This is a genomic window from Nocardioides humi, assembly GCF_006494775.1.
In the GTDB taxonomy this organism is placed as follows: Bacteria; Actinomycetota; Actinomycetes; order Propionibacteriales; family Nocardioidaceae; genus Nocardioides; species Nocardioides humi.
In genome coordinates this window covers 4729432-4957332 of the sequence record NZ_CP041146.1, presented here as the reverse complement: position 1 = coordinate 4957332, position 227901 = coordinate 4729432, and the positions used below count along the sequence as shown (strand labels likewise).

The window sequence follows — 227901 nt, the reverse complement described above, 5'->3', positions numbered from 1 at the left end:
GTGCGCGTGATCGTGGCGGAGCCGACGACCCGGCTGCCGTCGTACACGACGACGGCCTGGCCGGGCGCGATGCCGTGGGCGTGCTCGAGCAGGTCGGCGCGCAGGCCGTCGGGATCGACGCGTACGACGGCGCGGTGCTCGGCGCCGTGCGCCCGCAGCTGCACCGTCACGCCCTCGCCGTCGAGGACCGAGCCGGGCGCGAGGGGACGGCCGCACCAGCGCACCCGGTCGCCCTCGACCCGGTCGACGGCGAGCCGCTCGCGGGGCCCGACGGTGACGGTGCCCGCGACCGGCTCGATGTCGAGGACGTAGCGGGGACGGCCGTCGGGGGCGGGGTGGCCGAGTCGCAGGCCCCGCCGCTGGCCGATGGTGAACGCGTAGGTGCCGTCGTGCCGCCCGAGGACCGCACCGGTCGCCTCGTCCACGATCTCGCCGCCCTGGTTGGGGGCGCGGTCGCCGAGCTTCTCGCGCAGCCAGCCGGCGTTGTCGCCGTCGGCGACGAAGCAGATGTCGTGGCTGTCCGGCTTGTCGGCGACCAGCAGGCCGCGGCGCGCGGCCTCGGCCCGCACGTGGTCCTTGGTCGTGTCGCCGAGGGGGAACAGCGAGTGGCGCAGCTGCTGCTCGTCGAGCACCCCCAGGACGTACGACTGGTCCTTGGCCGCGTCGACGGCCCGGTGCAGCTCGATGTCGCCGTCGGGGGTCGCCCGTACGTCGGCGTAGTGCCCCGTCGCGACCGCGTCGAAGCCGAGCGCCAAGGCCCGGTCGAGCACCGCGGCGAACTTGATCTTCTCGTTGCAGCGCAGGCAGGGGTTGGGGGTCTGGCCGGCGGCGTAGGTGTCCATGAAGTCCTCGACCACGTCGGTGTGGAAGCGGTCGGAGAGGTCCCAGACGTAGAACGGGATGCCGATCACGTCGGCGGCGCGGCGGGCGTCGTTGGCGTCCTCGATGGTGCAGCAGCCGCGGGCTCCGGTGCGGTACGACTTCGGGTTGCGCGAGAGCGCGAGATGGATGCCGGTGACCTCGTGCCCGGCCTCGGCGACGCGGGCGGCGGCGACGGCGGAGTCCACTCCCCCGGACATGGCGGCGACGACCTTCATCCGGACACCTCGGGGTCAGGCGTGAGCCGCACGGGCGCGCTCCACGCAGGCCGCGATCGCCTCGCCGACCGCCTCGACGTCGGCGGCGGTGCTGGTGTGGCCGAGGCTGAACCGCAGCGAGCTGCGCGCCTCGTCGCTGGTGCGGCCCATCGCGAGCAGCACGTGCGAGGGCTGGGGCACGCCCGCCGAGCAGGCCGAGCCGGTCGAGCACTCGATGCCGCGGGCGTCGAGCAGCATGAGCAGCGAGTCGCCCTCGCAGCCGGGGAAGCTCAGGTGGGCGTTGCCGGGGAGCCGGCCCCCCGGGTCGCCGTTGAGGACGGCGTCCGGAACCGCCCGGCGTACGACGGTCACGAGGTCGTCGCGCAGGGCCGCGAGCCGGGCGGCGTGCTCGGTCTGCTGCTTGACCGCGAGCTCGACGGCGGCGGCGAACCCGGCGATGGCGGGCACGTCGAGCGTCCCGCTGCGCACGTCGCGCTCCTGGCCGCCGCCGTGCACGAGCGCGGTCAGGTCGACCTCGCGCCGGACGAGGAGGGCGCCGACGCCGACCGGGCCGCCGACCTTGTGGCCGGTGACCGAGAGGGCGTCGAGCCCGGAGGCGGCGAAGTCGACCGGCACCGCGCCGAGCGCCTGCACGGCGTCGGAGTGGACGGGGATGCCGTGCGGTCGCGCGAGCGCGACGACGTCGTCGACGGGCTGGAGCGTCCCGACCTCGTTGTTGGCCCACATCACGGTGACCAGCGCGACCGAGGCGGGGTCGCGCTCCACCGCCGCCCGCAGCGCGTCGAGGTCCAGCCGGCCGGCGTCGTCGACCGGCAGCAGCTCGACCTCGGCGCCCTCGTGCTCCTCGAGCCAGGCCAGCGCGTCGAGCACCGCGTGGTGCTCCACCGCGGTGGCCAGGATCCGGGTCCGGCGCGGGTCGGCGTCGCGGCGCGACCAGTACAGGCCCTTGACCGCGAGATTGTCGGCCTCGGTGCCGCCGGAGGTGAACACGACCTCGCCCGGACGGCAGCCCAGCGCCTGCGCCACGGTCTCGCGCGACTCCTCCACCACCCGCCGGGCGCGGCGTCCCGAGGCGTGCAGCGAGCTGGCGTTGCCGACCTCGCGGAGGTGGGCGGTCATCGCCTCGACGGCGACGTCGGTCATCGGCGTCGTCGCGGCGTGGTCGAGGTAGACCGTCCGGGAGTCGTTCATGGCGTCTCCAAGGTTACGGCGCCCCCCGCGAGACCGGGCAACCCGGCAGGGCACCTCGCGGTCACCTGCCGTTCACGGGCGCCCCCTAGCGTGCGGCCGTGCTCGAGGACGTACGCGCTTACATCGACCGGTTGGGGATCGACGGCCACCGCATCGGCGAGGACCACGACGACGACCCGGTCCTCATCGACCCGGTCGGCCGGGCCGTCGACACCTGGCGGGAGAACTACCCCTACGACGAGCGGCTCTCCCGCGAGGAGTACGACGAGCAGAAGTACCTCCTCCAGGTCGAGCTGCTGAAGTTCCAGGCGTGGGCGAAGGCCAACGGCTCCCAGCACGTCCTCGTCTTCGAGGGCCGCGACGCCGCCGGCAAGGGCGGCACGATCAAGCGGTTCATGGAGCACCTCAACCCCCGCTACGCCCGCGTGGTCGCGCTCACGAAGCCGAACGACCGCGAGGAGGGCCAGTGGTACTTCCAGCGCTACGTGCAGCACCTCCCGACCGCCGGCGAGATGGCCCTGTTCGACCGCAGCTGGTACAACCGCGCCGTCGTCGAGCGGGTGATGAGCTTCTGCAGCACCCACGAGTACGAGACCTTCATGCGGCACGTTCCGTACTTCGAGGAGATGCTCGTCGAGTCGGGCATCACGCTGACGAAGTTCTGGTTCTCGGTCACGCGGTCCGAGCAGCGCACCCGGTTCATCATCCGCCAGGTCGACCCGGTCCGGCAGTGGAAGCTCTCCCCCATGGACCTGGAGTCCCTCGACAAGTGGGACGCCTACACCGAGGCCAAGGAGGCGATGATCCGCCGCACCGACACCGACGTCGTGCCGTGGACGACGGTGAAGTCCAACGACAAGAAGCGGGCCCGGATCAACGCGATGCGACACTTCCTCGCCCGGTTCGAGTACGACGGCAAGGACCACGAGATCGTCGGGCAGCCCGATCCGCTGATCGTGCAGCGCGGGATCGACGCGGTCGGCGACTGAGGGTCGCCTGTCGCTACGGTGGCGCCGTGGCGGACGAGCAGCTGGTGATCGCGGGCGCCGGCATCGCGGGCCTCGCGCTCGCGGCGGGGCTGGCGCACACCGGCTCCTCGTGGCGCTGCCGGCTGCTCGACGAGCGGCCGGCGCTGGGCAGCACCGGCGGCGCGATCACGCTCTGGCCGGCCGCGCTGGCAGCGCTCGACCGGCTCGGCGCGGGCGACGCCGTGCGGGCGGCGGCTCACCCGGTCGGTCCCGGGGCGATCCGGACCCGCGGCGGCCGGACCCTGCGCACCCTCGACCTCCCGCTCCTCGCCGTACGGCGGGGCGAGCTGGTGGAGATCCTGCACGCGCCCCTCGGGCCGGGCGACGTGGCGTTCGGGTGCGCGGTCACGGGCTACCGGCGGACCGCCGAGGGCGTGCGCGTGCTGACCGCGGCCGGCCCGCTCGACGCGACGGCGCTCGTGGGCGCCGACGGCTACCGGTCACAGGTCGCCCGGACGCTGCAGCCCGGGCTCGGCGAGCGGTACGCCGGCTACCCGGCCTGGCGCGGACTGACCCGGGCCGCGGGACTCCAGCCGGTGCAGCTGTGGGGCGAGCGGCGCGAGTTCGGCGTGGTGCCGCTCGACCGCGGCGAGAGCTACTGGTTCGCGACCCTGCCCGAGCCCGCCGGCGGCTCCGTCGAGGACGAGCTGGCCCACCTGCGCGCGGCCTTCGCGGACTGGCCCGACCCGGTCGGCCGGGTCCTCGACGCCGCCGAGCCCGGGATGGTCGGCCGCAACGACGTGATGGACCGCGACCGGCTGCGCCGCTGGAGCGACGGGCCGGTGGTCGTGCTCGGCGACGCCGCGCACCCGATGCGGCCGAATCTCGGGCAGGGCGGGGGCCAGGCGCTGGTCGACGCGGCGCTGCTCGCCGCGCTGCTGGCTCCGGTCCCGGCCGGGGACGGGGCCGGTGCCGCCGCGGCGTTCGCGGCGTTCGAGGGCCGCCGCCGTCGTACCGTCGGGCGGGTGGTGTGGGCCTCCCGCGCCGCCGGCCGGGCGGTCGAGGCGCCGGCCGCGCTGCACCGCCTCTCGGCGCTGGTGCCCGACCGGCTGTTCCTGCGCGGGCTCGCCGCCGTGGGGGTCGCCGTCAGAGGATGACGAGGTCGTCGCGGTGGATGACCTCGCGCTCGTAGCCCGCGCCCAGCTCGCGCTTGAGCTCCTTGGAGGAGCGGCCCTGCAGGCTCGGGATCTCGGCCGCGTCGAAGTTGACCAGTCCGCGGCCGACGACGACGCCGTCGGGGTCCTGGAGGTCGACGGGGTCGCCGGCCGTGAAGTCGCCGCGTACGCCGGTGATGCCGGCCGCGAGCAGGGACGCCCGCCGCTCCACGACCGCGCGCACGGCGCCGTGGTCGAGCACCAGCGCGCCCTTGCCGTCGGTGGCGTGGCGCAGCCAGAGCAGGCGGGTGGGGCGGCGCTTGCCGGTGGCGTGGAAGAGCGTGCCGACCTGCTCGCCGGCGATCGCCGCGGCCGCGCGGTCGGCGGAGGTGAGCACGACCGGGATGCCGGATCCGGTGGCGATCGAGGCGGCCTCGACCTTGGTGGCCATACCGCCCGTGCCGACCCCGGCAGCCCCCACGGAGCCGAGGGTGACGCCCGTCAGGTCCGCCTCGCCGCGGACGTCGGGGACGAGCTGCGTGCCGGGACGGGACGGCGGGCCGTCGTACAGGCCGTCGACATCGGAGAGGAGCACCAGCAGGTCGGCGTGGACCAGGTGCGCGACGAGCGCGGCGAGGCGGTCGTTGTCGCCGAACCGGATCTCAGTGGTCGCGACCGTGTCGTTCTCGTTGACGATCGGGATCACGCCGAGCTCGAGCAGCTTGGTGAAGGTCTGGTGGGCGTTGCGGTAGTGCGAGCGCCGGGTCACGTCGTCGAGGGTCAGCAGCACCTGGCCGGCGGTGAGGCCGTGCCGGGCCAGCTCCTCGGTGTAGCGGTGCACGAGCAGACCCTGGCCCACGCTCGCGGCGGCCTGCTGCGCGGCGAGGCCGCGCGGACGCTTCCTGAGCCGGAGCGGCGCCAGGCCGGCCGCGATCGCGCCGGAGGAGACCAGCACGACCTCCGCGCCCCGTCCCCGCACGGCGGCCAGCACGTCGACCAGGTCGCTCACCCGCGCCGGGTCGATCCCGCCGGAGGCGGTGGTCAGCGAGGACGAGCCGACCTTGACCACGATCCGGCGGGCCGTGGTGACCAGGGCCCGCTCACTCACCGGGGTCGTCCTGGTCCCACGCGTCCTGGTCGGTGGCCGCCGGCCGCGCGTCCGGGTCCTCCTCGGAACCGATCTCGTACGACGTGGGGCCGGTCGCGCCGTACACGTCGGGCCGGTCGATCCGCCGCGCCACGTCGGCGCGGGTCTCGCCCTCGGCCCGCTCCCCCATGTGCTCCTGGATCTCGCGGCGGCGCGCGGCGGCGGGCCGGTCCTCCTGGAACCGGGCGTCCTCGCCGCGGCGCGAGAGGTTCTCCGCGCCGGCGTCGATGCCGGGACGGAAGTCGAAGACCACCGAGTTGTCGGTCGGGCCGATGAGGACGGCGTCGCCCTCCTCCGCGCCGAGCTCGAGCAGCCGGGCCTCCACGCCGAGCCGGTTGAGCCGGTCGGCGAGATAGCCGACCGCCTCGTCGTTGCTGAAGTCGGTCTGCCGGACCCAGCGCTCGGGCTTCACCCCGCGCACCCGCCAGCCGGCGCCGGTGCGCTTGACGGTGAAGCCGTCGTCGTCGACGGCCTTGGGGCGTACGACGATCCGCGCGGGGATCTCCGCGGCCTTGACCCGGCGCGCCTCCGCGACGATCTCGGCCATCGCGTAGATCAGCTCGCGGGTGCCCTCCCCGGACACCGCGGAGATCTCGAAGACCCGCAGGCCGCGCTCGCGCAGCTCCTCGACGACCAGCTCGGCGATGCCGCGGCCGTCGGGCACGTCGACCTTGTTGAGGGCGACCAGGCGCGGGCGGTCGTCCAGGCCGCCGTACCGGCGCAGCTCGTCCTCGATCACGTCGAGGTCGTCGACCGGGTTGCGGCCGGGCTCGAGGGTCGCGGTGTCGAGGACGTGGACGATCGCGGCGCAGCGCTCGATGTGGCGCAGGAAGTCGTGGCCCAGGCCGCGGCCCTCCGCGGCGCCCTCGATCAGGCCCGGCACGTCGGCGACGGTGAAGACCGTCTCGCCGGCGGTGACGACGCCGAGGTTGGGGACGAGGGTCGTGAACGGGTAGTCGGCGATCTTGGGCCGGGCCCGCGAGATCGCGGCGATCAGGCTGGACTTGCCGGCGCTGGGGTAGCCCACCAGGCCGACGTCGGCGACCACCTTGAGCTCGAGCACGACCTCGAGCTCGTCGCCGGGCTCGCCGAGCAGCGCGAACCCCGGCGCCTTGCGGGACTTCGACGCCAGCGCGGCGTTGCCGAGGCCGCCACGGCCCCCTTGGGCGACGACCAGCTCGGCGCCGGGGGTGACCAGGTCGGCGACCATCTCGCCGTTGCGCTGCTTGACGACCGTGCCCGCGGGGACCGGCAGCACCAGGTCGGCGCCGTGGGAGCCGTTGCGCCGGTCGCCGGCGCCGTGGCCGCCGTGCTCGGCCTTGCGGCGGGGGCTGTGGTGGTAGTCGAGCAGCGTGGTGACGTCAGGATCCACCCGCAGGACGACCGAGCCGCCCGGTCCGCCGTTGCCGCCGTCGGGGCCGCCGAGGGGCTTGAACTTCTCGCGGTGCACCGACGCGACGCCGTTGCCGCCGCGGCCGGCGGACACGGACAGGACCACGCGATCGACGAAGGTGGGCACGGCCATGGGATCAGTCTTTCAGGTGGAAATGGACGAAGGGCGCCCCGAACGGGACGCCCTTCGATGCCGAGGCAGGGTGAGCGTCAGCTCACTCGCCCGGGACGATGTTGACGACGTTGCGGCCGCGCTTCTTGCCAAACTCGACGGCACCGGGGATCAGCGCGAACAGCGTGTCGTCGCCGCCGCGGCCGACGCCGGAGCCGGGGTGGAAGTGGGTGCCGCGCTGGCGGACGATGATCTCGCCGGCGTTGACGAGCTGGCCGCCGAAGCGCTTCACGCCGAGGCGCTGGGCGTTGGAGTCGCGGCCGTTCTTGGTGGACGCCGCGCCCTTCTTGTGTGCCATGTTTCAGTCCTTCGGAGTGTGTCGAGCCCGGTGGGGACTCAGAGCGTGATGTCGGTGACCTTGACCTGGGTGTACTTCTGGCGGTGACCCTGGCGCTTCTTGTAGCCGGTCTTGTTCTTGTACTTCTGGATGACGATCTTCGGGCCCTTGGTGGCGCCGAGGACCTCGACCGTCACGGCCGCCTTGTCGAGGCCGGTGCTGGTCACCTTGTCGCCGTCGACGGCGAGCACGACCGGCAGGGTCAGGGTCTCGCCGGCGGGCGTGGAGACCCGGTCGATCTCGATGACGTCGCCGACAGCGACCTTCTCCTGCTTCGCGCCTGCGCGCACGATCGCGTACACCACCGGGCTCCTTCTGGTTCAACGTCTGGGTCTACGGCACACTGCGGATCCCACGCCGCGAGCTACGTCGCGAGATGCCGGGTGCCAGCAGAACGGAACGCCTCGGCGGCGCACCGACGAACAATGTTACGGGCCGGGCCCGGATTCCACCAAAACGAGGACTCCGGGCCCGGCCCAGATGATCGATGCACGGGGATCGTGCTGCGAGCGGCGCTCGGCGCCGCGCTCGCAAGGCGCCGTCGCGAAGGCATGCCGGGCGCACGTCGAGCGTCGGCAACGCAGCGAGCGTGGATGCTGAGCGTCGCGGAGCGTGCGAGACCCGTGCATCAATCATCTCGGGGGCTACCGCTTGCGCGAGCCGCCCTTGCGCTTGATCGGGACGTGCTCGACGTGCGACTCCTCCACCGCCGGCTCGTCCGTCGCGTCGAGGGCCGCCTCCGGGGCGGCGTCGGCGGCCTCGGCGGCCTCGGCGGGCGGACCGGCGGGGCGGGTGGCCGCACGGCGGCGGGTCCGGGTCACCACGGTCGTGGTGGCCACGGGGGCCGGCTCCGGCTCGGGCTCCGGCTCGGGCTCCGGCTCGGGCTCCGGCTCGGGCTCCGGCTCGGCGACCTCGGCGGCGACCTCGACCTCGACCGGTGCCCCGGGCGCCTCCAGGGCCGGCTCCACGAGGGCCTCGACCTCGACGGCCGGCACCTCCTCGACGGGCTGCTCCTCGACGGGCTGCTCCTCGACGGGCTGCTCCTCGACGGGCTGCTCCGCCTCGGGGTGCTCGTGGTCGGCCGGCTTGGCCATCGCGGCGATGTCCTTCGGCGAGGGCACGGCCTTCGGCGTCTCGGCGGGCGTGTCGTTCGATGTACTGCCCTTGCCCTTGCGGCGGCGACTGCCGCGGCGGGACTCCTCCTGCTCGCCTCCCCCGCGCTTGGGCTCGACCGGCAGGTCGTGGACGACGATGCCGCGGCCCTGGCAGTGCGAGCAGGTCTCGCTGAACGCCTCCAGCAGGCCGGTGCCGATCCGCTTGCGGGTCATCTGCACCAGGCCGAGCGAGGTGACCTCGGCGACCTGGTGGCGGGTCCGGTCGCGCCCGAGGCACTCGACGAGGCGGCGCAGCACGAGGTCGCGGTTGGACTCGAGCACCATGTCGATGAAGTCGACGACGATGATGCCGCCGATGTCGCGCAGCCGGAGCTGACGGACGATCTCCTCCGCGGCCTCGAGGTTGTTCTTGGTGACCGTCTCCTCGAGGTTGCCGCCGGAGCCGGTGAACTTGCCGGTGTTGACGTCGACGACGGTCATCGCCTCGGTGCGGTCGATGATCAGCGAGCCGCCCGAGGGCAGCCAGACCTTGCGGTCGAGACCCTTGGCGATCTGCTCGTCGATCCGGTACGTCGAGAACAGGTCCGGGCCGCCGTCGCCGGCCTCGTGGTGCTCCAGCCGCTCGGCCAGGTCGGGCGCGACGTGCTCGACGTACTCCTTGACCGTGGTCCAGGCGTCGTCGCCCTGGACGACGAGCTTGGCGAAGTCCTCGGTGAACAGGTCGCGGACCACCTTGAGGGTGAGATCCGGCTCGCCGTACAGCAGCTGCGGGGCGCTGCCCTTGGCGACCTTGGCCTCGATGTCCTCCCAGCGCGCCTTGAGCCGCTCGACGTCGCGGGTCAGCTCCTCCTCGGAGGCGCCCTCGGCGGCGGTCCGGACGATCACGCCGGCCGTGTCGGGGACGATCTCCTTGAGGAGCGTCTTGAGGCGGGCGCGCTCGGTGTCGGGCAGCTTGCGGGAGATGCCGGAGGTGGTGCCGTCGGGGACGTAGACCAGGAACCGGCCGGCCAGGCTGACCTGGCTGGTGAGCCGGGCGCCCTTGTGGCCGATCGGATCCTTGGTGACCTGGACCAGCACGGTCTGGCCGGACTGCAGGACCGACTCGATCTTGCGGGGCTCGCCGTCCTTGTGGCCCAGCGCGGACCAGTTGACCTCGCCGGCGTACAGGACGGCGTTGCGGCCCTTGCCGATGTCGATGAAGGCGGCCTCCATCGAGGGCAGCACGTTCTGGACGCGGCCGAGGTAGACGTTGCCGATGAGCGAGGTCTGCGACTCGCGGGCGACGTAGTGCTCGACGAGGACCTTGTCCTCGAGCACCGCGATCTGGGTGAGGTCCTTGCGCTGGCGGACGGCCATGACCCGCTCGACCGACTCGCGGCGGGCGAGGAACTCCGCCTCGCTCACGATCGGCGCGCGGCGGCGACCGGCCTCGCGGCCCTCGCGGCGGCGCTGCTTCTTGGCCTCGAGACGCGTCGAGCCGGAGATGGCGGTGATCTCGTCGTCGGACGAGCGCGGCTTGCGGACCCGGGTGACGGTGTTCTCCGGGTCGTCGGACCCCTCGCCGCCACCCTCGCCGGCACGCCGGCGCCGGCGGCGCCGGCGCGACGAGGAGGAGCCACCGCCGGACGAGGACTCCTCGCCCTCCTCGGCGTCCTCCCCCTCGGCGGAGCGGCCGTCGCCGGCCTCGGTCGCCTCGCCGCCCTTCGCCTCCGCGGCCGACTCGCCGTCGGGCTCGCCGCCCTCGGCGTCGTCACCCTCGCCGCCCGACGCGGGCTTGCGGCGACGGCGACCGCCGCGGCGACGGCGACGGCGGGCGTTGCCGGTACCGGCGCCCGCCTCGTCCTCGCCGTCGGCATCCTCGCCGGCCTCAGCGTCCTCGGTGTCCTCGGTGTCGTCAGCGGCCTCGGCGTCGGCGGCGTCCTCGGGCGTCTCGGCGTCCTCGGGCTCGGCCGGGGTCTCCTCGGCCGGCTCCGCGCCGGTCTCGGGCTCCTCCTCGGCAGCAGCCTCTTCGGCAGCCTCTTCGGCAGCGTCCTCGACGGGCGCGGCGGGCGCCTGGAAGAGCACGGCGGTCGAGAGCGCCGCCTCCGGCGTCCCGGGGGCCTCCGGCGCGGTCTCCTCGACCTCCGGGGCCAGCTCGAGCTGCTCGGACGTGGGCGCGGCCTCGGTCTTCGCCTTGGCCCTGCTCGCGGTCTTCGGGCGTCGGTCGCTTCGCTCCCCGCCGGCTGACGCCTTCGCGGCCGTCTTCTTGGCCGCCGTCTTCTTCGCGGCCGTCTTCTTCGCCGCGGCCTTCTTCGCGGCCGTCTTCTTGGCCGCCGTCTTCTTCGCGGCCGTCTTCTTGGCCGCCGTCTTCTTCGCGGCCGTCTTCTTCGCCGCGGCCTTCTTGGCCGGCTTCGCAGCCTTCTCGACGGGCTTCTCGGCGGGCGCCTCCGCAGAGGTCTCCCCGGGCGCCTCCGCCGGGGTGTCCCCAGGCGTGTCCGCGGGAGTCTCGGTCGGGGTGTCGGTGGGCGCGTCGGTCATGCGCTACTCCTCCACCCGGGCGCTCACGCCCGGGGTGTGTCATCGGCGCTCACGCATCACGCGGCGCCGTAAGCCTTCGTGGGACGACACCCTCCGCAATCCGTACGTCGCCGGAGGCGGGTCCGCTCGCCTGCCGCGGTCGCCGTGCGCGTCGCGTCGGGCGGTGGTCCGTCTCCACCGTGCCGGGCGGTCAGTCACCTGCCGTCCGGCGAGAACGTCGTCAGATCTCACGCGCGCTGTCCTGTGGGACGCGCACGGGTCGATCTGTGGCGAGTATCGCACACGCCGGTCGGGCGCCCGGCATCACCGCGTCGCCAGCGGGTCGCCGATCGACTCCGCGGCACGGTCGAGCACCCCCTGCGCGACCCGCGTCAGCAGGCCGGTCGCCGGCACCTCGAGGCCGCTGACCGCGCGCAGCCCGGTCAGCACGTCGTCCGGCCGCACGGCGGGCACGGTGTGCTCCAGCAGCAGGTCCAGGTCCCCGTCGGCGGTGACCGCGAGCCGGACCACCGCCGCCCGGCAGTCGAAGCTCCGCATGCCCTTCTTCGTCATCCGCTCGACGGTGACCGCGTCGGTCGCCAGGAACGCCTCGACCGCCTCCCGCGCGTGCGCGACCGGCGTGTCGCCGAGGTCGACCAGCCAGTGGCTGGCGGTGAGCAGCTCCGACAGCGAGCCCGTCGCCGAAGTGGCGGCGTCGACGGCGGTGACGACGTCGAGCCCGTCCGGCAGGACGGCGTCCAGCGCCTCCCCCACCGCCGCCGGCTCCCGGGACTCGGCGAGCCCCAGCTCGACGTACTCCGACTCGCTGGCCGCTCCCGTCGGCGAGGCGCCGGCGTAGGAGATCCGCGGGTGCGGGTGGAAGCCCGACGAGTACGCCATCGGGATGCCCGCCCGGACCACCGCCCGCTCGATGGCACGGCTGACGTCGCGGTGGCTGGTGAAGCGCAGCCGACCGCGCTTGGCGTACCGGATCCGGATCCGCTGCACGGGCGGTGCTTGTTGCGCTGGCTGCTGCGGCACGGCGACAGGCTAGAGGATCGCCCGGTGGCCACCCGGGTCCCCGGCCCCGGCGCGGAGCGAGGTTAGGATCCCCGTCTCATGAGGTCCCACCGCTCGAGCACGCGAGCAACCCATGTCGTCGCGCTGCTCGCCGCGTGGTCGAGCGTCGCCGTGCTCGTCGGCACCGTCGCCCTCATGACCGTCACCAGCTGGCGCGTGGCCGGTGAGGGGCGACCGTTCTCCCTGCTCGACGAGACGGTCCACGCCGACACGGCGTTCAAGGTGCACCACGGGCACTACCCGTTCCGGGGCGCCCAGATCGACCAGGAGACGGTCGACACCTGGACCTGCTACACCGGGCACGGCTACGTGAAGTGGTCGGCGGGCTGTCACACCAAGGAGTCCCGACCGGCGAACATCCCGTCCGGCTCGTTCACGACCGGCTACATCCACTACCCGACCTACTTCCTGGGCGGGGAGGTCTTCCGCCAGGTGCACGACCGGATCCTGGGCGCTCCACGGTTCGCGGTCGACACCTACCGGCAGTACGCCGCCGTCGTGAACCTGCTCGGCGTCCTCGCCTGCGCCGCCATGGCCTGGCGGCTCGGCCTCCGTCGCAGCAGCCTCCTGGCCGGGGCGCTGGCTCCGGTGGCGGCCGTCGGGATCCTGCAGTTCTCCATCATGGTCAACCCCATGTCGGCGGCGCCGCTGTGCGGCGCCCTGATCGCCGGCTTCGGCATCCGCTGGGTGCTGAGCGGACGGGGCTTCTGGTGGCTCGCCGCGGCCACGGCGTTCGCGGCCGGGATCGCGGTCACCTCCTCCCTGCCCGGCGGGGTCTTCCTGCTCGCCTGCCTCCTCGGCATGGCGGCGCGCTGGCGCGGGCACGAGTTCGCCGGCGGCTGGGCCCCCGCTGGTGGCACGCGGGCGTGCTGGCCGCGATCCTGGTCGCCCCCATCCTCGTCTTCGGTGTCTGGACCGGCCACCGCGCGACGATGACCAACGACGAGCTGTACGCCGGGTACCTCGTGGCCGACTGGTCCAAGGTCTGGCTCGGCGCGTGGTCGGAGCTGTTCAACCTCCACGACCCGTGGACGGCCGACACCGACGTGCTCCCGACGTCGCTGAGCCTTCCCCGCTCCTTCGCCCGGGCCGCGGGCCAGACCCTGCACCGGCCGGTCACCGTCGTGGTGCTCGGGATGCTGGTCGCCGTCGTCACCGGAGTCGTCGGCCGGCAGCTCCGCGCCGGTGCCACGCAGGAGCCGGCGACGCAGCGGGCCGAGCAGCCGGAGCAGGCCGCCCCGGCCACCGCCGAGCGCGCGCCGTCCTCGCCGCTCCGGCTCCTGTCCGCGGCGACACTGCTCGGGCTCCTGCTGTACCCGCCGCTGCTGCGCATCTCCAACGCCGTCAACGTCGGGATCGACTACCAGGTCGTCGCCCGGTACTCCATCTCCCTGGCGCCGCTGATCGTCCTGGTCGTGCTGCTCATGACCAAGGACCACCCGTGGTTCGCCCGGGTGGTCGCCACCCTCGCCACGATCAGCGTCGTCAGCTGGTCCCTCACCGTGTGGTGACCGAGGGATTCGTCAGTCCCTGACCTCCCCACTACGGTGGGACCGCCCCAGCCGCAGGAAAGGTGAGACATGCACGACCGCCGCCAGGTCGCTCTCGGCCAGCCCACCGTCGGCGAGGAGGAGATCGAGGCCCTCCGCGAGGTCTTCGCCAGCGGCTGGATCTCCGGCGCCGGCCCGACCTGCGTGGCCTTCGAGCAGGAGCTCGCCACCGCGGTCGGGACCGAGCACGCCCTGGCCACGTCGAACTGCGGCTCGGCCCTCCACCTCGCGCTCCAGGTGCTCGGCGCCGGTCCCGGCGACGAGGTGATCGTGGCCGACTACACCTTCCCCGCCACCGGCCACGCCGTGATGTGGACCGGTGCCACGCCCGTCTTCGCCGATGTCCGCGCCGACATCGGGACCATCGACCCCGAGGCGGCGGCCGCCCTCGTCACGGACCGCACCGTCGGCATCATCGCCGTCGACCTGGTCGGTCAGCCCGCCGACTACGACGAGCTCCAGGCACTCGCCGACCGGCACGGGCTGTGGCTGCTCGAGGACGCGGCCTGCAGCGCGGGCGCCACCTACCAGGGCCGGCCCGCCGGCTCCCTCGCCGACCTCGCCGCCTTCAGCTTCCACGGCCGCAAGGGCATCACGAGCGGCGAGGGCGGCGCGCTCGTCGGCAGCGACGCCGCCCACATGGACCTGGCGCGCAAGCTGCACACCTACGGCATCGCGCCGGCCGTCAGCCGCGAGGGCGCCGCCACGCTGGCCGTCCCCACCTTCGACATGGCCGGCTACAACTACCGGCTCTCCGACGTCCAGGCCGCGATCATGCGGGTCCAGCTGCGCAGGCTCCCGGATCTGCTCGCCGCGCGCAGCCGCGCCGCCGACCAGTACGCCGCGCTGCTGGGCGACCTGGAGCAGATCCGTCTCCCCGTCGTCCTCGAGGACCGGACCCACCCGTGGCAGTCCTACCTGCTGACGGCGGGCGACGGGATCGACCGGGACGCCGTGGTCGTGGCGCTGCGCGAGCGCGGCGTCGGCAGCAACATCGGCACCTACTCCAGCCACGTCCAGCCGGTCTACGCCTCGACGCAGGAGTGCCCCGTCGCGGCGCGGCTGTTCCGCACGCAGTTCGCCCTGCCCATGCACGCCAACCTGACCGAGGACGACGTGAGCTACGTCGCCGCGGTGGTGCGCGAGGTCGTCGGCGGCAGCGGCGCGCGGGCCTGACCGAGCGGGACCACGTCGATGACCAACCGGATCCATCCCACCGCCGTCGTCGGACCCCAGGTCGAGCTGGGCGCGGGCAACGTGATCGGCCCCTATGCCGTCCTCCAGGGCCCCGTGGTCCTGGGCGACGACAACTACGTCGCCGCCTTCGTGTGCATCGGCGGCCTGCCGGAGGTGCGCGGCCACGACCTCACCCCCGCCTGGGACGAGGAGATCGACGGCCAGCCGGTGCGGATCGGCTCGCGCAACGTGTTCAAGGAGCACGTCACGGTGAGCGGCGGCTGGGCCCACGAGACGTCGGTCGGCGACGACGGCTTCTTCATGACCAAGGCCCACCTCAACCACGACTGCCGCATCGGCGACGAGGTGACCGTGTCCGCCATGGTCGTCGCCGCCGGCCACGTCACCATCGAGGACGGCGCGAACCTCGGCCTCGGCGCGGCGGTCCACCAGCGGCGGGTGGTGCCGGCGGGGAGCATGATCGGCATGCAGGCCGCCGTGACGACCGACCTCCCGCCGTACGTCGTGAGCATGGGCGTCCCCGCGCGACCACGGCGCCTGAACACCCACCGGCTCCAGCGCCTCGGCGTGGCCGAGGCCGACCTGGACCAGCTGGCGGCGGTGCTGCTGGAGGGGTCGCGCGACATCGCGGGCCTGCCCGAGACGCTGCTGCCGTCGATCACCGCATGGCTCGAGCGCCACCCGTCCTGACGGACGCCCACCGAACCACCGAGAGGTCACCCGATGCCCGAAGAGCTCATCCCGCCCGCCAAGCCGATCATCGGCGAGGAGGAGCGCGCCGCGGTCGACCGCGTGCTCCGGTCCGGCATGATCGCGCAGGGCCCGGAGGTCGCGGCCTTCGAGACGGAGTTCGCCGCACGGGTCACCGCCGGCCGCACCTGCGTGGCGGTCAACTCGGGCACGTCGGGCCTGCACCTCGGCCTGCTCGCGGCGGGGATCGGGCCGGGCGACGAGGTGATCGTGCCGTCCTTCACCTTCGCCGCGACCGCGAACGCCGTGGCGCTGACCGGTGCGACGCCGGTGTTCGCCGACATCGAGCCGGCCCACTTCTGCCTCTCCCCCGACGCCGTGCGGGCGGCCGTCACGGAGCGCACCCGGGCGATCATGCCGGTGCACCTCTACGGCCACCCGGCCGACGTCGACGGTCTCGCGGCGCTCGCGTCCGAGCGTGGCCTGCAGCTGTTCGAGGACGCCGCGCAGGCGCACCTCGCGACCTGGCAGGGCCGACCGGTCGGCACCTTCGGCGACGTCGCGATGTTCAGCCTGTACCCCACCAAGAACATGACCTCGGGCGAGGGCGGCATGGTCTCGGTGGCGTCCGACGAGCTCGCCCGCCAGGTGCGGCTGCTGCGCAACCAGGGCATGGAGCGCCAGTACGCCAACGAGGTGGTCGGCCTCAACAACCGGATGACGGACGTGCACGCCGCCATCGGCCGGGTCCAGCTGACCAAGGTCGAGGGGTGGACGGCGACCCGCCGGTCGAACGCGGCGTTCCTCGACGCCCACCTGGAGGGGGTCGCGGTCCCGCCGGTCGCCGACGGCGCGACGCACGTCTACCACCAGTACACGATCCGGGTCGACGGGGCCGAGCGCGACCGGATCGTCACCGCGCTGCGCGAGGAGCACCAGGTCGGCACCGGGGTCTACTACCCCATCCCCAACCACCGGCTGGCCTCGCTGACGAGGTTCGCGCAGGGACTCGACCTGCCCGAGACCGAGCGCGCCGCGCGGGAGGTCATCTCGCTCCCGGTCCACCCCTCGCTCACCCGGGCCGACCTCGAGCGCATCGTCGGCGCGGTCAACAGCACCGTGCGCGCCGGCTCCTGAGCCCGGACCCGCCGGGCGACCTGCGGAGATTCTCCCGTCCGGTACCCGGTCGGTAGGATGCTGCGCTGGCCCGTCGGTGCGCGGCCGGACCGTCCGACCAGCAGCCCGGCCTCGAACGGAGTCTGCAGAGCGTGCGCATCGTCGTCGTCAACAACTTCTTCCCTCCGCGCGTGGGCGGCAGCGCCCACCTCAGCGACGCGCTGGCCCGCGGCTACGCGCGCCGTGGGCACGAGGTCCTCGTGGTGACGGCGGCCTACCAGGACGCGCCGGCGGAGGAGGAGCGTGACGGGATCCGCATCGTCCGGTTCCCCGCGGTCACGCTGCCCGAGAGCAGACTGGCCGTCTCCTTCGACCTGTCCTTCGCGACGCGCCCCAGCCTGCGCCGCCGCCTGGCCGCCCTGCTCGACGACTTCCGGCCCGACGTGATCCACCAGCACGGCCAGTTCATGGACCTGACCTGGTCGACCGGCGCGTACGCCCGTCGGCGCGGCATCCCGGTCCTGCTGAGCATCCACACCCGGCTGGAGAACCCCGTCGCCCGCTACCGGCACGCCTTCCGCCTCCTCGACGCCACGCTGGTCGCGCCGCGGCTGCGGCGTACCCGCCCGTCGCTGGTCGTGATGGACAGCTACATGCAGGACTACATCGACGAGCGGTACCGCCGGGGATGGCGCGACCTCGTCCCGATCCCGGTCGGGGTCGACCCGGACTGGGTGCGGGCGGGCGAGGCCGCGCGCGGCCGCGAGCTGATCGGCGTCGACGAGGACACGCCGGTGATCCTCTCCGTCGGCCACGTGATCCCCCTGCGCAGCCGGATCGGCCTGGTGGAGGCGCTGCCGGCGATCCTCGAGAGGCACCCGGACGCCGTCCTGGCCGTCGTCGGTCGGGTCTACTACGACGTCTTCCTCCAGCGTGCCCAGGAGCTGGGCGTCGCGCACGCCGTCCGCAGTCTCGGCGCGGTGCCCAAGTCCGACATCCCCCACCTGCTGGCCGCGGCCCGGGTCGAGTCCCACGAGCAGGGCCTGGGCCTCGGCACGGCGACCCTGGAGTCGATGGCCGCCGGCGTGCCCGTCGTCGCGTGGGGCCGGATCGACAACTTCCCCGGCATCCCCATGGTGGACGGCGAGGACATCTACATGTGCGAGGTCGGCGACGTGCCCGGCCTCGCCAGCCGGATCATCCGCGCCCTCGACGACCCGGAGGCGACCCGCGAGGTCGGGGCCCGGGCGCGCGCGGTGGTCGACGAGCACTTCGCCATCGAACGCGTGCTCGACCGGCACCTGGAGGTCCTCGAGGACCTCGTTGCCGCCCCCGTGCCCGTCTGACCGCATTGGTAGCCTGCCGGAGGCCCGGCCGCCGAGCCCACCCGACCCGAACCGCCCAGAGGAGCCCCACCGACCATGACTTCAGCTGAGACCGTCTTCTTCACCGGAGGCGCCGGCTTCATCGGCCTGCACGTCGTCCCCATGCTGCTGGAGAAGGGCTACAAGGTCCGGATCTTCGACAACATGTTCCGTGGCGACCGCGACGCCGTGGCGGCGTTCGGTGACGACGTCGAGCTCATCGACCAGGACGTGCGGTACGGCGGTGCCGTGCACGCCGCGATGAAGGGCTGCAGCAAGGTCATCCACGCCGCGGCGGTGTCGATCAACAAGAGCCAGTCCGACCCCTACGAGTCGATGGACATCAACATGATCGGCAACCACAACGTGTTCGCCGCCGCGGCGGACCACGGCGTGCAGCGACTGGTCTACTGCTCGTCCGCGTCGGTCTACGGCGACCCGGAGCGGCTGCCGATGCACGAGGACGACCGGCTCGACCCGCAGACGCCGTACTGCATCTCCAAGCGGGCCGGCGAGGACCTGCTGGGCTTCTACCAGCGGCGCAGCGGCCTGTCCTGGATCGCGCTGCGGTTCTTCAACGTCTACGGACCGGGCCAGAAGACGACCGCCTACTACACCTCGGTCATCAACCACTTCGTCAACCGGCTCAAGAACGGCGAGCCCCCGGTCATCGACGGCAAGGGCGAGCAGTCCATGGACTTCATCCACGTCCACGACATCGCCCGCTCGATCGCGCTCGCCCTCGACTGCGAGCAGGACAACGTCCCGGTCAACGTCGGCACCGGCATCGACACCTCGATCAAGGACCTCGCCGAGATCCTCATCAACGCGGTCGGCGCCGACGTCGCGCCGATCTTCAACCCCCGCGACGTGCTGGTGAGCCGCCGCGCGGCCGACGTCCAGCGGGCCAAGGAGGTGCTCGGCTTCGAGGCCAGCATCGAGGTCCGCAAGGGCATGACCGACCTCGTCAACGCCGACTGAGCGCTGCCGTGACCGGCTCGCTGCCCCCGAACCCATATCACGAGCACGCCTGGATCGTGGGCGAGCCGGAGATCGGCGAGGGCACCTGGATCGGCGCCTTCACCGTCATCGACGGGTCGGGCGGCCTGGTGATCGGCAGCGGCTGCGACATCTCGTCGGGGGTGCAGATCTACACGCACTCCTCGGCGAAGCGGTGCGTGAGCGGGCGCCGGTTCACCGAGGTGGAGCGGGCTCCGGTCCGCATCGGCGACCGGGTCTTCATCGGCGCCGGCGCGGTCGTCAACATGGGTGTCGTGATCGGGGACGAGGCCGTGATCGGCGCCGGCGCCGTCGTGACCGCCGACGTCCCGGCGCGCACGGTGGTGACCGGCGTACCGGCACGTGCGGTGGCGAGCGTCGACCTGAGCGACCCGACGCGGCCGGCGTTCGTCACCCCGGACGAGGCGGACCCGGCGGACTAGGCGGAGCGCAGGGCCAGGACCTCGTCGACCACCCGGTGGGCGGGCAGGATCGAGTCGCGCTCCACGTCGACGTCGACCTTGCCGGCGACGAGGTCGACGAAGTGGTTGAGCTGCCCGACGAGCGGCTCGACGCCGGCGATGTCGGGGATCTCCATCTCGGTGAACTGACGGAACCCGCTCATCCCCTCGTCCTCGGCGACGGTGGCGTGGCGGTAGCTGGTCAGGCCGCGGCGCAGCAGGTCGACCTCGATCATCCGGTCGAGCTCCTGGATCACCATGGTGCGGACCTTGGTCTGCCCCATCCGGCTGGCCGACACCGACGCGATGCCGCCGCCGGAGAAGCGCAGCGACGCCTCCACGATGTCCTCCGCGCCCGGCACCGACTGGGGGTGGTACTGCCCGACCTCCACATCGAATTTGTCGGGGTGGTCGCCGCCGAAGACCCGCACGACCAGGTCGACGTCGTGGACGAGCAGGTCCCACGCGACACCGGTCTTGATCCGCGGTGCGTACGGCGAGTGACGGGTCGCACGGACGTAGAGCGGCGCCTCCACCATCCGCATGGCCACCATCACCGCCGGGTTGAACCGCTCCAGCAGGCCGCACATCAGCGGGGTGCCGGCTCGTGCCGAGGCCTCGACGAGCTCCCGGGTCTGCGCGAGCGAGGGGCACAGCGGCTTCTCCACCAGGAGCGGCAGGCCGCGGCCGATGACATCGCCGGCGAGGTCGAAGTGGTGCTCGGTCGGCGCGGCGATCACCGCGGCGTCGACGCCGCTCAGGCCGTCGAGCGAGGGCGCCCACGAGGTCCCGTGCAGCTCGGCGACCGCGCGGCCGTTGGCCTCGTCCGGATCGACCACGACCGCGAGATCGGTCCGCTCGCCGGTGGCGATGACCCGGGCGTGGTTGCGACCCATCGACCCGGAACCGATGAGGGCGACACGGAGCGGTGCAGACATGCGGCAGACCTAGCACTGGACGTCAGGACGCGGGAACTGTACCCGAGGCACACCGTCGTCCAGGATCCACGGATCGCGCCCGTCGTGAGGCAGGATGGAGCGTTCGCGCCCTGCCTCGACCCCTCCCGACCGGAGATCACGATGTCCACGTACGACGAGATGCCGACCACGGCGACGTCGCCCGCTCCTGCCGCGACGCTGCGGGGGCGGCTCGTCCACTGGGGCCGGATCGCGCTGGTGCTGGCCGTGGTCGCGGCGGCGTTCTGGACGATCAACGCGCACTGGACCGAGGTCCGGGACACGATCGGCGCGATGTCGTGGACGACGCTGCTGCCGGCGTTCGTGGCGCTCCCCATCGCGATCGCCTGCTCGACGCTGAGCTGGCAGTTCCTCGTCGACGAGATCGGCGAGCCGATCGGCGCCGCCCGCGGCGCCCAGATCTTCCTCGTCGGGCAGCTCGGCAAGTACCTCCCCGGATCGGTGTGGGCGTACGTGCTCCAGATGGAGCTGGGCCGGCGGGCCGGCCTCGCGCGCGCCCGGATCTTCACCGCGACCGTCTTCTCCCTCGCCGTCGCGGTCGTGGCGGCACTGCTCACCGGCGCACTGGTCATCCCGTCGCTGATCGAGAACGACGCGTCGCTCGCGCCCCTGCAGTGGCTCTACCTGCTGCTGCCCGTGGGGCTGGTGTGCCTCCACCCGCGGATCCTCGACCGGCTGGTGGGTCTCGGCTTCGCGCTGCTCCGGCGCCCGCAACGCGACCACCCCGTGCGGGGGCGCGCCGTCGCGCTGTCGCTGGCGGCCGCCGTGGCGTCGTACGTGTTCTTCGGCGCCCACCTGTGGCTGCTCGCCGACGGCGTGGGCGCCAACGGCGCCGGTCTCCTGCTCACCTGCGTCGGCACCATGGCCGTGGCCATGATCTCGGGGCTGTTCTTCTTCGTCCTGCCCTCCGGCGCGGGCGTGCGCGAGCTGGTCATCGTCACCGCGCTGGCCCCCCACGTCGGCACCGGTACGGCGATCGCGCTGGCCGCCGTGTCCCGCGTGCTGCTGACCGCGGCGGACATCGTCACCGCGGCCGGTGCCGCGGCCGTCGGGGTCTACGAGCGGCGCCGGAACGGACCCATCCACCACGACCCGGGCATCGGGGACGACGAGGCCTGAAGCAGGCTCGGCTCAGGGCTGGGGAAGCGAGCGCGGTGAGCCTCAGGTCGTCCACCCCGACGCCGCTGACCATCCACACCGCGTCGCCGGACGCCGACAGCCCGGTGCCGCGTCTCCTGGGCGCCGCCGCGCACCCATCGGTCGATCGCACCCGGTCAGGCCCCTGCGCCAGTGCGACGCGCCGGACGATCTCGTCCGCGATCGGCAGGGCGGACGTCGCCGCCGGCGACGGCGCGTTCACGACGTGCAGACCACGCGGGGTCTCCCGGAGCAGGAAGTCGTGGACGAACGAGCCGTCACGCATCACCGCCTGCGCGCGGATGCCGGCCTCGCGCGGGGTGAGGTCCTCGAGCCGCAGCTCGGGGCAGTACTTCTGGCAGAGCTTGAGGTAGCCGCGCTTCGAGAGCGAGTTCCACAGCTCGCGGGCGCCGGTGCGCACGTTGCTGCGGGCGACCTGCCAGATCCCCGGGAACCGGGCGATGTCGAGGGCGTCGCGACGGTCGAAGGAGAACTTCGGGTAGCCCTCCCGTGCCAGGCCGAGCACGGCGTTGGGCCCGACGTTGAGGCCGCCGTCGACGGTCGGCGTGAGGTGGACGCCGAGGAACGGGAGCTCCGGGTCGGGGATCGGGTAGATCAGGGTGCGGGCGAGGTCGGCGCGCTCGGGGCGGACGTCGTAGTACTCGCCGCGGAACGGGATCATCGCGAAGTCGACGTCCACGCCGGCCATCGCGGCGACCCGGTCGGCCTGGATCCCGGCGCAGTAGACGACGTAGTCCGCGACGACGTCGCCGGAGGTCGTCGCGAGGACGACCTCGCTCCCGGTCTCGCGGACGCCGGTGACGGCGGTGCCGGTCATCAGGGTGCCGCCGGCCTGCTCGACCAGGCCGGCCAGCGCGACGTTGATCCGGCCGTAGTCGGTGATGCCGGTCGAGGTCAGGTGCAGCGCTCCCAGGCCGGCGATGTGCGGCTCCCGCTCGCGCAGCTCCGCGGCGGTGAGCAGGGTCGCGGGGATCCGGTTGACCTCCGCGCGCTCGGCGAGCGCGTGCATGCCCGCGACCTCGGCCGGCGTCGTCGCCACGAGCAGCTTCCCGATCCGCTGCCACGGGATGCCGTGCTCCTCCGCGAAGCGCTCGGTCGCCGCCGCACCGGCCCGGCACAGCTCGGCCTTCAGGCTCCCGGGCGCGTAGTAGATCCCGGAGTGGATGACGCCGGAGTTGTGTCCCGTCTGGTGGCGGCCGAAGCCGGGCTCCTTGTCGAGCAGCAGCACCCGCTTGCCGGGGAAGCGCAGGGTCAGGGCGCGGGCGGTCGCGGCGCCGACGATCCCACCGCCGACCACCACGTAGTCGTGACGGGAGGGATCGGGCATGCCGAGGAGTCTAGTGAGCACACGACCCGCCCCCAGCCGGGCCCCAGCGGACTCCCAGCCGGCTTGGACCGAGTTGCCTGTCCGGGGGCGGCGCTTCGCCTAGGGTGTCCCGCGTGAGCGACCCCTACGGCAACCCGCCCCAGAACCCCTACGGCCAGCAGCCCGGCGGACAGAGCCCCTACGGCCAGCCCGCGCCGTACGGCGGCCCCGGCGGCCCCGGCGGCCCCGGCGGCCCCGGCGGCCCCGGCGGCGGGTACGGCGGCCCCGGCGGCTTCCCGGGCGGCTCCGGCGAGCTGCCGCCGAAGACCGACGGCATCTCGATCGCGGCGCTCGTCACCAGCCTGCTGTGCTGCCTCGCGCCGGTGGGCGTCGTCCTCGGCTTCGTCGGCCTCTCCCGCACCAAGGGCGGCCAGCGCAAGGGCCGCGGCCTGGCCGTCGCCGGCATCGTGATCGGCATCCTGATGTCCCTGGTCAGCGGCGGCTTCGTCGCGGCGGCGGTGTTCTTCGGCAACACGATCGTCACTCCCAGCAGCGCCGAGGTCGGCCAGTGCGTCGACGTCGACGAGGACGACGGCAAGGTGCTCCTGCGCAAGAAGGAGTGCACCGAGGAGCACGACGCCGAGATCGTCGGCGTCGAGGAGGTCACCGACGACAACCTCGACGACATCGAGGAGGGCATGGTGTCCTACTGCGCCACCGTCATCGCGCCCGACGACCTCGCCAAGCTCGCCGAGCACCTCACCGACATCAAGGCGGTCATCGAGGACCCGAAGGACGTCTCCGTCGGCGATCACCTGGTCTGCTACGTCGAGCCGGACGACGAGCTGACCGAGCCGCTCCTCTGACCGAGCGCCGATGACGAACCCCTACGGCGGCGACTACCCGCCGTACCAGCCCGGCTCCAACCCGTACGACGGCGCGTACCCGGGCACCAGCCGCGCGCCGTACGACGGGCTCTCGATCGCCGCCCTCGTCTGCTCGCTCACCTGCTGCGCCGCGCCGGTGGGGATCGGGCTCGGCGTCGCGGGGATCCTCCGCACGCGGCAGGGCGCTCGCTCGGGCGGTGGGCGGCGGTGACCGGTCTCGTGGTCGGGATCGTGGTGACCGTGGCGGCGGTGGCGTTCCTCGCGTTCGCGGTGGTCATGGGCAGCCGGACCGTGTGGGAGCGGGACGCCGAGGTGGGTCAGTGCATCGACATCGACTTCCTCGACGACCCGATCAAGGCGTCGTGCGCTGAGCCGCACGCCGGCGAGGTGATCTGGGTGGGTCGGTTCGACAGCGCCCTGGCGGACCGGTTCGACGACGTCTCGCGTGCGGAGTTCTGCGCGGGCCTGCCCGGCCTGGAGGCGACCTACCGGTCGGCGATCGAGAGCGGCGACTACTTCGTGCGCGTCGAGTCGGACTCGCTGGACGAGTCCGAGCCGAAGCGGGGCGACGACTTCTTCTGCCACCTCGAGCGGCGCGACGGGAAGAAGCTCGTCGGGCGCATCGGCGACGACCTGGGCACGGAGGGCGCGTGAGAAGGGTTCCGGTCCACGAGTCGGGTCGCGCAGTGAGCGCACATCGTGTCGGACCGAGTTGCAACACTCCGCTCCATGAGCGCCACGGGCTCGGGTGTCCTCCACGCGTGGGTGGACGAGTCCGTCCACAGCGGCCCGGGAGTCCAGCGTCCCTCCTACCTGCTCGCGGCCACGATGACGGCGAGCGAGACATGTCCATCGGTTCGAGAGGCGCTCCGTGGCCTTCTTCTGCCCAGCGCCAGGCGCCTGCACTGGCGAGACGAGTCCGATCGACGGCAGATCGAGATCGCGACGGCGATCGCGGCCCAGGACCTGCTCCACACCGTGGTGATCGGGATCCCCGTCGATTCGCGCCGGCAGGAGCGAGCGAGGCGTCTATGCATGGAACGGCTGCTCATCGAGTTGGCGGGGCTCGGTGTCCAGCGGATCTGGCTGGAGACCAGGACGGAGTCCCTCAACGCGAAGGATCTTGCCATGGTGGCGGCGGTCCGCGGCAAACGACTCCTGCCAGGCGACACCTTCGTCGACTTCGCTCGCCCCTTGGACGAGCCGATGCTCTGGGTACCCGATGCCGTCGCCGGCGCGGTCGGCGCGAAACGCAAGGGACGCAACCCGACGCCCCGTGATCTCCTCGGTGCGAGCGTCGAGGAGATCACGATCGAACTGACCTGAGACGCGCGAAAGCCGGGTCCCGTCGTCCGGCGGGGATCCCGGCTTCACTTCCTCACATCCCAGCGGGAGGAGGCTCTTGGTGAAGTCTACTCCGAGGGTCGGGACGAGCTCCAGTCCCCGACGGAGAGCACCCCACCCTCAGACCACGCTGAGCGGCAGAAGCTTCTGCCCCGTCGGCCCGATCTGGATCTCGGTGCCCATCTCGGGACAGACACCGCAGTCGTAGCAGGGCGTCCAGCGGCAGTCCTCGACCTCGACGTCGGACTCCCCCGAGCCGACGGCGAGGGCGTCCTCCCAGTCGGCCCACAGCCAGTCCTTGTCGAGGCCGGAGTCGAGGTGGTCCCAGGGCAGCACCTCGTCGTACCCCCGCTCCCGCAGCGTGTACCAGTCGAGGTCGACGCCGGTGCCCTCGAGTGCGGCGGAGGCGGCAGCGACCCACCGGGGGAAGGAGAAGTGCTCGCTCCAGCCGTCGAAGCGGCCGCCGTCGCGCCAGACCTCCTCGATGATCCGGCCGACGCGGCGGTCGCCGCGGGAGAGCAGTCCCTCGATGATGCCGGGCTGGCCGTCGTGGTAGCGGAAGCCGATGGCGCGGCCGAACCTCTTGTCCGCGCGGACGACGTCGCGCAGCTGCCGCAGCCGGTCGTCGGTCGTCTCGCTGTCGAGCTGCGCGGCCCACTGGAAGGGCGTGTGGGGCTTGGGGACGAAGCCTCCGATGGAGACGGTGCAGCGGATGTCGTTGCGGCCGGAGACCTCGCGGCCGGTGGCGATCACGCGCTTGGCGAGCTCGGCGATCTGCAGCACGTCCTCGTCGGTCTCGGTGGGCAGGCCGCACATGAAGTAGAGCTTCACCTGCCGCCAGCCGTGGGAGTACGCCGCGGCGACGGTGCGGATCAGGTCGTCCTCGGTGACCATCTTGTTGATCACCTTGCGCATCCGCTCGCTGCCGCCCTCGGGCGCGAAGGTGAGGCCGGAGCGGCGGCCGTTGCGGGAGAACTCGTTGGCCAGCGTGATGTTGAAGGCGTCGACCCGGGTGCTCGGCAGGGAGAGCGAGACGTTGGAACCCTCGTAGCGGTCGGCGAGGCCGGTCGCTACGTCGCCGATCTCGGTGTGGTCGGCCGAGGACAGCGACAGGAGCCCGACCTCCTCGAAGCCGGTCTTGCGGATGCCGTTCTCGACCATGTCGCCGATGGTCTCGATGGACCGCTCCCGCACCGGGCGGGTGATCATCCCGGCCTGGCAGAACCGGCAGCCGCGCGTGCAGCCGCGGAAGATCTCCACCGAGAACCGCTCGTGCACGGTCTCGGCGAGCGGCACCAGCGGGTTGCGCGGGTACGGCCACTGGTCGAGGTCCATGAGCGTGTGCTTGCGGACCCGGTCGGGAGCGTCGGCGTGGTTGGGTACGACGGCCGCGATCTCCCCCGAGGAGGCGTACTCCACGTCGTAGAACCGCGGCACGTAGACCGTGCCCGAGACGGCGAGCCGACGCAGCAGCTCCAGTCGTCCCCCGGGCCGCCCCTCGCCCTTCCACTCCCGCACGACGTCGGAGATCCGCAGCACGACCTCCTCGCCGTCGCCGAGCACGGCGGCGTCGATGAAGTCGGCGATCGGCTCGGGATTGAACGCGGCGTGCCCGCCCGCGATCACCACGGGGTGCGACTCGTCACGGTCGACCGCGTGCAGCGGGATGCCCGCCAGGTCGAGCGCGGTGAGCAGGTTGGTGTAGCCGAGCTCGGTCGAGAACGAGACGCCGAACAGGTCGAAGGCACCGACCGGGCGGTGGTTGTCGACGGTGAACTGCGGGATCTGCTGCTCGCGCAGCACCTGCTCCATGTCGGGCCACACCGCGTAGGTGCGCTCGGCGAGGATCCACTCGCGCTCGTTCAGCACTTCATAGAGAATCTGCACGCCCTGGTTGGGCAGGCCGACCTCGTAGGCGTCGGGGTACATCAGCACCCAGCGGACCTCGGCGGCGTCCCAGTCCTTCGAGACCATGTTGAGCTCGCCGCCGACGTACTGGATCGGCTTGGACACCGACAGCAGGTGCGGCTCCAGCCGGGGAAGACGGACTCGACGGACATGACGCCGATTCTACGAGGGGTTCCGGGTCCGGGCGGTATCGTCGCTGGGCACCCCCGTAGAATCGCGCACCATGAGCGCCTCCACCTCTGGACGACTCGGGTGGACGGTCTTCACGCCACCCGTCGCGGCGATCGTGCTGGCGGTCAGCTGGGGAACGCACCCCGGCCCGGTCGCGGCCAGCCTGATCGGCGTCGCCCTCGTGGGCTCGGTCCTCGCCGCCGTTCACCACGCGGAGGTCGTGGCCCACAAGGTCGGCGAGCCGTTCGGATCCCTGCTGCTGGCGGTCGCGGTGACGGTCATCGAGGTGGGCCTGATCGTGATGCTCGTGGTCTCCGGCAGCGGCGAGACCGCGACCTTGGCCCGCGACACCGTCTTCGCGGCGGTGATGATCACCGTCAACGGCATCGTCGGCCTGTCCCTGGTGGTGGCCGCGCTGCGCCACCATCTCGCGGTCTTCAACCCCGAGGGCACCGGCTCCGCGCTGGCGACCGTGATCACCCTCGCAGGCCTCACCCTCGTCGTCCCGACCTTCACCACCAGCGAGTCCGGCCCGGTGCTGACCGGCGACCAGCTGACCTTCGCGGCGCTCGCCTCGCTCGTGCTGTACGGCTCCTTCGTCTTCACCCAGACCGTCCGGCACCGCGACTTCTTCCTGCCCGGCACGACCTCCACGCCCGGCGGCTGGACGTCGGAGACCGACACGGACGCCGACACCCACGCCGACCCGCCGACCACCCGCGAGACCTGGACCAGCGTCGCCCTGCTGGTGATCGCGCTGGTGACCGTGGTCGGGCTGGCCAAGGTCGAGTCGTACTCGATCGAGGACGCCGTCGACTGGTTCGGCTTCCCGCACGCCGTCGTCGGCGTCGTGATCGCCATGCTCGTCCTGGCGCCGGAGACGATCGCCGCGGTCCGGGCCGCGCTGCGCGACCGGGTGCAGATCAGCCTCAACCTCGCCTACGGCTCGGCGATGGCCTCCATCGGCCTGACCATCCCCGCGATCGCCGTCGCCTCGATCTGGCTCGACGGCGACCTCGCGCTCGGCCTCGAGCCGATGCAGCTCGTCCTGCTGATGCTCTCCGTGGTCGTCGGCGTGCTCACCGTCGTCCCCGGCCGCGCCAAGCCGCTCAACGGCATCGTCCACCTGCTGCTGCTCGCCGCCTTCCTGCTGCTGACGGTCTCGCCGTGAGCCGTCGTACGACGCGCGCGCTCACCGCCGGGACCGCCGCCGTCCTGGCGCTGGGCCTCGCCGCCTGCTCGTCCGGCGAGCCGACCGCCGACCCCGACCGGATCGTCCTCACCCCCGCGAAGGACGGCGGCTCGGGCGTGCAGCCGGTCGGCAACCCGGTAGGCGACGGCACCAGCGCCGAGGTCGAGGGCTACCGGATGACCGACGTCCGCCTGCCCGGCCCCCAGGGCATCGGCGAGGTGTCCTTCCGGATCCTCGATCCCGCCGGCGCCCCGCTGCTGACCTACACCGAGGAGCAGACCAAGCTGCTCCACCTGTACGTCGTGCGCGACGACCTCTCCCAGTTCCGGCACCTCCACCCGACCCTGGCCGACGACGGCACCTGGACCGCGCGGGTCGACCTCGGCGAGCCCGGCCGGTGGCGGGTCGTCGCGGAGTTCATCCCCCAGCAGTCGACGACGCAGGGCCCGGCGACCCCGATCGTGCTGGGCACGACGCTGCGCGTCGCCGGCGACTGGACCCCGGTCGACGTCCCCCGTGGCGAGGAGGCCGAGACCGGCGACGACGGCGTGGTGCGGGCACGCCTGCTCGCGTCCGGCGAGGTCGGGTCCAACGGCCGGCTCCGGCTGCGGGTCACCGACGCCGACGGCGAGCCGGTGACCCTCGGCAGCTACCTCGGCACCAGCGCCCACCTCACCGGCTTCGCCGTCGACTCGCGCGGGTTCGTCCACGTGCACCCGTACGGCGCGCCCGAGGTCGACGAGGACGGCACCGTGCTGACCTTCCACACCGTCTTCACCGAGCCGGGCGACTACCGGCTGTTCCTGCAGGTGCGGGTCGACGGGCTGCTGCACCAGCTGGCCGTGACCGCGCCGGTGACCACCGCCGGCTGATCACCGCCGGCTGATCACCGCACCTGCAGGTCGACGGTCGCCACCGGGCTGGTGAACTCGTCGACCCGGATGCTGACCTGCAGCCTCCATGCGCCGGTGTGCGGGAAGACCACGTCCGCGGTGTAGGTGCCGGAGCCGGCCGGGACCACGCTGATCGCGCCGAGGTCGACGCTGTCGGAGCGCAGCGCGACCGCGGGGGCGTCGTACAGGTCGAGGGGGTCGCCGGCGAGGTTCTGCACCTGGACGATGAGCCGGCGCTGCAGGCCGGGGCCGGGGTCGACGACGGCGAGCACCTTGAGGTCGTCGTCCACGACGCCGGTGGCGACGCCGGTGTCGGCGGTCTGCGCCTGGCCGGGCGCCTCGCCGCCGGGCGGCTTCTGGGTGAGGAAGCCGGTGACGCCGAGGACCGCGACGAGGAGGGCGGCCTCGGCGAGCACGGTACGGCGGACCAGGCCGCTCGCCCGCCGGCGCCGGTCGTGCCCGCCGTCCTGCGCGACCCGCGGCACCAGGCGGAACCGGTTGAACGCCGCGATCGCGACGACCACCAGCACCAGCGCGACCTTGACCAGCAGCAGCCGGCCGTAGGTCTCCTCGACCAGGCGCGCCCAGGAGCCGACGATCCGCCAGCCCATCAGCACGCCGGACAGGGCGAGCGCGGCGAGCAGGCCGGCGGCCACGGTCGAGAACCGGGCGAGCAGCCGGGCGGCGTCCTTCGGGCGCCCGGCGACGGACGGCAGGGTGAGCGCCAGGCCGGCCAGGCCGCCGAGCCAGACCGCGCCCGCCGTGAGGTGGAGCGCGTCGGTGACCACCAGCAGCGTCGTGGGCTCGTACGCGCGGGTGTGGCCGACCAGCGCCGGCGACCAGACCGCGAGCGCGGTGACGAGATCGGCGACCAGCGACGAGCGGCCCTGTCCCGCCGCCCAGGCCGCGACGCCGAGCCCGGCGACCTGGAGCGCCAGCACCTGGAGGTCGTCCTGCACCAGGCCCGGGTCGAAGGAGGCCGGGTCGAGGACGCCGCCGAGGCCGGAGCCCAGCTGGTACGCACCCGCCAGGGGTACGGCGGCGGCCGCCGCCAGGACCGCCACGAGCGCGCTGCCGCGGAGCACGCGGACCACGCGCCGTCGTACGTCGTCGGCGAGGCGGACCCCGCGCGAGGTCCAGCCCAGGAAGATCGCCAGCCCGCCGGCGAGCAGCAGCGCGGCGTAGTCGAGCCCGTGGACGATCCCCTGCACCGTCGGCACCGCCCCCGGGTCGGCCGGGCCGGTCTGCGGCGGCACCACCTTCGGGCTGGGGGCGCCGACGTGGAAGGTCAGCGAGCCCGCGATCGGGTGGCCGTCGGCGGAGACCACCCGCCAGGTGACGACATACGTCCCGTCGTCGAGGTCGCCGGGCAGCTCGCCGGTCACCTCCACGCCCTTGGCGGACGGGTCGACGTCGACCCGCTCGCCCTGCGCGTCGAACGCCATCAGCCCGTCGGGCACCAGCTGGACGGGCTCGTCGAAGGTGAAGGTGACCGACGACGGCGCCTCGGGGAGCACGCTCCCCTCGGTGGGGTCGGTGGAGACCAGGGTGGCGTGCGCCGACGCCGGCCCCGCCGTCCCGAGCACCGTCAGGACGGCGAGCAGGAGGGCGGAGAGGTACGCCGGCGCACGCCGCATGGCTGAGCTTGGATCCGTGGATGGGCGCCGTAGCGAGCGGCACTCCAGGGGTGTGATCGCAAGGCGCGGGCGCGAAGGCAGTCTGGTTGACTGTTGAGCGTCCGCAACGCCGCGAGCGCGCCGCTGGAGTGTCGCGTAGTAGGTGGCCATCCACGGATCCAAGCTGTGAGCCTCAGGCCTTCTTGCCGGAACGGGCCAGGGCGAAGCCGCCGAGCGCCAGTCCGCCGACGCCCGCCACGAGGCCGCCGATGGCGAGGCCGTTGCCGTCGCCGTCGTCGGCGCTCTCGGCGTCGGCGGCGGCGGAGCCCTCGTCGGACCCGGCGTCCGACTCGGTGTCGGCGTGGGTGTCGGTCGCGGAGCCGCCATGGCCCTCACCGGTCGCCTCGGAGATGGTGATCGTGGGCGCCGGGCTCTCCAGCTCCTCCGGGTCCTGTCCCTCGGCGGCGGTCTCGGTCCAGCCGGTCTCGCCCTCCTGGCAGGTCTGGACCACCGGGAACGCGATGGTGTCCCCGACGGCGTCGGGCAGCTGCACGGAGAGCTCCACGGTGTCGCGGTAGCCGTCCGGCAGCGGCGTCTTGGCGGTGTAGACGACCTGCGCCGTCCGCTCGGTGACCTCGTTGCCGTGGGCGTCCTTGATCGGCTCGGCCAGCTTCTCGCTGACCTTCTCGACGTCCCAGCCGGGGTTGATCGTCGGGGTGACCGACGGGATCGACTCCGGCATCTGGATGGCGAGGCTGGTCGTCGGCGAGCCCTCGCAGCCGTGGCCCACGCTGAACGTGAGGACGGCGTACGCGCCGGCGGCGGTCGTGTTCGGCGTGACGGTGACGTGGGCGCTCGCCGCGCCGGCGGTGAGGGCGACGAGGGCCAGCGCGCCGGTCGCGCCGAGGGTGGGCAGGGTGAAGCGTCGGATCTGCATGGATGTCTCTTTCCTGACTCGGGTGGAGGGTGCGGGCAGCGACGAGCCGCCCGTCTCCGTCCCCGGAGTCAGGCGGTCGCCGGCAGCGGCGCCGGCGGCCCGCGGGTGGGCGCGAGCGCGCGGTGGTCGCGCGGCGTGCGGACCCGGCGCGGCGCGTGCGCGCGCGTGCGCCGCAGCACCGGAGCAGGTACGACGCCCGGGTCGGCCCACTGCAGCACGATCTCCACGGCGCGGCGGCGCAGCGCCCACATCGCACCAGTGACGACCGCCGCCAGGGCGTGCGCGGCGAGCATCGCCGGGCTGAGGCCGAGGAACGCCGACGCGGCGTGCGTGTGGCCCGGGTGCGCGTCCGCGGACAGCGTCACCAGCCACGCATGGCCGAGCACCTGGCCCGCCAGCAGCAGCGGCAGGACCACCCGGATGCTCGCCCGGCGGCGCAGCACGAGCCCGCCGGCGGCGTACACGAGGCCGGCGAACGCCACCAGCCACCAGGCCGACGGCACCTCTCCCCCGGCCGCCACATGCGCCAGCACCAGCGCGGTGACGCTCTCGAGACTGCCGAGCGTCGCCGGGATCGCCACGCTGCGGCGCGGGGCTCGGCGGACGGTCAGCACGGGCCCATCTTGCCGCAGAACCGGTGACGGCGCGCAGGCGGCCGGGCGCCCGTGGGTTTGGGCGGGGCCGGCGCCGGACACAGGAAGTCCCATGTCCCGCTACCGCCTTCGGCACGTCACCCACCTCACACTGGCAGGCGTCTGCCTCGCCGCCCTGGCGGCGTGCGGCGGCTCCGACGGCTCCGATGGCCCTGACTCTCCCGTCGCCGTCCCCTTCGCCGACGGCTGGTCGGTGGTGGGCGCCCTCGGCCAGGTCCCGGAGGCGGCCGCCGGGGAGCGGGTGCTCGTCCAGACCGCCGATCTCGACGCGGCGACGAAGGCCGCGGGCCTCCGTCGCCCGGCCGGCGGGAGCCGGGAGGACCTGGCCGACTGGCTGCTCCCGCTCAGCGGCGCCGCGCCGGCCGACGGCGAGCCCGCGCCGTTGTTCGTGCCGATCGCCGAGTCGTTCAACACGGCGGCGGCCTCGCCCGACGATTTCGCCGGCGTGGTGGGATGGTCGATCAACGACGTGACGGCGTACGTCGAGCAGTCCGCGCCTCCCCTGTCGTTCGTCGTCGTGTCCGGGTCGGGCGGCCGGCTGTCCGCGGACCTGACCGAGGTCGAGGACGGCATCGTCACCGACATCGACGGCGAGGACTTCGCGGCCACCCTGGGAAACGTGAACCCCGTCAGCCGGATCGGGCGGCCCTCGCGCCTCGCCGAGCGCGACGACCTGATCGCGATGGGCAGCTCGACCCCCGTCGTACGGGCCTGGCTCCGGGGCGGCCCCACCCTCGCCGACGACGCGTCGCTGGCGGGGGTCGCCCGCGCGCTCGACGACGAGGGGGTGGTCGCCGCCGTGGTCGCCGGTATCGAGCCCACCGTCGAGCCCACCGCCGACTCCGGCGACGCGTCGGGCACCGAGCTGGTGCCGGCCGACCCCTACGACGCGGTGGCGATCGGCTGGTCGGTCGACGACGGCGAGGCGGAGATCCACGTCGCCTACCACTTCGGCTCCGCGGAGGCCGCCGAGCGGGGCGCCGGCGTCCTCGAGCGGGCCTGGCGCGACGGGACCAGCCCCCTCACCCGCTCGCCGTACTCCGACCGGGTCACCGTCGACGAGGTCGACGCCGACGACGGCGTCGTGACGGTCTCCCTGCGCCTCGGCCCCGAGGGCAGGCCGAGCTTCCCGGTCCAGGCGCTCCAGCAGCAGGAGCCGCTGTTCCGCTCCCGGTGACGCGGCGTCCCGTCAGCCCAGGACCAGCACCCGCTGCTGCGGCGCCAGCCGCGAGGCGGGCGCGGACAGCGTCCGCAGGTGGACGTTCTGGAGCAGGCCGACGGCGAGCATGCCCGCGAACATCGACGAGCCGCCGTACGACACGAACGGCAGCGGGACGCCGGTGACCGGCATGATCCCGAGGCACATGCCGATGTTCTGGAAGGCCTGGAAGCCGAACCAGCAGGCGATGCCGGCGGCGGCGATCCGGCCGAAGACGTCGTCGGTGCGGGTGGCGATGCGCAGGGCCCGCCAGAGCACGACGCCCAGCAGCGCGACGATCAGCGCCGCGCCGACCAGGCCGAGCTCCTCGCCGGCCACCGTGAACACGAAGTCGGTGTGCTGCTCGGGGACGAAGCCCGACTGGGTCTGCGAGCCGTGGAACAGTCCCTGCCCGAAGAGCCCGCCGTTGCCGACGGCGATCCGCGCCTGCTCGACGTTGTAGCCGGCACCGCGGGGGTCGAGGGCGGGGTCGGTGAAGGCGAGGAACCGGTCGACCTGGTACTCCTTCAGCATCCCGCTCGCCACGGCCGCGACGGCCGCCAGGACGCCCCCGCCGGCCAGCAGTGCGAGCCAGCGCCGGTGCGCTCCCGACGCGGCGATGACGCCGAACACGGTGGCGGTGAGGACCAGCATGGTGCCGAGATCGGGCTGGGCCAGGATCAGGACGGCGGGCACCCCGGCGACGAGCAGCATGAGGAGCACGTCGGTGGTGCCGACCCGGTCGCGCCACCGGCCCTCGCTGCGCTCGGCCACGACGAGCGCCATGCCGACGACGACGGCCAGCTTGGCGAGCTCCGAGGGCTGGAGGGACATCCCGCCGACGATCAGCCACGAGCGGGATCCGTTCACGGTCGAGCCCATCACCAGGACCAGCACCAGCCCGCCGACGGCCAGCAGGTACCCGATCGGGGCGAGGATCCGCACCCACCGGTGGTCGGTGACGACGACGAGGGCCATCAGCCCGATCCCGATCGCGACGTTCACGACCTGCTTGAGCACGAAGGCCCGGGTGTCGCCGCCGGTGAGGTCGTCGCGCTCCAGGGTCGCCGACCAGATCAGCAGGCAGCCGAGCAGCGACAGCAGGACGACGGCGCCGAGCAGGACGAGGTCGAGGTCCGCCCACTGCAGGCGGCCGACCCGGCGGGAGGCCGTCGTACGGCGGGTGCTGCCCCGGATGCGGCTGCTCATGTCACTGGCCCTTCTTCGAACGTGCGGGCGGGAGGATCGAGCCGTCGTCGCCGAAGGTCGGCAGCTTCGCCGGCGGCGTGACGCCGGGGATCGCCGCCGTCGACGGGTTCACCTGGTCGCCGTCGACGCCGTACAGCGCCTCCCAGATGGCGCGGATGCCTTCGCCGGTGGACCCGGAGCCGGTGCCGGCCTGGCTGATCATCATCACGACGACGTAGTCCTCGGTGTACGACGCGACCCAGCCGGTCGACTGCTTGCCGTAGACCTCGGCGGAGCCGGTCTTGGCGCGGATCCTGACCCGGTCGAGCGGGAAGCCGTTGAGCTTCCAGGCCATCGTGCCGTGGGTGGAGACGCCCTGGAGCGCCTCGTCGACGTACGTCAGCACCGATGCCGGAATCTTGAGCTTGCGCTCCTTCTTCGGCTCGATCTCGCGGATGACCGTGCCGTCCGGCGACACGATCGCCTTGCCGACGCGGGGCTCCCAGAGGGTGCCGCCGTTGGAGATCGCGGCGTAGCCGCGGGCCAGCTGCAGCGGGGTGACGATGGTGTCTCCCTGGCCGATGGCGAAATTGGCGGAGTCGGGGAGGCGGTACTTCCAGCCCTCGACGCAGAACTCGCGGGAGAACTTGTAGACGAAGTCGGACGTCTTCTCATCCTGCGGCTTCGCGGCGATGCCGCAGTAGTAGTCCTTCATCGACTCGTAGTAGTCGCGCTTCCACTTCCGGTCGGCCACGCGGCCGGAGGCCTCGCCCGGGAGGTCGACGCCGGACCGCTCACCGAAGCCGAACTTCTCGGCCTGCTCGACGAGCGGGTCCTTGGCGTCGACGTCGTCGGGGTCGGAGCCGTACTTCTGCCAGAAGCTCATGCCGACCTGGAAGAAGAAGGTGTTGCAGGAGACCTCGAGGGCCTTGGCGAAGGAGATCGAGCCGTACGCCGCCGACTCGTGGTTGTGGAAGGCGCGGTTGCCGATCTGCACCGCCGAGGGGCAGCTGAGGACGGTGGAGGGCGTGTACCCGTGGGTCAGCGCGCCGACGGTCATGAACGGCTTCCACGTCGACCCCGGCGCGAACTGTCCCTGGAAGGCGCGCGCCAGCAGGGGCGTGCCGGCGGCCTCGGAGTAGAGCCGCTCGAGCTGCTTGTCGGTGATGCCGCCGACCCACACCGAGGGGTCGTACGTCGGCTGGCTGGCCATCGCCACGATCCGGCCGGTCTTCGCCTCCATCACCACGGCGGCGCCGGAGTCGGCCTCGAAGTTGCGCTTCGTGACGGGGTCGCGGGTGCTGCGCTGCTTGGCGATCATCGCCGCGAGCTGCTCCTCGACGACGCTCTGCACCTTCGCGTCGATCGAGGTCACCAGGGTGTCACCGGGCTGGGCGGCGAGCCCGGACACATCCTGGCGGACCCGCCCCTTCGAGTCCACGGCGACCTGCTGGTAGCCGGGCTGGCCGCGCAACCACTCGTCGTACTGCTTCTCGACGCCGGCGCGCCCGACGACGGAGGCGCCGTTGACCGAGCTGTCGCCCGTCTTCTCGGCGGACTCCAGCTCCTCCTTGGTGATCGGGCTGAGGTAGCCGAGCACGTGGGCCGCGTTGATGCCGTACGGCGACGGATACTGCCGCAGGGTCTGCCGGTCGACGACCACGCCGGGGAAGTCCTCGGGCTGCTCGAGGATCCGCAGCGCCGCGCCCTCCTTCACGTCCTGCGCGACCGGCACCGGCTGGTACGGCGAGCCGTTCCAGCACTGGCCGGCGACGGCGCCGGAGTCGCCGCAGAGCAGCAGCTTCGCCTCGATCTTGTCGACCTTCACCCCGATGGCGTCGGAGGTGCGGGCCAGCAGCTCCGTGCGATCGGCCGCGGACATCCTGCCGATGAGCGTGCGGTCGATCGAGACCACCCAGGTGAGCCGGTTGGTCACCAGCGGGCGGCCCATCGCGTCGACGATCAGGCCGCGCTGCGGCTGCACCACGATCTCGCGCACGGACTGCGACGCCGCCTTGCCCTGGTAGCGCTCGCCCGAGACGACCTGCAGGTAGTAGAGGCGCACGCCGAGGGTGGCGAGCAGGGAGAAGACGAGCGTCTGGATGACGATCAGGCGCAGCCGGCTGCGGTGCGAGGCTCCTGCGGCCATCAGACGCGGGCTCGCAGCCGCTGGGAGGCGCGCGGGGTGGTGCCGCCGCTGGTCGCGCGGGCGTAGAGCCACGCCGTCGCCGGAACGACGACCAGCGCCGCGACCATGTCGAGGACCAGCGCGACCAGCGCGACCGGCAGGAGGTCGCCGATCCCGGCGCCGGAGTCGCCGAGCAGCAGACCGGTCAGCGCGAACACCGACGTCCCCACGAAGGAGCCGCCCGCGGCCGCGGCCAGGACCAGCGCGAGCGGCGCGCGGCGGGCACCGACGTCGCCGGCGTTGTCGTGGACGAGCCGGCCCACGACGTACCCGACGACCATGAGGGCCAGCGCCCAGCGTCCGGCCAGGTGGTCGGCCGGCGGCGCGATGTCGAGCAGCAGGCCGGCCCAGAAGCCGGTGAGCGTGGCGAAGCGGGTGTCGGTGACGACGGCGGTCGCGACGACGACGAGGAGGACCAGGTCGGGTACGACGCCGAGCCCGCCGACGTCCCACGCGAAGTGCGGCAGCACCGTCACCTGCAGCAGCAGCGCGGCGAGCACCGCGACCAGGACGGCGACGAGGCGGCCGCGGCGGTTCACGGGAAGCTCCCGTCGGCCTCGATGACGCGACCCTTGGTGCCCGACGGGACGACGACGCCGACCAGGTCGAGCGCGGTGAAGTCGACGCCCGGCGTGATCACGGCGCGGTACGACGTGTCCCGCACCGACTCGTAGACCTTGCCGACGGTGCCGATCGGGACGCCGGCGACGTAGGGCGAGCCGCCCTCGCTCCCCCACGTCACGACCTGCTGGTCGACCTTCGGGACGACATTGCGGTCGGCCAGCTCCATCTCCAGGCGGTCGTCGGTGCCGAGGTGGCCGTGGCCGCGGACGAAGCCGAGCTCGAGGCTCTCCCCGATCCGGCCGCCGACCGAGGAGCTGTCGTCGACGATGAGGAGGACGGTGGCGGTGTGGGCCGTCACGGAGGTGATCCGGCCGACCAGGCCCTGGGCGGCGACCACGGTCATGTCGGGGCGCAGGCCGGCGTCGGAGCCGGCGTCGAGGGTGACGGTGCTGGAGAACGACTGGGCCGCTCCGATCGCGATCACCCGGGCGGGCACGAGGGCGTAGCCGAGGTCGCCCGCCATGGCCCGCAGGCCCTCGAGCTGGGCGAGCCGCTGCTCGTCGTACCCGGCCTTGCCGAGGCGGTTGCGCAGGTCGGCGTTCTCGGCCTCGAGCCGGGCGACGTCGTCGCGCAGGGCGCCGTTGGTCCGCAGCGCGCCGGGCAGGCCGACCAGCGGCCGGACCACCGTCGAGACGCCCGCCTGGACCGGGCCGACGACCTCGCCCACCACGCGACGTACCGGATCGACGGGCGAGCCGTCCCCGCCGGCCTTGTCGACGACCATGAGCGCGGCGCAGGCGAGCACCAGCGCCACCACGAGCGAGCGGGCCGGGCGGCCGGAGTCGCGCTCGGGGTCGCGGGAGGCGCCGGTACGGCGGACCGGGCTGGGCCTGGTCCTGGTGGTCGGAGGACGGGTGTCGATCGCCATCAGAACCGCCGCTGGTTGGTGACGAGCACCTGCTGGAGGGCCTCGAACTCCTCGACGCAGCGGCCCGCGCCCATCGCCACCGAGACCAGCGGGTCCTCGGCGATGTGGACCGGCATGCCGGTCTCGTGGCGGATACGTTCGTCGAGGCCGCGCAGCAGCGCTCCCCCGCCGGTGAGCACGATGCCGCGGTCCATGATGTCGCCGGCCAGCTCGGGCGGCGTCTGGTCGAGGGTGACCCGGACCGCGTCGACGATCGCGTGCAGCGGCTCCTCCAGCGCCTTGCGGATGTCGGCGCTGGTGACGTCGACGGTGCGCGGCAGCCCGGTGACCATGTCGCGGCCGCGGACCTCCCCGCTGGGCTCGCCGGGGCGCGGGAACGCCGAGCCGAGGGTGATCTTGACGTCCTCGGCGGTGCGCTCGCCGAGCATGACGCCGTGCTCCTTCTTCATCCACGCGACGATCGCGGCGTCGAGGTCGTCGCCGGCCGTGCGGACCGAGAGGGACGTGACGATGCCGCCGAGGGAGATGACGGCGACCTCCGTCGTACCGCCGCCGACGTCGACGATCATGTTGCCGGTCGCCTCGTGCACCGGCAGACCGGCGCCGATCGCGGCGGCCATGGGCTCCTCGACGACGTACACGCGCCGGGCGCCGGCCTGGTAGCCGGCCTCCTTGACCGCGCGCTGCTCGACCGGTGTGATCGAGCTCGGCACGCAGATGACCATGCGGGGCTTGGCGAAATAACGGCGCCGGTGCACACGGGCAATGAAGTGGCGCAGCATCTGCTCGGTCGCCTCGAAGTCGGCGATCACCCCGTCGCGCAGCGGGCGCAGCGCGGTGATGCTGTCCGGCGTACGGCCCAGCATCTGCTTGGCCTGGTGCCCGACCGCGATCACCTCGCCGGTGCCCTCGTTGAGCGCGACCACGCTCGGCTCGTCGAGCAGGACGCCGCGGCGGCGGACGTAGACGAGGGTGTTGGCGGTACCGAGGTCCACGGCCATGTCCCGGCCGATGATGGAGTTCGCCCTCACGCTTCCTCGCAAGACGTCGCCGGACCGGCCCGCGGGCAGGTCCGTCCGTGCGCGTCGGGGAAGCCGACCCGCTCCCCCTCGTCTGCGGGGAGTGCGCCGGGGCGGCCGACGAGCGCACGATCCGGCGGCCTCCGCTTGCGAGCGTAAGGAAGAAGGCGGGCTCAGCCGCGCAGGCACGCCGGTACGGCGCGGCGCGTCTCAGGAGTCACAACTGTCACAGCGGGTGGGCGTCTCATGCGGTTGTCAGGGGTTGCAACCCCTGACAACCGCATGGATCCCCGGATGTCCGGGGATCCATGCAGGCAGCGCGGTCAGCGCAGCGGGCGCAGCGGGCGGGCGCGGCGCGGCGCGGCTCAGACGAGCCCCGGGAACCACAGCGCGATCTCACGCGCCGCCGACTCCGGCGAGTCCGAGCCGTGGACCAGGTTCTCCCGGTTGGACAGCGACAGGTCGCCGCGGATGGTGCCGGGGGCGGCCTTGCGGCCGTCGGTGGCGCCGTTGAGGGCACGGACCACCTCGATCGCCTCATCGCCCTCGAGCACCAGCGCGACGAGCGGTCCGCTGGTCACGAAGGTCCGCAGCGGCGGGTAGAAGTCCCGCTCGACGTGCTCGGCGTAGTGGGCGTCCGCCATCGCGGCGTCGATGTGCCGGTGCTCCATGGCCACGATGCTCAGCCCCTTGGCCTCGAACCGCGCCAGCACGTGGCCGACCAGGCCGCGCCGGACGGCATCGGGCTTGAGGAGGACGAGAGTGCGTTGGGTCACGTGCGTGACCTTAGCCTGAGCCCGTGGACGGCGGACCGTGGGACCCGACGGCGCCCGGTGTCGTGACGCTGCCCTCGGGCCGCCTCGTCCGTGGGCGCGGCCTGCGCCGTCCCTCCCCGACGGGCCGCCGCCCGACTTCGGCCTCTACCTGCTCGGCCGGCCGCCGGAGCCGACCGGCTGGGCCGCCCGATGGGTCCGTTGGCCGGACTTCCGGCTCCCCGCCGACCCCGCCGACCTCCGCGCCGCGCTCGGCGAGGCGCTCGACCGGGCGGCCGGCGAGCGGGTGGAGCTGGCGTGCGCGGGTGGCCGGGGCCGCACGGGGACGGCGCTGGCCTGCCTCGCGGTCCTCGACGGGGTCCCGCCCGCGGAGGCGGTCGCCTGGATCCGGGAGCGGTACGACGCCCGCGCGGTCGAGACGCCCTTCCAGCGACGCTTCGTCCGCCGGTTCACGCCGGGCTGACCTGGGTCCGCCCGGGTCAGCGGCGGTCCAGCGACCGGGCGATGACCTGGTTGGCGGAGCGCTGGAAGCCGCGCACGATGGCGTCGAGGGTGAGCCGGCGCAGGATGCTGATGGTGGCCTCGAGCTGGGCGGCGTCCTCGCGGGAGCGGTGGTCGCGCTCCTGGCGCCAGGGCTCGACGACCTCATCGTGGAGAACCTGGGTGAGCTCCTCGGCCAGGGCGGACATGTGCCGCTCGATGGCGTCGCCCGCGGCGCGCATGCCGGCGACCGGGATGTCGACCTGCAGCAGCTCGACGGCGACGTCGAAGCCGTGGACGGGGGTGAACCGGGCACCGCGCTCACCGGTGACCCGGCGCAGCAGCCCGAACTCCTCGATCAGCGTGACCTCGTCGTCGCTCAGCCGGCGGCCGGCGTGCTGGTCGAGCTGGCGGCGGGTGAGCTCCTGGGGCTCCCCCACGGTCCACGAGGTCAGCATGGCGCGCTGGACGGCGAGGTCCTCCACCCCGGCGTCGGCGGGCAGGGAGGCGAGGTAGCGCTCGATCGCCTGGAGGGTGAAGCCGTGGCCCTGCAGCGCGCGGATCATCTCCAGCCGCGCGAGGTGCGTGTCGTCGTACCACGCCATCCGGCCGCGCCGCGCGGGCGGCGGGAGGAGGCCGAGGCTGGCGTAGTAGCGGGTCGTCCGGACGGTCAGCCCGGCCGCCGTGGCCAGCTCGTCGATGGTCCGCAGGTCCGAGTCGACCTCCGCACGAGCGCTCATGACTGTCACAGTACGACTGTCATTTCTCGGATGCAACGCGGGAGATGTCGCAGGGGTTGACGTAGGTCACATCCGAAGGGACAGTACCGGTGTGACAGTTCTACTGTCATCGTGAGATCGCGTACGACGACAGGAGCGCCATGCCGGCCCAGAGCGCCCCGCGGGTCCTCCCGGCCCTCGGCAAGCCGCTCGCGGAGGTCGTCGCGCTGCTCCGGTTCACCCGCCGGGTGTTCGCCGCGGTCCTCGCCTCGATCACGGGACGGCGGTTCCCGCTCGCGGAGACCGTGGTGCAGACGTGGTACGCGATCCGGGTCTGCACGCTGCCCGCGCTCGCGGTCTCGGTCCCGTTCGGGATCATCCTCGCGCTCCAGGTGGGGGTGCTCGCGCAGGAGGTCGGCGCGGTCGCCTTCACCGGCGCCGGCAACACCCTCGCCGTCGTCCGCCAGGCCTCTCCCCTCATCACCGCGCTCATGCTCTCCGGCGTCGCCGGGTCCGCGATCTGCGCGGACCTCGGCTCGCGCCGGATCCGCGAGGAGATCGACGCGATGGAGGTGATGGGGCTCCCGGTGGTCGAGCGGCTCGTCGTCCCCCGGATGTTCGCGATCGTCGCGGTCGCGGTGCTGCTCAACGGCGTCGTCATGTTCTTCACCATCATCACCACGCTGGGCGTCAGCGTGATCCTCCAGGACCTGCCGCCGGGCAGCTACCTCGCCTCGGTCACCGCCCTCGCCCAGATCTCCGACCTGTGGCTCTCGCTCGCCAAGGCGGCGATCTTCGCGGTGATCTGCGCCGTGGTCGCGTCGTACAAGGGGCTGCGCGCGGACCGCGGGCCGACCGGCGTCGGCGAGGCGGTGACCAGCGCCGTGGTGACCAACTTCGTGCTGCTCTTCGCCGCGAACTTCGTGATCTCGCAGGTCTACAGCACCTTCGCGGGGGGTCCGATCGGATGAACCACCCCGCGATGACCGCGATCGAGGAGACGGTCGACCAGGCGGTGGTCAGCCCCCTGGCGGGCATCGGCCTCCAGCTGGTCCTGGCCTGGCGCGCGGTCGCCGGTCTGCCGATCGCGGTGACCCGCTATCGCGGCGAGGTGCAGCGGGTGCTGGCCGAGGTCACCCTCGGCTCCGGCATCTTCCTCGTGGGCGGCGGCGTGGTGGGCGTCGTCCTGCTGCTGTCGACGCTGACCGGCACCGAGGTCGGCCTCGAGGGCTACCAGGGCCTCGACGTGATCGGCCTGGCGCCGCTGACCGGCTTCATCTCGGGCTACGCCAACACCCGCGAGCTCGCGCCGATGGTGGCGGCGCTCGGGTTCGCCGCGCGGATCGGCTGCGGGTTCACCTCGCGGCTCGGCGCGATGCGGATCAGCGAGGAGATCGACGCGCTTGAGTCGATGGCGATCCGCCCGGTCCCCTACCTCGTCAGCACCCGCCTGGTCGCCGCCTGGATCGTCGTGATCCCGCTCTACCTGATCGGCCTGGTCGGCACGTACGTCGCCACCGACCTCATGGTCACGACCTTCTACGGCCAGTCCGCCGGCACCTACGACCACTACTTCCGCACCTTCGTCGCGCCCGTCGACGTCGTCTACTCCGCGATCAAGGTGGTCGTGCTGACCACCGTCGTGACCCTCATCCACTGCTACCACGGCTTCACCGCCACCGGCGGCCCCGAGGGCGTCGGCCGGGCCACCGGCCGCGCGATCCGGGCCAGCATCATCTCCCTCACCGTCGTCGACATCCTGCTGACGCTCGTCCTGTGGGGCGCCGACCAGCAGGTGCAGATCTCCGGGTGAGCACGTGAGCGAGTTCCTCTTCGCGCACAGCCGGCTGGCGCCCCGGACCCTCCGGCTGCGCCTGGCCGCGGCCGGCGTCGCCGGTCTCCTGCTGCTCGGCGCGATCGCCGGCGTCCTCGGCCTGCAGACCCTCGGCGTGCTCAGCGGCGACGTGCGCGTCACGGTCCAGCTGCCCACCGTCGGCGACACCCTCGGCATCAACTCCGACGTGAAGTACGACGGCCTGCGGGTCGGGCGGGTCATCGACGTCGACCCCGCGGGACCGAGCGCCCAGGTGCTGGTCGAGCCCGAGCACGCCGGGCTGATCCCGGCCGCCGTGACGGCGCGGGTGCTGCCCGGCACGCTGTTCGGCAACGAGTACGTCGACCTGGTCGCCGACGCCGAGACCGCCGCGACCCCTCAGACCGCCGCAGACTCCGCGCCGGCCCACCTGGCCGACGGCGCCGTCGTACCGGCGGACACCTCCACGGCGACGCTGCGCCTGATGGACACCTTCTCCGCGACCCAGCGGCTGCTGGCGGCCGTCGACCCCGCCCAGTGGGACGTCGCGCTGTCCCAGCTCGCCGACGCCCTCGACGGGCGCGGCGCCCGGATCGCCGAGCTGGTCCGCGACGGCAACGGCTTCCTCGGCCGCTGGGCCGAGCTGCACCCGCAGGTGCGCGAGGACCTCGACCTGCTCGCGCGGGACACCGACCTGGTCGCCGACGTCGAGCCGTCGCTGGTGAGGGCGCTCCGCGACACCCGCCCACTGGCGCGGACCCTCGTCCGGCGGCACCAGGAGGTCTCCCGGCTGCTGGCGGCCGTGCCCGCGCTGCTGGACGGCGAGGAGGGCGTCACGACCTTCCTGCGGGAGAACGGCGCCCTGACCGCGCGCCTGCTCAACGCCACCGCCGCCAACCTCGAGGTGTTCGCGGAGCGGTACCCCGCCTTCGCGACCCTGCTGCGCAAGGTCCCCGCGCTGCTGCGCAACGGCGCCGACGCCGTACGGAACGGCCGGATCCAGATGGAGGGCGTGCTCGCCCCACAGCTCCTCGACCCGTACGACGCGAGCGACCCGGAGGACTGCCCCACCTACCGCGGCCTCACCGGACCCTGCGGAGGCGAGCGGTGAGCCGCCAGCTCAGTGAGCTGCGCCGCCACCGCGGCGCCGTGCTCGGCGTCGCCCTGTTCGCGGTCGTGGCGCTGCTGCTGACCAGCATGGTCGCGGGCACCCTCTCGCGCGCGCAGCGCGGCGACGCGATCACCCTGACCGCCGTGTTCCGCGACGCGACCGGCCTGCGCGCCGGCGACGACGTCCGGGTCGCCGGCGTCCGGGTCGGCCGGGTCACCGCGACCCGGCTCGGCCGCGACGACGAGCGCGGGCTGGCCGTCGTGACGATGAGCGTCAGCGCGGACCAGCGCCTCCACGACGACGTGGTCGCCTCGGTCGACTACCTCAACCTGATGGGCCAGCGGTACGTCGACCTCTCGCGGCCCGAGCGCACCGCCGACGCCGGCCGCCTCGCCGACGGCGCCCGGATCCCGCTGGGGCGGACCCGGCCGGCGCTCGACCTGACCGCGATGTTCAACGCCTTCGAGCCGATCTTCGACCTGCTGCGGCCGGCCGACATCAACCGGCTGGCCACCAACATCGTGGAGGTGCTGCAGGGTCAGGGGCCGACCCTGCGGCATCTCCTCGACCAGACGGCCGAGCTCACCTCCGGCGTCGTCGCCCGGGACGCGGCCCTGGCGAAGGTCGTCGACAACGTCACCCTCGTCCTCGACACCACCGACGAGCACCGGGCCGAGATCACCCGCCTGGTCGACGGTCTCGCCTCCCTCACCGGCGGCCTGGCGCACGACCGCGACCGGATCGCCATCAGCCTCGACTCCCTCGCCCGGCTCTCGGCCACGACCGCCGACCTGGTCGACACGGTCCGTCAGCCCGCGGTCGACGTGGCCGTGCTGAGCAACCCGTGGTTCCGCTATCTCGCCGGCCGCCGGGACCTGCTGGTGCAGACCGGTGCCGCCGTGCCGCGGCAGCTCGACACCTACCTGCGCACCCTCGGGTACGGCAGCTACCTCAACGTCTACGTCTGCACCCTCGCCGCGGGCGGCGCCGGCATCCCGGCCACGCTCGACCTCGGCGTCACCGGCAACAGGCACTCGAAGAGGTGCCGCTGATGAGCACCACGTGGGCACGACTGGCCTGGCCGCTGCGCGTCGTCGCAGCGGTGGTGGTGCTCGGCCTCCTGCTGCTCGGTGTCCGGGCGCTCGCGGGCGATCCCGCCTATCACGCACGCCTGCGGCACGCCGCGGGACTGGAGCCCGGCGACGACGTACGGATGGCGGGTCTGAAGGTCGGCAAGGTGATCGCCGTGACCGCCGACCGCGACCAGGTGGACGTCCGGTTCCGTCTCACCGGCTCGCCGGAGGACCTGGGCGTGACCGAGGACAGCACAGTGCAGGTCAAGCTGCTCTCCATCCTCGGCGAGCGCTTCCTCTCCCTCGCGCCCGGCCGGGGCGACCCGCTCGCGGACGGCCGGACGATCGCGGTCGAGCACGCCGTCGACAGCTACACGATCGAGCGGTTCTGGCTCGAGTCGACGCCCCAGGTGGAGGCGCTCGACCTCGACCGGGTGCAGCAGGCCGTGGGCGTGCTGGCGACCGACCTCGACATCGCCCCGGAGACGCTGCGGGACGCACTCGACGGCATCGCCGGGGTGTCGGCGATCGCGAACGACCGCGAGCAGCAGCTGGACGCACTGCTGTCCTCGGTCCGCCGGGTCACCGAGCTGGTGCTCGACCAGACCGACAGCCTCGACCGGGTCCTCGCCGACGGCACCACCGTGCTGCTGATGGTCCAGCAGCGCAAGGAGACGCTGCGCGCGCTGCTCGACGACGCGCACCGGTTCGTCACCGGGCTCACCGCGCTGGTCCGGGCCACCGCGCCCGAGCTGAAGCCGGCCCTGCGCGACCTGCGCTCGGTGCTGCGGGTGCTCGACGAGCACCGGGCCGAGCTCGACAGGACCCTGGAGCTGGCCGGCCCGACCATGCGGGTCTTCACCAACGCGACCGGGGACGGGCCGTGGCTCGGCGTGAACGCCCCCTGGGCGATCGTCCCCGACGACCTGGTCTGCTCGATCACGCCCGAGGACTGCCGATGAGCCGCCGCACCGTGCTGGGCGCCGCGGCAGCCGTCGTCGTCCTCGCCCTCCTCCTGTCCGGCGCCCGGCTCGTGGGCTGGCTCGGTGGCGACAACCCGGACGACCTCGTCGTCACGGCCGACTTCGTCGACACCACCGGCGTGTACGTCGGCAACGACGTCACCTACCTCGGCGTGAAGGTCGGCGAGATCGTCCGGATCGAGCCACGGGGGACGACGATGCGGGTCGTCCTGCACCTGGCGCCCGGCACCCGGGTGCCCGCGGACGCCGGCGCGCAGATCCTGCAGGGCTCGCTGGTCACCGACCGGTTCGTGGAGCTCGGCCCGGCCTGGACCGGCGGCCCGACGCTCGCCTCGGGCGCCCACATCGACGGCGACCACACCCGGTCCCCGGCCACCGTCGACGAGATCGCGACGGCGATCGACGACCTGGTCCGCGCCCTCGACGGCGGCCTCGGCGACGAGGACCAGGACGGCAAGGGCCTCGGCGACGTCCTCGCCTCCACCGCGCGAGCCCTGGAGGGCAACGGCCCCCACCTGCGCGCGGCCCTCGCCGAGAGCCGCGACGCGCTGGCGATGATCAACGCGAAGGACGGCGAGCTCACCGCGGTCACCGACAGCCTCGTGGCGCTGGTCGGCACGCTCGCCGAGCGCGACCGCACGCTGCGCGACTTCACCCACGCCGCCGCCGGCACCGGCGCCGTCCTCGCCGACCAGCGCGACGAGCTGGTCGCGACCCTCGACGGACTCGACCGGCTGACCCGGCTGGCCGACCGGTTCCTGAAGGAGAACGGCGCCGTGCTCGGCGACGACCTGGCGGGCCTGGCCGACGTGGTGGAGCTGGTGCGCTCGCGGCAGGGCTCCCTGGCGGAGGCGTTCGACACGATGCCGACGATGGCGGAGAACTTCGCCCGGGCCTACGACTGGGACCTCGGCCGGCTGCGCGTCCAGTTCGCGTTCAGCGCGGGTCCGTTCTCCGCGATGTTCCGCGACCACAGCTGCCGGGTGTTCGCCGAGGCGCTCGCCGGGGATGCCGGCAGCCGGCTGTGCGGGCTGCTGTTCGACGGCCAGGGCACCGGCCTGCTCGACCCGATCCTCGACGGCCTGTATGACGGCCTGCCGGGGGCGATCCCGTGAGCCGCCGCGGGACCCGGCGCGCGGCGGCCGCGCTCGTGCTGCTCCTCGGCGGCGTCACGAGCGGCTGCGGACTCACCCTCGAGGACGTCCCGTTGCCGGGCCTGGTCTCCGGGCCGACGTACCGGGTGACGATCGAGTTCGCCGACGCCCTCAACCTGCCGGTCGACGCGCCGGTGCGGCTGGACGGCGCGACCGTCGGGCAGGTCGAGTCCGTCGAGGCGGGCGACTACGTCGCCGAGGTCGAGGTCGCGCTCTCCACCTCGGTGGAGCTGCGGGACTCCTCGCGCGCGGAGATCCGGCTGACCTCGCCGATGGGCACGGCGTTCGTGCAGCTCTTCCCCGGCGAGACCGGCGCGGTGCTGGCCGACGGCGCGACCCTCCCCGTGGCCGCGACCGGGAGCGCGCCGGACGTGACCGACCTGCTCAGCGCGCTCTCGACGGTGGTGACCGGCGGCAGCTTCGCCGACATCTCCACGATCATCGACCAGCTCGACGTCGCGCTGACCGGCAACGCGGGCGACGTACGGCGGCTGCTGGGCCGGCTCGACACGGCCGTCACCGATCTCAACGCCGACTTCCCCCGCGTCGACCGGCTCACGGCGTCCCTGGACCGGCTCACCACCCGGCTCGCCGGCGACCTGCCCGCGATCACCCGGTCGCTGACCGACCTCACCGACCTCGTCACGACCTTCGACCAGCAGCGCGAGCAGCTCGTGGCGGCGATGGAGTCGCTGAGCCGGTTCGACGCCGTGGCGACCCCGCTGACCCGGGCGGTGCGCTCCGACCTCGTCGCCCAGCTGCGGGACATGAAGCCGGTCCTGCGGTCGCTGCTGGACGGCCGGAAGGACATCGACGGCGTGCTGACGGGCCTGGTCGCCTTCGCCGAGGGCAGCGACCGTGCCGCCCCGGGCGACTTCGCCAACTTCGACCTCACCTTCCTGCTCGACCTGAAGGCGCTGATGGCGACGGGAGACACCCGATGACCCGGCCGATGACCCGGCCCACGCCCGCCGAGCAGGCCGCCTCGAGCGCCCGGATGTGGCGCCGCCGGATCCGGGTCGCCCAGACCCTCATCCTGGTGATCCTCGTCGCCGGCGTCGTCTACGTCGCCGACACCGTCGTCGGCGGCTCCCTCTTCCACCACCCGTACGCCGTCACGGTCCAGCTGCCCCAGGCGGCCGGCCTGCACGAGGGATCGGTGGTCACCTACCGCGGGCAGCGGATCGGGAAGGTGACCGATGTCCGCCTCAGCGAGCTCGCGGGCGTCGGCGTGACCGCGCACCTGGCGATCGACCCGGGTGTCCGGATCCCGCGGGACAGCGCGATGGAGGTCCGCAACCTCTCCGCGGTGGGCGAGCAGTACCTCGACGTCCGTCCACGTACCGACAGCGGCCCCTATCTCGCGGACGGCGCGACCGTCCCGGTCTCCGCGACGTCCGTGCCGCTCGGCGTGCCCGACGTGCTCGCGCACGCCCAGGAGCTGATGTCCCACCTCGACGTCGCGGACGTGCGGACCATCGCCGCCGAGACCGCCGCGATCTTCGGCGACAGCGAGCAGGACGTCGACCTGCGCTCGCTGGCGATCGAGCTGGAGAGCGCCTTCGCGATGCTGCGCCGGCTGGAGCCGGACCTGACGGTGCTGGCGGAGCGGGCCGAGCAGCCGCTGACGACGGTGGCCGACCTCTCCCCCGAGATCCGCCGGCTCTCCGCCGATCTGGAGGCCGTCGCACAGTCCCTCGCCGCCGCCACGCCGGACATCCGGCGCACGGTCACCACGGCGATCGACCTGCTGCCCCGGCTGCAGCGCTGGTGGCGGGCGGCCGCGCCCGAGCTGCGGCGGATGCTGCGCGACGGCGTACCCCTCACCGAGATGGCCGCCCGCCACCTGCGCGGACTCCAGCACTGGCTGGACTGGGCGCCGCTCCAGGCCGACGTGATGGCCGGCAGCACCCGCGACGGCAGCGGCCGGGTCGTGCTGGTGCCGCGGATCCTCAAGAACTGCGTCTACGACAAGAGCGTCCAGCGCGACGTCCAGGACACCCGCCGCCGTGAGCCGCGCACCGACGTGCGGTGCATCGACCCGCCGAAGGGCACCCAGGGCCGTGGCTCCGCCGAGGTTCCCCGGCAGTAGCACGCCGTCCCGGCCCATCACCCACCCAACCGAGAGGAAACCCGATGAGTGACACCCTGGCGATCCGCGCCGAGATCGAGCAGGAGATCGCCGGCCTCACCCTGCCGATCGCCTTCGCCCGCACCGTGGCGGCGGAGGGCGACCGCGCGGCTTACTCCGACAAGGTCGGCGTCGATCTGTCCGCCGGCTACGCCCCCGGTTGGCGCACGGTCGGCTGGACCGAGCTGCGCGAACAGGCCCTCGACGTGGCGGGAGCGCTGATGGCCGCCGGCGTAGGGGCCGGCGACCGGGTGGCGCTGATGGCGAGCAACCGGATCGAGCACGTCGTGGCCGACCTCGGGGCGGTGCACGCCGGCGCGGTGTCGATGTCGGTCTACAACACGCTCTCCCCCGACCAGGTCGCCTACGTCGCCGGGCACGCCGAGCCCGCGGTCGTCGTCCTGGAGAGCGCCGACCACCTCGCCCGCTGGGAGCGCGCGCTCGGCTCGACCGACGCGCTCCGCACGGTCGTCCTGATCGACGCGGAGGCGCCGGCCGGCGACGACCGGTTCGTCACCTGGGGCGCCTTCCTCGCCGCCGGGGCGGACTGGCGCGCCGCCCACGGCGACGAGCTCGAGGCCCGGACGGCCGCCATCTCCCCCGACGACCCGTTGACGATCCTCTACACCTCCGGCACCACCGGGAACCCGAAGGGCGTCGTGCTCACCCACCACGCGGTGCTCTACGAGTGCGCCTGCTCGCTGCGGGTCGCCGCGCCCACCCAGGACAACGACTTCATCTCCTACCTGCCGTTCGCGCACATCGCCGAGCGGACCCTGGGCATGTACATCCCGCAGATCAACGGCGCCCACATCCACCTGATCGCCGACCCCGCGCTGCTCCTCGGCGCCCTCGGCGAGGTCCACCCGACGCGCTTCTTCGGCGTCCCGCGGGTGTGGGAGAAGATCAAGACGGGGGTGACGGCGAAGCTGGCCGCCGAGACCGACCCGGAGAAGAGGGCGCAGGTCGACGCCGCGCTCGCCGTCGGGCTGGAGTACGTCGAGGCGCAGCAGACCGGGGGCGTCGTCTCCCCGGAGCTGGAGGCCCGCTTCCGGGCCGTCGACGACGGGCTGCTGGCGTTCCTGCGCGCGCTGCTCGGCCTCGACCGCTGCGAGTGGGCCGCCTCCGCCGCCGCCCCGATGCCGCTGGAGGTCGCGCGCTTCTTCGCCGGCCTCGGCATGCGCATCTACGACGTCTACGGCATGACCGAGACGTGCGCGGCGGTGACCGCCTGCGGCCCGGACCAGTTCCGGCTCGGCACCGTCGGCCGGGCGCTCCCCGGCATCGAGATCTCGCTGGCCGAGGACGGCGAGATCCTGGCCCGCGGACCGGTCTCCTCGCAGGGCTACTACAAGCAGGACGACGCCACGGCCGCCCTCATCGACGCCGACGGCTGGGTGCACACCGGCGACATCGGCGAGCTCGACGAGGACGGCTTCCTCAAGGTGGTCGACCGGAAGAAGGAGATGATCATCACCTCCTCCGGCAAGAACATCGCGCCCTCCAACATCGAGAACCACCTCAAGGAGAGCCCGATCGTCGGCCATGCGCTGGTCTTCGGCGAGGGCCGCCCGTACGTCGTCGCGGTGCTCACCCTCGACGCCGAGATCGCGCCTCTGGTCGCCGCCCAGATCGGCGTCCCTTCCGGGATCTCGCTGGCCGAGCTGGCCCAGCACCCGGCCATCCTCGCGGTGGCCCAGCAGGCCGTCGACAGCGCCAACGAGCGGCTCTCCCGGCCCGAACAGGTCAAGGCCTGGGAGCTGCTGCCCGTCGAGTGGACCGCCGAGTCCGAGGAGCTCACCCCCACGCTGAAGCTCAAGCGCCGGGTCGTGCACGCGAAGTACGCCGACGTGCTGGAGCGGCTCTACGCGTAGCGGCGTCGTTCCGCCTTGAGCGCCGGGGCGAGGTCGCCCTTCGGGGCGACCTCGACTCCGGCCAGGCCGAGCCACCCGGCCAGCCGGTCCAGCTCGACGGCCAGCTCGGCGGGCGTCTCGGCGGGGGCGTGCGGCTCCGCCCAGGCCGACTGCACGAGCAGCCGGGACGTCGCCCGGTCGGCCTTGAGGTCGACCCGCCCCACGATCCGCTCGCCGAGCAGGAACGGCAGGACGTAATAGCCGTGGACCCGCCGCGCGGCCGGGGTGTAGATCTCGATCCGGTAGAAGAAGTCGAAGAGCGCCTCGGCCCGGTCGCGCTCCCACACCACCGGGTCGAACGGGCTCAGCAGCGCCCGCGCCCCGACGCGCCGCGGGAGGCGGGCCTCGCGGTGGAGATACGCCGGGCGGCGCCACCCCTGCACCTCGACCCGCTCCAGCTCGCCGGCGGCCACAAGCTCCTCGATCGCGACCCGCGCCTCGCCGATCCGGATCCGGTAGTAGTCGGCCAGACAGTGGGCCGACGCGACGCCGTGGGAGCGCGCGGCTCGTCGTACCAGCTCGACATGGGCGTCGGCCGCGGTCATCGCGGGCGCGTCGAGGACGGCGGCGGGCAGCACCCGCTCGGGCAGGTCGTAGCGGATCTCGAACTGGCTGTTGCGCCCGGCGATCGCCAGGTCCCCGGTGGTGAAGAGGTAGTCGAGCATCCGCCGGGCGCGCGACCAGTTCCAGCCCCAGTGGTCCTTGGTGCGCGGCAGCCCGTCGTCGAGCTCGCGGGCCGTGCTGGCGCCGCGTTCGGCGATCTCGGCGAGCAGCGCGGCCTCCAGCGCGTCGTCCTCGACGACCGTGAACCACTTGCCCCGCCGGGACCGGTAGTCGTCCATCCGGTGCCGCATCGCCGGCCACAGCTCGACGGGCATGAAGGCCTGCACGTGCGCCCAGTACTCCACGACCCGCCGGTTGCGCCCACTCGCGGCGCGCCGGAGCAGGTCGACGTCGTAGGCGCCCATCCGGGAGTAGAGCGGCATGTAGTGGGCCCGCTGCAGCACGTTGACGCTGTCGACCTGCAGCACGCCGGTGCGGGCCAGGGTGCGGTCGAAGGTCCGCAGCGTGGGGACCGCGTGGGCCGGGTCCAAGAAGCCCTGGGCCGCCAGCGCGACGCGACGGGCCTGCGCGAGCGACAGGGACTGCGTGGTGGGCACGGGGCCACCCTAGGAGTCGCCGCCGACAGCGTCCGCGGGCCCCGTGCGCCTCACCTGTCACACAGGAGGGGCATCTCATGCGCTTGTCAGGTGTTGCAACGCCTGACAAGCGCATGGATCCCCGGACATCCGGGGATCCATGCAGCGGCCGAGCCCGGCCTAGTCCAACTCCACCAGCTTGGCCCGCACGGCGTACATGACCGCCTCCATCCGCGAGTGCAGCTGCAGCTTCTCCAGGATGTTGCGGACGTGGTTCTTGACCGTGTTCTCGCTGATCGCGAGCTGGACGCCGACGTCGCGGTTGCTGAGGCCGCGCGCCACGAACCGGAGCACCTCGAGCTCACGGTCGGTGAGCTTGAGCGCCAGGGCGTCGGGGCGGTCGGGCTTGGACATGGTCTTGAACTCGTCGATCAGCTTGGCCGCCATCGACGGGCTGATCAGCGACTGGCCGTCGGCGACGACCCGGATGCCCTGGGCCACCTCCTCGATGGAGGAGTCCTTGAGCAGGTAGCCGGAGGCGCCACTCTTGACCGCCTCGTAGAGGTCGGCCTCGTCGTCGGACACGGTCAGCATGATGATCTTCGTCATCGGGACCGCCTCCTTGATCGCGACGCAGGCCTCGATGCCCGACTGCTTCGGCATCCGGACGTCGAGCAGCACCACGTCGGGCACGCTGCTGATCGCGAGGGCGACGCCGTCGACCCCGTTGCTGGCCTCGCCGACGACCTCGATGCCGTCCTCGATGCCGAGGAGCATCGTCAGGCCGCGCCGGAACAGCTCCTGGTCGTCGACCACCACCACGCGGACCGACTCCTTCGCGGGCCCCACACCCACGGTTCCCACCTGATTCCCACTCACCACGCCAGCATCATGACACGAGCGCGCCCCGGGCTCGGCCCGAACCTGGCCAGGCCGAGCCCGGAGCGACGGTCGCGGCGCCTACTCCGCGCCGCCGACGTCGAGCGAGATGACGCCGTAGTCGTACCCGCGGCGCCGGTAGACCACGGCCGGCCGCTCGCTCTCCTTGTCCACGAACAGGTAGAAGTCGTGACCGACCAGCTCCATCTCGTACAGCGCCTGGTCCAGCGTCATCGGGCTCGCCGGGTGGGTCTTCTCCCGCACCACCAGCGGACCGTCGCCGGTCACCGTGATCGGCCCGACCTGCCGCTCGATCGCGACGTCCTCCTCGACCTCCTCGACCACGGTGGCCTGGGCGTCGGAGAGCGCCTTGCCGACCGAGACGGGGGTACGACGCCCGCGGTGCACGCGCCGACGGTCGGCGGCCTTCCGCATCTGCGCGGCCATCTTGTCCAGCGCCAGGTCGAGCGCGGCCATCTTGTCGTCGGCCGCGGCCTCGGCGCGGATCACCGGTCCCTTGGAGAAGGCCGTGAGCTCCACATGGACGGCCTGGTCATGCTGGCGCGGGTTGGGTTCGCAGTCCACCTCCACGTGCACCCGGATGATCCGGTGATCGTGCTTCTCCAGCTTCGTGAGCTTCTCGGCGGCATGAGCCCGGAACCGGTCCGAGATCTCGCAGTGCCGTCCGGTGACCACAACATCCATCAGTTACCTCCAAGGGGATTTCGGCGTGATGGGTTTCTCCTGCCGCCCCGGCAGGACGTCTGAGTACTGCGCGCCCGAGCCGTCTGGCCGCCAAGCCAGCTCGCGCCCAGCGAACCTCGACAGGCGACACGCTCGCGCCAGACAAAACAGGAGCCCGCCCGGCCGACCTGGTCTTCGTCCCCACACCCGCCTGCTGAGGCGCTCGCAGCTTGCTGCCACTACTGGCCTTCTCCCGGAGACGGACGCATCTGACGTCCGGTCCGAGGCAGGACTTACGACTAAGCCGCACCGTGATCACCGGTCCGGGGACCGGCTTACGTGGGCCGTTTCGCCTGCGACTGGCATCGGCTTGCCGCACCGGGCTGGGCTCGCGCCCGGCCTGGGCGACGCAACCACGGACCCGGGCGGACTCCATGACCAGACGTTAGTCCGTCGCTGGTGACGAAGAAAGGCTTCACCCGAAGTTCAGGGCATCGGTCCTGTGCCGGTACGCCGATGGGTGGCGGCGACCACCGCGACCGCGGCGACCGGGACGCCCACCGCCTCCAGCGCGCGCTGCGCCTCCCGCACCGTGGCGCCGGTGGTGAGGACGTCGTCGCACACCACGACGTGCGCCCGTGGGCAGCGCCGCGCGAGACGTCGTACGGCGGGCGCGGGCGCCGTCATCGAGCCGGCCAGGTTGGCGGCCCGGCCGGCGGCGTCGAGCCCGGCCTGGTCGACGACACCGGGGCGCAGGCGGAGCAGGCGGGCGGTCCGGACCACGCCGCCGGAGCGGCGCAGCACCCGCGCGGCGGCCCGGGTCATGGCCAGGGTGGGGTCGTGGCCGCGCTGCCGGACGCTGGCGGCCCGGGACGGGACCGGCACGAGGACGACGGGCTCGCCGGGGGCCACGGCCGCGGCGACCGCCCTGGCGAGCAGGTCGCCGAGCGGCTCGGCGAGGGCCAGCACCCGCTGCTCCTTGTGGGCGAGGACGAGCGCGCGGAGCACGCCGTCGTACGCCCCGACCGCGTGGGACGGCGCCAGCCCCGCCGGGCAGGGCGTCGGCCGGTGCGGGCTCGCCTCCTCCGGCTGCGCGGCGTGGCAGGCGGCGCAGAGCGGCCGGCCGGGCCGGCCGCACCCCACGCAGCGGGAGCCGAGGACCAGGTCGACGAAGCCGTCGGCGAGATCGGGCAGCGGGCGCACCGGGCCATCCCACCAGTCGCCCCCGGCACGGGCCACCCGGTCCCGCGCCGCCTGTGGAGAGCTCAGCGGCGCTCACCGCGGATGAGCCGGCCGAGGCCGCCCTCGTCGGTCGCGATCGTCTGGCCCACGGTCAGCGCGGTGAGGAAGCACAGGGCGACCAGGTAGAGCCACGCGAGGTAGATGAAGGCCACACCGATGCTGCCGTACGTCGCGCCGCGCTCGGAGAGCAGGTAGGAGAAGTACGACGCCGAGGCGGGCCGCACCGCGACCATCGCGGCGCCGTACAGCAGGGCGCCCGGGAGCAGCAGCCGTCCGCGCACCTTGCCCTCGAGCAGCACCCAGGACACGAAGAGCGCGATGCCGGCGTCGGCGGCCGCGACGGCGAGGACGGACCACACCTCGGAGGGCGGCAGGCCGTCGACGAGCGAGCGCAGCCGTCCGGTCGCGACGAGGGAGAGGGCCAGCGCGGTCAGGGCGGACAGCCAGCGCCACACGGAGCCGATCCGGCTGCGGGGACGCGGCAGCTGCCAGACCACGGCCAGCGACCGGGTGAGGGTGCGCGAGAGGCTGGTCGCCGAGACGAGCACGATCAGCGAGCCGAGGATGCCGAAGCTCGCCGACGACGGCTCCGACAGCGAGCCGGCGACCGCGCCGGCGACCGCGGGCGCGTTGAGCTCCTGGGCGACGCGCTGGCTGGCACGCTCGCCCGCCCACGAGGCGGCCACGATCAGGATCGGGAAGACCGAGGTGAAGAACTGGGCCGCGATGGCCATCGAGCGGTCGAACAGCTCGACCCGCCGCAGCGAGGCGGCGGTGTGCAGCGCGATCCGGCCCGGCCACCGGCGGGACAGGCCGGCCGCGACCCGGGCCGCGAGCCGGGCCACGGCGGCACGCCCGTCGCCCTCGGCAGGCCCTGCGGCCCCCGCCGTCTCCGCGGCGCCGTCCCAGCGCGCCAGGACGACGGCCGCCGCGGCGGCGAGCAGCGCGCCGAGCAGGGTGAGCACGAGCCGTTCGGCGGCCAGGCCGAGGGCCGCCGAGGCGACGCCGGAGGACGACATGAGCACCACGGCGGGCGTGGTGAACAGCGCCTGCCGCCGGAGGTTCCCGACGAGCGCCCACGCGTTGGCGACCACGACGCACGCCACCGCCAGCGCGACCGCGGCCGCCGGCGGCAGCAGCAGGACGACCGCGACCGCGGCGGCGATGCCCAGGATGGTGCCGGCCGCCCGGTCCCGGGCGCCCGCGACCGTCTCGTCCCGGACCGGCCGCAGCACGACGGCCAGGGTGAGCACGAGCCAGTAGCCGTGGCCGACCTCCCGCTCGGTGGTCAGCAGGGTCGCGCCCCCGACGGCCACCGCGGCGACGACGGCGTGCCGCCACGCGACGGCGCTCGTCACCGGCTGCGGCGGGGCACCCAGTCCCGCGACCTGCCCGACGGCGACGACGAGGGCGCCGCCGGCGACCGTCCAGCCGGCCAGCGCCGCTCCGCCGCCGTCGAGCGGCACCGACACCCCGATGGCCGCCGCGACGGGCAGCAGGGCGGCGATCCCCGCCGAGCGGAGGCTGGCGGGCGCCTGCACCAGCGCCGCGACCGTCCGATCGCGGCCGCCACGATCGGACGGTCGGCGGACAGCGCCCCCAGACCCGCCGCGACGCCCGCCGAGCCGACCACCGCCGCACGGGTCCCCCAGGACAGTGCGACCACCGCCACGGGCGCTGCCGCGACCACCCCCACCACGGCCCCTAGCAGCGCGATCCCGCCCCGAGCAGCCACGCGAGCGCCGTACCCACGACCACGGGCGCGGTCAGCGCCGCGGCTCGTGCGAGGACCCCCCGGGGTGGCAGATAGTCGGTCATCGGGTTGACCGTAGCCAGTTCGAGCATCGGCCGGGGCGGCGACACCACGCCGCCGGGGAAGGGCGCCGGACGGTCAGCCCGCGTAGTCGAGCTGGCTCAGCCCCGCCGGCCCGGCGTCGTACTTCTGCTGGCGGACCAGGTCGACGTACCGGTCGGCGTACACGGCGAACATCGGGGCGTCCTGGACCGGCGAGCCGGCGAGCCCGAGGACCTTGCCGGTGACGATCGTGGAGAGCACGTCGACGCCCACCGTGGCGCCGTCGGCGGCGACGACGTCGACCTCGTAGAGCTTGCCGGGAGCGGTCGCGGTGAGCAGCCCGATCCGGATCGGGCTGGTCCAGGTGAGGTCGGCGATGCTGCTGCCCTCGGGCGCGCGGACGACGAGCGGCCGGCGCACCCGCAGCACCTGGCCGCGGCCGCCGATCATGACCCGCGCGCCGACGAGGGTGTCGCCGGCGGCGGTGCGGACGACGCCGATCAGCCGGGTGCCGTCGCGGCTGACGATGAGCGCGCGCGCCCGGGTGCCGGTGATGCCGGGGACGCGGACGGTCCGCGCGGGGCGGTCGCCCTCGACCAGCCACACCACCGCTCCGCCCGAGCGGCGCTCGAGCACCCAGAGCCGCTCGGCGTTGTCCCAGGACGGCCGGGCGTACTGGCCCTCCTCGAGGAGGGTCCGCGGCGCGGGCTGGGCCTCCGACCGGCGTACCGTGGCCAGCCGGACCCGGCTGCCGTCGAGATCGACCGCCGCGACCCGCTCGTTGTCGGGCCGGACCGCCACCGCGCCCAGGCCCGCCCCCTCCTCGCCGAACGCCCCCGTGACGGGGACGAGGTCGTCATCGGCGCTGCCGGTGACCAGGCGTCCCTGGCTGATGCCGTACAGCAGCCGCCCGGAGCCGGGGCCGGCGGGACCGAAGGCGGCGGCCGCGTCGACGGAGTACTGCGACGCGCCGCCCGGGAGCGGCAGCTCCGTGCCGTCGATGCTCACCCGCAGGGCGGTCACCGTGGGATCCTGGCGCAGCGTCCACGCCAGCTGGGCGAGCATCAGCTCGGCCTGCTCCGGCCGGATCGTCTGGGCCTCCCCCACGAGCGCGATGTCGGCGATGCCCGCCTCGCTGACCGGCACCGACAGGCCGACGCTGAGGCCGGGCGGCAGGAAGGAGTGGACCACCCCGCGGGCCAGCGTGGGCGGCCCGGCCAGCAGGCCGGAGACGAGGCTGGTCGCGAGCTGGTCGCCCTCGGGGACGAACACGGGCTCCGGCACCAGGATCTGCCCGACCGGGTCGAAGTAGTAGAGCGAGACCTGGCGGTAGCGCTGCCGGAACCACGACGCGGGCACGACGAGCGCGTCCGGCGGGTCGACGATCCGGTACTCCCCGTCCTCCACGGTCACCCGGAAGTCCAGGGTCAGCTCGTCGGCGGCCATCGCGCCCTGCCAGGCACCGACGGCGTCGAGCCGATCGGCCGCGGTCAGCTGGACCGAGACGGTCCCGCCGCTCTCGCGCACGGGCAGCGAGTCGCTGTAGATGACCGTCTCCTGCTCCGGGTCCCAGCCGACGGCGGCCTGGTCGGTGAGGTACTGCTTGGCCACGCTCGTCTGCACCGGCCACGCCGTCATCGCGTCGAGGAAGCCGGCCACGACCTCGGTGCGGGACGCGCCGGCGACCGGCGGCCGGGCGTCGATGTCGCTGGCGCGGCGGGTGTCGCTGCGGTCGGTGCCGCTGCTCTGCACGACCGGGCCGGAGGTCGGCAGCGCGACGCACCCGGAGAGGGCGAGCGCGGCCACCAGGCAGCCGATGATCCGCCGGCTCATCGGGGTCCCCGCGTGGAGCTTCGTGGGGTGATTCATCGCCCCTCCTCCGGCCTCGGTACGACGCCCGCGGGGCCGACCACGACCGCGGCGTCGCTCGACATGGCGTCCTCGGGCACGAGCGGCAGCGGGCTGTGCCGGAGCGTCCCGCCGGCGTGCCGGGGCACCGTGAGCCGGAACTGCGCGCCCTGCCCGGTGCGCCCCCACGCCTGCAGCCAGCCGCCGTGCAGGTGGGCGTCCTCCTGGGCGATCGCCAGCCCGAGGCCGGTGCCGCCGCTGGTGCGGGTGCGGGCCGGGTCGGAGCGCCAGAACCGGTTGAACACCATCGACGCCTCCCCGGCGCCAGTCCCACGCCGTGGTCGCGGACGGTGATCGCGGCCGACTCCTCGTCGGAGGCCAGGCGCACCAGCACCTCCTCGGTCGGGTCGTCGGCGAGCGCGTGGTCGATCGCGTTGGTGACCAGGTTGCGCAGGATCCGCTCGACCCGGCGGACGTCGACGTCGGCCCGCACCGGCTCCTCGGGATCCTCGACGGCGACCCGGATCCCCCGCTGGTCGGCCAGCGGGCGCGCGGCGTCGACCACTCGGCGTACCAGGTCGCCGAGGTTGACGTTCTCGGTGGAGAGCACGGCGGCGCCGGCGTCGAAGCGGCTGATCTCCAGCAGGTCGACGAGCAGGTTCTCGAACCGGTCGAGCTCGGCCTGCATGAGCTCGGCGGAGCGGGCGGTGGCGGGGTCGAAGCTCTCGCGCGCGTCGTGGAGGACGTCGGAGGCCATCCGGACCGTCGTCAGCGGCGTGCGCAGCTCGTGGGAGACGTCGGAGACGAACCGGCGCTGCACCCAGCTCAGCTCCTCCAGCTGGCGGATCTGCCGCTGGAGGCTGGTGGCCATCTGGTTGAAGGAGTACGCCAGCCGGGCGATGTCGTCCTCGCCGGCGACCTGCAGCCGCTCCTGCAGGCGACCGGCCGCGAGCCGCTCGGCGACCCGCCGGGCCATCCGGATCGGCGTGACGACCTGCCGCGTCACCAGCCAGGTCAGGCCGGCCACGAGGGCCAGGAGCAGGCCGGCCGCGGTCAGCAGCGCGCGGGTGACCAGACCGAGCGTCTCCTGCTCCTCCGAGAGCGGGAACAGGAAGTAGAGCGTGTACGTCTTGCCGTCCGACGGCAGCTGGACCTGCGAGCCGACCACGATCCCGGGCTCGCGGCTCGTGCGGGTTTCGCCCCCAGCGCCGCTGACCCGCACGATCTCGGTGTAGGTCCACGCGGTCGCGCGGCTGGGGCCGTCGAAGTGCTCCTCCAGCGACGTCGGCACGCTGACCAGGTCGAGTCCGCTGGTGTACTCGCCGCCGCCGGTGCGCAGCGGCGGGTCCTCCCCTCGGGTCCGGCCAGCACGACGGCGTACCCCCGGCTGTCCCCGCGCTCGATGATCGGGTCCACCAGGTCGCGCTGCTGCCGGCTGGGGTTCACGTCGCGGCCCGACGCCGCCTCGAGGCGGTTCCGCGCGTCGGCGACCTCCGCGTCCACCTCGCCGAGGACGACGTCGGCACGGTGCCGCAGCAGCCCGTCGCGGGTCTGCTGGAGCAGGATCCAGCCCACCCCGCTGACGACCACGGCGGAGAGCACGACGGTGCTGACCACGACCCGGGCCTGGATCGAGCGGCGCCAGAAGGTCAGCGCGCGGCGCAGCCGGGGCGCCAGCCACCCCCAGCACCGGCGCAGGCCGTCGAGTCCGCGGCGGCCGAGCCCGGCCGCCGCGGGCCTAGGCGGAGCCGGCCTTGTAGCCGACACCGCGCACCGTCAGCACGATCTCGGGGTGCTCCGGATCGTGCTCGACCTTGGACCGCAGGCGCTGCACGTGGACGTTGACCAGGCGGGTGTCCGCGGCGTGCTGGTAGCCCCAGACCTCCTCCAGCAGCACCTGGCGGGTGAACACCTGCCCGGGCTTGCGGGCCAGGCACAGCAGCAGGTCGAACTCGAGCGGCGTCAGGGAGACCTCCTCGCCGCCCCGGGTGACCGCGTGGCCGGCCACGTCGATCTCGACGTCGCGGATGGTGAGCGTCTCCTGCGGCACGGACTCGGTCCGTCGTACCCGCGCCCGGATCCGGGCGACCAGCTCCTTGGGCTTGAACGGCTTGACGACGTAGTCGTCCGCACCCGACTCCAGGCCCACCACCACGTCGACGGTGTCGCCCTTCGCCGTCAGCATCACGATCGGCACCCCGGACTCCGCCCGGATCTCCTTGCACACGTCGATGCCGTCCCTGCCCGGCAGCATCAGGTCGAGCAGCACCAGGTCGGGCCGGTAGTCGCGGAACGCCGCCAGCGCCTGGTCGCCGCGCGGGCAGACGCGGCTCTCGAAGCCCTCCTGCCCCAGCACGATCCCGAGCATCTCCGCCAGCGGCGCGTCGTCGTCGACGACGAGGACGCGGCCCTTGGTGGGGTACGTCGGCGCGCTGGTCGGCGGGGTCATGACCGCAATCCTAGGCGGGAGCACGCCAAGGGGCCCGGCACCACCGCGGTGCCGGGCCCCTGCGACGTACTGGTCAGTACCGGTAGTGGTCGGGCTTGAAGGGGCCCGCCACGTCGACGCCGATGTACTCCGCCTGCTCCTTGGTCAGCTCGGTGAGCTCGACGCCGAGGGCGTCGAGGTGCAGCCGGGCGACCTCCTCGTCGAGGTGCTTGGGCAGGACGTAGACGCCCACCGGGTACTCGTCGGTCTTGGTGAAGACCTCGATCTGCGCGAGGACCTGGTTGGTGAACGAGTTCGACATGACGAACGACGGGTGCCCGGTCGCGTTGCCGAGGTTCAGCAGGCGGCCCTCGGAGAGGACGATCACCTTCTTGCCGTCGGGGAAGATCCACTGGTGGACCTGGGGCTTGATCTCGTCCTTGACGATGCCCGGGATCTTCGCCAGGCCGGCCATGTCGATCTCGTTGTCGAAGTGGCCGATGTTGCCGACGATGGCCTGGTTCTTCATCTTCTCGAAGTGCTCGACCCGGATGATGTCGAAGTTGCCGGTCGTGGTGACGAAGATGTCGGCGTTCTCGACGACGGACTCGAGGCGCTTGACCTCGTAGCCGTCCATCGCGGCCTGCAGCGCGCAGATCGGGTCGATCTCGGTGACGACGACGCGCGCGCCCTGGCCGCGCAGCGACTCCGCCGAGCCCTTGCCCACGTCGCCGTACCCGCAGATGACGGCGGTCTTGCCGGCGAGCATGACGTCGGTGGCGCGGTTGATGCCGTCGACGAGCGAGTGGCGGCAGCCGTACTTGTTGTCGAACTTCGACTTGGTGACCGAGTCGTTGACGTTGATCGCCGGGAAGAGGAGCGAGCCCTCCTTGAAGCGCTCGTACAGGCGGTGGACGCCCGTCGTGGTCTCCTCGGTGACGCCCTTGATGCCGGCGGCGATGCTGGTCCAGCGGTTGGGGTCGGCCTCGACGGAGCGCGCGAGGACCCGGAGGACCTCCTTGTACTCCTCGTTGTCGGTCGAGTCCTGGCTCGGTACGGCGCCGGCCTTCTCGAACTCGACTCCCTTGTGGACGAGCAGGGTGATGTCACCGCCGTCGTCGAGCAGCACGTTGGGGCCGACCTTGGTGCCGTCGGCGTCGGTGAAGTCGAAGACCTTCTCGGCCTCGTCCCAGTACTCCGCGAGGGTCTCGCCCTTCCAGGCGAAGACGGGCGTGCCGGCGGGTGCGTCGATCGTCCCGTCCTTGCCGACGACCACGGCGGCGGCGGCGTGGTCCTGGGTGGAGAAGATGTTGCAGGTCGCCCAGCGGACGTCGGCGCCCAGGGCGGTGAGCGTCTCGATCAGCACGGCGGTCTGGATGGTCATGTGCAGCGAGCCCGCGATCCGGGCGCCCTTGAGCGGCTGGTCGGCGCCGTAGCGGGCGCGCATCGCCATCAGGCCGGGCATCTCGTGCTCGGCGAGCTCGATCTCCTTGCGGCCGAACTCGGCCAGGCTCAGGTCGGCAACCTTGTAGTCCATGAATGATCCTCGAAACGTCCGAGTGGTGGCGTCCTGCGGCGCATCTGCGCATCGTCGGGATCTCCCGCGCATGACACGGACCACCCTACAAGTTGAACCGGCCGAGCGTGTCTTCGGCGCAGGTCGGGCGGCAGGCTGCCGCCGACGCCTCTCGCCACGCCGCCGGCGACGGCCGCCCGATCCCGCGGAATCACCGCGGATGTCCCTCGTCTCTCCACAGCCGCCCTTCCCCACCCCTTGTCCACAGGCCATCCCGCACCGACCGCCGTCCGTCGGACCCCGCTGGTGAGGTGACCCCATGACCACTTCCACCATCGCTCCCCTCGCGAGCTCTCCTGCCGCTCCCGCCCGCCTCTTCGACCAGCACGACCCGGCCGACCTGCTCCGGACCATCCGCAGCGGCGCCCGCAGCCGCGCGGCCCTCGTCGTCGCGGAGTGGGTCGCCGTCGTGGCCTGGGCCGAGCGCCATGTCGTCACGACCCCCGAGGGCGCCGCCACGCTCACCGACGGCGTGATCGACACCGGCGTCCCGATCGCCGGCGACGGCGCCCCGCTGATCAGCGACCACCACCTCATGGAGCTCGTCTCCGTCCTCGACCGCTCCGCCCAGGGCGGACGCGCCTTCGTCGGCCGGGTCGTCGAGTGCGCCTGGCGACTGCCTCGGGTCTACGCCGCCGTCACCCGCGGCCGGCTCGCCCCGTGGCGCGCCGAGCGCATCGCCGATCTCACCCGCCCCTCAACGCCGGCGCCGCGGACTTCGTCGACCGGCAGCTCCGGGCCGTGACCGCCTGCACCTGGGCCCAGATCGAGCGGCTCGTCGACGAGGCCGTGACCCGGCACGACCCGGTCGCGGCCGAGGCCAGACGCACGAAGGCCGCCGCGCGGCGGCGGATGGGCGTCGAGCGGCCCGACGCCGACGGCCTGGTCGAGGTCCACGGCGTCCTCGACGCCGCCGACGGCCACGATCTCGAGGAGGCCGTACGACGCCGCGCCGCCCTGCGGGGCCGGCTCGGCGACGCCCAGCCGCTCGACGTACGCCGCTCGATCGCGGTCGGCGAGATCGCCCGCCAGGACCTCACCCTCGACCTCGAGGGCTGCGCCGACGCTCCGGACGGCGGCGCGCGAGCGGCCCGGGCGCCGGGACGCAAGGTCGTGCTCAACCTCCACCTGACCGCCGACGCCGACAACCCGGTGGCCCGCTGGGAGGAGGGCGCCTGCCCGCTCAGTCCCGCGCAGGTCCGCGAGTGGCTCGGCGTACCCGGCACCTCCGTCGTCGTCCGGCCGGTGGTCGACCTCGCCGACCACGTCCCGATCGACTCCTACGAGGTCCCCGACCGGCTCCGCTCCCGGGTCGAGCTGCGCGACCACGCCTGCCGCTTCCCGCGCTGCACCACCAGGGCCACCCGCTGCGACCTCGACCATGGGGTCCCCCACCGCGACGGCGGCCCCACCTGCCCCTGCAACCTGGTGCCGCTGAGGCTGTCGCGTGAATCGGTCGGTGACGTTGTCGGATGGGTCGACCGGGTGGTGCCCGGTCGGCCTGTCAGGCGAGGGCCGCCTGTTGCAGCTTGAGCAGGTTGTGGACGGTGCACATCAGCCGCCACTCGCTGTGCACGGCGGGCAGGCCGCGTCGGCTGAATCGTCGGAACCCGAGGTTGTGCTTGATGTTGCCGAAGACGGGCTCGATGCTGCTTGATCTCTTGGCGTAGAGCGCTGCGTTGTCGGGATCGGCGAGTTTGTCGTCCATCTGTTGGCGGGCGATGGCTGGATCGACTGCTTCACCACGGATGTGGGCGAGCATCGTGTTGACTCGCGCGGCCGAGACCATCAGCTCGACGCTGGCGGCTCGTTTGGAGATCTCCTTGCGATCGACACGTTCGATGACGGGGATCCACTCGGCGGGTTCGGGCTCGGCAGATCGGGTGATGCGTTCACCTTCGGTGCCGAAGTACCGCTTCGTCATGCTCCCCACCCAGCTGTAGGAGACCCCGAGGATGGCTCCGGCCTTGCGTTGCGAAAGCTCCCCGCGGTTGACCTTGGCCAGCACCGCGAGCTGGTCATCGTCAGGCTTGGCCGCCTTGCGCCACGACGCCTTCTTCGTCGCGATCAACACCTCGACACTGGCGCCATCAGGTGTGCTGAGGTCGGTGGTGCCGTTCGCAGCGGTCCAGTAGCCCGCATCGGCCACCAACGTCGTAGTCGTCCCGGCTTCGTTGACGTGCCCGGCATCGGCGAGGTTCTCGGTGACCGCGGCCGCCATCGGCACGAAGTGGGGCTGGTCGTTCGACGTCGCGGTTGCCTCCGCAGCCACGATGATCTGACCGGTCGTCGCAGCGGCCTGGGCGTTGTAGCCCTGCAGCACACCCTTGCTGGCCTGGGCGATGATCCGTGAGTGCGGATCGGTGGTGTTGGCCCGTCGCGGCTTCGACCGCCGCGCCGCGTCCTTCTTCGGTGTCGGCCCGGTCAGCTTGCGACCCAAAGCTTCTTCCTTTTTCGCCCGCTCAGCCATCCGGGACTCGTAATCACGCGCCTTCTGCGACTCCAGCTCATCCAACGCGGCACGGATCCGGGCACGGCGGTCCCGCCCACCGGCCCACTCCGGGGGGAGCTCGCCGCCACGAGCATCGCCATACTCGGCGTCCTCGGCCTCATCGACAGCAGCGGCTTCTTCGAGGATCTGCTTCGCGATCTGTTCGGCAGCCTCCGGGGAGATCCCCGCCCGGGTGTCGTCGGCTTCGGTGAGCTCGGCGATCGCCGCGAGCTCCTCGTCCAGAGCGGAATGTTCACGGTTGGCGAAGAACGATGCGTTCGCGGCGAGCTTGGTCCCATCGATCGCAACCACACCGGCATCGACCATTCCGGCCTTGACGCACAGGCCGAGGACCTGGCCGAACAGACCGGCGATCGCGTCCTGGTGCCGGGCCCGGAACCGGGCCAAGGTGGCGTGATCGGGCTGCTGGTTGGCCGCCAGCACCCGGAACGCGACGTCCTCGACCAAGCGCCGCTCGACCCGCCGGGCGGACCGCTCACCCGTCGCGTAGGCGTAGAGCAGCACCGCGAGCATCATCGACGGGTCATAGACCGCACCACCACGCCCGTCGGCCCGATACGCAGCAAAGAACTCGTTCAGATCGAGCTCAGCCACCGTGTCGAGCACGAAGAACACCAGATGATCCTCAGGCAACCAGTCCCTGACCGACGGAGGCATCAACATCAACTGATCGACATCGCCACAACGCACATTCACAGCCACACCCAAGTATTTCGCGTTCCCCCACAACCGCGAGGGAGACACGCGATTCACGCGACAGCCTCCGCTGTGCCGGCGACACCACCGCGCCAAGACCTTCACCGCCTGGCGCTATCTCACCGTCGCCCCCGGCAGCTACCTCTGGCGCTCGCCCCACGACCTGCTCTTCCTCGTCGACCACCGGGGCACCCACCCTCTCGAGGTCGGCCGGCCCATCCCTCCCGACGCCTGGCCGTGTGCCGCGCGCGTCCCCGAGTCGAGGAGGTCCGATGCGGCCTAGAGCACCCGTCCGGCCCAGCCGGCCTCCTGCCGGATCTGGGGACGGGTACTCATGCAGGGAGCCGCCCGGCGCGCGAGCCTGCGCTCGTGCCCGTCACCGAACGCGACCACCCCGCCCTCCTCCGTCCCCTCGTCGAGGCGCTGGCCTCGGCGACCGCCGTCGGCACCGCCCTGTTCCTGCCGTTGCTCTACCTCGGCTCCCACCTGTGCGCGTTCGGCGAGTGCTCGGTGCCCGGGCCGGAGGAGATCCGCACCTACCGGGTGCTCGTGACGGTGCTGGCGGCGGCGGCCGTGACCACCCTGGTGCTGGCCGTACGCCGGCGGGCGCGCGGAGCGGTCGTCTGGCACGCCGTGGTGGCGCTGGCCGGCCTGGTCTCGGCGGTGGCGTTCGCGATGCCGGCGATCGACGGGGACGCGCTGCGCCACGACGACCTGCCGCAGCCGAACCCGGACTACGTGCCCTGCTACTCGGGCTCCGGGGACTGCGTCGGCGGCTGACGGGACGGGTCGGCGTGCCGGAGCGTCAGTGCGCGGCAGGCTCGCCGTCGTCGTCCTGCTCGACCGGGTCCTTGTCGCCCGGGAACGGCAGCACCCTCATCACCGCGACGACGACCGCGCCGACGACCAGACCGATCACGGCCGAGATGCCGGTGTTGGCGAGCCAGGCCAGGGCGCTGCCGAGGAAGCCGTGGACGGCGTGCTCGATGTCGTGCTCGATGCCGTGCACCCCTTCGTACGGCGCATCCCACCAGCCGACCTCGTGCACGTTGACGAGGAGGATGTGGCCGCCGACCCAGAGCATGGCGACGGTGCCGACGATCGAGATCACCGACAGCAGCCGCGGCATGGCCGCGACCAGGCCGCGGCCGACCCGCTGGGCGAGTCGTGAGGACCGCTGGGCCAGGAGGAGCCCGGTGTCGTCCATCTTCACGATGAGCGCGACCACGCCGTACACCGCGACGGTGATCACGAGCGCGACGACGACCAGGATCGCCAGCCGCGCCCAGAAGCTCTCGTCCTCGACGGAGGCGAGGGCGATCACCATGATCTCGGCCGAGAGGATCAGGTCGGTCCGGATCGCGCCGGAGACCATCTGCCGCTCCGCCTCGGGGCCGATCTCGGCGACGGGGGTGTCGTGGTCGTCGTGGCCGGAGAGCAGGTGCCAGACCTTGTGCGCGCCCTCGTAGGCGAGGAAGGTGCCGCCGATCATCAAGATGACGGGCAGCAGACCCGGGAGGAACTCGCTGAGCAGCAGCGCGGCCGGCAGGATGATGAGCAGCTTGTTGCGGATCGAGCCGATCGCGATCTGCTTGACGATCGGGAGCTCGCGCTCGGCGGCGACGCCGTGGACGTACTGCGGGGTGACCGCGGTGTCGTCGATCACCACGCCGGCGGCCTTGGTGGTCGCCCGGCCGGCGGCGGCGCCGACGTCGTCGATCGAGGCGGCGGCCATCTTGGCGATGGCGGCGACGTCGTCGAGCAGGCCGAACAGGCCCGCGCTCACCGCGCGCTCACCGAAGGGATCCAGGGCTGGCAGGCACGGGGAAAGGCTACCGCCCGGCCGGCTCCACCACCCGCTCCCGCCCGGCCGGGCGCTGCTCCTGCTCGTGGACCACCCCGGTCAGCTGGACCGCCTCCCGCACCCGGCGGTGGGCGACGCCGAACGGGTCCACGACCCGTGCGAGCACCCGGCGGACCGGCGGGGCGGCCAGGAGGAGGGCGACGCCGACGCCGACGCCGACCGCGAGCAGCAGGCCGTACCAGGGCCGGTCGCGCGTCCACTCGACGAACCCGGCGTACTCCAGGCCCTTCACCGCGAAGCCGTGGAAGAGGTAGACGATCATCGTGGCCGAGCCCATCCGGGTGAACCAGCCGTCGATCCGCGGCACCAGGCTCAGCCAGGCGAAGGCGCCGGCGACACCGGCCAGCAGGACCAGGAGCCGGGTGAGGATCGCGGTGGGCGTGGGGTCGTCGATCAGGGTGTAGGGCTTGTAGTAGAGGTACGGACGCGAGGCCCACTGGTCGAACGACACGGCGAGCAGACCCAGGATCGCGAAGGTCGCGGCGCCGAGCAGCGCCGGGACCCGGCCGCGCAGCCACTCCAGCGACTCCGGGGTCGCCTTGAGGCCGAGCACGAAGAACGGCAGGAAGCCCAGGATCCGGGGGGCGTCGAGCCAGCGGGTCCAGTCGCCCTGGAGGTACCCGCCGACCAGGCACACCCCGACCGCGACGAGCACGCCGCCCGGCAGCGAGCGGAACAGCGGCGTCACCAGCCGCCACGCGACCAGGGCGAGCAGGTACCACATCGGGAAGTGCGGGTCGGCCCACATGTCCTGCAGCCGCTCGCCGCCGACGTGGAGCCGGAACCAGCCGAGCGCGCCCTCGAAGAGGACGTACGGCACCAGCAGCGTCGTGACCAGCTGCCACAGCCGCGTGGAGCTGTAGCGGAACCCCCGGGAGAGATAGCCGGAGACGAAGACGAAGGCGGGCATGTGCCACAGGTAGACGAAGTCGTAGAGGTGCCCGCCCGGGCCGTCGGAGGGCAGCAGCGCCACGAGGTGCCCGACCACGACGAGCGTGACCAGGCCCATCTTCGCGTTGTCGAGCCACGGATCCCGAGTAGGTGAGGCCATCACTCCTTGGTACCCGAAGCGCCTGTGGGAAGACCAAGTGTCAGACAACCTCGTGACCTGCTCGCCCCGGCCGGGTGCAAGCCGGGGCGAGCAGGGGTTCAGGAGCCGCGAGCCGCTCGGGTCAGCCCGAACCGGCTGCGATGGAAGACCAACGGCAGGGCGCCGGTCCTCGAATCGGTGTGATCCACCGCATGGACCTGCAGGACCACGATCACGTGGTCGCCGGCCTCCACCTCGCGGTGGATCGAGCAGTCGAAACGCGCCAGACCGTCCTGAAGTACGACGGCGCCCCTCTCGGTCGTCGACACGTCGACCCCGTCGAAGCGCGACTCCACGGGCCCGGCAAGCTGCCGGCACCATGCGCCGTGGAACTCCGCGAGCACGGTCAGCCCGAGACGATCGGCCATACGCAGATGGGGCCACGTCTTCGATGATCTCGCGACCGAGAACGACACGAGTGGCGGCTGCAGGGAGACCGACGTGAACGAGGACGCCGCCAAGCCCGTGCGGATGCCGTTCACCTCCGCCGCCACGGCGACCACCCCGCTCGGGAACACTCCGAACGCCTCGCGCAACCGCGGCGGATCCAGGTCCTGGTCGATGGAGGTTCGCGTCGTGGGCATGACCCCTGTCATGACTGTCCGTGGGCGGGAGGCGGCGTGCGGGTGAGCGCGTAGGCGCCGGCGTGGTGGTACTTCCAGCGTGTCGGGTCGTGCAGCGTGTGCGTCCTGGCGTTGCGCCAGTGCCGATCCAGGTTGATTCGGGTGGCAGCGGCGCTGGCGCCCGCGAAGGCGAAGATGTCGCTGGCGACGTCGACCGCGGCGTCAGCGCCAAAGGCCCTGACCTCTGCGACCGCGGCCGCGGCCTCGTCGGCGTGACTCCGGTCCACAGCGGCCGCGCGGGCCACGTCCAGCAAGCGGCCGGCGCGAGCCAGAAGTGCCTCGGCGGCATGAACACGAGCACTCAGCTCACCCGCACGGAGCACGATGTGCGGCTCCTCGTCCGCCCGCTCCCAGCCACGGGCGAGCGCGTCGACGTACGGGCGGGCGCTGTCACGTACGTAGGCCAGACCCTCATCCAGGGCGGCTCGCGCGATGCCGACATCGATGGCGGCGTGCATCAACTGGAAACTGGTGCCCAGCAGTCGGTCCTCCGGACCGTTCTGACGAAGCACGAGGAAGGGATCGACGACGGCCCCGGTCAGGCGAACGGTCCCGCTGCCGGTGCCGCGCTGGCCGATGGCCGCCCAGTCGTCGATCACCTCCAGTCCCGGTGCGTCCACGGGTACCAGCGCGAAGACGACCTCGCCCTGCTCATCGCGGGCGCTGATCCGGATCCAGTCGGCGACCGTCGACCCGGTGCAGTAGTTCTTGGTGCCCTGGAGGACCAGCTCGTCACCGCGGCGCCGCATGGTGACACCCAGCGGCTGCCCCGGCAGCAGGCCTCGCTCGGTCTGGGCGTTGGAGAACAGCTTGCCGGCAAGTATCTGGTCGAAGCACCAGGCACGCTGCTCCTCGGTGCCGTGGGAGTGCAGCACCTCGATGAGACCGAAGTGCGATTGCGGCACCTGCGCAACCGAAGGGTCGCCGAGAGCGAGGTGGCGGATCACCTCGGCGAGCACGCCGTACCCGGCATCGGGTCCACCGAACCGCGCCGGCACCGTGGTGGCCAGCAGACCACTGCGCCGGAGAGCCTGGGCCTCCGCGACCGGGGTGGCATGGAGAGCATCTCGCTGCGACGCTCCGTCGGCCAGGCTCCTGCCGAGGTCCGCGGCCACGGAGACCAGGGACTCGGCCGGCGTGGTGCCAGCAGCGGGAGCGGTCGGCTCGACGGCGCGAACGGAGGTGGAGGTGTCGGCCGTCATGCGGAGGCCTCGAGACGCGCGTCGGCGACCAGCTTCTCGGCGGCCCGCAGCGGCTCGGTCACGACCCACTCGTCCCAGGTCGCCGATCCGCCGGCCGGCGCGGGGACGAAGCCGTGACCGGCCAAGAACCTCTCCTGATCACGGAGGGCGTCGAGCACCGGATCGTCGAGTCGCGGCGCGAAGCTGACGAAAGGACCGCGCCCGTAGGCCGCAGCCACGTCGCCGTCCGAGCCACCGGTCTCGGCGGCCAACGCCGCCCCCACCTCGGAGCCACCGCTCTCCGCCCAGCGAGCGGCCCGCAGCAGGCCCACCAGATAGCGCGTCACCACCTCGGGCCGCCGCTCGAGGAGCTCGGCGTGAACGGTGACGGTGCGCGGGGTGCCGTTGTTGATCCGCATCGCAGGGTCCGGGTGTGCCCCCAGATCGCTCACTACGACGGCGTCCAGCTCACGCCTGATCCTCATGCCGGCAGCGCCCTTGACCCAGACCGCATCGACGACGCCCTCGGCAAGGGCTACGCGCGCCGCGGCATACGACTCCTGGCCGAGCCCGGTCCGAGTGACATCGATGCTCACCGGGTCCAGTTCGACCGGGACGACGTCCTCCAGCGTGAGCGCCGCCAGGGACAGAGCGCGCTCGAAGCCGCGCAACGCCATGGCGTGCTCGATGTCGACCACTCTGCCCTGTGTCCGCGGCAGCCCGATACGACGTCCCGCGAGGTCCGCCGCGCCGGCGATACCGGAGTCCCGAGCGGCGAGGATCACCTGGTACTCGTCAACCCAGGTGACGCCGACCAGCCGCGTCGGCACACTCGATGCGCGCGCCCACAGTGCCGGGATGTTGCCGCCCTCGCGGATCAGCCCGGGCAGGCCGTGGTCGAAGTGATGCGGCAACAGATGCTCGTTGCCGGCTGCCTGCAGGGAGGCGATGCGGACTTCGAGCGGTGCAAGCTCCGCATCGAGCATGCCGGTGCGAGCCGCCAGCGTCGTCGCGGTGGGCACGGGACAGCGAGTGAAGTAGAGCTCGGTCATCACACGCCTCCGACGAGTTGGGCATGCGCGGCGCGGGGTGGCTCGGCGGCGTCCGCAGTGAGCACTCCGCGCCGTCGCAGCTCGGGGAGCAGGCCCGTGGCGACAGGGTGGATCTCCTCGAGATTCGGGTAGCCCGACAGAATGAACTCGCTGACCCCATGCGCCCGGTAGTCCTGGATCAGATCGGCGACCTCGTGGTGGCTGCCGACCATGGCGGTGCCCGTGCCACCACGGACCAGGCCGATCCCGGCCCACAGACCCGGATACACCTCCAGATCATCGGTCCTGCCGCCGTGCAGTGCCAGGAGGCGCTGCTGGCCGGCCGACTCGTGCGTGCGCAGCTCAGCCTGCCGGGACTCGATCTCCTCGCGGTCGAGCGAACCGAGCAGATGCGCGGCCTGGGCCCATGCCTCCTCGGAGGTGTCGCGGGTGATGACATGCAGCCGGATCCCGTGACGGAGGTGGCGTTCATTGGCCCCGGCGTCGACACGGGCGATGCGCTCGCCGATGGCCGGCGGCGGCTCGCCCCAGGAGAGGTAGACGTCGGCGTGTCTGCCGGCGACCTCGATCGCCTCGTGTGAGGAACCGGCGAAGTAGACCTCCGGGAACACTCGCGGCTCGAGTAGCGCGGCATTGGCGACTCGGAGGTGCTCCCCCTGGTAGTCGACCTGGTCCTGCTCCCACAGCGCACGCACGATGTCGAGAAACTCCCCGGCGCGGGCATAGCGCTGCTCCTTGGCCAGCTCGTCGCCGAAGCGCAGCTGTTCGCGCCGGTCCGATCCTGCAACGACATTGACCAGCAGCCGGTCACCGCTGACCCGCTGGAAAGCCGAGGCCATCTGGGCGGCCAGCGTCGGCGCGAGCAGTCCGGGCCGGAAGGCCACCAGGAACTTCAGTCGACTGGTGGCCTGCGCCAGCGCCGCCGCACTGATCCAGGCATCGTCGGCGTAGGTGCCGGCGGGCGTCAGCACCGAGGTGAGGCCAGCGGCTTCCACCTCCCTGACGATGCGGGTCAGGTAGTCCATCCCGAAACGGCGTCCGGTCCACGGCACGCTGCCCGGGGGGAGCCGGCGCGCACCGGCCGACGAGAGGCTGTCCTCGTCGCCGTGAGTCGGCAAGTACCAGTGCACACGCACGGGATCGTTCTCATGTCCAGGAGCCGCGTGACTCATCTTCCCTCCCCGGGCAGGTAGTCGTTGGTCAACACGTCAGCGATGTCCGGCGTGACGTCCAACGAGTAGGCGTCGACGATCGTCGCGATGTCGTCGGCTGCCTTGGCCGGATCGAAGGCACCGAAGCCGTGCTCGGCGAAATACTCGGTCCGGTTCAGCTCGTTGGTGCCGTCGACCTGGCAGCGCACCGCCTTCTCCTCGAGCTCCGGTGCGGCCTTGACGATCGCCTGTGTCGCCTCGTCGGGGTGCTCCTGGACGTACTCCTCTGCCCGGGTCAGCACGTCGGTGAAGGCGCGCGCCTGGTCCGGCTGGTCGGCCAGGAAGTCCTCGGAGGTGATCCAGACGCTGTCGTAGAGGTTCACACCGTTCTCGGAGAAGCGGAGGACGCTGAGCTCGTCGGGGCCGCCAGCGGCCTCGCTGCTCACGCACCAGGAGTCGTTGACAGCCGCCGAGATGTAGTCGACCTGGCCACGCAGCAGCGACTGCACGAAGAGCGTGTAGTCCATGCTGACCGTCTCGGCATCCGCGGGGTCGATCCCGTTGGCCTTGAGGAGCACGGGCAAGAGCGTGGAGATGGTGGTGTTCTCCGGAATGCCACCCACGAGGCTGGTGAGATCGGCCGGCGAGTCCAGCGTGGTGTTCTTGGTCAGGCTGGCGACCGCCACCGGGCTCTCGCCATAGCGCAGCATGAACGCCTTGACCTTGGCGTCCTGGGCCCGAGCCAGAACGACATCGGCGAAGGTGCCGGCGGCGATCTGCGACTGTCCTGCCTCGACGCTGGCCAGCGCCACGCCGGCCCCCTGCTTGGACTGGGTGAACTCCACCTGGAGGCCCGCGTCCGCGAACCATCCCTTCTGCTCGGCGAGGTAGATCGCCGAGGTGGTGCCCGAAGGCCCGACGTAGATCTTCAGGACGGTCGCCTTCCCGGAGGCGGCGGCCTTCTGCTCGTTCGCCTTCTCGGCGGCGGCGCAACCGGTCGTGACCAGGACAGCGGCGGCGACGAGCGCGACGCCCCTGAGGAGTTTGGTGTGCAATGGATGACTCTTTCTCGGGAGTGGGTACGACGGCTCAGCCGGGGCGATGCAGGGCATCGCGGACCGAAGTGGTCAGGGCCACGAACGCCGGGTCGTGCAGCAGCGCAGGCTCACGATGCTCGGGAAGGTCGACCTCGACGACCGTGGCGACGGAGGACGGGCGACCGGAGAGCACGACCACACGTGAGGCGAGGAACACCGCCTCGGCGATGCCGTGGGTCACGAAGACGGTGGTCGTGCGATGCTCCCGCCATAGATCGTGCAGCACGAACATCAGGTCCTCGCGGGTGAGAGCGTCGAGCGCGGCGAACGGCTCGTCGAGCAGCGAGAGCCCCGAGTTGGAGAGCAGCGAGCGGCACAGGGCCACCCGTTGCTGCATCCCACCGGACAGCTCGTGCGGGTAGGCGTTCTCGAAGCCGTCGAGGCCGACCTCCTCCAGCAGCTGCCGGGCACGGTCTCGAAGCACAGACCGGCTGCCGCGGGCCCCGGGGCCGACCTGCGACGGGAGTGCGACGTTCTCGAGGGCCGTGCGCCAGGGCAGCAGCACCGGGCGCTGGAACGCGACGCCCGGTGGGGAGGCGACCGAGACAGCGGGCGTTCCGTCCACGCTGACGCTGCCCTGCGTGGGGACGTCGAGGCCCGCCAGCATCCGCAGCAGGGTCGACTTGCCGCAGCCGCTCGGACCGACCACGGCGACGAACTCGCCGCTCGCGACGGAGAAGGAGACCTCACCGATGGCCTCCACCGTCCCGTTCCGGCCGAGGAAGCGCTTTCCGACCCCGTTCAGGCTCAGGGAAGGGGCGGCGAGCGGCGCCGTGACGACACTCACCGGTTGCTCCCCGGCGCGAAGCGGCGAAGGGCGGCCGACTCTGCCGCGACGACGAGGCGGTAGAGCAGCCCGGACCACAACGTGACCACAGCGATCGCCGCCAAGGTCCGCGTGGTGTCGAGATACTGGCTGAACTGGAGCACGAGGTAGCCGAGGCCTGCCTGCGCGGTCACGAACTCTCCGACGACGGCGCCGATCATGGCGCCGGGCACGGCGATCTTCAGGCCGGTGAAGAAGTGAGGGACCGCCACAGGGAGCCGTACCCGGAGAAACACCTCGCGGCGGGTCGCCCGCAGGGAGCGGACAAGGTCCATCTGGTCCCCATCGACCGAGTTGAGTCCGCGGAAGGTGGCCACGTAGATCGCGAAGAAGCACATGATGGCGACCGTGGCGACCTTGGAGGAGAGGCCCAGCCCGAACCAGATGACGAGCAGCGGAGCGAGAGCCACCTTCGGCGCGGCCTCGAAGACCACGATCGAGGGATAGAGCATCCGGTGCACCAAGGGGCTGGCGGCCGAAGCACCCGCCAGCAGGACCGCCGCCACGAGCGCGATGCCGAGGCCGATCATGGCCTCCACCACCGTCACGCGCGAGTGGTGCAGCAGCAGCTGCGCGTTGTCGGCAAGGGCCCGCGCGACGGCCGAGGGTGCCGGGAGGACGAGTGGGGCGACATGCAGAAGCCGGACCGCCGACTCCCAGACCGTCATGACGAGGGCGAAGTACCCGACCGGAGCAGCGAGTCCGACGATCCGGTGGGGCACACCGGGCGCGGCACCGGGAGGAAGGCTCGGATCACTCTCCGCGTGCGTCGTGGACCGTCGGCTCTGCCGAGAAGGCGAGAGCGTGGTCATCGGCGCGCACCACAGGGCTTGCGAAGGAACATGAGCACCTACCTTGATAAACTCGACCTAGTTAGTTCAGTTTCGGACGCGCGACGTCACACCGCACCCTCGTGTGCGCATCGCGCACATGAGCCGGATCACAACGTGAGCACGAAGGAGCCCGAGCTGTGGCCCAGCAGCGCAACGGCCAGGTCGCTGCCGTCGCGAAGGCCGCGACATTGCTCGACGCCCTGGCGCGCAACGAGGCCGCGACCGCCATCGAGCTGGCGCGCGCCTCGGCCGTCGACCGCACGACGGTCCACCGCCTGCTGACGACCCTCGAGCCGACGGGGCTGGTCCAGCGTTCCGGCAGCACCTGGCGCCTGGGCTCCGGCGCAGTCGGACTCGGCGGAGCATACGTCGACCAGTCAGCTCTGCGCAGGGCTGCGCTCCCCTATGCCATCGACCTCCAACGGACCCTGCGCGAACGGCGTGCGGTCATCTCGATCGACGTTCTCTCCGGCACCGAGATGCTCGTGGTGGAGCGCCTGTGGAACCGGCGGACGCCACTGGCGACTATCCTCGACGTCGGCAATCGGGTCAGCGTCACGGGAAGTGCGAGCGGACTGGCCGTCCTCGCCGCACTGGGAGAGGAAGGGATCGCCGGCGATCCGGCGCTCGGCGAGTTGGTCGAGTCGTCCGCACCCGCCGTCCGCGCCGGCGTCGAGCGTGCCCGTGCCCGGCAGGGCCTCGCGATCCTCTCTGCCGGCGTACGCCCCGACCTCGACGCCATGGCGGTCGCCGTGATCGGGCCCGCGGGCGCACCGATCGGATCCCTGGTCGTCGCGGGACAGGACATCTCCGACCACCACGCGACCTCCGACACCGCACGCACGCTGCTGATCGCCGCGCGCCGCGCCTCCCATGAGCTCCGCACGAACTCCGCACGAGCGGCCAGCCGGCATGAAGCCACGCGCCGCCGAAGGCGGGCCGAGTGAAGACCTGAACCGACGTCGGTCAGTCGGCGACCAGGCCCAGCCGCAGGTACTCCGCGGCATAGGTCCCGCTGAGCAGCAGCGAGGCGTAGCGGGCGACCTCTCCGGTCGCCTCCGAGGAGACGTGCTCGATCCGGACGTCCTGGCTGCGGGCGGCGTCCTCGAGCCGTTGCCGCTGATCGCGTACGACGGGGTCGTCGGCGCCGTCGTCGAGGATGACCAGCACCGGGCGCCGGTCCGCGGCGCCGTCCGCGACCGGATCGGCGAACACGTTGCGCGGCCGGGCCGCCTCCACGACCGGGAGGAGGTGCTCGGCGTCGCCGGCGAGCGCGGTGCGCCCCGAGGTACGCCGGATCGACTCCGCGACCCGGCGCGCGGCGCGGGCGGCCAGGACCGAGCCGCCCCAGAGCAGCGGGGCGGCGTCGGCGAGCGAGATGGCGAGCATCTTCGCGGGGTTGATCGAGATGTCGCGGTTGGGCGAGCAGGCGATCGCGACGGCGTCGAGGGCCTCGGCCACCGCGTCGGGCTCCGCGGTCGGCCCGAGGTGCACCTGGTCGAGGAAGGACAGCATGGCGACGGCGGTGGCGAGCTGGTCGCCGGTGCTCGTGGGCAGCAGGGTGGTCCAGCGGCCGGTGGCGTGCTCGGCGACGACCGAGTCCGGGGGCGCGGCGACCACGAGCTGGCAGCCGCGTCGGGCGGCCTCCGCGACGGCGAGGGCGGTCCCGGCGTCGGCGCCCTCGGGAGCGAGGACGACGACGAGGTCGAGGCTCCCGGCCCACCCCGGCAGGGCCGGGGACGGCCACGCCACGAACGGCACGGGGCAGAACGGCTCGAGCACCGCCCGCAGCAGCCGCGAGTCGGGGCCGGCCGCGATCACCGCCCGCGGGCGGGACTCGATGGAGCGGGAGACCGCCTCGGCGATCGCGTCGGAGGCGCCGCCGACCTCGCGGCGTACCCGGGACCCGGACTCCGCGAGCGTGCGCAACCGCAGGTCGGCGGTCGCGAGCGCCGCCTCGTCGTCCAGCCGGGACTCGTCGAACCAGACCATCGGGTCGCCCCCTCCACCCGTCCTCAGGCCGGCTTGCGGGCCTCGTCGACCAGCAGTACCGGGATGCCGTCGCGGACCGGGTACGCGAGGCCGCAGCCACCGCACACCAGCTCGACGTCGTCGCCGGCGGGGGTGAGCGTCAGCTCCCCCTTGCAGGACGGGCAGACGATGATCGCCAGCAGCTCCGGCGAGATCTCCGGCCGGCTCGCGGCGCTCACTTGCTGCTCCGGATGGTCGCGAGGACCTCGTCACGGACTCGGGCCATGGTGGACTCGTCCTTCCCTTCGACGTTGAGCCGCAGCAGCGGCTCGGTGTTCGAGGCGCGCACGTTGAACGCCCAGTCGGCGTGGCTGACGCTCAGCCCGTCGAGCCTGTCGACGGCGACGCCGTCCTGGCCGCCGTACGCCGCCGCCAGCTCCGCGAGCACCGCGTCCTGGTCGGCGACGGTGCTGTTGATCTCCCCGCTGAGCGGGTAGCGGGCGTAGGCCGCGAGCAGCTCCGAGAGCGGCCGGCCGGACTCCGCGAGCGCGGCCATCGCGTGCAGCGCGGCGAGCATGCCGGAGTCGGCGCGCCAGAAGTCGCGGAAGTAGAAGTGGCCGCTGTGCTCGCCGCCGAAGATCGCGTCGGTCTCGGCCATGGTGGTCTTGATGAAGGAGTGCCCGACCCGGGTCCGGACCGGCGTGCCACCGAGCTCGGCGACGATCTCGGGCACGGCGCGCGAGGTGATCAGGTTGTGGATCACCGTGGCGCCCGGCTCCTTGGCGAGCTCGCGGGCGGCGATCAGCGCGGTGAGGGTGGACGGCGAGACCAGCTCGCCCCGCTCGTCGACGAGGAAGCAGCGGTCGGCGTCGCCGTCGAAGGCCAGGCCGATGTCCGCGCGCTCGGCGATGACCGCCTTCTGCAGGTCGACCAGGTTGGCGGGCTCGATCGGGTTGGCCTCGTGGTGGGGGAAGGTGCCGTCGAGCTCGAAGTACAGCGGCACCATCTCGACCTGGTCGGCGAGGCGGCCGAACACGGCGGGCGCGGTGTGGCCGGCCATCCCGTTGCCGGCGTCGACGACCACTTTCAAGGGCGCCTGCATCCGGCGGCCGGCGACCGGGGCGAGGGCGAGCAGGTGCGCGGCGTACGCCTGCAGCACGTCGTGGGAGCCGATCGAGCCGGTCCGCGAGCCGACGGCCGGCGTCCCGGCGGCGACCCGGTCGCGGATCTCGGCCAGGCCGCTCTCCATCCCCACCGGCTGGGCCAGCGCCCGGCACATCTTGATGCCGTTGTACTGCGCCGGGTTGTGGCTCGCGGTGAACATCGCGCCGGGCAGGCCGAGATGCCCCGAGGCGAAGTACAGCTGGTCGGTCGAGGCCAGCCCGATCATGGTCACGTCGGCACCGGCCGAGGTGGCGCCGTCGGCGAAGGCGCCTGCAAGCGAGGGCGAGCTCGGCCGCATGTCGTAGCCGATCACCATCGCCTCGACGCCGAGCACGTCGACGTACGCCGCACCGGTGGCCCGGGCCAGATCCTCGTCGAGCTGCTCGCCGACGATCCCGCGCACGTCGTAGGCCTTGAACACGCTGCTCAGGTTCTCCGGACTCGTCGTGGCGCTGGCCATGCCCCAGACCCTAGGGCACGCCGGGCCGCATCGGTGAGTCGCACTCACCGTCCGTCGCCGGCAGCGCAGCGGGAGGCGTCGGCGGCAGCTTGCTGCCTCGTCTGCGCCGGAGACGCGCTCGGCCTCAATCGGTCGTGAGCATCCTGAGGTGGCCCTTGCGGGCGACCTCACGGCCCGGCTCGCGGGGCTGCTCGACCGGCTCGCGCCGCATCGGGCGGGCGGCCTCGCGGACGGCGTCGGCGAGCGCGAGCAGGTCGTCGTTGCTGGGACCCTGCTGCTGGGTGCCGAGGGCGAGCCGGACGACCTCCCAGCCGCGTGGCGCGGAGAGCCGCTCGCTGTGGACGTCGCACAGGTCGTAGGCGTGCGGCTCGGCGTACGTCGCGAGCGGCCCGAGCACGGCCGTGGAGTCGGCGTACACATAGGTCAGCGTGGCGACGGCACGGCGCGCGCAGGCCGTGCGCGAGCACGTCCGCAGGCTCTGCGGGGCCGGACTGGTGGTCATCTCCGCAGACGCTACCGCCCCGGGCGGAACGGGCGGATAGGCTCGCGGGTCGTGGAGCCACCGAAGACGCCCGGCCGGCGCCGGGACCGCCGCGGCCGCGGGATGCGCGGGCCGGCGGTGCTGCCGCTGGCGGCCACGGGACACCGGCCGCCGCTGCCGCGCAGCCGCCGGGAGACCTTCGACCGGATCATGCTCGACGTCGTCACCGACATCGACGCGCGCTGGTCGGAGCACCTCGGCCTGGTGGAGTACGCCGTCGAGGACGCGCCGCAGCTGCCGGACGACTGGGACTCCGGGCGGGTGCCGCTGTCGTCGCTGGTGCGTGGGTCCGGGACCCGGCCGACCCGGCTGGTCGTGTTCCGCCGGCCGCTGGAGCATCGTGCCGCGGACCGGGCCGATCTCGAGGCGATCGTGCTGACCGTCGTGGTCGAGCAGGTCGCGGAGCTGCTCGGCATCGAGCCCGGCCAGGTCGACCCGCGCTACCCCGCGGACGACGACTGACCCGGCCGGGTACACCTAGTCGGGAGAGACCACCGGGATCCGGGCGTGCGTCTCGGCCGGGCGCAGCCGCAGCGTCGCCAGCCCGGGCTGTCCGCCCTTGGTCGGGAGCGAGACCACCCCGGCGATCCGGGTGTTGCGCGGCTCCACGGCGACCAGGACCGCCTCGGGCGGGAGGTCGAGCGAGGCGGCACGGTCGGGGGCGACCTCGACCTGGTCCTCGCGCAGCACCGCCCCGTCGGGGCCGTACGACGTCACGTGGACCACACCGGTCCGGATCGCGTCGCCGAGCAGCAGCGTCTTGTCCCCCGACGGCAGCACCGTCGCGGTCGGCTCCCGCACCTCGACCGCGGGGGCGAGCAGGACCAGGTCCTTGCGCCGCACCAGCCGGACCGAGGCGGCGACGGGCTCGGCGGCCTCGACGACGATCCCGACGACCCCGGCGGCGCTCTCGCCGCTGAGCAGCGGCCGGAGGTCGACCGTCTGCAGGGCGTGCGGGGCGACGGTGACGTCGGGCGCGTCGGTCGGGGTGAAGGTCGCGTCGGCGGTCACCAGCCGGATCCGGGCGCGGACCTCGTCGTCGCCGGGGTTGGCGACGAACAGCGTGGCCCCGCGCGCGCCGGACGGCACGCCCAGGATCAGGTTCTCGGTGTCGGGCGCAGCCTGGGTCGGCAGGAACTCGGTGGTCGCGCGGCCGCGGCCGAGCTGGTCGCGGGTGTTGCGCGCGGTCACGGTCACCCGTCCGCGGGTGACGCTCAGGTGGGCGGCGGTCATCTCGCGCCGCGGCGCGACGGCGGCCAGGTCGATCCGCTGCACGCCGTGGGCCGGGACCTGGATGCCGCGCAGCGCGGGCTCCTCGACCGGCCCCTCCTCGTCGTACAGCGCGACGTCGACGACGGCCTCGCCCTCGTCGGGGTTCACCAGCTCGAGCGTCGTGGCGTAACGGGCGGTCGCGCCCAGGCCGACCAGCCACTCGTCGTACGCCGGGGCGCGGCACTCGGGCACGGCCAGCGGGTCGTCCCGGCCGGCGGTGATGCCGGGCGCGGCGGCGCCGTCGCCGTCGAGGACGACCGGGCCGGCCCCGTCCGGCACGACGGCGGTGCTGCCCGCCTCGACCGTGACCGGAGCGCCCGCGACGAGCTCGGTGCCGTCCTCCTGCGTGGCGAGGATGCCGAGCTCGCCGCCCCCGACGCCCGGGGTCCGGCCGACCCGCACCGCGCTCGCGGGGCGGGTGCCGCCCGGGCACACGACGGTCGCCGAGGTGAGCTCGGCCGTGCTGGGGGCTGGGGTCCGGCGAGCGGGGTCTCCTCGTCGCCGATGGCGCCCAGGCACAGCGCCACCACCGCGGGCAGCACGATCGCGAGGGCGACGAGGACGTCGACCCGCCGGCGGCGTACGACGGACGCGCGGCGGCCGCCTGACCTCTGCTCACTCATCGCGGTTCCTTCGCAGCGGCGGGAGGGCGAGCACGACCAGCACCGGGATCGCACCGGCCTGGACCAGCAGCAGGAGCCAGCGCAGCCAGGCGTGGTGGCCCGCCGGCGGCCCCGGCTCGGGACTCAGCTGCCAGGCACGGGTGCCGCGCTCGGAGCTGGCCTGGACCAGGCCGGAGGTGGCATCGAGGCTGGCCGCGATGGCGCCGTCCGCCGGCGCGGCCTGGACGACGTAGCGGATCCCGAGGCCGGACAGGCGGGTCACCGCATCCGGGTCGGGCGAGGTCACCAGCGAGCGGATGATGGCGGTGATGTCCGGGTCCTCCGGGGTCAGCGCGGCGATCTCGTCCTCGCCGACGGTCGGGCCGTCGCCACGGTGCACGTCGTACCGCAGGCCGGTGTCCCTGCTCCCCCGCAGCACGAGCACGCCGTTCTGCTCGGCCTGCTCGGCGCGCTGGGCCATGTAGACCGGCACGTCGGAGGCCGGCGGGTCGCGCAGCTCCTCGGCGCCCCAGCCGGCGAACCAGACCAGGCCGACGAGCGGCGCGACCAGCCCGGCGACGCCGGCCAGGGCGAGCCCGGCCTGCGCGGGCTTCGGCTGGTCGCCGAGGTGGTGCAGCGAGAGCCCGCCGAGCAGGATCGCGGTGACCCACGCGCCCTGGAGCACCAGCAGCACGGCGCCCAGGCCGGGCTGCTGGCCGACGGGGCCGGCGATGTCGATCCGCGCCATCGCCAGGGGTACGGCGACCACGGCCGTGACGGCGGCGACCAGCCAGCACACGACGACCGGGATCCGGGTCGCGCGCGGGACGAGGGCCAGCAGCGCGAGCACCGGCAGCACCAGGCCGACCGCGGCCGGGGCGCCGAGGCCGCCGAGCCGTCCGGCGAGCAGGTCCCAGCCCGAGGTCGCGGCGGTGGGCCAGCGGCCGATGTCGAGGACGGTGCCGGCGAACCCGCCCTCGAACAGGGCGGGCAGCCACCACGGCAGGAGCACGAGCAGCGGCACGGCCAGCGCGGCGACGGGCGGGCCCCACACGGAGCGCTCCCGGACCTCGCCGGGGATCAGCCGCACCGCACAGCCGAGCAGCACGACGACGAGCAGCGTCACGACCAGCCAGGCGGGCGGCGCGACGGCGGTGAGCAGCGCGAGGGCCAGCCCGGTGCGCCAGCCGGCGCGCCAGCGGTGGCCCGCATCGGGGTCGGCGAAGCCCAGCGCGGCGTGCGCCATCCACGGCAGCACGGCCGCCGCGACCACGATCCCCCAGCGGCCCCCGCCCCACGCGCCGGCGACGAGCGGGACCAGCGCCCAGGTGACCGACCCCCACAGCAGCAGCCAGCGCGGGGCGCCGTACGGCGTGACGAGACGGCCCACGACCCGCAGGAACCGCCACGCGCCCCACAGGCCCAGCGGCGCGGCGAGGGCCATCAGCAGGGACATGAGCAGGGACGGGCCGAACGGGAGGCCGAGCACCGCGAGCAGGAGGACGTACGGCGGCGCCGGGACGTCGGAGCCGAAGCCGATCGGGTGGTGTCCCTCCAGGTGGAGGGCCCACCAGTCGCCGACGCTGCCCGGCGCCGGCGAGAGGGCGCCGCCGGCGATGCCGCCGACGACGTCGCGCACGCCGACGAGGAGCGCGACGACGGTGATCGCGGTCGCGACCGCGACGGGGTTGGTGAGGAAGCGCACGACGAGGCCGGTGTCGGCGAACTCCTCGTCCTCGTCGCGGTGCCGCGCCGGCGGCGGGGCGGTCGCCGCGTCGCGCTCGGCGGCGGCGACCCGGCGACGCTCGGCGACGTCCGCGGCCTGGTTGGTCGCGGCGGCGGCGAGGTCGCCGACGAAGTCGAGGCCGTGCCGGTACGGCAGCCACCACGGCGCCAGCAGGCGTCGTACCCGGGCCCGGTCGGTGCCGCCGGGCCCGGCGGCCGCACGTCGCGCACGCCGGGCGGCGCGGACCTGGCCGGGGTGGCGCAGGACGGCGACCAGGGCGGCCAGCTCGTCGAGCGCCTCGCCGACCGCGCGCACGCAGAGCAGGCCGAGGACCCGCAGCAGCGAGCCGAGGGTGAGCCGCAGCACCTGCAGCGGCAGGGTCGCGCCGCGGGCGTTGGCCAGGAGGGTGAAGAGCGCGGCGCGGCGCTCCTGGAAGTGGGTGTGGCGCCCGGTCAACGGCGTGCGTCGTACGCCGCGATGGGCGGCCTCGGCGTGGAAGACGACGGCCGACGGGACGATCAGCGTGGTCCGGCCGGCCGCGGCGGCGCGCCAGCCGAGGTCGATGTCGTTGCCGAAGATCGGCAGCGCGGCGTCGAAGCCGCCGAGCTCCTCGAGCACCTGGCGGCGCACCAGCATGCCGGCGGAGTTGACCGCGAGCACCTCGCGGACCTCGTCGTGCTGGCCCTGGTCGTACTCGCCGCGCTCCAGGCCGGTCTCCCGGCGACCGGTGCCGCTGATGGTGACGCCGAGCTCGAGCAGCCGGCGCAGCGAGGGCCACTCGCGCAGCTTGGGGCCGAGGATGTCGGCGTCGGGACGGTCGGCGGCGGCCGCGAGCAGCGCGGCGAGCGCGGCGGGCGCGGGGTTCGCGTCGTCGTGGAGGATCCACACCCACTCGGGCGCGGCGCCGGCCTCGGCGAGCGCTACCAGGCCGTCCGCGACGGCGTCGGGGAACCCGGTGTCGCCGGGCAGCGTGCGCAGCTCGAGGGGCAGCCGGTCGGCCAGCGCGGCCCGGATCAGGTCGGCGCTGCCGTCCCTGCTGCCGGTGTCGACGGCCACGACGCGCGTGGGGGGCGTGGTCTGCGCGAGCAGGCCGTCGAGGACCGCCGGCAGCCAGGTGCTGCCGTCGTGGCTGACCAGGAGGACAGCCACCTCGGGTTCATGCGACACGAGGTCAGACCCTACGACCGACGGCGTGAAGGGGGCGAACCGTCGGGCAGGGTCCGAGCCTCACACGGCTTTCTTCTTGAGCTTGCGGCGCTCACGCTCCGACATGCCGCCCCAGATACCGAAGCGCTCGTCGTTGCCCAACGCTGCCTCGAGGCACTCCAGACGCACCTCGCAGGTCTGGCAGACCTTCTTCGCCTCGCGCGTCGATCCCCCCTTCTCGGGGAAGAACGCCTCGGGGTCGGTCTGCGCGCACAGCGCGCGCTCCTGCCACCCCAGCTCGTCGGAATCTGCCTCGACCAGGAACAGTTCCCTCACGATTTCGCCCCTTACGACTCGACCCGGTGCCCCGAACGACACCATTGGAATTACATACGTGTCATACCCCAAGAGTCAAGGTCGAATCTGCTATAGGGCAAACCCCGTGCATCCCGCCGCCCGCGGGCAGGGCACAGTTGTCCCCCGTGGAATCGACACCTGACGCGACAGCCGCCGGACCCATCGGGAGGCCGCTCCGCCGATTGACCGTCCTCTCGGGCGGCATGGGCGGAGCCCGGTTCCTGCAGGGCCTGCTCCACGGCATCGCCGCCGGAACCCTACCCGGTGTGGCCACGGACGCCCACGTCACGGTGGTCGCCAACAACGCCGACGACTGGTGGATCCACGGCCTCAAGGTCTGTCCCGACCTCGACACCGTGATGTACACCCTCGGCGACGGCATCGACCTCGACCGCGGCTGGGGTCGGCGCGCGGAGACGTGGAGCGCCAAGGAGGAGCTGGCGGCGTACGGCGTGGAGCCGACCTGGTTCGGCCTCGGCGACCGCGACATCGCCACCCACCTCGTGCGGACCCAGATGCTGGACGCCGGCTACCCGCTGTCCCAGGTCACGCAGGCCCTGTGCCGGCGCTGGCTCACCCCGGCGTACGGCGACGCGCTGACCCTGCTCCCGATGACCGACGACCGCGTGGAGACCCACATCGCCGTCGCGGACGCCGAGAGCGCCAGCGGCAAGCGGGTCGTCCACTTCCAGGAGTACTGGGTCCGGCTGCGGGCCGAGGTGCCCGCCGAGCAGGTCGTGTTCGTGGGCCTGGACCAGTCCACCCCCGCGCCCGGCGTGGTCGAGGCGATCACCGGCGCCGACCTGGTCGTGCTGCCCCCGTCGAACCCGGTCGTGTCGGTCGGCACCATCCTCGGCGTACCCGGCATCCGCGACGCCGTCCGCTCCACCGACGCGCGCGTCGTCGGCCTCTCCCCCATCGTCGGCGACAGCCACGTGCGCGGCATGGCCGAGCAGATGCTGACCGCGATCGGCGTCGAGGTCAGCGCCGCCGGCGTGGGGCTCAACTACGGCGCCCGGTCGGCGGGCGGCGTGCTCGACGGCTGGCTGGTCGACGAGCGCGACGCCGGCCAGGTCGCGCGGCTCGAGGCGGCCGGCATCGCCACCGCCGCCGTGCCGCTGATGATGACCGACCACGACGCCACGGCCGCGATGGCCGCCGCCGCGATCGGCCTGGTGCGCGGATGAGCGTCACCGTGACCGCGCCCGACGGCGTCCCCGAGATCCGGGCCGGCGACGACCTCGCCGCCGCCCTGCTCACCGCCCTCGGGCCCGGCGACCTGGCCGACGGCGACGTCCTCGTCGTCACCAGCAAGGTCGTCAGCAAGGCCGAGGGACGCGTCGTCGACGGCGACCGCGAGGCGTGGATCGACGCCGAGACGGCGCGGCTCGTCGCCCTGCGCGGCCCGACCCGGATCGTGCGCAACCGCCTCGGGCTGACCATGGCCGCCGCCGGGGTGGACGCGTCCAATGTCGCGCAGGGCTCGGTCGTGCTGCTGCCGCTCGACCCGGACGCGTCGGCCCGGCGGCTGCGCGCCGCCGTCGCCGAGCGGCGCGGGGTCAACGTCGGCGTCGTCGTCACCGACACCGCCGGCCGGGCCTGGCGGGAGGGCCAGACCGACATCGCCATCGGCGCCGCCGGCCTCGCCGTCCTCGAGTCCTTCGCCGGACGCGTCGACGCCCACGGCAACGAGCTCGCCGTCACCGCCCCCGCCGTCGCCGACGAGATCGCCTCGGCCGTCGAGCTCGCCCAGGGCAAGCTCGGCGCCCGCCCGTGCGCCGTCCTGCGCGGTCGCGCCGACCTCGTCCTCCCTCCGGGGGACGACGGTCCCGGCGCCGGCGCGCTGATCCGCGCCGACGGCGCCGACCTCTTCGGGTACGGCGCCCGCGAGGCCGTGATCCAGGCCGTCGCCGCCCGGCCGGCGGCACGCACCCCGTTCGGCAGTCCCGTCGACGCGGGCGATTTCGTCGCCGCGCTCGCCCGCGCCGGGATCGCCGCGCGGGCGGCGGCCCCGGCCGACGTACGCACGGGGCGGGAGCGGCGCGCCGCCGCCGACATCGTCGCGTTCGCCCACGGCTGGGAGAGCGCGGAGACGGGCGACGCGGACACCGACCTGCGGTTTCGACCGGTGACTCCGTAGACTCACCGCGTTTCCGCCGCTAACCACCAAGACGAGGTACCCCGCACGTGGCCAAGTCCAGCAAGACCGAGAAGTCGGAGCGCCGCCAAGTCATCGACGACATCCGGCGGAAGCAGAAGCGCGCCGACAAGCGCCAGGGCATGGCGATCGTGGGTGTCTGCGTGGTGGTCGCGCTGGTGATCATCGGCGCCGCGCTCTACCCGAAGGCCCGCGACATCGTCAACGACCAGAAGTGGAAGGGCAAGAGCGTCGCCGAGATCGGCGCCGGCGCCGACGTGTGCGGCGACATCACCGAGAAGGAGGCCACCGGGAGCGGCGAGCACGTCCCCGAGGGCCAGCAGGTCGACTACACCGACGCCCCGCCCGCCTTCGGCGCGCACTGGAACGTCGCCGGCGTCGCCCCGACCCCCATCGGCGACCGCTTCTACACCGCGGACTCCCGCCCCGAGCTCGAGGCGCTCGTCCACAACCTCGAGCACGGCTACACGATCCTCTGGTACGACAAGACCGCCGGCGACGACTCCGGCGAGCTCTCGGCCATGCGCGCCATCGCGAAGATCATGGACGCCAACGACACCAACCAGCGCCTGAAGTTCAAGGTCGCCCCTGGACCGCCGCCGACGTCAAGGAGACCGGCAAGTCCTTCCCCGAGGGCCAGCACATCGCCCTCACCCACTGGCGCGTCGACCAGGACACCCAGAAGCAGTACGGCGCCTGGCAGTACTGCTCCGAGGTCAGCGGCGCCGCCCTGAAGTCGTTCATGGACAAATACCCCTTCACCGACGCGCCCGAGCCCTACGCCTACTGACCCACGCATCCCACCGACCCGGCCCGTCCCGACCCTGGATTTGCACCGACCCGGCGCATCCTGGCCTCAGAACGACACCGACCCGGCGCATCCCTACCTCGGTAAAGGTAAGGATGCGCCGGGTCGACGTGACTTCGAGGTCAGGATGCGCCGGGTCGCGCTCACACGAGGTCGGTGCGGCCCTGGTCCCTGAGGGCGGAGACGACGTTCTTGACCTCCTGCGCGCGGGCGCGGGTGGTGACGAGGAGGGCGTCGGGGGTGTCGACGACGACGACGTCGTCGAGGCCGATCACGGCGACCACCCGCCCGGAGCCGGGGATGACGATGCCGCTGGCGCCGATCAGCCGGGTCAGGGCAGGGTCGCCGAGGACGGTGCAGGCGTCGTCGTCGCCGAGCAGACCGGCGAGGGAGTCGAAGTCGCCGATGTCGTCCCAGCCGAAGCCGCCGGGGATGGTGACGACCCGGCCGGCGGCCGCGGCGGGCTCGGCCACGGCGTGGTCGATCGCGATCCGCGGCAGGGTCTCCCACAGCTCCGGGAGCCGGTCGGGCTCGGCGGCGATGGTCCGCAGGGTGGCGGCGAAGCCGGGGTCCTGCTCGGCGAGCAGGTCGAGCAGCACCGTCGGGCGTACGACGAACATGCCGGCGTTCCACCGGTACCGGCCGGTCGCGAGGTACTCCTCCGCCACCGGCACCGACGGCTTCTCCACGAACTCCGCGACCTTGCGCGCGGCCGGGTGGCCCGGCAGGTCGTCGCCCTGGCGGATGTAGCCGAACGCCGAGGAGGCGAAGGTCGGCTCGATGCCGATGGTGACCAGCCAGCCGTCGCGGGCGGCGTCGACGGCGGCCGCGACGGCGGCGGCGAACCCGTCGGGGTCGGTGATGACGTGGTCGGCGGCGAAGGAGCCCATCACCTCGGCGCCGCGGCGCTCGAGGAGCGCCGCGGCGAGGCCGATGGCGGCCATCGAGTCGCGGGCCGACGGCTCGGCGACGACCGCGTCGTCCGGCAGCGTCGCCAGCTGCGCGCGCACCGCCGTACGGTGCGCCTCCCCCGTCACGACGAGCAGCCGGTCGCCCACCAGCGGGGCGAGCCGGTCCTGCGTCTGCTCGAGCAGCGACCGGCCGGACCCGGTGAGGTCGTGCAGGAACTTCGGCGCCCGTGAGCGCGACAGCGGCCAGAGCCGCGTTCCGGCGCCGCCGGCGGGGACCACCGCCCAGAAGCCCGGGATCTCGTCAACCATGCGCCGCACCCTACGGCCCCGGCCTCCGGCCTCCGGCCTAGGCTCGGTCCGGTGACGACACCGAGCACCTTCCCCGGCGTCCTGGCCGGGCGCCTGCGCAACGATCCCGGCCGGCCCCTGGTGACCTTCTACGACCACGCGACCGGCGAGCGGGTCGAGCTGTCCGTCACGACGTGGGCCAACTGGGTGGCGAAGGCCAGCTCCCTGCTCGTCGACGAGCTCGGCCTGGAGCGGGGCGACCGGATCGCGATCGACCTGCCGCCGCACTGGCTCGGCACGGTCTTCCTCGGCGCGGCCTGGAACAGCGGGCTGGTCGTGGCCGACGCCGACGACGCGGACCTGGCCGCCGCGGTGTGCGGCCCCGGCACCCTCGACGCCTGGGCGGCGCGCACCGGCGAGCTGGCGGTGCTGGCCTGCGCGCTGCTGCCCCTCGGCGTCCGCTTCGCCGAGCCGGTCCCGGCCGGCGTGACCGACGTCGGCGTGGAGATCTGGTCCCAGCCCGACGCCTTCCAGGCCTGGGACCCGCCGCAACCCGACGACCTCGCGCTCGATCGGGCCGGCCGGACGCTCAGCCAGTCCGCACTGTGGAGCGAGGCGGCCGCCACCGGTCTGGTCGGTGACGGCCGCCTCCTCGCGGTCGCCGACCCCGTCACGGAGCCGGCGATCCTCTGTGAGCCGCTCCTGCAGGGCGGTTCACTCGTCCTGGTCGCCCGGGCCGAGCCGCGGCGACTCGAGGCGACGTACGTCGCCGAGCACGCCACGGCCCGCTTCCCCGCCTGAGCGACCAGGACGGATCGGGTCGCGGGGCTAGCCCGCGAGGTCGAACTTCTTCCTCTTCTTCAGCAGCACGGGCGAGCCGAGCTTCTTGGCCTTCACCTTCTCCAGGGCGTACACCGCGCCGGTCGCCTTGTTGCGGACGACGACGACCTTGCCGCCGCTGGGCATCGGGCCGAGGCCGATCATCCAGTCGTAGCCCGCGGCGCTGGACTTCATCGGCTTCGCCTTCAGCCACCCGCCGGCGTTGATGCCGGTGTGGAGCGTCAGCGCCGAGCCGCTGCGGACCAGCGCGTCCGGCACGCCGTCCTTGTTCCAGCGGCCGACCGGGATCAGCTTCTTGCCCGCCACCGGGCCGGTCGCCGGCACGCTGGCCCGGAACCCGGTCAGCCCCTGCCCCGGGTAGACCCGCATCTGGTCGCCCTTGGGCTGGCCCATCAGGTCCGGGAGGCCGTCGCCGTCGATGTCGCCGACCGCCGCCAGCATCTTCACGCCGCGGAAGCTGCCGGGCAGCACCACCTGTGGCTGGAAGATCCCGCCGCCGGCCCCGCGGAACAGCACGGGTGCCTTGTCGCTCTTGCGGATGGCCATGATGTCGTTGAAGCCGTCGCCGTCCCAGTCGCCGACCCGCAGGATCTGCTTGGCCCACGGCGCCCAGATGTTGGTCTTCACCGTCGCCGCGATCTTCCAGGTGCCGCCGGCCTTGTCGATGTCGTGCAGGACCAGTCGCCCGTTCTTCGCCTTGCGTACGACGATGTCGGGGTTCGCAGAGCCGATGTAGTTGCCGTTCAGCTGCCCCAGCAGTGCGCCCTGCTGCGCCTGGGCGGCGAGCGCCCGGATCGTCGGCAGCTGCGCGTACAGGTACTTGCCGGGGCACGCCGTCTTGCCGGCGTCCTTGTGCCCGCTGATGGCGGCGAAGTTCGAGGAGCCCACCTTCTGCTTCATCGAGGCCGCGTCGACGCCGGTCAGGGAGAGCTTCCAGGCGAACAGCGCGCCGTACGCGTTGAGCAGCTCCGGCGTGGGCTGGGCGGTCTCGAAGTTGCCGATGGCCGACATCGCGAAGGAGTAGTCGTTGTAGCCGAGCGTGTGGGCCCCGACGACCGCCTTGTCGACGCCGCCCGCGCGCCCCTCCCAGATCCGGCCGAACCGGTCGACGAGGAAGTTGTAGCCGATGTCGCTCCAGCCGCGGGTCTTCACGTGGTACGCGTAGATGCCGCGGATGATGCCCGGCACCTCGCTGGGCTGGTAGTCGTTCGCGTTGACGGTGTGGTGGACGAAGCCCGCGTTGACCGTGCCGTAGCGCAGCGAGCCCTTGTCCCGCAGCTTCTCGTCGGCGCCCCACTGGGCGCGCGAGTAGATCTGCGGCTGCGGCGCCCCGGTCGTGGCGGCGGAGAGCGTGATCGCCCCGTCCGTCGCGGCGCCCTGGTCCTGCTGGTCCTGCTGGCTCGCGCCCGCTCCGCCGGTGGCGCCGGTGTCGATCGACGGCCCCTGCTGGGCGGTGGCGGTCGGCGTACCCGGGTCGATGACGGCGACCTTCAGGTCCTCCGGCGCCGACGCGGTCGTCTCGACCTGCACCTGGACCTGGTCGACGTCGCCGACCAGGACGGCCTCGGTGCCGGGGCGCGAGCGCTGGGCCTCGGCGCTGCCGGGGTCCGGGGCGTGGTCGTCGTGGTACTCCGCGGCCGTCCAGTCGCTCCACACGTCGCCCGTGCGGGTCCGCACGGAGACGCTGATGGCGTCCTCGTCGACCTCGCTGCCGTGCGCCCACGTGACGCCGACGGTGCCGTAGCCCTCCACCGGCAGCGCGTCGCTGATGACCTCGTCACCGCCGTTCGCGAGCGGCTTCACGCTGCCGCGCAGCGTGAGCCGGCCGCTGACCCCCTTCGAGGTCGCGGTCAGCGGGTACTCCGTGACGGCCGGGTCGACCTCGCCGGTCGGCACCGTCACCGGCGTGGTCGCGGCCTGCAGGGTCACGGTCCCGGGGCGGCGCCGCCGCCGGGCTCCGCTGGGCGGACGTCCATCGTGACGGTACGGGCCGCAGGGGTGAGGACCGCGACGACGACCGCCAGTGCCAGCGCCTGCTGGCACAGGGTCACGAACCGGCCTCGGTGCGTGCGTTCGGGGATCTCCGTGGGGTACGGCGACATGGCTCTGCTCCAGACGTGTGTGCGGGGAAGTTGTCACACGAGTAGCAACTTTCACATGCGTCACACGGGCCTGGGAAGAGTCGGTGAGTAACTACAAACGTGTAATTTCCACTCGACACGCCGACGAACATCAACTTTGTCACCGTGAGCTTCTCTGGCGCGCGAGCGCAGCGAAGCGCGGTAGCCGACCCGGCGGAAACTGCCCGCGAGCGCAGCGAGCCGGGGCAGTTTGCGCCGGGTCGGCGGGCGCGAAAGGTCAACTTGCGCCGGGTCAGCGCAAGTCCGGGGTCAGGACGCGCCGGGTCGCCGGGTGGGGCGTCTAGCCGCCAGGAGACCGCCAGAGGAGGTCAGATGTCGTTGGCGACGGCGCCGTCGTCGAGCTCGTCGTTCTCGTCGTAGTGCAGGTAGTGGACGGCGGCCTCGGGGTCGCCGTCGAAGCCGAGGCGGCCCTTCTCGAGGACGAGGACCCGGCTGCACATCTTGACCACGGAGTCCGGGGAGTGGCTGACGTAGAAGAGGGTGCGGCCGCTCTTGCGGATCTGCCGCATCTTCTTCATGCACTTGACCCGGAAGGGCTTGTCGCCGACGGCGAGCGCCTCGTCGGCCAGGAAGATGTCGGAGTCGACGTGGATCGCGATCGCGAAGCCGAGCCGGGCCTTCTGGCCGGAGGAGTAGTGGCCGACCGGTCCGTCGAGGGTGGAGCCGAGCTCGGCGAAGTCGACGATCTCGTCGAACTTGCGGCGGATCTCGGGCTCGGTCATGCCGAGGATCGCGGCGTTGAGGTAGAGGTTCTCGCGGCCGGTCAGCTGGTTGTGGAAGCCGGCGCCGGTGGCGATCAGGCCGGCGATCCGGCCCCGGGTGAGGATGGTGCCCTCGTCGGGCTTCATCACGCCGTTGATCATCTTGAGCAGGGTGCTCTTGCCGGAGCCGTTGAGGCCCATGATGCCGATGGCCTCGCCCTGCTCGACGGTGAAGGAGACGTCGTCGATGGCCCGGAAGGTCTCGGTGGTCCTGCGCCCCTTGACCTTGGCGACCGCGACCTCCTTGAAGGTCCGGTGGTAGCGGAGCGTGAAGTACTTGGTGGCGTTCTCCACCACGATCGAGGTCGCCATGTCAGAGTCGCTCCGGGATCTTGTTCTCGAGTCGGCTGAAGACCAACTGGGCCACACAGAGCAGGACGAGGGAGAACCCGAGGATGACCACGCCGTTGAGCAGGAGGTGGTCCGGCATCGCCGCGACGGTCTCGTGCCCCTCGGGCACGGTCCCGACCCAGAAGGCACGCTGGACGAGCAGCACGGCGTCGGCCAGCGGGTTGAGCAGGTAGTACTGGGCGAACCGGCCGAACCGGTCGTCGACCATCGAGTACGAGTACATCATCGGCACGCCCCAGCGCACGAAGTTGTTGAAGACGCCCACGATGTTGCCGAAGTCGCGGAAGAACACGTTGGCGGCGCTGAAGAAGAGCGCTCCCGACAGGCCGAGCACGGCGATGATGAGCAGGGCCAGCACCAGCGCGACCATGCCGGTCGGGTCGGGCGTCCACCCCGTCAGCACGGAGGCGACGAGCAGGATCACGAGCTGCGGCCCGACGTGGTAGAGCGACACCAGCATGGTGGCGACGGGGAACATCTCGCGGGGCATCGCCATCTTCACGACGAGAGCACGGTTGCGCACGATCGAGCGGGTGCCCGCCCGAAGGTCTCGGTGAAGAAGTGGACGAGGGTCAGCCCGGCGTACAGGTGGATGGCGAAGTTCGGGATGTTGTCGTGCAGGTTGAAGATCAATCCCACGACGGCGTAGTAGATGAAGAACTGGCTCAGGGGGTTGATGTAGGACCAGAGCAGGCCCAGGAACGAGCCCTGGTAGCGCGCGCTGATCTCGCGGCGCACGAGGAGCTTGAGCAGATACCGTCGCCGGAAGACGCCGACCAGGCCGTTGTCCGCGGAGGGCGGCCGCAGCGGCGGGAGCTCGGACTCGTCGGGAAGGGTCGCGGTCATCGGCTCTCCCCCTCCGTCCACGGGGCGAAGGTCTTCTCCCAGGTCTCCGGCGAGGTGATGTCGCCGAGCGCCGCACGGTACTGCGCGGCGATCTCGTCCCAGTCGCGCCGGAAGCGGTTGTGGAGCTGGATGGTACGACGCACCAGCGCCTTGTAGCGGTCGCGGTCGCGCTGGTAGAGCGCGGCGGACGTGCCGTCGTTCATCGAGACGACGGCGGAGTCGAAGCTCGCGATGCGGTACCACTTGGCGTCCATCGCCCGGATCTCCACCTCGGGGAACTCCCGGGAGAGGTCGCGCGGCCGCTTGAGCTGGCGGATCGGCGCGAGCCCGGCGGTGACCAGCTTGGACAGCCGGCCGGGGACGTCGCTGAGGTCCTTGCCCTTGCGCGGCGGCTTCTCGCGGCGTACCGGCGGGAAGTCGTCGGCGTCGGCGTGCAGCTGGGCGTCGGTGAACTGCTTGCGGAACGCGTTGACCTCGCCGAGGCGGGTGGGGAGCATCTCGTGCAGCCCCTGCGGGCCGGCGAGGACGTCCTCGAGGGCCTGGATCCGCAGCTCCACGGTGGAGTACTGCATGGAGACCAGGTGGGCCAGGTCGAAGGCGAAGCTCTCGTGCAACAGCCCGCCGCCGCGCGGGTAGCCGGAGTGCAGCAGGGCCGCGACGAACCGGTTGCGCTGGTGGAAGTAGGCCTGCCAGTCGAGGGCGTCGTTCTTGTCGGTCCACGGCACGTGCCAGACCGCGGCACCCGGGAAGGTCACTGTGGGTACGCCGGCCGCGCGGGCCCGCAGGCCGTACTCGGAGTCGTCCCACTTGATGAACAGCGGCAGCGAGAGCCCGATGTCCTCGAGCACCCGGCGCGGGATCATGCACATGAACCAGCCGTTGAAGTCGACGTCCTGCCGCTTGTGCAGCCACCGCGCCGAGCGCAGGTTGCGGGCGCCGAAGTCCCAGTCCTGGTAGCCGTCCTTGGGCGACATCCACCAGAACCGGTAGGGCTGGACGATCTCGCCGAAGCTGTGCAGCCGGCTCTTGGCGTAGAGGCTGAACATGTGGCCGCCGACGATCGTGGGCCGCCGGGCCAGGTCGCCGAAGGTGACCGCGCGGATGATGCCCTCGGGCTCGCAGACGACGTCGTCGTCCATCATCATCGCGTACGTCGCCGTCCCCTTGCGGACCGACTCGAGCTGCCCGCGGGCGTAGCCGCCGGAGCCGCCGAGGTTGCCCTGCTGGAGCACCCGCAGCCGACCGCCGAGACCCTCCTCGGCGCTCGGGAAGTACTCGCTGTCGCGGACCAGCTGGTTGCCCTGCTCCATCACGAAGACGGTGTCGAGATAGGGCAGCAGCTCGGGCGTGCCGAGCTGGCCCAGCAGCTGGGCGCAGAAGTCGGGCCGGTTCATGGTCGTGATGGCCAGGTCGACGGTGCCGTGCTCGGCGCGGTCGGCCGGCACCTCGGCGGTCCACTCGGCGGACTCCACGGTGACGTCGCCGTGGCCGGCTACGACGTCGTACCAGTACCAGCCCCCGTCGATGAACGGGCCGAGCGTGAGGTCGAAGGTGAGCGTCGTCGGCCCCTCGGCCTCGGTGACCTCGCTGGCGACCTTCTGCTGCCGGCCGTTGGCCATCGACTTGTTGACGATCAGGGTCGCGCCCGAGCCGCGCACCGTCACGGTCAGCCTCACGGACCGTACGACGCTCCACCGGCGCCAGTAGCCGGCCGGGAAGCCGTTGAAGTAGGTGCCGAAGGACAGCTTCTCGCCCGACGGGATCATCACCGCGGTCCGGGACAGCACCTGGTCGGGACGGATCGTGCGCCCGGTCGAGGTCTTCTGCCGGATGGCCGTGGCGTTGAGCTCCCTGGCGCCGCGGTTGCCGCCGACGACGTACTTGTCCTCGTCGAGGTTCGGCTCCTCGCAGTCGAGGTAGAGCGGCAGGACGTCGGGATCGGTGTCCAGCGGCAGGATCTGGCGCTGGAGCAGCCGCTGCACGGTGGCCGCCTCGGTGGTGCTGCTCATGCGTCGACACCGCCGCTCTTGAGCTCGGCACCCTCGGCGAAGTGGGGCTTGAGCCGGTTGTCGTACAGGGACAGCGCGGACGCGATCGCCATGTGCATGTCGAGATACTTGTAGGTGCCGAGACGGCCCCCGAACAGGACCATCGGCTCGCGCTCCGCCAGGTCGCGGTACTTGAGCAGCTTCTCGCGGTCCTCGGCGGTGTTGACCGGGTAGTACGGCTCGTCGGTGTCCTCCGCGAACCGGCTGTACTCGCGCACGATCACCGTCCTGCCCTCCGGGTAGCTGCGCTCGGGGTGGAAGTGCTTGAACTCGTGGATCCGGGTGAACGGCACGTCCGGGTCGGGGTAGTTCATGACCGAGCAGCCCTGGAAGTCGTCGACCTCGAGCACCTCGGGCACCAGGTCGACGGTGCGCCACGACAGGCGCCCCTCGCAGTTGTCGAAGTACTCGTCGACCGGGCCGGTGTAGACGATCGGGACCTTGCCCTTGTAGCGCTCCGCGACGCCGGGGCTGCGGAAGTCGGTGTCGAGGACGACCTCGATCTTGGGGTGGTCGGCCATCCTCGCCAGCCACGCTGCGTACCCGTCGGTGGGCAGGCCCTCGTAGGTGTCGTTGAAGTAGCGGTTGTCGTAGGTGTAGCGCACCGGCAGCCGGCTGATGATGTCGGCCGAGAGCTCCTCGGGCGCGGTCTGCCACTGCTTCGCCGTGTAGTGGGCGATGAACGCCTCGTAGAGCGGGCGGCCGATGAGGGAGACGCCCTTCTCGACGAAGTTCTCCGGCTCCTTCCCGCCCAGCTCGGCGGCCTGCTCCTTGATCAGCTCGCGCGCCTGCGCGGGGGTGTAGGCGGCGTCGAAGAACTGGTTGATCGTGCCGAGGTTGATCGGCAGCGGGTACACCTGCCCGTCGTGGGTGCTGTAGACCCGGTGCTGGTAGCCGGTGAAGGAGGTGAACCTGTTGACGTACTCCCACACCCGCTCGTTGCTGGTGTGGAACAGGTGGGCGCCGTACTTGTGCACCTCGATCCCGGTCTCGGGCTCGGGCTCGCTGTAGGCGTTGCCGCCCAGGTGGGACCGGCGCTCGATGACCAGGACCCGCAGGCCGAGGTCGGCGGCGCAGCGCTCCGCGACCGTCAGGCCGAAGAAGCCGGAGCCGACGACGACCAGATCCGGGAGGTCGGGGTTCGACGAGGTGAGAGGCACGATCGGTCAGTTTACGGATGTTCCCTGACCTTCCACATTCGCAACGCGCGGTCGCGCCCCGTTCACCAGCGGGTGGACGTGACGAATATCCTGTTCTGGTGTATACCCACCAGACGGCCGGACGCGGCGCGCCATCGTTCGCCCTCGCCTGGCTCGCCGGTCTCGGGCTGGCCGTCCTCACCATCGTCTTCTCGCGGCTCGAGGCGATCCCGATCCAGGACCCGGACAGCCTGATCCCGGGCTACATCCGGTTCCCCGCGATCGTCCTCGGCGCGATCGCCCTCGACGTCGTCCCCCGCACGTTCCTCGGCGCCGGCCGCCCCGGCGCGGGCTGGGCGCGCCGGGTCCGCGACACCTTCCGCACCGTGCTGCGGGAGCGCTGGCCGCTGTCGCACTGGAAGTTCGCGCTCAACGGCGTCATCGCCTGGTACCTGTGCTACGCCGCCTTCCGCAACGTGAAGAGCATGGCGCCGTTCGTGCACGAGAAGATCTACGACGACCCGCTGGCCGACCTCGACAAGTTCCTCTTCGCCGGCCACGACCCGGCCGCCGTGCTGCACGCCTGGTTCGGCACCGGCCTGGCCGCCCACTTCTTCTCCGCCGTCTACATCGTCTGGATCGCGCTGGTGCCGGTGAGCATCGCGATCGCCCTGGTCTGGACCCGGCACACCCGCGCCGGTGAGTGGTACGTCACGGCCGTCGCCGTCGACTGGGCGCTCGGCGCGGTCCTCTACGTGCTGGTCCCGACGGTCGGCCCGATCTACTCCCACAGCAGCGCCTTCGCCGCGCTCCCCGAGACCTACGTCAGCAGGCTGCAGGAGAGCATGTGGGGCGACCGGGTCGCGGTCCTGGCCGATCCCGTCGGCGCCGGGACCCTGCAGACGATCGCGGCCTTCGCCTCCCTGCACGTCGGCATCATGATGACGATCTGCCTCATCGTGGAGCTGATCCGGCTGCCCCGCTGGGTGCGGGTCAGCTCGTGGGTGTTCCTCGGCCTGACCTCGCTCGCGACGGTCTACCTGGGCTGGCACTTCTTCATCGACGTCATCGCCGGCGCCGCGCTGGGCGCCTTCGCGGTCTGGATCGCCGGGATCGCCACCGGCAACCGGGTCGGCCTGCGCGCCCGACTGGTGCCCGATCCGGTCACCGCGCCGGTGGCACCCGCATCCGGCGCGCATCCCGAAGCGCTCGCGTCACGTTCCGCGCCTCTGCCCGACCACCCCGCAGCGGACTGAGCAGGACCACCACCAGCGCGACCAGCACCGGCTTGAGCCGCGCGAGCGGGTTCTCGCCGTACCGGAAGTGCACGGCGAACAGGTTGCGGTACATGTAGTACCCCTTCCAGCCGGCGAGGTCGTGCTGCTGGTCGAAGTCGAGCTGGCGCACCAGCACCGCGTCGCGCACCGCGCGGATCGGGAAGCCGGCCCGGCGGGCGCGGATCGCGAAGTCCACGTCGTCGTAGAAGATGAAGTACGACGCGTCCGGCAGGCCGATCCGGTCGATCACCTCGCGCCGGACGAGGAAGCCCTCGAAGGCGACGTTCTCGACCTCGACCGTCGCGGGCATCGCCGCCCGGCTCGGGTACGTCGAGTCGACGCTGGCCGTCTTGGGCCGGATCGCCAGCGGGTTGCGCAGGTCGAAGCGGATCGCGGCCTTCTCGACGAGCGCGCCGGTGCGATCCTCCCGGACCGCGATCAGGCACGACCCGTCGACCTCGAGCAGCCGGGTCAGGCAGTCGGGGGCCGGGACCACGTCGTCGTCCATGAGCCACATGACGTCGTACCCTTGCTCGTAGGCCGTCTGCAGCCCGAGCCGGAAGCCGCCCGCTCCCCCGAGGTTGTCGGCGGTGTGGATCGGGACCAGGCCGGGGAGCGTGCTGCGCCCGAGCACCTCGCGGGTGTGGTCGGTGCTGGCGTTGTTGACGACGAACACCGCGTCGGGAGCGCGGTCGAGCGCGCCGAGCCCGGCGAGCATCCGCTCCAGCAGGTCGGCGCGGTTGTAGGTGACGACGACGACCGCGACCCGCTCGGTCATCGCAGGTACCTCCGGTGGCCGGCGAAGTCGCCCCGGAGGCCGGCGGCGGCGGCGCGGGCGCTGAGCGGGATCCGGGCCGGCTGCGGTCGCGTGAACAGGTAGAACCACACGGTCTTCAGCCAGAACAGCAGCACAAACGGCCAGCCGCGGTAGTCGCGCAGGTTGAGCGTGTTGTTGCGGGCCATGCAGTAGTGCTTGAGGTCGCTCGGGGTGTGGTTGTACGTCGTGCGCCCGCGCATCATCGGCGTGCCGAGGTCGTCGGTGGCCGGGTGGAGGAAGTGGGCGTCGACGACGGTGGCGATCCGGGCACCGGCCCGCTGGGCGCGCCACAGGTACTCCACGTCGTCGCCCCAGATGAAGAACTCCTCGCGCGGCAGCCCGATCCGCTCCACCAGCCCCCGGGTGACGAGCACGCCGTTGAACGGGATCACGACGTCGTCGATCAGCCCGTCCTGCGCGGCCGCCTCGACCGCGGCCATCTCGTGGACGACGCGCGTGCCGCCGGGCAGCCGGATCGGGAAGCACAGCCGGGCGGGGTCCTGCTCGGCGAGCACCGCGGGCCCGCAGAACTCCAGGCCGTCGCGCTGTTGCCGCTGCAGGAGCAGGTCGAGGCAGTCGGGGGCGGGCAGGCCGTCGTCGTCCATCAGCCAGACCAGGTCGGCGCCCTCGCGCACCGCCCACCCGAGGCCGTGGTGGAAGCCGCCGGCACCGCCGGTGTTCGTCGCGAGCGTCTCGTGGCGGACCCGCGGGTCGGCCACCGCAGCCAGCCACTCCCCCGTGCCGTCGGTCGAGGCGTTGTCGACGACCAGGATCCGCTCCAGGCCGGCGATCTCCTGCAGCCGCGGGACGAGGCGCTGCAGCATCGCCAGCCGGTTGTAGGTCACCACGACGGCCTGCACACGCACGGCTGTCACCCTACTGGGCACGCGCCGAAACCCGTGTCGCCGGACGCCACCGCCCCCTACGCTCGGTGGATGCCCCCTGACCGTCCGCTCCCCCACGCCGGCGTCGCCAGCGGGCACCTCGCTTGTGCGGCCGGACGACCATGAGTCCGGTCGAGTTCGAGTACCGGCTGACCGGCATCGGATGGAGCGAGGCACGACTGGCGATCGGACCTGTCGTGGCGTCACTCACCGCGTCCGACCTGGACGACGCCTTGGGCGATCTGGTCCGAGCGACCCTCGCTCTGGCCCGCGGAGCAGCAGAGGTCCGCGTGTCCTGGGCCGAGGAGCCCGGCGAGTTCCGCTGGGTGCTGCAGGCACGGGGCGCCCAGGTCGACGTCCGCGTGCTCTGGTTCGACAGCGACTGGAACCGCCTCCCGGACGAGCGCGGCAAGGTCCGGCTGACCGCCACCTGCGATCTGCGATCCTTCTGCCAGGCCATCGCGGCGGGCACGCAGGCGGTCCTGGACCAGCACGGCGAAGTGGGCTATGGGAAGAAGTGGGTCCTTCACGATTTCCCGACCGAAGCACTGCGCGAGCTCCAGACCGCGCTCTGAGCAGTTTGCCAGCGCCCGGTCAGGACTCGTCCGGACGCAACAGCGCGTCCGGGTCCAGCCGGGGCGGGACGGCGGCCAGCGCGGCCTGGACCAGCGCGGTGCGCGCCTTGACCTCGACCGCGCGCCGCAACCGCCCTCGGCGCTGGCCCACGAGACCGGTCACGACCTCGGCGACCTGCGCGTCGTCGTACGTCGGACGGGTGCCGGGCGCCACGTCGACGTCGGGGAGGGCGACGAGGACGGGGAGCACCTGGTCGCCGAGCGCGTCGAGGACCTTGAAGCGCTGGTAGCGGTCCATCCGCTCCCACGCGGTGTCGGCGTCGACGCCACGCTTGCGCAGGCGGCGGTCCGCGGCCAGCACGGTCTTGGCCGCGCCGGCGAGTGCTGCGGTCAGCTCGTGCTCGGTGAAGCGCATGGGCCCCAGCATGACGGACGCTGTCCCGCCCCCACTAACGTGGGCGCCGTGGACACCGCGGCTGTGCTGACGCTCCTGCAGGACGTGGCGGCGGAGGTGATCAACCCCCGGTTCCGCACGCTCTCCGACGAGCAGGTCGCGGAGAAGAACCCCGGCGACCTCGTGACCGTGGCCGACCACGAGTCCGAGGCGCTCATCACCGCCGCGCTGCAGGCCGCCTACCCCGACGCGCTCGTGCTCGGCGAGGAGGCGATGGCGGGCGACCCGGCCCTGCTCGACCGGTTCGCGACCGCCGAGCACGCCTTCACCGTCGACCCGGTCGACGGCACCAAGAACTTCGTCAACGGCTCACCCGACCACGCCGTCATGGTGGCCGAGGTCCGCGGCGGCGAGGTGACCCGCGGATGGATCTGGCAGCCCCAGCACGCGACGTCGTACGTCGCCGAGCGGGGTGCCGGCGCCTGGCGCAACGGCGAGCGGCTGACCGTCGCCGGCCCGGGCGCGGACACGCCCTTCCGCACCGCCCGGCGGGCGTGGGTCGGCCGCGAGCTCGGCGGCCTCGGCACGCTCGAGCTCACCTGGGCCTGCTGCGGCGTCGACTACCCCCACCTGGTCGCCGGCGACGCCCGCGCGCTCCTCTACAGCCGCAGCATGCCCTGGGACCACCTGCCCGGCGGGCTGATCCTCACCGAGGCAGGCGGCACGATCGGCCAGCACGACGGCACCCCGCTCCAGCCGCAGGCGCTGGCCGGCGGCATCGTCGCGGCGCCCGACCGGGCGACGTACGACGCCGTGGTGGCCGCGCTGCCTCTCTGACACGGCGGCGCAGCCGCATCGTGTGAAGCCCGCGGGGCGAGCGGAGCGAGGCCCCGTGCGGCGAGCACGATCTGCGATCTTGCGTCTGACCGCCAGGTGGCCTTGAGCGACGCCTACGTCGACTGCGCGCGCGGCAGCGTGTCGCACGGCGGCGCAGCCGCATCGTGTGAAGCCCGCGGGGCGAGCGGAGCGAGGCCCCGTGCGGCGAGCACGATCTGCGATCTTGCGTCTGACCGCCAGGTGGCCTTGAGCGACGCCTACGTCGACTGCGCGCGCGGCAGCGTGTCGCACGGCGGCGCAGCCGCATCGTGTGAAGCCCGCGGGGCGAGCGGAGCGAGGCCCCGTGCGGCGAGCACGATCTGCGACACGCTCGCGCCAGTGATCAGCAGGCGGCGGCGACGTCGTCGGTCTCGTTGGCGACGTACCCGTCGTTGCGGGAGCCGAGCGATCCGCCGGTGACGGTGGCGGGCTGCTCGTCGGACTGCTGCTCGGTGGCCGCCTCGGCGGGCTTCTCGGCCTGCTCGCGCTTCGGCGCCTTCTTCTCCTGCTGCGGGGGCGGCCGCTGGCCTTGTCGAGGGCGTCGTCGACCATCTGGTGGATGAGGTCGATGTCGGGGCGGGCGGTGTCGATCCGCGGCGGGACGAGGGAGATGGAGGAGATCTTCTGGGTCCGGGCGCGCAGGGCGAGCTCGACGAAGTCGCTGAGGGCGCCGCCGGGGATGTCGGTCTTGATCATCGCGCTGGAGGCCTGGGCGATCTCCTGGAAGTTGGTCAGCGCCTGCGCGGGGCTGACCTGGGAGACCAGCGCCGAGAACACACACTTCTGGCGGGCCATCCGCGAGTAGTCGTCGGAGCCCTCGCGAGCGCGGGCGTACCAGAGCGCGTCGTGGCCGTCGAGCTTGCGCTCGCCGGGCTCGATGTAGCCGGTGACGTCCTTGCCGAGGCCGCCGACCGGGATCCGCTGGCGGACGTTGAGCGTGACCCCGCCGAAGGCGTTGACCAGGCGCTCGAAGCCGCGCATGTTGACCATCACCCAGTAGTTGATGTCGAGGCCGGTGATGCCCTCGATCGCCATCACGGTGGCGTCGATCCCGGGGTTCTCGGAGTCCCCGAAGAGGTCGGTGTGGTCGCCGGCCCAGGTGCTCACGCCGTTGAGGTAGCAGCCGTCGCAGTCGAAGCCCTTGGGGAACTGCTCGTCCATGACGCTGCCCTTGCGGAACGGGAAGTTCTGCATGTTGCGGGGCAGGCCGATCATGACGGTCTGGCCGGTCTTCTCGTCGACGGAGGCGACGGTCATCGAGTCGGTGCGCAGGCCCCAGCGGTCCGCGCCGGAGTCGCCGCCGATGAGCAGGATGTTGTAGCGGCCGTCGTGGGAGCTGCCGAGGTCGCCGTCGGCGAACATGGTCAGCCACTCGCGCTGGGCGGCGGCGAGGTGGGCGCCGAAGAGCAGGGTGCCGGCGACGGAGAAGCAGAGGATGCCGTTGACGCCGACGACCGCGCGCCGGTGCGGGAGCCGCAGGCTGAGCGGCTGGCCGATCCGCCAGGCGTCGACGAAGAGCGCGGCCCAGCCGATCGCACCGGCGATCAGGTAGAGCCGCACCACCAGCATCACGGTCGGGCTGAACGCCAGGCCGAGCGCGAAGCCGTTGTCGAGCCAGCTCCAGGCGCCGACGACGAGCAGCGTGCCGAGCGAGGCCAGCCAGACGCGGACGGCGAGCCGGCCGATCGCCCGGTTCCCGGCGACGAGCTGCGCGGAGCCGGGCACGACCAGGGTGAACGCCATCAGGGTCAGGGCCCGGCGGAAGCGCACGCGAGCGGCGCGTTCGTCGACGGCGATGCGCGCGTCGATGGCTCCGGTCTGAGGCACCCGCCCAGTATCACCAGTCCCACGCGTCACTCCGGTCGCGACGCGCCGCGACCACCCACCCTCGGCGGCTCAGGCCGCGGCGACCGACCCGGCGAGCCGGGCGATCTCGTCGGCGGAGGCGTTGCCGCCGGTGCAGACCACCGCCACCGGACCCGCGACCGGTGCGTCGTACGACGCGGCGACGGCACCGGCCAGCGACGCGGCGCCCGCGCCCTCGGCCAGCGTGTGCGCACAGGTCGCGAGCAGCCGGGCGGCCGCGTCGATCGCGTCGTCGTCGACCAGCACGAAGTCGTCGAGCCGGTCGCGGAGCACCGCCTGGGTCCGCGGGTAGCCCGTGGTCGTCGCCAGCCCGGCGGCCCGGGTCGTCGCGGGCGCGGTCTCGATGGTGCCGCTGCGCCACGACCGCCACCCGGCCGGCGCGGCGTCCGACTGCACGCCGACGACCCGGCAGTCCGGCGCGAGCGCGTCGCGCACCAGGCAGGCGCCCGCGGCGCCGGTGCCGCTGCCGACCGGCACGAACAGCGTGTGCAGGTCCGGCGCCTGCCTGAAGAGCTCGAGGTACGCCGTCGCGTGGCCCAGCACGATCCGCGGGTCCGTCGGGCAGACGAACGACGCCCCGGACTCCGCCGCCCGCGCCCGGGCGTGCTCGGCGGCCTCCCCCAGGCTGGCGCCGACCAGGACCACCTCGGCGCCCAGCGCGCGCACCGCGTCCCGCTTGGCCGCGGGCGCGCTCGCCGGCATCACGATCGTCGCGGGTACGCCGGCCAGCCGGGCGCCGTACGCCACCGACTGGGCGTGGTTGCCGGTGGAGCAGGTGACCAGGCCGTGCGCGCGCTCGGCGTCGCTCAGCCGCGCGGCGAGGTGGACGCCGCCGCGGACCTTGAAGGCGCCGGTGGGCAGCACGTTCTCGTGCTTGACCAGGACCGGGCGGCCCAGCGCCTGGTCGAGCAGCGGGTGCGCCTGCAGGGGCGTCGTCGGCAGCTCCCGGCCCACGACCTCGGCGGCGGCGAGGACGCCGTCGTACGTCAGCTCGATCGGGTCGGGGCGGGCCATGGCTCCATGGTCCCGGGTTACCCACCCATCGGTCCAATAGTTCCTTTCGTGCTTTCCGATCGACACCATCGATCTATCATGGACGGATGATCGACCTCCGCCGCCTCGAGGCCCTGGTGGCGGTGCACCGCACCGGCTCGGTGTCGGGCGCCGCGGCCCAGCTGCACTACGGCCAGCCGACCATCTCCCACCACCTGCGCCGGCTGGAGGCCGAGACCGGCAGCGTGCTGCTCCAGCGGGTGGGCCGGGGCGTCCGGCTGACGCCCGAGGGCGAGCGGCTCGCGCGCCGCGGGGAGGAGATCCTCGGCCTGCTCGCCCGCGCGGAGGCCGAGCTCGCAGCCGCGACCAGCCTGCAGTCGGGGCGGGTCCGGCTCGCGGCCTTCCCGTCGGGCGCGGCGACGCTCGTGCCCGACGCCCTCGCTCTCCTGGCTGAGCGGCACCCCGGCATCCGGCTCGACCTGGTCGAGGCCGAGCCGCCCGAGGCCCACGAGCTGCTCCGCGCCGGCGAGATCGACCTCGCCCTCACCTTCGCCTATCCCGACCAGCCCGAGCCGGAGCAGATCACCTCCGTGCCCGTCTTCGACGACCCGCTCCACCTGGTCACCCCGGCCTCCGCCGCCCCGCCGGCGGGCCCGGTCGACCTCGGCGGCTACGCCTCGTCCGGCTGGATCACCGGCTGCGAGCGCTGCCGGCGCGAGCTGCTCACCCTGTGCGCGGAGGCCGGGTTCACCCCCGCCATCGCCTTCGCCAGCGACGACTACGTCGCGGTGCAGTCGCTCGTCGCGAGCGGCCTCGGCGTGACGGTGCTGCCGGGCCTGGCGCTGCGCGCGCACCAGCACCGCGACGTCGTACGACGACCGCTGGACGCCCACCGCCGGGTGCAGCTCTCGACGTACGGCGCTCCCCCGCGGCCGGCCGCGGTCGACGCCGTGGCCGAGGCGATCGCCGAGGTCGGCCGGGCCGTCAGCCGGTGACCCGGCCGGCCTCGATGTCGCGGCGCCGGGCCAGCCGGTGCGCCCGGCGGATCTCCGCCTCGCGCATCCGCCGGCGGTCCTCCTCGGTCTCCGGCTCCAGCGCCGGCACGGCCCGCGCCGCGCCCGCGCCGTCGATCGCGACGAACACGAAGTACGCCGAGCCGACGTGCCGCAGCTCGGTCGCCGCGTCCCACGGCTGGGTCTCGATCCGCACCCCGATCTCCATCGACGAGCTGCCGACCCAGTTGACCTGGGCGTAGGTGCGGACGATGTCGCCGACCCGGACCGGCTCCAGGAAGGCCATCTCGTCGAGGGCGGCGGTGACGGCCGGCCCGCCGCTGTGCCGCTGGGCGACGACGCCGGCGGCGGAGTCGGCGAGCTTGACGATCTCGCCGCCGTGGATGTTGCCGAGCAGGTTGGCCTGGGCCCGCGAGGTCACCGACGCCAGCTCGATGCGGGAGTAGGACGCTGTGCGTGCCGCGACGATCTCTGTCACGCCCTGACGGTAGCGTCCTGCCCATGGCAGGGGACGACGAGGAGTTCGACTGGGTCTACGGCCCGCCCCAAGGCGGATCGGACCCCGAGCCCACGCGCCGGATCCCGGTCCAGCGGCGTCCGGCCGCCCAGCCGCCCGCGGCGCCCCCGCGGCTGCCGCCCGCCCAGCGGTACGACACCGCCCCGGAGCCGTCCGGCCGTCCGCCCCGGCGCAGTCGCTGGTCGCGACCGCGCACCTACGTGCGCCTGGTGCTGCTGCTCCTCGTGCTGTGGCTGGTCTTCCTCGTCGCCGTCCCGCTCATCGCGTGGAACCGGGTCGGCAAGGTCGACTTCGAGCCCTCGGCCGACCGCCCGCCGGAGCAGCCCGGCACGACGTACCTCCTCGTCGGCAGCGACTCGCGCGCCGGTCTCTCGGCCGAGGAGCGCGAGCGGCTGCACACCGGCGACGCGGCCTCCGAGCTCACCGACACGATCCTGCTGCTGCACACCGGCGCCGGGCCGACGACGCTGGTCTCGATCCCGCGCGACTCGCCGCTCGACATCCCGGGCTTCGGGGTCGGCAAGGTCAACTCGGCCTACGCCAAGGGCGGTACGCCGCTGCTCACCCAGACCCTGGAGCAGGCCACCGGGCTGCGGATCGACCAGTACGTCGAGATCGGCTTCGGCGGGCTCGTCGGCGTCGTGGACGCGGTCGGCGGCATCGAGATCTGCCCGAAGCAGCGGATCAAGGACAAGGACTCCGGGCTCAACGTCAAGAAGGGCTGCCAGGAGGTGGACGGCGCGACCGCGCTGGCCTACGCGCGGGCCCGCAAGTACAGCCCGATCTCCGACCTCGCCCGGGTCCAGCAGCAGCGCGAGGTGATCGCCGCCGTCGGCGACAAGGTGCTCTCCCCCTGGTCGGTGCTCAACCCGATCCGCTGGTGGCGGCTCAACGGCGCGGTCCCCGACTTCTTCCGCTTCGGCGAGACCACCGGCCCGGTCGACGCCGGCCGCTGGGCGCTGGCGATGACCAAGGTGAGGAAGTCGTGCACCGTGCCGCTGGCCCGGGCCGACACCACCTGGGACACCCAGCGCGCCCAGCAGCTCTTCGGCCACATCGCCGCGGACCGGACCGGCGACATCACCGACGACCTGTGCACGGCCACCGGCCTCGCCGGCGTCGACGGCTGATCCCGGCCGATCCCGCACCCCAACCACGGAGGACCCCTGTGTACGAGACCCTGACCTGGCAGGTCGACGACGACGGCATCGCCACCCTGACGCTCGACCGGCCCGACGCCCTCAACGCCTTCGACCTCACCATGGCCGAGGAACTGCTGCAGGTCTTCCTCACCGACGCCCGCGACGACGCCGTGCGCGCGGTCGTGGTGACCGGCGCCGGGCGCGCGTTCTGCGCGGGCATGGACCTGTCCGCCGACGGCAACGTGTTCGGGCTCGACGAGACGCTCTCGCCCACGCCCGAGGAGTTCCGGGCGGCGTACGACGAGCCGCCGTACGCCGACGGCGTCCGCGACACCGGCGGCAAGGTCACCCTCGCGATCCACGCCCTGCCCAAGCCGGTGATCGCCGCGATCAACGGCCCTGCGGTCGGCATCGGCGCCACCATGACGCTGGCCATGGACATCCGGCTGGCGTCCACGAAGGCGCGGATCGGGTTCGTGTTCGGCCGGCTCGGGATCGTCCCCGAGGCCTGCTCGTCGTGGTTCCTGCCGCGGATCGTCGGCATCCAGCAGGCGCTGGAGTGGGTCTACTCCGCCGACATCCTCACCGCCGACCAGGCGCACGCCGGCCGGCTGGTGCGCAGCCTGCACGAGCCCGACGAGCTGCTGCCGGCGGCGTACGACCTGGCCCGGTCGTTCGTCACGGACCGCTCCCCCGTCGCCCTCGGCCTGGCCAAGCAGCTGCTCTACCGCAACAGCGCCGCCGCGGAGCCGCTCGAGGCGCACCTCACCGACTCGCTGGCGATGTTCTGGACGTCCGTCGCCGACGGCAAGGAGGGCGTCGCGGCGTTCCTGGAGAAGCGCACGCCGCGGTTCACCGGCAGGGCCAGCGAACTGCCCAGGATCGGGTGACGGGCGGTGAGCCGAGGGCTCACATCGCCATGAAGAGGATCTCCTCGCGGCTGTACTCCCGACCCGGATGCTCGGCCGCGAGGTGCTCCTGCACCTTCTCGACCAGCTCGTCGTCGGTGTCGGCGCGCAGGGTGGTGTCGCAGGGGCAGCGCAGCGAGGGCATCGGGACCTCCGGGGACGAGGAGCAGGAACGAGTTCCAGTCTAGGCCGGTCGCGACTTCGGGGCGTACCCCGTTGCACCTTCGCGTGTGCAGGAGAGCCCGACGCATGGGTAGCCTCGACCGCGATGCAGCCGACCTCTCGACTCCCCGCCCGTCGTGCCCTCGCGTCCCTCGTCGCCCTGGTCGCGACCGTGGCCCTGGCCGGGTGCAGCGAGCAGGAGCCGGTCCCGGCGGAGCCGGCGGCCGCCGTACCGACGACGGCTCCGACGACCACAGCCACCCCCGAGGCCGAGGCCGAGCCCGCGCCGCCCGCGGCGGAGCAGCCGAAGACCGCGATCCCCCACGTCCAGCGCACCCAGCGCCCGTACGTCAAGGACAAGGAGGTCTGGGAGAAGGCCCAGCCGGCGCACCTGCAGAACCTGAAGAACCCGCTCGCCGAGCGGCGTTGGGGCGTCTACCAGGGCGGGCTCGAGCAGACGTGGACGGCGTACCAGGCCGCGGGCGGGAACGACAAGCAGCTGCTGAGCAGGATCGCGCTGCGCCCGAAGTCGCTGTGGCTCGGTGACTGGAGCGGGTCGCCGGAGCGGATCGGCTCCGTGGTGAAGGAGTACGTCGAGAACGCCTCCGGTGGCGACCCCAAGGTGCTCGTGCAGCTCGCGATCTTCCGGATGGACCCCTGGGAGCACGCCGTGTGCAACCGCGGCCCCTCCCCCGCCGCCCAGGACTCCTACCGCCGCTGGATCACCAACGCCGCCCGCGCCCTCGGCCGCCAGCACACCGCCGTCATCCTGCAGCCGGACCTGCCGTTCTGGTGGTGCTCGAACCGCGCGGTGACCAGCTCGCTCGTCAAGCACGCCGTCAAAGCGTTCTCGGCACAGCCGAACACCAGCGTCTACCTCGACGCCGGCGCGGCGGACTGGAGCAGCACACCGCAGGTGGGCGTGCCGCGGCCGTCCCAGGCCGCGGACCTCCTGCTCGCCAACGGCATCGAGGACGCCCGCGGCTTCGCCCTCAACGCCACCCACTACGTCGGCACCGAGGAGAGCGTCGCCTACGGCACCGAGCTGGTGGAGATCCTCCGGGACCGAGGGGTCAAGGGCGTCCACTTCGTCATCGACACGGCCCAGAACGGCAACGGGATGACCTGGCCGGAGGTCGACGCCGAGGGGCCTGTCAACGACAACGCCCGGGTGTGCGGGTCGACCTCGGACCGTCGCGGCTGCGTGACCCTCGGCATCCCGCCGACCTCGCGCGTCGGGGATCCCCGGTGGGGCCTGTCCCCGGAGGCGACCCGGGCCGCGAAGCGCCACGTCGACGGCTTCCTCTGGTTCGCCCGGCCGTGGCTGCACATGCAGGCGAACTGGCGCGGACCGGCCCGCGCCCTGGGCATGGCCCGCAGCACGTCCTGGTTCGGTCCGTAGCCTTCCGCTGCCGCGGGGGCGGGATCCCGCGGGCGGGGTTCGTCCGTCCGGGCACCTCCGGCGCCTCCCGGCTGTCCCGCGCGGCTCGGAGCGGGGACCTCGCCGTCGGCGCCTCTCACGCACCCGAGCCGGACCTTGCGCAGACGCCGACGGCACCCCGACATCGCCGCGCGGGACAGCCGTCCGACGCCTGCGGTGCCCGGACGGACGAGCTGCGCCGGCGGGGTCCCCGGTGGGTGGAAAGCAGGTCGGCCGCCCCGAGGGGGCGGCCGACGTGCGTCGTTCGTGTGCTCGGTCAGGCAGCGGCGTCGGTGCGACGGCGGCCGTAGCCGACCCCGCCGGCGCCGGCGACGACCAGGCCTCCGCCGAGGATCAGCCACATCAGGTCGGGGCCGCCGGTGTTGGGCAGACCGCCGCCGTTGTCGCCGCCGCCGTCGGCACCGATCCGGAAGCGGGTGGTGTCGGAGGACGGCAGGAAGAGGTCGGCGTTGTCCGGGGAGAGGTCGGCGCGGGCCAGGTAGGGGCCCTTCGGCAGGCGAGGGCCGGTGACCCGGATCGGCTTGTCCACGAAGTGGACGGTCGTGGTGAAGACCGGCTTCGCGACGACGGCCTGGGCGCCCCGCGCGGCGCTGCCGCTGGCGGAGACGGTGACCGCGATGTCGCCGGCGGGCGGGGTCGGGTAGTTGGCGCTCGCGCTGACCTCCAGCACGATCGGCTCGCCCGGCACGGCCGTGATCACCTGGATCCGGGTGACGGTCGGGATCTTCACCGTGTAGTCGTCGGCGTTCGCGGGCGTCGACGGCGCGACGGCGAACGCCACGGCGAGCACTGTGAGCGCAGCCAGCTTCCTGAGCACGTGTCCTCCTTGAACTTTCCCCATGCAACAACCCGGCGTGTTCAAGGTGACGGGTGGTGCGTTGGCACGATCCTAGTGCGTTCTCACCCGCCGGTGGGAGTCGACTCCACCAAGTGGCCGAAAACGACCGACCGGTTGTCGGTGTGGAAGATCTCCGAGCAGGTCAGCAGGGTGATCAGGTGGTCGCCGGCGTCGTCGGGCGGCTGGATGCCGCCGGAGCGCGGGTTGACCGGCCTCTCGTCGAGCACCCAGGTCTGGGTGAAGGGGATGATCAGGTCCTCGCCGCCGGTGTCGAGGACATAGGTGTACGTCGCCGCGCGGGTCTCGACGATCACCTCGTCGCCCGGCTCCAACGACGGCAGCTCGGCGAACGGCTCGCCGTGGGTCACCCGGTGGCCGGCGAGCACGTAGTTGCCGGCGGCCCCGGCCTCGGCGGTGTCCTCCATGTGACCGACGCCCGCCGCGAGGACCTCCTGGCTGGACCCCTCGAGGACGGGGACGGCGTAGTCCTTGCCGAACTTCGGGATGTGCAGGATCGCGGTGGCGTTGCCGAAGTCGGTGCGGACGACGTCCTGGCCGTCGCCCCAGCCGGCCTGCAGGGCCTGGCGGACCTCACCCTGGCGCTGGTGGGACTGCCAGTTGGTGCCCCAGAACTGCCAGGCCACCCAGCCCAGCACGGCCAGGCCGGCGGCGATCAGGCCGCAGCCCAGCCAGAAGGAGACCCGGCGGCGGGTCGTCGTCGGGGGCGTGGCGGACGAGCCGTCCGCCGGGCGCGAGCGGCGCCGGCGTACCCGCTGGGGCGCGGGGCCGGCCCCGGCGTCGGCCCCCGGGCCGGAGCCCTCGGGCACGTCCGTCTGCGTCATGGGATCCCTCCTCCACAGGGCCCCGCGTCGGACGGCCCCACCCCATCCAACGCGACGCGGACGCGACTGTCACGCCCGGCGGCGACCCCGCTCCACGAGCCCGCCGCCGGTCACGACGAGCCCGATCCCGGCCAGCAGGACCGCCAGGTGCGGGCCCCCGGTGTTCGGCAGCGGTCCGCCGCCGCCGGTCTCGTCCGACCCCACGCGGACCTGGGCGCTGTCACGGCAGCGCGCGAACTGGACCGGGTCGTCCGGCACGAACGTCGCCCTCGCCCGGTGGACGCCCGCGGTCAGCCGCGGACCGAGGATCTCGACGGTCGCGCCGTCGTAGCGCACGGTCTTGCTCCAGCCGGCCGCGGACCGGGCCGCCTGACGCGCGGCCACGCGGTCGATCTCGACGGTGACATTGCCGGTGGGCTGCACGTTGCCGGCGGCGGTCACCCGGACCCGGACGACCGCCCGGTCGCCGACGACCGCGGTCGGGACGGTGATCCGGCACGACGTCGGCACGGCAGGCGTGTAGGGATCAGCGGCCGCGGAGCTCCCCACTCCCGCCAGCGCGAGCAGGAGTGCGGCGGGTGCCGCGACAGCACCCCACAGGACCAGGTAACGACGCATCAGACCCCATCTCCCGAAAGATGAAAAAAGGACGCTCCGCCCATCGCCCCGGTGTGATGGGCGAATCTGACTGGTCAAACTCGGTGCTGTGAGAATTGTTACGGGGGCTCGGCAGATATTTCGTCCTGTTGCTGCGACGCCCGGTCACAGGTTCTGCTCGCCCGCTCGGCGGGCCTGCGTCAGAGGGTGCTCTGGACCCCCGCGAGCAGCTGGCGGGCCATCACGATCCGCTGCACCTGGTTGGTGCCCTCGTAGATCTGGGTGATCTTGGCGTCGCGCATCATCCGCTCGACCGGGTAGTCGCGGGTGTAGCCGTAGCCGCCGAGGACCTGGACGGCGTTGGTGGTGACCTCCATGGCGACGTCGGAGGCGAAGCACTTGGCCGCGGCGCCGAAGAAGGTGAGATCGCTGTCGCCGCGCTCGGAGCGGCCGGCGGCGGCGTACGTCAGCTGGCGGGCGGCCTCGACCTTCATGCCCATGTCGGCGAGCAGGAACTGCAGGCCCTGGAAGTCGGCGATGGCCTTGCCGAACTGGCTCCTGGACTGCGCGTAGTCGAGCGCGTAGTCCAGGGCGCCCTGGGCGACGCCGACCGCCTGGGCGGCGATGGTGACCCGGGTGTGGTCCAGGGTCCTCATGGCGTACTCGAAGCCCTTGCCCTCCTCGCCGATGATCCGGTCGCCGGGGATCCGCACGTTGTCGAAGTAGACCTCGCGGGTGGGCGAGCCCTTGATGCCGAGCTTCTTCTCCGGGGCGCCGAAGGACAGGCCCGGGTCGGACTTCTCGACGACGAAGGCGGAGATGCCCTTCGAGCGCGCGTCGGGGTCGGTGGTGGCGAGCACCGTGTAGAACTCCGACTCGCCCGCGTTGGTGATCCAGCGCTTGGTGCCGTTGAGGACCCAGGCGTCGCCGTCGCGGACCGCGCGGGTCCGCTGGTTGGCGGCGTCGGAGCCGGCGTCGGGCTCGGAGAGGCAGTAGGAGAAGCCCTCCCCCGCGGCGAGGCGGCCGAGGTACTTCCGCTTGAGGTCCTCGGAGCCGCCGATCATGACCGGGAGCGAGCCGAGCTTGTTGACCGCGGGGATGAGGGACGCCGACACGTCGGCGCGGGCGACCTCCTCGATGACGAGCACGGTGGCGAGGGCGTCGGCCCCGGCGCCGCCGTACTCCTCGGGGACGTGGGGGGCGTGGAAGTCGGCGGCCTGCAGCGCCTCGGCGGCCTCGCGGGGGTAGCGGGCCTCCTCGTCGACCTCGGCGGCGAAGGGCGCGACCTTCGCGTCGCAGACCGCGCGCACGGCCTCGCGGATGGCCTGGTGCTCCTCGGACAGGGCGTACATCGGGTGGTCGCTCACGACGGCTCTCCTGGACTCGGTTGGTACTCAGTATCGTACTAGCGAGACTCCGTCCCGTCGAGTTAGGGTGCACCGGTGCCCGCCACCGCCCGCGACCGTCTCGTCGCCGCCGCCTTCGAGCTCTTCGAGGGCAAGGGGTACGACGCCACCACCGTCGACGAGATCGCCGCGCGCGCCGGGACCGGGCGGAGCACCTTCTTCCGCCACTTCCGCGGCAAGGAGGACGTGGTCCTGCCCGACCACGAGGCACTGCTGGGCCGGGTCGGCGGCCGGCTCGCGACGGCGTCGCCGGCCGGGCGCGAGGTCGCGCTGCGCGAGGCCGCGGGGATCGTCCTCGCGCACTACCTCGCCGAGGGCCCGACCGCCCGCGCGCGCTACCGGCTGGCCAGCACGGTGCCGGCGATCCGGGATCGCGAGATCGCCAGCGTGCAGCGGTACGTCCGGCTCTTCGCCCAGCACGTGCACGGCTGGCTCGACGCCGAGCCGGACGGCCCGCTGCGCGCCGAGCTCGTCGCCTCCGCGGTCGTGATCGGGCACAACCACGTGCTGCGCCAGTGGCTGCGCGGCGAGGTCGACGACGCCGCGACCGCGGAGGCCCTGGTCGACCGGGCGCTCGGCCACGCCCTCGCGCTGCTCCGCGGCCCGGCCGCGACGGCGAGCGCGCCGACCATCGTGATCACCGGCGGCGAGCAGGACGTCGAGCAGGTCGTGCGCCAGGTCCGCGAGGCGCTCGGCGGGCCCCACGGGAAGAACGGCGACGCCGCCGACCTTGGGTCCTCATGAGCACGCCCGCGCACCTCGACCCCGACGTCATCGACCGGATGCTCGACGACACCACGACCTGGGCGGTCGTCGGCCTGTCCGGCAACCCGGACCGGACGGCGTACCGGATCGCCGCGCTGCTCCAGCAGCGCGGCAAGCGGATCGTGCCGATCCACCCCTCGGCCCCGGTCGTGCTCGGCGAGCAGGGCTACGCGACGCTCGCCGACGTGCCGTTCCCCATCGACGTGGTCGACGTGTTCCGGCGCTCCGAGGACGCCGGCCGCTTCGCCGACGAGGCGGTCGCGATCGGCGCCGGCGGCGTCTGGTTCCAGCTCGGCGTGGTCGACGAGGCGGCCTTCGAGCGCACCCGCGCGGCCGGCGTGCCGATGGTCATGGACACGTGCCCGGCCATCGAGTGGCGCAACCGGGGCGGGCGGGGCGTCGCGCTGTAACACGTTGATTGCTGCTCTGGCAGCCGCCTGCAGGGGTGGTTTCGCGACGTCTTGCGGCTGCCAGGTGGGCGAACAACGTGTTACAGCGCGACCGACTCCTCGCCCACCCCGCGCTACTGGTCGCGGACGACGGCACCCTTCGCCTCGGCGGCGGCCTTCAGCTCGGCCTGGAAGTCGGTCATCCGCCGCTGCAGCGCGGGGTCCGTCGCCCCGAGGATGCGTACGGCGAGCAGGCCGGCGTTGCGCGCCCCGCCGATGGCCACCGTCGCCACCGGCACGCCCGCCGGCATCTGCACGATCGAGAGCAGGGAGTCCATGCCGTCGAGGTACTTCAGCGGCACCGGCACCCCGATCACCGGCAGCGGCGTCACCGCCGCGAGCATGCCCGGCAGGTGGGCCGCCCCGCCGGCGCCGGCGATGATCACCGACAGGCCGCGACCGGCCGCCTCCTTGCCGTAGGCGAGCATCTCCTCCGGCATCCGGTGCGCCGAGACGACGTCCGCCTCGTAGGCGATGCCGAACTCCCGCAGCGCCTCCGCCGCGGCCTGCATCACCGGCCAGTCGGAGTCGGAGCCCATCACGATGCCCACGCGCGCAGTCATGGGCGGCAGCCTAGGGGGCCCTGCGGGGGTCGTGTGCCTGGGACCGTGGACATGCGGGTTCTCAGGCACACGACCCCGCGGAGCCGGAGCTCACTCGCTCTCGTCGCCGAGGTCGCCGCGGAACCAGGCCGCGGCGTGCCGGGCGCGCTCCAGGCAGTCGTCGAGGTCGTCGCCGTAGACGTTGACGTGGCCGACCTTGCGACCGGGGCGCAGGTCCTTGCCGTACAGGTGCACCCGCAGCCGCGGGTCGCGGGCGAGGGCGTGGGGGTAGCCGTCGTACAGGCGCCCGACCTCAGGGTCGTCGCCGCCGAGGATGTTGACCATCACGGTCCAGCGGGCGCGCGGCTCGGGCGAGCCGAGCGGGAGGTCGAGGGCGGCGCGCAGGTGGTTCTCGAACTGGCTGGTGACGGCGCCGTCCTGGGTCCAGTGACCGGTGTTGTGGGGACGCATGGCGAGCTCGTTGACCAGCACCCGGGAGGTGCCGTCGGCGGCGACCTCCTCGAACAGCTCGACGGCGAGGATGCCGGTGACGCCGAGCTCGCCGGCGATCCGCAGCGCGAGCTCCTGCGCGCCGGTCGCGACACCGGGGTCGAGGTCGGGCGCCGGGGCGATCACCTCGCGGCACACGCCGTCGACCTGGAGCGTCGCGACGACGGGGTACGCCGCCGCCTGGCCGCTCGGCGCCCGCGCGACGAGCGCGGAGAGCTCACGGCGGAAGTCGACGAGCTCCTCGGCCAGCAGCCGCACCCCGCGGTCACGGGCAGCGGCGGCCGCGGCGAGCGGCTCGGTCGCGTCGTCGGGGGTCCGGACCACCCAGACCCCCTTGCCGTCGTACCCGCCGCGGGAGACCTTGAGGACGCACGGCAGGCCGAACGCCTCGACATCGGCGGCGGTCTCGACGACGGCCCAGCGCGGCTGGGGGGCGCCGAGACGGCTCATCGCCTCGCGCATGACGACCTTGTCCTGGGCGTGCACGAGCGCCTCGGGACCCGGGTGGGCGGTGACGCCGTCGGCGGCCAGGGCGCGCAGGTGCTCGGTCGGCACGTGCTCGTGGTCGAAGGTGACGACCGAGCAGCCGTCGGTGACGGTGCGCAGCGTGGCGAGGTCGTGGTAGTCGCCGACCAGCTGGTCCGGGATCACCTGGGCGGCGGAGACGCCCTCGGCCTCGGCGAGCAGCCGGAGCGGTACGCCGAGGGCGACGGCCGGCTGGGCCATCATCCGGGCGAGCTGGCCACCGCCGATCACGGCGATCCGGGGCGCGGGTTCGGTCGTCGGCACGGCCGAACCTTACAAACTCGCGGGCTCCTACGCGGAACTGGTGGCGTCGGCGACCATGCCGAGCTCGAAGCGCAGGCCCTGGCCGCGGATCGTGGTGATCAGGCGGGGCTGCCGGGTGTCGTCGCCGAGCTTGCGGCGTACCCAGCCCAGGTGGACGTCGATGGTCTTCGACGACGTCCAGAAGGTCACGCCCCACACGTCGCGCATCAGCTCCTCGCGGGTGACGACCGAGCCGGCGCGCGCGATCAGCGCGTGGACCAGGTCGAACTCCTTGCGCGACAACAGGATCTCGCGGTCCCCACGCCACGTACGCCGGGCCGACGGGTCGACCCGGACGTCCTGCACTTCGATCACAGGGGTCAAGGTAAGGAAGCACCCGGCCCCGCGGACGTGAAACAGCGAGAATTTTGCCTAGAGAAGGGATGCAAAAAGGGCGCCGGACCTGCGGTTTCAGTACGCCGAGGGGTCACGCGCGGCGGACTGCAACAGGTTCCACCACACCGAACCCGCGGACCGGGCGGGCCGGCAGCGGGCGGGACTCGACCTGGTCGCCCGGCAGCAGGTCCGCGGTGGCGTGGTCGACGATGATCCGGTTGCGGCGCGCGACCTGGGTCAGCCGGGCGGCGAGGTTGACCGGCGGCCCGAAGACGTCGCCCATCCGCAGCACGACGCCGCCGGTGGCCAGGCCGACCCGGACGTCGGGCATCCGGGGGTCGCGGCCGATCACGTTGATGATCCCCTCGGCGGTGGTGAAGGCGGCCATCGGGTCGTCGTTCACGAAGAGGACGGCGTCGCCCATGCTCTTGATCAGCCGGCCCTGCTCGCGGGCGATGACGTCGCCGCAGCGAGCCTCGAAGACCTCGACCAGCTCGCCGATCCGCTCGCGGGAGACCTCGTTGGAGAGCGCGGTGAAGCCGACGATGTCGGCGAACCCGACGCTGAGGTCGGTGGTGTGCGGGTCGTCGTCGAGCGCGCGCACCGACTCCATCCGCGCGATGGCGGCGGCGAGGTGCCGGCGCCAGGCGTAGACGAGCAGGCCCTCGAACCGCTCCCCCAGCCGGGCCAGCACCCACGCGCCGGCGTCGTCGACCGGCTCCCCCTCGGGTACGCCGTCGGCGACGTGCTGCACGAGCTCGCCGACCTCCCAGTCGGCGAGCCGGGCCATGGTGATGCCGACGCCGCGGGTCACGTTGAGCGCGACGTCGAGGTCGACCACGCCGTCGTCGAGGATCTGCGTCATCAGCCGCATCGCCGCGACGTCGGCGCTGGTGTAGGCGCGCGCGTCGCCGTGCTCGGCGAAGCCGAGGGTGCGGAACAGCCGGCGCGCCTGGTCGAGCGGCAGGCCCGCCTGCTCGGCGACCTCGGCCGCGGTGAGCTGGGGGGTCTCCCCCAGGAAGGCCCGCTCGGGACCGGTCTCAGACACCTTCGTCCCGGCGCGTGGCCGGCCCGCTGTGCAGCTGGTGGAGCAGCTCGTTGAGCTGGCGCTGCGTGGTCTCGACGTGGGGGATGTCGTTGAGCCGCACCTGGCCGAACGTCGAGGCGTCGGCGATCAGCAGGCTGCCGCAGCCGAACAGGCGGTCGGTCAGGTTGATCTCGATCGAGATGTCGCTGACCCGGGCCAGCGGGATGTCGTGACCGGTCCGGGTGATGATGCCCTTGCGGGTGATCAGCCGGCGGTCGGTGAAGGCGTGCACCGTGGTCAGCCACACCAGGAACGGGCGCACCGTGAACCAGAGCACCCCGAGGAGGACCAGCACCCACACGATCAGCCTGAGCACGCCCTGGGCGCCGTCGCCGTCGAGCCGGACCTGGACGACGACGCCCACGGCGAGGAGCACGACGAGCGCGAGGATCGGCCCGAACAGCGCCTTGGGGTGCTGGCGGGTGCTGATGACGAGGCGCTCGCCGGGGTTGAGCAGCTTCTTCGAGATGGCCACGGTCAGATCATCCCACCAAAGCGTCGATCCGTGGGGGGACGTTCAGGCCGACGCCGCCCGGACGTGGATCACGTCGCCGGCGCCGACCCGCTCGGTGCCGTCGGCGGTCTCGACCACGAGCCGGCCGTCGTCGTCGATGTCGGTGGCGCGGCCGAGCAGCTCCCCGCCGCCGGGGACCTCCACCCGGACGTCGCGCCCGAGGGTCGCGCAGTGGGAGCGGTACGACGTCGCGAGGCGCGCGGTGCCCTGCTCGCCGCCGGCCTGCCAGACGTCGTACCCCTCGCGCACGGCGGCGACGACGCCGAGCAGCACCTGGGTGCGGTCCGGCGCGCCGGGGCCGGCGACCGCGAGGCTGGTCGCGGTGGGCACGGGGAGCTCGTCGGCGGTCATGGCGACGTTGATGCCGACGCCGACGATGGCGGCGGGGCCGGTCGGGGTCTCGACCCGCTCGACGAGGATGCCCGCGACCTTGCGGTCGCCGTCGAGGAGCACGTCGTTGGGCCACTTGACCTGGGCGTCGTAGCCGAGCGCGGTGATCGCCTTGGCCACGTTGTGCCCGACCAGCAGCGGCAGCCAGGGCCAGGACGCCGGCGGCACCGAGGGCCGCAGGACCAGCGAGAAGGTGACCGCGGTCCCGGGCGGCGTCTGCCAGGTCCGGTCGAGGCGGCCGCGACCGGAGGACTGGTGGTCGGCGACGACCACGAGCCCCTCGTGCGCGCCGGCCCGGGCGCGCTCGGCCGCGATCTCGTTGGTCGACGGCGCCTCCGGCAGCAGCTCGAAGGTGAGGTCGGGAGTCAGGTCGGACGCGCCGGCGAGACGGTCGCCGTCGAGCGGTCCACGGTCGGGGGTCGGAGTGGAGCCGGAAGTCACGGGCTCTACCTTGGCGCAGTCTGCCCCGTGAGGAAACCCCGGGGTGTCGCTCCTGTCAGCGCTCCGTCAGCGCTCCGTCAGCGTCCTGGCCAAGGATCTCTCAGACCTCGGCTGTCGCCGTGGTCGCCCGTCCGCCCCTCCGAAGGAGTTCCACCATGCCCGCCGCCGTCCCCATCGACCTCAGGCGTGGCGCCACGGCGGTGATCAGCGCGCTCGCGCTGGTGCTCACCACCATCGCGCTCCTGCAGACGGCACCTGCCGCTGCCGACGACTCCCAGATCACGTTGAGCGCAGCGGAGGTCAACGAGGCGCTCTTCGTGGCCGGTGACGTCGCCCGGGTCAGCGCGGATCCCGCCGCCGGAGTGCTCGAAGGCGTGTTGCAGGAGCTGTACGCCGTGCGGCCCGGGCTGTCCGCAGACGACGCGGTCGGCCAGATCAGGATCCTGGAGTCGGGGATGGCGGCGGCAGCGTCGCAGGCACAGACGGGCCGGCTGGCGACCCCTCAGGCCGAAGGCGCCGCCACCTACGAGTACTGCCAGCACTGGAGCGAGCCGGCCGAGGACGTGGAGTGGAGCAAGCGCGACCACATCTGCGCCGACTGGCTCCACACCAACGGGGCCCGGCTGCACTTCCTGACCTCGGCGATCGAGGAGACGGACGTCCTGCCGGAGACCAAGCGGGCGGTGCGCAAGGAGGTGAAGTCCGAGCTCACCACGTCCGACAACGGCGTCGGCGCGAGCGCGATGACCCCGACCCTGGATCAGGGAACCGGGTCGCGCAGTCTCCAGCAGTCCGCCGACCGGCTGCAGCGCAGCTACGCCCTGGCCCAGGACAACGACGAGTTCGCCTCCGCTCGCGACGACCTGTGGGCAGGCAGCACCGCCGAGGAGATCCTCGCCTCCCTGCAGCAGCGCCAGAACGACCCCGACCTGGCGCCCCTGACCGAGCAGATGGCGAAGATCACCGCGCAGGGCAGCCTGACGCTGACCGCGCCGCAGTCCGAGGGACTGGCGGCGGAGGCGCTGAGCCAGACCGACGAGGCGACCGGGACCGCCGTCGACGCGCTCAGCGAGCTGGCCGAGGCGCAGCAGAAGTACGACGAGGCGAAGACCGACGCCGAGAAGAAGAAGGCGAAGGAGGACCTGGACGCCGCCAAGGACGCGCTGAAGGAGCCGCTGAAACAGGCCGAGAAGATCGTCAAGGACGCCAAGACGGTCGTGGACTTCGCCACCTTCATCCTGGACAAGTTCGATCCCGAGGCCGCCGCGGCGATGAAGGAGGGCGCCGACACAGTGCTGCCGATCGCCGAGGGGCTGATCGAGGTCGGTAGCAGCATCGTCAACGGCGTGATCAACTTCTACACCGGGAACTGGATCGGGCTGGTCGGCGACGCCTTCTCGGCGCTGCAGGGCCTGGAGAAGCTCTTCGGCGGCCCGGGATCGAAGCCGAAGCCGGACCCGGTCAAGGTCGCGCTGGAGAACCTGGGCAAGCAGCTGGAGAAGCTGGGCGAGCAGATGCACGAGCGCTTCGACCGGATCGACGCCGCCCTGGAGCAGATCTACACGGCGCTGACCACGGGGGTCAGCGAGGTGCTGGCCAAGCTGGTCGCCAATGAGCAGAACGTGGCTGAGATCTTCGACCGGCTGGAGGTGCAGCGGGCCAACCTGGCGCGTCTGGAGGACCGGGTGTTCGCGCTCTTCAACGCCGACCAGCGCCGGACGCAGAAGGAGGCCATCAACCTGGCGGTCGGCAAGCAGACGATGAGCTCGGATCTGTACGACACCAGCACCAACCAGTTCTTCACCTGGGCCACCGAACATGCCAAGGACGAGATCGCTCTTGGCGCGAACCGGAGCTTCCGTCCCGCGGATCTCCTCGAGGAGCTGGACAAGGGCCTGGACACGAACGTGGACTACCTGAGGCGCTTCACCAAGGAGGTCTACGAGCTTCCCTCGCCGCTCGGTGGCAGCACGGTGGTCAACCCCAGCGACTGGGGCAGCGCTGCCCGCGCGTTCGGCCGGGTGATCACCGAGCATCCCCGCCACTTCCACAGCGAGCCCCGCAACCTGGGCCGACTGGACGCCATCATCGCCGAGGGCGAGCGGCTCCGGGACACCTTGGCCGTGATCGCCGAGAACGACACGGCCGCGGCGACCGGCAGCACCGTGCTGAACGCGGCCACCCAGCACTACCGAGAGGCCTGGGGGGAGCTCTCCACGGGCGTCGAGGCCGCGCTGGAGGACTGGATCGCGGACCAGGTCACCAGCTTCGACCTCTGGAAGGGACCGCGCCAGTCGTACGCCGCCGCGGACCTGCCGAATCTGCCGGCGATCAGCTGCGGCCCGGTCTCGGGCCTGAGCGGCAAGGCGTTCGCGGCGGGCACGCCGTACACCAGCACCATGCCCAACCAGCTCGGCCTGGCGCTCAACGCCGGCCTGCTCAGCCTCCGGGTCTGCAGCACCACGGCCGAGTGGGTCAACTTCGAGGACAGGCCGGAGACGAACCCGAGGACGCCCATCGTCGTGCAGCGCTTCGCCCAACTGCGCGTGCGTGTCCAGGTGGAGGCGAGGAACGCCGGCGGGACGGTGGCCACCGCCACCGGGACCTACACCGACGCGGACAAGGTGAACATCTGCGACTTCGACGAGGACGGCACCGACAACTGCGATCTCGTCGCGAACCACGCCGTGGCCAAGGCCGGGCACGAGTGGGACGAGATCCGCACCAAGCTCGGCTACGCCTGGTCCGCCCAGGTCCGGGATCAGGACGAGTCGTACATCACCGGCATGGTCACCGACTGGCTGCGCGGACGCCAGCAGGTGGCGGTCGGTCACATCCTCGACCTGCTGGAGCCCGGCGGCGCGGATCAGGATCTCTCCGAGGCGTCCCGAGCGCTGAGCGCGGCCCGCAAGGCGCTGAGCAGCTACGTCGAGCTCGGCCTGCCGGCCGGCCTGACTGTGGACGCCGAGCTGCGCGGCCTGCTCGAAGGCGGGCTCGACACGGCCTCGAGCAGCACGGATCCGTTGGAGCGCCTGCTCGACGGGACCACCCGGCTGCTGGACGACGCCGGCGCCGGGCACCTGAGCCAGATCTGGGACGCGGTCGCCGCGCAGTACCGGTCCCAGGACGTGCCGGCAACGCTGCGTGCGGCCGGCGAGGAACGCGTGGATCGACTCGAGCAGTTGCTGCGTGAGCACGTGGTGCCCGCCGACGGGCAGGCTCGACGTCCGCTCGGGGCGGCCTTCATCGAGTCCACACTGGACCGATTGGAGTTGGCGCGCAGCGCGCTGACCGGTGACGGGCCGGTGACCACGATCGTGTCCGGTCCCGCCACGACCACCACGTCGACGCGGCCGACCTTCACCTTCACCACGGGCGAGGAGGAGTCCGGGACGACCGTGGCGTGCCGGGTCTTCGCCGAAGGCACGACCGCGCCCGCCTTCGGGCCGTGCTCCTCCGGGACCGGCGGGAACAGCCACACTCCCGCCACACCCCTGGAGAACGACGACTACATCTTCGAGGTGCGCGGCATCGACGACGCGCTCATCACCGGCGCTTCCGCAACCCGACGCTTCAGCCTGACCGCCGACTCCACGCCCGGCGACCCCGACGACCCGACCGAGCCCGACGCCACCGACCCAGGCTCGAACGGCTCGGCGACGGCCACCACCTTCACGATGCTCGAGAAGCCCAAGATCAAGGGCAAGAAGCAGGTCGGCACGAAGCTGAAGGCGACGACGGGCGTGTGGTCACCGACTCCGACCACGATCAAGTACACATGGTTCGTCAACGGCAAGAAGGTGAAGGGCAAGGCCGGAAAGCAGCGAGCCTACCGGATCCGTCCGGGAGACCGACGGCAGAGGATCTTCGTCAAGATCGTCGTCAACCGGCCCGGCCACACCAAGGCCGTCGCGACGTCGAAGGCGGTGCGTGTCAAGCGCTGAGCATGGCCGTCCCAGCACCGAGCCGTTGCGTCGCCTCCCTCCCGAAGGCCGCCGGGTGCGGCAGGATGGACCACGATGCGCGTCACCGTCCTGGGCTCAGTCGGCGTCACCGGCGTACCGGGAGCGGTGCCGGCAGGCGAGATCGCACGGCGCGTGCTGGCGGTCCTCGCCGCCGAGGCCAATCGGCCGGTATCGCCGGCGCGACTCGCCGCCCTGGTGTGGCCGAGCGGGGAGCGGCCACGCGACAACAGTCTCCAGGCGCACATCTCTCGCTGGCGCAGGACGCTGGGCGCGCACCGCATCGTGTACGGCGCCGCCGGCTACACCCTGCTCCTCGGTCCCGGCGAGATCGACGCCCTGGAGTTCGAGGAGATCGCCGCGGCCGCACGCGCGGCGCGCGGCCGCGGCGATCTCGGGACCGGCATCGAGCTGGCCCAGCAGTCGCTGGCGCTGTGGCGGGGGCCGGCGTTCGCCGCACTGGCCGACGACGACTGCGTCCGCGGGCGCCGGGCCGAGCTCGAGACCGCCCGAGCGACGGTTCACCTCGATCTGCTCGAGATGCTGTGCGAGACCGGCGCCTACGAGCGGGTCGTGCCCGAGGCGGTCGCCGTCGTGGAGGCCGAGCCGTGGAACGAGCCGGTTCACAGGGTTCTCGCCCGGGCCCACTACGGTCGCGGCGACCAGGTCGCCGCGCTCGAGGTGCTCTCCGGCCTCGAGGCGCGGCTGCGCGCGGACCTCGGACTCGACCTCGGCCCGGCATCGCAACTGCTGCGCCAGCAGATCCTCCGTCAGGAGCCGGCGCTGGGCCCGCTCCCCGAGCGGGTGCCGGGCTCGACGGCGGCACTGGCCACGGGCTGGGCGGATCGGATCGCCGAGCTGCCCAGGCTGACGCAGCGGGTACTCCAAGCCGCCGCCCTGTCCGACGCCGGCCTGGACACGACCCTGGACACCGCACGGACAGCACACGCGCTGGCCATCGACGGCCCGGCCCTGGCCGACGCCCTCGCACCGGCGTTGGCGGCCGGCATCGTCGTACGCACCGACGACGGCGTGCGTTTCGCCGATGTCGGCGTCCGCGAGCGGGTCGTCGATCTGGTGCCGCCGGGCGAGGCGCTCGCCCTGCACCGGCGGCTGGGCGAGGGCCTCCTGGCGCAGGGCGGCGAGCACGACCTGATGCGCCGCGCGGCCGACCACCTGGCCGCGGCCGCATCCCTCGACACCTCGACCGCGCTGCGGGCCGTCGAGGTAGACCGGCGAATCGCGCAGGTGTCGATGTCCCGCGCCCAGTACGCCGCCGCGGTCCGCCATGCCCGCCGCGCCCTGACCAACTCCACGCACCTCACCCGCGACCGTGCGACCAGGCTGGACCGGGCAGGACTGCTGCTCACCGTGGGCGACGCACTGCACCGGTCCGGCGACCTCGACGACGCGATGACCGCCTTCCGTGCGGCGGCGGAGGTGCCGGGCGTCCCCCCGGAGGTCCTGATCCGCTCCGCCCTCGCGCACGAAGAGTGCTCCCTGCACGCCCGGCGCCCGCGGACCGGGGCCCGCGATCCGTCCATCGAGCTTCTGGAGCACGCCCTGCGGGTCGTCGACGCCGAGCATCCGGCCTACGTCGAACTGCTGGCGTCGCTCGCCCAGGCGCTCACGTTCGCGGGCCGCGGCGACCGGGCCCTCGGGCTCATCGACGCGGCGGTGACGAGGGCGCGCGACTCCGCCGACCCGGAGACCCTCGCCCGCACCCTCCTGCGCGGCGTCGCCGCCCACGACCCGGTGACCGGCGCCGCCGAGCGGTTCGAGCTGGCGCGGGAGGCGGCCGCGGTGGCCAGCGCCGCCGACGCCGACGAGCTCGAGCTGGACGCGCTCGCCGCCTGGGTCCCCGAGCTGATGCGGGCCCGCCGCGCGGACGAGGCCGAGCAGGTCGTGGGGCGCATCGAGCACCTCGCGGACGTGCAGGGCAACGTGCTGCACCGCTGCAAGGTCCCGATGTGGCGAGCCGCGCTCGCGCACGCCGCAGGCCGCCACGACGAGGCCGAGGTGCTGATCGAGGACTTCCGCGAGGCGGGCGAGCGCGACGGCTACGACGACACGCCCCGCGTCCACGGCTTCCAGTCGATCCTGCTCGCGCTCGGGCGTCGTACGCCGGAGCGCGCCGCCGACATCCTGGCACGCTTCGACCACGACCAGGCCTTCGAGCCGTGGCGCGCGGCCGCCCTCACTGTGGCGCACGCGACGGGCGACCGCGCCGCTGCGCAGCGGATCCTGGTGCCCTGGTCGGCCCGGCGCTTCGCGCTGTCGCGGCCCTTCTCCGGCATCCAGACGTTCTGCGCCTGCCTGGTCGCCGAGGCCGTCGCGGAGTACGGCGACGCCGCCGCCCGCGAGCGCCTGGCCGAGCTGATCCGGCCCGGCGTCGGCCAGAATCAGGTCCTCGGCGCGGGTGCGGCCGTGCTCGGCGACGGGGCGCACTTCCTGGGGATCCTCGGACGACAGACGGGAGACAGCGGTGGCGGACCTGACGGCGTTGGCGGCGATGGCGGCGGCGAGCGCGGCGTACCGGCGACTCGCGGAGCGAGCGCGCACGGCGGACCCTGACCTGCCGACTCGGCTGACCGGCTGGTCCGTCGGCGATCTCGTCGACCACGTCGCCTGGGGCGCGGCCATGGAGGCGGCTGCCGTCCGGGCGGTCGCCGGCCTGCCCGCCGCGGACCCGGTCTCGCCCTCGCTCGTCGAGGCGGTCACGGCGTTCGAGCAGGCGGCGGGTCTCCAGGTCGACCCGGCGGCGGCCGTCGTCCTTCCCGCCGGCACCGTGCCCTTCGCGTACGCCGCGCCGCTGTTCGCCTTCGAGGCGGCTGTCCACTCCGCCGACCTCGACCACGCACTGACCGGCGAGGATCCGCCTCTGAGCGCCGACGAGCTGAGCGCCTGCGCGGTCGTCATCGGCCCGATGCTCGACCTGCTCGCCTCGACCGCTCCTGTCGGCGAAGTCGTCATCGATCTGGTCGGCCTCGGCGACGGCATCCGGCTGAGCACCAACGGCACCGAGGACGGCGCGGCGGGTGCCTGGCAGCAGAGCGTGCCCGACGGCCGGCGGGCGGCGACCACCCTGACGGGCAGTGCGCAGGACGTGGTGCTGTTCGCGTCCGGGCGGATCGGCGCGAACCGGCTGCAGGTGCGGGGCGAGGCCGAGCACGCCGAGCGCTTCAAGGCCTACTTCCCCGGCCCCTGACCGGGACCGGGGAAGCAAGGCCGTCACGAGAACCGGCCGTCACGAGAAGAAGACCCGCAGGTCGGCGACGACGTCCTCGGGCACCTCCATCGCGGCGAAGTGCCCGCCCCGCGGGAACTCCGACCAGTGCGCGATGCCGGCGTTGTCGCGCTCGGCGAGCGAGCGGATGGTCTGGAAGTCGTCCTTGAAGACCGCGACGCCGATCCGGCCGGTGCTGACGACCGGCTCGGCACCGGCGTGCTGCTCCTCGTAGTGGTAGCGGGCGGCCGAGCCGTAGGTGTTGGTCAGCCAGTAGAGGGTCGCCTGGGCGAGGACCTGCTCGGGCGAGACCAGGCTGGTGCCGTTGCCGAAGCTCTCGAACAGCTCGCTGTAGGCGAGCACCGCGACCGGCGAGTCGGCGAGGCCGGCGGCGACGGTCTGCGGGCGGGTGCCGTTCATCTGGTTGTAGCCGCCGACCGACTGGAACCACTGCATGTGCTCGAGCGCGGCGTACTCCTTCGGGCCGAAGCCCTCGAACTCCGCCGGGTCGCCGCTGGGGAAGGAGAACAGGTGCAGCACGTGCGCGCCGCGGAAGCCCTCGGGGTTCGCGACCGCGAGCTCCCGGCCGACCAGCGCGCCGGCGTCGCTGCCGTGGATGCCGTACTCGTCGTAGCCGAGGCGGCCCATCAGCACGTCGTACGCCGCCGCGACGCGCTTCATCGTCCAGCCGGTGTCGACCACCGGGGCCGAGAAGCCGAAGCCCGGCATCGACGGGATCACGAGGTGGAAGGCCTGGTCGGCGGTGCCGCCGTGGGCCTCGGGGTCGACGAGCGGCTCGATCATGTCGAGGAAGTCGAGCTGCGATCCGGGGTAGGCGTGGGCGAGCAGCAGGGGCGTGGCGTCGGCGTGCTTCGAGCGGACGTGGAGGAAGTGGATCCGCTGGCCGTCGATGTCGGTGACGAAGCCGTCGTAGGCGTCGAGGCGGGCCTCGACCGCGCGCCAGTCGAAGTCCTTCCAGCGCTCGACCATGTCCTGGAGGTAGGCCGCCGGGGTGCCGTAGTCCCACGAGTCGCCGGGGACGGCGGGGGCGAAGCGGGTGCGGTCGAGGCGGGCGCGGAGGTCGTCGAGGTCGGTCTGCGCGATGTCGATGGTGAAGGGCGTGATCTGGTTCATGGCACGGACGTTAGGAGCCATTGCGGAACCTTTCTTTCCTGTTTAATCGGGTCCGTGAGAAATACGTCGGGACGGGTCCTCGAGCTGCTCGGCCTGCTCCAGTCGAGGGTCGAGTGGACCGCTCCGGAGCTGGCCGCCCGGCTCGGCGTGACCGAGCGGACCGTGCGCAACGACGTGACCCGGCTGCGCGAGCTCGGCTATCCGGTCGACGGGGTGCGCGGACGCACCGGCCACTACCGGCTCGGCGCCGGCGCCAAGCTCCCGCCGCTGCTGCTGGACGACGAGGAGGCGGTCGCCGTCGCGGTCGGCCTGCGCACGCTCACCGGCGTCGCCGGCTTCGAGGAGAGCGGCGGCCGGGCGCTGACCAAGCTCGAGCACGTGCTCCCCGACCGGCTGCGCCGCCGGGTCACCGCGCTGCGCGACGCCACCGAGGCCGGCCCGGTCAACACCGACTCCAACGTCGACGACCCGGAGGTCGACGCCGGCGTGCTCGCCGAGATCGCCGACGCCATCCGCGACCACCGCGGCCTGCGCGCCTTCTACGGGGCCGAGGAGGAGCGGGTCGAGCTCGAGCCGTACCGGCTGGTCGCCTGGCAGCGGCGGTGGTTCGTGGTCGGCCGTTCGCCCGCGACCGGCGCGTGGGCGCCGTACCGGGTCGACTGGCTCGCCCTCCGCATCCCCGGCGGCCGCTCGTTCCGGCCCGCTCCCCTGCCCGGTGACCTCACCGAGCTCGTCGTACGCGAGGTCGCCCGCACCGGCTGGGCGGTGCACGCACGGCTCGTCGTCGACGCCCCCGCCGAGGACGTGCTCGCCCGGATCAACCCCGCGGTCGGCGTCGTGGAGCCCCGGGCGGACGGTCGCTCGGTGCTCGTGACCGGCGGCGACAGCCTGGAGATCGTGGCCGTGTGGATCGGCATGCTCGGGCTCGACTTCACCGTCGAGTCGCCGGCCGCGCTGGTCGAGCACCTGCGGGTGCTGGCGGAGCGTTATGCCGGTGCGGTTGTCGGCAGCACCTCCTAGGGTCTCAGCCATGACGCGACTCGTGGACGCCCGCACCGACCGCTTCGTCGAGGACCTCGCCGCGCTCGACCCGCTGACGGCGACGTACGCCGGCATCCCGGGCCACGACGGCGAGCTGCCCGACCTCTCCCCCGACGGCTTCGCCGCGACCGAGGAGCTGCACCGGCGGGCGCTGGCCGAGGTGACCGCCCTCGACGCGGCCGACGAGCGCGAGGAGGTCGCGAAGGCGGCCTTCCTGGAGCGGGTCGGGCTGACGGTCGAGCGGGCGGACGCGGGGGTCGAGCGCGGCGAGTTCTCGGTGATCTCGAGCGCGATCCACGCCGTCCGCGAGGTGTTCGACCTGATGCCGACCGAGACGACCGAGCAGTGGGAGGCGATCGGGTCGCGGCTTGCCGCGGTCCCGGCCGCGCTCGACGGCTACCGCACCACGCTGCTCGAGGAGGCGGCCGCCGGGCGGGTCGCGGCGCGGCGGCAGTACGCCGAGGTGGCCGGCCAGGTGCGCGGCTGGACCGGGCAGGAGGGCGCGGCGGGCGACTACTTCGCCGGCGTGGTGGCCGAGGCGCCGGAGCCGGTCCGCGCGGCGCTGACGGAGGCCGCGGCGAGCGCCTCGGCGGCGTACGCCGAGTTCGGGCGCTTCGTCGAGACCGACCTGCTGCCGCGGGGCCGGGAGGTCGACGGCGTCGGCCGCGACCACTACGCGCTCGCGTCCCGCTACTTCCTCGGCGCGACGATCGACCTCGAGGAGACCTACCGCTGGGGCTGGGAGGAGCTCAAGCGGATCGAGGACGACATGGCGGCGACCGCCCAGCGCATCGTCCCCGGCGGCTCGGTCGCCGACGCCGTGGCCGCGCTCGACGCCGACCCGGCCCGCGACTGCGGCAGCCGCGAGGCGTTCCAGGCCTGGATGCAGGAGCGCTCCGACACGATCCTCGCCGACTTCGACGGCCTCCACTTCGACATCGCCGAGCCGATCCGCACCCTGCAGTGCCGGGTCGCGCCGATCAACGACGGCGGCGCCTGGTACACGCCTCCCTCGGAGGACTTCTCCCGCCCCGGCACGATGTGGTTCTCCTTCACCGACGAGCACGAGCGCTACTCCACCTGGCGCGAGACGACGACGGTGTTCCACGAGGGCGTGCCGGGCCACCACCTGCAGTGCGCGCAGGCCGTGCACCGCGCCGACCTGCTCAACCGCTGGCAGCGGCTGCTGTGCTGGGTCAGCGGCCACGGCGAGGGCTGGGCGCTGTACGCCGAGCGGCTGATGGACGAGCTCGGCTACTTCGCCGATCCGGGTGACCGGCTCGGGTTCCTCGACATGCAGGGCTTCCGGGCCGCGCGGGTCGTCGTCGACATCGGTGTCCACCTGGGCCTGCAGGTCCCGGCCGACAACCCGTTCGGCTGGCGGGCCGGCGAGACCTGGGACGCCGACCTCGCCTACGAGTTCATGCGCGGGCACTCCCGGATGGACGACGGCTCGCTGCGCTTCGAGGTCAACCGCTACCTCGGCTGGCCGGGCCAGGCGCCGTCGTACAAGGTGGGCGAGCGGATCTGGCTCGACGCCCGCGCCGCCGCGCAGGCCCGCCACGGTGCGGCGTTCGACCTCAAGGCCTTCCACACCGCGGCGCTCGACCTCGGCGGGCTCGGCCTCGACCCGCTGCGGGCCGCGCTCGCGCGCCTCTGAACGGGGTGCCCGTGCTCCGGCTCGACCGGGCGCAGGCCCGGCGGATCGCGGTCCGGGCCCAGCTGCTCGACGCTCGGCGCGGCCGCTCGGTGGCGGAGGTCGTCGACGAGCTCACCCTGCTCCAGGTCGACCCGACGGCCGCCGTCGCGCCGAGCGTCGACCTGGTGCTGTGGTCGCGGCTCGGCGACGGCTACGCCCACTCCGACCTGACCTTCGCGCTGGAGACGGAGCGCTCGCTGGCCGAGCTGTCGTCGTACGTGCGGCCGATGGACGACATCGGCCACCTGCTCGCGGTGGCGCCCCACGACCTGCACCCCACGATCCACGACTGGCTGGCCGCCAACCAGGGGTTCCGCGCCGACGTCCTGGACCGGCTCGACGCCGAGGGACCGCGGACCGCGGCCGAGATCCCGGACACCTGCCAGGTGCCGTGGGCCTCCAGCGGCTGGAACAACGACAAGAACGTCAACCGACTCCTCGAGGTGCTGACCCTGACGGGCGACGTCGCGATCAGCGGGCGCCGCGGCCGGCTGCGGGTCTACGACCTGCCCGAGCGGGTCTACCCGACCGACCTCGACGTCCCGCCGTACGACGAGGCGCGGGCCGCCCTCGACCGGCGCGAGCTCGCCGCCCTGGGGATCGCCCGGACCGGGCCCGGCGAGGTCGTGGCGATCGACGGCACCGACGGCGAGTGGCGCGTCGACCCCGGCGCCCTCGCCTCGCGCGACGAGCCCTTCGCGGGCCGCTGCGCCTTCCTCTCCCCGTTCGACCGGCTGGTGCACGACCGCGACCGGGCCCTGGAGCTGTTCGACTTCGCGTACGTCCTGGAGATGTACAAGCCCGCCGCATCGCGCCGCTGGGGCTACTTCGCCCTCCCGATCCTCCACGACGACCGGCTGGTCGGGAAGCTCGACGCCAAGGCCGACCGCAGGGCCGGGCTGCTCCGGGTGCACGCGGTCCACGAGGACCTCCCGTGGCCGCCGGAGGTGGGCGACGCCGTCGACGCGGAGCTGACGGCGCTCGGCGACTGGCTGGGCCTGGAGGTCGTGCGCGGCTAGTGTCCTCAGTCCAGCGCGCGGGCCCAGGTCCAGGCGTACGCCGGGTCCTCGACGGCCAGGCCGCCCTCGCCGAGGTCGAGCGGGGCGAAGGTGTCGACCATGACGGCGGACTCCTCGAAGTACTCCGCGCCCAGGGACGCCTCGATGGCCTGGGGCTGCGGGCCGTGGGCGTGGCCGCCGGGGTGCAGGCTGATCGAGCCGAGGCCGATGCCCGAGCCCTTGCGGGCCTCGTAGTCGCCGGCGACGTAGAACATGACCTCGTCGGAGTCGACATTGGAGTGGTAGTAGGGCACGGGCACGGCGAGCGGGTGGTAGTCGACCTTGCGCGGCAGGAAGTTGCAGATCACGAAGTTGTGGCCCTCGAAGACCTGGTGCACCGGCGGCGGCTGATGGATCTTGCCGGTGATCGGCATGTAGTCGTCGATGTTGAAGGTGTAGGGGTAGAGGCAGCCGTCCCAGCCGACCACGTCGAACGGGTGGGTCGCGTAGGCGTAGCGGGTGCCGACGACCTGGCCGCCGACGCGGTGCTTGACCAGGACCTCGACGTCGGTGCCCTCCTCGAGGTGGACGGCGGTGGGTCCGTGCAGGTCGCGCTCGCAGTACGGCGCGTGCTCGAGCAGCTGCCCGTAGCGGGACAGGTAGCGCTTGGGCGGGGCGATGTGGCTGTTGGCCTCGATGGCGTAGAGGCGCGACGGCTCGGCGGGCACCCAGCGGTGGGTGGTCGCGCGGGGGACGACGACGTAGTCGCCGGCGCGGTAGGGCAGCACGCCGAAGACGGTCTCCACGGTGCCGGAGCCGGCCTCGACGTACACGCACTCGTCGCCGATGGCGTTGCGGTACAGCGGCGACGCACCGGCCTCGGCGCCGCCGGTGACGACGTAGGAGATCCGCACGTCGGCGTTGCCGAGCACGAGCCGGCGGTCGGTGACCGGGTCGGTGCCGGTGGTCAGCTCGTGCAGGCGCAGGTGCCGCGGCTTGAGGGGGTGGTTGGGCACCCGGGTCTGGTCGGGCAGCTCCCAGGTCTCGGCGGAGGTGATCGCGGACGGGACGCCGCGGTGGTAGAGCAGCGAGGAGTCGGAGGAGAAGCCCTCCTCGCCCATCAGCTCCTCGTAGTAGAGCCTGCCGCCGGGGTCGCGGAACTGGGTGTGCCGCTTCTGCGGGACCTCGCCGACCTGCCGGTAGTACGCCATCGTCACCCTCCCGTTGCGCTCCGCCTTCGCTGTTCTATATGCGAACGCATGATGTTCTCATTACGGACACTAGCCGCTACAGTGGGCGCGTGTCCATCCCCACCGCCTTCCAGCACCTCGTCGACGACGCCGCGATCTTCCCCCGGGGCTGGCGCCGCTGCCGGAGGCGGTGCGCGCCCACGGCGCCCACCCCGCGACCGCGTACGCCGACCTGGTCGGCCCCCTCGTCGTGGACACGGCCCGGCTCGACGACCTCGCCGCGCTCGACGCGTCCGGGATCGCGGTCAGCGTCGTCGTCCCGGCGCCGGAGGAGGTGGCCGGCGTCGCCGCCCGGGCCGCCGCGGCCGGCGTCGTGCTCGCCGGCCTGGAGGTGAAGCTCGGCGGCGCGGGCACGCCGGCCGAGCAGGTCGCCGCGATCGCCGCCGCCGCGCCCGCGGGGGTCGTCACCTACGTCGAGGTGCCTCGGCCGGGAGACCCCGCCTGGCCCGTCGTCCTCGACGCCGTCGCCGCGCACGGGCTGCGCCTGAAGCTCCGCACCGGCGGCACCGAGGCCGCGGCCTTCCCCACCGCGGACGAGGTCGCGACCTGGATCGCCGCCGCCGTCGCCCGCGACCTGCCCTTCAAGTGCACCGCCGGCCTGCACAACGCCGTGCGCCACACCGGCGGGGCGACCGGCTTCGAGCACCACGGCTACCTCAACATCCTGCTCGCGACCGCCCGCGCCCGCGCGGGCGCCGACCACGCGAGCCTGGTCATGACGCTCGCCGAGCGCGACGCCGCCGCCCTGGCGGACGCCGTGCGCGCCACCCCGACATCGCCGCCGCGCGCGCGACCTTCGCCTCCTACGGCTCGTGCAGCGTCGCCGAGCCCTACGACGACCTGGTCGCCCTCGACCTGCTGGCGCCGACCCCCACCGACACCATCACCGCGCAAGGAGCACACGCCATGACCGACCAGCAGACCTGGGTCCCGGGAGCCGCCGGCAGCCTGTACGACGTCGACAACCTGCCCTACGCCGTCGTGACCACCGGCGAGGCGCCCGCCCGGCTCGGCGTCCGCATCGGGGACCTGGTGCTCGACCTCGGTGCCGCCGCCCGCGACCTGCGACCGGAGTGGGCCGGCCTGCTCGACGTCGCCGCGCTCAACCCGCTGCTCGCGGCGGGCCCCGCGACCTGGGCCGAGGTGCGGTCCTGGGTGGGCGACCTGCTCACCGACCCCGCCCACCGCGACCGGGTCACCCTGCTGCCGCTCGCCGACGTCGCCTGCCGGCTGCCGTTCGAGGTCGCCGACTACGTCGACTACTACGCCTCCGAGCACCACGCCACCAATGTGGGCCGGATCTTCCGGCCCGACGGCGAGGCGCTGCTCCCGAACTGGAAGCACCTCCCGGTCGGCTACCACGGCCGCGCCGGGTCGATCGTCGTCTCCGGCACCGCCATCCACCGCCCCGCCGGGCAGCGCAAGGCGCCCGACGACGCGGCGCCGGCGTACGGCCCGAGCCGGCGACTCGACATCGAGGCCGAGCTCGGCTTCGTCGTCGGCCGCGGCGTGCCGCTCGGCACCCGTGTCGCGACGGCCGAGTTCGCCGACACCGTCTTCGGCGTCGCCGGCGTCAACGACTGGTCCGCACGCGACATCCAGGCCTGGGAGTACGTCCCGCTCGGGCCCAACCTGGCGAAGTCGTTCGCGACCTCGATCAGCGCGTGGGTCACCCCGCTGGCCGCGCTGGAGCCCGCCCGGGTCCCGCTGCCGGGCCAAGACGTCCCGGTCCTGCCCTACCTGCAGGAGGACGGGCCGGCGGGCTACGACATCGAGGTCGAGGTCGAGCTGAACGGCACCGTGGTCGCGCGCCCGCCGTACCGCACCATGTACTGGTCGCCCGCCCAGATGCTCGCCCACCTCACCGTGAACGGCGCGTCGCTGCGGGTCGGCGACCTCTACGCCTCCGGCACGATCAGCGGCCCGGAGCGGGAGCAGCGCGGCTCCTTCCTCGAGCTGTCGTGGGGCGGGCGCGAACCGTTCGTCGCCGGCGGGGAGGAGCGCACCTTCCTCGAGGACGGCGACGAGGTCGTGCTGCGCTACACCGCGCCCGGCGCCCGCGGCCGGATCGGCCTCGGCGAGGTCCGTGGCAGGATCCTGCCGACCGTCTGAGCGGGTCGAGGCCGAGGAGGGACACGTGTCGGAGTCGGGTTCGCAGACCCTCGAACGTGGTCTCGCGGTGCTCGTCGAGCTCGGCCGCCACCCCGAGGGCCTGACCGTCGCCGAGGCCGCCACCGCCTGCGGGATGCACCGCTCGATCACCTACCGGCTGCTCGTGTCCCTGCATCGCACCGGCTTCGCCGCCCGCGACGACGAGGGCCGCTACACCGTCGGCCCAGCCACCGCCGAGCTCGCCGAGCACAGCCGCCCGCGGCTGCGCGACGTGGCCGAGCCGGTGCTGCACCAGCTCGCCCTGGAGATCGACGCGACCGCCAGCCTGGTCGAGATCAGCGGCGACGCCGCCGTGACCACGGTGGTCGCCGAGCCGCCCACCGACGGTCCCCGCTTCTCCTACCGGCTCGGCAACCGCGACCCGCTCGACAGGGGCGCCGGCGGCCTCGCGGCGCTCGCGTCCGGGCCGCCGCGACCCGGCGAGCCCGCCCGGGTCGCCGACGTACGGGCCGCCGGGCACGTCACCACCGAGGCCGAGCTCAACCCCGGCGCCTACGGCATCGCCGCTCCCCTGCCCGGCTGGCACGTCCTCGCCGCCGTCAACGTCGTCACCTCGCGGCCCGAGCTGCTCGCCTCCGCCGTGGAGCCGGTCCGCCGGGCGGTCGCGACGATCACCGGCGCCCTGGCCCGACCCGGCGCTGGCTAGGGTGACCGGGTGCCGACCCTCGTGCTCGCGTCCGCCTCTCCCGCACGCCTGGCGACCCTCCGCAGCGCGGGCCTCGACCCGCAGGTCGTCGTCTCGGGCGTCGACGAGTCCCAGGTCGCCGGGGTGCCGCCGGCCGAGCTGGCGCTCCGGCTGGCCGAGCTCAAGTGCGCGGCGGTGGCCGAGCGCGACGAGCTGCCCGCCGACGGGCTGGTCCTCGGCTGCGACTCGGTGCTCGAGCTCGACGGCGCGGCCCTCGGCAAGCCCGACGACGCCGGCGACGCCGAGCGCCGCTGGCGCGCCATGCGCGGGCGCTCGGGCGTGCTGCACACCGGTCACTGCCTGCACGACCGGGCGAACGGGCACCGGCTCGCGGCGACCGCGTCCACGACCGTGCACTTCGCCGACCTGACCGACGACGAGATCACCGCCTACGTCGCGACCGGCGAGCCGCTGCACGTGGCGGGCGCGTTCACGGTGGACGGCCTCGGCGGCGGGTTCGTGACCCGGATCGATGGCGACCACCACAACGTCGTCGGGGTCAGCCTGCCGCTGCTGCGCGGGATGGTCCGGGAGCTCGGGCACCGGTGGACCGACCTCTGGGCCGGCTGAGCCGCCTGGCCGCGGCTGCGCTGGCGCTGCCGCTGCTCGTCCTTGCGCCGGCCACGGCGCGGGCCGACCCGCGGGCGGTGGCGACGGACAGCCGCCCGATCGCCCTGCCGACCGACGCCCCCGACAGCTACCGCCTCGAGCGGACCGCGCCGGGCAGCACCTTCCACGTCGCGCTCTGGTACGTCGGTGCCGGCGACTCGGTCGGCGAGGGCGTCCGCCTGACCATCGGCACCACCCCCACGGGCACCGGCTGCGGCAGCGGCGCCGTGTTCCGCCCTACCCTCGGCGAGCCCGCGCCCCTGCTGTACACGACCGCGTCGACCTGGACCGACGAGCCCGACCACCCGTGCGGCACCGCCGACGAGCTCCACGTCACCGTCGGCGTGCCCAGCGACCCCGCCGACCGGGGCCGGGACGCGGTGCTGCTCGTCCACGAGGAGCCGCCGCTCTCGTCGTACTCCTTCGACCTGCTGCGCGAGCCGCCCGCCCCCACCTGGACACCGCTCGACGCCGAGCCGGAGCCGGACGCCGTCACGCCGGGTACGACGCCCGCCGACGCGCCGGTCCTCGGGCCCGGCAGCCATGCGTTCGCGGTCCGCCCGGGACGCACGGCGCTGGTCGCCGTACCGCTCGACTGGGACCAGTCCCTGCGGGCCCAGGTCGACGGGAGCCCGGAGGCGACCGTCACGATCCTCGGACCGCTCCTCGGCGCGGACGTCGCGTCCAGCGGTCCGGGCCGGGCGCAGTCGTACGTCACGTCCTATCTCCACCGGGACTCGTTCGACCCCACGCGCAGCGGCGCCTCCCTCGCGGGCGTGCGCTACGTGCTGGTCGACCTGCCGGCCGAGTCCCCGGCGACGGAGGTCACCTTGAGCCTCGCGGTCGACGGCACGGCGGGCGACGGGGTCCCCGACTACGGCTCCCTGGCGGACTCCCCGCCCGCGCAGCCGGCCCCCGACGACACCGCCGAGGACACGCAGGACCCGTCTCCGGCGGCCTGGATCGGCGCAGGCGTCGCGCTCGCGCTCGTCGCGGCGGCCCTCGTCGTACGGGCCCGGCGCGCCCGGCGGCGGAGGCGTCCTACTCGACGGGGAGCCCGAGTCCGCGGGCGATGAGCATCCGCTGCACCTCGGAGGTCCCCTCGCCGATCTCGAGGATCTTGGCGTCGCGGTAGAACCGCGCCACGGCGTACTCCTCCATGAAGCCGTAGCCGCCGAAGACCTGGGTCGCGATCCGGGTCGCGGTCACCGCCGACTCGCTCGTGTAGAGCTTGGCGACCGACGCGGCCTGCTTGAAGTCCCTCGTCGACGGGCCGCGGCCGCCGAGCATGGCGTCCTTCATGGCGGCGGCGCGGTAGGTCAGCATCCGCGAGGCGTGCAGCATGACCTCGAGGTCGGCGATCTGGAAGGCGACGCCCTGCTTGCGGCCGATCGGGCCGCCCATGGTCTGCCGGTCGAGGGAGTACTCCACGCACAGGTCGACGCACGCCTGGATCAGGCCGACGGCGAGGGCGGCGATCGCGACCCGGCCGTCGTCGAGGATGGCGAGGAACTGCGCGTAGCCGCGGCCGCGCTCGCCCACGAGGTGGGACTCGGGCACCCGGACGTCGGTGAAGGTGAGCGGATGGGTGTCGGAGATGTTCCAGCCGAGCTTGTCGTACGCCGGCTCCGCCACGAAGCCGGGCGTGCCCGCGGGGACGATGATCGCGGAGATCTCCGGCCGGCCCGCGTCCGAGACGCCGGTGCGCGCGGTGACGGTGACCAGGCTGGTGATGTCGGAGCCGGAGTTGGTGATGAACTGCTTGGACCCGTTGACGATCCACTCGCCGTTCTCGAGCTCGGCCCGGGTCCTCGTGGCGCCCGCGTCGGATCCCGCGCCCGGCTCGGTGAGGCCGAAGCCGGCGAGTCGCCGCCCGGCGACGAGGTCGGGCAGCCAGGTCTTCTTCTGCTCGTCGGTGCCGTAGGTGAGGATCGGGTTGATGCCGAGGCCGACGCCGGCCTCGAGGGTGATGCCCATCGACTGGTCGACCCGGCCGAGCTCCTCGATCGCCAGGCACAGCGACGTGAACGGGCCGTCCTCCGGGTCGATCCCCGCGCCGCCGTACTCCTCCGGAGCGGTGAGGCCGAACAGCCCCAGCTCGCCCATCCGCTGGACCACGTCGGTCGGGAAGTGGTGCGCCCGGTCCCACTCCGCGACGTGCGGGCGGATGGTGGCCTCGGCGAAGTCCCGGACGGTACGACGGAACTCCTCGTGCTCGCGCGACAGCTCGAACTGGGTCATGGCGCCCATCCTAGGCCACGAGGTTAACGTTTGTTAACCTCGTGGCCGGGCGAATTCGGCGCGGATCTCCGGGATCTCCCCGGTCATGAGTACGGAACACCACGCGGGCGCCGCCGTTTCGGTCGAGGATGGCGCCATGACCTCTGCACCCCGCACCGTGGCCCGCCTCCTCGTCGCGCTCGCCTGCGCGACCGGACTCGTCCTCACCGCCCCCGCCCTCGCCTCCGCCGCCGACCTGGTCCACGTCGACCCGGCCCGCGACGTCGTCGGCGGGCGGCTCGACTCCGACACCGACCGGGTCACGCCGTCCGAGCGGGGCGTCGACATCCGGCGGGTCCGGATCAGCCACGGCACCGACGCGCTGGTCATCCGGTTCCGCACCCGCGGCCCCCTGCCGCGCAAGAAGTTCTTCCTCGGCGCCACGGTCCGCACGCCCGCAGGCACCTTCGACGTGACCTACACCAAGATGTTCGGCGCCGTCTACGAGATGGTCACCCAGGACGACCAGGACATCGCGTGCACCGGGTTCACCACGAGCCTCGAGCGCAAGGCCGTGACCTTCGTCGTCCCCACCGCGTGCCTCGGCACGCCCCCGTGGGTGCGGGTCGGCGTCGGCGCCGGAGTGATCCGCGGCAAGAGGCTCTTCGCCGACGACGGCCTGCGTCGCGGCATCGACGACGAGAAGCTCCGTCTCTCCCGCAGGATCGCGCGCGGCTGAGCGTCTCAGTCACGCGGTACGACGACCGTCCACCACACCCGGTGGGCGGTCGTCGTGTCGCGGGGCCCGGACGGCGCGGTTCCGTCCGGCGGCCTTCGCCTCGTAGAGCGCCTCGTCGGCGTGCTCGACAGCGAGGGCGATGTCGTCGCCGGCCGCCGCCGCGGCGATGCCGAAGCTGACGGTCGGCATGGGGCTGCCCTCCCCACCGCGGTAGCGACGGGCGATGGCGTCCACGACCGCCTCCGCCGAGCTGCCCCGGACGAGGAGCACGAACTCGTCGCCGCCGAGCCGCCCGAGGATGCCGCGGGCGCCCACCACGTCCTGGCAGGCCTCGGCGAAGGCGGTGAGGACCCGGTCGCCGGCGGCGTGGCCGAGGCCGTCGTTGATGCTCTTGAAGCGGTCGAGGTCGGCGACGACGATCGCCGCGTCCTTCCGCAGCGGCCGGCGGTCGATCTCGCGCTGGGCCGCGCGGAGGAACTCCGCGCGGTTGAGGAGGCCGGTGAGGCTGTCCCGGGTCGCCTGCAGGCGCAGCTCCGAGGTCTGCTGCTCGTGGCTGAGCGCGGACATGCTGAAGGTGACCACGACGAGGAGCACCATCGTGAGCAGCGTCGTGACCTGTCCGCCGAAGGCGGCCCGGAAGACCACGTGATCGGGACCGACCGCCACGAACACGACCGTCCGGCCGAGGTAGAAGCCGGAGATCACCGACGAGACGACGACCATCGCGCGCACGGCGAACCGGTACTGGGCGCGCGTCGCGCGAGCCGGACCGAGCACGCGCAGCAGCTGGGCGAGCTCCCAGGCCGAGGCACCGACCAGCAGCGCCATGCAGGCGAGATAGGCCGCGCCGCCGGACCAGATGTCGTGGCGCGGGTCGTCGGCGAGCGAGATCGCGAGGACCACCGCCGGTACGGCGGCCAGCTGCCACCAGCGCACCCGGATCTCGCGCAGCGAGCGCCCCGCCGCCCACACGCAGCCGGCGCCGAGCACGGCGATCGCGTTGCCGAGCGGGTTCGCCAGGATCTGGACGGGCGTGCCGTTGAGCAGGAACAGCGAGGCGCTGACGATGAAGCAGCCCAGGGAGACGCACCACCAGCCGCTGTACGAGGAGCGGGTCGAGCGATAGGTCACGCTGTAGAAGAGGGCGAGGACGCAGATCGCCACGAGGCCGAAGGCCACGCGCAGGGTCACCGTGTCCAGCATGCTCCTCAGGCTAGGGCGCACCCGGTGGGCCGCACCCGGGAGTCCGGCGATCATGACCGAAGGCCGTCGCGCCATGGTCAATTCGGGTGGAGTCCCGGGCCCCATCGGGGGCCAAGGTCCCGCCCGGGGCTCGGCCCGGCGCCGGCTGGCGGGACCTCGTAGGCTCCCCACCGTGAGCCAGTTGCGCGACCCCGCCCACCGGGTCAGTCCCCGGGCCCGCCTGATGTGGCACGTCGAGCTCGGCATCACGGCCGTGGTCGTGGCGGTCGGCCTCGGGGTCGCGGCGGTGCTGTTCGGGCCGGACGGCCTGCGCTGGTGGCTGCTCGGCCTCGAGGTGCTGGTGTGCGCGGGAGTGGCGGTCGTCGTACCCCAGTGGCGCTATCGCGTGCACCGCTGGGAGGTGTCGGCCGACGCGGTCTACACCCAGCGCGGCTGGTGGGCGCGGGAGCGGCGGATCGCGCCGATGTCGCGGGTGCAGACGGTCGACTTCGCGCAGGGCCCACTGGCCCGGCTGTTCGGGCTGGCGACGGTCACGGTGACCACGGCGTCGGCGGCGGGCCCGCTGCAGATCGAGGGCCTCGACCGGCCGGTCGCGCTCGCGCTCGTCGACGAGCTGACCCGCAAGGCCGACCTCGTCGAGGGCGACGCCACGTGAGCGTGCCCGTGGCGCCCACCGCCTGGCAGCGGCTCGACCCGCGGATGCTCCTGGTCCACCCGATCAAGGAGGTCCTCAAGTTCCTGCCGATCCTGCTCGGCCTGCTCATCGCCGGCGGCGCGTCCGGCGCCGGGCCGTGGACCCTGCTCGGCGTGGGGATCCCGGTCGGCCTCGGCGTGGTCCGCTATCTCACGACCACCTACCGGATCGGCGACGGCCGGGTCGAGCTGCAGCGCGGCCTGCTGCAGCGGCACACCCTCTCGACACCGGTCGACCGGGTCCGCACCGTCGACCTGACCGCCTCCCCCATCCACCGCGTGCTCGGCCTGGCCACTGTCGTGATCGGCACGGGCAGCGTGGCCAGCGACGCCGACGAGCGGCTCGAGCTCGACGCGCTGCCGAGGGACGAGGCCGCCCGGCTGCGGGCGGAGCTGCTGCGCACCGCCGTCCCGGCCGGCGCCGTCCCCGGCGCTCCCGGTGCCCCCGGCGCCCCCGGCGCCGTCGGCGCCGTCGCCGAGCAGGAGCAGGTCGTCGCCCGGTTCTCCCCGCGCTGGCTCTGGTACGCCCCGTTCAGCGGCACCGTGCTCGTCGGCCTGGGCGCCATCGTCGGTGGCGGCCTCCAGCTCACCGAGTCGATCGAGATCCGGGTCAGCGAGGACGACCTCGCCGGCATCGACCGGGCGTTCGTGCTCGCCCTCGTCGTCGGCGGCGTCCTCCTCGTGACCCTGCTGGCGGTCGGCGGCTATCTCGTCACCAACGGCGGCTTCGTGATCGCCCGCCACGGCGCCGCCTGGCACGTCCGCCGCGGCCTGCTCACCCGCCGCGAGACCAGCATCGACGTCGCCCGGCTGGCCGGCGCGACGGTCGGCGAGCCGGCGGCGCTGCGGCTGGCCCGCGGGCGGCGGGTCGGGGCGATCGTCACCGGCCTGAGCGGCAGCCAGTCCAGCTCGGCCGTGCTGCTGCCGCCCGCCCCGCGCGGCATCGGGTACGACGTCGCGTCGGCCGTGCTCGGGACGCCCGCCCCCGTGACCGGTCCGCTGCTCCCCCACGGCCGGGCGGCGACGACGCGCCGCTTCAGCCGGGCGCTGCTGGGCTCGCTGCCGTTCATCGCCGCCGTGGTGGCGGTCGTGGTCGCCGGGGCGCCGGCCTGGCTGCTGGCGACGGCCGCCGTGCCGGTCGCGGCGGCGCTCGCCCTGGCGTGGGACCGGGCCCGCGCGCTCGGCCACGCCTTCCTCGACGGCCACGTCGTGATGCGCTCCGGCTCCGTGCTGCGCAGCCGCGACGCGCTGGCCGCGGGTCACGTGATCGGCTGGAACCAGCGCGCGACCTGGTTCCAGCGGCGGGCCGGACTGGTCTCGCTCGCCGCCACGACCGCCGGCGGCAGCGGCCAGGTGCGGGTGCCCGACGTACCCGCCGAGGACGCGATCACCCTCGCCGAGGCCGCCACCCCCGGCCTGATCACCCAATTCTGTGTCAACCTGCCGAGCGCGTCTACGGCGCGATCATGAGGGGCAGCAAGCTGCCGTCGCGCGCCTCCCGCCGCGCTGCCGGCCGAATTCCTGGAGGCGTCATGACCGGTCAGCCCGACGGGACCTACGCACCGGAGGCGGACGGCGAGCCCGATCCCGGCGAGGTGGTCTGGGCGTGGGTGCCCTACGAGGACGACCCGCGCCAGGGCAAGGACCGGCCGGTGCTGGTCATCGGCACGGCGACCGGTGCCGACGGGCGCGAGCTGGTGCACTGCCTGGTGATGACGAGCAAGGACCACGACCGCGACGAGGCCCAGGAGGCGGCCGCCGGGCGGTACTGGATGGACATCGGCGCCGGCGGCTGGGATCCCCGGGGCCGGCCGAGCGAGGTCCGGCTCAACCGGCTGCTCGTCCTCGATGCCCGCGACGTACGACGCGAGGGCGCCGCGCTGGCGCCGCGGATCTACGCGGAGGTCATCGCCGCCCGGCAGCGGTTCCTGCGCTGATCCGCCCGGCTCAGCGCATGAGGAAGGACGCGCGCCAGACCTTGCGGTCGCGCTCGCCGACCATGCCGTTCTCCTGCAGGACCGGCATCACCTTCTCGCCCATCCAGGCGATGGTCTCGCGATAGGCCTCGTTGCCGAGCGCCTCCCGCCGGGCCTCCCGCGGGTCGAGCCCGACGGCGGCGTACACGTCGGGATGGACCAGCGACCGCATGGTCACATAGGCGACCTGGGCGGTGAGCGCCTGGTGGTAGCGCAGCCGGGTGCGGCTCAGGCCGCGCACCGACTTCGCCAGCTCGTCGCGGGCGAAGGTGACGTGGCGGGCCTCCTCGGTGACGTGGATCCGCGCGACCATCCGGGTCAGCGGCTGGATCCGCTCGTCGCGCATCATCTCCCGCTGCCAGCGGTCGACGGGCTCCTCGCCGATGAGGATGCCGGCGTACGCGCTGGCGCCGCGCAGCGCCAGCGGACCCAGCTTCGCGAGCCGGCGCGGGGTCGCGCGAGGACCGTACGCCGGCACGCCCATGGCGCCGATCGCGCGGCCGAACATCACGGTGTGCCGGGTCTCGTCGCCGACCTCGGTGAGCGCGAACTGGGTCCGCGCGGAGCGCGGGTCCTGGGCGTACACGTCCCGCAGCAGCTGCATGAGCACGATCTCGAACCAGATGCCGACGCTGGCGATGCTCGCGACCTCGTGCATGGACAGCGTGATCCGCTCCTCCTCGCTGAGCCGCCGCCAGGTCGGCGTGCCGTAGAGGGACATCCGCTCCGGCTGCATCCACCACAGGCCCGGGACCGGCGGCGCGCTCCAGTCGAGGTCGACCTCGGGGTCGTAGGACTGGCGCGCGGTCGAGCGCAGCAGCCGTTCGGGCAGCGCCTCCAGGGTCACGGGATCCTCCTCGGGATCATAGGTATTACCGTCGGTAACGGATAACTGTACTCTTGTCCCCATGGCCCCCACGTCAAGAGCGACGGACGCACCACCCGCTGGGAACGACACCGCACCGAGCGGCGCGAGGAGTTCGTCCTCGCCGCCGTGCGCGCGATCGACACCCTCGGCCCGGACGCGTCGGTCGCCGACATCGCCGCCGAGGCCGGCGTCAGCAAGCCGGTCCTCTACCGCTACTTCGCCGACAAGTCCGAGCTCCACGCGGCGGTCGGCGCCTGGGCGGCCGACCTGGTCCTCGCCCGGGTCCTCACCGCGGTCCTCGCGCCCGCGTCGGCCCGGGACCGGGTCACGGCCGGCGTCGCGGCGTACCTCGACACCCTCGCCGAGCACCCGCAGGCGTTCCTCCTGCTCAGCCGGCACGCCGGCGGCACCGACCCGCTCGCGGCCGGCAAGGACCAGATCGCGGCGAAGCTCACCCGCCTCCTCGGCGACGCCCTGCGCCACCTCGGCGGCGACACCGGAGCGGCCGAGCCGTGGGCGCACGCCGTGGTCGGCCTCGGCACGTCCGTCGGCCAGTGGTGGCTGGAGCGGCACACCGTCTCGCGCAGCGCCGCCGCCGGCTACCTCAGCGACTTCATCTGGCACGCGCTCGCCGGCGCGGCGGCCGAGAGCGGCGTCGACCTGTCCCGGCTCGACGCCGGCGGCGGCAGCGTCACGCCGATCCGCTCGGAGCGGCGCCGGTGACCGCGGCGCCCGAGCTCCACGAGCCGCAGGAGGCCTACGACGGCGCGGCGGTCCTCGTCGCCGGCGACGTCGAGCACCCCGTCGCGGTGACCCTGCGCGGCGCCTTCCAGCCGCTCGACGGCCACTTCCACTGGTACGGCCGGATCGCCGCCACCGGCGCGGTCGACGCGGTCCGCAGCGGGTCAACCGTCACCCTGCGCACCGCCCACGGCGAGGCGCCCGGCAAGGTCTCCGACGTCGACCCGTGGGGGCGGCTCCGGATCACCGGCACGGGCCGGCCGCCGTTCTGAGCACGCCCCCGAATCGGGGGGCTCAGGCCGGCGTGACGATCACGTTGACCGCCTCGAGCGCCGCGTCCGGACCCGCCCGGTACGCGTGCGGCTGGTCGGCGGCGAAGCGCACGTGGTCGCCGGGGCCGAGGGCGACCGAGCCGTCGCCGTACTCCACGACGCCGGAGCCCGCGACCACCACCAGCTGCTCCTCGACGCCGTGCGAGTGGGCCGGGGAGCTGCGCACGGCGCCGGGCGCGAGCCGGATCAGGTAGACCTCGGTCGTGCGGCCCGGCTCGCGCAGCACGCGGACCCGGGTCGTGACCATGCCCCCGTGGGCGAGGACGGCGCCGTCGTGGTCGTCGACCAGCGCGGCCAGCGGTACGCCGAGGGGGGCCGCGACGGCGTACAGGGTGTCGAGCGTGGGATTGCGGCGCCCCGTCTCCAGCTCGGAGAGGGAGCCCTTCCCGATCCCCGCCTGCGCGGCCAGGGCGGACAGGGAGAGGCCGCGCGCCTCGCGCAGCGCCCGGATGCGGGCCCCCACGCCGGCACCGGCCGCCTCTCCCGCTCGCGCCATCGGCCCTCTCCACGTAAGGTGTTCTGTAAACAGAACGCCGCGTCGGGTGTTCAGGTCGGGTGTCCAGGAGGAGGCGGCGTGTCCGAGCAGAGTACTCACGGACCCGTGCTGGCGGGCGTCGTCACGGCGCTCGTGGGCTTCAGCAGCTCGTTCGTCGTCGTGCTCGCCGGCCTGACCGCCGTCGGCGCCACGGCCGACCAGGCCGCCTCCGGCCTCGCGACGCTGCTGGTGACCCAGGCCGTCGGCATGCTGTGGCTCTCGGTGCGGCACCGGATCCCGGTGACCCTGGCGTGGTCCACGCCCGGCGCGGCGCTGCTGGCGACCTCGGCCGGCGTGACCGGCGGCTGGTCCGCGGCGGTCGGGGCCTTCGTCGCCGCCGGCGTGCTCATCCTGCTCACGGCGCTCGTCCCCCGGGTGGGCGACCTGGTCGCCGCGATCCCCGTCAGCCTGGCCCGCGCGATGCTCGCCGGCGTCCTGCTGCCGCTGTGCCTGGCACCGGTCACCGCCCTGGTCGACTCCCCCGCCGCCGTCGCGCCGCTCGTCGTGACCTGGCTGGTGCTGCTCCGCGTGGCTCCCCGGTGGGCGGTGCCGGGAGCCCTGGCCGTCGCGCTCGGCACGGTCGTGGCCACCGCCCGGATCGACGCCGCCGATCTCGCCCCGCACCTCGCCTGGACCACCCCGTCGTGGTCCCTGTCGGCGCTCGTCGGCATCGCGCTCCCCCTGTACGTCGTCACGATGGCCTCGCAGAACGTCCCCGGCGTCGCGGTGATGAGCGGCTTCGGCTACCGCGTCCCGTGGCGCGAGTCGCTGGCCGTGACCGGCATCGGCACCGTGGCCGGCGCACCCACCGGCGGGCACGCGATCAACCTCGCCGCGATCAGCGCCGCCCTCGCCGCCGGTCCGGCTGCCGGAGCGGACCCGCGGCGGCGCTGGATCGCCGCGGTCAGCGCCTCGGTCGCCTACCTGGTGCTCGCGATCGCCAGCACCGCGCTCGCCACGCTCGTCGCGGCGGCCGCCGACGGCGTCATGCAGGCCGCCGCCGGCCTGGCCCTGCTCGGCACCCTGGGCGCCGCCCTCGGCGACGCGCTCGCCGACCCGGCCGAGCGGGAGCCCGCCGCCGCCACGCTGGTGGTCGCCGCCTCCGGCGTCACCGTGCTCGGGATCGGCGCCGCGTTCTGGGCGCTGGTGGCGGGGCTGCTGCTGCGGGCCTTCCTGCGGGCGGGACGACGTCCGGCCGTCAGGCCGGCCCCGAGAACATCGTCGACCTCAGCCCGAACCTGACCCGGAACTGGTCGCCGGTGAGCGTCGTGCTGCCGGCCGCTCCGGTGACCTTCACCGAGGTGACCCGGCCGCCCTGCGCGGGATCCTTGGTGATGTCGAGACCGGCGAAGTCGCCGATGCCCGGGAACTGCCCCTCGATGTCGGCGGCCGCCAGCGTGACCTGCCAGGAGCTGTTCGGGTTCCCCGAGCTCGCCTCGTAGGGGTCCGCCTTGGCGACCTGGTAGGGCTGCGAGCCGGCCGCGGTCCAGCCGCCGTTGCTGGAGGAGAACTGCGTGAAGGCCGGCCTGCCGGCGTACGTCCGGACCTGCCCGGCGCTCGCCTTGATCGCCGCGTTCGCCTCGGGCTTCTCCACCGCGATGCCGCGGTAGACCTGGGACTGGGTGGTGTCGTAGACGTCGAAGGGCCCGCGGTCGTTGTTGTCCCGCTCGAAGATCGCGTAGGTGCGGGCCGCGACGGCCTGTGCCTGGACGGCCTGCGGGTGCCAGGTCGCCGGCATCTCGGAGGGCACCACGCCGCGCAGGTACTTCTCCACGCTCACCACGTTGACCGTGTCCCGGCCCTGGCCGTCGGCGGGCACCACCGAGCGGAGCCGGCCGCGGTAGTCCGCGGAACCGCCCGGCACGAAGAGCCTGATCGCGCCGCCCTTGGCCTTGAACTCGGCCTGCCCGGGGATGATGCGCACCTTCTTCCAGCGCTTCGTCTTCACCGAGAGCTTGGTGTTCGCCCCGTGCGGGGTCAGCTTCCAGCGCTTGGCGCCGCGCTTGCCCAGCTTCCACGTCCTGCCGGTGGCGAGGCTGCGCACCTTGAGCTTCGCGCGGTGCTTGACCACGACATTGCTGGAGGTGTCGGCGGTGATCAGGACCTTCACCGACCCGCCGCCCTGGCCCGCCTGGGTGCCCGGGTAGTAGAAGTCGAGGATCTGCGCCGCGCTCAGGCCCTGCGCGGCGGCACCGCGGGCGCCGTACTGCGAGAGGCCCTTGCCGTGGCCCCAGCCGCTGCCGGTCAGGGTGACGGCCTCCGGTCCGGCCGCGGACGCCGGGAGCGAGCCGGGCGCGACGAGGCCGAGAGCGACGCCGGCGGCGAGAGTGGTGACGGTTCCCGAGAACAGGCGCATCGTTCGAGACTAGCGGCCGGTGAAAGGCCTGCGGCCCGCTCGCCCTAGGATTTGGGGCATGACCGAGCTCGACAGCACGCAGACCCCGGACCCGACCAGCGCCCCCGGCGCCGTGGTCGTACCGGACAAGCCGGCGCTGGAGGGCCTCGAGGAGAAGTGGGCGCAGCGCTGGAAGGACGCCGACACCTACGGCTTCGACCGCACCCAGCCGCGCGAGAACGTCTACTCCATCGACACCCCGCCGCCGACCGTGAGCGGCAGCCTGCACGTCGGCCACGTGTTCTCCTTCACCCACACCGACCTGATCGCCCGCTTCCAGCGGATGCAGGGCAAGTCCGTCTTCTACCCGATGGGCTGGGACGACAACGGCCTGCCCACCGAGCGCCGGGTGCAGAACTACTTCGGCGTGCGCTGCGACCCCTCGCTGCCGTACGACGCCGACTTCACCCCGCCGGAGAAGCCCGACCCACGGCGCTCCAATTCTGGGAGGCAGGTGCCGATCAGCCGGCCCAACTTCATCGAGCTGTGCGAGCAGCTGGTCGAGGAGGACGAGAAGGTCTTCGAGTCCCTGTGGCGGACCCTGGGCCTCAGCGTCGACTGGAAGATCACCTACACCACGATCGGCCCGAAGGCCCAGACCGTCAGCCAGCGCGCGTTCCTGCGCAACCTGGCGCGCGGCGAGGCGTACCTCCAGGAGGCGCCGACCCTGTGGGACGTCACCTTCCAGACGGCGGTCGCCCAGGCCGAGCTGGAGGCGCGTGACTACGCCGGCGCCTACCACCGGGTGGCCTATCACCAGCCGGACGGCTCGCCGATCCATGTCGAGACCACCCGCCCGGAGCTGATCGCCAGCGCCGTCGCGCTGATCGCGCACCCCGACGACGAGCGCTACCAGGACCTCTTCGGCACGACGGTCACCTCGCCGGTGTTCGGCGTGGAGATCCCGGTGCTCGCGCACGCCGCCGCCGAGAAGGACAAGGGCGCCGGCATCGCCATGTGCTGCACCTTCGGCGACCTCACCGACGTGCAGTGGTGGCGTGAGCTGCAGCTGCCGGTCCGCACCGTGATCGGCCGCGACGGCCGGTTCACCCGCGAGACGCCGGAGTGGCTCGCGAGCGACACCGCCGCGGCGGCGTACGAGGACCTCAAGGGCAAGACCGTGCACTCCGCCCGGGAGGCGATGGTCGCCAAGCTCAAGGAGACCGGCGACCTCGACGGCGACCCGAAGCCGACCCAGCGGATGGCGAACTTCTACGAGAAGGGCGACAAGCCGCTCGAGATCGTCTCGACCCGCCAGTGGTACATCCGCAACGGCGGCCGCGACGCGGAGATCCGCAAGCAGATGCTGGAGCGCGGCGCCGAGATCGAGTGGCTGCCGCCGCACATGAGGCACCGCTACGACAACTGGGTCGGCGGCCTCAACGGCGACTGGCTGATCTCCCGGCAGCGGTTCTTCGGCATCCCGTTCCCGGTCTGGTACCCCCTCGACGCGGAGGGCGAGCCCGACTACGGCCGGCTGCTGCTGCCCACCGAGGCCGAGCTGCCCATCGACCCCTCCACCCAGGCGCCGAGCGGCTACACCGAGGAGCAGCGCGGCAAGCCCGGCGGCTTCATCGGCGACCCCGACGTGATGGACACCTGGGCGACCTCCTCGCTCACCCCGCACATCGCCGGCGGCTGGGAGTCCGACCCCGACCTGTGGTCGCGGGTGTTCCCGATGGACCTGGCCACCCAGGCGCACGACATCATCCGCACCTGGCTCTTCAGCCGCGTGGTCCGCGCCCACTTCGAGAACCACGCCACGCCGTGGTCGCACGCGATGATCTCCGGCTTCATCGTCGACCCCGACCGCAAGAAGATGTCGAAGTCCAAGGGCAATGTCGTCGTGCCCGACGAGATCCTGGCCAAGTACGGCGCCGACGCGGTCCGCTGGCGCGCCGCGATCGCCCGGCCGGGCCTGGACTCCCCCTTCGACGAGACCCAGATGAAGGTCGGCCGCCGGCTGGCGATGAAGGTCCTCAACGCGTCGAAGTTCGTCCTCGGCAGCGTCGGCGCCACGACCTTCAGCCCGGCCGCGGTGAGCCAGCCCGTCGACACCGCGCTGCTCGGCCGGCTCGGCGGCGTCGTCCGCCGGGCGACCGAGGCGTTCGAGACCTACGACTACACCTCCGCGCTCGAGGTCAGCGAGAAGTTCTTCTGGGAGTTCTGCGACGACTACCTCGAGCTGGTGAAGGAGCGCGCCTACGCCGGCGACAGCGACGCCTCCGCGTCGGCGAAGGCCACGCTCGCGCTCGCGCTGCAGGTCCAGCTCCGGCTGCTCGCGCCCTTCCTGCCGTATGTCACCGAGGAGGTCTGGTCGTGGTGGCAGGAGGGCTCGGTGCACCGGGCCCCCTGGCCGACGGTCGCCGAGCTCGGCTCGCCCGCCGCCTCCGACGGCGCGATGATCGACGCCGTCGCCGCCGCCCTGGCCGGCGTCCGCGGTGCCAAGTCGCAGGCGAAGGTCACCATGAAGACCCCGCTCGCCCGGGTCGAGGTCACCGGTCCGGAGAAGGCGGTGCGCTCCGTCGAGGCGGCCTCGGCCGACCTGGTCGCGGCCGGCAAGATCACCGGCGACCTGGTGTTCACCGTCGACGCGTCGGCGGCCGAGATCTCCGTGACCGCGGAGATCGCCGAGCAGCCCGAGTAGGACAGGACGCCGGTCCGGGCTCAGTCGCCCGGCCACTCCCCCGTCCAGCGCTCGAAGGCGCGAGCGCCGCCGCGGTCGATGAGCGCCCGGACGACGGAGAAGATGGCGCCCTGCAGCATGGCGGCGAGGAGGATCTTGCGCAGCCGGTACTCCGACTGCAGCGGCTTCGGCGGGTCCTGCGTGGCCTCGGGGTCGACCCGCTTCCACACCTGCTGGAACAGCTGCCCGGCGATCACCCCGCCGATCACGCTGCCGATCAGGCCCCAGGGCCGGTAGAGGATCTTCGCCGTCCTGCTGGTCTGCTTCTCCGCGGTCATCGCCGGCCCCCACGCCGCCGCCGGAGCACGACGACCGTGGCGACGGCCGCCGCCACGGCGAGCACGCCGCCCGCGATCGCGCCCGGGCTCGCTCCTGCACCGCGCAGCCGGGCGCGGGTGCGGCCCACGACGTCGGCCTTCGCGGCGAGCAGGTCGATGTCGCGGGCGAGGTCGCTGCGGGTGCGCTCGATCTCGGTCTCGAGGGCGGCCAGGTCGGGGCGGCCCGTGGCGTCGTTCATCTCTTCGCTCCTGTCGTCGGGTGGCCGGCCGGTCAGTGCTCGCCCGGGTGCCGGACGGCGTCGACGTCGGCCTTGACGTTGGCGATGGCCCGCTCCGGCACGGGCGGCGTCCCCTCGCCGACCTGGCCCTTGCCGACCAGCGCGGCGACACCGGCGGCCACGAGCAGGGCCACGCCGACGATCAGCCCGGCGAGCCAGGCGGGCACGGCCAGCGCGAGGGCGATGACCGCGGTCGCGAGGAGCACGCCGACGCCGTACAGCGCGAGCAGCCCGGCGGCGCCGAAGAGGCCGGCGCCGATGCCGACCCGCTTCGCCTTGCCGGTCATCTCCAGCTGGGCCAGGCGGAGCTCGTCGCGGATCAGCTGCCGTACGTCCTGCGTCACCCGGGCCACGAGCTCGCCGGTCGACGGCTCGGGGTCGTCACCGGCGACGTCGCTCGGAGGAGGGTCCTGCCTCCAGGACGATGGAGCGGTCATCTCGGCCTCCCAGGATCGTTGCGCCGTCTCCTGGGAGGTTCCCGAAGTCGGGGAACCGATACGGACCGATCAGGCCGACTTCTTCTTCTTGGACTCGCGCAGCACCAGGGTCGGGGCGACGTCGTCCTCGACGACCTCCTTGGTGACCACGACCTGGGCGACGTCGCCGCGGCTGGGGACGTCGTACATCACGTGGAGGAGGACCTCCTCGATGATGGCGCGCAGGCCGCGGGCGCCGGTGCCGCGCTCGAGCGCCTTGTCGGCGATGGCGGCGACGGCGTCGTCGGTGAACTCGAGCTCGACGCCGTCGAGGTCGAAGAGCTTCTTGTACTGCTTGACCAGGGCGTTGCGCGGCTCGGTGAGGATCTGGATGAGCGCGTCCTGGTCGAGCGGGCTGACGCTGGCGATGAGCGGCAGGCGGCCGATGAACTCGGGGATCAGCCCGAACTTGGTGAGGTCCTCGGGGCGGACCTGGGCGAGCAGGTCGTCGGCGGCGCGCTCGGCCTCGCCGCGGGGCTCGGCGGTGAAGCCGAGGGACTTCTTGCCGACCCGCTGCTCGATGATGTGCTCCAGCCCGGCGAAGGCGCCGCCCACCACGAACAGGATGTTGGTGGTGTCGATCTGGATGAACTCCTGGTGCGGGTGCTTGCGGCCGCCCTGCGGCGGCACCGAGGCGGTGGTGCCCTCGATGATCTTCAGCAGCGCCTGCTGGACGCCCTCACCGGAGACGTCGCGGGTGATCGACGGGTTCTCGGCCTTGCGGGCCACCTTGTCGATCTCGTCGATGTAGATGATGCCGGTCTCGGCCTTCTTGACGTCGTAGTCGGCGGCCTGGATCAGCTTGAGGAGGATGTTCTCGACGTCCTCGCCGACGTACCCGGCCTCGGTCAGCGCCGTGGCGTCCGCGATCGCGAACGGGACGTTGAGCATCCGGGCCAGGGTCTGCGCGAGGTAGGTCTTGCCGCAGCCGGTCGGGCCGATGACGAGGATGTTGGACTTCGCCACCTCGACGATCTCGTCCTTGGTGTGCTTGCCCTGTCCCGCGCTGCCCAGCGGCTGCACGCCGGCCTGGACCCGCTTGTAGTGGTTGTAGACCGCGACCGCGAGGGACTTCTTGGCCTGCTCCTGCCCGATGACGTAGGAGTTGAGGAACTCGAAGATCTCCTTGGGCTTCGGCAGGTCGGCGAGCTCGACCTCCGAGCCCTCGGCGAGCTCCTCCTCGATGATCTCGTTGCACAGGTCGATGCACTCGTCGCAGATGTAGACACCCGGACCAGCGATGAGCTTCTTGACCTGCTTCTGGCTCTTGCCGCAGAACGAGCACTTCAGCAGATCGCCACCGTCACCGATGCGTGCCACGGGTCCTCCTCACAATCGAACTCCCCGACGGTACCGCCTGTGGCCCCCGCTGTGGGGAGTGACACGAGGGGTACGCCGGCCGGCTCATCGGATCTTGCTGGTCAGGCCAGGGCAGGGGTCTGCTTGAGCGACTCGAGCACCGAGTCGATCAGGCCGTACTCGATCGCACCCTGGGCGGTGAGGATCTTGTCGCGCTCGATGTCGCGGCTGACCTCGTCGATCGCCTTGCCCGAGTGGTCGCTGATCATCTTCTCGAGCAGCTCGCGCATCCGGAGGATCTCGTTGGCCTGGATCTCGATGTCGGAGGTCTGGCCGAAGGTGCCCTCGGTGTAGGGCTGGTGGATGAGGATCCGGCTGTTGGGCAGCGCGAGCCGCTTGCCCTTGGCGCCCGCGGCGAGCAGGATCGCCGCCGCCGAGGCCGCCTGGCCGATGCACACGGTCTGCACATCGGGCTTGATGAACTGGATCGTGTCGTAGATCGCCGTCAGCGCCGTGAAGGAGCCGCCGGGGCTGTTGATGTAGATGCTGATGTCCTGGTCGGGGTTCATCGACTGCAGGCACAGCAGCTGGGCGATGACGGCGTTGGCGACGTCGTCGGAGATCGGGGTGCCGAGGTAGATGATCCGGTCCTCGAACAGCTTGGCGTAGGGGTCGATCCGGCGGAAGCCGTACGACGTGCGCTCTTCCCACTGCGGGATGTAGTAGTTCATGCTCAGTCCTTCTTGTGGGCCGGGCGGCCCTCGTCGGAGGCTTCCTTCGCGCTCTTGATGACCTGGTCGACGAGGCCGTACTCGAGGGCCTCCTGCGCGGTGAACCAGCGGTCGCGGTCGGCGTCCTCGGTGACCTGCTCGACGCTCTGGCCGGTGTGCTCGGCGATCAGGTCGAGGAGCACCTTCTTGATGTGCAGCGACTGCTGGGCCTGGATCTTGATGTCGGAGGCCGAGCCGCCCATGCCCGAGGACGGCTGGTGCATCATGATCCGGGCGTGCGGCAGCGCGTAGCGCTTGCCCTTCGCGCCCGCGCAGAGCAGGAACTGGCCCATCGACGCGGCCAGGCCCATGCCGACCGTCGCGACGTCGTTGGGGATGTAGTTCATCGTGTCGTAGATCGCCATGCCGGCGTCCACCGAGCCACCCGGCGAGTTGATGTGGAGGAAGATGTCCGCCTCGGGGTCCTCCGCCGACAGCAGCAGCAGCTGGGCGCAGATCGCGTTGGCGTTCTGGTCGCGGACCTCGGAGCCGAGGAACACGATCCGCTCACGGAGCAGCCGGCTGTAGATGTTGTCGTCGAGCAGGTTGAGACCGGCTCCACCGTTCATCTCGGGCCCACGCTCGGGGCCAGCGGAAAACTGAGTCACGCGGGTGACACTAGCCGGAGCGGGAGACAGATCCACGCGTTCTGCGCCGCTGTTCGCCGACAGCGGATTTGCCGTCGTACGCCTCCCGGTAGCCTGCCGGGAACCCCACCCGTCGCAGGAGGCCCATCCCATGTCCACCGGCACGTCCACCGGCCGGCTGCTCGGCATCGGCGCCGCCCTCGTCGCCCTCGTGGTGGCGCTGGGGCTCGGCGCCTGGCTGCTGACCTCCGGCGACGACGACCCCGATCGCGACGACGGACCCGGCGGCGTGAAGGGCGACGGCGGCGCGGCGGCCGCCGTCCTCCACGAGCCGGGGCGGACCTGGGAGCTGCGCGCCGACGAGGTGGTGCCGAACGGCCGGTTCGTCCCCCTGGGACCGGTCGGCGACGACGAGGTGCCCGACCCCTCGGGGTCGTGGTGGGCGACGTGCTCGTCGCGGCGGTCGCCGACGACCAGGCCGAGGAGGCCGGGCCGCTGCTGGTCGGGATCTCCGGCGACGGCAAGGTGCTGTGGCGCGGCAAGGGGTACACCGCGTGCTGGGCCCCGGACGACGCCTCCCTGTTCTGCTCGCGCGGCTCGGCCCTGGTTCGGGTGGACCCCACGACGGGCGCGTCGCCCGGCGGCATCGAGCTCGCGGTCGCCGCCGGCAGCGCTCCGGTCCTCGACGACGGGGTCCTCTACGTCGTCGTGACGCCGGCCGGCGCGGCCGAGGACGCCTACCCGCCCCCCTTTGCGGTCGCGGCGCTCGATGCCGAGACGCTCGAGAGCGTGTGGCCGGACGGCCCGGCGGGCACGTCCGAGCTGAGCGGGTACGGCGCCGGCTCCCCCGCGCTCGACCTGACCGGCCCGAACGTCTCGGTGTCGGCGTGGCAGGAGACGCGGTCCGGCGAGGCCGACGGCTCGCAGTTCGAGCTCGACCGCGCGACCGGCGCCGTCCTCGGCAGCACCCACCTCGGCAAGGGCGCCTTCCCCGAGCGCCCCTGGACCGTCGATCGCGGCTTCGGCAACGACAAGGTCGACGTCTACCGCGACGGCCGGCTCCTGCTGGAGCTGAAGGGCCAGCCGTGGGACACCCAGGACGGCCGGCTCACCTCCCCGGAGGGCCGGATCGGGATGGGCGCGACGCTGTACGACGTCACGACGGGCGAGGCCGTGTGGGAGCGCTCCGACCTCGGCGACGAGCTGTCCGGGTGGCGCTGGACGGCCGACCGCGCCCAGGTCGCGGTGACCGGGTTCGACACCGAGGCCGGGCGGATGACGACGACGTACCTCGACGCCGACACCGGCGAGACCCTCTGGTCCGGCCCCGGCACCGACAGCGCGCCGACCGAGACGCCGGACGCCTTCGTCCAGGTCGAGACCGACTACGAGTCGTCGTGGGAGGTCCAGGCCCTCGACCGGTCCACGGGGAAGGTCGCGTGGTCGCAGGACGTCACGAGGATCGGGCAGGAGAACGACGAGGACGGCACCGCGATCGGCGGTCCGTACGTCGGTCCCGGCGCCGTGTGGGCCCTGGGCGCGACGACCCTGGTCGGGTTCACCGACTTCCCGGGCTGACGGCTCCGGGCTTCAGCCCTCGGCCGCGGCCTTGAGGCCGGCGAGCGTCGTGGCCATGCCCGCCTCGAGCTCGTCGGCGTGGGAGTCGTTGCCGCCGAGCAGCAGCGGCGCCACGATCCGGCTGCCGACGCTCAGCGAGCGCGGGACCGGCCGCCGGTGCACGACCCTGGTCCGCTGCGCGTCGGCCGGGTCGGCCTCCAGCTCCCAGATCCACTGGGCGCCGCTGGACGGCGTGTCCCAGACCAGCCGGCGCTGCGGGCTGACGTCGGCGACGACCGAGCGGGTCGGCCACACGACGGCCTTGCGGCGGTTGATGCCGAGGTACCACTGCCCCACCCGCAGGCCGCCCGGCTTGAGCGGCACCATCCGCACCGTCTCCGGGCTCCAGGCGGCCAGCTGCCCGAAGTCGGTCAGCAGCGCCCACACGTGCGCCGCCGGCGCCTCGATCACGGCCTCGGCGCGCAGCTCGCGCGCGGCGTTCGTCGTCATGGACGTCATCATGGCGCCGCCTCCCGGCGCGCCACCACCTCCCACGGGAGGAGATGTCAGGCGAGCCAGCGGGCGAGCGCGGCGTGGATCTCGGGGTGGTTGAGCAGGCCGAAGTGGTCGGTCCGACCGACGTGGAGGACCTCGGCGCCGGGGAACAGGTCGGTGCCGCGCCGGTCCCGGCCGACGGCGGAGCGGGGCGTGACGAGCAGGTCGCCGATCGCCTGGGCGACCGGGTGCCGCGGCGAGCGGGTCAGGGTCGCCGAGACGAGGCGGTAGCGCGCGTGCGGGAGCGGGGGCACGTCGTACGCGAGTCCCTCGATGAGGTCGTGGATGCCCGGCGCCTGGCGGTCGATGATCCGCCCGAAGGCCGCCACCTCGGGCGCCCGGGCCAGGGTCCGGCTGGCGTGGTCGGCACTGACCGCGAACCACGAGCCGAGGTGCGGGGTGCCGAGGGTGACGACGTCGGTGACCAGTCGGGTCCACGGCGCGGGCGCGTCGCCGTCGGCGACCACCGCGGACGACGCCCGGACGACCAGGCCGCCGAGCGAGTGGCCGACCAGCGCGATCCGGGTGACCTCGGTGGGCCACGCGTCGACCAGCCGCTGCATCAGCGAGGCGAGCACCACGCCGTTCTCCCGCAGCGGCAGGCCGGTGTTGGCCCGGAGGTAGACCGGTGTCCAGCCGCGGCCGGCCAGGCTCTCGCCGTACGTCGAGCCGAGGCGGTCGCGGTGGCGCCGCCAGTAGGCCTCGTTCTCGCACAGCCCGTGCAGGAAGACCACGAGCCGCCCGGTGGCGCCGGGGAAGGCCCCGGCGACCCCCTCGGGAGTGAGGACGACGTCGCGACCGTCGTGGCGCACCGCCATCTCGATCGCCAGCCGCGGCCGGTCCCGGCGCAGCTCCTCCCCGATCAGCCCGTTGACCGCCGCGTTGACGAACCGGCCGCGCGGCCCCTCCTCCAGCGCCGGCCCCACGCCGGCCTCCGCGAGCCGGGACAGTCCGGCGCTCGCGCCGCGGAACGAGAGCCCCACGGCGCCGTACACGAGGGCGGCGATGCCGCGGTGCAGCGCCTCGGCGGGTACGCCGGCCGGCCCCGCGCCGCGGCGGACGGCGCCGTGGGCGCGGCGCGAGATCGCGACGTGGGTGTCGCGGGCGGTGGTCACGACGAGGTCGTCGACCACCGCGGTGGCCAGCGCCAGCGCGTCGACGACGGTCGGGGTGGAGGTCATCGGGCGATGCTAGCGGATTGAGTGCACAGTCGTACACTCAATCCGGTGTGGGGCTCGGCCGGAGCACCGGGCGTTGCGTCTCACGAGTCCCGTGCGTCACAGCGGACGGGCGTCTCATGCGCTTGTCAGGGGTTGCAACGCCTGACAAGCGCATGGATCCCCGGACATCCGGGGATCCATGCAACGAGTGCCGCGGGCGGTGGAACGGGGCCGATCAGGCCTCGGCGGGCGCCTCGGACTCCTCAACCGGCTCGGACTCCTCGGCCGGCTCGCCGATGCTGCCGTCGGCCTGGAGGTTCTTCAACTCGATGACGTTGCCGGCGCCGTCCTTGACGGTGGCGCCCTCGACGAGGAGCTGCAGGGCCTTGCCGCGGCGGATCTCCTGGACCAGGTCGGGCACGTGGTTGTGCTCGAACATGTGGTTCACGAACTCCTGCGGGTCCTGGCCGGACTGCTGGGCGCGGCGGATCATGTGCTGGGTCAGCTCGCCCTGGTCGACGCCCATCTCCTCCTTGTCGGCGATCTCGTCGAGGAGGAACTGCGCGGCGACGGCGTCGCGGACCCGGCGCTCGAGGTCGGCCTCGAACTCCTCCTGGGTCTGCTTCTCGTCCTCGAGGTACTTGTCCAGGGTCATGCCGGCCATCGCGAGCTGCTGCTCGAGGTTGCCGCGCCGGGCGTCGAGCTCCTCGGTGACCATGCTCTCGGGGAGCGGGATCTCGACCTTCTCCAGCAGCGCCTCGAGGACGGCGTCGCGGGCGGCGGCGGCCTGCTCGAGCCGCTTGCCGCGGGTGAGCCGCTCGCGGACGTCGTCGCGGAGCTCGTCGAGGGTGTCGAACTCGGAGGCGTCCTGGGCGAACTCGTCGTCGAGCTCGGGGAGCTCCTGCTCCTGGACCTGGCCGACCTTGACGGCGACCTCGACGTCCTGGCCGACGAGGTCGCCGGAGACGAGCTGGGTCGTGAAGATCTTCTCCTCGCCGGCGGCGGTGCCGACGAGAGCCTCGTCGAGGCCCTCGATCATGCCGCCGCTGCCGACCTTGTAGGAGAAGTCGGAGATCTCGGCGCCGTCGACGGTCTCGCCGTCCTTGGTGGCGACCAGGTCAATGACGACGAAGTCGCCGTCCTTCGCGGGACGCTCGACGTCGCTCAGGGTGCCGAAGCGCTCACGCAGCGCGTCCACCTGCTCGGCGACGTCTTCGTCGGTGACCGCGAGGTCCTCGACGCTGGCCTCGAGGCCGTCGTACGCCGGCAGCTCGAACTCGGGCTTGACGTCGACCTCGGCGGTGAACTCGAGGCCGTCGTTGTCCTCGAACTTGGTGACCTCGATGTCGGGCTGCGCGAGCGGGGTGAGGTTGTTCTCCTGGAGCGCCTCGACGTACGCCTTGGGCAGCACGTCGTTGACCGCCTCATCGAGGACGACGCCGCGGCCGATCTGACGGTCGATCACCTGGGGCGGGACCTTGCCGCGGCGGAAGCCGGGGACGTTGATCTGCTTCGCGATCTTCTGGTACGCCGCGTCGAGGCTCGGCTTGAGCTCCTCGAAGGGCACCTCGACGGTCAGCTTGGCCCGGGTCGGGCTCAAGGTCTCGACGGCGCTCTTCACAGGTGTTCTCCTACTGGTCAGGGGATGGTGCACGGGCCACGGCGGCCCGCTGTGATCGGGGCGATCTGTCGGGGCGACAGGACTCGAACCTGCGGTCTCCTGCTCCCAAAGCAGGCGCGCTAGCCACTACGCTACGCCCCGCGGCGCGGCCCGCCGATCGCGCTGCCGGGCCGCACTTCGAGGGGATGACGGGAATCGAACCCGCGTAATCAGTTTGGAAGACTGAGGCTCTACCATTGAGCTACATCCCCGGCGCTCCGGGCCGCGCTCGCGCACGGCCGAGAACCACGCGCCATCGTGCCACACGGCAGGGTGGCAGCCCCAACTCAGGGGCGCCGGTGGACGACCAGCAGCGCCCGGTCGTCGTCCGGCGAGCCGACGGCGGCGACGAGGCGCCGGGCCAGGCCGTCCCAGGAGCCCCGCAGCAGGGACTCGGCCTCCCCCAGCATGTGGTCGATGCCGAGGTCGATGTCGCGCCGCGGCTCCTCGACCATCCCGTCGGTGTAGAGCAGCAGGCTGTCGCCCGGGGCGAGGCGGCCGCGGTGGCAGGCGAACTCGGCGTCCTCGACGATGCCGAGGACCGGGCCGTCGGGGCGCAGCGGCCGCCACCGTCCGGAGCCGGCCTCCCGCTGCACGGCCGGCGGGTGGCCCGCCGAGCGGAGCTCGAACACGCCGGTGGCGAGGTCGACCGAGACGTGGACGGCGGTCGCGAAGCCCTCCTCCCACGCCCGCTGCAGGAGGTAGTCGTTGGCGGCGGGCAGGAAGCGGTACGGCGGCAGCGCGGCCACCAGCCCGCCCATCGCGCCGGAGAGCTGGAGGGCGCGGGTGCCGGCGGCCTCGCCCTTGCCCGACACGTCGACGACGACCAGCTCGATCCGGCGGCCGTGGTCGCCGGACGTGGCGACCACGAAGTCGCCCGCGAACGGCGAGCCGCCCGCGGAGGTGAGCGCGGACTCGACCAGCCAGGAGTCGGGCAGGGCCGGGATCTCGCCCTGGGCCAGGATCCGGTCGCGCAGGTCGACGAGCATCGACTGGCCGCGGAACGGCCCGACGCCGATCTGCCCGCGGCGCAGCGACAGCACGATCACCAGCACCGCGACGCCGTACATGACGCTCAGCGCGACGCCGACCCGCGGCGTCAGGCCGTCCTGGAAGAAGGCGGCCAGGCTGAGGGCGACGATGACGAACAGGGCGAACCACGGCAGGACGCGGTTGCTCAGGAACAGGATGCCGAGCACGAGCGGCAGGAAGACCAGGTTGACCGGCACGTCCGCGGGATTGAGCGCGATGCCGACCACGACGGCGGCCGCGGTGGCGGCGAGCACGCACGCGATGCCGACATCGGTCCGCGCCCACCGGCGCCCGGCCGGGATCACCGCCCCGCCCGCGACCGGAAGGCCGGCTGGCAGCGGGCGCACCAGAACAGGTTGCGGCCCCCGAGCACCTCGGTGCGGACCTTGCTCCCACAGACGTGGCAGGCCTGCCCGGTCCGGCGGTACACGTAGACCTCGCCGCCGTGGTCGTCGACCCGCGGCGGGCGGCCCATCGCCTCCGGGGTGTGCTCGGGCCGGACGGTGTCGATCCGCCCGGTGCGCACGCCCTCCCCCATCAGCACGACCAGATCGTCCCAGATCGCGCGCCACTGCGCGCTGCGAAGCGTGCGGCCGGGGCGCAGCGGGTGGATGCGGTGCCGGAACAGCACCTCGGCCCGGTAGACGTTGCCCACGCCCGCGAGGACCGACTGGTCCATGAGCAGGGTGCCGATGGGCGAGGCGCTCCGGCCGACCCGGTCCCAGGCCCGGTCGGGATCGGCGTCCGCCCGCAGCGGGTCCGGGCCGGAGCGGGCGACCACCGCGGCGCGCTCCGCGGCCGTCACCAGGGCGCAGGTGGTCGGGCCGCGCAGGTCGCCGTACGCCGCGAGACGGTCCGGCGTCGCCGGGCGGACCAGCCGCAGCCGCGCCTGCCCGACCGGCGGCGGCACCTCGGGCACGTCGTCGCGGACGTCGAAGCCGCCGTACAGCCCGAGGTGGACGTGGACGAACCGCTCGCCCTCGTCGTCCTGTCCCTCCGGCCCCCGCCTGCTGCGCGACGTTTCCGACTCGATCTGGCTGCGTTGACGTCGCTCGACGTGCGATCCAGCATGCCGTCGCTCCGCCGCCTTGCCAGATCGGCCGGAAACGCCGCTCGCGACGACGCCGGCCGGAGGGACAGGACGAAACCGGACGAACAGCTGCTTGCCCCACGCCTCGGCGTCGACGAGCAGCGCGCCGTCGAGCTGCGCGGCGGCCTCGGCGAAGCGGCCCTGGGGCTGCCGACGCGGACCCGGTTCCCTCCGAAGACCGAGGTCAGCTCGCCGGCGAGGCGATGGAGGGTGTGCCCCTCGGGCATCAGGCCTGACCGTGCCCGACCGCGGACTCGGGCAGGGGCGGCAGCTCGCCCGTGGTCTCGTACGACGACAGCTGGCCGATCCGCCGCACGTGGCGCTCGTCGCCGGGGAACGGGGTGCCCAGGAAGACCTCGACGAGCCGGGTCATCTCCTCCAGGGTGTGCATCCGGCCGCCCACGGCGACCACCCAGGCGTCGTTGTGCTCGCGCGCCAGGGTGGCGGTCTCCTCCGACCACGCGAGCGCGGCGCGGACGCCCTTCACCTTGTTGGCCGCGATCTGCTCGCCGTTGCCGGAGCCGCCGATGACGACGCCGAGGCTGTCCAGCCCGGCGGCCCGGTCGGCGACGACGCCCTCGGCCGCGCGCAGGCAGAAGACGGGGTAGTCGTCGAGGGCGTCGTACACGAAGGGACCGTGGTCGACCGGCTCGTAGCCGTGCTCGGTCAGCCAGCCGATGAGGTGGGACTTGAGCTCGAGACCGGCGTGGTCGCAGCCGAGATGAACGCGCATGGGCGCATTGTGTCAGTCGGGACTACGCCCGATGCAGGCGGCGGGCGGCCTCGGCGATGGAGCCGCTGATCGACGGGTACACCGTGAAGGTCTGGGCGAGCTGGTCGGCGGTGAGCCGCTCGGTCACGGCGAGCGCGACCGGGTGGATCAGCTCGGAGGCGCGCGGGCCGACGACGACGCCGCCGAGAAGGCTGCGGGAGCCGGGGGCGACGAAGAGCTTCACGAAGCCGTCGACGATGCCCTGCATCTTCGCGCGGGCGTTGGTCGCGAGCGGCTGCACGACGACCTCGGCGAGCACCTCGCCGGCGTCGACCTGCTGCTGGGTGACGCCCACGGTGGCGATCTCCGGGGAGGTGAAGACGTTCGAGGCGACCACGCCGAGGTCGAGCGGCTGCACGGCGTCGCCGAGCACGTGGGCCATCGCGATCCGGCCCTGCATGGCGGCGACGGAGGCGAGCATGAGGACGCCGGTGCAGTCGCCGGCGGCGTACACGCCGGGCGCCGAGGTCCGCGAGACCCGGTCGACGGTGACGAAGCCGCCGTCGTCGAGCGCGACGCCGGCCGCCTCCAGGCCGAGACCCTCGGTGTTGGGCACCGAGCCGAGGGCGAGGATGCAGTGGGAGCCGGTGACCTCGCGGCCGTCGACCAGGGTCACCGTCACGACGTCGCCGGCGCGGGAGACCGACTGCATCCGGGAGCGCGCGAGCACGGTCATGCCGCGCCGGGTGAGCACGTCCTCCAGCACCTGCGCGGCGTCCTGGTCCTCGCCCGGCAGCACCCGGTCGCGCGAGGACACCAGCGTCACCGGGATGCCGAGCGACTGGTAGGCGCTCGCGAACTCCGCGCCCGTGACACCGGAGCCGACCACGATCACGTGCTCGGGCAGCTCGGTCAGGTCGTAGACCTGCTCCCAGGTGAGGATCCGCTCGCCGTCGGGCTGGGCCGTCGGCAGCACCCGGGGCGTGGCGCCGGTCGCGACGAGCACCGCGTCGGCGTCGTACGTCGTCTCGGTGCCGTCGGCGAGGGTCGCGACGACCCGCGACGGGCCGTCGAGACGCCCCCGGCCCGCGACGACGGTCACCCCTTCCCGGGCCAGCCGGCTCGCGATGTCCGCGGACTGCGCGAGGGCGAGCGCCTTGACCCGCGCGTTGACCCGCGCGAGGTCGACCCGGGGCGCGTCGACGTCGATGCCGAGCTCGCCGGCCTCGCTGAGGTCGGTCATCACCTCGGCTGTCGCGATCAGGGTCTTGCTCGGGACGCAGTCGGTCAGCACCGCCGACCCTCCGACGCCGTCGGAGTCGACGACCACCACCTCGGCACCCAGCTGGGCGGCCACCAGGGCCGACTCGTAGCCACCGGGTCCGCCACCGACGATCACCACACGCGCCATGGCCGCCATTCTTGCAGCGGCGCACGCCCACGACGATTCGCGCCGACCGCCTCAGGAGAGGTAGGCGTCCAGCGCCGCCGCGACCACTCGGTCCGGGCTGGTCCCGTGGGTCGCCGCCCAGGCGAGGACCCGCTGCTGCTGGTCGGCGGTGAGCCCCACGGAGCCGCCGGGCGGCTCCGTGACCCGGGTCCGCACCCGCCCGAAGGCGCCCAGCGCGATCAGCACCACGCTCCCGAGGACGTCGAGGATCGCCAGCACGCCGAAGGCCCGCCAGTAGCCCCCGCCGGGGTCGGTCTCCAGCAGGATCGGCCCGATCGCCATCGCCGCGACGATCGCGGCGACGAGGCCGGTCGCCGCGAGCAGGCCGCCGAGCGGGCCGGCGGCGCGGCCGGGCCGGAGGACCAGCGCGATCAGCAGGGAGAGCTGGGCGGCGGTCGCGGCCAGGATCGCGCCGACGCCGAAGGACTTCCACAGCAGCTCGTCGACGGCCGAGTCCCACCCGAAGTCTCCCCAGGTGAGCGTCACCGCGGCGGCGGTCGCCACGATCGAGGCGAGTCCCCCGGCGGCGGCCAGCGGCGCCCAGCGGTGTCCCGCCAGGGAGAGCAGGCACAGGGCGACGGTGGACTCGACGCCCACGATGACGGTGGTGAGCAGCACCTTCGCCCCGGTGTCCCCGAAGTCGCCGGGGCCGAGCAGGGCGATGATCCCGAGCAGCGCGGCGACGGAGAACGAGGCGATGACGACGGTGACGACGATCCGGCGGAGATCCTTCATGGCCGAAGGATGGCGTAGGGGGACCCACGCGCGCGTGAGTCCCCCTACTCAGGAGCTGGGGCCGAAGGTCCCGCTCAGAGGTTGATCATGTGCCCGGCGATCCCGTGGATCGCCTCCTTGACGGCCTCCGACAGGGTCGGGTGGGCGAACACGTTGCGGCCGACCTCGTCGGCGGTGAGGTCCCACTTCTGCGCGAGGGTCAGCGCGGGCAGCAGCTCGGTGACGTCGGGGCCGATCATGTGGGCGCCGAGGATCTCGTTGTACTCCGCGTCGGCGACGATCTTGACGAAGCCCACGGCCTCGCCCAGGCCCTGCGCCTTGCCGTTGGCCGAGAAGGGGAACGAGGCCGTCTTGACGTCGTACCCCTTGTCCTTGGCCTGCTGCTCGCTGTAGCCGAAGGAGCCGATCTGCGGCTGGCAGTACGTCGCGCGCGGGACGAAGTCGTACTCGACCGGCATGGTCTCGGCGCCGGCGAGGGTCTCGGCGGCGACGATGCCCTGGCCCTCGGCGACGTGGGCGAGCATCAGCTTGCCGGTGCAGTCGCCGATGGCGTAGACGCCGTCGACGTTGGTGCGGCAGAAGTCGTCGATCTCGATCGCGCCGCGGTCGGTGAGCTTCACGCCGGCGGCGTCGAGGCCGTAGCCGTCGACGCGGGGGGCGAAGCCGAAGGCGGCGAGGAACTTGTCGGCCTCGAGCACCTGCTCGTCGCCACCGGCAGCCGGAGCCACGCGCACGCGTACGCCGGAGCCGGTGTCCTCGACGCCCTTGACGGCGGTCGAGGTCAGCACCTTCACGCCGAGCTTCTTGTAGTGCTTGGCGAGCTCCTTGGACACGTCGGCGTCCTCGGTCGGGACCATGCGGTCGAGGAACTCCACGATGGTGACGTCGACGCCGAAGTTCTTCAGCACGTAGGCGAACTCGACGCCGATCGCGCCCGAGCCGCCGATGATGATCGAGCCGGGGACGCTCTCGTCGAGGATCTGCTCCTCGTAGGTCACGATGTTCTTGCCGTTGGGCTCCACGCCCGGCACGCTGCGGACGGTCGCGCCGGTGGCGATGATCAGGTTGTCGCAGGTGTACTCGGCGACCGACCCGTCGTTGAGCGCGACCGAGACGGTCTTCGGGCCGGTCAGGGTGCCCCAGCCGTCGACCTCGGTGATCTTGTTCTTCTTCATCAGGTAGTGGACGCCCTTGACGATGCCGGCGCTCACCTGGCGGGAGCGCTGGTGGGTCGGGCCGAAGGCCATCGTCGCGTCGCCCTCGATGCCGAACTTGGCCTTCTCGTGGGTCAGCGTGTGCGCCAGCTCGGCGTTCTTGAGCAGCGCCTTGGAGGGGATGCAGCCGACGTTGAGACAGACGCCGCCCCAGTACTTCTTCTCGATCACGGCAACGGACTTGCCGAGCTGGGCGGCGCGGATCGCGGCGACGTACCCACCGGGGCCGGCACCGAGGACGAGGACATCGAAGTGGGTCACGAAGCCAGCGTAGTAGGGCGGCTGCGCCGGCCCGCAGCGCGTTCGGAACCGGACATCCCTACTCGCCGGTACGGCGCCGACGGGTGCTCTCCGCGTCGCGAGGCCCTTCCCCTCACGGTGTGACGTGTGCAACACTCCTCTCCGACCGAGCGATCGCTCGGTCGGACGATCTGGGCCGCGCGGCCCGCAAGGAGGGACTCACGTGAGGGTGGACACCGACTCGTCTCCTGACGAGGTGAAGGCGGCGTTCGCGGCCTGGCTCGCCGACTTCGCGGACGCGATGGCGGCGGCGGACGCCGCCGCGACCACGAACCTGCTGGACGGGGACTGCTGGTGGCGCGACCTCCTCGCGCTCAGCTGGGACCTCGGGACCTACCACGGCACGGACCGGATCGCCGGGCTCCTCGACGAGCACCTGCAGCAGGCGAAGGTGTCCGACGTCCGGATCGTCACCGAGTTCGGTCCGCGCTTCGTGGCCGAGGAGGGGGCGGCGGCACGATCGAGGGCTTCTTCACCTTCGAGACGCCCGGCGCCTGGTGCCGGGGCGTGGCCCGCATCCGGCAGGGCGAGGACGGCTGGCGCGCCTGGACGGTCATGACCGGGGTCGAGGACCTCAAGGGCCACGAGCGGGCCCTCGGCAGCCGCCGGCCCACCGGCCCGCGGCACGAGGTCGGCGCCACCACGCAGCGCAACTGGAAGGACAAGCGCGAGCACGCGCGGGCCTACACCGACCGCGAGCCGGAGGTCGTCGTCCTCGGCGCCGGCCAGGGCGGCCTCGCCCTCGCGGCGAACCTGCGCCTGATGGGCGTCGACGCGCTCATCCTGGAGAGGAGCGAGCGGGTCGGCGACGGCTGGCGCCGTCGGTACCACTCGCTGGTGCTGCACGACCCGGTCTGGGCCGACCACCTGCCCTATCTCCCGTTCCCGCAGTCGTGGCCGATCTACTCCCCCAAGGACAAGATCGCCGACTGGTTCGAGTTCTACGCCCAGGCGATGGAGCTCGACGTCTGGTGCTCGGCCGAGATGACCGCCGCGGCGTACGACGAGCAGGCCGGCGCGTGGGCGCTCACGGTGCAGACCGGGGAGGGCGAGCGGACGCTGCGCCCGCGCCACGTCGTCCTCGCGACGGGGGCGGCCGGCGAGCCCCACGTCCCCGACCTCCCCGGACGCGACGGCTTCGCGGGCACGGTCTACCACTCCAGCGAGCACGGCGCCGGCGGCAGCTGGGCCGGCCGGAAGGCCGTCGTCGTCGGCGCCTGCAACAGCGGCCACGACATCGCCCAGGACCTGTACGAGGCGGGCGCCGAGGTCACCCTGGTGCAGCGCTCCTCGACCCACATCATCAGCCAGGAGCACGGCATCCCCGCGATCTTCGGGGCCAACTTCACCGAGTCCGGGCCGCCGACCGAGTACGCCGACCTCCTGGCCAGCGCCTACCCCTGGCCGCTCGTGCTCGAGGACGCCAAGGAGGGCGTGAAGCGCACCGCCGAGAAGGACGCCGCGCTGCTGGCCTCGCTCGAGGCGGTGGGCTTCCGGCTCAACGACGGACCCGACGGCACCGGGCTGATGGGCTTCGCGCTCGCCAAGGGCGGCGGCTACTACATCGACGTCGGCGCGTCCGGCCTGATCGCCGAGGGCCGGATCGGGCTCGCCCAGGGCTCGGGGCTCGCGGAGTTCACCGCGACGGGCATCCGGCTCGAGGACGGCCGCGAGCTCGACGCCGACCTCGTCGTGCTGGCGACCGGCTACTCGAACATGCGCGAGACCGCGCGCCGCCTGTTCGGCGACGCCGTGGCCGAGCGGCTCCCCCTGGTCCTCGGCATCGGCGAGGACGGCGAGATCGGCGGGCTGTACCGCCGTACCGGCCATCCGGGCTTCTGGTACATGGGCGGCCCTCTGGCCTGGGTGCGGGTGTACGCCAAGCACCTCGCCCTCCAGATCACCGCCGACCTGCACGACGTGCGCTCCTGACCGCTCGGTCCGGCGCATCCCATGAGTCGACTCGGGGGCTCTGGGCGAAAGCGACATCCCTGCCACCCGGCCGGGGTCCGTCCCCTCGAAGGAGAAGAAGATGCAAGGCAGTAGAAAGGCCCGGGCCAGGGTCGGCCTCGTCGCGATCGTGGCCGGGCTCAGCCTGGTGACGGCCGCATGTGGCGGCGACGACGGCGGCTCGTCCGGGAACGGCTCGTCCTCGGGCAAGAAGCTCGTGTACTTCATGGCGCCCAACACCACCCCGACCCGCTACATCCAGCAGGACGGCCCGGACTTCGAGAAGGCCATGAAGGCGCTCGACCCCGACGTCGAGGTGAAGTTCGTCAACGGCGGCGGCGACTCCGCCACCCAGCTGTCGCAGGCCAACTCCGCGATCGCGGCCGGGGCCAAGGCCCTCGTCGTGGTGGCCGCGGACCCCAACACGAGCGCCGGCCTGCTCCAGGCGGCCGCGGCGGCCGAGGTCCCCGTGATCGGCTACGAGAACCCGCCGCTCAACGGACCGATGTACGCCCAGGTCATCTTCGACCCCTACAAGGTCGGCATCCAGCAGGCCGAGTACTTCAAGAGCCGGGTCGAGGCCGGCGCCTTCGGCAGCGGCCCCGTCGACCTCGCCCGCCAGTACGGCAACAAGGGCGACGTCTACACGACCGAGATGCTCCGCGGGCAGGACGAGATCCTCCAGCCGCTCATCGACGACGGCACCCTGAACGTCGTCTGCGAGGACTACATCAAGGACTGGGCGCCCGACAACGCCCAGAAGGCCGCCGAGCAGTGCCTGACGAAGACGCAGAGCGACCTCGACGCCTTCCTCGGCTTCTACGACGGCAACGCCTCCGGGATCATCGCCGCGCTCAAGGGCCAGAAGGTCGAGATCCCCGTGTACGGCGGCCAGAATCCCGAGCTCACCGGGCTGCAGTACATGCTGACCGGCGACCAGGAGGACACCGTCCTCAAGGCCTTCTCCGTCGAGGCCGAGGCGGCCGCGAAGATCACGCTGGCCGCGATCAACGGGGAGGATCCGCCGGCGGACCTGGTCCAGGACCAGGTGAACAACGGCACGGACGACATCCCGACCGCCAAGCTGGACACCACGCTGATCCACCTCGAGGACGGCAAGGACCCGGGCGAGATCGTGCAGCAGGCGGTCGACCTCGGCATCTTCACCTGGGAGCAGATCTGCGACGGCGGCCCCGCCGAGAGCACGCCCACCTGCCAGGCGAAGGCCGGCTGACCCCGACCGTCCACGTCCGGGGTGCGGCCGCTGTCCGTCGGACCGGCGGCCGCACCCCACCCAGCCCCACTCACGGAGGGAATTCCCATGCCTGACGCAGGCGAGCTCCTGCTCGAGCTCAGCCAGGTCTCGAAGCACTTCGGCGGAGTGCGTGCGCTCCACGAGGTCGACCTCGAGCTCCGCCGCGGAGAGGTCGTCGCCCTCGTGGGCGACAACGGAGCCGGCAAGTCCACGCTCATCAAGGTCATCTCGGGGGTGGAGCACCCCGACTCGGGTGCGATCCGGGTGCGCGGCGAGGCGGTCCGTCTCGAGACGCCGCGGGCGGCGCAGAGCGCGGGGATCCATACCGTCCACCAGGACCTGTCGCTGTGCGACAACCTCGACGCGGTCCGCAACCTCTTCCTCGGCCAGGAGATCACCGGAGGTCTCCTGCGCGGGCGCCCCGTGAGCCGCCACCGCATGGAGGTGGAGGCCCGCAAGGTGCTCGACAGCCTGGCGGTGAGGCTCCGCTCCCTCACCACGCCCGTGGGCGGCCTGTCCGGCGGGCAGCGGCAGGGCATCGCGATCTGCCGGGCGCTGATCTCGGACCCGAGCCTGGTGCTGCTCGACGAGCCGACCGCCGCCCTGGGCGTCTCGCAGCGCGCCGAGGTGCTCGACCTGATCCTGCGTCTGAAGTCCCAGGACCGCGGCGTCCTGGTGATCTCGCACGATCTCAAGGACGTCCAGGAGGTCGCCGACCGCGTCGTCGTCATGCGGCTGGGCTGCAAGGTCGCCGAGTTCGAGCGCGGCGACTACACGTCCGGCGACCTGATCGCCGCCATCACCGGGGCCCACGAGGTCCCGCTCACCGCCGAGGGCGTCCGATGAGCACCCAGCAGGTCCGGAGCGTCCCGCCGATCGCCCCGAACGAGCCGGACACCCCCCTGCTCTCGCGCGTCGTCGAGGGACTGAGCGGCAGGTACCGCAGCATCCCGGTGCTGCTGGTCCTCGGGCTGATCTGGCTGTACTTCTACTCCCAGAACTCGGCCTTCCTCACCTCCGGGAACATCACCACCCTGACGCTGCAGATCGTGACGACCGCGATCCTGGCGCTGGGCGTCGTCTTCGTGCTGCTGGTCGGCGAGATCGACCTGTCCTCCGCGATGCTCTCCGGCGTCTGCGCCACGGTCACCGCCCAGCTCGCGATCAAGAGCGAGTGGCCGCTGTGGCTGGCCATCCTCGGCGGAGTCGCCGTCGGCGTGCTCTTCGTCCTGGCCGAGGTGCTCGCGGTCATCTTCGGCGTGCCGTCGCTGATCGTGACCCTCGGTGGCATGGTCATCCTGCAGGGCCTCCTGCTGGTCGTGCTGCCGCCCGAGTTCGCCATCAACGTGGCCGGCACCGACTACGCCCGGATCTCGTCCACCTACCTCCCGTCGGGCTGGAGCCTGGCCCTCGGGGCGGCCGGCTGGCTGATCTTCTGCGCGACCCGCTATCTCGGTCACCGCGAGCGCGGTGCCGACGCGACGTCCTCCGCGGTGCTGGTCGTCGGCGTGCCCGCGGTCGTCAGTGGCGTGGTCATCTTCGGCGCGATCGCGATCCTGAGCGAGGGGCCCGGTCTCCCGCTGCCCGTGCTGATCCTGGTCGGGATGCTGCTGATCGCGGCGTACTTCACCGGGCGGACCCGCTACGGGACGCATCTGTACGCCGTCGGCGGCAACCGGGAGGCCGCGCAGCGGGCGGGCATTCCCGTGTCCCGCATGGTGATCTACTCCTTCCTCGTCCTCGGCGTGTGCGCTGCGGTGGCCGGCATGGTCGAGGCGTCGCGACTGCTCGCCGTCTCCAACTCGTCCGGTGGCGGGCCGCTGATGCTCAACGCGATCGCAGCGGCGGTGGTGGGGGGCGTGAGCCTCTTCGGCGGCCGCGGAACCGTGTGGGCCGCGCTGCTCGGCGCCCTCGTGATCGGGTCGATCAACAACGGCGTCCAGCTCCTGGGCATGTCCACCGAAGTGCAGAGCTTCGCGACCGGCGGGGTCCTTATCCTTGCTGTTGCGATCGACGTCGTGATCACCCGCGGGTCACTGCTGCCGAACCGCCGATGACCAGCGCACGAGCAGATGTGGCAATGGAGAGGGGATGCGCAACCGTGACTGTCGAGGCGGCCTGGCTGCCCACAGACGCCCAGATCGACAGCTCTCGGGTGGTCGACTTCGCTCGCTGGCTCGGCACGGAGGGCATCGTCGACCTGAGCGACCCGCGTGACTTCCGCGAGCTGCAGGCCTGGTCGGCCGCCGAGCCTGCGCTCTTCTGGGAGGCGGTCGCCCACTACTTCGGGGTCGACTTCGCCACCGAGGCCACCGAGGTGCTCTCGTCCTCCGAGATGCCGGGGGCCCGCTGGTTCCAGGGCGCCACGCTGAACTTCGCGCGGGAGATGCTCAAGCACGGCGCCGCCGAGCGCGAGGCCGTCATCCTGGTCCGCGACGACGGCCACCGCGAGTCGATCACGTTCGGCCAGCTCCGCGACCAGGTCGCCGCGGTCGCCGGGGCGCTCGCGGACCGCGGGATCGGGCAGGGCGACCGGGTCGTCGCCTACCTGCCGAACTGCATCGAGGGCGTCGTCGCCTTCCTCGCCTCCGCGACGCTGGGCGCCGTCTGGTCGCAGACGGGGATGGACTACGCGCCGACGGCCGCGATGGACCGTCTCGGCCAGCTCGACCCGACGGTCTTCATCGCCGGCACGGGCTACCTGTTCAAGGGCGAGCAGCAGGACCGCCGCGAGGCCGTGGCGGAGCTGCGGGTGCTGCTGCCCGTCGACGCGCTCGTCGTCTCGGTCGAGACCGGCGGCGTCGACCGGGACGACACCACCCCGTGCGACGTCACCTGGGAGCAGCTCCAGCGGTTCAGCAAGCCGGTCACGGCGCCGGTCGACGTCCCGTTCGACCACCCGCTGTGGGTCCTCTTCACCTCCGGCACCACCGGCCGCCCGAAGGGCATCGTGCACGGGCACGGCGGCGCGCTCCTCGAGCAGCTGGTCTCCCCCGGCTTCCACATGGGCGTCGACGAGGCGGACGTCTTCTTCTGGTTCACCACGCCCAACTGGATGATGTGGAACGCCCAGATCTGCGGTCTCCTCCACGGGGCGACCATCGTGCTGTTCGACGGCAGCCCGACCCATCCCGACACCGGCCTGCTGTGGCGCGTCGCCCAGGACCTCGGCGTCACCGTGTTCGGCACCAGCCCCGGCTACCTCCAGGCCTGCGCGCGCGACGGGCTCGAGCCGGGCCGCGAGCTCGACCTGTCCGCGCTCGAGCTGATCGGCGTGACCGGCTCGGTGCTCCCGGCCAGCAGCAACCGCTGGGTTCGCGACCACGTGCGCAGCGACCTCCAGGTCGGCTCGATGAGCGGTGGCACCGACATCGTCGGCATCTTCGTCGCCAGCGCCCCCAACCTCCCGGTGTACGACGGCGAGATCAGCGGTACGGCGCTGGGCGTCGCGCTCGAGGTGTGGGACGAGCGGGGCAACCGCCTGCCGGCGGGCCAGACCGGCGAGATGGTCATCACCCGGCCGATGCCGTCGATGCCGATCGCGTTCTGGGACGACCCCGAGGGCGAGCGCTACCGCGACGCGTACTTCGACGTCTTCCCTGGCGTGTGGCGCCACGGCGACGCGATCACGATCACCGAGCGCGGCACGATCGTGATCCACGGCCGCACCGACTCCACGCTGAACCGCAACGGCGTACGGCTGGGGAGCGCCGAGATCTACGAGGCGCTGGAGTCGCTGCCCGAGGTGCTCGACAGCCTGGTCGTCGGGGTCGAGCTCGCCGAGGGCGGCTACTGGATGCCGCTGTTCGTCGTGACCGACGGCGGCAGGGACGACGCCGCGCTGCGCACGCGTATCGTTGAGACGATCGCGGGCCGGACCTCCCGCCGTCACGTCCCGGACGAGATCATCGTCGCCCCCGCGCTTCCCCGCACCCGCACCGGCAAGCGCCTCGAGGTGCCGGTCAAGCGGATGCTCCAGGGCACCTCGCCGCGACGGGTCACGAGCACGGGAGCCGTCGACGACGTCGATGCCCTCCAGTGGCTCATCGACTTCGCCCGCAAGCGCAACGGCGACTCCGCCACCGCCACGACGGTGCTGCCGACCGACACCTACGAGGACTGGCGGATCTACCACGAGCAGGACCTGCCACGGGTCCTCGCCGCGGCGCTCGACGTGTTCGCCGAGAAGGGCTACCACGGCACCACGACCCGCCAGCTCGCCGATCGCTCCGGCCTGTCGGTGCCGGGCATCTACCACCACTACAAGTCGAAGCAGGACATCCTCTTCGACCTGATGATGGTCATCGTCGACGAGCTGGTCGAGCGCAGCCGCTTCGCGGTGGCCCAGGCCGACGACGACCCGCGCGCGCAGTTCGACGCCCTCGTGTCCAGCATGCTGCTGTTCCACGTCTACCGCCGCAAGGGCGCGATCGTGTCGACCAGCGAGCTGCGCAGCCTCGAGTCCGGCAACCGGCGCAAGTACCTCGACCGGCGCGACGAGCTGCAGGCGCTGCTCGACCAGATCATCGAGCGCGGCGTCGAGGACGGCGTCTTCCGCACCCCCTACCCGGGGGACGCGGGGCGCGCGATCGCGTCGATGTGCGCCGGCGTGGCGACCTGGTACCGCCCCGACGCGCCGCTCAGCTTCGACCCGCTGCTCGACCGCTACCTCTCGATCGCCGAGGCGATCGTCGGGCTCCGCTGAGGCCGAGCCGCCGCCCCACCGCGCCATCGATCACCCGCAGGAGGAACGACCATGGGCCGTGTCGCTCAGAGGATCGCGCTCATCACCGGCGCAGGTCGCGGCCAGGGCCGGGCCCATGCGGTCCGGCTGGCCGAGGAGGGCGCGTCGATCATCGCCTTCGACATCTGCGCCCCGGTGGCCTCGGTGAGCTACGCCATGGCGACGCCGGAGGACCTCGAGGAGACCTGCGCGCTGGTGCGGGCCGCGGGCGGCCGGGCCCATGCGGCCCAGGTCGACGTCCGCGACTTCGACCGGCTCGAGCGGGAGCTGGCGGCCGGCATCGACGCGCTGGGCGGGCTCGACATCGTCGTGGCCAACGCCGGCATCGCCAGCTACGCGCCCGGGCACGAGATCTCCGAGGCCGCCTGGCAGGAGATGATCGACATCAACCTCACCGGCACGTGGCACACCATCAAGGCGGCGGTCCCGCATCTCGTTGCGGGCGGGCGGGGCGGCTCGATCGTGCTGACCAGCTCGGCCGCCGGTCTCCAGGGCACGCCGAACCTCGCCCACTACGTCGCGGCGAAGCACGGCGTGACCGGCCTGATGCGGACCTTCGCGAACGAGCTGGCGCCGTACTGGATCCGCGTCAACAGCGTGCATCCCACACAGGTCGACACCCCGATGATCATGAACGACGAGATCTTCCGGATGTTCCGGCCCGACCTGGAGGCGCCCGGGCGCGACGACATCGTCGACGTGTCCGTCGCGACCAACGCCCTGCCGGTCCCCTGGGTCGAGTCACGCGACGTCGCCCATGCGGTCCTCTTCCTCGCCTCGGACGAGGCGCGCTACATCACCGGAGTGGCGCTTCCCGTCGACGCGGGGATCCTGGCGAAGGTCTAGGGCACGGGGCTCGGCGACCTCAGGTCGGACCGGGTGCTTGTGCCCGGCGTCACACTCAGGGCAGAGTTCAGCTACTCATCGGTACGGCGACATGGGGTCGCCGCCCACGCAGAGGAAGTTGCTCCCTTCATGTCTCGGATTCTCGGATTCATCGCGTCCTGCGCGCTCGCCCTCGTCGGGCTCGCGCACGTCCCGCTCCCCCAGGCCCACGCGGAGGCGCAGGCCGCCCCGGCCGGCCTCCTCGACGTCGTCGTCACGCTCGTGCCGAGCGCGGACGCCGACGCCACCGCGAACGCCCTCGTCACCCGCCAGGGCGGCCAGGTCACCCACGTCTACGAGCACGCGCTCAACGGCTTCGCCGCGACCCTGACCGACGCGCTCCTCTCGCTGCTGCGCGGTGACAGCCGGGTGCTCGCGGTCGAGCTGGACCGCACGGTCCGCGCCAGCGACACCCAGACCCCGGCCCCCAGCTGGGGCCAGGACCGGGTCGACCAGCGCAACCTGCCGCTCGACAACTCCTACTCGTGGACGAGCACCGGCTCCGGGGTCGACGCGTACGTCGTCGACACCGGCATCCAGCTCGACCACGCCGACTTCGGCGGCCGGGCCGTGTCCGGCACCGACACCGTCGACGACGACGCCGACGCCTCCGACTGCAACGGCCACGGCACCCACGTCGCCGGGACCATCGGCGGCACCAGCAAGGGCCTGGCCAAGCAGGCCCGCCTGATCGCCGTACGAGTGCTCGACTGCAAGGGATCCGGCTCGACGTCCGGCGTGATCGCGGGCCTGGACTGGGTCGTCGCCCACCACCAGGCCGGCCGCCCGGCCGTCGCCAACATGAGTCTCGGCGGCGGCGGATCCGCCGCGCTGGACAACGCGGTCAAGCGGGTCATCGCCGACGGCGTCACGATGGCCGTCGCGGCCGGCAACGAGAACGCCGACTCGTGCGGCACCTCGCCGGCCCGGGTGCCCGAGGCGCTGACGGTCGCAGCCAGCGACCGCAACGACGCGCGGGCGAGCTTCTCCAACCGCGGCACCTGCGTCGACCTGTTCGCACCGGGCGTCGACATCACCTCGGACTGGCTCAACGGCGGGACGAGCACGATCAGCGGTACGTCGATGGCGTCCCCGCACGTCACCGGCGCCGCGGCGCTCTACCTCTCCGCGCACCCGGCCGCCACGCCCGCCCAGGTCGGCACCGCGATCCTCGGCGCCACCACCAAGGGCAAGGTCACCGGCACGGAGAAGACCTGCGTGCTGCTGATCATCTGCTCCCCCGCCACCCCCAACAACCACCTGCTGTACACCGGAGCCTGACCGCCGGGCGGCGTACGACTCCACGCAGTCATCTAGCCTGAGCCCGTGACGTCGTACGCCGCCTACGGCACCAACCTCGATCCCCAGCGGATGGGCGAGCGGTGCCCCCACTCGCCGCTGCAGACCACCGGCTGGCTCTCCGGCTGGCGGCTGACCTTCGGCGGCGAGGAGCACGGCTGGGACGGCGCGCTGGCGACGATCGTCCAGGACCCGTTCGAGCAGGTCTTCGTCGCCGTGTACGACGTCAGCCCGCTCGACGAGCCGAACCTGGACCAGTGGGAGTCGGCCGACTCGGGGCTGTACCGCAGGACCAAGGTGCGGATCTCGACGATGGCCGGCGAGGTCGTGGCGTGGACCTACGTGCTCGACGCCTACGAGGGCGGGCTGCCGTCGGCGTCGTACCTCGGCGTGATCGCGGACGCGGCGGAGGCCGCGGACGCACCGGCCGACTACGTCGCCGGGCTGCGCACCCGCGCCTGCCGCTCGACGGGGCTGTAGGCATCGCGGGCAGTAGGCTCGCGCCGTGACCGAGTCCCCCACGCCGTACGCCCTGGCCGAAGAGGCCGCCGCCCGCCTCGCCGAGCTCACCGGGGTGGCCCGGCACGACGTCGCCCTCGTGCTCGGCTCCGGCTGGCTCCCGGCCGCCGACGCGCTCGACGGCGCCGGTGGCGCGAACACGACCGAGCTCGAGGTGACCTCGCTGCCCGGCTTCGCGGCGTCGGCCGTGCAGGGCCACTCGGGCAGGATCCGCTCGATCCGGATCCCCGGCGCCGACGGCGCGCCCGACCGGCACCTGCTGGTCTTCCTCAGCCGCACCCACTACTACGAGGGCCGGGGCGTCGCCGCGGTCGTCCACGGCGTGCGTACGGCGGCCGCGGCGGGCTGCCGCGCGATCGTGCTGACCAACGGCTGCGGCGGGCTGAAGGAGTCCTGGACGCCCGGCACGCCCGTGCTGATCAGCGACCACATCAACCTCACCGGCCAGTCGCCCATCGTCGGCGCGAACTTCGTCGACCTCACCGACCTCTACTCCTCGCGGCTGCGCGAGCTGTGCCGCTCGGTCGAGCCGAGCCTCGACGAGGGCGTCTACGTCCAGTTCACCGGGCCTCACTACGAGACGCCGGCCGAGGTGCGGATGGCCGGGATCCTCGGCGGCCACCTGGTCGGCATGAGCACCACCCTCGAGGCGATCGCGGCGCGTGAGGCCGGGATGGAGATCCTCGGCATCAGCCTGGTCACCAACCTGGCCGCCGGGCTGAGCGGCGAGCCGCTCGACCACGCCGAGGTGCTCGAGGCCGGCCGCCTCGCCGCGACCCGGATGGGTGCGCTGCTCGGCGACATCGTGCCGCGCATCTGACGGCCGGCGATCCGCACCTCAGCTCGCGCGGTTCATCCTCCGCACGCCGACCCACAGCCCGAGCGCGGCGACGACGAGCGATGCGGCCAGCCCGGCGAGCACGGTGTCGGCCGGGTAGCTGCCGGCGAACAGGGCGCGCTCGGCATCGACGATGTAGCGGAGCGGGTTGAGGTCGGAGGCCGTCCGCAGCCAGCCGGGGGCGCCGTCGAGCGGGAGCAGCACGCCGGCGAGCAGCAGCAGCGGGAAGATCACGGTCTGCTGGACGGTCCAGAACACCCAGGCCTGCTCCTTGGCGGCGACCGCGAGGGCGAGGCTGAGGGCGCCGAGGCCGACGCTGAACGGGACCAGCACCAGGATCCCCACCACGACGCCGAGCAGGTGCAGATCGAAGCCGAAGGGCGTCACGGCGGCCACGATGATGACGGTCTGGAGCAGCAGCGGCACCATCTCGCGCAGCGCCTTGCCGATCATCAGCGACGAGCGGCGCACCGGTGAGACGAGCAGTCGCTCGAAGGAGCCGCTGATGATCTCCTCCGACAGGTTGGCGCCGGTGAAGGACGCGCTCATCAGGGCGGTCATCGACACGATGCCGGGCACGAACCACTGCAGCGCGGAGCCGTCGCCGGCGTCCGGCAGCAGCGGCGCGAACAGGCCGAGGAAGACCAGCGGCTGCACCATGGCGAAGAGCACCGACGCGGGCTGCCGGAGCACCGGCTGGAGCTCGCGGACGAGCACGTTCCAGACGTCGGCGACCACGCCGACGGGCCGCGAGGCGACGGAGGTACGGCGAGCGGCGGTCGCTGCTGCCGGGGTGAGGTCGATCTCGATGGTCATGCTGCTGCTCCTTCGGTGCCGGCGGTGGACTGGTTCTCGCGCAGGCTGCGCCCGGTGAGGTCGAGGAAGACGTCGTCGAGGGTCGGGCCGACCACCTCGATCCGGGTGACCGGCGTGCCGGCGGCGGCGAGGTCGGCGACCAGCGCCGGGGCCGCGTCGCGACCGAAGGCCGCACGGACGGCGACGTGTGCGCCGCTCACGGTGACCTGGGCGCCGTCGACCCGGTCCGCGCGCTCGGCCGCCGCCCGCGCCGCGTCGGCGGAGGCGAAGTCCATCGCGACCAGGTCGCCGAGCGCGGACTTCAGCGCGGACGCGGTGTCGTCGGCGATGACCTGCCCGTGGTCGATCACGATCACCCGGCCGGCGAGGGCGTCGGCCTCCTCGAGGTAGTGGGTGGTGAGCACGATGGTGGTGCCGAGCTCGGCGTTGAGCCGGCGGACCTGCTCCTGCAGGTTGACGCGGTTCTGCGGATCGAGGCCGGTCGACGGCTCGTCGAGGAAGAGGATCGGCGGCTCCTGGACCAGGCCGATCGCCACGTCCAGCCGGCGCCGCTGGCCGCCGGAGAGCTGCGCGACCGGGCGGTCGGCGTGCTCGGTGAGGTCGAAGGCCTCCAGCAGCTCGTCGGTACGACGCCGCGCGTCGCGCCGCGACAGCCCGTGCGCCCGCGCCTGGCACATCACCTCGTCGCGGCCGCGGAATTGGTGGCCCGCGGCGTTGCCCTGGCCGACGTACCCGATCGAGCGGCGGACGGCGGCCCGGTCCGCGACCACGTCGTGCCCCGCGACCGACGCGGTCCCGGCCGTCGGCGCGATCAGGGTCGTGAGCATCCGCAGCGTCGTGGACTTGCCGGCGCCGTTGGGTCCGAGGAAGGCGACCAGCTCGCCGGCCGCCACCTCCAGGTCGAGTCCGCGGACGGCCTCGATCGTCTGCTTGTTGCGCGTGAAGTGGCGGGTGAGTCCGGCGGTGCGGATCACCGGCCCGCTTGCGTGGGGGTGGTGTTCGTCTCCATGACCACCACGTTAGGGAGCATTCCGGTCAGTTTCTGTCCTGATTTGGACCTAGTCTGAGGACATGAGCACGAGCGCCCGGATGCTGCGCCTCCTCTCCCTCCTGCAGACCCACCGGTTCTGGACCGGCGGCGAGCTCGCCGGCCGCCTCGAGGTCAGCGAGCGCACCCTGCGCCGCGACGTCGAGCGCCTCCGCGAGCTCGGGTACGACGTCGACGCGGTCCGCGGCGCCGCGGGCGGCTACCAGCTGCGCGCGGGCGGGGCGATGGCGCCGCTGCTGCTCGACGACGACGAGGCGGTGGCCGTCGCCGTCGGCCTGCGGGCGGCCGCCAACGGCGGCGCCCCCGGCTTCGAGGACACCACGCTGCAGGCGCTGACGAAGGTGATCGCGCTGATGCCGCCGCGGCTGCGGCGGCGGATGGGCGCGCTGCAGACCCAGACCGAGGGCCTGTCCTGGGCCGGCGGCCCGGTGCTCGACCCCACCGCGCTGACCACGCTCGCCCAGGCGTGCCGCGACGGCGAGGTGGTCACCTTCGCCTACACGGCCTACGACGGCACGAGCACCACGCGCCGGGTCGAGCCGCACCGGCTGGTCAACCTCGGCCGGCGCTGGTACCTCGCGGCCTACGACCGCGAGCGCCGGGACTGGCGCTCGTTCCGGGTGGACCGGGTCGCCGGCGTACCGGAGACGACCGGGCAGCGGTTCCGGCCGCGGGAGATCCCCGGCGGGGACGCGGCCCGGTACGTCAGCCGCGGCCTGCGCGACCGGCCGCAGCGCCACCAGGTGCGGATCGTCGTCGAGGCGCCGGCCGCCGAGGTCGCGGCCGTGATCGGCCGCTGGGGCACGGTCGAGCCGGTGGGCGAGGGAGCGTGCCGGATGACGATGAACACCGACAGCCTGGACTGGCCGGTCCTGGTGCTCGCCCACCTCGACCGCGACTACACCGTGGAGGAGCCGGCCGAGCTCGGTGAGCTGATCGGCCGGCTCTCCCGCCGTGCGACGAGCGAGACTAGCGCTTCCGCTTCCTGACCTTGACCACCACGACGTCGCTCGTCGCGGCCTCGGTCGTGGCGCTGGGCCGCACCGCTGCGATGAGGAAGTGCCGGCCGGGCCCGAGCCGGCGGACGACCGCCTTGCCCAGCTTGACCTTGACCACTCCGCCCGAGGCCACCGTCACCCGCTTGACCCCGAGCACCCGGCTGCCCTCGCGGACCACCACCTGACCCGAGTACGACGCGACGCCGGCGGGCAGCGTCACGGTGACCCTGGCCTTGACCTTCTTCCCGACCCGGACCTTCCTCTTGACCTTCAGGTCCACGACCGGAGCGGCCTTCGCGGCCGCGGGCTCGTCGTCGTCGACCGGAGGCTCCGGCTCCCCGCCGCCCTCGACGGGCTCGGCATCGGTGAAGTCCACCGTGAACGGCGCCGGCGGCTTCTTCGCGTCCGCCGCGCCGCCCGAGGAGTACCAGTACGACGACAGGCCGGTCGCGAAGTGGAAGTCCACGAACCCCTGCGGCCAGGCGCCCCACCCCGGGTTCACCCGGTTCTGCGGCGTGAACCCGTCAGGGACGTCGGCCTCGACCCCGGCGTAGTCGGGATCGATCCTCACCACGCCGGCCGGGTCGACCTCGACCCCGCCGAAGGTGGCGATGGTGACGTCCTCGACCTCGTCCAGCGGCGAGCGCTGCTCCGGGCTCTCCATGGTCGAGCCGTAGCCGTCCACGTCGGCGGTCAGCGTCCCCGTCCCGTCGGGATCGACCGTCAGCACCGGGTCGGACAGCCAGAACGGCACCAGCCCGTCGTAGAAGTTCACGCTCCACGTGCCGCTCCACTCCACCGTCGCCGAGCCGTCGGCCGCGACCTCGGCCGCGCCGCCGGAGAGCCGGACCAGCTGGGTGACGCCGCCGCCGACCTGCGCCGCCCGCGTGGCGTACGACGCCGCGGACTCGCTCCCGCCGCCGGTGACGTGGACGACCTCCACCTCGCCCTCGGACTGCCGGTACGTGGCCTCGTCGCCGTCGGAGATCCCGGCGGAGAGGTAGTTCGACGACCCGAACGGCGGCGCCGCCTGCAGCTCCTCCGACCCCGACCACTCCAGCACGACCCCGTCCAGCGACAGCCCCTCGGCCGGGACCGACAGCCTCGGGCCGACCGTCAGCCGCACGGCGGCGCCGTGGTGATCCCGAGGTCGTTCCTCAGCTTCGCCCGGAAGACCGAGCCCGACTGGTCCACATTGGTGTCGACCACGGTCAGCACGGACCGGCCGCCCTCGGTGGCGACCACGAAGTTCTCGTCGTCCTCCGCGATGTCGGTCCAGTAGCCACCGACCCGCCGCTGCCAGGTGACGGTGTGCTCCGGGCTGGCGATCGAGTCGACCAGGAGCTGGGCGTCGCTGCCCTCGGTCACCGACACGTTCCGCGCGTCCAGCGTGAAGCGCGGCGGATAGGTCACCGCCAACGACGCCTCGTCGGAGACGACGGTGCCTGCCGCATTGCTCACCCGGAGCCGGTACGCCGATCCGGCGGTCTCCGGGGAGGCCGTCACCTCGAGGGTGGCCGAGGTGGCGCCCGCGACGTCGGTGAACGTGGCGGCCCCCGCCGCCCGCACCTGCCACTGCAGGTCGCTGCCGTACTCGTCCGCGATGCCGGCGTCCACCGCCGCCGTGAACGTCACCGGCCGGGTCGCCTGGTCCCGCCCCAGCTCGACCGCCACCGAATCCGGCTGCGTGGTCACCTTCGGCGTGACCCCCAGGAGCTCGAGCCGGAGCCAGCCGTTCGGCTGCCCGGGCGCGTCGAAGTCGGTCATCGGCACCACGACCGACCCGTCGGGCAAGGCGTGGATCTGGTTGTGGCCGAACTGGTAGTCGGCGAACTTGCGGATCTTGAAGCCGGTCACGTCGGTCGTGCCGTCGTAGTAGTGCAGGTACTCGCCGTCGCTGTCGCCCTCGTCGGCGACCCAGAGGCCTCCGAGCACCGGCGCATAGGCGACCGAGCCGCCGATCGACGAGAGCTCGTAGGGCGGATAGACGTCCGTGCCGACCACCGTCGCGCCCGTGACCGCCGCACCGGCGCCGTCGAGGCCCACCCAGGCGATGTCGTCCAGGGAGCCGCCGTTGCCGTGCAGGACGGCCCGGCCGTCGGGCAGCGAGCGGACCGCCGTGTAGCCGCTGTAGTAGAAGCCCCCGAAGTACGGCCGCAGCACGGTGTCGGCGATCTCGGCCACCGTCGCCGCCCCGTCGGCGCCGAATCGCAGGTGCAGGGCGCCCATGTAGTGGGCGCTCCCGCTGTCGTCGTACCTGATCTCGGGCGACTCGCCGGTGGCGATCACGTAGGAGCCGTCGCCGAGCACGGCGAGGTTCTCCGCGTAGTCGTTGATGGTCGAGACGGGGCTCTCGATGGGCTCGGTCGCGTCGCCCCACTCCCCTCCGCTGTCGGGCATCCGGAACGGCGTCGCCGCCCGCGTCCAGCCGCTGCCGTCGCGGGTGAACCGGTACAGGTCGTCGCTGGTGTGGATGTCGGGGCGCTGGGCGCTGGGGATCGCCTGGGCGACGAGCAGCTCCTCGGCGACCGGGTTCCAGGTCAACGCGCTGACGAAGACCTGGTGGACGCTCTTCGTCCCGTCGGACTGGGACGTGACCTGGCTGTCCCGGAGCCGGCCGACCGTGCCCTCGGTGAAGTCCGTGCCGTCGAAGGTGAGGCTGTGGACCACGTTCTCCACGCCACGGCCCGAGGCGTCTCCCTCGACCGGCTCGCCGCCGTTCGCGGTGAGGAAGAACAGCGTGTCGGTGGCCGGGTCGATCGCGAACCGGTACAGGCGGTCGCCGGCCGGCGAGGCTCGGTAGGTGAAGGGGTGGCCGACCGGCGTCATGGTCGCGGCGTCCAGGGCCCGGACCGTGACCTCCGCGGCGCCGTCGAGGCGCGTGAAGGCGAAGAGCGTGGCGCCGTCACCCGAGACGAGCAGCCGGCGGAGCTCGTCGCCCGTGCCCTTGTAGCCCAGGGAGTACGCCGCGGCCGGCTCGAGCGCCGGCACCCCCGGTGCGTCGAAGTGCTCGGTCAGGTCGGGCAGGCCGCCGGGGCCCTCGTAGTCGATCGCGATGTCGTCGAGGACGGTGCCCTCGCCGTAGACGCTCAGGCCCGGCCCGGCCACGGTCTGGACGCCCGCCAGGGAGGTGGTGGGCGGCCCGAAGGTGCTGGTGCCGGTCGCGATGTCCAGCCTGGCGAGCACCACGTCGACGTCCTCGTACAGCTCGCCGCCCGGGTCCTCGCGGAGGTAGCCGGTGTGCGTGCCGCGGAGCACCTGCTCCTCGGGGGAGATGACCAGCCGCAGGTCGCTGAACCTGGTGTCGAGACCCCACTTGCCGGCCACCGGGTAGTCGAAGTACCCGCGGAAGTGCACATAGCCGCCGAGGTCGAGGGTGGTGGTGTCGGTGTCGGCGTCGAACTCGCCGGACTCCACCGGGAAGCGCCAGGCCTCGGGGAGCCCGCTCGGCGTGGCGGAGGCGACGGTCACGCCGCCGCCCGCGCAGGAGCCGCCCCCGTCGTCTCGTTGCAGGGCCCGACATAGCTGCGCCAGGACTGCTTGATGCCCCAGGTCACCGAGCCTTCGGTGACCTGGGTCGGCGCCGCGTGCGCGACGGGCGCCGGCGCCGTGGCGACCAGCAGGCCGGAGAGGAGCAGGGCGAGTGCCAGCGCGGGCGACCACAGCCGGGCGGGACGGGACGGACGAGACATGAGCGACGGCTTTCTGGACGACGAGGAGCGGGCGGCCCGGTGGGGCGGCCGGGCAGGACCGGCCGCCCGGGAGGGATCAGGCGGTCACTGGAAGGTGATCGCGTAGGTGCCGACGGTGGTCTTCATGCCACCGGTCGGGTGCTCGGTGATCAGCAGCTCGCACTGCGCGCCCGACGACCCTTGCAGGTGAAGGTGGCCGGCTGCGGGACGTTGAGCGGGAACGGCAGCGCCGTCTTGTGGATGTTGGTGTTGGTCTTGTGCACGGTGACGCTCAGCGAGAAGCTGCCGCTGGCGTCGGTGGTCACCGGAACGCCCTCGTCGCAGGCGGGGATGCCGAGGTAGGTCTCCTGGGTGCACACCCCGATCTTGTGCGGGGTGCTCGGCGTGAGGCCGGTGCCGGTGACGGTGACGCTCTGGCCGTCGACCAGGTTGGTGGTCTGGCTGACCGACGTCGCGGCCGCGGCCGCTCCGGCCGTGAGGCCGACCACACCGAGCGCCGCGACCACGGCGAGGAGCAGGGCCAGTGGACGAGCCTTCGGCTGGGGGGCGCTGACGCGCGCGGGCGCCATCGTCGTACCGCCCTCGACGGACTTCTTCATGGTTCTCGACCTTTCACTAGGATCGGAACCGACCGCATGGCCAGTTCCACGTTCGACCGCGCTCACGCGCGGTCCGGGAGGCCGTGGGGTCGGCCGGGGCGCTGTTCCCTGCGAAAAGTTCGGCGCCCCGGTCCCCGCCACGGCGATGGCGCCGCGCGGCCTCGACTCCCGGGGCAGGGCGTCGCCGACTGGCTTCGAACCGGCATCCGAGATAAGGTAAGCCTTACCGAATTGCCCAGGGCCGTCAAGGGGCGCTGACAATTCGTCAGCACCTCTCGGCCACTGCACCCTGCTTGAAATGCCTCTCTGAACTGCACATACTCGTCGCCAATTAGGTGAGCCTAAGCTCTGTGTTATCGTCAGGACGCCCGAGATGTTGACACTCTGACAGCAAAGAGCAGCGCATGGTCCCCCGCACGTCCCGCCCGTTCCGCACGCTCGCCGTCGCCCTGACCGCGCTGGCACTCACGGCCTGCGGACCCGTGCTCGACGGGGCGAAGGGACACGGCGAGGAGAGGCCGGGCACCGCCGTGCCCTCGATCGCCGACGTGACCCCGCTGCCGGACCCGCGCTCCTGGCAGGGCGCCGTCGACGTCAACCTGCCCGCCCCCGAGATCCGGCCGGTCGAGGACGACCCCACTCCCCAGCTGCCCGCCACCGTGACCGACGTCCAGGGCACGAAGGTGACCGTCACGGACGCCAGCCGGATCCTGGCGCTCGACATCTACGGCACCCTGTCGCAGACCGTCTTCGAGCTCGGCCTCGGCGACAACATCGTCGGCCGCGACGTGTCGTCGGCGTACGAGGAGATCCAGGACCGTCCCCTGGTCACGCAGAACGGGCACGAGCTCAACGCCGAGGCGATCCTCGAGCTGGACCCGACGGTCCTCATCACCGACACCTCGCTCGGCCCCTGGGACGTCGTCCTGCAGGTGCGCGACGCCGGCATCCCCGTCGTGGTCGTCGACGCCGAGCGCAACCTGGAGAACCTGTCCTCCCTCACCCAGCAGGTCGCCGACGCGCTCGGCGTGCCCGAGCAGGGCCAGCAGCTCGGCGCGCGGATCGAGAAGGAGGCCAAGGACATGCGCGCGCAGATCGCGCAGGTCGCGCCCCAGGACGTCACCGGCCAGCTGCGCACGATCTTCCTCTACGTCCGCGGCCAGGCCAACGTCTACTACATGTTCGGCCGCAACTCCGGTGCGGACGCGCTGATCACCGCCGTGGGCGGGTACGACGTCAGCAGCGAGATCGGCTGGGAGGGGATGAAGCCGATCAACGACGAGGGGCTGATCAAGTCCCAGCCCGACGTCGTGGTCATGATGAGCAAGGGCCTGGAGTCGGTGGGCGGCGTCGACGGGCTGCTCAAGCAGTTCCCTGCGCTGGCGCAGACGCCCGCGGGCGAGAACAAGCGGGTCGTCGCGATGGACGACTCCCAGATCCTCAGCTTCGGCCCCCGCACGGCCGACGTCCTCAACGCGCTGGCCGTCGCGCTCTACGCGCCCGACAGCCTGCCGGCCGAGGACCGGCTGTGACGGCGACCGTCCCGCGACCGACCCTGCGCGGGGAGCAGGCGCCGACCCGCGCCACCGACGGCACCGCCGCGCTCGACCGCAAGCGCCGGCGCCGCGTCGTACTCCTCATGTCGGGGCTGGTCGTCGCCCTCGTCGGCGCGACCCTGGTCGCCGGCGGCTCGGGCCAGCTGACCATCCCCCTCAACGAGATCCTCGGCTCGATCGCCCACCGGGTCGGGCTGGACGTCGGTCCACTGCCCAGCCATCCGCGCGGCGAGTACACCCTGTGGAACGTCCGCTTCTCCCGGATCGCGATGGCGGTGATCGTCGGCGGCTCCCTGGCCGTCGCCGGCGCCGCCATGCAGGGCGTCTTCGGCAACCCGCTCGCCGAGCCGAGCGTCGTCGGCGTCTCCTCGGGCGCCGCGGTGGCCGCCGGCGCCGCGATCGTGTTCAGCCTGCGCTTCGCCGGCGACTGGTCGATCCCGGTGTGCGCGTTCATCGGCGGTCTCGCCACCACGCTGCTGGTCTACGCGCTGTCCCGCTCCGACGGCCGGACCGAGGTCGTCACCCTCGTGCTCACCGGCATCGCGGTCAACGCCGTCGCCGGCGCCCTGCTCGCCCTGCTGATGTTCCTGGGCGACACCCAGGCCCGCGAGTCGATCGTGTTCTGGCAGCTGGGCAGCCTCAACGGCAGCCGCTGGGCCTATGTCGTCGTGGTCGCGCCGCTCGCCGCGGTCGGGGTCGTGATCGCGATCGCCTGCGCCCGCAGCCTCGACCTGCTCGCCCTCGGCGAGCGCTCCGCGCGCCACCTCGGCGTCAACGTCGAGGCGCTGCGCATCGTGCTCATCGTCGTGGTCGCGCTGCTCACCGCCGCCGCGGTCAGCTTCTGCGGCATCGTGGCCTTCGTCGGGCTCGTCGTCCCCCACCTGGTGCGCATGGTCACCGGCCCGGGCCACCGGGTGCTGCTCATCGCCTCCTTCCTCGCCGGGGCGCTGGTGCTGATCTGCGCCGACACCGTCGCGCGCACCTTCATCGCCTACACCGACCTGCCGCTCGGCATGCTCACCTCGCTGGTCGGCGGGCCGTTCTTCTTCTGGCTGCTGCGCCGGACCCGTCGTACGGCGGGAGGCTGGGCATGAGCGCCGCCCTCGCCGCCCGCGGCGTCACCCTCAGCTACGGCCGCCGGCCGATCCTCGACGACGTCGACCTCGACGTGCGCCGTCGCGAGGTGCTCGCGCTCGTCGGCCCCAACGGCGCCGGCAAGTCCACGCTCCTCTCGGTCCTGGCCGGGGACATCTCGCCCGACAAGGGCGAGGTCCTGCTCGAGGACCGCCCGCTGAGCACCTGGAAGCTCCGCGAGATGTCCCGCAAGCGGGCCGTGCTCACCCAGGAGCACCGGATCTCGTTCCCGTTCCCGGCGGTCGACGTCGTCCGGATGGGCCGCTCGCCGTGGCGCGGCTGCCCGGAGGAGGACGACGACGAGCGCGTGGTGGCCGAGGCGATGGCCACCGCCGACATCGAGCGGCTCGCCGGCCAGCCCTTCGGGCTGCTCTCCGGCGGCGAGAAGGGCCGGACCTCCTTCGCCCGCGTGCTGGCCCAGCGCACCGGCGTCCTGCTCCTCGACGAGCCGACCGCCGCGCTCGACATCGGGCACCAGGAGGCGGTGCTCGCCCACGCCCGCGCGCAGGCCACCGCCGGCGCGGCCGTCGTCGTCGTACTCCACGACCTGAGCCTGGCGGCCGCGTGGTCCGACCGGGTCGCGCTGCTCCACCACGGCCGGGTCACCGCCGAGGGCACGCCCTCCGAGGTCTTCACGGCGCCGCTGCTGAGCCTCGTCTACGACCACCCCATCGACGTCGTCGCGCACCCGGTCACCGGCGACCTGCTGGTCCTCGCCGACCGGCGTGCCCTCGTCTCTCGGGAGGAGACCGCATGAGAAGCCACCTTCCTCGCGTCCACCGCCTGATCGGACGCCTGCTCGCCCTGACCCTGCTGGCCGCCACGCTCGTCACCGGGCTGGCCGTCGCCACCACCGCGCCCGCGTCGGCCGCCGCGCGGATCACGGTGACCAACGACCAGGGCACGTCCGCCGCCGACACGAAGTACCGCACCGAGCTGACCATCAACGGCAGCGGCTTCCAGGTCGTCAAGGGCGGCTTCGGCGGCGTCTACCTGATGTTCGGCTGGGTGAAGAACCCCGGCAGCGGGAGCTGGAAGCCCTCCAAGGGCGGCGTCACCGGCGAGGACTACCGCTACATCCCGGACGCGGAGAACGCCGCGCAGAACCAGGGCTACCTGAAGTTCATCGCCTTCCCCGGCAGCTCGACCGCCAGCGAGGCCAACGCGATCCTCAACAAGAACGGCTCCTTCCGGATCAAGCTGACCGTGCCCGGGCCGACCTTCCAGAGCGTCGACCGCACCGGCAAGGTCTCCACGGTCGACTGCACCAAGGTCACCTGCGGCGTCATCACGATCGGCGCGCACGGCGTCAAGAACCCCGCCAACGAGACCTTCACCCCGGTCAGGTTCACCACCGTGTACGGCGCCGCGCCGGCCGACCAGGGCCAGGCGAGCACCGACACCCCGGAGGCGGCAGCGCCGGAGCAGGCCCAGGAGGAGGCGCCCGACGCCGCGGCGGCCCCCGAGGCCGAGGCTCCGGCCGCGGCCGCGGCGGGCGCACCCAAGCTGACCACCGACCGGCTGACGGCCAAGGTGGGCAACACGCTGGCCTTCACCGCCACCGGCTTCCGGCCGGGTGAGCAGGTCCTCGGCGTGCTCGACGACGGCCGGGCCGGCATCGGGCCGATGGTCGCCGGGCCCTCCGGCGAGGTCGCCGGCATCCTGCCGCTGCCCGCCGACCTCGAGCCCGGCACGCACGAGCTGCGGCTGACCGGCGCGGCGACGGGCGCCCAGGCCTCGGAGCGGTTCGCGGTGCGGCCCGCCGACCAGGCCGCCCCGAGCCAGGCCGTCGCTGACGACGACGGCCCCGGCGCGGCCCGGATCTTCCTGGTCGCCGCCGCCTGCCTGTTCCTGCTCGCCCTGCTGGGCCTCGGCCTGCGCCTGCTGCTGCACCGGCGCCGGCGACGTCCCGGTCCCCCGGCCGTGGGAGCGACGGCATGATCTCCGCCTCCACCCGGACCCGGGTCGCCGCGATCCTGCTGGCCGTGTGCTGCGCCGTCCTCGGCGCCGGCGCGCTGCTCTCGGCGGCGACCGCCGCCGAGGGGACCGACACCGCCGGCGTCGTACCCGCGGACGAGAGCACGACCACCACGGCGACGGCGGATCCGAGCGACGACCCGACGGACGACCCCAGCGACGATCCCACGGACGATCCCACGGACGACCCGACGGACGACCCGACGGACGACCCGACGGATCAGCCCACCGACGAGCCGGACGACGGTCCGTTCACGGTGTCCGACGCGGTCTTCCGCTGGGGCGTCAACGACGAGAGCAACAACAACGCCTTCGCCCCGGGCACCTACAACTTCCTCTCTGCGGGCACCGCACCCGACCCCGGCAGCGGGGGCCAGACGATCGACGACAACGGCAGGTGGCGCAGCACCGGCGCCACCGCGTGGCTGGCGCAGAGCGGCAACGTGCGGATCGAGAAGATCGACTCCTCCGGCGCCGCCCTCCCGGCCACCTTCGCCGGTCTGAAGACCGGCCCCGACGGTGAGCCGCTCGGCGGCACCGGCGTCGCGATCTTCAGCAGCCACAACGTGGTCATCACCGGCGGCACCGGCCAGGTCGATCCCGCAGCGGGCACCGCGACGATCTCGTGGACCGGGTCGTTCACCGTCTTCTACTACTCCGGCATGTCGTTCTTCAGCGTTGCCAACCCGGTCCTGACCGTGACGCCGACCTCGGCGACCATCACCGCCACGGCCTCCGGGTTCGCCAGCTCGATGGAGGACATGACCAAGTGGCAGCCCGTTGCTCCCACGCCGGTGACCCTCGCCGACCTGCAAGGCGTCGGCACCGCCGAGCTCGGGGCGGCGAAGGGCTTCACCGCCGTCGCGAAGTATCTCGGCGTCACCTACGACGCCCCTGCGAACGGCACCGCGCAGGTCCGCACCGGCGACGCCTGGGGCGCCTTCCCGAACGATCCCCCGACGTCGTATCTCGCGTTCATGGAGAAGGTCGGCTCGGCGGCGTACTGGTACTCCTCGGGCGGCAGCAGCGACAAGTTCAAGGTCCCCAAGCGGATCAGCATCAGCTGGGACTCCCGGTCCCCCTCGCGCCCGAGACGCCGGTGGTCAACCCCGGCGCCACGACCAAGCAGCCGAAGAACAAGGCCGGCAAGGAGCCGCCGGCCACCCAGCCGGCCGCGCCGTCCTTCCCCGTCGCCCAGCCCGCCGGCCCGGCCCTGCCCACGCAGCCGTTCGCCGCCGCTGCCGCCGCGGGTGCGCCGGACCTCGCCACAGGCCCCGCGCGCTACGAGCCGCCGGTCGCCTATGCCCTCACGTCCTCCCCACCTCAGGTGACCCGTCCGACGGGTCGGGACAGGCCTGGGAGTGGGTGCTCGGATCCCTCCTGTTGCTCGGGGCGGTCGGGATCACCGTGTCCACACCCCTGATGAAACACCTGAAAGGAACCCGATGAAGAGCCCACGTAGAGGGATCGCCGGCTTCGCCGCCGCCGCCCTCACCGCCACCGGACTGTCCGTCCTCGGCGTGGCCACCGCGCCCGCCGCGCACGCCGATCCGATCGAGGTCGACAACGCCCAGTTCCGCTGGGGGATCAACAACGAGTCCAACAACGCTGCCTTCTTCGGCTTCAACTTCTTCTCCGCCGGCAAGCTCGGGAACCCGGAGGAGGGCGGCCAGTTCCTCAACGGCGACGGCACCGCCTGGGGCAACGGCAAGCCCGCAGGCTGGGCCGCCGAGTCCGGCAACGTCCGCATCGAGAAGAAGCAGGCGGACGGCACGTACGCGACGACGTCGTGGGCCGAGCGCAACACCAGTGCGACCGGCACGACGATCTCGCCGCCGACCTCGACCGTGTACTCCGACCACCAGATCGTGATCGACAACGGCGAGGGCACCCTCGATCCGGAGGCCGGTACCGCGTCCATCCAGTGGGAGGGCGACGCGACGGTCGTCTACTACAACGGAGCCACGTTCTGGTATCTCTCCGATCCGGAGCTGACGGTCGACGCCGACGGCTCCGGCGAGCTCACCGCGACTCTCAGCGGCTACGGCACGGACATGGACGACATGACCCAGTGGGTCGCGCTGCCCGAGACGCCGGTGACCCTGGCCGACTTCGCCGAGAACGCGCTCGACGTCACCGAGGACGGCATTGTCGGTACGCCGGAGTACCTCGGCGTCGACATCGACGACACCGGCTACGCTGGCTCGCCGCAGGCGACCACCGGCGCCTACTGGGGCTCCTTCCCGCAGAGCTTCACCGACTTCCAGCAGAGCACCGGTCAGGGCTCGTACTGGTACTCCAGCGGCCTGTCCATCGACCCCGGGAAGGTCGCGCTGCCCTTCGAGGTGGTCATCCCGAGGCCACAGGTCACCGTGTCGGCCACCGAGTTCTCGGCGTCCGGCCAACACGAAGTCACCGTGACCGGTACCGGCTTCGATCCTGACCTGGCCGAGGCGATCAGAGCACCGATCTGCCCCGGGGGTCCGCCTCCCTTCCTCCCCTGTGGCCGACCTGGCGGCGCGTACGTGGTGTTCGGCAAATTCGCCGAGAACTGGAAGCCCTCCGACGGCGCCGCCGGATCAACCCGCGTCAACAGTTCCGTGCAGTGGGCGGTCACCGAGGAATATGTCGACGCGGTCGGCGGCCCCGAGGACGGCGCCATAGTGCTCAACCCTGACGGAACCTTCGAGGCCACTCTCACCATCGACAAGGCCGCCATCGATGCCGCCGCCACCGACGCCAGCTTGGTCAACTACGGCATCTACACCTATCCCGGCGCCGGGGCCACGCAGGCACTCTATGAGACCTACACACCGATCACCTTCACCACCGTGACGCCGCAACCCCAGCCGGCCCCGGTTGCCACAGTGGCGGTCGCCAAGCAGCCCAACAAGAAGGGCAAGAAGGGCTCGGTGACGATCGCGTCCACCGGTCTGACCGGGCAGCAGGTGACGGTCGTCGTCAAGCAGGTCAAGCCCAAGCCGAAGGGCAAGAAGGCCAAGAAGAAGGCCACCAAGACCATCACGGTCACCATCGACGCCTCCGGCACCACCACCGTGGCGCTGCCCAAGCTCAAGAAGGGCAAGCACAAGGTCACCGTCACCTACCCCGGCGGTTCGTCGGTCACCAAGGTGAAGGTGAAGGGCAAGAAGTCCAAGAAGTAGGCCCTTGCCTCTCGCGGGGTGTGTCCGCCACGTGGCGGACACACCCCGTCACCGTTTCCAATCATCAGATGAAATCTCGCTCTAGGATCCTTACGTGCCGAAGATCGCCGCTGAGACCGTCCCCGCCCACCGTGACCTGGTCCGGCGGAGGATCTTCGACGCCTTCGCGACGCTGATGGACGAGCGCAGCTTCGACGCGATCACCATGGCGCAGATCGCCGCTCGCGCCGACATCGGGCGGACCGCGATCTACCACCACTTCCGCGACAAGGAGGCGGTCGTGGTCGCCTTCGCCACGGAGGAGACCCAGCACTACCTCGCGGACCTGCGCCGCGACCTCGACCTGGTGCCCGACCCGGTGGCGAAGATCCGGGTCTACCTGCGCCACCAGCTGCAGGCGGGCCAGCAGTTCCACACCGGGATGGGCGGGATCCTCTACCACCTCCTCTCCGAGGAGGCGATGGAGAAGATCCACGACCACGTCGCGGCGGTCGAGGAGGTGCTCTCCGAGATCCTCGACGAGGGCATCGCCGAGGGCGCCTTCCGGGTCTCGGACCGCAAGTCCGCGATCTCCCTCCTGCACGCCGCGCTGGCGACCCGCCAGCTGCCTGTCGCCTCGGTCGAGGAGTTCGTGCTCCGCGGCCTCGGCCACATGGGCTGACCCCTGTCGCCGCCGCGCACGACGCGTTAAACTTAGGTGAACCTAAGCAAAGTGCGCGCGGCGTATTGACAGGCGGCCCCCATTTTCTTGACACTTAGTCAGCAAGTTGTCATTCGCCTCTCCAAGGAGCCGCCCTCATGTCCGTCGCCACCACCGTCCGCGACGAGGACCTGACCCTCTCCACGGCCATGCGCGAGGGCTCGCGCGCCGAGCACGAGGCGGCCGAGGGGTCGACGTTCATGTCCGAGCTGCTCGAGGGCAAGCTCACCACCGAGGCGTACGCCGACCTGCTGCTCCGCCTGCGCCGCGTCTACGCCGCGCTGGAGGACGTCGTCGCCGCCCACCAGGCCGACCCGATCGTCGCCGCCGTCCACGACGCCGCGCTGGACCGGCTCGCCGCCATCGACGCCGACCTCGCCCACTGGGCCCCCGGCGTCGACCCGGAGAGCATCGACTCCCCCGCCGCGACGGCGTACGTCGAGCGGATCCGCGCCGGCGCCGCGTGGGGCGGCCTGCTCGTCGCGCACCACTACACGCGCTACCTCGGCGACCTCTCCGGCGGCCAGGTGATCGGCCGGGTCCTGCAGCGCACGTTCGACCTGCCCGAGGGCACCGGCGTGAGCTTCTACGACTTCCCCGCGATCCCGAAGCCGAAGCCCTACAAGGACGGCTACCGCGCCCGCCTCGACGCGCTCGACCTCACCCCCGAGGAGGTCGCCCGGATCGTCGACGAGGTGCGTGCGGTGTTCAGCCTCAACCAGGCCCTGTTCGACGAGCTCGGCGGCCAGATCGAGCGCTACCGCGCCGCCTGACGCCCGCCGACCTCCCCCGCGAGGCCGGCGCGGCAGCCCGCCATCATCCGGGCGTGGTTCCAGACCAGCACCGGACGCACGACGTACGACGCCAGGGCGAGCGCGCCCCGCACCGACACCTCCTGGCGGAAGTCGAGCCGGGTCCCCTCGCCGGCGGGCACGAGCGTGAACCGCGCGAACCCGTCGAGATCGCCGCTGACCGCCACCTCGACGACGGGAGGCGTCCGGCTGACGGCGTCGAGGACGAGGTCGAGCGTGTAGGGCAGCGTCGAGCGGCAGCACACCCAGGCCGTGTCGGGTCCGAGTCTCGCGACGGCGCGCACCTGCGGCCACCAGCGCGGGTAGCTCTCCAGATCGGTGAGCACCTCCGCCACGGCGGCCGGCGGCGCCGCGACCGCCCACGAGTCGGTGAACGTGAACGACCGGAGCACCCCACCATCATGGCGTCCGCGCCACACTGAGGTCATGCCGAGCACCGGACACACCATCGCCGAGGCCGCCGACACGCTGGGCCTGACGGCCGACACCCTGCGCTACTACGAGCGGGACGGGCTGCTCCTGCGCCCGGTCCCCCGCTCCGCCAGCGGCCACCGTCGCTACGCCGAGCCCGACCTGCGCTGGATCGAGCTGGTCACCCGGCTGCGCGCGACGGGCATGCCGATCCGCGACGTCCGCCGGTACGCCGACCTGGTCCGATCCGGCGACGGCAACGAGGCCGAGCGGCTGGGCCTGCTCCGCGCGCACCGCGAGGAGGTGCTGCGCCAGCTCGCCGAGGTGACGGCGCACCTCGGGGCGATCGACCACAAGATCGACATCTACGAGGACCGTCTGTACGGGCCGGCCGAGCGCAGCGCTTGACCTGGAGCGCGCTCCAAGGGCTTGGCTGGTGGACATGACCAACCCGACCCGCACCCTCGGTACGACGTCCCCGCTGACCGTCTCCGCCCTCGGCCTCGGCTGCATGGGCATGTCCGACTTCTACGGCACCCCCGACGAGGCCGGCGGCATCGCGACCATCCACCGCGCGCTCGATCTCGGCGTCACCTTCCTCGACACCGCCGACATGTACGGCCCCTTCACCAACGAGCAGCTCGTCGGGAAGGCGATCGCCGGACGCCGCGACGAGGTCCAGCTCGCGACCAAGTTCGGCATCGACCGGGCGCCGGACGGCACCCGGCGCGGGGTCAACGGCAGCCCGGAGTACGTCCGCGCGGCGTGCGACGCCTCCCTGCAGCGGCTCGGCGTGGACCACGTCGACCTCTACTACCAGCACCGCGTCGACCCGTCGGTGCCGATCGAGGAGACGGTCGGCGCGATGAAGGAGCTCGTCGAGGCCGGCAAGGTCCGCCACCTCGGCCTGTCCGAGGCATCGGCGGAGACCATCCGCCGCGCGCACGCCGTGCACCCGATCACCGCGCTGCAGACGGAGTACTCCCTGTTCACCCGCGACCTCGAGGACACCATCCTGCCGACCCTGCGCGAGCTCGGCATCGGCCTGGTCCCCTACTCCCCGCTGGGCCGCGGCATCCTCACCGGCACCGTCGGCGCCGAGGGCTTCGGCTCGGACGACAGCCGCGGGTCGGCGTACTTCCCGCGGTTCCAGGGCGACAACCTGGCCACGAACCTGGGCCTGGTCGACCAGATCCGCGCGCTCGCCGACCGGCACGGCTGCACGCCGGGCCAGCTCGCCCTCGCCTGGGTGCTCGCCCAGGGCGACGACGTGGTGCCGATCCCGGGCACCAAGCGGGTCGCCTACCTCGAGGAGAACGCCGCCGCGCGCGACATCGCGCTCAGCGCCGAGGACCTCGCCGCGCTCGACGCGGCGGTGCCGCGCGACGCCGTCGCCGGGGACCGGTACGGCGACATGAGCTCCATCGACGCCTGACCGGGACGAGGGCGATGCCCTACGGTGGCCCGGTGACCACGCCTGACACCGACGTCCTGCTCACCCGGGCCCAGTCCTGGCTCGCCGAGGACCCCGACGAGCACACGCGCGACGAGCTGATCCGGGTGATCGCGGCGGTCGAGGCGGGCGACGCCGACGCGGGCGCCGACCTCGCCGACCGCTTCCGCGGCACCCTGGAGTTCGGTACGGCGGGACTGCGCGGCGCGCTCGGCGCCGGGCCCAACCGGATGAACCGGATCGTCGTGATCCGCGCGGCGGCCGGCCTGGCGGCGTACCTCCTCGACACGGGGACGACGCCCGGGACCCCCGTCGTGATCGGGTACGACGCCCGGCACAAGTCCGACGTGTTCGCCCGCGACACGGCCGAGGTGATGGCGGGCGCCGGGCTCAAGCCGCTGCTGCTCCCCCGGCCGCTGCCGACGCCGCTGCTGGCGTTCGCGATCCGCGAGCTGGGCTGCGCGGCCGGCGTCATGGTCACCGCGAGCCACAACCCGCCGCAGGACAACGGCTACAAGGTCTATCTCGGCGACGGGAGCCAGATCGTCCCCCCGGCCGACAGCGAGATCGCCGCGCGGATCGCCGCGGTCGGCAGCCTGGAGTCGGTGCCGCGGGTGCCGCTGGAGAGCACCGGCGGCCGGGTCCTGGACGACGGCATCGTGGACTCCTATCTCGACACCGTCGCCGGCCTCGCGGGCGACGGGCCGCGGGACCTGGCGATCGTCTACACGCCGCTGCACGGCGTCGGCGGGGGCGCGCTGCCGACCGTGCTGGAGAACGCCGGCTTCGCCACCCCGCAGGTCGTGGCCGAGCAGGAGGCGCCGGACCCGGACTTCCCCACCGTCGCCTTCCCCAACCCGAGGAGCCCGGCGCCATCGACCGCGCCGTCGCCCTCGCCGAGCGGACCGGCGCGGACATCGTCGTCGCCAACGACCCCGACGCGGACCGCTGCGCCGCGGCGGTGCCGGATGCCGGCGCCGGCGGCTGGCGGATGCTGCGCGGCGACGAGGTCGGCGCGCTGCTGGCCGACCATCTGCTCCGCGCCGGCCGCTCGGGCGTCTACGCCACGTCGATCGTGTCGTCCTCGCTGCTCGGGGCGATGGCCGAGGCGCACGGGCAGCGGTACGCCGAGACGCTGACCGGCTTCAAGTGGATCGGCCGGCTGCCCGACCTCGTGTTCGGCTACGAGGAGGCGCTGGGCTACTGCGTCGACCCGGCCCACGTCTCCGACAAGGACGGCGTCTCCGCCGCGCTGCTGCTGTGCGAGATCGCGGCCGAGGCCAAGGCGGCGGGCCGCACCCTGCTCGACCTGCTCGACGCCATCGCGGTCGAGTACGGCCTGTACGCGACCGACCAGCTGTCCGTGCGGGTCACCGACCTCGGCGAGATCGCCGCCGCGATGGAGCGGCTGCGCAGCGCCCCGCCCGCCACGCTCGGCGGCTCCCCGGTCACGACCGCGAACGATCTCGCCACCGGATCGCCGGACCTGCCGCCCACCGACGGGCTGCGCTACCGCACCGAGGACGGCAGTCGCGTCGTCGTACGCCCCAGCGGGACCGAGCCGAAGCTCAAGTGCTACCTCGAGGTCGTCGTGCCCGTCGTCGACGGCGACGTCGCGACCGCGCGCACGGAGGCGGCCACGCGGCTCACCGCCCTGCGCACCGACATCGCCGCAGCCGCGGGGATCTGACGCTCAGCTGACGGAGACCGCGTCGACGACGAACACGAGGGTCTCGTCGGGGGCGACGCCGTTGCCGCCCTGGCCGTAGCCCAGGTCCGGCGGGATGACCAGCAGGCGGCGGGTGCCCTCCTGGACGCCGATCAGGCCCTGGTTCCAGCCGTCGATGACCGGGGCGCTGCCGAGGTTCTCCAGCGGGAAGGTCTGCCCCCGCTCGAAGGAGCTGTCCAGCACCTGCTTGTCGGACCAGGTCACCAGGTGGTAGTTGGTCTCGACCGTGTCGCCCGCCTCCGCGGCCGGGCCGCTGCCGGTGACGAGGTCCTTGCTCAGCAGGGTGCTCGGCGGCGTGCAGTCGTCGGGGATCGTGATCGTCGGCGCGCTGCCGAAGTCGCCCTCGACGGCGATGTCGTCGATCGTGCACTCGGCCGCGGGCGCGTCGCCGGCCGGCTGGTCGGAGGCCTTCTCGTCGGAGTCGCCGCAGGCGCTCGTGGCGAGGACGGCCAGGGACAGGAGGGCAGCGGCGGCGAGCCGGGCAGGGATCTGCATGCGAGGCAGCCTACGAGCGAGCCGAAACGGTCAGGCCACGAGGGCGAGCACGACGGTCGCGACGGCGAGCACGCCCAGCGCGATGATCTCCGGCCAGGCCCACGCGTGCCGGACCTCGTGCTCCCCGAGCGAGCTGGTGGCCGGGTCGCGGGCCGCCACGGACCGGCGCCGGATCCGGTCCTCGATCAGCCAGGCCGTGGACCGCCTCTCCAGCGGCGCGTCGTCGGGGGCGGTCTCGTCGCGCCGGAGAGTACGGCGGGTGCGGCCGAACCCGCTGCCGACGTACCGCTCCTCGCCGACCCGCACGATCGTCACCTGGCTGATCTCCACCGAGGTGATCAGCGCGAACGGCACCCAGCGGGTGTGCAGCACGTTGCGCAGCTCGACCTCGTCGCGGTGCAGTCGCAGGGCCGGCCGGATCAGGACCGCCCAGGCGAGGACGCCGAGGAGGAGGCAGAGCGGATAGGCCCACGGCGCGAAGCCGGCCTCGGCGTCGAGCAGGCCGTAGCCGAGCACGACCACCACCAGGCCCACGCCGATCAGGCCGACGACCAGACCACCCGAGCTGTACCGCTCGACCTTCTCGACACCTTCGTTCCTCACACCTGCGAACCCTATGCTGGGCAGATGCCGACCACCGCCCCCGCCGATCCCGCTCCGGGACTCGCGGCGTACTCCGAGGTGACGGCGAGCGATGCCTCGCTGCGCCGGTTCCTGCACGGCCTGCCCGGCGTCGACCAGGTCGGCGCCGAGGCGCGCGCCGCCGGTCTCGGGACCCGCTCGATCAAGACCACCGCCAAGGCGTGGGCGCTCGACCTCGCGATCCGGATGGTCGACCTCACCACGCTCGAGGGCCAGGACACCCCCGGCAAGGTGCGGGCGCTGGCCAGCAAGGCGCTGCGCCCCGACCCGGCCGACCCGACCTGCCCGTCGGTCGCCGCCGTCTGCGTCTACGGCGACCTGGTCGGCGAGGTGAAGTCCATCGTCGGCTCGCAGGTGAACGTCGCCGCGGTCGCGACGGCCTTCCCCAGCGGACGGGCCTCGATGGACGTCAAGCTGGCCGACACCCGCGACGCGGTGGCCAACGGAGCCGACGAGATCGACATGGTGATCGACCGGGGCGCCTTCCTGGCCGGGCGCTACCTCCAGGTCTTCGACGAGATCGTCGCCACCCGCGAGGCCTGCGCCCGTCCCAACGGCTCGCACGCCCACCTCAAGGTGATCTTCGAGACCGGCGAGCTGCAGACCTACGACAACGTACGCCGCGCGTCGTGGCTGGCGATGCTGGCCGGCGCCGACTTCATCAAGACCTCCACCGGCAAGGTGCAGCCGGCGGCGACCCTGCCGGTCACCCTGGTGATGCTCGAGGCGGTCCGCGACTTCCGCGAGGCCACCGGCGTCCAGATCGGCGTGAAGCCCGCGGGCGGCATCCGCACCGCCAAGGACGCGATCAAGTACCTCGTGATGGTCAACGAGATCGCGGGCGACGACTGGCTCGACCCGGACTGGTTCCGGTTCGGCGCCTCGACGCTGCTCAACGACCTGCTGATGCAGCGCACCAAGATGACCACCGGCCGCTACAGCGGTCCCGACTACTTCACCCTGGACTGATTCGCATGGCCTCCTTCGAGTACGCACCGGCTCCGGAGTCCCGGAGCATCGTCGACATCAAGCCGTCCTACGGCCTGTTCGTCGACGGCGAGTTCGTCGACGGCCGCGGGACGTCGTTCAAGACGATCAACCCCGCCACCGAGGAGACCCTCGCCGAGGTCGCCGAGGCGTCCGAGGCGGACGTCGACCTCGCGGTGCGCGCCGCCCGTCGCGCGTTCCGAGGCTGGTCGCGGATGTCGGGCAAGGAGCGGGCCAAGTACCTGTTCCGGATCGCCCGGATCATCCAGGAGCGCGGCCGCGAGCTCGCGGTCCTGGAGTCGATCGACAACGGCAAGCCGATCAAGGAGAGCCGCGACGTCGACGTACCCGTCGTGGCCGCGCACTTCTTCTACTACGCCGGCTGGGCCGACAAGCTCTCCTATGCCGGGCTGGGTCCGAGCCCGCAGCCGCTCGGTGTCGCGGGCCAGGTCATCCCGTGGAACTTCCCGCTGCTCATGCTGGCGTGGAAGGTCGCGCCGGCGCTGGCGTGCGGCAACACCGTCGTACTGAAGCCCGCCGAGACCACTCCCCTGACGGCGCTGCTGTTCGCCGAGATCTGCCAGCAGGCCGACCTGCCGCCCGGCGTCGTCAACATCGTCACCGGCGCCGGTGGGACGGGCCAGGCCGTGGTGTCGCACCCGGACGTCGACAAGGTCGCGTTCACCGGTTCGACCGACGTCGGCAAGGCGATCGCGCGCGCCGTCGCGGGCTCCTCGAAGAAGGTCACCCTGGAGCTCGGCGGCAAGGCCGCCAATGTCGTCTTCGACGACGCCCCCATCGACCAGGCGGTCGAGGGCATCGTCGGCGGCATCTTCTTCAACCAGGGCCACGTCTGCTGCGCCGGCTCGCGGCTGCTCGTGCAGGAGTCGGTGGCCGACGAGGTGCTCTCGCGGCTCAAGCGCCGGATGGGCACGCTGCGCGTCGGCGACCCGCTCGACAAGAACACCGACATCGGCGCGATCAACTCCTCCGAGCAGCTCGCCCGGATCCGCGAGCTCTCCGACATCGGCGAGTCCGAGGGTGCCGAGCGCTGGGCGCCGGCATGCGAGCTGCCGTCGTCCGGCTTCTGGTTCCCGCCGACGGTCTTCACCGGCGTCACCCAGGCGCACCGGATCGCGCGCGAGGAGGTCTTCGGACCGGTGCTGTCCGTGCTGACCTTCCGCACCCCGGCCGAGGCGATCGAGAAGGCCAACAACACGCCGTACGGTCTCTCGGCGGGTGTGTGGACCGAGAAGGGCTCCCGGATCCTGCACATGGCCTCCCAGCTGCGGGCGGGCGTGGTGTGGGCCAACACGTTCAACAAGTTCGACCCGGCCAGCCCCTTCGGCGGCTACAAGGAGTCGGGCTACGGCCGTGAGGGCGGCCGGCAGGGCCTGGCGGCGTACCTGAAGGAGGCGGAGGCCTGATGGCTCGCATCGACGTGCGCAAGACGTACAAGCTCTACATCGGCGGGGCCTTCCCCGCTCCGAGTCCGGGCACTCCTACGAGGTGCTCGACGCGAAGGGGAAGTTCGTGGCCAACGCCGCCCTCGCCTCCCGCAAGGACGTCCGCGACGCCGTCGTGGCCGCCCGCAAGGCCTTCGGGCCGTGGGCGGGCCGGACCGCCTACAACCGGGGACAGGTCGTCTACCGCATCGCCGAGGTCATGGAGGACCGCCGTCCCCAGTTCGAGGACGCGGTGCGCCAGTCCGAGGGCGCCTCCGCCGCCGCTGCGCGGGCGCAGGTGGACGCGGCCGTCGACCGCCTCGTCTGGTACGCCGGCTGGGCCGACAAGCTCGCCCAGGTCATCGGCAACGCCAACCCGGTCGCCGGGCCGTTCTTCAACCACACCGCCCCCGAGCCCACCGGCGTGGTGGGCGTGCTGGCGCCGCAGTCGTCGTCCCTGCTGGGGCTGGTCTCCGTAGTAGCGCCGGTGATCGTGACGGGCAATGTCGCCGTCGTGGTGTCGTCCTACGACCGGCCGCTGCCGGCCGTCACCTTCTCCGAGGTGCTCGCGACGTCCGACGTACCCGGCGGAGTGGTCAACATCCTCACCGGCGACGCCGCTGTCCTCGGGCCCTGGCTGGCCGCGCACATGGACGTCAACGCCATCGACCTCTCCGGGGTCGCGGGTTCCGCTGACCTGGCCACGTCGCTGGAGGTCGCGGCGGCCGACAACCTCAAGCGGGTACGCCGCGCGCCCGACGCCGAGCCGGACTGGGCCGCCGAGCCGGGACTGGCCGCGATGACGGACTTCGTCGAGCAGAAGACGGTCTGGCATCCGATCGGGATCTGAGCCGCTGGCGGCCCGCGGTGCTCATGGCCGCGCTCGACGCGGCGTTGCGACGGAGGGCTCGCTGATCTGATTCTTGGGCGGTCTGCTCGGTGCCGGGTCTTTGATTGACCGATAACGTGGTTGCGGGCCGCTGGGGGTCACGGTGGTTGGTTGATCGCCGCTGTCGGGGGTCGGGTCGTTGGTGGTCGTCGGCCTTTGGTTGCGGGAGTCGTGGGATCGCAGTGCTGAGAATCGGGTCTGGACACGCCTGCATCCCCGCAACCGTCGGGTGTGCGGGGTGCGGGGTGCGGGGCGGGGTGGCTACTCGTCGGGTGGCGCTGGGTCGCCGGCGGGGTCGGTCGCGTGGTGGATGGGGTGGGTGCCTCGGTGGTCGACACGGAAGGTGAAGCCGTTGGGGCTGATCCAGATGTAGGAGCCGGGCATCACGATGTCGTAGGACCACGCGGAGTGGGTCTTCGCCCGGTGATGGCGTCTGCACAGGGCCACCTCGTTGCACGGACAGGTAGGCCCGCCCTCGCCGTAGGGTCGGGCGTGGTCGAGGTCGCAGCGGGTGGCCGGTCTGGTGCAGTGGGGGAACCGACACGCATGGTCGCGCAGAGCGACCTGGACGCGGTGGCGCTCGGGGATCTCGTAGGAGTCCACAGGCACGTGGTCGGCCAGATCGATCACCGGTCGCACGATCACGGTCGAGGCGGAGCCGAGCCACTCGCGGATCTGCTCACTCGACACGGGGACCTGCTGGTCTTCCCATCTGCCGACGGGGTTCACGCCGGTCAGGGTGGTGTCGGTGATGTGGACGTTCACGATCGCTTTGCGGCCCGGCGAACCCTCCAGATCGAGGGTGAGGTCCGCCCGGGCCAACTCGCCGAGCGCGACCGAGCGGCGCACATCGAGCGGAGCGTCGTTGCCGAGGTCCCGAGCAGGCGGGCGCGGCGGGCGATCGCAACATCCAGATCACGCCCATCAGCAGCGTCGAGGACCCCGGAGAGGTGCACGATCCCATGGGTGTTGCCGTGGGTGTCGGGGTCCCCGACCTCCACATAGCGCTGGTCCGCAGCCGTCGCGCGCTCGGCTTCGGCGCGTTCGGGGTCGAACCGGAGGATCGCTTCGGCGATGAGCCGGTCCAACTGGGCCCACCCGACCCCGGAGGCGTGGACGAGCTGCCGGTCCACGAACCCGGCCGCGTCGGCGTTCAAGGCGTGGGTGAGGTCCGCGATCCGCTCGGCCCGCCACGGGGTGAGCCGACCCGCCATCACGGCGGCATAGACGGTCGGGAGCCGCCAGGCGCACTCGATGACCCGCCCCACATAGGCCCGCCCACCATCGGGCGAGCGTCCCAACACGGCGACGAGTTCCATGAGCGCGAACTCCGACACCAGCGGCGCCCCATCCCCCGCGATCGGGACCCCCGTATCGAGAAACCCGTCGGTGATCGTCGCCGCACCCTCCGGCGTTGCGACGACGTGCTCGCCGGCCCACTCCACGATCCCGGCCCACTCCCGGACCACGAGCGCGTCGCGCTCCAGGACACCCGCGCGCAGCTCGGACAGCAGTGCTGCCGTCGTACGGGGCCGGGTTCCGAGATCCATGACACAGATTCTCCCACCGACCTCCGACACCACGAAACGAGCAGACCCGCCTGTGGACAGGCGAAACCCGATCCCGGGGGTGTGGACGAACAACGGCTCCAGACGCAACCAGAGATGCTGTCGAGACCCCCAACGAGCGCCGCACGAACCGCGAAGTCGCCCCGCCGCGGCCGGTACGGCAGACTCGACCCCCATGACCGCCCGTGCCCGCGTGATCGTGCTCGCCGGCCCGTCCGGATCGGGCAAGTCCCGGCTCGCCGGGCGGCTCGCGAAGGCGTTCGGCTGGCCGACCCTGCGGCTCGACGACTTCTACCGCGACGGCGACGAGGCCGGGCTGCCGCTGATCACCGAGGGCGCGAACGCCGGCCTTACCGACTGGGACCACCCCGGCACCTGGAACCACGAGGACGCGTTCGCCGCGCTGCGCGAGCTGTGTACGACGGGCGCGACGGAGGTGCCGGTCTACTCGATCTCGGAGAGCCGGCGGACCAGCGCCCAGCGCCTCGATCTCGGCGGCGCGACCCGGTTCTGCGCGGAGGGGATCTTCGCGGCCGAGATCGTCGAGGAGTGCCGGCGAGCGGGGATCCTCGCGGCGGCGTACTGCATCACCCAGCACCCCACGGTGACCTACTGGCGCCGGCTGACCCGCGACCTGCGGGAGCGCCGCAAGCCGCCCCTGGTGCTGGTACGACGCGGCCTCGCGCTGGCCCGCGCCCAGCGGCAGATCGTCCGGCGCGCGAGCGCGGTGGGCTGCCGGGTCGCGACCGGCGACCGGGCGTTCGCGGAACTGCGCGAGCGGTACGCCGACCAGGAGGGCGAGCATGCGGTGGCCCGCTGACCTCGACCCGGCCCGGCTGCGGCAGCCCGACGCCCGCAGCTGCGGCGCGGCGAGCGTGCTCGGCGCGCGGGCGCTCCTGACGTCCTGGCGCCCCGACGACGCGCCCGCCGACATCACCGGCGAGCACCGGATGCTCACGTCGTCGCGCAGCCCGCGCGACCGGTTCCAGGTGCCGTGGCCGCGCGCGCTCGGCACCCCTCCGTGGGCGGTGGCCAACGCGCTGCGCGCCCTCACCGACCAGCCCGTCGCGACGGTGTTCGTGCGGCCCCGCCCCGAGATCGGGTACGACGTCCTGCGCGAGCAGCTGCGCAGCCGCCCGGTCGGCGTCTACGTCGGCAACCGGTGGCTGCCGCGCCACGTGGTGCTGGCGGTGGGCGAGATCGAGGGCGGCGTCGAGGTGTTCGACCCGGCGCGCGGCCGGCTGGTGCCGGTCCGGGAGCGGCAGTGGGCCGAGCACCGGGTCGACGTCGCCGGCTGGAGCCACTTCTGGTTCGTGGTCTAGCGGGGTCAGCGGGCCGGCTGCTCGGCGTACCAGGGCTTGATGGTCTCGGTGATCAGCCGGTACCGCTCGTCGTAGGGGATGAACGCGGACTTCATGGCGTTGACCGTCAGCCACTCCATCTCGGCCCAGCCGTAGCCGAACGTCTCGGCGAGCAGCCCGAACTCCCGGCTCAGGGTCGTGCCGCTCATCAGCCGGTTGTCGGTGTTGACGGTGACCCGGAACCGCAGCGAGGCCAGCAGCCGGATCGGGTGCTCCGCGAGCGACGGCGCGGCGCCGGTCTGCACATTGGAGGACGGGCACATCTCGAGCGGGATCCGCTTGTCCCGGATGTACGACGCCAGTCGGCCGAGCCGGGGGACGCCGTCGTCCCCATCGACGGGCACGGTGATGTCGTCGACGATCCGCACGCCGTGGCCGAGCCGGTCGGCGCCGCACCACTGCACCGCCTCCCAGATCGACGGCAGGCCGAAGCCCTCGCCGGCGTGGATGGTGAAGTGGGAGTTCTCGCGCTGGAGGTACTCGAACGCGTCGATGAACCGGGTCGGCGGGTAGCCCGCCTCGGGGCCGGCGATGTCGAAGCCCACGACGCCGCGGTCGCGCCAGGCGATGGCGAGCTCGGCGATCTCCATGGCCCGGGCGGCCTGGCGCATGGCGGTGAGCAGGTGGCGCACGATGATCCGCCCGTCGGCCGCCGCCATGCCCTCCTCGAAGCCCTGCTGGACGGCGGCGACGACCTCCTCGAGCCCGAGGCCGGCCTCGACGTGGAGCTCGGGGGCGTAGCGGATCTCGGCGTACACGACGCCGTCGGCGGCGAGGTCCTCGACGCACTCCCGGGCCACCCGGGTCAGCGCCTCCGCGGTCTGCATGACGCCGACGGTGTGGGCGAAGGTCTCCAGGTAGCGCTCGAGGGAGCCGGAGTCGGCGGCCTCCGCGAACCACTGCGCGAGCGCGTCGGCGCCGGTCTCGGGGAGCGCATGCCCGATCCCGGCGGCGAGCTCGACGATCGTGGCCGGCCGCAGCCCGCCGTCGAGGTGGTCGTGGAGCAGCACCTTGGGTGCCGCCCGCAGCAGGTCCTCGGGCAGGCCACGTGTAGGTTCCATGACCGCATTCTTACCGCTTCCGCCGACATCGGCGCAGCCATCGACACCAGGAGCACACCATGCGGGTCTTCACCACCTTCGACGAGCTGATCGCCGCCAGCGGGGAGGTCCTCGGCACCGGCGACTGGGTCGAGATCACCCAGGAGCGGGTGGACCGGTTCGCCGAGGCGACCGGCGACCACCAGTGGATCCACGTCGACGTCGAGCGCGCGAAGGAGGGCCCGTTCGGCGGCACCATCGCCCACGGCTACCTCACCCTGTCGCTGATCCCCTGGCTCGGCCAGTCGATCTTCGGCCTGGAGACCCCGGGCGCCAAGCTGAACTACGGCATCAACAAGGTGCGCTTCCCGAACCCGGTGCTGGTCGGCAGGCGGATCCGGCTCACCGTCACCCTGGCCGAGGTCACCGAGCTCGCCAGCGGCTACCAGCTCACCCTCAAGCACGTCATCGAGATCGAGGGCGAGGACAAGCCCGCCGCGGTCGCGGAGACCGTGGTGCTCCTGCTGCCCTGAGGAATGCCCAATCCGGGCGCGGACGCCTTGGCAATTGCTGCCATGTTCCGGGCCTGCTGTCGTCAATAGCGTCGACAGCATGTCCGCGCCTCTCGACGACGTCCTGGTCCTCGACCTCACCCGCGCCCTCGCCGGCCCCCATGCGGCGATGATGCTGGGCGACCTGGGGGCCCGGGTGATCAAGGTCGAGAGCCCGACCGGCGACGACACCCGGACCTGGGGCCCGCCGTTCGTGGAGCCCACGGAGGGGCAGCGGGAGTCGACGTACTTCCTCTCGGCGAACCGCAACAAGGAGTCGATCACCCTCGACCTCAAGGACCCCGCCGACCAGGACGTGCTGGCCCGGCTGGTCGAGCGCGCCGACGTGCTGATGGAGAACTTCCGGGTCGGCGTGCTGGACCGGCTCGGCTTCCCGGTCTCCCGCCTGCACGAGCTCAACCCGCGGCTGGTCGTCCTGCAGATCACCGGCTTCGGCCACGACGGCCCCGAGGCGCAGCGCTCCGGCTTCGACCAGATCGCACAGGGCGAGGGCGGCCTGATGTCGCTGACCGGGCTGACCGAGCCGACCAAGGTCGGCGTGCCGATCGCCGACCTGCTGGCCGGCATGAACGGTGCGTACGGCGTCGTGTCGGCCCTCTACGAGCGCGAGCGCACCGGCCGCGGCCGCGTGGTCCGCACCTCCCTGCTCGCCGGCATGGTCGGCGTCCACGCCTTCCAGGGCACCAAGTGGACGGTCGCGAAGGAGGTCCCCGGCCTGGCCGGCGGCCACCACCCCTCGATCGCGCCCTACGGCATGTTCGCCACGGCGACCGCGCCGGTGCAGATCGCCTGCGGCTCGGAGAAGCTGTGGCAGGCCTTCGCCGCCGAGTTCGGCATCGACCCCGCCGAGCCCGGCCTCGCCACCAACCCGGAGCGCGTCACCCACCGGGACCGGACCATCGCGCTGGTCGAGAGCGTGCTGGCCGAGCTGACCGCCGAGGAGGCGCTCGCGCGGCTCGACGGCGCCGGCGTCCCCGCAGGCAAGGTGCGCACCCTCGACGACGTCTACGACTGGGAGCAGACCCGCTCCCAGGGCCTGCTCATCGACGTCGACCACGCCACGCTCGGCGCCGTCCAGCTCCCGGGCCCGACGCTGCGCTTCGACGACAACGCGTACGCCGGCGGGCGCGAGCAGCACGTCGCGCCGCCGACCCTCGGGCAGCACAACGACGAGATCCGCGCCTGGCTCGACAGCTGAGCGGGACCCTCAGGCGTCGGCGACCGCGAGCCGCGCCTTGATCAGCGGGATCGCGGGGTGCCGCAGCCGGCCCTCGCCCTCCAGCTGGGCCAGGCAGGCCTCCAGCACCGCCGTGTCGTACGGCGCCAGCTCGCTGTAGCGCAGCACGGCATCGGGCTGCGGGTCGCCGAGCAGCGCCTCGCGGACGGCGACGGCGACGTACTCCCCCATCTCGACGAGCGCCGGGCTGTCGGTGCCGGGCAGCAGGTCGCCGCCGTACGCGTCGACGGCGGTGGCGACGTCGCCGCGGCGCAGCAGGGTCAGCACGTGGTCGACGTCGGTGGCGATCGGCATCAGCAGCCGGTAGGGACGCGAGGCGAGCTGGCCGGCCAGCGCCTGCCGCAGGTGGGAGACCTCGGCCTTGAGGGTGGAGAAGGTGACCGCGTGGTCGCCGTAGAGCATCGCGTGGAGCTGGTCGAGGGAGAGCCCGTCGGGGTGCAGCGCCAGCAGGGAGAGGATCTCGGTCTGGCGGCGGTTGAGCAGCAGCCGCTGGCCGTCGACCCGGGCCTCGGCGGTCCCGAGCAGGCTCAGCACCAGGCCGGGCTCGACGATGTCCTCGGCGGCCGGGTCACCGGCGTACTGGTGGGTGCGCGGCAGCGCCTGCTCGACGAGCCGGGCGAGCACCCGGGCGGTCGCGAGCCCGATCGGGTGGGTGCGGTCCCAGGTGGTCGAGATGTCGAGGACACCCAGCTTGGCGCCGCTGACCGGGTCGTGCAGCGGCGCGGCCCAGCAGACCCAGTTGTGCACGATCGGCGCGTAGTGCTCGGCGCTGAACACCATCGACGGCCGGTCCAGCCGGTTGGCGAGGTCGAGGGCGTTGGTGCCGACGGACCGGTCGTCCCAGCGCGCGCTGGGCACGAAGTTGACCGTCTCGGCCTTGCGGCGCATCACGCGGCCGCCGTACGTCCACAGCACGCGGGTGTCGGGATCGGTGACGGCGAGGACGAGGTCGCCGTCCTCGGCGGTACGACGCAGCTCCTCCTCGACCCGCTCCACGGCGATCTGGAGGGGCGAGCCCTGCCAGAAGGACCGGGTCTCGGACTCGTCGGCCAGCGGGGCGTGGCCGACGTCGCGGGCGACGGAGGCGCCCGAGCGCACCCAGCTGTCGAGGATCTCGGGCCGGACCGAGGCCGCGGCCCCGTCGCCCTCCTCGATCCAGCTGGTCCAGGCGGCCAGCGCCAGGCGCCGGCGCTGGTCGAGCTCGTCCATGACCGAACCCTACTCCCGGAGTGACGTGGGTCACTCCCGCAGCACGGTGGCGGCCAGCGCCGCCGCGAGGGCGGGGACGGCCCACCAGGGGGAGGTGAGCACCTCCGCCCAGGGCAGCTGCCGGTAGTCGGCCTGCAGCATCACGACCTGCCCGACGATCACCCCGATCCACCAGGAGCCGGCCACCAGCAGGTCGACGAGCAGCGCGACGGCCAGCAGCCAGCAGGTCCCCGCGATCGCGTTGCGGTCGTGTCCGGCGCTCGCCACCGCGGCCGCGACCAGGCAGACGGCGATCGTCGCGCCGATGCGTGCGGCCGTGATCCGCCGGCCCTGGCGGGCGAGCGCGAGCTCGCCGGTCGGCCATCGATCGACCACCGTCCAGCCGAGCAGCAGGGTGACCGTCCCCGGGACCAGCAGCCCGACCAGGACCGCGCTCGGCAGGGTCGGGACGGCGATGCGCACGGTCGGCACGAGGTGCAGGCAGGCGCCGAGCACCAGGGCGATCGGCATCGTGACGTGGAACCCGTGGGCGCGCAGGAAGAGGACGATCGGGTCACCCTCCCCAGCGGGGCGCCGCCGCCGGCAGGCGCAGGTCGGCCAGGGAGCAGGACGACAGGGCGGCGTAGGACCGGGCCGCCCACGCCGTGGCCTCGTCGGTGACCAGCCAGGTGTCGAGCTCGCCACCGTCGGAGCGCCCGGGGCGGCTCGCCAGGTCGAGCCAGCGGGTCAGGACCGCCTGGGCCTGGAGCGCCGTCAGGTCGGGGCTGCTGCTGCGGAGCTCGGCGCAGGCGGCCGGCGCGGCCAGGGAGGCCAGGACGGCGGCGCGGTCGGCGCCGCCGCTCGTCTCGCCGTCGTCGAAGAACGTGAGGACGCCGGCGCCCTCGGGGTGGGGTCGCAGCGGGAGCTCCGGCTCCCAGCGGGCCGGCAGGTCGACGTGGGCGGCGCGCAGCGGTGCGGCCGCCTCCCGGAGCGCGGCGGCCAGGGCGGACAGCGGGCGACTGGTCTCCCGGGCCACGCAGACCTCGGGCCGCCCGCCGTCGTCGCAGACCAGCGGAACCGGCACGAAGCGGTAGCGCTCGGCGCTCGCCGCGCCGCCGGCCCAGCACACCGCGCCCAGCGCCACCGCCAGCGCGGTCGTCACAGCTGTCGCGCGGCTCACTGTGGGGGCGATCCGGCTCCGCACGCCGTGGAGCAGGATCGCGGCCAGGGCCAGCGCCACGCTCGCCTGGGCGAGGATCGTCGAGGGGACGTAGACCTCCCCCACCAGCGGGCCCGTGACGCCGCCCGTACGGAAGGTCTCCGGGATCATCGCGGTCGAGGAGAAGGTGGTCAGGCAGAACACCAGCACGGCCGCGACCGGCGGCGCCCAGGGACCGGGGAACCGGGTCCCGGCGAAGGCCCCGACCAGCACCTGGGCGGCGAGGACGCTGCACCCCAGGACCAGGACCACCGCCTGGCGCGGAGCCGCGACCGAGCCGTGGAGGAGGGCGAGCGAGGTGGCCACGACCGCGATCAGCAGCACCGCCCCGCAGGCGACCGACCAGGTCACCACAGCCGGCGCCAGCCAGGCGCGCGTCCCGCGTGGCGTCTGGCCGGCCAGCGCGGCGAGGCCGAGCCCGGCGATCCTGGAGTAGCGCCACGCCGTCAGGCCGGCCACGACCGGCCCGATCAGCATGGCGCTCCCGCTCGCCCAGTCGAGCGCCATCTTCCACGACCCCAGCCACGGCACGCCGGCCAGGAGCATGAAGAGGACGCCCGCGACCAGGCACAGCCCGACGAGGAGCGCGCCGTCGCGCCCCGACCACCACAGCCGGCCGCGCCTCATGAGCGGCGCTCCGTGGTCAGCAGCCGCAGGAAGCGCTCCTCGTCGGTCCCCTCGGCCGTCCTCCGGAAGGCCTCCATGCTGTCGTCGAACAGCACCCGGCCCTGCTCGAGGACGATCAGGCGGTCGGCCAGGGTCGAGATGTCCTCGATCAGGTGGCTGCTGACCACGGTCACGCCCGCTCGCTCCTGCGCGGCGATCACGGCGCGCATGGCCGCGCGCTGCTCGGGGTCGAGCCCGGTGGTGGGCTCGTCCAGGAGCAGCACCTCGGGGTCGGCCATCAGGCTCTGCGCGAAGCCCACGCGCCGCTTCATGCCGCCCGACAGCGACCCCATCGGCGCGTCCGCCCGGTCGGCCAGGCCCACGACCTCCAGCAGGCGGTCGGCGGCCGCCCTCGCCCGGGCGGTGTCGAGACCCCGCATCCAGCCGAGATAGCGCAGCACGTCCCCGACCTTCGCGCGCCGGGGCGCGTCGAAGTGCTGCGGCAGGTATCCGACCCGGGACAGCGCCTGCCGCCGGCGGCGGCCGTACAGGGACGTCCCGTCGACGGCCGCGTCCCCCACGCTCGGCCTCAGCCCGCCCGACATCACCCGGAGCAGGGTGGTCTTCCCCGCACCGTTGACGCCGAGCAGGCCGGTGACCCCCGCCCGCAGCGTGAGGTCGACCTCGACGAGCGCGGGCCTCCCGGCGCCGTACTCATGGCTGCAGGCGACCGAGAGCGACAACCCGCACCGTCCTCAGTAGTTGAAGAACTGGGTCGGCTTGACGCTGCACGGGTCCTTGATCAGGACACCGTGGTCCTCGCACACGTTCGTCCTGATCCGGACCCCGTTGCCGCCGCCGCGCAGCTCGTGCTGGTCGGCGCTGGCCGTCCAGGCCGCCTTGTTGTACTTCGGGCTGGTGTCGGTGCCGATCTGCGACCTGAGCGTGGCGCCGAGGTACCAGTCGTAGAAGGTCTCGACGTAGACCTTGTCGCCGCCGGGCCGGGGATCGCGGTAGCTGTAGTCGTTGCGGGCGTAGGAGAGGTTGCGGATCGAGAAGCTCCCGAACGACTCGGCCTGGGACTTCCCGTTCTGGATCGCCTTGAGCGGACTGGCCGCCGAGTAGTAGGGGGACGCGAGGGCCGGGACCGCGGTGCCGGCGATGACGAGCGCCGCCGTCACCACCGGTCCGCCGATCAGTCTCTTGACGCCGCCGGACGTGCTTCTTCTCATGATGGACTCCCGAGATGTCGTGTGGGTATGCCCATCTCAAGATGGGCAGGCACAGTCGACCTCAGGGCGGCGGCGATGTCAAAGAAGGGTCGCGGGGCTGTGGATAGAGGCGTCTCAGGCGTGGATGCGGCCCGAGAGCACGCCGAGCGGCTCCCCCGAGCCGCCCCAGCGGCCGGCGACGATCTCGGCGGCGATGCTGATCGCGGTCTCCTCGGGCGTGCGGGCGCCGAGGTCGAGGCCGATCGGGCTGCGCAGGCCGGCCAGCTCGACGTCGGTGAGGCCGGCCTCGCGGAGACGCTCGATCCGGTCCTCGTGGGTACGGCGCGAGCCCATCGCGCCGACGTACCCGACCTCGGGCAGCCGCAGCGCCACCTCCAGCAGCGGCACGTCGAACTTCGGGTCGTGGGTCAGCACGGTGATCACCGTGCGGGCGTCGATCCGCCCCGCCTCCTGCTCCGCGGCGAGATAGCGGTGCGGCCACTCCACGACGACCTCGTCGGCCCCCGGAAACCGGCTGGTCGTGGCGAACACGGGCCGCGCGTCGCAGACCGTCACGTGGTAGCCCAGGAAGCCGCCGACCCGCGCCACCGCCGCGGCGAAGTCGATCGCGCCGAAGACCAGCATCCGCGGCGCCGGCGCGAACGCCCACACGAACACCCGCATCCCCTCGCCGCGCCGCTCGCCGTCGGGGCCGTAGGTCAGCGTGCCGTGGTGACCCGATGCCAGCAGGCCGAGCGCGTCGTCGTGCACCGCGGCGTCGATGCGAGGACTGCCGAGGGTGCCCGCCGGCGCCTGCTCGGGACGCACGACCATCCGCCGGCCGACGTACGACGGGTCGGGATGGTCGACGACGGTGGCCACCGCCACCGGCCGTCCGTCCTCGATGTCGACGGCGATCTCGCCGAGCTCGGGGAAGGTCTGCCGGTTCACCTTCTCGACGTAGACGTCGAGGATGCCGCCGCAGGTGAGGCCGACCGCGAAGGCGTCGTCGTCGGAGACGCCGTAGCGCTGCAGGGTCGGCGTGCCGGAGGTGATGACCTCCTGGGCCAGGTCGTAGACCGCGCCCTCCACGCAGCCGCCGGAGACCGAGCCGACCGCGGACGCGTCCGGCCCGACCAGCATCGAGGCGCCCGGCGGCCGTGGGGCGGAGCGGAAGGTGGCCACGACGGTGCCCATCCCGACCGTCTCCCCGGCCTCCCACCACCGCAGCAGCTGGGGCAGGACCTCACGCATGGCCGACCTCCTCGAGCAGCGCGTCGAAGGTCGCCAGCGAGTGGCCGGCCAGGAACGCGTCGACATGGGGCAGGACGGCGACGATCCCCTGCTGCACCGGGGCGTAGCCGTCCTTGCCGCGGTGCGGGTTGACCCAGATCACCCGGTGCGCGATGCGGCGCAGCCGGTCGACCTGCTCGGCCAGCAACGCGGCGTCCCCACGCTCCCAGCCGTCGCTGAAGACGACCACCACGGCGCCCCTCGCCATCCCGCGACGGCCGTGCCGGTCGAGGAACGCCCGGAGCGTCTCGCCGAGCCGGGTGCCGCCGGACCAGTCCGGTACGACGTCGCCCGCCGCCGCGATCGCGCGGTCCGGGTCGCGGCGCCGCAGTGCACGGGTGAGGTGGGTCAGCCGGGTGCCGAGGCTGAACACCTCGACCCGGTCGGGTCCGGCCTGCGTGACCCGGTGGGCGAGGCGGAGCAGCGCGTCGGCGTACCCGCTCATCGAGCCGGACACGTCGATCAGCAGCACCACGCGCCGGGGGCGGGTCGTGCGCCGGCGGCGGTGGATCTCGGCCGGCTCCCCCATCCGGCGCAGGCTCGCGCGCAGTGTGCGGGACGCGTCGACGTCGCCCCGCCGGTGCGGGGTACGGCGCGCGGTCGGCCGCCACGGCAGCCGGACCGGCAGCGTCGCGAACATCGCCGCGAGCCGGGCCCGCTCGACCGGATCGAGGGTCGCGACGTCGCGATGCCGCAGCACCTCGGCGGCGCTGGCCGCGGCCCGCACCGGGTCGTCGTCCTGGCCCGCCGTCGCTGTCGTGTCCTGGTCGTCGGGCAGGAGCGCCGCGGCCGGCTGGGGCTGGACGGTCCGCGGCCTGCTCGTCGGGGTGACGACGTCGCGGTGGAACCACTCGTCGAAGACCCGGTCGTGGCGCTCGAGGTCCTCCGGCGTCGCGCAGAGCGTGGCGCGCCCCGCCGCGCGGGTCGCCGTGCGGTCGCCGATGCCGACGAGCGCCACGGCGTCCAGGTAGGCCCGGGTGCGGTCCTGGGTCACCGGCACCCCCGCTGCCCGGAGCGCGGTCGCGAAGCCGAGCAGGATCTCGTCGGCGTCGTGGGCAGGAATCACCTCTTCAGCGGTGATTCCTGCGCTTCCTGGCCGTTGCAACGGGCGAGAAGCGTCAGAGCCGGTCAAGAAGTCGGTCATCGCGCCAGCATCCGCTCGAGCGCGGCGCGCACCCGCTCGGCGTCGTCGCGGTACTTCACCAGCGCGCCGAGGGTCCTCGCCGCGCTCTCGACGTCGAGCTCGGCGGTGCCGAGGTGCTGCAGGGCGCGCGCCCAGTCGAGGGTCTCGGCCACGCCGGGCGGCTTGAGCAGGTCGCCGCCGGCGCGCAGCTGCTGGACCACCTCGACCACCTGCCGGGCCAGGGCCGCGCTCACCTCCGGCGCCCGGCGACGCACGATCGCCACCTCGCGCTCCAGGCCCGGGTGGTCGATCCAGTGGTAGAGGCAGCGGCGCTTGAGCGCGTCGTGCAGCTCACGGGTGCGGTTGGAGGTCAGGACGACGGTGGGCGGCGTGGCCGCCTGGACGGTGCCGAGCTCGGGGATGGTCACCTGGAAGGTCGAGAGCACCTCCAGGAGGAACGCCTCGAACTCGTCGTCGGCACGGTCCACCTCGTCGATGAGCAGCACCGCCGGGCTCTGCTGCAGCGCGGCCAGCACCGGTCGCGCCAGGAGGAACCGCTCGTCGTACAGGCTCTTCTCGGCCTCCTCGACGTCGCCGCGGCTGCCGCCGGACAGCGCCTCCAGGGCGCGCAGGTGCAGGATCTGGCGCGGGAAGTCCCAGTCGTAGAGCGCCTGCGTGGCGTCGATCCCCTCGTAGCACTGCAACCGGATCAGCGGCTGGTCGAGCGCCTCCGCGATCGCCTCCGCCAGCGCGGTCTTGCCCGTCCCGGGCTCGCCCTCCAGGAGCAGCGGCCGGGACATCTCGAGCGACAGGAAGAGCACCGTCGCCAGCTCGTCGTCACAGAGGTAGCCGGTCTCCTCCAGCCGGCGCGCGAGATCGGCGACGCGGGTGTCCATGCACCCAGGCTAGGGGGCGGTCGTTGGCGTGAGGTTGGCAAGTGTTGCCAATGTCAACGGGGATTGCGTCGGTGATCGACGTCTGCTCCGGTGGCGAGGTCGCCGCACTCGATCAGCAGCGGGTCGTGGGCGGCGAGGTACTCCCGGGCGCCCCGGTCCCCCGCCGCGCTCTCGGCGACCGGCTCCCAGTGGTCGCGGCCCAGCAGGACCGGGTGGCCCGGCACGCCGTCGTACGACGCCCGGGCGAGCGCCGCGGTGCCGCTGCCCGCGCCCTCGGCGAGGACCCGGGCGACGACCTCCGCGGTCACGTCGGGGAGGTCGACGAGGTGGATCAGCGCGGCGTCCCCGTCGTGGTCGGCGAGGATCCGGAGTCCGGCGCGCAGGGACGCGCCCATGCCCGCCTCCCACGCGTGCGCGCGGACGACCTCGACGGCGGCGAGGTCGGCCGGGCCGTCGGCCAGCACCCCCTCTGCCTCGTCGGCGGCCGCGCCGAGGACCACCGTCACACCGGCACAGCCGCCGTCGCGCAGCACCTGGACCGACCGGGTCAGCCAGGACCGGCCGTCGTCGTCGCGGACCAGGGCCTTCGGCATGCCCATCCGGGTCCCCGCGCCGGCGGCGAGGAGGAGGCCGCGCACGGTGCTCACGTGAGGCTCATCCGGTGCTCATCCGGTGCTCAGGTGGCGACCGTGAGCAAGACCGCGGCGTCGGTCAGCGCCTCGAGGTCGTGGCGCTGCGGCGGGATCGTGAGGTGGTCGCCCGCGCTTCCGTTCCACACCTGGGAGCCCGCGTGGAGCGCGACCTCGCCGTCGAGGACCTGCAGGGTCGCCTCCTCCGGCGCGTCGTGCTCGCCGAGACGCGTGCCCGCCCGCAGCGCGATGAGCGTCTGCCGCAGCCGATGCTCGTGGCCGCCGTACACGGTGACGGCGGCGCGGCCGCTGTGGGCCTCGCGCGCGGTCTCGAGCTGCTGCTCCGCCAGTGCGGTCAGAGATGTGCCGTCCATGCTGAAGCCCTCCTCTGCTCGCGGCCCGCGGCCGCTCCGGGTGATCCTGCCATCTTCGGCCTTCCGCGCAAGGCCGTGCTCGGGCGGGCAGCGTCCGGGCAGCGTCCGGGCGGCCGGACGCCTCGTGGTCACCGGCGTGCCAGGCGCAGCCGCCAGGCCTCCGGACCGCGCTGGAGGTAGCTGACCTCGATGGCGCCGTTCTCGCGGTCGGCGATCTGCGCCAGCAGCGGCAGCGGGTCGTGCGGCGCCACCAGCACCATCGCCCGGCCCGACCGGATGGCGCTCAGCGCGCCGAACACGGTCGCATGACGGATCGCGTGGGGCACCGGACGCACGTCGAGGACCGGATCGCCGTGCTCCTCCTCGCAGCCGCAGTCGCCGGACACATCACTCAGGGGCAGCTCGTTCATGACTCGAGATTAATTCACAGTCATGTTGTATAAAATGGGACCTATGGCCCTTCCCTCCGCGGTCGGCACTCCCCACAGCGAGGTGACCGGCACCCGCGGCCGGGTGCTGGTCGCGATCCGCACCGCCGCGGCGCCGGTGACCGTCGACGACCTGGCGACCGGCCTGGATCTCCACCCCAACACCGTGCGATTCCACGCCACCGCCCTGGAGGACGCCGGCCTCGTCCTGCACGAGTCCCGGCCGACGGGCGGCAAGGGCCGCCCGCGCGCTGTCTACCTTCCCACCCCGCAGGGGACGCGCAGCGGCCAACGCAACTACCGGCTGCTCGCCGACGTGCTCGTCGAGGACCTCGCCGCGACCGCGCCCGACCCGGCCGAGGCGGCCCACGCCGCCGGCCGCGCCTGGGGCACGCGGCTGGCCGCGGCGCGCTCCCGCGGCCGTCGTACGACACCGGGCGCCGCGGTCGCCGTCCTCGCCGAGATGGGATTCGACCCCGAGCCGCGGCCGGTACGCCGCCCCCGCGAGATCCACCTGCTCAACTGCCCGTTCCGCGAGCTCGTCGACTCCCACCAGGAGCTGGTGTGTGCGCTGCACGGCGGCATGCTCGCGGGCCTGCTCGACGTACCCGAGGGGGACGATCCGCTGCTCCGGCCGTTCGCGACGCCGACGAGCTGTCTGGTCCGGGTGCCCTGAGGCAGGTGGCAGGGGTTGTGTCGGACCCTGGTGATCCACTAGGCACATGGACCTGGACCTCCGAGAGTTGACCGCAGCGGAACTGCTGGCCGTCGCCGAGTCCAACCTGTCCGCGCGGCGCCGGGCCGAGGTCGACCAGCTGCTCCTGGTCCTGGAGTGGTGCGACCGCCACGGCGACGACCCGCAGGCCCGGCCCGACGCCGTACCCGTAGCGAGGGGCGGGGACCGCCTGGTCCGGCTCGGCGGTGACGGCACACCCGAGGTCGCCGAGCTGTGCCTCGCCGAGCTCGCGATCGCCTTCCGGGCCGGCCACATCGGAGTGCAGCACCTCGCGGCCGCCGCGCTGGACCTGCGCCACCGGCTCCCGCTGGTGTGGCGCCACGTGCTCGACCTGCGGATGCCGGTGTGGCTGGCACGCAAGGTCGCGTCGATGACGCGGGAGCTGGACCCCGACGCGGTGCGGCTGGTCGACACCGCCGTGGCGGCGGCTGTCGACGAGTCCCCGGGCCGGATCCTGCGGATCGCCGAGGCCAAGGTGATCGAGGCCGACTTGGCCGCCCATCAGGCGCGGGTCGCCGTCGATGCCGCCAAGACCGGGTGCTGGCTCTCCCACGCCCGCCCCGGCGACATCCTCGACCCGAGCGCCGTCGGTGGAGGCGAGGCCGCCACCCGCCGTCTCGCCGCGAGGCTGCCCGCCGGCGCGGCGGTCGAGCTGGACGCCGTCATCGACGATCTCGCCGACGCCCTCGACGCGAACCAGGACCTGGCCGGCGACGAGCAGCCCGCCACCCGGTCCCAATTGCGGGCCCAGGCCCTGACCCTGCTGGCCAACCCCCACGCCGCGGCCGCCTTCCTCGACGGCCTCCACGAGCCGTTCCCTTCCGACGAGACCGCGTCAGCCGCGCCGCGCAAGCCGGCCCGGACCCGCAGGGCGATCGTGCACGTCCACCTCTCCGCCCTCGCGCTGGCCGGCGTCCTTCCGGGTGTGGCCCGGGTCGAGGGGCTGGGGCCCTTCCTGCTCGAGCAGCTGGCCGAGCTCCTGGGCCGCCGCGACATCTCCCTGCGGCCCGTGCTCGACCTGGCCGGCGTCAGCAACGTGAACGCCTATGAGCACCCCACCGTCGTCCGGGAGCGGGCGATCCAGCGCATGTGCGGCGACGTGTTCCCCCACTCCACCAACGGCGCCGGCCTCACCGGCCGACTCGACCTGGACCACGCCACCCCCTACGTCCCACCAACCCGCGGCGGCCCACCCCACCAGACCGGCGACGCCAACGCCGCCCCACTGACCCGCAGGCACCATCGGATCAAGACCCACGCCCGCCTCCCCGCCGGAGGCGGTGGCTACCAGGTGCGCCAACTCGGCCTCGCCGCCTACCGCTGGATCACCCCTCACGGCCTCGCCCGCATGGTCACCCCTCGCGGCACCGCTCGCATTGATCTGCTCCGCGCCCCCGACGGCACCATCCTCGGCGAGACCTACCCGAACCCGGCCAACCTCCGGGTCGAACTCCTCGACACGACATGACTTCGGCGTTGCAGCGTCACCTTCCGGATGTTCGGGCACGGGCTCACGGCTCGTAGGTCAGTCGACTCATCGCGTCAGACCGCCCACTATGACGCGCCTGCCCGACTCCCTTGTGACGGTGTTCAGCGACGCTAAAGGGACCGCTGGGCAATCCCGCCCGCCGTGCCTGGCGGAGGTCATCATGACGGTCCGACCTCATCGATTTGGAGTGGTCAGAATCTCAGCAGCGACGTTATGTTCCGGTTGCCTGCGGCCGCCTCGCTCGGGTCGGCCACTTCCTGAATGGGGCCTGGAGCGCGGGAGGTGATGGTCTCGAACAGCCTCACCGGTACGCGACATTGAGTTTGGATGTCGTCGACATCGATGCCAGCCGAGCTCAGCAGTTCGACGGTCGCGGGCAGCAGCGACGGTTGCTCGATGCTCGCGATCAATCCTGGTTCCGCTCGCCGCCAGCCCCGTTGGGTCATTGTGACCATCGCATTCCGATACGACGAGTCGGAAAGGGTGCCTAGCACCTTCGCCCGATAGAGCAAGGAGGCCATCGAGACCCCCCACTGCTCCTTGAGCTGGCTGAGCCGAACCCAGGTGCCCTTGTTGAGTCCTTTGGGGAGTTCGGGCTCGATATCCGTCGCAGGGAGAAGGAACTCAGAAGCGAACCGGTGCGCCTGATCTTCGACGATCTTGGACCCGGGATCGGCATCAGCGTGCATGACCAGGTGGCCGAGCTCATGAGCAACGTCGAAGCGTTGACGGTAGAAGTCGCGCTTGATCGGGTTGAGGATCACCACTGGTCGGACCGTGGAATCGAAGGAGAACGCATCCAGACTGGCTGAGGCCGACGGGCTGAAGACGACAAGTACGCCATGGTTCTCAAGCAATCGGATCAGGTGTGGCGCCCGCCCCGGCGCCATGTTCCATGCCTTCCGAGCGTGACGGGCAGCCTCGTCGACAGCTTCGATCGGGTCCTCAACACTGACGGGGTAGCGGGGGACATCGATCTCGGGCAGTTCGGCGTGGACCTCAAGGGCAGCTGCGACCTCGACGGCAACCTGTCCGTACGAATGGGCCTGGTCGCGCATCATCTGACTGGTCGACCGCAGTGATCGAAAGTGCGGTGTTGTGGTTCCAGCTGCCTGGTCGACGGGTCGAGCGACGAAGAATCCGGGGTCGACACCGAGCCCGAGTGACAGGTTCGCGACGTTACCTGGGTTTGGCTTCGACCGTCCGGACTCCCACGCTGCCACTGCGGTCGCGGTCACATCGACGATGCGGGCGAGTTCGTTCTTGCGTAGTCCAGCTAGCTGACGCGCCAAAGTGAGCCGGCTGCCGTCGAACAAGGCAGCTGCGTCTCTGGCCGTGTAGTTGCCGCTCACGCCTGGTCACGTCGGCGCTGCGGTGCTCGCATTGCCACGGTCGCGTCGCTGGGTGCACTGTCACCGTTCGAGGTCTTCAGCGTCTCCGAACGCTGCCGCAGCCTGACCTGCGCGTCAGGAGCCTGCGTCGGGTCGGGCGAGGTCGCCGGCGGCTTGAGCCCTCCGGTGGTTGGCGGCGGTGTGGTGAGGAGGTTGTGAATCCAGGCCCACGGCTCTCGGGCATGCAGTTGTGGACGACCCACGATCAGACGCTGGCGACCACTGCCAATCAGGTCATCGCCGTGGCCGATCAGAAAAGTGGGGATGTCGAGAGGGGTCGCCGCCTCTAGCGCCGCGACCATCGCTTGCGCCGCCTTGTCGCCCTCAGCTGCGAGCCGATGCAGCAGGCTGTCCTGCTCCACATCCGGGTCGGGTTGAGATGCAACCAGCTGCTTCGTCGCCGATCGGCGCTGCCACGCGATGTCGTCGATGTCGTCGTGAGGTATCGAGGCGATGAGCAGCCGGCGTCCCTTGTATCTCCAACCCGGGCTGCCGTTCAGGTCTGCCCGGTCGACAGACCCGGGCTTGATGAAGGGGAATGTCTGGCGCTCGCCCTCAGGAATGGCTTCGAAGAGGACGTCGAGATTCTCGCGTGGGTCAGCGTCCGGCTGGATAAAGTATGGGCCGAGCGAGAACACGCGATCGAGCCGGTCCCGCAGCAGGGTGTGCCGACTGAAGCCACACCAGCCCTCGTCATAGCCTTTCCCGGGACGGAAGTCCTCGGCCACGCCGGCTGCAGCTGACCAGAAGGCCCACCGGACGCCGTCCAGGATGCGACCCCGCCGGAGACTGCCGATCACCTTGTCCTGTTCACTCACGTACCGAACCGTACACGAATCCAGTCCCAGGTGTGCTCAAATGAACTTTGGGCGTGTCGAGACGTCGTTCCATGAACCGCGCTTACTCCGGTCGACATCACCCTGCCGCCCATAGCGCTCACGTCGACACCGCGTCAGGGGCTCACCGGGCCCCAGCGCCAAACGGTCACCCCTTATCAACGCACTGCTTGCAGCGCGGGAAACCGCCGGTGCCGCTGACCTTGTCGTACGAGGGAATCTGCTGACCGGTGGGACAGTCGCTGTGGTCGTGATAGACGTCCGGGTCGGACTTGTTGCTGGAGTGGTAAGCCGAAACCTTCACGGGTTACTCCTATTTCTGCTCGCCGCCGACTTGGCGACGCCTGGAGGCTAGGAGGGACGTCCGACACTTTCTGCACCGCCGGCGCGGACGGCTGTGTCCTTCCGCCGCTTGCCGGCGCGTCATCGCCGCGAGGTTGCCGAATCGTTCGCCTGGGTCGATGCACTATACAAGCCCCCAGTGTTTACATCCACGCTGATGCTCATGGACAGAATCTGGACGACGACAGAACTGAGGACCAGCCTTGGCGAGTTCGAGCGAGATCTTCGCGAAGCTGGCCTGAGCGAGAACACGGTCCACACGTATATCGATCGTGCTGACCGATTCATCCGGTACCTGACAGGCGAGTATCACCCTGGTCGCTGACGCGACCGCGACATAGCGCCGCGTTTGAGGCCGCACGCCGCACCGGGAATTTCGCAGGCAGCACGCCTCAGCGTTCCGCACAAGAGTCTGTCGACAAGAGGCTGAGGCTCGACCCAACCCGGTCGTCAGGCCGAAATAGTGCCACAGGGCCCCCGCCGAAGCGAGGGCCCTGCGAGTGTTGCTGAGAAAGCGGTGGACTCAGAAGTCCATGCCGCCCATGCCACCGGTCGGGTCGCCGGCGGGGGCGGCCTTCTCCGGCTTGTCGGCGACGACGGCCTCGGTGGTGAGGAACAGCGCGGCGATGGACGCGGCGTTCTGGAGGGCCGAGCGGGTCACCTTGGCCGGGTCGATGATGCCCTCGGCCAGCAGGTCGACGTAGTCGCCGGTGGCGGCGTTGAGGCCCTGGCCGGCGGGGAGGCCGGCGACCTTCTCCGCGACGACGCCGCCCTCGAGGCCGGCGTTGATGGCGATCTGCTTGAGCGGAGCGGAGACCGAGGCCTTGACGATGGAGGCACCGGTGGCCTCGTCGCCGTCGAGCTCGAGCTTCTCGAACGCGGCAGCGGCGGCCTGGACCAGCGCGACGCCACCACCGGGGAGGATGCCCTCCTCGACGGCCGCCTTCGCGTTGCGGACGGCGTCCTCGATGCGGTGCTTGCGCTCCTTGAGCTCGACCTCGGTGGCCGCGCCGACCTTGATGACGGCCACGCCGCCGGCCAGCTTGGCGAGGCGCTCCTGCAGCTTCTCGCGGTCGTAGTCGGAGTCGGAGCTCTCGATCTCGGCGCGGATCTGGTTGACCCGGCCCTCGATCTGGGCCGCGTCGCCGGCACCCTCGACGATGGTGGTCTCGTCCTTGGTGATGACGACCTTGCGGGCCTGGCCGAGCAGCTCGAGACCGGCGGTCTCCAGCTTGAGGCCGACCTCCTCGGAGATGACCTGGCCGCCGGTGAGGATGGCGATGTCCTGCAGCATGGCCTTGCGGCGGTCGCCGAAGCCGGGCGCCTTGACCGCGACGGACTTGAAGGTGCCGCGGATCTTGTTGACGACCAGGGTCGACAGCGCCTCGCCGTCGACGTCCTCGGCGATGATGACGAGCGGCTTGCCCGACTGCATGACCTTCTCCAGCAGCGGCAGCAGGTCCTTGACGTTGCTGACCTTGGAGTTGGCGATGAGCACGTAGGCGTCCTCGAGGACGGTCTCCATGCGCTCAGGGTCGGTGACGAAGTAGGCCGAGATGTAGCCCTTGTCGAACCGCATGCCCTCGGTGAGCTCGAGGTCGATGCCGAAGGTGTTCGACTCCTCGACCGTGATCACGCCCTCCTTGCCGACCTTGTCCATCGCCTCGGCGATGGCGTCGCCGACGGTGGTGTCGCCACCGGCGGAGATGGTCGCGGTCGCGGCGATCTGCTCGCGGGTCTCGACCTCCTTGGCCATGCCGAGCAGCTGCTCGGAGACGGCGGAGACGGCGGCCTCGATGCCGCGCTTGAGACCCATCGGGTTCGCGCCGGCGGCGACATTGCGCAGACCCTCGCGGACCAGCGCCTGGGCGAGGACGGTCGCGGTCGTCGTACCGTCACCGGCGACGTCGTCCGTCTTCTTGGCGACCTCCTTGACCAGCTCGGCGCCGATCTTCTCGTAGGGGTCCTCGAGCTCGATCTCCTTGGCGATGGAGACACCGTCGTTGGTGATCGTGGGGGCGCCCCACTTCTTCTCCAGCACGACGTTGCGGCCCTTGGGGCCCAGGGTGACCTTCACGGCGTCCGCGAGCGTGTTCATGCCACGCTCGAGGCCGCGCCGGGCCTCCTCGTTGAAAGCAATCAGCTTCGACATAACTCCTGCGATTCCTTCGCGATGTCCGTTGTCACTCTCCAGACGAGAGTGCTAACGCCATGTTTAGCACTCGACCATGGCGAGTGCAAGGAGGAACCCGGTTCAGGACCGTCCCAGCCGCCCCGCGACGAGGGCCGCGAAGCGCTCGGCGTTGGCCGGCTCGACGTCGAGGTACAGGCCGGGCTCGATCAGCTCCAGCTCGCTGACCACCCAGCGCCCCTCCCAGGACATCAGGTCGACCCGCGCGTACGCCAGGTCCGCGTCCCGCCGCGCCGCCACCGTGCGTACGGCGTCCGCCGCGACCGCCGCGCGCGCCGGGTCGAGCGCGACCGGCTCGCTGCGGCCGCCGTAGAGCTCGTGGACCCGGACCTCGCCCGCGGCCGCGACCTTGTCGACCTGGGCGACCGCGACGCCGTCGAGGACGTAGACCGAGGACTCGCCCGTCGTGCGCACCGAGTCGACGAGCGGCTGGGCGATCCACGGCCCGGCGACCAGGCCCTCGAGCCGTGGGTCGGCGATGCTCTCGACGACCACGACGCCCACGCCGCCGGCACCCGTGCGCGGCTTGACGACCACGCTCCCCCAGCGCCCGAGCGCCGCGGCCAGCCCGCCGGCGAGGTCGGTGTCGTCGAGGGTGGTCGTGGGGACGACCGGGACGGCGGGTACGACGGCGGCGAGCTCCGCGAGATAGGCCTTGTCGGCGTTCCAGGCGAACACCTCGGCTCCGTTGAGCAGCGTCGTCACGGCCGCGACCTCCCGCGCCCAGGCGAGGAAGGCCGGCAGCCGACGGTGGTAGTCCCAGGTCGAGCGCACCGCCACCAGGTCGGCGGCGGCCCAGTCGACCGTCAGGTCGTCCCAGCACACCCACCGCGCCTCGATCCCGCGGGCGGCGAGGGCCTCGGTCAGCGCGGCGCCGCCGGGCTCGCCGTCGGGCATCAGGTCGAAGGTCGCGAGCAGGACGGAGGTCACGGCTCGAGACTAGGAGGCGGGGCGGTGTGTCCGAACGGCACCCGCTCCGCGTGCCCGAGCGCCAGCAGCACCGACGGCAGCAGCGCCTTGGCGGTGCGCTTGTAGCCCAGAGCGCTCGGGTGGAACCGGTCCAGGCTGAACATCTCGTCGGGGTTGGTGATGAAGAAGGGCCCGACGACGTGGGCGAGCGAGACCGCGTGCGCCCCGTTGCGTACGGCGACCTCCGCCTGCGCCACGGCCAGCTGGCGCGACATCCGCGAGCCCAGCGAGCGCAGCGGCTGCGGGACCGGCCGGAGCGCCCCGAGGTCCGGGCAGGTGCCGACCACGACCTCGGTCCCCTGCGTGCGCAGCCGGACCACGGCCTCCTCCAACAGGGCCGCGGCGGTCGCCGTGGGCACCCGGTGGGTGACGTCGTTGCCGCCGACCACGATCACCGCGACGTCGGCGTGGTAGCCGCCGGTCAGCCCGTCCAGCTGTCCGGCCAGCGCCGAGCTCTCCGAGCCGACGACCGCCGCCGTCCGCAGGGCCACCGGCCGCCGCAGCTCGCCCGCGAGACCACGGGCGATCCGCGCGCCGAGGGTGTCCTTCGGTCGCTCGGCCCCCAGCCCGGCGGCGATCGAGTCGCCCAGGACGAGCAGGTGGAGCGGCGGGCCGTCGTACGACTTCCTCTTCCACACCTTGTCCGCCGGGATCGCGTCCTCGCCCAGCGGCTTGCCGATCCGGGCCCGCGCGATCGCCGCCTGCCGCCGCAGCAGCTCGCGCCCGCCGCCCGTCGTCACGCCCACGCCGGCGAGGACCACGCCGGCGGCGACCAGGGCGGTGCGGGCGCGGCTCATGGCTGCTTTGAACCAGACGATCCTGAACGGATCGTGGCGGGCCGGTGGCGCGCGGGTGTCAGCCCGCTGCGACCTCGATCACCGGCTCGTGGCCGACGGGGAAGCTCACCGACGCGGCGATGAAGCAGTTCCGGCTCGCCTCGGCGTGGATCTCCCGCGCGGTCTCGACCATGCCGGCGTCGGCGACGGTGACCCGGGGGCGCAGCGTGACCGAGGTGAACCGGCCGCCCTGCCCGATCTGCGCCATGGTGCCGACCGGGCTGTCGTCGTACGCCACCACGACGACGCCGTGGCTGACCGCCGAGTGGAGGTACGACAGCAGGTGGCACTGGGCGAGCGCGGCGAGCAGCAGCTCCTCGGGGTTCCAGCGGCTCGCGTCGCCGCGGAAGGTCGGGTCGGCGGAGCCGAGCAGGTCGGGCTTGCCGGCGGCGGTGAGGCGGACGTCGCGGTCGTAGTCGCGGTAGCCGCTGGTCCCGGTGCCGCGGTTGCCCTGCCAGGCCAGGTCGAGCGCGTAGTGGTGGTCGGTCACCTGTCCCATTCTGTAGCGAGAACGCGTTCTAGTTTGGCAGGCTGTCCACTGTGACCCCCACCACACCGACCACGCAGACCACCCCGCGCCCGATCAACCTGGCCGACGTGCTCGAGGCGATGGCCGACGGCCTCCCCGACCGCGCCGCCGTCCACACCGGCGACCGGGTCTGGACCTTCGCCGAGATCGACGAGCGCTCCACCCGGCTGGCCAACCATCTCGTCGGCCTCGGCATCCGGCCCGGCGAGCACGTCGCGGTGCACTCCACCAACCGGATCGAGTGGATCGACGCGCTCTACGGCTGCCTCAAGGCGCGGGCGGTCCCGATCAACATCAACTACAAGTACCTCCGCGACGAGCTCGCCTACCTCTACGACAACGCCGACTGCGTGGCCGCCATCGTCGCCCCCGAGTACGTCGACGCGCTCGCCGAGCTCGACACCCCGGCCCTGCGGACCACCATCGTCCTCGGCGAGGAGTACGACGCCGCCCTGGCCGCCGCGTCCCCCGAGCGGAGCATCACCGGACGCAGCGCCGACGACCACTACGTCCTCTACACGGGCGGCACCACCGGCAACCCCAAGGGCGTGGTCTGGCGCAACGAGGACCTGATCCGCGCCGCCCTCAACGCCGCGCGGTACGGCGCGCCGCTGGACTCGGTCGAGCAGCTGGTCGAGGAGGCCAGGGCGGTCGAGAGCCCGATGGTGCTGCTGGCCTGCGGCCCGATGATGCACGGCGGGAGCCAGTGGATCCTGGGCAACGGCCACGTGGCGGGCCAGACCGTCGCGCTCTACACCGAGCCGCACTTCGACCCGGTCAAGATCCTCGACCTCGTGGAGAGGGCGAAGGTGGTCTCGCTGACCTTCCTCGGCGACGCGATGGGCCGCCCGGTCGCGGAGGCGATCCTCGCCGAGCCGGACCGGTGGGACCTGTCCAGCCTGGCGGCGGTGTCCAACGGCGCGGCGCCGCTCTCGGACGGCGTACGAGAGGAGATCCGCCGCGCGCTGCCGGGGAGGTTCATCCTCGACTCCTACGGCGCCTCGGAGTCCGGCGCCACCGGGTCCCGGATCGACGACGGCACCGACGGCGGCCAGAGCGCGCCGCGGTTCACCGTCACCGACCAGGTGGAGGTCTTCGACCCCGACCTGAAGCCGTGCCCGGTCGGCGTCGACGGGATGCTCGGCCGCTCCGGCCCGGTCCCGCTCGGCTACTACAAGGACCCGGTCAAGACGGCCGCCACCTTCAAGGAGATCGACGGCGTGC

At 72.7% G+C, this 227901-nt stretch carries 219 protein-coding genes, 2 tRNA genes and 3 pseudogenes (2 of these 224 cut by a window edge); 98 read left to right on the top strand and 126 right to left on the bottom strand.

Translation table 11 applies throughout. The features are described 5' to 3' along the window. Both mnmA and FIV44_RS23935 read right to left on the bottom strand, forming a co-directional pair. Positions 1–1097: the 5' portion of a tRNA 2-thiouridine(34) synthase MnmA gene (gene mnmA / locus FIV44_RS23940; protein ID WP_141006639.1), read on the bottom strand. 19 nt of this gene lie to the left of the window's left edge; 1097 of the gene's 1116 nt are visible here — the first part of the coding sequence; the start codon lies at positions 1095–1097; its stop codon lies off the left edge, out of view. A 15-nt stretch (positions 1098–1112) separates the two neighbouring features. Beyond that, entirely contained in the window at positions 1113–2288 is a 1176-nt protein-coding gene (locus FIV44_RS23935) for a cysteine desulfurase family protein (RefSeq protein WP_141006638.1), read from the bottom strand. Between the two features lie 98 nt (positions 2289–2386). Between FIV44_RS23935 and ppk2 the strand changes: the two genes are divergently transcribed. Both ppk2 and FIV44_RS23925 read left to right on the top strand, forming a co-directional pair. Then, positions 2387–3277, top strand: coding sequence for a polyphosphate kinase 2 (ppk2, locus tag FIV44_RS23930; protein WP_141006637.1), 891 nt, complete (start codon positions 2387–2389; stop codon positions 3275–3277). A gap of 26 nt (positions 3278–3303) precedes the next feature. Further along, positions 3304–4413 carry an FAD-dependent monooxygenase gene (locus FIV44_RS23925; RefSeq protein ID WP_141006636.1) on the top strand — a complete coding sequence of 370 codons (1110 nt, stop codon included), beginning with the start codon at positions 3304–3306 and terminating at the stop codon, positions 4411–4413. On the opposite strand, the gene proB is transcribed toward FIV44_RS23925, so the two are convergent. From proB to FIV44_RS23895, 6 genes are all read right to left on the bottom strand, one after another. Beyond that, positions 4403–5518, bottom strand: coding sequence for a glutamate 5-kinase (gene proB, locus FIV44_RS23920; RefSeq protein ID WP_141006635.1), 1116 nt, complete (start codon positions 5516–5518; stop codon positions 4403–4405). The genes FIV44_RS23925 and proB overlap by 11 nt on opposite strands. Beyond that, positions 5511–7082 (bottom strand): GTPase ObgE, encoded by a 1572-nt coding sequence (gene obgE, locus FIV44_RS23915; RefSeq protein WP_181410796.1) that lies wholly within the window; start codon positions 7080–7082, stop codon positions 5511–5513. Before obgE ends, proB begins: the two co-directional genes overlap by 8 nt. 82 nt (positions 7083–7164) lie before the next feature. Continuing rightward, the gene (gene rpmA, locus FIV44_RS23910; RefSeq protein WP_141006634.1) at positions 7165–7419 is read right to left on the bottom strand and encodes a 50S ribosomal protein L27; all 255 of its coding nucleotides are present in this window, start codon (positions 7417–7419) and stop codon (positions 7165–7167) included. A 38-nt stretch (positions 7420–7457) separates the two neighbouring features. Then, positions 7458–7760, bottom strand: a complete 303-nt coding sequence (gene rplU, locus FIV44_RS23905; RefSeq protein WP_141006633.1) for a 50S ribosomal protein L21 — start codon at positions 7758–7760, stop codon at positions 7458–7460. A 342-nt stretch (positions 7761–8102) separates the two neighbouring features. Further along, entirely contained in the window at positions 8103–11090 is a 2988-nt protein-coding gene (locus FIV44_RS23900) for an Rne/Rng family ribonuclease (protein ID WP_141006632.1), read from the bottom strand. 303 nt (positions 11091–11393) lie between these two features. Next, positions 11394–12110: a TIGR03936 family radical SAM-associated protein gene (locus FIV44_RS23895; protein ID WP_141006631.1), complete on the bottom strand. Its 717-nt coding sequence runs from the start codon at positions 12108–12110 to the stop codon at positions 11394–11396. A gap of 78 nt (positions 12111–12188) precedes the next feature. On the opposite strand from FIV44_RS23895, the gene FIV44_RS23890 reads away from it, so the two are divergent. The 8 genes from FIV44_RS23890 (at position 12189) to FIV44_RS33360 (ending at position 19508) form a co-directional block, all read left to right on the top strand. Continuing rightward, entirely contained in the window at positions 12189–13085 is an 897-nt protein-coding gene (locus tag FIV44_RS23890; protein ID WP_141006630.1) for a hypothetical protein, read from the top strand. Next, complete coding sequence (locus FIV44_RS23885; protein WP_181410795.1) at positions 13082–13660, top strand: hypothetical protein; 579 nt, start codon at positions 13082–13084, stop codon at positions 13658–13660. Before FIV44_RS23890 ends, FIV44_RS23885 begins: the two co-directional genes overlap by 4 nt. Before the next feature lie 69 nt (positions 13661–13729). After that, the gene (locus tag FIV44_RS23880; protein ID WP_141006628.1) at positions 13730–14875 is read left to right on the top strand and encodes a DegT/DnrJ/EryC1/StrS family aminotransferase; all 1146 of its coding nucleotides are present in this window, start codon (positions 13730–13732) and stop codon (positions 14873–14875) included. Between the two features lie 18 nt (positions 14876–14893). After that, positions 14894–15586, top strand: a complete 693-nt coding sequence (locus FIV44_RS23875) for an acyl-ACP--UDP-N-acetylglucosamine O-acyltransferase family protein (protein ID WP_141006627.1) — start codon at positions 14894–14896, stop codon at positions 15584–15586. 33 nt (positions 15587–15619) lie between these two features. Then, positions 15620–16723, top strand: coding sequence for a DegT/DnrJ/EryC1/StrS family aminotransferase (locus FIV44_RS23870; RefSeq protein WP_141006626.1), 1104 nt, complete (start codon positions 15620–15622; stop codon positions 16721–16723). Positions 16724–16854: 131 nt separating this feature from the next. Next, on the top strand, positions 16855–18048 hold the full coding sequence (locus FIV44_RS23865) for a glycosyltransferase family 4 protein (RefSeq protein ID WP_141006625.1): 1194 nt from the start codon (positions 16855–16857) through the stop codon (positions 18046–18048). Between the two features lie 75 nt (positions 18049–18123). After that, positions 18124–19047: an NAD-dependent epimerase/dehydratase family protein gene (locus FIV44_RS23860; protein ID WP_141006624.1), complete on the top strand. Its 924-nt coding sequence runs from the start codon at positions 18124–18126 to the stop codon at positions 19045–19047. A gap of 8 nt (positions 19048–19055) precedes the next feature. Then, positions 19056–19508: an acyltransferase gene (locus tag FIV44_RS33360; protein ID WP_141006623.1), complete on the top strand. Its 453-nt coding sequence runs from the start codon at positions 19056–19058 to the stop codon at positions 19506–19508. On the opposite strand, the gene FIV44_RS23850 is transcribed toward FIV44_RS33360, so the two are convergent. Beyond that, on the bottom strand, positions 19505–20464 hold the full coding sequence (locus FIV44_RS23850) for a Gfo/Idh/MocA family protein (RefSeq protein ID WP_141006622.1): 960 nt from the start codon (positions 20462–20464) through the stop codon (positions 19505–19507). The genes FIV44_RS33360 and FIV44_RS23850 overlap by 4 nt on opposite strands. A gap of 141 nt (positions 20465–20605) precedes the next feature. Here FIV44_RS23850 and FIV44_RS23845 point away from each other — a divergent pair, with 141 nt between their 5' ends. After that, on the top strand, positions 20606–21622 hold the full coding sequence (locus FIV44_RS23845) for a lysylphosphatidylglycerol synthase domain-containing protein (protein WP_141006621.1): 1017 nt from the start codon (positions 20606–20608) through the stop codon (positions 21620–21622). Here the strand turns inward: FIV44_RS23845 and lhgO are convergent. Next, positions 21528–22988 (bottom strand): L-2-hydroxyglutarate oxidase, encoded by a 1461-nt coding sequence (gene lhgO / locus FIV44_RS23840; protein ID WP_141006620.1) that lies wholly within the window; start codon positions 22986–22988, stop codon positions 21528–21530. The genes FIV44_RS23845 and lhgO overlap by 95 nt on opposite strands. 113 nt (positions 22989–23101) lie before the next feature. Between lhgO and FIV44_RS23835 the strand changes: the two genes are divergently transcribed. The 4 genes from FIV44_RS23835 to FIV44_RS23820 all read left to right on the top strand — a co-directional run bounded on the left by FIV44_RS23835 (position 23102) and on the right by FIV44_RS23820 (position 25180). Next, positions 23102–23833: a DUF4190 domain-containing protein gene (locus FIV44_RS23835; RefSeq protein WP_141006619.1), complete on the top strand. Its 732-nt coding sequence runs from the start codon at positions 23102–23104 to the stop codon at positions 23831–23833. A gap of 10 nt (positions 23834–23843) precedes the next feature. Beyond that, a complete protein-coding gene (locus FIV44_RS23830) occupies positions 23844–24065 on the top strand; it encodes a DUF4190 domain-containing protein (RefSeq protein WP_141006618.1) in 222 nt (73 codons plus the stop codon). Next, positions 24062–24508, top strand: coding sequence for a hypothetical protein (locus FIV44_RS23825; protein ID WP_141006617.1), 447 nt, complete (start codon positions 24062–24064; stop codon positions 24506–24508). Before FIV44_RS23830 ends, FIV44_RS23825 begins: the two co-directional genes overlap by 4 nt. Before the next feature lie 75 nt (positions 24509–24583). Continuing rightward, positions 24584–25180 (top strand): hypothetical protein, encoded by a 597-nt coding sequence (locus FIV44_RS23820; protein WP_141006616.1) that lies wholly within the window; start codon positions 24584–24586, stop codon positions 25178–25180. Between the two features lie 138 nt (positions 25181–25318). Here the strand turns inward: FIV44_RS23820 and FIV44_RS23815 are convergent, their stop codons facing one another. Next, positions 25319–27220 carry a TIGR03960 family B12-binding radical SAM protein gene (locus tag FIV44_RS23815; RefSeq protein ID WP_246087063.1) on the bottom strand — a complete coding sequence of 634 codons (1902 nt, stop codon included), beginning with the start codon at positions 27218–27220 and terminating at the stop codon, positions 25319–25321. A 109-nt stretch (positions 27221–27329) separates the two neighbouring features. On the opposite strand from FIV44_RS23815, the gene FIV44_RS23810 reads away from it, so the two are divergent. Together FIV44_RS23810 and FIV44_RS23805 are read left to right on the top strand one after the other, a co-directional pair. Continuing rightward, positions 27330–28448 (top strand): calcium:cation antiporter, encoded by a 1119-nt coding sequence (locus FIV44_RS23810; protein ID WP_141006614.1) that lies wholly within the window; start codon positions 27330–27332, stop codon positions 28446–28448. Beyond that, on the top strand, positions 28445–29341 hold the full coding sequence (locus FIV44_RS23805) for a hypothetical protein (protein WP_141006613.1): 897 nt from the start codon (positions 28445–28447) through the stop codon (positions 29339–29341). Before FIV44_RS23810 ends, FIV44_RS23805 begins: the two co-directional genes overlap by 4 nt. 14 nt (positions 29342–29355) lie before the next feature. On the opposite strand, the gene FIV44_RS23800 is transcribed toward FIV44_RS23805, so the two are convergent. The 3 genes from FIV44_RS23800 to FIV44_RS23790 all read right to left on the bottom strand — a co-directional run bounded on the left by FIV44_RS23800 (position 29356) and on the right by FIV44_RS23790 (position 32529). Then, positions 29356–30999: a copper resistance CopC/CopD family protein gene (locus FIV44_RS23800; RefSeq protein ID WP_181410794.1), complete on the bottom strand. Its 1644-nt coding sequence runs from the start codon at positions 30997–30999 to the stop codon at positions 29356–29358. A 172-nt stretch (positions 31000–31171) separates the two neighbouring features. Then, on the bottom strand, positions 31172–31915 hold the full coding sequence (locus FIV44_RS23795) for a YcnI family copper-binding membrane protein (RefSeq protein WP_141006611.1): 744 nt from the start codon (positions 31913–31915) through the stop codon (positions 31172–31174). A 68-nt stretch (positions 31916–31983) separates the two neighbouring features. Continuing rightward, entirely contained in the window at positions 31984–32529 is a 546-nt protein-coding gene (locus tag FIV44_RS23790) for a hypothetical protein (RefSeq protein WP_141006610.1), read from the bottom strand. 91 nt (positions 32530–32620) lie between these two features. Here FIV44_RS23790 and FIV44_RS23785 point away from each other — a divergent pair, with 91 nt between their 5' ends. Then, the gene (locus FIV44_RS23785) at positions 32621–33745 is read left to right on the top strand and encodes a hypothetical protein (protein WP_141006609.1); all 1125 of its coding nucleotides are present in this window, start codon (positions 32621–32623) and stop codon (positions 33743–33745) included. A 12-nt stretch (positions 33746–33757) separates the two neighbouring features. On the opposite strand, the gene rodA is transcribed toward FIV44_RS23785, so the two are convergent. The 6 genes from rodA to ndk form a co-directional block, all read right to left on the bottom strand. After that, complete coding sequence (rodA, locus tag FIV44_RS23780) at positions 33758–34975, bottom strand: rod shape-determining protein RodA (protein WP_141006608.1); 1218 nt, start codon at positions 34973–34975, stop codon at positions 33758–33760. Between the two features lies 1 nt (position 34976). Then, positions 34977–37103 (bottom strand): penicillin-binding protein 2, encoded by a 2127-nt coding sequence (mrdA, locus tag FIV44_RS23775; protein ID WP_141006607.1) that lies wholly within the window; start codon positions 37101–37103, stop codon positions 34977–34979. Further along, on the bottom strand, positions 37103–37681 hold the full coding sequence (gene mreD, locus FIV44_RS23770; RefSeq protein WP_141006606.1) for a rod shape-determining protein MreD: 579 nt from the start codon (positions 37679–37681) through the stop codon (positions 37103–37105). Before mreD ends, mrdA begins: the two co-directional genes overlap by 1 nt. Then, a complete protein-coding gene (gene mreC / locus FIV44_RS23765) occupies positions 37678–38634 on the bottom strand; it encodes a rod shape-determining protein MreC (protein ID WP_141006605.1) in 957 nt (318 codons plus the stop codon). The genes mreD and mreC overlap by 4 nt, the downstream gene beginning before the upstream one ends. Continuing rightward, the gene (locus FIV44_RS23760) at positions 38634–39665 is read right to left on the bottom strand and encodes a rod shape-determining protein (protein ID WP_281285761.1); all 1032 of its coding nucleotides are present in this window, start codon (positions 39663–39665) and stop codon (positions 38634–38636) included. Before FIV44_RS23760 ends, mreC begins: the two co-directional genes overlap by 1 nt. A gap of 353 nt (positions 39666–40018) precedes the next feature. Further along, complete coding sequence (ndk, locus tag FIV44_RS23755) at positions 40019–40429, bottom strand: nucleoside-diphosphate kinase (RefSeq protein ID WP_141006604.1); 411 nt, start codon at positions 40427–40429, stop codon at positions 40019–40021. A gap of 37 nt (positions 40430–40466) precedes the next feature. Between ndk and FIV44_RS23750 the strand changes: the two genes are divergently transcribed. Then, complete coding sequence (locus FIV44_RS23750) at positions 40467–40889, top strand: protein-tyrosine phosphatase family protein (protein ID WP_246086586.1); 423 nt, start codon at positions 40467–40469, stop codon at positions 40887–40889. A gap of 16 nt (positions 40890–40905) precedes the next feature. Here FIV44_RS23750 and FIV44_RS23745 read toward each other — a convergent pair whose 3' ends face one another. Then, a complete protein-coding gene (locus FIV44_RS23745) occupies positions 40906–41646 on the bottom strand; it encodes a MerR family transcriptional regulator (RefSeq protein WP_141006603.1) in 741 nt (246 codons plus the stop codon). 140 nt (positions 41647–41786) lie between these two features. Here FIV44_RS23745 and FIV44_RS23740 point away from each other — a divergent pair, with 140 nt between their 5' ends. Genes FIV44_RS23740 through FIV44_RS23700 form a run of 9 tightly spaced genes read left to right on the top strand, consistent with a single transcriptional unit; the run spans position 41787 to position 51764 of the window. Beyond that, a complete protein-coding gene (locus FIV44_RS23740; RefSeq protein ID WP_141006602.1) occupies positions 41787–42596 on the top strand; it encodes an MlaE family ABC transporter permease in 810 nt (269 codons plus the stop codon). A gap of 11 nt (positions 42597–42607) precedes the next feature. After that, positions 42608–43438: an MlaE family ABC transporter permease gene (locus tag FIV44_RS23735; protein WP_141006601.1), complete on the top strand. Its 831-nt coding sequence runs from the start codon at positions 42608–42610 to the stop codon at positions 43436–43438. Positions 43439–43442: 4 nt separating this feature from the next. Continuing rightward, positions 43443–44549, top strand: coding sequence for an MCE family protein (locus FIV44_RS23730; RefSeq protein ID WP_141006600.1), 1107 nt, complete (start codon positions 43443–43445; stop codon positions 44547–44549). Then, a complete protein-coding gene (locus tag FIV44_RS23725) occupies positions 44546–45601 on the top strand; it encodes an MCE family protein (RefSeq protein ID WP_141006599.1) in 1056 nt (351 codons plus the stop codon). The genes FIV44_RS23730 and FIV44_RS23725 overlap by 4 nt, the downstream gene beginning before the upstream one ends. Beyond that, complete coding sequence (locus tag FIV44_RS23720) at positions 45601–46584, top strand: MCE family protein (RefSeq protein WP_141006598.1); 984 nt, start codon at positions 45601–45603, stop codon at positions 46582–46584. The genes FIV44_RS23725 and FIV44_RS23720 overlap by 1 nt, the downstream gene beginning before the upstream one ends. Next, positions 46581–47720 (top strand): MCE family protein, encoded by a 1140-nt coding sequence (locus FIV44_RS23715; protein WP_141006597.1) that lies wholly within the window; start codon positions 46581–46583, stop codon positions 47718–47720. Before FIV44_RS23720 ends, FIV44_RS23715 begins: the two co-directional genes overlap by 4 nt. Next, complete coding sequence (locus tag FIV44_RS23710; protein ID WP_141006596.1) at positions 47717–48703, top strand: MCE family protein; 987 nt, start codon at positions 47717–47719, stop codon at positions 48701–48703. Before FIV44_RS23715 ends, FIV44_RS23710 begins: the two co-directional genes overlap by 4 nt. Continuing rightward, entirely contained in the window at positions 48700–49851 is a 1152-nt protein-coding gene (locus FIV44_RS23705; RefSeq protein ID WP_141006595.1) for an MlaD family protein, read from the top strand. Before FIV44_RS23710 ends, FIV44_RS23705 begins: the two co-directional genes overlap by 4 nt. Positions 49852–49895: 44 nt before the next feature. Then, positions 49896–51764, top strand: coding sequence for an AMP-dependent synthetase/ligase (locus FIV44_RS23700; RefSeq protein WP_141006594.1), 1869 nt, complete (start codon positions 49896–49898; stop codon positions 51762–51764). Here the strand turns inward: FIV44_RS23700 and FIV44_RS23695 are convergent. The 9 genes and pseudogenes from FIV44_RS23695 to ahcY all read right to left on the bottom strand — a co-directional run bounded on the left by FIV44_RS23695 (position 51755) and on the right by ahcY (position 63355). Then, a complete protein-coding gene (locus FIV44_RS23695) occupies positions 51755–52963 on the bottom strand; it encodes a winged helix-turn-helix domain-containing protein (protein WP_141006593.1) in 1209 nt (402 codons plus the stop codon). The genes FIV44_RS23700 and FIV44_RS23695 overlap by 10 nt on opposite strands. 159 nt (positions 52964–53122) lie before the next feature. Beyond that, on the bottom strand, positions 53123–53797 hold the full coding sequence (locus FIV44_RS23690) for a response regulator (protein ID WP_246086585.1): 675 nt from the start codon (positions 53795–53797) through the stop codon (positions 53123–53125). 105 nt (positions 53798–53902) lie between these two features. After that, positions 53903–54526: a ribosome hibernation-promoting factor, HPF/YfiA family gene (gene hpf / locus FIV44_RS23685; protein WP_141006592.1), complete on the bottom strand. Its 624-nt coding sequence runs from the start codon at positions 54524–54526 to the stop codon at positions 53903–53905. Between the two features lie 465 nt (positions 54527–54991). Continuing rightward, the gene (locus FIV44_RS23680) at positions 54992–55708 is read right to left on the bottom strand and encodes a ComF family protein (protein WP_141006591.1); all 717 of its coding nucleotides are present in this window, start codon (positions 55706–55708) and stop codon (positions 54992–54994) included. A 62-nt stretch (positions 55709–55770) separates the two neighbouring features. Next, the gene (locus FIV44_RS23675; protein WP_141006590.1) at positions 55771–57288 is read right to left on the bottom strand and encodes a YhjD/YihY/BrkB family envelope integrity protein; all 1518 of its coding nucleotides are present in this window, start codon (positions 57286–57288) and stop codon (positions 55771–55773) included. Between the two features lie 350 nt (positions 57289–57638). Further along, entirely contained in the window at positions 57639–59411 is a 1773-nt protein-coding gene (locus FIV44_RS23670; RefSeq protein ID WP_141006589.1) for an LpqB family beta-propeller domain-containing protein, read from the bottom strand. Beyond that, positions 59408–60366 (bottom strand): annotated as a pseudogene (gene mtrB, locus FIV44_RS33710) (MtrAB system histidine kinase MtrB). The gene FIV44_RS23670 and the pseudogene mtrB overlap by 4 nt, the downstream one beginning before the upstream one ends. A gap of 762 nt (positions 60367–61128) precedes the next feature. Continuing rightward, on the bottom strand, positions 61129–61839 hold the full coding sequence (gene mtrA / locus FIV44_RS23660; RefSeq protein ID WP_141006588.1) for an MtrAB system response regulator MtrA: 711 nt from the start codon (positions 61837–61839) through the stop codon (positions 61129–61131). Positions 61840–61912: 73 nt separating this feature from the next. Beyond that, on the bottom strand, positions 61913–63355 hold the full coding sequence (gene ahcY, locus FIV44_RS23655) for an adenosylhomocysteinase (RefSeq protein ID WP_141006587.1): 1443 nt from the start codon (positions 63353–63355) through the stop codon (positions 61913–61915). A 298-nt stretch (positions 63356–63653) separates the two neighbouring features. Here ahcY and FIV44_RS23650 point away from each other — a divergent pair, with 298 nt between their 5' ends. Beyond that, entirely contained in the window at positions 63654–64139 is a 486-nt protein-coding gene (locus FIV44_RS23650; protein ID WP_141006586.1) for a hypothetical protein, read from the top strand. Beyond that, on the top strand, positions 64136–64927 hold the full coding sequence (locus FIV44_RS23645; RefSeq protein WP_141006585.1) for an HNH endonuclease signature motif containing protein: 792 nt from the start codon (positions 64136–64138) through the stop codon (positions 64925–64927). The genes FIV44_RS23650 and FIV44_RS23645 overlap by 4 nt, the downstream gene beginning before the upstream one ends. On the opposite strand, the gene FIV44_RS33705 is transcribed toward FIV44_RS23645, so the two are convergent. Continuing rightward, positions 64899–66563: a transposase gene (locus FIV44_RS33705; RefSeq protein ID WP_484213899.1), complete on the bottom strand. Its 1665-nt coding sequence runs from the start codon at positions 66561–66563 to the stop codon at positions 64899–64901. The genes FIV44_RS23645 and FIV44_RS33705 overlap by 29 nt on opposite strands. 408 nt (positions 66564–66971) lie before the next feature. Here FIV44_RS33705 and FIV44_RS23635 point away from each other — a divergent pair, with 408 nt between their 5' ends. Continuing rightward, positions 66972–67382: a DUF6234 family protein gene (locus FIV44_RS23635; RefSeq protein ID WP_141006583.1), complete on the top strand. Its 411-nt coding sequence runs from the start codon at positions 66972–66974 to the stop codon at positions 67380–67382. Positions 67383–67407: 25 nt separating this feature from the next. On the opposite strand, the gene FIV44_RS23630 is transcribed toward FIV44_RS23635, so the two are convergent. The 9 genes from FIV44_RS23630 to FIV44_RS23590 all read right to left on the bottom strand — a co-directional run bounded on the left by FIV44_RS23630 (position 67408) and on the right by FIV44_RS23590 (position 76208). Beyond that, the gene (locus FIV44_RS23630) at positions 67408–68388 is read right to left on the bottom strand and encodes a DUF808 domain-containing protein (RefSeq protein ID WP_141006582.1); all 981 of its coding nucleotides are present in this window, start codon (positions 68386–68388) and stop codon (positions 67408–67410) included. Between the two features lie 46 nt (positions 68389–68434). Beyond that, a complete protein-coding gene (locus tag FIV44_RS23625; protein WP_141006581.1) occupies positions 68435–69517 on the bottom strand; it encodes an acyltransferase family protein in 1083 nt (360 codons plus the stop codon). 98 nt (positions 69518–69615) lie between these two features. Further along, on the bottom strand, positions 69616–70092 hold the full coding sequence (locus FIV44_RS23620; protein ID WP_246086583.1) for a flavin reductase family protein: 477 nt from the start codon (positions 70090–70092) through the stop codon (positions 69616–69618). Positions 70093–70148: 56 nt separating this feature from the next. Then, on the bottom strand, positions 70149–71294 hold the full coding sequence (locus FIV44_RS23615; protein ID WP_181410792.1) for an acyl-CoA dehydrogenase family protein: 1146 nt from the start codon (positions 71292–71294) through the stop codon (positions 70149–70151). An 83-nt stretch (positions 71295–71377) separates the two neighbouring features. Next, entirely contained in the window at positions 71378–72412 is a 1035-nt protein-coding gene (locus FIV44_RS23610; protein ID WP_141006578.1) for an ABC transporter substrate-binding protein, read from the bottom strand. Then, entirely contained in the window at positions 72412–73584 is a 1173-nt protein-coding gene (locus FIV44_RS23605; RefSeq protein WP_141006577.1) for an LLM class flavin-dependent oxidoreductase, read from the bottom strand. Before FIV44_RS23605 ends, FIV44_RS23610 begins: the two co-directional genes overlap by 1 nt. Then, positions 73581–74618, bottom strand: coding sequence for an ABC transporter substrate-binding protein (locus FIV44_RS23600; protein WP_181410791.1), 1038 nt, complete (start codon positions 74616–74618; stop codon positions 73581–73583). Before FIV44_RS23600 ends, FIV44_RS23605 begins: the two co-directional genes overlap by 4 nt. A 34-nt stretch (positions 74619–74652) precedes the next feature. Next, the gene (locus FIV44_RS23595) at positions 74653–75447 is read right to left on the bottom strand and encodes an ABC transporter ATP-binding protein (RefSeq protein WP_141006575.1); all 795 of its coding nucleotides are present in this window, start codon (positions 75445–75447) and stop codon (positions 74653–74655) included. Then, on the bottom strand, positions 75444–76208 hold the full coding sequence (locus tag FIV44_RS23590; protein ID WP_181410790.1) for an ABC transporter permease: 765 nt from the start codon (positions 76206–76208) through the stop codon (positions 75444–75446). The genes FIV44_RS23595 and FIV44_RS23590 overlap by 4 nt, the downstream gene beginning before the upstream one ends. A 248-nt stretch (positions 76209–76456) precedes the next feature. Here FIV44_RS23590 and FIV44_RS23585 point away from each other — a divergent pair, with 248 nt between their 5' ends. Then, a complete protein-coding gene (locus tag FIV44_RS23585; RefSeq protein WP_141006573.1) occupies positions 76457–77266 on the top strand; it encodes an IclR family transcriptional regulator in 810 nt (269 codons plus the stop codon). A 19-nt stretch (positions 77267–77285) separates the two neighbouring features. Here the strand turns inward: FIV44_RS23585 and FIV44_RS23580 are convergent, their stop codons facing one another. The 4 genes from FIV44_RS23580 to FIV44_RS23565 form a co-directional block, all read right to left on the bottom strand. Next, on the bottom strand, positions 77286–78311 hold the full coding sequence (locus tag FIV44_RS23580; RefSeq protein WP_141006572.1) for an SIS domain-containing protein: 1026 nt from the start codon (positions 78309–78311) through the stop codon (positions 77286–77288). 23 nt (positions 78312–78334) lie between these two features. Further along, complete coding sequence (locus FIV44_RS23575) at positions 78335–78529, bottom strand: Trm112 family protein (protein ID WP_181410789.1); 195 nt, start codon at positions 78527–78529, stop codon at positions 78335–78337. Further along, complete coding sequence (locus FIV44_RS23570) at positions 78526–79914, bottom strand: phosphomannomutase/phosphoglucomutase (RefSeq protein WP_141006571.1); 1389 nt, start codon at positions 79912–79914, stop codon at positions 78526–78528. The genes FIV44_RS23575 and FIV44_RS23570 overlap by 4 nt, the downstream gene beginning before the upstream one ends. 124 nt (positions 79915–80038) lie before the next feature. Beyond that, entirely contained in the window at positions 80039–80416 is a 378-nt protein-coding gene (locus FIV44_RS23565; protein WP_141006570.1) for a DUF3499 domain-containing protein, read from the bottom strand. A gap of 51 nt (positions 80417–80467) precedes the next feature. Here FIV44_RS23565 and FIV44_RS23560 point away from each other — a divergent pair, with 51 nt between their 5' ends. Continuing rightward, positions 80468–80917 (top strand): metallopeptidase family protein, encoded by a 450-nt coding sequence (locus FIV44_RS23560; RefSeq protein WP_246086582.1) that lies wholly within the window; start codon positions 80468–80470, stop codon positions 80915–80917. A gap of 15 nt (positions 80918–80932) precedes the next feature. Here the strand turns inward: FIV44_RS23560 and FIV44_RS23555 are convergent, their stop codons facing one another. The 3 genes from FIV44_RS23555 to FIV44_RS23545 form a co-directional block, all read right to left on the bottom strand. Beyond that, positions 80933–82246, bottom strand: coding sequence for a DUF5719 family protein (locus FIV44_RS23555; RefSeq protein ID WP_141006569.1), 1314 nt, complete (start codon positions 82244–82246; stop codon positions 80933–80935). A 96-nt stretch (positions 82247–82342) separates the two neighbouring features. Next, a complete protein-coding gene (locus FIV44_RS23550) occupies positions 82343–85204 on the bottom strand; it encodes a glycosyltransferase (protein ID WP_181410788.1) in 2862 nt (953 codons plus the stop codon). A 78-nt stretch (positions 85205–85282) separates the two neighbouring features. Continuing rightward, a complete protein-coding gene (locus FIV44_RS23545; RefSeq protein ID WP_246086581.1) occupies positions 85283–85537 on the bottom strand; it encodes a WhiB family transcriptional regulator in 255 nt (84 codons plus the stop codon). A 203-nt stretch (positions 85538–85740) separates the two neighbouring features. On the opposite strand from FIV44_RS23545, the gene cofD reads away from it, so the two are divergent. The 3 genes from cofD to FIV44_RS23530 are packed head-to-tail and all read left to right on the top strand — an operon-like array spanning position 85741 to position 88450. Then, entirely contained in the window at positions 85741–86745 is a 1005-nt protein-coding gene (gene cofD / locus FIV44_RS23540) for a 2-phospho-L-lactate transferase (protein ID WP_246086580.1), read from the top strand. Then, positions 86742–87698, top strand: coding sequence for a coenzyme F420-0:L-glutamate ligase (locus tag FIV44_RS23535; protein WP_141006566.1), 957 nt, complete (start codon positions 86742–86744; stop codon positions 87696–87698). The genes cofD and FIV44_RS23535 overlap by 4 nt, the downstream gene beginning before the upstream one ends. 47 nt (positions 87699–87745) lie before the next feature. After that, positions 87746–88450, top strand: a complete 705-nt coding sequence (locus FIV44_RS23530; protein ID WP_246086579.1) for a DUF3105 domain-containing protein — start codon at positions 87746–87748, stop codon at positions 88448–88450. A 217-nt stretch (positions 88451–88667) separates the two neighbouring features. On the opposite strand, the gene FIV44_RS23525 is transcribed toward FIV44_RS23530, so the two are convergent. Continuing rightward, the gene (locus tag FIV44_RS23525) at positions 88668–89744 is read right to left on the bottom strand and encodes a mannose-1-phosphate guanylyltransferase (RefSeq protein WP_141006565.1); all 1077 of its coding nucleotides are present in this window, start codon (positions 89742–89744) and stop codon (positions 88668–88670) included. A 51-nt stretch (positions 89745–89795) separates the two neighbouring features. Between FIV44_RS23525 and FIV44_RS23520 the strand changes: the two genes are divergently transcribed. Next, a complete protein-coding gene (locus tag FIV44_RS23520; protein ID WP_141006564.1) occupies positions 89796–90524 on the top strand; it encodes a TIGR03089 family protein in 729 nt (242 codons plus the stop codon). Between the two features lie 27 nt (positions 90525–90551). On the opposite strand, the gene FIV44_RS23515 is transcribed toward FIV44_RS23520, so the two are convergent. From FIV44_RS23515 to glf, 7 genes are all read right to left on the bottom strand, one after another. Then, complete coding sequence (locus FIV44_RS23515; RefSeq protein WP_141006563.1) at positions 90552–92492, bottom strand: N-acetylmuramoyl-L-alanine amidase; 1941 nt, start codon at positions 92490–92492, stop codon at positions 90552–90554. Then, positions 92489–92665: a hypothetical protein gene (locus tag FIV44_RS30815; protein ID WP_181410787.1), complete on the bottom strand. Its 177-nt coding sequence runs from the start codon at positions 92663–92665 to the stop codon at positions 92489–92491. The genes FIV44_RS23515 and FIV44_RS30815 overlap by 4 nt, the downstream gene beginning before the upstream one ends. Before the next feature lie 347 nt (positions 92666–93012). Next, positions 93013–93777, bottom strand: coding sequence for an ABC transporter ATP-binding protein (locus FIV44_RS23510; protein ID WP_141006562.1), 765 nt, complete (start codon positions 93775–93777; stop codon positions 93013–93015). Between the two features lies 1 nt (position 93778). Further along, entirely contained in the window at positions 93779–94339 is a 561-nt protein-coding gene (locus FIV44_RS32585) for an ABC transporter permease (RefSeq protein WP_246086578.1), read from the bottom strand. Continuing rightward, a complete protein-coding gene (locus FIV44_RS32580) occupies positions 94315–94662 on the bottom strand; it encodes an ABC transporter permease (RefSeq protein WP_246086577.1) in 348 nt (115 codons plus the stop codon). Before FIV44_RS32580 ends, FIV44_RS32585 begins: the two co-directional genes overlap by 25 nt. Continuing rightward, the gene (locus tag FIV44_RS23500) at positions 94659–96671 is read right to left on the bottom strand and encodes a glycosyltransferase (RefSeq protein ID WP_141006561.1); all 2013 of its coding nucleotides are present in this window, start codon (positions 96669–96671) and stop codon (positions 94659–94661) included. The genes FIV44_RS32580 and FIV44_RS23500 overlap by 4 nt, the downstream gene beginning before the upstream one ends. Then, complete coding sequence (gene glf / locus FIV44_RS23495) at positions 96668–97870, bottom strand: UDP-galactopyranose mutase (RefSeq protein WP_141006560.1); 1203 nt, start codon at positions 97868–97870, stop codon at positions 96668–96670. Before glf ends, FIV44_RS23500 begins: the two co-directional genes overlap by 4 nt. 98 nt (positions 97871–97968) lie before the next feature. On the opposite strand from glf, the gene FIV44_RS23490 reads away from it, so the two are divergent. Beyond that, positions 97969–99105: a phosphatase PAP2 family protein gene (locus FIV44_RS23490; protein ID WP_181410786.1), complete on the top strand. Its 1137-nt coding sequence runs from the start codon at positions 97969–97971 to the stop codon at positions 99103–99105. Here FIV44_RS23490 and FIV44_RS23485 read toward each other — a convergent pair. Both FIV44_RS23485 and FIV44_RS23480 read right to left on the bottom strand, forming a co-directional pair. Next, complete coding sequence (locus FIV44_RS23485; RefSeq protein WP_141006558.1) at positions 99014–99904, bottom strand: glycosyltransferase family 2 protein; 891 nt, start codon at positions 99902–99904, stop codon at positions 99014–99016. The two genes, FIV44_RS23490 and FIV44_RS23485, sit on opposite strands and share 92 nt — an antisense overlap. Then, the gene (locus FIV44_RS23480) at positions 99901–100809 is read right to left on the bottom strand and encodes a glycosyltransferase family 2 protein (RefSeq protein WP_246086576.1); all 909 of its coding nucleotides are present in this window, start codon (positions 100807–100809) and stop codon (positions 99901–99903) included. Before FIV44_RS23480 ends, FIV44_RS23485 begins: the two co-directional genes overlap by 4 nt. Positions 100810–100949: 140 nt before the next feature. On the opposite strand from FIV44_RS23480, the gene FIV44_RS23475 reads away from it, so the two are divergent. Further along, complete coding sequence (locus FIV44_RS23475) at positions 100950–101402, top strand: hypothetical protein (RefSeq protein WP_141006557.1); 453 nt, start codon at positions 100950–100952, stop codon at positions 101400–101402. 19 nt (positions 101403–101421) lie between these two features. Here the strand turns inward: FIV44_RS23475 and FIV44_RS23470 are convergent, their stop codons facing one another. Then, the gene (locus FIV44_RS23470; protein ID WP_141006556.1) at positions 101422–101817 is read right to left on the bottom strand and encodes a hypothetical protein; all 396 of its coding nucleotides are present in this window, start codon (positions 101815–101817) and stop codon (positions 101422–101424) included. On the opposite strand from FIV44_RS23470, the gene FIV44_RS34205 reads away from it, so the two are divergent. Further along, entirely contained in the window at positions 101800–102633 is an 834-nt protein-coding gene (locus FIV44_RS34205; protein WP_425465138.1) for an inositol monophosphatase family protein, read from the top strand. The genes FIV44_RS23470 and FIV44_RS34205 overlap by 18 nt on opposite strands. An 846-nt stretch (positions 102634–103479) precedes the next feature. Here FIV44_RS34205 and FIV44_RS34200 read toward each other — a convergent pair. Beyond that, a pseudogene (locus FIV44_RS34200) lies at positions 103480–103887 on the bottom strand (LCP family protein); the annotation flags it as partial. Positions 103888–104568: 681 nt separating this feature from the next. Beyond that, positions 104569–105552, bottom strand: a complete 984-nt coding sequence (locus FIV44_RS23455) for a threonine ammonia-lyase (RefSeq protein ID WP_181410785.1) — start codon at positions 105550–105552, stop codon at positions 104569–104571. Positions 105553–105638: 86 nt separating this feature from the next. On the opposite strand from FIV44_RS23455, the gene FIV44_RS23450 reads away from it, so the two are divergent. Beyond that, a complete protein-coding gene (locus tag FIV44_RS23450; protein ID WP_141006553.1) occupies positions 105639–106526 on the top strand; it encodes a LysR family transcriptional regulator in 888 nt (295 codons plus the stop codon). Here FIV44_RS23450 and FIV44_RS23445 read toward each other — a convergent pair. Next, positions 106516–107022, bottom strand: a complete 507-nt coding sequence (locus tag FIV44_RS23445; RefSeq protein ID WP_141006552.1) for an acyl-CoA thioesterase — start codon at positions 107020–107022, stop codon at positions 106516–106518. The genes FIV44_RS23450 and FIV44_RS23445 overlap by 11 nt on opposite strands. Before the next feature lie 23 nt (positions 107023–107045). Between FIV44_RS23445 and FIV44_RS23440 the strand changes: the two genes are divergently transcribed. Both FIV44_RS23440 and FIV44_RS23435 read left to right on the top strand, forming a co-directional pair. Next, entirely contained in the window at positions 107046–108191 is a 1146-nt protein-coding gene (locus FIV44_RS23440) for an LCP family protein (protein WP_141006551.1), read from the top strand. A gap of 38 nt (positions 108192–108229) precedes the next feature. Continuing rightward, on the top strand, positions 108230–109093 hold the full coding sequence (locus FIV44_RS23435) for a crotonase/enoyl-CoA hydratase family protein (protein WP_141006550.1): 864 nt from the start codon (positions 108230–108232) through the stop codon (positions 109091–109093). Between the two features lie 19 nt (positions 109094–109112). Here the strand turns inward: FIV44_RS23435 and FIV44_RS23430 are convergent, their stop codons facing one another. Further along, positions 109113–109256 (bottom strand): DUF1059 domain-containing protein, encoded by a 144-nt coding sequence (locus FIV44_RS23430; RefSeq protein ID WP_139622113.1) that lies wholly within the window; start codon positions 109254–109256, stop codon positions 109113–109115. A 123-nt stretch (positions 109257–109379) separates the two neighbouring features. Between FIV44_RS23430 and FIV44_RS23425 the strand changes: the two genes are divergently transcribed. Continuing rightward, entirely contained in the window at positions 109380–110675 is a 1296-nt protein-coding gene (locus FIV44_RS23425) for a glycoside hydrolase family 6 protein (protein ID WP_181410784.1), read from the top strand. Positions 110676–110970: 295 nt separating this feature from the next. Here the strand turns inward: FIV44_RS23425 and FIV44_RS23420 are convergent, their stop codons facing one another. The 4 genes from FIV44_RS23420 to FIV44_RS23405 form a co-directional block, all read right to left on the bottom strand. Next, complete coding sequence (locus FIV44_RS23420) at positions 110971–111531, bottom strand: LPXTG cell wall anchor domain-containing protein (RefSeq protein WP_219996151.1); 561 nt, start codon at positions 111529–111531, stop codon at positions 110971–110973. Between the two features lie 83 nt (positions 111532–111614). Further along, on the bottom strand, positions 111615–112394 hold the full coding sequence (locus FIV44_RS23415; protein WP_141006547.1) for a class E sortase: 780 nt from the start codon (positions 112392–112394) through the stop codon (positions 111615–111617). 69 nt (positions 112395–112463) lie between these two features. After that, positions 112464–113012, bottom strand: a complete 549-nt coding sequence (locus tag FIV44_RS23410; protein ID WP_141006546.1) for a hypothetical protein — start codon at positions 113010–113012, stop codon at positions 112464–112466. Between the two features lie 179 nt (positions 113013–113191). Next, on the bottom strand, positions 113192–114343 hold the full coding sequence (locus FIV44_RS23405) for an acyl-CoA dehydrogenase family protein (protein ID WP_181411253.1): 1152 nt from the start codon (positions 114341–114343) through the stop codon (positions 113192–113194). Between the two features lie 90 nt (positions 114344–114433). On the opposite strand from FIV44_RS23405, the gene FIV44_RS23400 reads away from it, so the two are divergent. Together FIV44_RS23400 and FIV44_RS23395 are read left to right on the top strand one after the other, a co-directional pair. Then, positions 114434–115141: a TetR/AcrR family transcriptional regulator gene (locus FIV44_RS23400; RefSeq protein ID WP_141006544.1), complete on the top strand. Its 708-nt coding sequence runs from the start codon at positions 114434–114436 to the stop codon at positions 115139–115141. Continuing rightward, positions 115138–115572, top strand: a complete 435-nt coding sequence (locus tag FIV44_RS23395; protein ID WP_219996150.1) for a CoA-binding protein — start codon at positions 115138–115140, stop codon at positions 115570–115572. Before FIV44_RS23400 ends, FIV44_RS23395 begins: the two co-directional genes overlap by 4 nt. A 113-nt stretch (positions 115573–115685) precedes the next feature. Here FIV44_RS23395 and purE read toward each other — a convergent pair whose 3' ends face one another. The 6 genes from purE to FIV44_RS23365 form a co-directional block, all read right to left on the bottom strand. Further along, positions 115686–116174 carry a 5-(carboxyamino)imidazole ribonucleotide mutase gene (gene purE, locus FIV44_RS23390; RefSeq protein WP_141006543.1) on the bottom strand — a complete coding sequence of 163 codons (489 nt, stop codon included), beginning with the start codon at positions 116172–116174 and terminating at the stop codon, positions 115686–115688. 90 nt (positions 116175–116264) lie between these two features. Further along, positions 116265–117452, bottom strand: a complete 1188-nt coding sequence (locus FIV44_RS23385; protein WP_181410783.1) for a 5-(carboxyamino)imidazole ribonucleotide synthase — start codon at positions 117450–117452, stop codon at positions 116265–116267. A gap of 27 nt (positions 117453–117479) precedes the next feature. Continuing rightward, positions 117480–117806 (bottom strand): winged helix-turn-helix domain-containing protein, encoded by a 327-nt coding sequence (locus FIV44_RS23380; protein ID WP_141006542.1) that lies wholly within the window; start codon positions 117804–117806, stop codon positions 117480–117482. 112 nt (positions 117807–117918) lie between these two features. Beyond that, positions 117919–118875, bottom strand: a complete 957-nt coding sequence (locus FIV44_RS23375; protein WP_141006541.1) for an adenylate/guanylate cyclase domain-containing protein — start codon at positions 118873–118875, stop codon at positions 117919–117921. Next, complete coding sequence (locus FIV44_RS23370; protein WP_141006540.1) at positions 118868–119389, bottom strand: PH domain-containing protein; 522 nt, start codon at positions 119387–119389, stop codon at positions 118868–118870. Before FIV44_RS23370 ends, FIV44_RS23375 begins: the two co-directional genes overlap by 8 nt. Before the next feature lie 42 nt (positions 119390–119431). Continuing rightward, the gene (locus tag FIV44_RS23365) at positions 119432–120259 is read right to left on the bottom strand and encodes a biotin--[acetyl-CoA-carboxylase] ligase (protein ID WP_246086574.1); all 828 of its coding nucleotides are present in this window, start codon (positions 120257–120259) and stop codon (positions 119432–119434) included. Positions 120260–120414: 155 nt separating this feature from the next. Between FIV44_RS23365 and FIV44_RS23360 the strand changes: the two genes are divergently transcribed. The 3 genes from FIV44_RS23360 (at position 120415) to FIV44_RS23350 (ending at position 127429) form a co-directional block, all read left to right on the top strand. Further along, a complete protein-coding gene (locus FIV44_RS23360; RefSeq protein WP_141006539.1) occupies positions 120415–124203 on the top strand; it encodes a hypothetical protein in 3789 nt (1262 codons plus the stop codon). 75 nt (positions 124204–124278) lie between these two features. Next, complete coding sequence (locus FIV44_RS23355) at positions 124279–126795, top strand: AfsR/SARP family transcriptional regulator (RefSeq protein WP_141006538.1); 2517 nt, start codon at positions 124279–124281, stop codon at positions 126793–126795. Continuing rightward, positions 126707–127429 carry a maleylpyruvate isomerase family mycothiol-dependent enzyme gene (locus tag FIV44_RS23350; protein ID WP_141006537.1) on the top strand — a complete coding sequence of 241 codons (723 nt, stop codon included), beginning with the start codon at positions 126707–126709 and terminating at the stop codon, positions 127427–127429. Before FIV44_RS23355 ends, FIV44_RS23350 begins: the two co-directional genes overlap by 89 nt. Before the next feature lie 39 nt (positions 127430–127468). Here the strand turns inward: FIV44_RS23350 and FIV44_RS23345 are convergent, their stop codons facing one another. After that, a complete protein-coding gene (locus FIV44_RS23345; protein WP_141006536.1) occupies positions 127469–128581 on the bottom strand; it encodes an epoxide hydrolase family protein in 1113 nt (370 codons plus the stop codon). Positions 128582–128635: 54 nt separating this feature from the next. Here FIV44_RS23345 and FIV44_RS23340 point away from each other — a divergent pair, with 54 nt between their 5' ends. The 3 genes from FIV44_RS23340 to FIV44_RS23330 are packed head-to-tail and all read left to right on the top strand — an operon-like array spanning position 128636 to position 132340. After that, a complete protein-coding gene (locus FIV44_RS23340) occupies positions 128636–129601 on the top strand; it encodes a helix-turn-helix transcriptional regulator (protein WP_141006535.1) in 966 nt (321 codons plus the stop codon). 10 nt (positions 129602–129611) lie between these two features. Next, the gene (locus FIV44_RS23335; protein WP_141006534.1) at positions 129612–131282 is read left to right on the top strand and encodes a DUF885 domain-containing protein; all 1671 of its coding nucleotides are present in this window, start codon (positions 129612–129614) and stop codon (positions 131280–131282) included. Between the two features lie 11 nt (positions 131283–131293). Further along, positions 131294–132340 (top strand): DNA glycosylase AlkZ-like family protein, encoded by a 1047-nt coding sequence (locus FIV44_RS23330; protein WP_246086573.1) that lies wholly within the window; start codon positions 131294–131296, stop codon positions 132338–132340. A gap of 5 nt (positions 132341–132345) precedes the next feature. Here the strand turns inward: FIV44_RS23330 and FIV44_RS23325 are convergent, their stop codons facing one another. Next, entirely contained in the window at positions 132346–133530 is a 1185-nt protein-coding gene (locus tag FIV44_RS23325) for a homogentisate 1,2-dioxygenase (protein ID WP_141006532.1), read from the bottom strand. A gap of 169 nt (positions 133531–133699) precedes the next feature. Between FIV44_RS23325 and FIV44_RS23320 the strand changes: the two genes are divergently transcribed. The 5 genes from FIV44_RS23320 to FIV44_RS23300 are packed head-to-tail and all read left to right on the top strand — an operon-like array spanning position 133700 to position 138111. Continuing rightward, positions 133700–134479 (top strand): hypothetical protein, encoded by a 780-nt coding sequence (locus tag FIV44_RS23320; protein ID WP_181410782.1) that lies wholly within the window; start codon positions 133700–133702, stop codon positions 134477–134479. Beyond that, positions 134476–135681, top strand: coding sequence for a fumarylacetoacetase (gene fahA, locus FIV44_RS23315; RefSeq protein WP_141008027.1), 1206 nt, complete (start codon positions 134476–134478; stop codon positions 135679–135681). The genes FIV44_RS23320 and fahA overlap by 4 nt, the downstream gene beginning before the upstream one ends. Positions 135682–135706: 25 nt before the next feature. Continuing rightward, positions 135707–136387: an IclR family transcriptional regulator gene (locus tag FIV44_RS23310; protein ID WP_219996148.1), complete on the top strand. Its 681-nt coding sequence runs from the start codon at positions 135707–135709 to the stop codon at positions 136385–136387. 9 nt (positions 136388–136396) lie between these two features. Next, positions 136397–136996, top strand: a complete 600-nt coding sequence (locus FIV44_RS23305; RefSeq protein WP_141006530.1) for a Maf family protein — start codon at positions 136397–136399, stop codon at positions 136994–136996. Then, complete coding sequence (locus FIV44_RS23300) at positions 136972–138111, top strand: hypothetical protein (protein WP_141006529.1); 1140 nt, start codon at positions 136972–136974, stop codon at positions 138109–138111. The genes FIV44_RS23305 and FIV44_RS23300 overlap by 25 nt, the downstream gene beginning before the upstream one ends. On the opposite strand, the gene FIV44_RS23295 is transcribed toward FIV44_RS23300, so the two are convergent. Further along, complete coding sequence (locus FIV44_RS23295; protein WP_141006528.1) at positions 138077–139276, bottom strand: acyl-CoA dehydrogenase family protein; 1200 nt, start codon at positions 139274–139276, stop codon at positions 138077–138079. The genes FIV44_RS23300 and FIV44_RS23295 overlap by 35 nt on opposite strands. A 136-nt stretch (positions 139277–139412) precedes the next feature. Here FIV44_RS23295 and FIV44_RS23290 point away from each other — a divergent pair, with 136 nt between their 5' ends. Next, positions 139413–139994 (top strand): hypothetical protein, encoded by a 582-nt coding sequence (locus FIV44_RS23290; protein ID WP_141006527.1) that lies wholly within the window; start codon positions 139413–139415, stop codon positions 139992–139994. 9 nt (positions 139995–140003) lie between these two features. Here FIV44_RS23290 and FIV44_RS23285 read toward each other — a convergent pair whose 3' ends face one another. Next, complete coding sequence (locus tag FIV44_RS23285) at positions 140004–141197, bottom strand: GGDEF domain-containing protein (protein ID WP_141006526.1); 1194 nt, start codon at positions 141195–141197, stop codon at positions 140004–140006. Between the two features lie 172 nt (positions 141198–141369). On the opposite strand from FIV44_RS23285, the gene FIV44_RS23280 reads away from it, so the two are divergent. The 3 genes from FIV44_RS23280 to FIV44_RS23270 all read left to right on the top strand — a co-directional run bounded on the left by FIV44_RS23280 (position 141370) and on the right by FIV44_RS23270 (position 143827). Further along, a complete protein-coding gene (locus FIV44_RS23280; RefSeq protein WP_246086572.1) occupies positions 141370–141852 on the top strand; it encodes a PH domain-containing protein in 483 nt (160 codons plus the stop codon). Next, positions 141849–143360 carry a PH domain-containing protein gene (locus tag FIV44_RS23275; RefSeq protein ID WP_141006525.1) on the top strand — a complete coding sequence of 504 codons (1512 nt, stop codon included), beginning with the start codon at positions 141849–141851 and terminating at the stop codon, positions 143358–143360. Before FIV44_RS23280 ends, FIV44_RS23275 begins: the two co-directional genes overlap by 4 nt. A gap of 62 nt (positions 143361–143422) precedes the next feature. Further along, on the top strand, positions 143423–143827 hold the full coding sequence (locus FIV44_RS23270) for a type II toxin-antitoxin system PemK/MazF family toxin (RefSeq protein WP_141006524.1): 405 nt from the start codon (positions 143423–143425) through the stop codon (positions 143825–143827). A 10-nt stretch (positions 143828–143837) separates the two neighbouring features. Here FIV44_RS23270 and FIV44_RS23265 read toward each other — a convergent pair whose 3' ends face one another. Continuing rightward, the gene (locus FIV44_RS23265) at positions 143838–144713 is read right to left on the bottom strand and encodes an AurF N-oxygenase family protein (RefSeq protein ID WP_141006523.1); all 876 of its coding nucleotides are present in this window, start codon (positions 144711–144713) and stop codon (positions 143838–143840) included. Positions 144714–144860: 147 nt separating this feature from the next. Between FIV44_RS23265 and FIV44_RS23260 the strand changes: the two genes are divergently transcribed. After that, positions 144861–145457, top strand: coding sequence for a TetR/AcrR family transcriptional regulator (locus FIV44_RS23260; protein WP_181410779.1), 597 nt, complete (start codon positions 144861–144863; stop codon positions 145455–145457). Then, the gene (locus FIV44_RS23255) at positions 145454–145747 is read left to right on the top strand and encodes a DUF4873 domain-containing protein (RefSeq protein WP_141006521.1); all 294 of its coding nucleotides are present in this window, start codon (positions 145454–145456) and stop codon (positions 145745–145747) included. Before FIV44_RS23260 ends, FIV44_RS23255 begins: the two co-directional genes overlap by 4 nt. 22 nt (positions 145748–145769) lie before the next feature. Here FIV44_RS23255 and FIV44_RS23250 read toward each other — a convergent pair whose 3' ends face one another. Next, complete coding sequence (locus tag FIV44_RS23250) at positions 145770–146303, bottom strand: helix-turn-helix domain-containing protein (protein WP_141006520.1); 534 nt, start codon at positions 146301–146303, stop codon at positions 145770–145772. Between the two features lie 78 nt (positions 146304–146381). Here FIV44_RS23250 and FIV44_RS23245 point away from each other — a divergent pair, with 78 nt between their 5' ends. Then, positions 146382–147584, top strand: a complete 1203-nt coding sequence (locus FIV44_RS23245; RefSeq protein WP_141006519.1) for a benzoate/H(+) symporter BenE family transporter — start codon at positions 146382–146384, stop codon at positions 147582–147584. Here the strand turns inward: FIV44_RS23245 and FIV44_RS23240 are convergent. Continuing rightward, on the bottom strand, positions 147541–148698 hold the full coding sequence (locus tag FIV44_RS23240) for a SpoIID/LytB domain-containing protein (RefSeq protein ID WP_141006518.1): 1158 nt from the start codon (positions 148696–148698) through the stop codon (positions 147541–147543). The genes FIV44_RS23245 and FIV44_RS23240 overlap by 44 nt on opposite strands. A gap of 58 nt (positions 148699–148756) precedes the next feature. On the opposite strand from FIV44_RS23240, the gene valS reads away from it, so the two are divergent. Continuing rightward, positions 148757–151384: a valine--tRNA ligase gene (gene valS, locus FIV44_RS23235; protein WP_141006517.1), complete on the top strand. Its 2628-nt coding sequence runs from the start codon at positions 148757–148759 to the stop codon at positions 151382–151384. A 20-nt stretch (positions 151385–151404) separates the two neighbouring features. Here valS and FIV44_RS23230 read toward each other — a convergent pair whose 3' ends face one another. The 6 genes from FIV44_RS23230 to FIV44_RS23205 form a co-directional block, all read right to left on the bottom strand. Further along, positions 151405–151701, bottom strand: a complete 297-nt coding sequence (locus FIV44_RS23230) for a DUF4235 domain-containing protein (RefSeq protein ID WP_141006516.1) — start codon at positions 151699–151701, stop codon at positions 151405–151407. Beyond that, positions 151698–151940: a DUF3618 domain-containing protein gene (locus FIV44_RS23225; protein WP_141006515.1), complete on the bottom strand. Its 243-nt coding sequence runs from the start codon at positions 151938–151940 to the stop codon at positions 151698–151700. Before FIV44_RS23225 ends, FIV44_RS23230 begins: the two co-directional genes overlap by 4 nt. A gap of 32 nt (positions 151941–151972) precedes the next feature. Beyond that, a complete protein-coding gene (locus FIV44_RS23220) occupies positions 151973–152416 on the bottom strand; it encodes a phage holin family protein (protein WP_141006514.1) in 444 nt (147 codons plus the stop codon). Between the two features lie 69 nt (positions 152417–152485). Further along, positions 152486–153775 (bottom strand): ATP-dependent Clp protease ATP-binding subunit ClpX, encoded by a 1290-nt coding sequence (clpX, locus tag FIV44_RS23215; RefSeq protein WP_141006513.1) that lies wholly within the window; start codon positions 153773–153775, stop codon positions 152486–152488. Between the two features lie 101 nt (positions 153776–153876). Continuing rightward, on the bottom strand, positions 153877–154485 hold the full coding sequence (locus tag FIV44_RS23210; protein ID WP_141006512.1) for an ATP-dependent Clp protease proteolytic subunit: 609 nt from the start codon (positions 154483–154485) through the stop codon (positions 153877–153879). A 2-nt stretch (positions 154486–154487) separates the two neighbouring features. Beyond that, positions 154488–155093 carry an ATP-dependent Clp protease proteolytic subunit gene (locus tag FIV44_RS23205; RefSeq protein ID WP_141006511.1) on the bottom strand — a complete coding sequence of 202 codons (606 nt, stop codon included), beginning with the start codon at positions 155091–155093 and terminating at the stop codon, positions 154488–154490. A 456-nt stretch (positions 155094–155549) separates the two neighbouring features. On the opposite strand from FIV44_RS23205, the gene FIV44_RS23200 reads away from it, so the two are divergent. Then, a complete protein-coding gene (locus FIV44_RS23200) occupies positions 155550–156689 on the top strand; it encodes an outer membrane protein assembly factor BamB family protein (protein ID WP_141006510.1) in 1140 nt (379 codons plus the stop codon). A gap of 12 nt (positions 156690–156701) precedes the next feature. Here the strand turns inward: FIV44_RS23200 and FIV44_RS23195 are convergent, their stop codons facing one another. The 11 genes from FIV44_RS23195 to lpdA all read right to left on the bottom strand — a co-directional run bounded on the left by FIV44_RS23195 (position 156702) and on the right by lpdA (position 166537). Further along, positions 156702–157178: an SRPBCC family protein gene (locus FIV44_RS23195; protein WP_181410778.1), complete on the bottom strand. Its 477-nt coding sequence runs from the start codon at positions 157176–157178 to the stop codon at positions 156702–156704. A gap of 56 nt (positions 157179–157234) precedes the next feature. Continuing rightward, positions 157235–158404 (bottom strand): alpha/beta hydrolase, encoded by a 1170-nt coding sequence (locus tag FIV44_RS23190; protein ID WP_141006508.1) that lies wholly within the window; start codon positions 158402–158404, stop codon positions 157235–157237. A 214-nt stretch (positions 158405–158618) separates the two neighbouring features. Beyond that, positions 158619–160004 (bottom strand): trigger factor, encoded by a 1386-nt coding sequence (tig, locus tag FIV44_RS23185; RefSeq protein ID WP_141006507.1) that lies wholly within the window; start codon positions 160002–160004, stop codon positions 158619–158621. Positions 160005–160072: 68 nt separating this feature from the next. Beyond that, positions 160073–160145: transfer RNA gene (locus FIV44_RS23180), tRNA-Pro, on the bottom strand. A 39-nt stretch (positions 160146–160184) separates the two neighbouring features. Beyond that, a tRNA-Gly gene (locus tag FIV44_RS23175) sits at positions 160185–160255 on the bottom strand. A gap of 75 nt (positions 160256–160330) precedes the next feature. Continuing rightward, positions 160331–161422: a PP2C family protein-serine/threonine phosphatase gene (locus FIV44_RS23170; protein ID WP_141006506.1), complete on the bottom strand. Its 1092-nt coding sequence runs from the start codon at positions 161420–161422 to the stop codon at positions 160331–160333. Next, positions 161377–162267, bottom strand: a complete 891-nt coding sequence (locus tag FIV44_RS23165) for an Fpg/Nei family DNA glycosylase (RefSeq protein ID WP_219996549.1) — start codon at positions 162265–162267, stop codon at positions 161377–161379. Before FIV44_RS23165 ends, FIV44_RS23170 begins: the two co-directional genes overlap by 46 nt. 124 nt (positions 162268–162391) lie before the next feature. After that, positions 162392–162898, bottom strand: coding sequence for a ribose-5-phosphate isomerase (locus FIV44_RS23160; RefSeq protein ID WP_141006504.1), 507 nt, complete (start codon positions 162896–162898; stop codon positions 162392–162394). A gap of 22 nt (positions 162899–162920) precedes the next feature. Further along, positions 162921–164288: an NAD(P)H-quinone dehydrogenase gene (locus FIV44_RS23155; protein ID WP_141006503.1), complete on the bottom strand. Its 1368-nt coding sequence runs from the start codon at positions 164286–164288 to the stop codon at positions 162921–162923. Between the two features lie 51 nt (positions 164289–164339). Next, the gene (locus tag FIV44_RS23150) at positions 164340–165062 is read right to left on the bottom strand and encodes a hypothetical protein (RefSeq protein ID WP_141006502.1); all 723 of its coding nucleotides are present in this window, start codon (positions 165060–165062) and stop codon (positions 164340–164342) included. 74 nt (positions 165063–165136) lie between these two features. Next, positions 165137–166537 (bottom strand): dihydrolipoyl dehydrogenase, encoded by a 1401-nt coding sequence (lpdA, locus tag FIV44_RS23145; protein WP_141006501.1) that lies wholly within the window; start codon positions 166535–166537, stop codon positions 165137–165139. 202 nt (positions 166538–166739) lie between these two features. On the opposite strand from lpdA, the gene FIV44_RS23140 reads away from it, so the two are divergent. The 10 genes from FIV44_RS23140 (at position 166740) to FIV44_RS23095 (ending at position 178048) form a co-directional block, all read left to right on the top strand. Further along, positions 166740–167135, top strand: a complete 396-nt coding sequence (locus FIV44_RS23140) for a hypothetical protein (protein ID WP_141006500.1) — start codon at positions 166740–166742, stop codon at positions 167133–167135. Further along, positions 167084–168508 carry a flavin-containing monooxygenase gene (locus tag FIV44_RS23135; RefSeq protein ID WP_141006499.1) on the top strand — a complete coding sequence of 475 codons (1425 nt, stop codon included), beginning with the start codon at positions 167084–167086 and terminating at the stop codon, positions 168506–168508. The genes FIV44_RS23140 and FIV44_RS23135 overlap by 52 nt, the downstream gene beginning before the upstream one ends. 100 nt (positions 168509–168608) lie before the next feature. Next, a complete protein-coding gene (locus FIV44_RS23130) occupies positions 168609–169760 on the top strand; it encodes an ABC transporter substrate-binding protein (RefSeq protein WP_141006498.1) in 1152 nt (383 codons plus the stop codon). 87 nt (positions 169761–169847) lie between these two features. Then, on the top strand, positions 169848–170627 hold the full coding sequence (locus FIV44_RS23125; RefSeq protein ID WP_141006497.1) for an ATP-binding cassette domain-containing protein: 780 nt from the start codon (positions 169848–169850) through the stop codon (positions 170625–170627). Further along, positions 170624–171838, top strand: a complete 1215-nt coding sequence (locus FIV44_RS23120) for a sugar ABC transporter permease (protein ID WP_141006496.1) — start codon at positions 170624–170626, stop codon at positions 171836–171838. Before FIV44_RS23125 ends, FIV44_RS23120 begins: the two co-directional genes overlap by 4 nt. 44 nt (positions 171839–171882) lie before the next feature. Further along, complete coding sequence (locus FIV44_RS23115; RefSeq protein WP_219996147.1) at positions 171883–174486, top strand: acetoacetate--CoA ligase; 2604 nt, start codon at positions 171883–171885, stop codon at positions 174484–174486. Positions 174487–174537: 51 nt separating this feature from the next. Next, positions 174538–175371 carry a mycofactocin-coupled SDR family oxidoreductase gene (locus FIV44_RS23110; protein WP_141006494.1) on the top strand — a complete coding sequence of 278 codons (834 nt, stop codon included), beginning with the start codon at positions 174538–174540 and terminating at the stop codon, positions 175369–175371. A 129-nt stretch (positions 175372–175500) separates the two neighbouring features. Beyond that, positions 175501–176691, top strand: a complete 1191-nt coding sequence (locus tag FIV44_RS23105) for a S8 family peptidase (protein WP_141006493.1) — start codon at positions 175501–175503, stop codon at positions 176689–176691. Between the two features lie 45 nt (positions 176692–176736). Continuing rightward, positions 176737–177189: a gamma-glutamylcyclotransferase family protein gene (locus FIV44_RS23100; RefSeq protein WP_141006492.1), complete on the top strand. Its 453-nt coding sequence runs from the start codon at positions 176737–176739 to the stop codon at positions 177187–177189. A gap of 25 nt (positions 177190–177214) precedes the next feature. Beyond that, a complete protein-coding gene (locus FIV44_RS23095; protein ID WP_141006491.1) occupies positions 177215–178048 on the top strand; it encodes a purine-nucleoside phosphorylase in 834 nt (277 codons plus the stop codon). A gap of 18 nt (positions 178049–178066) precedes the next feature. Here the strand turns inward: FIV44_RS23095 and FIV44_RS23090 are convergent, their stop codons facing one another. Both FIV44_RS23090 and FIV44_RS23085 read right to left on the bottom strand, forming a co-directional pair. Beyond that, a complete protein-coding gene (locus FIV44_RS23090; protein ID WP_141006490.1) occupies positions 178067–178882 on the bottom strand; it encodes an ABC transporter permease in 816 nt (271 codons plus the stop codon). Then, entirely contained in the window at positions 178879–179856 is a 978-nt protein-coding gene (locus FIV44_RS23085; protein ID WP_141006489.1) for an ABC transporter ATP-binding protein, read from the bottom strand. The genes FIV44_RS23090 and FIV44_RS23085 overlap by 4 nt, the downstream gene beginning before the upstream one ends. Positions 179857–179953: 97 nt before the next feature. Here FIV44_RS23085 and FIV44_RS23080 point away from each other — a divergent pair, with 97 nt between their 5' ends. Next, positions 179954–180919, top strand: coding sequence for a helix-turn-helix transcriptional regulator (locus FIV44_RS23080; RefSeq protein ID WP_219996146.1), 966 nt, complete (start codon positions 179954–179956; stop codon positions 180917–180919). Here the strand turns inward: FIV44_RS23080 and FIV44_RS23075 are convergent. From FIV44_RS23075 to FIV44_RS23065, 4 genes are all read right to left on the bottom strand, one after another. Then, complete coding sequence (locus FIV44_RS23075) at positions 180900–182054, bottom strand: hypothetical protein (RefSeq protein WP_141006488.1); 1155 nt, start codon at positions 182052–182054, stop codon at positions 180900–180902. The genes FIV44_RS23080 and FIV44_RS23075 overlap by 20 nt on opposite strands. Continuing rightward, positions 182045–184399 (bottom strand): HtaA domain-containing protein, encoded by a 2355-nt coding sequence (locus tag FIV44_RS23070; RefSeq protein ID WP_181410777.1) that lies wholly within the window; start codon positions 184397–184399, stop codon positions 182045–182047. The genes FIV44_RS23075 and FIV44_RS23070 overlap by 10 nt, the downstream gene beginning before the upstream one ends. Beyond that, positions 184396–184620 (bottom strand): HtaA domain-containing protein, encoded by a 225-nt coding sequence (locus FIV44_RS30810; RefSeq protein WP_181410776.1) that lies wholly within the window; start codon positions 184618–184620, stop codon positions 184396–184398. The genes FIV44_RS23070 and FIV44_RS30810 overlap by 4 nt, the downstream gene beginning before the upstream one ends. 149 nt (positions 184621–184769) lie before the next feature. Then, complete coding sequence (locus FIV44_RS23065) at positions 184770–185219, bottom strand: neocarzinostatin apoprotein domain-containing protein (protein ID WP_141006486.1); 450 nt, start codon at positions 185217–185219, stop codon at positions 184770–184772. A 404-nt stretch (positions 185220–185623) separates the two neighbouring features. On the opposite strand from FIV44_RS23065, the gene FIV44_RS23060 reads away from it, so the two are divergent. The 8 genes from FIV44_RS23060 to FIV44_RS23025 all read left to right on the top strand — a co-directional run bounded on the left by FIV44_RS23060 (position 185624) and on the right by FIV44_RS23025 (position 194523). Continuing rightward, positions 185624–186751: a heme/hemin ABC transporter substrate-binding protein gene (locus tag FIV44_RS23060; RefSeq protein ID WP_141006485.1), complete on the top strand. Its 1128-nt coding sequence runs from the start codon at positions 185624–185626 to the stop codon at positions 186749–186751. Continuing rightward, complete coding sequence (locus FIV44_RS23055) at positions 186748–187869, top strand: FecCD family ABC transporter permease (RefSeq protein ID WP_246086571.1); 1122 nt, start codon at positions 186748–186750, stop codon at positions 187867–187869. The genes FIV44_RS23060 and FIV44_RS23055 overlap by 4 nt, the downstream gene beginning before the upstream one ends. Beyond that, positions 187866–188666: a heme ABC transporter ATP-binding protein gene (locus FIV44_RS23050; protein WP_141006484.1), complete on the top strand. Its 801-nt coding sequence runs from the start codon at positions 187866–187868 to the stop codon at positions 188664–188666. The genes FIV44_RS23055 and FIV44_RS23050 overlap by 4 nt, the downstream gene beginning before the upstream one ends. Further along, positions 188663–189850 (top strand): hypothetical protein, encoded by a 1188-nt coding sequence (locus FIV44_RS30805; protein ID WP_181410775.1) that lies wholly within the window; start codon positions 188663–188665, stop codon positions 189848–189850. The genes FIV44_RS23050 and FIV44_RS30805 overlap by 4 nt, the downstream gene beginning before the upstream one ends. Further along, positions 189847–191217, top strand: a complete 1371-nt coding sequence (locus FIV44_RS23040) for a PT domain-containing protein (RefSeq protein WP_141006483.1) — start codon at positions 189847–189849, stop codon at positions 191215–191217. The genes FIV44_RS30805 and FIV44_RS23040 overlap by 4 nt, the downstream gene beginning before the upstream one ends. 114 nt (positions 191218–191331) lie before the next feature. After that, positions 191332–193050, top strand: a complete 1719-nt coding sequence (locus FIV44_RS23035) for a hypothetical protein (RefSeq protein WP_141006482.1) — start codon at positions 191332–191334, stop codon at positions 193048–193050. Positions 193051–193144: 94 nt separating this feature from the next. Then, positions 193145–193711, top strand: coding sequence for a TetR/AcrR family transcriptional regulator (locus tag FIV44_RS23030; RefSeq protein ID WP_141006481.1), 567 nt, complete (start codon positions 193145–193147; stop codon positions 193709–193711). A 137-nt stretch (positions 193712–193848) separates the two neighbouring features. Continuing rightward, positions 193849–194523 (top strand): biliverdin-producing heme oxygenase, encoded by a 675-nt coding sequence (locus FIV44_RS23025; protein WP_141006480.1) that lies wholly within the window; start codon positions 193849–193851, stop codon positions 194521–194523. Here the strand turns inward: FIV44_RS23025 and FIV44_RS23020 are convergent. Then, positions 194508–194954: an SRPBCC family protein gene (locus FIV44_RS23020; protein WP_246086570.1), complete on the bottom strand. Its 447-nt coding sequence runs from the start codon at positions 194952–194954 to the stop codon at positions 194508–194510. The two genes, FIV44_RS23025 and FIV44_RS23020, sit on opposite strands and share 16 nt — an antisense overlap. 34 nt (positions 194955–194988) lie before the next feature. On the opposite strand from FIV44_RS23020, the gene FIV44_RS23015 reads away from it, so the two are divergent. The 3 genes and pseudogenes from FIV44_RS23015 (at position 194989) to FIV44_RS34195 (ending at position 198116) form a co-directional block, all read left to right on the top strand. Continuing rightward, on the top strand, positions 194989–195381 hold the full coding sequence (locus FIV44_RS23015; protein ID WP_141006478.1) for a MerR family transcriptional regulator: 393 nt from the start codon (positions 194989–194991) through the stop codon (positions 195379–195381). A gap of 34 nt (positions 195382–195415) precedes the next feature. Next, positions 195416–196408, top strand: a complete 993-nt coding sequence (locus FIV44_RS23010) for an aldo/keto reductase (protein WP_141006477.1) — start codon at positions 195416–195418, stop codon at positions 196406–196408. Between the two features lie 14 nt (positions 196409–196422). Then, positions 196423–198116 (top strand): annotated as a pseudogene (locus FIV44_RS34195) (phospho-sugar mutase). Positions 198117–198119: 3 nt separating this feature from the next. Here FIV44_RS34195 and FIV44_RS23000 read toward each other — a convergent pair. After that, complete coding sequence (locus FIV44_RS23000; RefSeq protein ID WP_141006476.1) at positions 198120–198650, bottom strand: FKBP-type peptidyl-prolyl cis-trans isomerase; 531 nt, start codon at positions 198648–198650, stop codon at positions 198120–198122. A 30-nt stretch (positions 198651–198680) separates the two neighbouring features. Then, the gene (locus FIV44_RS22995; RefSeq protein WP_141006475.1) at positions 198681–199253 is read right to left on the bottom strand and encodes a hypothetical protein; all 573 of its coding nucleotides are present in this window, start codon (positions 199251–199253) and stop codon (positions 198681–198683) included. A gap of 24 nt (positions 199254–199277) precedes the next feature. On the opposite strand from FIV44_RS22995, the gene deoC reads away from it, so the two are divergent. The 3 genes from deoC to FIV44_RS22980 all read left to right on the top strand — a co-directional run bounded on the left by deoC (position 199278) and on the right by FIV44_RS22980 (position 202574). Next, the gene (gene deoC, locus FIV44_RS22990) at positions 199278–200261 is read left to right on the top strand and encodes a deoxyribose-phosphate aldolase (RefSeq protein ID WP_141006474.1); all 984 of its coding nucleotides are present in this window, start codon (positions 199278–199280) and stop codon (positions 200259–200261) included. A 5-nt stretch (positions 200262–200266) separates the two neighbouring features. Beyond that, positions 200267–201706: an aldehyde dehydrogenase family protein gene (locus FIV44_RS22985; RefSeq protein WP_141006473.1), complete on the top strand. Its 1440-nt coding sequence runs from the start codon at positions 200267–200269 to the stop codon at positions 201704–201706. Between the two features lie 82 nt (positions 201707–201788). Beyond that, positions 201789–202574 carry an aldehyde dehydrogenase family protein gene (locus FIV44_RS22980; RefSeq protein WP_246086569.1) on the top strand — a complete coding sequence of 262 codons (786 nt, stop codon included), beginning with the start codon at positions 201789–201791 and terminating at the stop codon, positions 202572–202574. A gap of 300 nt (positions 202575–202874) precedes the next feature. On the opposite strand, the gene FIV44_RS22975 is transcribed toward FIV44_RS22980, so the two are convergent. Both FIV44_RS22975 and FIV44_RS22970 read right to left on the bottom strand, forming a co-directional pair. Further along, positions 202875–203378 (bottom strand): HNH endonuclease signature motif containing protein, encoded by a 504-nt coding sequence (locus tag FIV44_RS22975; RefSeq protein ID WP_141006472.1) that lies wholly within the window; start codon positions 203376–203378, stop codon positions 202875–202877. After that, positions 203375–204163, bottom strand: a complete 789-nt coding sequence (locus tag FIV44_RS22970; protein ID WP_141006471.1) for a hypothetical protein — start codon at positions 204161–204163, stop codon at positions 203375–203377. Before FIV44_RS22970 ends, FIV44_RS22975 begins: the two co-directional genes overlap by 4 nt. Before the next feature lie 193 nt (positions 204164–204356). On the opposite strand from FIV44_RS22970, the gene FIV44_RS22965 reads away from it, so the two are divergent. After that, on the top strand, positions 204357–205001 hold the full coding sequence (locus tag FIV44_RS22965; RefSeq protein WP_141006470.1) for an ATP-binding protein: 645 nt from the start codon (positions 204357–204359) through the stop codon (positions 204999–205001). Continuing rightward, on the top strand, positions 204985–205503 hold the full coding sequence (locus FIV44_RS22960; protein WP_141006469.1) for a hypothetical protein: 519 nt from the start codon (positions 204985–204987) through the stop codon (positions 205501–205503). Before FIV44_RS22965 ends, FIV44_RS22960 begins: the two co-directional genes overlap by 17 nt. A gap of 5 nt (positions 205504–205508) precedes the next feature. Here FIV44_RS22960 and FIV44_RS22955 read toward each other — a convergent pair whose 3' ends face one another. Beyond that, entirely contained in the window at positions 205509–206603 is a 1095-nt protein-coding gene (locus tag FIV44_RS22955; RefSeq protein WP_141006468.1) for an adenosine deaminase, read from the bottom strand. A gap of 59 nt (positions 206604–206662) precedes the next feature. On the opposite strand from FIV44_RS22955, the gene FIV44_RS22950 reads away from it, so the two are divergent. Both FIV44_RS22950 and FIV44_RS22945 read left to right on the top strand, forming a co-directional pair. Then, positions 206663–207115, top strand: coding sequence for a MaoC family dehydratase (locus FIV44_RS22950; protein WP_141006467.1), 453 nt, complete (start codon positions 206663–206665; stop codon positions 207113–207115). A 79-nt stretch (positions 207116–207194) separates the two neighbouring features. Beyond that, positions 207195–208352, top strand: coding sequence for a CaiB/BaiF CoA transferase family protein (locus FIV44_RS22945; RefSeq protein ID WP_141006466.1), 1158 nt, complete (start codon positions 207195–207197; stop codon positions 208350–208352). Positions 208353–208361: 9 nt separating this feature from the next. On the opposite strand, the gene FIV44_RS22940 is transcribed toward FIV44_RS22945, so the two are convergent. The 11 genes from FIV44_RS22940 to FIV44_RS22890 form a co-directional block, all read right to left on the bottom strand. Continuing rightward, a complete protein-coding gene (locus FIV44_RS22940) occupies positions 208362–209600 on the bottom strand; it encodes a helix-turn-helix domain-containing protein (RefSeq protein WP_141006465.1) in 1239 nt (412 codons plus the stop codon). Positions 209601–209630: 30 nt separating this feature from the next. After that, the gene (locus tag FIV44_RS22935; RefSeq protein WP_141006464.1) at positions 209631–210110 is read right to left on the bottom strand and encodes a hypothetical protein; all 480 of its coding nucleotides are present in this window, start codon (positions 210108–210110) and stop codon (positions 209631–209633) included. Between the two features lie 43 nt (positions 210111–210153). Continuing rightward, positions 210154–211425, bottom strand: coding sequence for a hypothetical protein (locus FIV44_RS22930; protein ID WP_141006463.1), 1272 nt, complete (start codon positions 211423–211425; stop codon positions 210154–210156). After that, positions 211422–212147 (bottom strand): ABC transporter ATP-binding protein, encoded by a 726-nt coding sequence (locus tag FIV44_RS22925; protein WP_141006462.1) that lies wholly within the window; start codon positions 212145–212147, stop codon positions 211422–211424. Before FIV44_RS22925 ends, FIV44_RS22930 begins: the two co-directional genes overlap by 4 nt. A 12-nt stretch (positions 212148–212159) precedes the next feature. Beyond that, positions 212160–212636: a hypothetical protein gene (locus tag FIV44_RS22920; RefSeq protein ID WP_141006461.1), complete on the bottom strand. Its 477-nt coding sequence runs from the start codon at positions 212634–212636 to the stop codon at positions 212160–212162. A gap of 114 nt (positions 212637–212750) precedes the next feature. Then, on the bottom strand, positions 212751–213869 hold the full coding sequence (locus FIV44_RS22915; protein ID WP_141006460.1) for an XdhC family protein: 1119 nt from the start codon (positions 213867–213869) through the stop codon (positions 212751–212753). After that, entirely contained in the window at positions 213862–214974 is a 1113-nt protein-coding gene (locus FIV44_RS22910; RefSeq protein ID WP_246086568.1) for a vWA domain-containing protein, read from the bottom strand. The genes FIV44_RS22915 and FIV44_RS22910 overlap by 8 nt, the downstream gene beginning before the upstream one ends. Before the next feature lie 74 nt (positions 214975–215048). Further along, positions 215049–215927, bottom strand: a complete 879-nt coding sequence (locus tag FIV44_RS22905; protein ID WP_141006458.1) for an AAA family ATPase — start codon at positions 215925–215927, stop codon at positions 215049–215051. A 53-nt stretch (positions 215928–215980) separates the two neighbouring features. Continuing rightward, positions 215981–216574 (bottom strand): nucleotidyltransferase family protein, encoded by a 594-nt coding sequence (locus tag FIV44_RS22900; RefSeq protein ID WP_141006457.1) that lies wholly within the window; start codon positions 216572–216574, stop codon positions 215981–215983. 29 nt (positions 216575–216603) lie between these two features. Beyond that, positions 216604–216930: a cupin domain-containing protein gene (locus FIV44_RS22895; RefSeq protein WP_141006456.1), complete on the bottom strand. Its 327-nt coding sequence runs from the start codon at positions 216928–216930 to the stop codon at positions 216604–216606. 128 nt (positions 216931–217058) lie between these two features. Then, complete coding sequence (locus tag FIV44_RS22890) at positions 217059–217340, bottom strand: DUF2249 domain-containing protein (RefSeq protein WP_141006455.1); 282 nt, start codon at positions 217338–217340, stop codon at positions 217059–217061. A 43-nt stretch (positions 217341–217383) separates the two neighbouring features. Here FIV44_RS22890 and FIV44_RS22885 point away from each other — a divergent pair, with 43 nt between their 5' ends. Then, positions 217384–218034, top strand: coding sequence for a helix-turn-helix transcriptional regulator (locus FIV44_RS22885; RefSeq protein ID WP_181410774.1), 651 nt, complete (start codon positions 217384–217386; stop codon positions 218032–218034). Between the two features lie 46 nt (positions 218035–218080). Further along, positions 218081–219562, top strand: coding sequence for a hypothetical protein (locus tag FIV44_RS22880; RefSeq protein ID WP_141006453.1), 1482 nt, complete (start codon positions 218081–218083; stop codon positions 219560–219562). A gap of 212 nt (positions 219563–219774) precedes the next feature. Here the strand turns inward: FIV44_RS22880 and FIV44_RS22875 are convergent, their stop codons facing one another. From FIV44_RS22875 to FIV44_RS22850, 7 genes are all read right to left on the bottom strand, one after another. After that, positions 219775–220935: an XRE family transcriptional regulator gene (locus FIV44_RS22875; protein ID WP_141006452.1), complete on the bottom strand. Its 1161-nt coding sequence runs from the start codon at positions 220933–220935 to the stop codon at positions 219775–219777. Continuing rightward, positions 220932–221792: a hypothetical protein gene (locus FIV44_RS22870; protein ID WP_141006451.1), complete on the bottom strand. Its 861-nt coding sequence runs from the start codon at positions 221790–221792 to the stop codon at positions 220932–220934. The genes FIV44_RS22875 and FIV44_RS22870 overlap by 4 nt, the downstream gene beginning before the upstream one ends. Before the next feature lie 166 nt (positions 221793–221958). Further along, positions 221959–222114, bottom strand: a complete 156-nt coding sequence (locus tag FIV44_RS30800) for a hypothetical protein (protein ID WP_181410773.1) — start codon at positions 222112–222114, stop codon at positions 221959–221961. A gap of 561 nt (positions 222115–222675) precedes the next feature. Continuing rightward, positions 222676–224304 (bottom strand): chaperonin GroEL, encoded by a 1629-nt coding sequence (gene groL, locus FIV44_RS22865; protein ID WP_141006450.1) that lies wholly within the window; start codon positions 224302–224304, stop codon positions 222676–222678. Between the two features lie 102 nt (positions 224305–224406). After that, positions 224407–225273, bottom strand: coding sequence for an ATP-grasp domain-containing protein (locus FIV44_RS22860; protein WP_141006449.1), 867 nt, complete (start codon positions 225271–225273; stop codon positions 224407–224409). Continuing rightward, positions 225270–226109 (bottom strand): SGNH/GDSL hydrolase family protein, encoded by an 840-nt coding sequence (locus FIV44_RS22855; protein WP_141006448.1) that lies wholly within the window; start codon positions 226107–226109, stop codon positions 225270–225272. The genes FIV44_RS22860 and FIV44_RS22855 overlap by 4 nt, the downstream gene beginning before the upstream one ends. A gap of 58 nt (positions 226110–226167) precedes the next feature. Beyond that, a complete protein-coding gene (locus tag FIV44_RS22850) occupies positions 226168–226638 on the bottom strand; it encodes an OsmC family protein (RefSeq protein WP_246086567.1) in 471 nt (156 codons plus the stop codon). Positions 226639–226688: 50 nt separating this feature from the next. Here FIV44_RS22850 and FIV44_RS22845 point away from each other — a divergent pair, with 50 nt between their 5' ends. Further along, positions 226689–227901, top strand: partial view of an AMP-binding protein gene (locus FIV44_RS22845; protein WP_141006446.1) — the 5' portion only. It continues 386 nt past the right edge of the window; only the first 1213 of its 1599 coding nucleotides appear in the window; the start codon lies at positions 226689–226691; the stop codon falls past the right edge of the window.

Bases quoted from the DNA above. Each gene is read 5' to 3' on its own strand.
- FIV44_RS23395 (WP_219996150.1), top strand. From the start codon at position 115,138: ATGAGCACGCCCGCGCACCTCGACCCCGACGTCATCGACCGGATGCTC.
- FIV44_RS23015 (WP_141006478.1), top strand. From the start codon at position 194,989: ATGCCGAGCACCGGACACACCATCGCCGAGGCCGCCGACACGCTGGGC.
- FIV44_RS23430 (WP_139622113.1), bottom strand. From the start codon at position 109,256: ATGCCCTCGCTGCGCTGCCCCTGCGACACCACCCTGCGCGCCGACACC.
- FIV44_RS23205 (WP_141006511.1), bottom strand. From the start codon at position 155,093: ATGAACGGTGGAGCCGGTCTCAACCTGCTCGACGACAACATCTACAGC.
- lhgO (WP_141006620.1), bottom strand. From the start codon at position 22,988: ATGCCCGATCCCTCCCGTCACGACTACGTGGTGGTCGGCGGTGGGATC.
- ahcY (WP_141006587.1), bottom strand. From the start codon at position 63,355: ATGGACTACAAGGTTGCCGACCTGAGCCTGGCCGAGTTCGGCCGCAAG.
- FIV44_RS22985 (WP_141006473.1), top strand. From the start codon at position 200,267: ATGGCCTCCTTCGAGTACGCACCGGCTCCGGAGTCCCGGAGCATCGTC.
- FIV44_RS23090 (WP_141006490.1), bottom strand. From the start codon at position 178,882: ATGACCATCGAGATCGACCTCACCCCGGCAGCAGCGACCGCCGCTCGC.
- mreC (WP_141006605.1), bottom strand. From the start codon at position 38,634: ATGGCGATCGACACCCGTCCTCCGACCACCAGGACCAGGCCCAGCCCG.
- FIV44_RS23405 (WP_181411253.1), bottom strand. From the start codon at position 114,343: ATGTACGCCCTGTCCGAGGAGCACCAGGCCATCCGCGAGGCCGTGCGC.
- FIV44_RS22880 (WP_141006453.1), top strand. From the start codon at position 218,081: ATGGACCTGGACCTCCGAGAGTTGACCGCAGCGGAACTGCTGGCCGTC.
- FIV44_RS23000 (WP_141006476.1), bottom strand. From the start codon at position 198,650: ATGCAGATCCCTGCCCGGCTCGCCGCCGCTGCCCTCCTGTCCCTGGCC.
- FIV44_RS23580 (WP_141006572.1), bottom strand. From the start codon at position 78,311: ATGGTCTGGTTCGACGAGTCCCGGCTGGACGACGAGGCGGCGCTCGCG.
- FIV44_RS23700 (WP_141006594.1), top strand. From the start codon at position 49,896: ATGAGTGACACCCTGGCGATCCGCGCCGAGATCGAGCAGGAGATCGCC.
- FIV44_RS23745 (WP_141006603.1), bottom strand. From the start codon at position 41,646: ATGAGCGCTCGTGCGGAGGTCGACTCGGACCTGCGGACCATCGACGAG.
- FIV44_RS23425 (WP_181410784.1), top strand. From the start codon at position 109,380: ATGCAGCCGACCTCTCGACTCCCCGCCCGTCGTGCCCTCGCGTCCCTC.
- FIV44_RS23735 (WP_141006601.1), top strand. From the start codon at position 42,608: ATGACCGCGATCGAGGAGACGGTCGACCAGGCGGTGGTCAGCCCCCTG.
- FIV44_RS33705 (WP_484213899.1), bottom strand. From the start codon at position 66,563: ATGCCTCCGTCGGTCAGGGACTGGTTGCCTGAGGATCATCTGGTGTTC.
- FIV44_RS23890 (WP_141006630.1), top strand. From the start codon at position 12,189: ATGAGGTCCCACCGCTCGAGCACGCGAGCAACCCATGTCGTCGCGCTG.
- FIV44_RS23860 (WP_141006624.1), top strand. From the start codon at position 18,124: ATGACTTCAGCTGAGACCGTCTTCTTCACCGGAGGCGCCGGCTTCATC.
- FIV44_RS23360 (WP_141006539.1), top strand. From the start codon at position 120,415: ATGCCCGCCGCCGTCCCCATCGACCTCAGGCGTGGCGCCACGGCGGTG.
- FIV44_RS23130 (WP_141006498.1), top strand. From the start codon at position 168,609: ATGCAAGGCAGTAGAAAGGCCCGGGCCAGGGTCGGCCTCGTCGCGATC.
- FIV44_RS23605 (WP_141006577.1), bottom strand. From the start codon at position 73,584: ATGAGTCACGCGGCTCCTGGACATGAGAACGATCCCGTGCGTGTGCAC.
- FIV44_RS23475 (WP_141006557.1), top strand. From the start codon at position 100,950: ATGAGTCCGGTCGAGTTCGAGTACCGGCTGACCGGCATCGGATGGAGC.
- FIV44_RS30810 (WP_181410776.1), bottom strand. From the start codon at position 184,620: ATGTCTCGTCCGTCCCGTCCCGCCCGGCTGTGGTCGCCCGCGCTGGCA.
- FIV44_RS23355 (WP_141006538.1), top strand. From the start codon at position 124,279: ATGCGCGTCACCGTCCTGGGCTCAGTCGGCGTCACCGGCGTACCGGGA.
- FIV44_RS30805 (WP_181410775.1), top strand. From the start codon at position 188,663: ATGAGAAGCCACCTTCCTCGCGTCCACCGCCTGATCGGACGCCTGCTC.
- FIV44_RS23650 (WP_141006586.1), top strand. From the start codon at position 63,654: ATGACCACTTCCACCATCGCTCCCCTCGCGAGCTCTCCTGCCGCTCCC.
- FIV44_RS23500 (WP_141006561.1), bottom strand. From the start codon at position 96,671: ATGAGCAGCACCACCGAGGCGGCCACCGTGCAGCGGCTGCTCCAGCGC.
- valS (WP_141006517.1), top strand. From the start codon at position 148,757: ATGACCGAGCTCGACAGCACGCAGACCCCGGACCCGACCAGCGCCCCC.
- FIV44_RS23065 (WP_141006486.1), bottom strand. From the start codon at position 185,219: ATGAAGAAGTCCGTCGAGGGCGGTACGACGATGGCGCCCGCGCGCGTC.
- FIV44_RS22935 (WP_141006464.1), bottom strand. From the start codon at position 210,110: ATGCCGATCGCCCTGGTGCTCGGCGCCTGCCTGCACCTCGTGCCGACC.
- FIV44_RS23225 (WP_141006515.1), bottom strand. From the start codon at position 151,940: ATGAACGACGCCACGGGCCGCCCCGACCTGGCCGCCCTCGAGACCGAG.
- FIV44_RS22930 (WP_141006463.1), bottom strand. From the start codon at position 211,425: ATGAGGCGCGGCCGGCTGTGGTGGTCGGGGCGCGACGGCGCGCTCCTC.
- FIV44_RS23120 (WP_141006496.1), top strand. From the start codon at position 170,624: ATGAGCACCCAGCAGGTCCGGAGCGTCCCGCCGATCGCCCCGAACGAG.
- FIV44_RS23570 (WP_141006571.1), bottom strand. From the start codon at position 79,914: ATGGCCAGCGCCACGACGAGTCCGGAGAACCTGAGCAGCGTGTTCAAG.
- FIV44_RS23705 (WP_141006595.1), top strand. From the start codon at position 48,700: ATGACCCGGCCGATGACCCGGCCCACGCCCGCCGAGCAGGCCGCCTCG.
- FIV44_RS22855 (WP_141006448.1), bottom strand. From the start codon at position 226,109: ATGAGCCGCGCCCGCACCGCCCTGGTCGCCGCCGGCGTGGTCCTCGCC.
- FIV44_RS23285 (WP_141006526.1), bottom strand. From the start codon at position 141,197: ATGCTGGACACGGTGACCCTGCGCGTGGCCTTCGGCCTCGTGGCGATC.
- FIV44_RS23110 (WP_141006494.1), top strand. From the start codon at position 174,538: ATGGGCCGTGTCGCTCAGAGGATCGCGCTCATCACCGGCGCAGGTCGC.
- FIV44_RS23870 (WP_141006626.1), top strand. From the start codon at position 15,620: ATGCCCGAAGAGCTCATCCCGCCCGCCAAGCCGATCATCGGCGAGGAG.
- FIV44_RS23470 (WP_141006556.1), bottom strand. From the start codon at position 101,817: ATGCGCTTCACCGAGCACGAGCTGACCGCAGCACTCGCCGGCGCGGCC.
- FIV44_RS23670 (WP_141006589.1), bottom strand. From the start codon at position 59,411: ATGAATCACCCCACGAAGCTCCACGCGGGGACCCCGATGAGCCGGCGG.
- FIV44_RS23150 (WP_141006502.1), bottom strand. From the start codon at position 165,062: ATGAAGGATCTCCGCCGGATCGTCGTCACCGTCGTCATCGCCTCGTTC.
- fahA (WP_141008027.1), top strand. From the start codon at position 134,476: ATGACCGACCAGCAGACCTGGGTCCCGGGAGCCGCCGGCAGCCTGTAC.
- FIV44_RS23720 (WP_141006598.1), top strand. From the start codon at position 45,601: ATGAGCACCACGTGGGCACGACTGGCCTGGCCGCTGCGCGTCGTCGCA.
- FIV44_RS23415 (WP_141006547.1), bottom strand. From the start codon at position 112,394: ATGACGCAGACGGACGTGCCCGAGGGCTCCGGCCCGGGGGCCGACGCC.
- FIV44_RS23610 (WP_141006578.1), bottom strand. From the start codon at position 72,412: ATGACCGAGCTCTACTTCACTCGCTGTCCCGTGCCCACCGCGACGACG.
- FIV44_RS23795 (WP_141006611.1), bottom strand. From the start codon at position 31,915: ATGCAGATCCGACGCTTCACCCTGCCCACCCTCGGCGCGACCGGCGCG.
- FIV44_RS22905 (WP_141006458.1), bottom strand. From the start codon at position 215,927: ATGGACACCCGCGTCGCCGATCTCGCGCGCCGGCTGGAGGAGACCGGC.
- FIV44_RS22950 (WP_141006467.1), top strand. From the start codon at position 206,663: ATGCGGGTCTTCACCACCTTCGACGAGCTGATCGCCGCCAGCGGGGAG.
- FIV44_RS32580 (WP_246086577.1), bottom strand. From the start codon at position 94,662: ATGACCGCGACCCTTCCCGACGAGTCCGAGCTCCCGCCGCTGCGGCCG.
- FIV44_RS23800 (WP_181410794.1), bottom strand. From the start codon at position 30,999: ATGCGGCGTGCGCCGGCGTACCTCTCCGCCCTCCTGCTCGCCGTCCTG.
- FIV44_RS23325 (WP_141006532.1), bottom strand. From the start codon at position 133,530: ATGGCGTACTACCGGCAGGTCGGCGAGGTCCCGCAGAAGCGGCACACC.
- FIV44_RS23440 (WP_141006551.1), top strand. From the start codon at position 107,046: ATGGCAGGGGACGACGAGGAGTTCGACTGGGTCTACGGCCCGCCCCAA.
- FIV44_RS23295 (WP_141006528.1), bottom strand. From the start codon at position 139,276: ATGACCCAGTTCGAGCTGTCGCGCGAGCACGAGGAGTTCCGTCGTACC.
- FIV44_RS22890 (WP_141006455.1), bottom strand. From the start codon at position 217,340: ATGAACGAGCTGCCCCTGAGTGATGTGTCCGGCGACTGCGGCTGCGAG.
- FIV44_RS23035 (WP_141006482.1), top strand. From the start codon at position 191,332: ATGAAGAGCCCACGTAGAGGGATCGCCGGCTTCGCCGCCGCCGCCCTC.
- rodA (WP_141006608.1), bottom strand. From the start codon at position 34,975: ATGAGCAGCCGCATCCGGGGCAGCACCCGCCGTACGACGGCCTCCCGC.
- FIV44_RS22965 (WP_141006470.1), top strand. From the start codon at position 204,357: ATGACCGCCCGTGCCCGCGTGATCGTGCTCGCCGGCCCGTCCGGATCG.
- FIV44_RS23080 (WP_219996146.1), top strand. From the start codon at position 179,954: ATGAGCACGAGCGCCCGGATGCTGCGCCTCCTCTCCCTCCTGCAGACC.
- FIV44_RS23240 (WP_141006518.1), bottom strand. From the start codon at position 148,698: ATGCGCCTGTTCTCGGGAACCGTCACCACTCTCGCCGCCGGCGTCGCT.
- rpmA (WP_141006634.1), bottom strand. From the start codon at position 7,419: ATGGCACACAAGAAGGGCGCGGCGTCCACCAAGAACGGCCGCGACTCC.
- groL (WP_141006450.1), bottom strand. From the start codon at position 224,304: ATGTCGAAGCTGATTGCTTTCAACGAGGAGGCCCGGCGCGGCCTCGAG.
- FIV44_RS23740 (WP_141006602.1), top strand. From the start codon at position 41,787: ATGCCGGCCCAGAGCGCCCCGCGGGTCCTCCCGGCCCTCGGCAAGCCG.
- deoC (WP_141006474.1), top strand. From the start codon at position 199,278: ATGCCGACCACCGCCCCCGCCGATCCCGCTCCGGGACTCGCGGCGTAC.
- FIV44_RS23830 (WP_141006618.1), top strand. From the start codon at position 23,844: ATGACGAACCCCTACGGCGGCGACTACCCGCCGTACCAGCCCGGCTCC.
- FIV44_RS23625 (WP_141006581.1), bottom strand. From the start codon at position 69,517: ATGGCCTCACCTACTCGGGATCCGTGGCTCGACAACGCGAAGATGGGC.
- obgE (WP_181410796.1), bottom strand. From the start codon at position 7,082: ATGGCCGTGCCCACCTTCGTCGATCGCGTGGTCCTGTCCGTGTCCGCC.
- FIV44_RS23210 (WP_141006512.1), bottom strand. From the start codon at position 154,485: ATGAACTACTACATCCCGCAGTGGGAAGAGCGCACGTCGTACGGCTTC.
- FIV44_RS23525 (WP_141006565.1), bottom strand. From the start codon at position 89,744: ATGGTTGACGAGATCCCGGGCTTCTGGGCGGTGGTCCCCGCCGGCGGC.
- FIV44_RS23900 (WP_141006632.1), bottom strand. From the start codon at position 11,090: ATGACCGACGCGCCCACCGACACCCCGACCGAGACTCCCGCGGACACG.
- hpf (WP_141006592.1), bottom strand. From the start codon at position 54,526: ATGGATGTTGTGGTCACCGGACGGCACTGCGAGATCTCGGACCGGTTC.
- FIV44_RS22885 (WP_181410774.1), top strand. From the start codon at position 217,384: ATGGCCCTTCCCTCCGCGGTCGGCACTCCCCACAGCGAGGTGACCGGC.
- FIV44_RS22945 (WP_141006466.1), top strand. From the start codon at position 207,195: ATGTCCGCGCCTCTCGACGACGTCCTGGTCCTCGACCTCACCCGCGCC.
- FIV44_RS22940 (WP_141006465.1), bottom strand. From the start codon at position 209,600: ATGGACGAGCTCGACCAGCGCCGGCGCCTGGCGCTGGCCGCCTGGACC.
- FIV44_RS22960 (WP_141006469.1), top strand. From the start codon at position 204,985: ATGCGGTGGCCCGCTGACCTCGACCCGGCCCGGCTGCGGCAGCCCGAC.
- FIV44_RS23250 (WP_141006520.1), bottom strand. From the start codon at position 146,303: ATGGCGCGAGCGGGAGAGGCGGCCGGTGCCGGCGTGGGGGCCCGCATC.
- purE (WP_141006543.1), bottom strand. From the start codon at position 116,174: ATGACTGCGCGCGTGGGCATCGTGATGGGCTCCGACTCCGACTGGCCG.
- FIV44_RS23885 (WP_181410795.1), top strand. From the start codon at position 13,082: ATGACCAACGACGAGCTGTACGCCGGGTACCTCGTGGCCGACTGGTCC.
- FIV44_RS23510 (WP_141006562.1), bottom strand. From the start codon at position 93,777: ATGGCGACCTCGATCGTGGTGGAGAACGCCACCAAGTACTTCACGCTC.
- FIV44_RS23845 (WP_141006621.1), top strand. From the start codon at position 20,606: ATGTCCACGTACGACGAGATGCCGACCACGGCGACGTCGCCCGCTCCT.
- FIV44_RS23270 (WP_141006524.1), top strand. From the start codon at position 143,423: ATGACCGGTCAGCCCGACGGGACCTACGCACCGGAGGCGGACGGCGAG.
- FIV44_RS23290 (WP_141006527.1), top strand. From the start codon at position 139,413: ATGACCTCTGCACCCCGCACCGTGGCCCGCCTCCTCGTCGCGCTCGCC.
- FIV44_RS22955 (WP_141006468.1), bottom strand. From the start codon at position 206,603: ATGGAACCTACACGTGGCCTGCCCGAGGACCTGCTGCGGGCGGCACCC.
- FIV44_RS23220 (WP_141006514.1), bottom strand. From the start codon at position 152,416: ATGACCGCTCCATCGTCCTGGAGGCAGGACCCTCCTCCGAGCGACGTC.
- FIV44_RS23335 (WP_141006534.1), top strand. From the start codon at position 129,612: ATGACGCGACTCGTGGACGCCCGCACCGACCGCTTCGTCGAGGACCTC.
- FIV44_RS23535 (WP_141006566.1), top strand. From the start codon at position 86,742: ATGAGCGTCACCGTGACCGCGCCCGACGGCGTCCCCGAGATCCGGGCC.
- FIV44_RS23820 (WP_141006616.1), top strand. From the start codon at position 24,584: ATGAGCGCCACGGGCTCGGGTGTCCTCCACGCGTGGGTGGACGAGTCC.
- FIV44_RS23195 (WP_181410778.1), bottom strand. From the start codon at position 157,178: ATGACGACGAACGCCGCGCGCGAGCTGCGCGCCGAGGCCGTGATCGAG.
- FIV44_RS22970 (WP_141006471.1), bottom strand. From the start codon at position 204,163: ATGGATCTCGGAACCCGGCCCCGTACGACGGCAGCACTGCTGTCCGAG.
- FIV44_RS23160 (WP_141006504.1), bottom strand. From the start codon at position 162,898: ATGCGCGTTCATCTCGGCTGCGACCACGCCGGTCTCGAGCTCAAGTCC.
- FIV44_RS23025 (WP_141006480.1), top strand. From the start codon at position 193,849: ATGTCCGTCGCCACCACCGTCCGCGACGAGGACCTGACCCTCTCCACG.
- FIV44_RS23060 (WP_141006485.1), top strand. From the start codon at position 185,624: ATGGTCCCCCGCACGTCCCGCCCGTTCCGCACGCTCGCCGTCGCCCTG.
- mrdA (WP_141006607.1), bottom strand. From the start codon at position 37,103: ATGGCCGCAGGAGCCTCGCACCGCAGCCGGCTGCGCCTGATCGTCATC.
- FIV44_RS23010 (WP_141006477.1), top strand. From the start codon at position 195,416: ATGACCAACCCGACCCGCACCCTCGGTACGACGTCCCCGCTGACCGTC.
- FIV44_RS22915 (WP_141006460.1), bottom strand. From the start codon at position 213,869: ATGCGTGAGGTCCTGCCCCAGCTGCTGCGGTGGTGGGAGGCCGGGGAG.
- FIV44_RS23785 (WP_141006609.1), top strand. From the start codon at position 32,621: ATGTCCCGCTACCGCCTTCGGCACGTCACCCACCTCACACTGGCAGGC.
- FIV44_RS23230 (WP_141006516.1), bottom strand. From the start codon at position 151,701: ATGACCGCGGAGAAGCAGACCAGCAGGACGGCGAAGATCCTCTACCGG.
- FIV44_RS23105 (WP_141006493.1), top strand. From the start codon at position 175,501: ATGTCTCGGATTCTCGGATTCATCGCGTCCTGCGCGCTCGCCCTCGTC.
- FIV44_RS30815 (WP_181410787.1), bottom strand. From the start codon at position 92,665: ATGTCGCCGTACCCCACGGAGATCCCCGAACGCACGCACCGAGGCCGG.
- FIV44_RS23450 (WP_141006553.1), top strand. From the start codon at position 105,639: ATGATCGACCTCCGCCGCCTCGAGGCCCTGGTGGCGGTGCACCGCACC.
- FIV44_RS23875 (WP_141006627.1), top strand. From the start codon at position 14,894: ATGACCAACCGGATCCATCCCACCGCCGTCGTCGGACCCCAGGTCGAG.
- FIV44_RS23410 (WP_141006546.1), bottom strand. From the start codon at position 113,012: ATGCGTCGTTACCTGGTCCTGTGGGGTGCTGTCGCGGCACCCGCCGCA.
- FIV44_RS23485 (WP_141006558.1), bottom strand. From the start codon at position 99,904: ATGACCGAGCGGGTCGCGGTCGTCGTCGTCACCTACAACCGCGCCGAC.
- FIV44_RS23715 (WP_141006597.1), top strand. From the start codon at position 46,581: ATGAGCCGCCGCACCGTGCTGGGCGCCGCGGCAGCCGTCGTCGTCCTC.
- FIV44_RS23190 (WP_141006508.1), bottom strand. From the start codon at position 158,404: ATGACCTCCACCCCGACCGTCGTCGACGCGCTGGCGCTGGCCACCGCG.
- FIV44_RS23155 (WP_141006503.1), bottom strand. From the start codon at position 164,288: ATGGCGCGTGTGGTGATCGTCGGTGGCGGACCCGGTGGCTACGAGTCG.
- FIV44_RS23455 (WP_181410785.1), bottom strand. From the start codon at position 105,552: ATGGCCCGCCCCGACCCGATCGAGCTGACGTACGACGGCGTCCTCGCC.
- mtrA (WP_141006588.1), bottom strand. From the start codon at position 61,839: ATGACCCCGCCGACCAGCGCGCCGACGTACCCCACCAAGGGCCGCGTC.
- FIV44_RS23345 (WP_141006536.1), bottom strand. From the start codon at position 128,581: ATGAACCAGATCACGCCCTTCACCATCGACATCGCGCAGACCGACCTC.
- FIV44_RS23040 (WP_141006483.1), top strand. From the start codon at position 189,847: ATGATCTCCGCCTCCACCCGGACCCGGGTCGCCGCGATCCTGCTGGCC.
- FIV44_RS23125 (WP_141006497.1), top strand. From the start codon at position 169,848: ATGCCTGACGCAGGCGAGCTCCTGCTCGAGCTCAGCCAGGTCTCGAAG.
- FIV44_RS22920 (WP_141006461.1), bottom strand. From the start codon at position 212,636: ATGAGAAGAAGCACGTCCGGCGGCGTCAAGAGACTGATCGGCGGACCG.
- FIV44_RS23810 (WP_141006614.1), top strand. From the start codon at position 27,330: ATGAGCGCCTCCACCTCTGGACGACTCGGGTGGACGGTCTTCACGCCA.
- FIV44_RS23850 (WP_141006622.1), bottom strand. From the start codon at position 20,464: ATGTCTGCACCGCTCCGTGTCGCCCTCATCGGTTCCGGGTCGATGGGT.
- FIV44_RS23935 (WP_141006638.1), bottom strand. From the start codon at position 2,288: ATGAACGACTCCCGGACGGTCTACCTCGACCACGCCGCGACGACGCCG.
- FIV44_RS23565 (WP_141006570.1), bottom strand. From the start codon at position 80,416: ATGACCACCAGTCCGGCCCCGCAGAGCCTGCGGACGTGCTCGCGCACG.
- FIV44_RS23050 (WP_141006484.1), top strand. From the start codon at position 187,866: ATGAGCGCCGCCCTCGCCGCCCGCGGCGTCACCCTCAGCTACGGCCGC.
- FIV44_RS23880 (WP_141006628.1), top strand. From the start codon at position 13,730: ATGCACGACCGCCGCCAGGTCGCTCTCGGCCAGCCCACCGTCGGCGAG.
- FIV44_RS22895 (WP_141006456.1), bottom strand. From the start codon at position 216,930: ATGGACGGCACATCTCTGACCGCACTGGCGGAGCAGCAGCTCGAGACC.